The organism is Burkholderia sp. MSMB1498 (genome assembly GCF_001526245.1).
GTDB lineage: Bacteria > Pseudomonadota > Gammaproteobacteria > Burkholderiales > Burkholderiaceae > Burkholderia > Burkholderia savannae.
In genome coordinates this window covers 57,672-248,294 of sequence record NZ_LOYJ01000111.1, presented here as the reverse complement: position 1 = coordinate 248,294, position 190,623 = coordinate 57,672, and the positions used below count along the sequence as shown (strand labels likewise).

The window sequence follows — 190,623 nt, the reverse complement described above, 5'->3', positions numbered from 1 at the left end:
CTGCGCTTCCGCCGCTTCCGCCGCTTCCGCCGCTTCCGCCGCTTCCGCCGCTTCCGCCGCTTCCGCCGCTTCCGCCGCTTCCGCCAGCTTCACCGCTGCCGCGATCCATTCCGGAGCGATCAAGTTGCACGACGCCGCTGCCTCGGCTACCTCACCGCGAACCGCGAACCGCGAACCGCGAACCGCCTCAACCGTCGGCTGCTCACCACTCACCACTCACCGCCCAACCGCCCAACCGCTCAACCGCTCAACCGCTCAACCGCTCAACCGCTCAACCGCTCAACCGCCCAACCGTCCAACCGTCCAACCGTCCAACCGTCCAACCGTCCAACCGTCCAACCGCCAAATTCCCCCCGCCGCGCCGATCCCTCCCGCCGCGCCGCGCGCGCATCACGGCGCGTCGCCGACGCGCTGCGTGTCCGCCGCAGCCGGATTTGCCGGACAGCGCGCGACCGGCGTCGCGAGCGCGGACGCATCGCCCGCCGCCGTTTCCTTCGCCGCCGTCGAGGCTTTCTTCGCCGCTGCCCCGCTCGTCGCGCCGCTCGCCGCTGCCTTCGCCGCGCCGCTCGCGCGCGCCGCCGCCATTGCGCGCACGCCGGCCGCGATCTGCTCGGCGAGCGCGCCGACCGCGTCCCGGTGGCCCGCGACGAGCGCGTCGTAGCCCGGCTGCACCGGCTCGACGACGTCGGTGCGACAGGTCATCACCGCCAGGCTCGGCAGCGCGCGCACGCTCCAGACGGCCGCGAGCGCCGCATGCCGGCCCGGCCACGACTCGAAGCGCTGGACGTTCACGCTCACCCGATAGACGGGCACGCCCGCCGGATATGCGGCGTCGGCGACGTCGATCGTGTCGAGCCGCCGCGTGAGCGCCGACGACAGCGCGCGGCGGATCTCGTCGGCGGGCGGCGACGCCCAGCGCTCCTGCTCGAGCACGTCGACTTGCGCGGCGTTCCGCTGCACGACGAACTGATTTTTCGCGACCTGTTCCGGCACGCCGACGGACGGCACCTGGATCAGGAACGCGGGATTCGCGCTGACGGTTTGTGCGGCGCCGGCCGCCGCCGCGGCGTCGAGCGTGTAGAAGCGCGCGGGCGGCGACGACGAGCAGGCCGCGAGCGTGGCCGCCGCCGCGGCCACCGCCGCGGCGCGCGCGAAACGCGCCGGTCGGAGCGAGCGTGCGGTCATTTCTGATCTCCTGGTTTGCCTTTCAGCAGCGATTCGGGGTGCCGTTCGAGGTAGTCGGCGAGCGCGTTGAGCGACTGCAGCGTGCGCGTGAGCTCCTTCAGCGCGCCGCGCACGTCCGATTGCAGCGGCGAATCCTGCTGCAGCGTCGCTTCCGCGGTCGCGAAGGTCTGCTTCGCGGCCGACAGCGTGTCGCGCGCCTCGGGCGCGACTTCGGTGTCGAGCCGCTTGAACAGCTTGTCCGCGTTCGCGAGCGCGCTGTTCAGGTTCGCGCCGATCTGGTCGAACGGCACCTTGTCGAGCTTCTTCGCGATGTCGGCGACTTGCAGCTGCAGCTCGTCGAGCGTGTTCGGCACGGTCGGCAGCTCCACGGGCAGGCGGTCGAGATCGATCTTCACGGGCTGCGCCTTCGGGAAGAAATCGAGCGCGACGTAGAGCTGGCTCGTCAGCAGGTTGCCCGTGCGCAGCTGGCCGCGCAGCCCGTGCTGGACGAGCCGCGACAGCACCTCGCGCCGCGCCGCGTCGCCCTTGTCCTGCGCCGCCTCGCGGAACTTCCGGCCGAGCCGGTCGGGGAACACGTTCATCGTCACCGGCATCGTGAAGTTCTTCGTCTTCGGGTCGTAGTCGATGCCGATGTTCGTCACCTGGCCGAGCACGATGCCGCGGAAGTCGACGGGCGCGCCGACGGACAGCCCGCGCAGCGACTGGTTGAAGTTCATCACGACCTGCACCGGCTCGCCGTCCGGCTCGCGCATCGCGTCGGTCTCGTCGGCGCCCAAGCGGAACGTCATGTTGTTCGGCGCGGGCGAGCCGGCCGACTGGTTCGGCGGCGACTGGAACGCGATGCCGCCGAGGATCACCGTCGCGAGCGACTGCGTGTTCAGCTTGAAGCCGCTCGAGTCGAGCCGCAGGTCGACGCCGCTCGCCTGCCACCAGCGCGAATTCAGGCCGACGTACTGATCGTAAGGCGCGGTGACGAACACGCGGAACGTGACGCCCGTGCCGTCCTTGTCGAGCGAGAAGCCGACCACCTGGCCGACCTGCACGCGCCGGTAGTAGATCGGCGAGCCGATGTCGATCGAGCCGAGCGAATCGCCGCGCAGTACGTACTGCGTGCCTTTCTGGTCGCCGGTGACGGCGGGCGGCGTCTCGAGCCCGGTGAACGACTCCTCGGTCTCGTCCGAGCGGCCCGCGTCGACGCCGATGTACGCGCCCGACAGCAGCGTGCCGAGGCCCGACACGCCGGTCGCGCCGACCCGCGGCCGCACGACCCAGAAGCGCGAGCCCTTCACCGCGAAGTTCTCGGCCTCCTTCTTCAGCTGCACTTCGACGAGCACGTGCGACAGATCCTTCGACAGCTTGATCGTCTTGACCATGCCGATCTCGACGTCCTTGTATTTGACCTGTGTCTTGCCGGGCTCGAGGCCCTCGGCGCTCTTGAAGCTGAGCGTGACCTCCGGCCCGCGCTCGAGCACCGATTTGACGACGAGCCCGATGCCGATCAGCGCGGCGACGAGCGGCACGAGCCACACGAGCGACGGCAGCCAGCCGGAGCGCCGCGTGATCACGGGCTCGGGGAGGACGGGCGGCTCGCCGCCGGGCGGGGTGGGAGGGGCCGCGTTCGGGTCGTGCTGCGGGCCTTGCGGTCTATTCATGAGGATTCCCTGAGTTTTCTACGTTGTCCCAGATGAGGCGCGGGTCGAATTGCATCGACGCGAGCATCGTCAGGATCACGACGGAGCCGAACGCGAGCGCGCCGGGGCCCGCCGTGATTACCGCGAGCGAGCGGAAATGGACGAGCGCGACGGTGAGCGTGACGACGAAGATGTCGAGCATCGACCAGCGGCCGATCCGCTCGACGATCCGGTAGAGCTTGGTGCGCTGCATCGGCCGCCACGCGGAGCGGCGCTGCGCGGTGACGACGAGGATCGTGAGCACGCCGAGCTTCAACATCGGCACGAGAATGCTCGCGACGAACACGACGACGGCGAGCGGCCATTCGCCGGACACCCAGAAATACACGACGCCGCTCATGATCGTGTCCTCCTGCGAGCCGACGATCGACGCCGTGCGCATGATCGGCAGCAGGTTCGCCGGGATGTAGAGGATCGCGGCGGCGAGGAGGAGCGCCCAGGTGCGCGCGATGCTGTCCGGTATGCGCAGGTGCAGCGCGGCGCCGCAGCGCGCGCAGTGCTCGGGCGTTTCGTGCGAGCCGAGCGAATCCGGCGACGGGCGGGTGAGCTTCTGCACGTGGCCGCATGCGTGGCAGCTCGCCATGCCGGCCCGCGCGGCGGTGACGATCTCGCTCATCGCGCGCGCGCCTTGCCGGCTTGGCTGGCCGCGCCGGACGCAGCGGCGGTGTCGGCCGCGTCACGCGGCGCGCGCTCGCACAGCGAATCGGCGATGTCCCACAGCGTGCGCGGATCGAACATCACGACGACGGCGAGCATCAGCGTGAGCGCCGCGAACGCGAAGAGCGCGGCCTCGGGAATCACGCGCGCGAGGCTCACCATCTTGACGATCGTGACGAGGATGCCGAGCATGAACACTTCGATCATCCCCCACGGCCGCACGAGCTGGATCGCGCGCAGCACGCGGTTGAAGCCGGGCGGGATCGCGCCCGCGCGCAGCGGGATCAGCACGTAAAGGAGCGCCGACAGCTCGACGAGCGGGAACAGCAGCGTCGAGCAGAACACCATCACCGCGACGAGCGGCATCCCCTGATTCCACATCGCCTCGAGCGCGCCGAAGAGCGTCGTCTGCACGCGCATGCCGTTCACGTCCATTTCGAGGATCGGGAAGCCCTGCGCGATCAGGAAGGTGATGAGCGCGCCCGCCGTGAGCGCGCAGATGCGGTCGATCTGCGCCGAGCCGCTCCGGTAGAGCAGCGCGTCGCAGCGCGGACAGCGGGCGATGTCTTTGCCGCTAAGCGGCGGTTTGTGCAACAGTGCGTCGCATTCGTGACAGGCAATCAGGGCGTTTCTATCCATATGGAAGGGCGGTTGCGCGGCGTCGCGGCGCCGCGTTCACAGGGCCGGAACCCGCGCCAATCTTATCAAAAGGCGGTTTTTGCGGTGTCAAGTACCGGCGCCCGGCCGCCGGCGCCGTCGGGCCGGCCGACCGGCGCGCCCGGCCGGGGCGGCGATTTCGGGATTCTGCCATTCGCGGGCGGTTGCGGTAGCATGGCGGCCGTGACATGCGTCGGACGAATGCGGCAGCGCCGGCGCGGCTTTTCGCTGAACTGAGGATTTCATGGCATCGTTTCCGTCTTCGACGTCCCCCGCAGCTTACACGCGCACCGCGATCGCCCTCCACTGGCTGATCGCGCTGCTCATCGTGTGCGGCTTCGCGCTCGGCTGGGTGATGACGAGCATTCACGGCTTCACGCCGACGAAGCTCAAATACTATTCGTGGCACAAGTGGATCGGCTGCACGGTGTTCGCTTTCGCGATCGTGCGCGTGCTCTGGCGCGCGACCCACGTGCCGCCGCCGATGCCGGCCGGCATGCCCGTATGGCAGCGCGCGGGCGCGCACGCGGTGCACGCGCTCCTTTACGTGCTGATGTTCGCGATTCCGGTGACGGGCTACCTGTACAGCTCGGCCGCGAACATTCCGGTCGTCTATCTCGGGCTCGTGCCGCTGCCGCGCCTGATCGACCCCGATCCCGCGCTGAAGGCGGTGCTGAAGACAGCGCACGTCGCGCTCAACTACGGCCTGCTCGCGCTCGTCGCCGCGCACGTCGCGGCGGCCGTCAAGCACCAGTGGCTCGACCGCGACGGCGTGCTGTCGCGGATGCTTCCGTTCCTCAAATAACAAGGATCGCTATGAAAGTCTCGTTCTACCGCTACATGCTCGCGGCGTTCGCCGCCGCCTCGGTCGCCGTGTCGGGCACCGCGTTCGCGCAGGTCGATCTCGCGAAGAGCAAGGTGTCGGCCGTCTCGAAGCAGATGAACGTGCCGACGGAAGGCGTGTTCAAGAAGTTCTCCGCGCAGATCAAGTTCGACCCGTCGAAGGCCGCGCAGGGCGGCGCGCAGATGACGATCGACGTCGCGAGCTACGATCTCGGCGACCAGATGTACAACGATCAGGTCGCGGGCAAGGACTGGTTCGACGCGAAGGCGTTCCCGCAGGCGAGCTTCGTGTCGAGCGCGATCGCGCCCGCGGGCGGCAACAAGTACAACGTGTCGGGCAAGCTGACGATCAAGGGCAAGACGGTGCCCGTGACGGTGCCCGTGACCATCACGCAGAACGGCGCGTCGCAGGTCTTCGACGGCGTGCTGCCGATCAAGCGCTCGACGTTCAACGTCGGCACGGGCGAATGGAAGGACACGTCCGTCGTCGCCGACGACGTGCAGATCAAGTTTCACATCGTCGCCGCGAAGTAACGCGGGCGGCAGTTCGCACCACCCCTGCGCCGCTTCGGAATGCGGCGCCGTCACAAGGAGATTGATTTGAACAAGCAACTGATGATCGCCGCGGGCGCGCTCGCCGCCGCCCTGTCGTTCTCGGCGCATGCGGCGCCCGCAACGTACCAGTTCGATCCGAGCCACACGTATCCGAGCTTCGAGGCGGACCACTTCGGCGGCCTGTCGGTGTGGCGCGGCAAGTTCGACCAGTCGAGCGGCACCGTGACGCTCGACCGCGCGGCGAAGACGGGCACCGTCGACGTGACGACGAAGGTCGCGTCGATCGCGACCGGCAACCAGAAGCTCGACGAGCACCTGCAGACGCCCGATTTCTTCGACGCGTCGAAATACCCGGAAGCGACCTACAAGGGCACGATCAAGTTTGAAGGCGACAAGCCGGCCGAAGTCGTCGGCAACCTGACGCTGCACGGCGTCACGAAGCCGCTCACGCTGAAGATCGATTCGTTCAAGTGCATGCCGCACCCGATGCTGAAGAAGGAAGTGTGCGGCGTCGACGCGGTCGGCGAATTCAACCGCGACGACTTCGGCCTCGACTACGGCAAGCAGTACGGCTTCAAGATGAAGACGAAGCTCCTCATCACGGCCGAAGCGGTCAAGCAGTAACGCGAAGCGGCGCGCCGCCCGCTATGCGCGGCGGCTCCATCGCTCCGACGAACCGCCGCGTCCCGTATCGGACGCGGCGGTTCTTTTTTGGCGCGCGCGGCGTGTGCCTAGAATCGTCCGCATTCGTGCCGCGGCCCGTTCTTCGCCGCGCTCGTGAGCCTCGCGGCGCTCGTCGCGCTGCGGCGGCGCTTCGGGTTCCGGTAGCGGGGCGTTCGCGTCCGGCGTCGCGCGCGCCGGCGCGTGCGACCGCGTGCGTGCGCGGCGGCGAGCCAAGGAGGCGAGGGGCGCGCGTGCGAGCGATTCGCAGGCGAAAAAAAACCGGTTCGCGAGGAACCGGCTTTTTCGTGCGACAGGGCGCTTACACCTGCGCGCCCGCGTTCGGATCGTTCGGATCGTGCGCGGTCTTCTTCTCCTTGATGAGATCCTCGCGCTTGATGCCGAGCCACATCGCGAGCGAGCCCGCGACGAACACCGACGAATAGATGCCGAACATGATGCCGACCGTCAGCGCGAGCGCGAAGTAGTGCAGCGTCGGGCCGCCGAAGAAGAACATCGACAGCACCATCATTTCGGTCGACGTGTGCGTGATGATCGTGCGCGACATCGTGCTCGTGATCGCGTGGTTGATCACTTCCTGCACCGTCATCTTGCGTTCGCGGCGGAACGTCTCGCGGATTCGGTCGAAGATGACGACCGACTCGTTGACCGAGTAGCCGAGCACCGCGAGCACCGCGGCCAGCACCGACAGCGAGAACTCCCACTGGAAGAACGCGAAGAAGCCGAGAATGATCACGACGTCGTGCAGGTTCGCGATGATGCCGGCGACCGCGTACTTCCATTCGAAGCGGAACGACAGATAAATCACGATGCCGATCACGACGCACGCGAGCGCGAGCAGGCCGTCGGTCGCGAGCTCGCGGCCGACCTGCGGGCCGACGAACTCGACGCGCTGCAGCGTCACGTCGGCGTCCTGCGCCTTCAGCGCGGCCATCACCTGGTCGCTCTGCTGCGCGGACGTGAGGCCCTGCTTGAGCGGCAGGCGGATCAGCACGTTGCGCGACGTGCCGAAGTTCTGCACCTGCGCGTCGGCGTAGCCGAGCGTGCCGAGCGTCGAGCGCACCGGCTCGAGCTGCGCGGTCTGCTGATACTGGACCTCGATCACCGTGCCGCCCGTGAACTCGATGGACAGATGCAGCCCGCGATGGAGCAGGAAGAACACGGCGGCGAGGAACGTCACGAGCGAGATCACGTTGAAGATCAACGCGTGCCGCATGAACGGAATGTCTTTACGGATGCGGAAAAATTCCATGTTCGTCTCCGGCGCTTAGTTGGACGAGCCTTGCTTGGGCGGCACGCCCGGTCCCGAGCGGCGGCGCGCGACCGGCTTGCCGGTGCGCGGCGCGCCGGCCGGCTGCTTCGGCGCGGCGACGCGCGCGCCCTGCGGCGCGTTCGCGCGCGCGTCCTGGCCGAGCTGCGGCGCGGCCGCGGCCGCGGCTTCGGCGGCGGCGGGGCGCCACACCTGGCCGATCGCGAGCGACTGCAGCTTCTTGCGGCCGCCGTACCAGAGGTTCACGAGGCCGCGCGAGAAGAACACCGCGGAGAACATCGACGTCAGGATGCCGAGGCAGTGCACGATCGCGAACGCGCGCACGGGGCCCGAGCCGAACGCGAGGAGGGCGAGGCCGGCGATCAGCGTCGTCACGTTCGAGTCGAGAATCGTCGCCCATGCGTGCGAGTAACCCTGCTGGATCGCGATCTGCGGCGACGCGCCGGCGCGCAGCTCCTCGCGGATGCGCTCGTTGATCAGCACGTTCGAGTCGATCGCCATGCCGAGCGCGAGCGCGATGGCCGCGATGCCGGGCAGCGTGAGCGTCGCCTGCATCAGCGACAGCACCGCGACGAGCAGCAGCAGGTTCACCGACAGGCCGAGCACCGACACGACGCCGAACAGCATGTAGTACGCGATCATGAACACGGCGATCGCGACGAAGCCCCAGACGACCGAGTGGAAGCCCATCTTGATGTTGTCCGCGCCGAGGCTCGGGCCGATCGTGCGTTCCTCGATGATGTCCATCGGCGCGGCGAGCGAGCCCGCGCGCAGCAGGAGCGCGAGATCGGCGGCGGCCTGCGGGGTCGGCTGGCCGGTGATCTGGAAGCGGTCGCCGAGCTCCGATTGGATCGTCGCGACGGTCAGCACTTCGCCCTTGCCCTTCTCGAACAGCACCATCGCCATCGGCTTGCCGATGTTCTCGCGCGACACCGCGCGCACCGCGCGGCCGCCCGCCGAGTCGAGGCGGATGTTCACGGACGGACGCTGATGCTCGTCGAAGCCCGCCGACGCGTCGATGATGCGGTCGCCCGTGAAGATCACCTGCTTCTTCAGCAGCACCGGCGCCTGGTTGCCCTGCGTGAACAGCTCTTCGCCCGGCGGCACCGGATCGTTCGGGTTCGGGTGCAGGTTGAGCGGGTCGGCGAGGCGCGCCTCGAGCGTCGCCGTGCGGCCGATGATGTCCTTCGCCTTCGCGGTGTCCTGCACGCCCGGCAGCTCGACGACGATGCGGTCGTTGCCCTGTTGCTGCAGGATCGGCTCGGACACGCCGAGTTCGTTGACGCGGTTGTGCAGCGTCGTCAGGTTCTGCTTGAGCGCCGCTTCCTCGACGGCCTTCTGGACGGCCGGCGTGAACGTGCCGACGACCTGGTAGCCGCCGCCGCCCGGCTGCGTCGCCCACTGGAGTTCGGAGACGGACGAGGCGAGCAGCTTGCGCGCCTGCTCGGCGGTGTCCTGGTCGGCGAAGTTCGCGACGACCGTCTGATCGACGCGGTTCACGCCGCCGTCGCGGATGCCCTTGTCGCGCAGTTGCGTGCGGGCGTCGGACGCGTCGGAATCGAGCTTCTTCGTCAGCGCGCCCGTCATGTCGACTTGCAGCAGGAAATGCACGCCGCCGCGCAGGTCGAGGCCGAGATACATCGGCAGCGCGTGCAGAGCGGTCAGCCAGCGCGGCGACGCGCTCTGCAGATTCAGCGCGACGACGTACTGCGGATCGTTCGGATCGGCGTTCAGCGCCTTTTGCAGCATGTCCTTCACGCGCAGCTGCGTGTCGGTGTCCTTCAGGCGCACGCGGATGGTCGCGTTGGCGCTCGCGTTGTCGAAGGTGACGTCGTCGGCCGTGACCTGGCTGGCCTTGAGCGCTGCCTCGACTTGCGCGAGCGTGTCGGCGCCGAGCTTGACCGTGGCCTTGCCGCTCGATACCTGCACCGCCGGCGCTTCGCCGAAGAAGTTGGGCAATGTGTACAGAAAGCCGATGGCGAGCGCCACGACCATCACCACATATTTCCAGATTGGATAACGATTCATGAGGGGGCCGAACGGGATGGTTGGCTGGAATGGCGTCGCGTCCGGCGCCGCTCGCGCCCGCGCGCTTCGCGGCGCGGGCCGTGGGCGGCCGGACGCGGGGCGGGGCTTACAGCGATTTGATCGTGCCCTTCGGCAGGATGGTCGTGACGGCGGCCTTCTGCACGGTGATCTCGGTGCCCTCGGCGATCTCGACGCCGATGTAGGCTTCCGACACCTTCGTCACCTTGCCGACGAGCCCGCCGCTCGTCACCACTTCGTCGCCCTTCGCCATCGCGGCGAGCATGTTGCGATGCTCCTTCTGCCGCTTCATCTGCGGACGGATCATGATGAAGTAGAGCACCGCGAACATCAGGATGAGCGGCAGGAAGCTCATCAGGCTCGATTCGGCACCGCCCGCTGCGCCTTGCGCATAGGCATTGGAAATGAACGACACGTTGGTCTCTCCGTTAGGGAAGATCGAAAAATAAGCCGGTTATTCTACCACCGGCCCTAACCGCGACAGCGGCGCAAATGCGCTTTGGTTTCAAGCTGTTAACCTCGATCCGGCGGCGTTCGCGCGCGTAGCGAAAGATAATTGTAAGGTTTTGCGGGTCCGGCGCGTCGGCGGCGGTCGTCCGATATGCGCGCCGAAGCGCGGGCGCGGCCGGCGCAAACGGGCGAGGGCATTGGGCGGGCGGCATGGCCGCGATGCGCGGCGGCGATTCGCCGCGAAACGTGCGCGCGCACGTGCGCACGTTTCGCGAAGCCGGAGGCGTCGCGCCGGCCGACGTGCGCGACGCCTCTGCGCGCGACGCGCCGCCGCGCCCCCGTCAGTCGACGCCGCGCGCGCGATCCTCCGCGAAGCGCTTCTGGAACGCGTCGAACGTGTGCGTCTCGATCGCCTCGCGGATCTCGCGCATCAGCTCGAGGTAGTAGTGCAGGTTGTGAATCGTGTTGAGCTGCGCGCCGAGAATCTCGCCGACGCGGTGCAAGTGGTGCAGGTAGCCGCGTGAGAAGTTCCGGCAGGTGTAGCAGCCGCAGGTTTCGTCGAGCGGCTTGAGCGAATTCTTGTGCGTGGCGTTGCGGATCTTCACGTCGCCGAAGCGCGTGAAGAGCCAACCGTTGCGCGCGTTGCGGGTCGGCATCACGCAGTCGAACATGTCGACGCCCGCGGCGACGCCCGCGACGAGATCCTCCGGCGTGCCGACGCCCATCAGGTAGTGCGGCTTGTCGGCGGGCAGGCGCGGCGCGACGTGCTCGAGCACGCGCATCATGTCCTCCTTCGGCTCGCCTACCGACAGCCCGCCGATCGCGAGCCCGTGGAAGCCGAGCTCGGCGAGGCCGGCGAGCGATTCGTCGCGCAGATCCTCGTGCATCCCGCCCTGCACGATGCCGAAGAGCGCGTTCGGATTGCCGAGGCGGTCGAACTCGTCGAGCGAGCGTTTCGCCCAGCGCAGCGACATGCGCATCGAATCGGCCGCTTCACGGTGCGTCGTCGGCACGCCGTTGGTCGCGTACGGCGTGCATTCGTCGAACTGCATCACGATGTCCGAGTTCAGCGTCTTCTGGATCTGCATCGACACTTCCGGCGACAGGAACAACCGGTCGCCGTTGATCGGCGACGCGAACGTGACGCCTTCCTCGGTGATCTTGCGCAGATCGCCGAGCGAGAACACCTGGAAGCCGCCCGAATCGGTGAGGATCGGCTTGTGCCAGCCCATGAAGCGGTGCAGCCCGCCGTGCGCCGCGATCGTCTCGAGGCCGGGGCGCAGCCACAGGTGAAACGTATTGCCGAGGATGATCTGCGCGCGCATCTCGTCGAGCTCGCGCGGCTGCACCGCCTTCACGGTGCCATACGTGCCGACCGGCATGAAGATCGGCGTCTCGACCACGCCGTGATTGAGCGTCACGCGGCCGCGGCGCGCACGGCCGTCGGTCGTCAGCAGTTCGAACTTGAGGCCGTTGTGCGGGCGAACGTGATCGTGCGTATCGTGATCGTGGGATGAACCTTCGGTCATCGCTTGATTCTCCTTGCCACCGGAAGCGCTTTGCATGGGACCGGAGTATGCGCTAAAGCGCTGACTCCGGATCGACAAGTCCGGCGCATGTTGAAAGTGCCGCTGGGATTCCGGCGGCGGTGAAAAAGCGGGTGCGCCCGGCAGGCGAAGGCGGCGGACGCTTGCAGCGGGCGCGCGGCGGGCGAAGGCGGCGAGTGCTGCGCGGGCGGCCGGCGCTTGCGACGCGCCGCGGGCGCGTTCGGCACGTGCGCTCGCCGCCGTTGCGCGCGGGCCGCCCGCCTACGCGCCCGGCGTTTGCGGCGTCTCGGGCGTCTCCGGCGTCTCGCGCCGCGTGAGCAGCATCGCGTCGCCGTAGCTGAAGAAACGGTAGCGCGCGTCGATCGCGTGCCGGTACGCGGCGCGGATCGTCTCGACGCCGGCGAACGCCGACACGAGCATCAGCAGCGTCGATTTCGGCAGATGGAAATTCGTCACGAGCCGGTCGACGACGCGAAAGCGATAGCCCGGCGTGATGAAGATGTCGGTTTCCGCGTGCGTCGCGGCGAGCGGCCGGCCGGCATTCTCCGCGTCACGCGCGGCCGCCTCGAGCGCGCGCATCGACGTCGTGCCGACCGCGATCACGCGGCCGCCGCGCGCGCGGGTCGCGGCGATCCGCTCGACGAGCGCGGCGGTCAGCTCGTACGACTCGCTGTGCATCCGGTGCTCGGCGATGTTCTCGACGCGCACCGGCTGGAACGTGCCCGCGCCGACGTGCAGCGTGAGCGTCGCGCGCTCGACGCCGCGCGCGTCGAGCGCGGCGAGCACCGCGTCGTCGAAGTGCAGGCCGGCCGTCGGCGCGGCGACGGCGCCCGGATTCGCCGCGAACACCGTCTGATAGCGGGCCTCGTCGTTCGCATCCGGCACGTGCTCGATGTACGGCGGCAGCGGTAGCCGGCCGTGGCGCTCGATCAGCGCGAGGCAGTCGTCGGGAAAGTGCAGCGTGAAGAACGGCTCGACGCGCTCGCCCACCGTCACGTCGAACGCGTCGGCCAGCGTGAGCGTCGTGCCGGGCGCGGGGCTCTTGCTCGCGCGGATCTGCGCGAGCGCGGTGCGCGTGCCCGTGACGCGCTCGATCAGCACCTCGATCTTGCCGCCGCTCGCCTTGTGGCCGAAGAAGCGCGCCTTCAGCACCTTCGTGTCGTTGAACACGAGCAGGTCGCCCGGCGCGACGCACGCGGGCAGCTCGGCGAAGCGCCGGTCGACGAGGCGCGGGGGCTCGGTCGTGTTGTCCACCTCGAGCAGGCGGCTCGCGCTGCGTTCGGGCAGCGCGGTTTGTGCGATCAGCTCGGGCGGCAGATCGAAATCGAAATCGGAAAGCGTGAGCATGCGAAACGGGGTCGGGGCGGCCGGCCTGACGGGCGAAGCGCGTCGCGGCGCGCACGAGCCGCTATGATGGCGGGGTTGCGCGGCTTGGCCGGCGTCGCTCGTTCGTGCGACGTGAAAGCCGCTATTGTACTTGCTAGCCTTCTGCCCGATGCCAGTGCCCGTTCGCCGTTCCGTAACCGATCCTGCCGAAGCCGATGCATTCGCCGACGACGCCGCGTCGCGCGCCGCCGCGCGCGCGCCCGGCGCGCCCGGCGTGACGGGTGCGACGGATGCGACGGATGCGGCCCACGCGAAAGACGCGCCGAACGCGCCGAACGCCGGCGTGCCGCGTGCGGCGCAGCGCGCGGGGAAGGCGCGCGGGGGCCGCGACGAGCGGCGACCGGGCGATCGTGGCGCGCCGAGTGCGCCGAGCGCATCGGGCGCCGCACGAAACGCCGACGCGCCAAATCGGCCCGACGCCGCCGCGCCGGTGCAGGCGCCGCATGCGGCGGCTTGGGCCGAGTTCGGCGCCGACGCCGGCGCGCGATCGCGGCCGCGCGCGGGCGCGCCGCGAGGCCGCACGGCCGACGGCCGCATCGTGCCGGCCGCCTCCCCGGCATTCCTGGCCGCCCAAGCCTTGCCGGCCGACCGCGACGACCGCGACGACGCGCCGGCCGAAACGACGAAACCCGCGAAGCGCGCCGCAAAATCCGCCTCGAAATCCGCTCCCAAGCCCGCTTCCAAGCCCGCCTCGAAGCCGGCCGCCGACGCATCCGCCGCGAAGGCCGCGCCGAAGCTCGTCAAAACCGCCGACAAGCTCGCGAAGCTCGGCTTGAAGCGCGACATCGATCTCGTCCTGCATCTGCCGATGCGCTACGAGGACGAGACGACGCTCACGCCGATCGGCGAGCTGCTGCCGGGCGAAATCGCGCAGGCGGAAGGCGTGGTGTTCGACAACGAGATCGCGTACCGGCCGCGCCGCCAATTGCTCGTGAAGCTGCGCGACGACGCGGGCGTCGAGCTCGTGCTGCGTTTCTTGAATTTCTACGGCTCGCAGGTCAAGCAGATGGCGGTCGGCCAGCGGCTGCGCGTGCGCGGCGACGTCCGCGGCGGCTTCTTCGGCCTGGAGATGGTGCATCCGACGGTGAAGCCCGTCGACGAGCACGCGCCGCTGCCGCAGGCGCTCACGCCCGTCTATCCGAGCACGGCGGGCGTGTCGCAGGCGTATCTGCGCAAGGCGATCGACAACGCGCTGACGCGCACGCCGCTGCCCGAGCTGCTGCCGGGCGAGATCGCGCGCGCGTACCTGAAGCCGCTCGACGTTCCGCCGCTCGCCGACGCGGTGCGCATCCTTCATCATCCGGGCGTCGGCGCGGACGAGACGGCGCTCATCGACGGCACGCACCCGGCGTGGACCCGCATCAAGTTCGACGAGCTGCTCGCGCAGCAGCTATCGCTCAAGCGCGCGCACGAGGCGCGCCGCACGCGCGCCGCGCCCGCGATGCCGCGCCGCGCGCGCGGCGACGGCGCGTCGCTGTCCGCGCGCCTGTACGCGGCGCTGCCGTTCACGCTGACGGGCGCGCAGGAGCGCGTCGTCGCCGAGATCGCGCACGACCTCACGCAGCCGCACCCGATGCAGCGGCTGCTGCAGGGCGACGTCGGCAGCGGCAAGACCGTCGTCGCGGCGCTCGCCGCCGCGCAGGCGATCGACGCCGGCTACCAGGCCGCGCTGATGGCGCCGACCGAAATCCTCGCCGAGCAGCACGCGCGCAAGCTGCGCGGCTGGCTCGAGCCGCTCGGCGTGTCGGTCGCATGGCTCGCCGGCAGCCTGAAGGTGAAGGACAAGCGCGCGGCGCTCGAGGCGGCCGCGCTCGGCACCGCGCAGCTCGTGATCGGCACGCACGCGATGATTCAGGACACGGTCGAATTCGCGCGGCTCGGGCTCGTGATCGTCGACGAGCAGCACCGCTTCGGCGTCGAGCAGCGGCTCGCGCTGCGCGCGAAGGCGGCGAACGCGGCCGACGGCGCGGCGGGCTTCCAGCCGCATCAGCTGATGATGTCGGCGACGCCGATTCCGCGCACGCTCGCGATGACGTACTACGCGGATCTCGACGTGTCGACGATCGACGAGCTGCCGCCCGGCCGCACGCCGATCCTGACCCGGCTCGTGGCGGACGCGCGCCGCGACGAGGTGATCGGCCGCGTGCGCGAGGCGGCGCTCGCGGGCCGCCAGGTGTACTGGGTGTGCCCGCTCATCGAGGAGAGCGAGACGCTGCAACTGCAGACGGCCGTCGAGACGTTCGAGACGCTCGTCGCCGCGCTGCCGGAGCTGAAGGTGGGGCTCGTGCACGGCCGGCTCGCGCCGGCGGAGAAGGCCGCGGTGATGGACGCGTTCTCGCGCAACGACGTGCAGTTGCTCGTCGCGACGACGGTGATCGAAGTCGGCGTCGACGTGCCGAACGCGTCGCTGATGGTGATCGAGCACGCCGAGCGCTTCGGGCTCGCGCAACTGCACCAGCTGCGCGGGCGGGTGGGGCGCGGCACCGCCGCGTCGGTGTGCGTGCTGATGTACAGCGGGCCGCTGTCGATCGCGGGCCGCGCGCGCCTGAAGACGATGCGCGAGACGACCGACGGCTTCGAGATCGCGCGCCGCGATCTGGAGATTCGCGGCCCCGGCGAGTTCCTCGGCGCGCGCCAGTCGGGCGCGGCGATGCTGCGCTTCGCGGATCTGGAAAACGACGGCTGGCTGATCGAGCCGGCGCGCGACGCGGCCGCGCGCCTCATCGCCGGCCATCCGGACGTCGTCGAGCAGCATCTGGCGCGTTGGCTCGGCGCGCGCGAGCAATACCTGAAGGCGTGAGCGCGCGGCTCGGGCGGCTGCCGTCACGCGGCGCGGCACGGCATGTTTTCGACGAAGGTTGGCGAATCGGCTCAACCGGTGTATAAATTTAATCTATCGTCATGAAATGATTGATTAACCCGCAATGACGCTTACCGAACTGAAGTACATCGTCGCGGTCGCGCGCGAACGCCATTTCGGCCGGGCCGCCGAAGCCTGTTTCGTCAGCCAGCCGACGCTCTCGGTGGCGATCAAGAAGCTGGAAGACGAGCTGAACGTGCAGATCTTCGAGCGCGGCGCGAGCGAAGTGAGCGTGACGCCGATCGGCGACCAGATCGTCACGCAGGCGCAGCGCGTGCTTGAGCAAACGTTCGCGATCAAGGAGATCGCGAAGCAGGGCAAAGATCCGCTCATCGGGCCGTTCCGGCTCGGCGTGATCTATACGATCGGGCCCTATCTGCTGCCCACGCTCGTCAAGCAGATGATCCGCCGCGTGCCGCAGATGCCGCTGATGCTGCAGGAGAACTACACGCTGAAGCTGCTCGAGCTGCTGAAGCAGGGCGAGATCGACGCGGCGATCATGGCGCTGCCGTTTCCCGAAACCGGCCTGATGGTGCGGCCGCTGTACGACGAGCCGTTCGTCGTCGCGCTGCCCGCCGGGCATCCGTGGGAGAAGCGCCGCAAGATCGACGCGGCCGATCTGAAGCAGGAGACGATGCTGCTGCTCGGCAACGGCCATTGCTTCCGCGACCACGTGCTCGGCGTGTGCCCGGAGCTGATGCATTTCTCGCAGACCGCGGACGGCATCCAGAAGACGTTCGAGGGCTCGTCGCTCGAGACAATCCGCCACATGGTCGCGAGCGGCGTCGGGATCACGGTGCTGCCGCGGATGTCGGTCTCCGAAGTGGGGCCGCATGCGAACGGCCCGGACGCGGATCTGCTGTCGTACGTGCCGTTCGAGGAGCCGGTGCCGGACCGGCGCGTCGTGCTCGTCTGGCGCAAGAGCTTCACGCGGATGCCGGCGATCGACGCGATCAGCGAGGCGATCACCGCGTGCGAGCTGCCCGGCGTGTCGAAGCTCGACATTCCGGCGACGGTGAACTGAGCCTTGAGCCGAATCGAGCGGAGCGCGGCGTGTGCGACACGCGCCGTGTCGCCGCGCCTGAACGGAGCCTCGCGGCTCCGTTTATTTTTGCCTATAACATAAATAAAATTTATTAACTTCAAAATTGCGATAGCTATATGTAAAATTTTTTGCATGGATCGGCGCGGCGTCGCCGGACGGTCAGCGCAAGCGTCAAAGGAGGATGTCATGATGCACTCGGCGAAGCAGCACCCGCGGCGGAACATTGCGCCGCGCATGACGGTCGTCAATCGTGCCAGGGCTGCCATCCGGAGCCTGCGTCCGATTGCGTTCGCCTACCTCGCGGACCGCGCGTACGGCAGCTGACCGCCGCCGCGCGCCGGCCCGCATGTCCGAACCATTCGCCGCGCCGTACGCAGGATGGATCAACCTGTTTCTTGCCCCGCAATGACGCTCCACGAACGGCGTCCGGCTTCGATGCCGGGCCGCACGGGTGGGCGTAGACGAACCAAGGAGAAATCGCATGTCGAATGAAGCGAAGTGCCCGTTCCATCACGCCGCAGGCGGCGGGACGTCGAACCGGGACTGGTGGCCCAATCAGCTCGACCTGAGCATCCTGCATCAGCACTCGTCGCTGTCCGATCCGATGGACAAGGATTTCGACTACGCGCAAGCGTTCGAGAAGCTGGACCTCGCTGCGGTGAAGCGCGATCTTCACGCGTTGATGACCACGTCGCAGGACTGGTGGCCGGCCGATTTCGGCCACTACGGCGGCCTGTTCATCCGCATGGCGTGGCACAGCGCGGGCACCTACCGCACGGCCGACGGCCGCGGCGGCGCGGGCGAAGGCCAGCAGCGCTTCGCGCCGCTCAACAGCTGGCCCGACAACGCGAATCTCGACAAGGCGCGCCGGCTGCTGTGGCCGATCAAGCAGAAGTACGGGCGCAGCATCTCGTGGGCCGACCTGCTGATTCTGACCGGCAACGTCGCGCTCGAATCGATGGGCTTCAAGACCTTCGGCTTCGCGGGCGGCCGCGCGGACACGTGGGAGCCCGAGGACGTCTATTGGGGCTCGGAGAAGATCTGGCTGGAACTGAGCGGCGGCCCGAGCAGCCGCTACTCGGGCGACCGCAACCTCGAAAACCCGCTCGCCGCCGTGCAGATGGGCCTCATCTACGTGAACCCGGAAGGCCCGGACGGCAACCCCGACCCGCTCGCCGCCGCGCGCGACATCCGCGAGACCTTCGCGCGGATGGCGATGAACGACGAAGAGACGGTCGCGCTGATCGCGGGCGGCCACACGTTCGGCAAGACGCACGGCGCGGGCCCCGCGTCGAACGTCGGCGCCGAGCCGGAAGCCGCGGGCATCGAGGAGCAGGGCCTCGGCTGGAAGAGCGCGTACGGCACGGGTAAGGGCCGCGACGCGATCACGAGCGGCCTGGAAGTCACGTGGACGACCACGCCGACGCAGTGGAGCAACAACTTCTTCGAGAACCTGTTCGGCTATGAATGGGAACTGACGAAGAGCCCGGCGGGCGCGCACCAGTGGGTCGCGAAAGACGCCGACGCGGTGATTCCCGATGCGTACGATCCGTCGAAGAAGCACCGGCCGACGATGCTGACGACCGACCTGTCGCTGCGCTTCGATCCCGCGTACGAAAAGATCTCGCGCCGCTTCCACGAGAACCCGGACCAGTTCGCCGACGCGTTCGCGCGCGCGTGGTTCAAGCTCACGCACCGCGACATGGGCCCGCGCGCGCGCTATCTCGGCCCGGAAGTGCCGGCCGAGGAACTGCTGTGGCAGGACCCGATTCCGGCCGTCGACCACCCGCTGATCGACGATGCCGACATCGCCGCGCTGAAGGCCAAGGTGCTCGCGTCGGGGCTGTCCGTGTCGCAGCTCGTGTCGACCGCGTGGGCGTCGGCGTCGACGTTCCGCGGCTCGGACAAGCGCGGCGGCGCGAACGGCGCGCGCATCCGCCTCGCGCCGCAGAAGGGCTGGGAAGCGAACCAGCCCGAGCAGCTCGCGAAGGTGCTCGCGACGCTCGAGGGCATCCAGCAGGCGTTCAACGCCGCGCAGCCGGGCGGCAAGAAGGTGTCGCTCGCCGATCTGATCGTGCTCGCCGGCTGCGCGGGCGTCGAGCAGGCTGCGAAGAACGCGGGCCACGCGGTGACGGTGCCGTTCGCGCCGGGCCGCATGGACGCGTCGCAGGAGCAGACCGACGTCGAAGCGATGGCCGTGCTCGAGCCGGTCGCGGACGGTTTCCGCAACTACCTGAAGGGCAAGTACACGGTGCCGGCGGAGGTGTTGCTCGTCGACAAGGCGCAACTGCTCACGCTGAGCGCGCCGCAGATGGCGGTGCTGCTGGGCGGGCTGCGCGTGCTCGGCGCGAACGTCGGGGGGAGCAAGCACGGCGTGTTTACCGCGCGTACCGAGGCGCTCACCAACGACTTCTTCGTGAACCTGCTCGACATGGGCACCGAGTGGAAGCCCGCGTCGGCCGCGAACGACGTGTTCGAAGGGCGCGACCGCGCGACGGGCGAAGTCAGGTGGACGGGCACGCGCGTCGACCTCGTGTTCGGCTCGAACTCGCAGCTGCGCGCGCTGGCCGAGGTCTACGGCAGCGCGGACGCCGAGGAGAAGTTCGTGCGCGATTTCGTGGCGGTCTGGAACAAGGTGATGAATCTCGACCGCTTCGACCTCGCGTGATCGCGGCGATGTGCCGCTGACGCGGCGACGCAACGGGAGACGGCCGGGCGCATGACCGGCCGTTTCTCCGCGGACCGCCGATTTCGCTTCAGGGAGGGATGATCATGACGCAAATGATTCTCGACAGGCGCGCGAGCGCCGTCGCGCTGCGGCGGCTCGTCGGCTTCGCGATCGCGGGCAGCGGCGCGGCCGTGCTGATCGCTCAGGCCGCGCGTCATCTCGCGGCGGCCGCGGGCGGTTGAGCGCGCATCCGTTTCGCGCAAATTGCGCGATCGCGAACTAGGCTAAACTGGCGCGGCCCGAACGCGCGCGGCGCGCACACGTGCAGCATGCCGCCGGCACGCTCGTCGCACATGCACGTCGCATACGCGCATGCCTGATACGCGCATGTCGCATACGCGCACGTCGCGTTCGGCATGCGGATCTTTCGATGCATTTTCGCCGGTTCGAACCATCGGACAAGGAGTCTCGAGGATGGCCAAGAAAAGCAACGCAACCCAGATCAACATCGGCATCAGTGACAAGGATCGCAAGAAAATCGCGGAAGGGCTGTCCCGCCTGCTCGCCGATACGTACACGCTCTACCTGAAGACGCACAACTTCCACTGGAACGTGACGGGCCCGATGTTCAACACGCTGCACCTGATGTTCGAGGAGCAGTACAACGAGCTGTGGCTCGCCGTCGATCTCGTCGCGGAGCGCATCCGCACGCTCGGCGTCGTCGCGCCGGGCACGTATCGCGAATTCGCGAAACTGACGTCGATTCCGGAAGCGGACGGCGTGCCGGCCGCCGAGGACATGATCCGCCAGCTCGTCGAAGGGCACGAGGCCGTCGTGCGCACCGCGCGCGCGATCTTCCCGGACGCCGACGCGGCCAGCGACGAGCCGACCGCCGATCTGCTGACGCAGCGCCTGCAGACGCACGAGAAGACCGCGTGGATGTTGCGCTCGCTGCTTGCGTGAGCGAGCGGCGCGCGGCGGTGCCGCCGCCGCTTCGAGCGCCGTGGCGCGGGTCTTTTTCCTGAGTCGGTCGATTTGACGCAAGCCTCCCGCGGCCTGGCCGCGAGAGGCTTTTTCACATGTGGCGCGCCGGGTGATTCCGCCACGCCCGCGCGCGTACGCGGCCCGGTCTGGGCCGGCGCTCGCGCGGCGATTGGCGAGCCGCGCGGACGGTTTTAGAATGCAACTTATTGTCCGCGGCACGCACGGTTTGCCGCCGCGCGCCGCGACGCATTTTTTTCGATTCCCGCAAGCCATGGCCCGACGTAGAGACATGAGCGCCGATGCCTGCCCCGTCGCGCGCGCGGTGGACGCGGTCGGCGATCGCTGGTCGCTCCTCATCGTGCGCGACGCGTTCGACGGCGTGCGCCGCTTCACCGAGTTCCAGCGCAGCCTCGGCATCGCGCGCAACATGCTCGCCGACCGGCTGAAGACGCTCGTCGATTCGGGCGTGCTCGCGGCGGCGCCCGCGTCCGACGGCTCCGCGCACCACGAGTACGTGCTGACCGACAAGGGGCGCGCGCTCTTTCCGGTCGTCGTCGCGCTGCGGCAGTGGGGCGAGGCGCGGCTGTTCGCGGCGGACGAGCCGCGTTCGCGTCTCGTCGAGCGGCGCAGCGGCCGGCCCGTCGCCGCGATGGCGCCGCGCACGCACGGCGGGCGCGTGCTGCGGCCGGAAGACGCGTTCGTCGACAAGCTCGGCACGGACGACGAGCGTTAGTCGACGAACGCCAGCGGTCGCGCGGAGAGGCGCAGCGCCGTGCGGCGCGCGAGCGAGTTCGGCGCGTGCGCGCTCGCTCGGCGCGCGGTCGTCGCGCCGATCACCACGCAGCTTGCCGCGCCGACGAAGCACGACATCGATGCGCCCGCGCGTTTGCCGCCTTTCCGTCTCGAGCGAAGCCGCCGAGCCGCGCGCAGGTGCGAGCGCGAGCACGAGCACGAGCGGAAGGAACGATAAAAAAGGGCAATAGCGCAGCTCCCGCGTTTTTGCCGCAAATCCCGCACGGTTCTACAATGCCGGGGTTACGTTCCCGGGCTCGCCGCCCGTTTGCCCCGATGCTCGCCCGTTTTCCTCTCTATTTGCGGCTGATCCGGATGGACAAGCCGATCGGCAGCCTGCTGCTGCTCTGGCCGACGCTCAACGCGCTGTGGATCGCGTCCGACGGCCGCCCGGCGCCGTCGCTCGTCTTCATCTTCGTGCTCGGCACGCTGCTGATGCGCTCGGCCGGCTGCGCGATCAACGATTACGCGGACCGCGATTTCGATCGCCACGTGAAGCGCACCGCCGACCGGCCGCTCACGTCGGGCAAGATCCGCGCATGGGAGGCGGTCGCGATCGCGGTTGGCCTCGCGCTCGTGTCGTTCCTGCTGATCCTGCCGCTCAATGCGCTGACGAAGGAGTTGTCGGTCGTCGCGGTGGTCGTCGCGGCGACCTATCCGTTCATGAAGCGTTTTTTCGCGATTCCGCAGGCGTACCTCGGCATCGCGTTCGGCTTCGGGATTCCGATGGCGTTCGCGGCCGTGCAGGACACGGTGCCGGCGATCGCATGGGCGATGCTGGCGGCCAACGTGCTCTGGTCGGTCGCGTATGACACCGCGTACGCGATGGTCGATCGCGACGACGACTTGAAGATCGGCATGCGTACGTCGGCGATCACGTTCGGCCGCCATGACGTGCTCGCGATCATGCTCTGCTACGCGGGGATGCTCGGCATCTACGCGTGGCTCGGCGCGACGCTGCGCTTCGGCTGGCCGTACTGGGCGGGCTGGGCCGCGGCGGCCGGCTGCTCGATCTATCACTACACGCTGATCAAGGACCGCGAGCGGATGGCGTGCTTCGCGGCGTTCCGGCACAACAACTGGCTGGGCGGCGTGCTGTTCGCGGGGATCGCCGCGCATTACGCGCTCGCTGCGCTGTAGGCGTCGCGACGGCGGCGGCTTGGCCGTCGTCCGGCGGAGAAGGGAGAGCGGCCGTCGGGCCGCTTTCTTTTTATGTGCCGAAACCGTGCGCGAAGGCCGCCCTTGCGCGCGAGCTGCGTGAGCGCTTGCGCGCAAGGGCGCACGCGTTGCGTTCGCGAGCGCGATCACGCGGCCATGCCGCCGCGTGCGGGTACAGGCTGGAGCCGAAGCCGAAGCCGAAGCCGAAGCTGGAGCCGGAGCCGGAGCCGGAGCCGGAGTCGAAGCCGATGTCGAAGTCGAAGTCGAAGCCGGAGCCGGAGCCGGAGCCGGAGCCGAAGCCGGAGCCGAAGCCGAAGCCGAAGCCGAAGCCGAAGCCGGAGCCGAAGCCGAAGCCGAAGCCCTTTGCGACGCCCGAATCCCACTTCGTGTCTATGTCTTCGTGCTTCATGAGACGCGCTTGCCGACGTTCGCGCGGCATTGACGATCGGTGATCGCATCGCATCGCGCCGCGCCGCGTCGCGTCCTCCGCATCCTCCGCATCCTCCGCATCCTCCGCGCGGATTCGTCGGCGTGCGGCACGACACCCGTTTCAATTCGGCGAACGTTCCGCGCCCGGCCGGACCGGATAGGGCACCGGCATTCCGGCCACATGCGATCGAACGTTCTCGAGCGCCATTCTGGCTACCGCCTGCTGCGCTTCCAGCGTTTCCGCGGCGACGTGCGGCGTCAGGATGACGTTCGGCAGGCGGCGCAACGCTTCGCCGACGTTCGGTTCGTCGGCGAACACGTCGAGTCCGGCCCAGCCGAGTCGCCGTTCGGCCAGCGCGCCGGCCAGCGCGGCTTCGTCGACGAGCGAGCCGCGCGCGATGTTGACGAGGGCGCCGGCCGGCCCGATCGCGCCGATGACGTCGCGGCCGACGAGGCCGCGGTTATGCTCGTCGGCGCGGCACGCGACGACGAGATGATCGGCCCAATGCGCGAGGTCGAGCGCGGTGGAAAAGAACGTGAGGCCCGATTCGGGCTTCGCCCGCAGTGCGGTGTACCCGACTTGCGCCTCCATCGCGACGAGCCGCGCCGCGATCCGCCGCCCGATCGCGCCGAGCCCGACGATTCCCACGCGCGCGCCGGCAATGCCGCGTCCGCGCGGGAAGGGAATCGGGCGCGCGACGCGCCAGTTTCCGTCGGCGACGAAGCGATGCAGCGCCGGAAGCTGCCGCACGCACGCCGATAGCAGGCAGATCGCGAATTCCGCGACGGCCGACGCGTTCGCGTCGGGGCAGTGCGCGACGACGATCCCGCGATCGCGCGCGGCGGGGAGATCGACGCCTTCGAACCCCGAGCCGCAGCAGCAGATCATCGACAGGTTCGGCAGCCGCGCCATCGCGTCCCGGCTCGCGCCGATCCGGCCGACCGTCAGCAGCACGTTTGCCTGCTCGGCGCCGCGCAGGTCCGCGCGCGGCGCCGACAGATCGACCGGGCCCGCGACCGGAAACTCGCGTCGAACGGCGTCGAGGGTGACGTCTGGCGTGCAGACGGTGGCGAGGATGCCGGGGGGCGGAGCGGCTTTCATCGTTCGGGGCCTCATGCGCCGATGCAGACCGCACCGGCCGCGATCACGACGCATGAAACGAAGCGCTTCGCCGTGACCTGCTCGTTCAGGAAGATCCGGCCGATCAGCACGGCGAACACGACGCTCGTTTCCCGGATCGCGGATACGGCGCCCATCGCGCCGAATTGCATCGCCCAGACGACGATGCCGTACGCGACGATCGACACGATGCCGCCGACGACCGACGAGCCGATGTCGATTCGCGGCGCGCTCAGCGCGCGCGGGCCGCGGGCCGCCACGAACACGGCGGGCATCAGTGCGTAGAACACGAAGGTCCACGCGACGTACGAGACCGAATTGCCGGACAGGCGCACGCCGATGCCGTCGATGACGGTGTACAGCGCGATCGTGACGCCCGTCATGAGCGCTGCCGCCGCGTTCGCATACGACACCTTGCTGCGCTGCCACGCGAGACTGACGATGCCGGCCGAAACGAGCGCGATGCCGATCAGGTGGAGCGCGCCGAGGCGCTCGCCCGCGAAGAGCGCCGCGCCGAGCGTGACGAGAAGCGGAGACGAGCCGCGGGCGATCGGATAAGCCTCGCCGAGATCGCCGCGCCGGTACGCATAGACGAGGCTCAGGTTGTAGCCGATGTGCACGATGCCCGAAGCGACGACGTACGGCCAGGACGGCGCGGCGGGAGCGGGCAGGAACGCGACGAAGGCGATCGCGACGGCGGCGATGCCGATGCTCATCCACGTCATCGACAGGAAGCGGTCTCGATTGCCGTGCAGAATCGCATTCCATGACGCGTGCAGCAATGCTGCGAGCAACACCAGGCCACCGACATAACTGATCATTTCGCCGATCCGAAATTGGGACAACGACAGGGATCGCTTCACTCTAATTGATGATTGTCCGGCCAGTCAAACGGCCCGTCGATATAGCGCTTTCGGCCAATTTCGCGGACCGGCGGACCGCATTTACACCATGCCGGAAGCCATCGCTTTCAGCACGGCGAGATGCCTCGATTGAACGTCGAATTTCGCCATCAATTTTTTCACGTGATAAAGCACGCCGTTTTCCGATATGCCGAGGATCATCGCGATTTCCCAGCTCGATTTTCCGGCGGCGATCCATTTCAGGCATTCGAGCTCGCGATGCGTCAGCGGCGCGCTCGGCTCGTGGTCCGGCCGGTTCGAGACGCGCTCGATGCCTTCGCGCACGAATGCGGCGGCGAGCGCGCCTTGAGCGAGAACCGTCGGCGCGTATTTCGCGGACAGGCTCTTCGATCGGGCGGCCGCGCGCGACGCGAGACTCAATACGCTCACGTCGCCGTGCGCCGAATGAACCGGAAAGCTCACGCCCGCGACGAGCCCGTGTTCGCGCGCATCGACCATGAATTCCCGCTGCTCGCGCGAATCGCAGATGCCGTCGTGCCACTGCAGCGGAATCACGCGGCGTACGCAATGCAGCACGATCGGGTCGATCCGGATATAGCCGGCGGATTTGTATTTTTCTCGCCACGCGGCGGGAAAATCCGAAATCGTCCTGACCGGGTTTTCCTCTTTTCCGATGTCGGTAAGCGCGCCGTAAAAGAAATAGTCGAATCCGAGTTTCACCGTGATTCTGGAGAGGATGTCGTGGATATCGCGCTCCGTTCGCGCGGACGACGTTTGTTCGAGAATATCCAGCGTCAATATCGCGTGTCTCATGATGGTTCACCGGAAACGGATGGCCGATAACGGATGGCCGATAACGGATGGCCGATAGCGAATGACCGATAACGAACGGCGGACGGCCGACGGCCGATTTCAGGCGGGGGGCGGCGTTCGCGCGCCCGCGCGCCGCGCGCGGCGTGGCTGTGCCGCGCTCGGCGCGAACGGCGCGATGAACTCGGACATGCGCAGAACGAGTTCGTCGATGTCGGCATCGTCGAGTTCTCCGATCACGCCGACCCGGAACGAATCCGGATTCGAGTGCTTGGTCGGATAGATTTCGAGCCCGCGCTCGAACAGGTATTGCTCGAGCGCGGCGATGCGGCCGCGAACGTGCGGCGGCGTCGCGAACGTGGTGATGATCGGCGCGCGGTGCGCGGCGTCGATGATGGGCACGACGCCGACGCGCGCGAGCCCGTTGACGAGCCGCTGCGCGCGCCGCCGATACGACGCGAGGCGCGCGGGCTGCCCGCCTGCCGCATCGTATTCGTCGATCGCCCGATCGAGCGCGAGCATGATCTGGACGGGCGGCGTGAAGCGCCACTGAGCGTTCGATTCGAGCGCGCGATGTTGCGCGAGCAGATCGAGACTCAGCGTGCGCGGGCGGGGGCGGCGCGCGAGCGCGGGCTCGTCGGCGATCACGAAGCCGAGGCCGGGCAGCCCGTGAAGACACTTGTTCGACGACAGCGCGAGCGCCGCGAGCGTGCGTCCGGCGAAATCGAGCGGATAGGCGCCGAACGTGCTGATCGCATCGAGCAGCACGCGGCGGCCATGCCGCGCGGCGAGCGCGACGAGGCCCGCGACGTCGTTGAGCACGCCGAGCGCCGTCTCGAAGTGAACGGCCGCGACATGCGTGACGTGCGGACTCGCGTCGAGCGCGCGCTCGACGCGCGACAGATCGAAGCGCGCGGCGTGGTCGCACGCGAGCACGTCGTGCCGGATGCCGTGTATCCGGCATATCTGCGTCATCCGCTCACTGTAGGCGCCGTTCTCGACGATCAGCACGTGATCGTCGTCGGCGAGCAGGCTGCACAGCATCGCTTCGACGGCGAACGTTCCGCTGCCCTGGAGCGGCACCGCGCTGTAGCCGCCGCCGCACCCGGCGATGCGCGCGATCTTCGCGCGCAGGCGTGCCGTGAGCGCCGCCGCGGGCGGGCTGCGCGAGCCGAGATCGATCGCGGCCGCGGCGCGCACCGCATCCGACGTCGTGAGCGGGCCCGGCGTGAAGAGGCGGTGCCGGGCCGCGTGCGCGCGCGGCGGCCCGCCGGCGGCATCGTTCATTTCGGCGCCTCCCGGATCGCGCTGTGTTGCGTCGGCGTGGCCACGTGGAAGATCGGGTTGTCCGGGCTGCTGCGTTTCTCGCGGTAGTACAGCTCGTACAGGTCGCCTTCGCTCGCGGGATTGAACGTGAAGAACAGCATGCGGCGCATCGAATCCGACCGGTTCGCGTCGGAGCGGTGCGGCACGTACGAATCGAACAGGATCACGTCGCCCGGCTGCGCTTCGACGAGCGTCCACGTCATCCGGGCGGCGAGCTCGTCGACGATGTCGCCGTTGCGCGCTCCGCCGTCGTAGCTCGGCAGCTCGGCGAGCATGCCGCGCGGCGTGTGCGCCGACGGCGCGCCGGCCCGTGCGCCGCCGCGCGCGTCGGCCATCTCGAGGCCGCCGTTCGCCGCGACCGCGGGATCGAGCGCGAGCGCGGCCGTGACCTGATAGCGGGTCGGGAAATGGCGATAGGCGGTGATGTCCTGATGCGCGGTGAACGCGCCGCCGCCCGGCAGTTTCAGGTTGCACTTGTCCTTGAACAGCGACACGGGCTCGCCGAGCACGCGTTCGATCAGTTGCGCGAGGCGCGGAACGAGCGACTGCCTCACGTAGGCGGATGCCCCGGCCAGGTATTCGAAGCGGCACAGCGTGTGCGGATCGGCGCGTTCGGCGACCGCGATGACGGCGCCGGCTTCGGCGGGCGCGCCTGGATTCTCGATGAGGCGGCGCGCGGCCTGCGACGCCAGTCGATCGTATTCCGCTTCGACGCGCGACAGATCGATCCGCGTGGCGCGATGCGGCAGGCGGACGTAGCCGCGCTCGTGAAAGGAATCGCGCAGTGTAGTCATCGAAGTGGCCTTTGGAGTCGAGATCTCGATCGAAAAGCGGCGGCCGGCTCAGCCGCGCGTCGTCTTCAAGCCGTGTGCCGCATCCGTTCGAGCGCCTGCTCGAATGCCTGTTGCTGGGTGCATAGAACGAGGCGCACGTGGTTGTCGCCGAGCTTGCCGTAGGCCGAGCCGGGCACGACCGCCACCTTGCGCGCCTCGAGGAGGAAGCGCGCGACTTCGTCGCCGATCGGCACGCCGCTGCGGCGGAAGGCGGCCGGGAGTCGCTCGTAGTAGCCGCTCACGTCCGGGAACAAGAACATCGCGCCGAGCGGGCGGCGCGTCCATCGATAGCCGGCGTCGGACGACAGGCGCTCGAGCGCCGCGACGTTGCGCGCGCGCAGATCGGCGACAGTTTGCGCGAGCCAGCCGTCGCGCTTCGGGTCGCCGATGACGCGCGTCGCGATGCGCTCGTACTGGATGTTGACGCCGAGGTACAGGTAGTCGTGCGCTTTCGCCGCCTGATCGATGACGTGAGCCGGCGCGACCATCCAGCCGATCCGCAGCCCGGGCAGGCCGAATTTCTTCGAGAAGCTGTTGATGAGGATCGCGTTGCGCGCGAGCGGCTCGAACGTGCTCGCCGGCGCGTGCGGCCGCTCGAAATGCATCACGTCGTAGACCTCGTCGTGAATGACCCAGGTGCCGTGCTTGTCGGCCACTTCGGCGATGCGTCGCCAGTCCTCGCCGCTCGCCACGTAGCCCGTCGGGTTCTCGGGCGAGTTCACGATGAACGCCTTCGCGCCGGCGAACGGCGCATCGTCCGCGAGGCTGTTCGCGTATTCGTGCTGCGCAGGCTCCCGGCGCAGGCGGCGCGGCACGCGATCGAGCGTCGCGACGGCGCGTGCGTACAGCTGATACGAGGGATCGCTGACGATCACCGGATCGCCGGGCGCCGACGTCACGAGCAGCGCGAGCGCAATCGCCTCGACGCCGCCGTGCGTCGCCATGATCTCGCGCTCCGGATCGAGCAGCAGTCCGTAGCGGTCGCGATACCAGCCGGCGATCGCCTCGCGCAGCGCGAGGCTGCCGCGCGGATTCTCGTAGCGCTTCGACGCGTCGAGGAACGCGTTGAGCGACAGGTCCTCGCGGGCGATGTCGTCGAGCAGATGCGCGGGCGGACCGAACACGGGCTCGCCGAAGCTCAGGTTCGCGATCTGCGGATCGGCCTTCGCGCGCAGCGAAATGGCCTTCGACGCATAGACGTCCATGTCGACGAGGACGGGATTCAGCGCCGTCGGAAAGACATCGGAAGAAATTCGCTTGGTTTGCATGGTGCGCTCACGTTCGTGGTGATGGGACGAGGGCCGGTGCCGCCGGGAGGCGCGGCGCCGGCCGATGGTTCGCAACGCGGGACGGCGGCGCGGCTGCCTGGCGCTGGCCGTATGCCCCGCCAACGCCGGATGGATGCCCGCCAGGCAGACCGGCGCGCCCGCCCGGCGCAACGGGTGCCCGGGCGCCCGGGCCGATTCGGCGGCGAGCGGGCCGCCAGGCCGCATCGCTTCGCGCGTCGCCGATGCGCTCGACGCCGCGGCGAACGCGTCGCATTGCCCGCCATGTCGCATCGCGCGCGGGCTTGGGCTACGCCGCATCGGGCTCCGTTGCTTGCCGCTTCGGCGAAATCGCACGAATCACGCGAATCACGCGGCGAGATACTTGTGCTCGGCGGCCTGCACTTCGAATTCGCCGGTGAGCTCGAAGATGTCGTTCAGCGTCGCGATTTCGTGCTCGATCCCGGCCACGGTCTGGCTCTCGTAGATCGCGCGCGTCACCCGTCGCATGTTGGTCACGGACGCGCGCAGGCTGTGATTGGCCCAGATCACGGCCGATACGCGCGCGTCGCGGAACGCGGACGTCGGCGTCTTGTAGTACTTCGTCGGCACGATGACGATCGGGGCGCGCTGCGACCATTGGGTGCAGAAGTCGAGAATCTCTTGCCCGTCGGCCTTCTTCGAATGGATCAGCACCGCGTCGGCGCCCGCGTCGCAATATGCGTCGGCGCGCCGCAGCGCCTCTTCCATCGGGCAGCCGCTGACGAGCGCCTCGATTCGCGCCACGACGCAGAAATCCGAATCGGTCTGACTGTCCTTCGCCGCGCGCAGCTTGCCGCAGAATTCCGCGATGTCCGCGAGGTCCTGGCCCGAGCCGAGGAACGAATTCATCTTCGGGAAGAGCTTGTCTTCGAGGCAAACGCCGGCGATGCCGAGCTGCGAGAGCTTCTTGACGAGCCGTCGCACGTTGTTGAAGTTGCCGAAGCCGGTGTCGCCGTCGAGCAGGATCGGCACGGACGTGTGGTCGGCCATGAATTCGACGACGTCGACGACCTGGGTCCACGACGCTTCGTTGCGGTCGGTCAGCCCGAGCGATGCGGAGATCGACAGGCCCGAGCCCCAGATCGCCTTGAAGCCGACTTCCTCGGCGATTTTCGCGCTCAGCGCGTTGTGCGCCTCCATGAAGAACTCCAGCTCTTTTCCGAAAATCAGTTCCTTCAGGACGCGTGCTTTTGTCTTTGTCATGGATTCACCTTTCCTAGCGTTTGCCGAGCAACGGATGCCGATCAACAGCAATAGGTCGACACGCCGTGGGGAGGGCCGGATGCAATGAGTCGATTCGAAATTATCGAATGCCATTGTCCATTTTGGATTTCATTAGACATCGTTTTGTCACAATTAAAAACTACAAGAAGATGTAGGTGGAAGGCGCGGAAATGTAATGTGTACAGGCGCGATGGGCGGTGCGAAGTAGAAATTTCCGGTTTTGAACGAAATCGACGAATGTCTCGATCGGTGAAATATCGGGGTTTTGGCGTTTGACCCCGATCTTGGCGATTTTTATTTTTCGGCCGGAAATTTAATCGATTGTCATTCGATCGGGAGTCGACGATTCGTGTGGCGGAATATGTCGATAAAGCAAAAAAATTTATTAAAAATCGACGGCGTGATGCATTTTAATTGGGCCGAAAATATCAATTGCCTCGGTGGCGGCGCTTTGAAGCGTGAACCGAAAGCGTGCGCGGGGCGTCGGAATCGGATGCCCGCGATGGCATCGCGGACATCGCCGGAACGTGCGCGCGGGGAGGGCGAGCCCGGTGCGGTCGCGTCGCGATCGTTCGGCATTCCGGGTGCGTTGCTGCGATGCGTCGCGAGCGGCCGCTGCCGCGGGCGGTGCGGCTGCGCGGGCCGCGCGCGTCACGTGGCGCGCGGCCCGCGCCGTGAGATCGATCGCGGGCCGATGCCGAGCGCCCGATCGATGCGGTGACCGATGTGCGGCGGCGCAACGAACAAGTTGCTGCCGGCACGAGGGCGAAAGGCGGAAGGTTGCGGCATACGAGGAACCGCGCGTCGGCTGCTCGTCGCGCGCGAGTATGCCGGCGGGCACACGTTCGAACAGTGAGACCGACCCTTCAAGCGTCGACCTTTCGAAATGGGGCGCAGGCGCCGCCCGACGGCCGAACCGGGGCGCGGCGGATCGCGCCCCGGTTCGGCGAGCACGGGTTACGCCGCGCCGAGCTCGTCGCCCATTTCCTTCGCGCGCGCCTGCGCGGCGAGCACGCCGCGCACGATCGCATCCTTCACGCCCTGCGCGTCGAACGACGCGAGCGCGGCCGCCGTCGTGCCGCCCTTCGACGTCACGCGCTCGCGCAGCACGCTCGCGGGCTCGCCCGACTGCACCGCGAGTTGCGCGGCGCCCGCGAACGTCGCGACCGCGAGCGCGCGGCCCTGTGCGTCGTTCATGCCGAGCTGGCGCGCCGCTTCCTGCAGCGCCTCGATGAAATAGAACACGTACGCGGGGCCGCTGCCGGAGATCGCGGTCACGGCGTCGAGCTGCGATTCTTCGTCGAACCAGACGGTCTCGCCGACCGCGCCGAGCACCTTCGACGCGAGGTCGCGGCCCGCCGCGTCGACGTCCGGCGGCGCGGACAGCCCGGTCACGCCGAGACCGACGAGCGCCGGCGTGTTCGGCATCGTGCGCACGACGCGCGGATAGCCGCCGAGCCAGCGCGACAAGTCCGCGCCGCGAATGCCAGCCGCGATGCTGACGACGAGCTGCGTCGACAGATGCGGCGCGAGTGCCGCCGCGACGTCCTTCAGCACTTGCGGTTTCACCGCGAGCACGATCGCGTCGTAGCCGGCGAGCGCGGCGTCGATCGCGGCCGCCGTGCGCACACCGAATTGCGCTTGCGCGCGCTGGCGCGCGTCTTCGTTGACGTCGACGGCGAGCAGGCCGCTTGCCGCGACACCGCGCTTGACGAGTCCGCCGATCAACGCGGCGGCCATGTTGCCGCCGCCGATGAATGCGATTTTCATGATGAATGAGGCCGTTGAGAAAGAAGTGACGGGTTCAGTGAGCGTAATCGCGCGCGCCGAAGATCGCGGTGCCGATCCGCACGATCGTCGCGCCTTCGGCGACCGCGGCTTCGAGATCGTCCGACATGCCCATCGACAGCGTGTCGAGCGCGAGGCCCTCGGCGCGCAACTGGTCAAAGAGCGCGCGCAGCGCGCGGTGCGGCGCGCGCTTCGCTTCGTCGTCGTGCGCGGGCTCGGGGATCGCCATCAGCCCGCGCAGCCGCAACGCGGGCAGCGCGGCGATCGCGCGTGCGAGCCCGGCGGCGTCGGCGGGCGCGACGCCGCTCTTCGATGCCTCGCCGCTGATGTTCACCTGCACGCAGACGTTCAGGGGCGGCAGATGCGCGGGCCGCTGCTCGGACAGGCGCTGCGCGATCTTCAGCCGGTCGATCGCGTGCACCCAGTCGAAGCGCTCGGCGACGGGGCGCGTCTTGTTCGATTGCAGCGGGCCGATGAAATGCCATTCGAGCTCGGCGCGCAGATCGGCGAGCGAATCGATCTTGTCGATCGACTCCTGCACGTAGTTCTCGCCGAACGCGCGCTGGCCGGCCGCGTGCGCGGCGCGCACCGCGTCGGCCGGAAACGTCTTCGACACCGCGAGCAGCGTGACCGCGCGCGGCTCGCGTCCGGCCGCGCGGGCGGCGTCTTCGATGCGGCGGTGAACGGAGGCGAGGCGGGCGGCGAGATCGGACATGGCAGGGCGAACGAAACTTGAGGCGCGCGTCGGGCGGCGTGCCGCTGCGCGCGGAGGATGCGGGAATTATACGGACAACCGGCGGACAACCGGCGGACAACCGGCGGACAACCGGTGCGCAGCCGGCGCGCGCGAAGCGGCGTGCGCGCGCCGCGCGGCGTCAGCCGTAAAGCAGGTTCTCGACGAGCTGCACCCAGTGCACGACGGGCACCTGCGTGCCGCTTTGCAGATGCGCGATGCAGCCGATGTTCGCCGACACGATCATCTGCGGCTCGGTCGCCTGCAGCTTCGCGAGCTTCTGCTTGCGCAGCTTGTACGCGAGCGACGGCTGCGTGAGCGAATAGGTGCCCGCCGAGCCGCAGCACAGATGGCTGTCGGCGGGCAGGCGCACCTCGATGCCGAGCGCCTCCAGCAGCCGCTCGACCTTGCCGCGCAACTGCTGGCCGTGCTGCAGCGTGCACGGCGGATGGTAGGCGACCGTGTGGATTCCGCGCCGGCGCGTGAGCGCGATCAGCTCGGCCTCGAAGCCGCCGAGCAGCTCGGACAGGTCCTTCGTCAGCCCGACGATGCGGCGCGCCTTGTCCGCGTACGCCGCATCGCCGCGCAGCAGGTGCGCGTATTCGAGCACCGTCGCGCCGCAGCCGGACGCGTTCATCACGATCGCCTCGACGCCGCGCTCGACGTGCGGCCACCACGCGTCGATGTTGCGGCGCGCGTCGTCGAGCGCCTCGTCGTGATAGCCGAGGTGCAGCCGGATCGCGCCGCAGCAGCCGGCCTCCGGCGCGACCACGGTTTCGATGCCGAGCGCGTCGAGCACGCGCGCGGTCGCGATGTTGATGTTGGGCATCATCGACGGCTGCACGCAGCCCGCGAGCATCAGCACGCGGCGCTCGCGCGGCGCGCTCGGCCACGCGAGCAGGCGCGCGCGCGGCGGCACCTTGTCGCGCAGCCGCTTCGGCAACAGCGGCCGCACGTGCTGGCCGAGCCGCATGACGGGCGCGAACACGGCGGCGTTCGGCACGAAGCTCGCGAGCAGCCGGCGCACGATTCGCTGCGACAGCGGCCGCGGCACCTTCGCCTCGACGACCTTGCGGCCGATGTCGACGAGCCGGCCGTACTCGACGCCCGACGGGCAGGTCGTCTCGCAACTGCGGCAGGTGAGGCAGCGGTCCAGATGCTGCTGCGTGCTGCGGGTGACTTCCGCGCCTTCGAGCATCTGCTTGATCAGATAGATGCGCCCGCGCGGGCCGTCGAGCTCGTCGCCGAGCAGCTGATAGGTCGGGCAGGTCGCGGTGCAGAAGCCGCAGTGCACGCACTTGCGCAGGATCGCGTCGGCATCTTCGCCGTCGGGCGTATGGCGGATGAAATCGGCGAGGTTCGTCTGCATCGGGCTTTAGAGATCGGGGTAGAGCCGGCCGCGGTTGAAGATGCGCGCCGGATCGAACGCAGTCTTCAGCCCGCGGTGAATTTTCATCAGCGGCGCGGGCAGCGGCGTGAACACGCCCGCGCTTTTGTCGTAGCTTTCGCTCGCGCGAAAGAGCGTCGCGTGGCCGCCTGCCTGCTTCGCGCTCATCCGCACCGTCTGCGCATCGGCATCGGTGATCCACCAGCGCTGCGCGCCGCCCCATTCCATCATCTGCGTGCCCGGCAGATGCATCGGCTCGGTGATCGACGGCAGCGACAGGCGCCACAGCGCGTGCCCCGGCGCGAGCGACGAGAAGAACGGATCGTTCTGCTCGCGCACGCCTTCCCAGAAGCGCTCGGCCTCGACAGCGTCGACGGCCTCGCCGCCGAGCGCGTTCTTCGCGCTCTTCACGGCCGCTTCCGCGCCGGACAGCCGCAGCACGAGCGTGCCGTAGCGCCACGCGCTCGCCGACAGCGGGAACGGGCGGCCCGCCCATTCGTTGAGCTTGCGCACCGCGTCGGTCGCGCTCATGTCGAACTTCAGCGTGACTTCGGCGGCGGGAATCGGCAGCACCTTGATCGACAGATCGAGCATCAGGCCGAGCGTGCCGAGCGAGCCCGCCATCAGCCGCGACACGTCGTAGCCCGCGACGTTCTTCACGACCTGCCCGCCGAAGCGCAGCATGTCGCCGCGCCCGTTCAGGATCGTCACGCCGAGCACGAAATCGCGCGGCGCGCCCGTCGTCGCGCGGCGCGGGCCGGCGAGACCCGCCGCGACCGCGCCGCCGATCGTCGCGCCGCGCCCGAAGTGCGGCGGCTCGAACGGCAGCATCTGGCCGCGCTCGGCGAGCGTCGCCTCGAGCTCGGCGAGCGACGTGCCCGCGCGCGCGGTGACGACGAGCTCGGCCGGGTCGTACGACACGAGGCCGTGATGCGCGCGCGCGTCGAGGATTTCTCCGTCGAGCGCCTGGCCGTACCAGTCCTTCGTGCCGCCGCCGCGTATGCGCAGCGCGCGGCCGCTCGCCGCGGCTTCGCGGATGCGCGCGGCCCACCCCGCGACGATGTCGTCCTCTTCCATGGCGTTGTGTTTCGTTGTTCGTTTCGGTCGATTTTACCGGGGCTGCGCGATCGTACAGTCGGGCGAACCCCTTAGGCCGCGCGGCGGCCTCAGAAGCGCGGCAGGTCCGGATGCGGCAGCAGCCCGCCGCGCACGTGCATGCGCCCGTATTCGGCGCAGCGCGCGCGGGTCGGAATTCCCTTGTCCGGATTCAGCAGCTCGGGCGGATCGAACGCGCGCTTGACGGCGAAGAACGCGTCGCATTCCTCGCGCGAGAATTGCACGCACATCGAATTCAGCTTCTCGACGCCGACGCCGTGCTCGCCCGTCACCGTGCCGCCGAATTCGACGCACGTCTCGAGGATGTCCGCGCCGAATTCCTCCGCGCGGTGCAGCTCGTCGGGATCGTTCGCGTTGAACAGGATGAGCGGGTGCATGTTGCCGTCGCCCGCGTGAAACACGTTGATGCAGCGCAGCCCGTATTTCGTCTCCATCTGCTCGATGCGCGCGAGAAGCGGCCCGATCGCGCGGCGCGGCACCGTGCCGTCCATGCAGTAATAGTCGGGCGAAATGCGGCCCGCGGCCGGGAACGCGTTCTTGCGGCCCGACCAGAAGCGCAGCCGCTCGGCCTCGCTGCGCGACACCTGGATGCGCGTCGCGCCGTGCTCGCGCAGCACCGCGGTCATCCGCACGATTTCCTCGGCGACTTCCTCCGGCGTGCCGTCCGATTCGCACAGCAGGATCGCGGCCGCGTCGAGGTCGTAGCCCGCGTGCGTGAACGTCTCGACCGCCTGCGTCGCCGGCTTGTCCATCATCTCGAGGCCGGCCGGGATGATGCCCGACGCGATGATCGCGGCGACCGCCTCGCCGCCCTTGACGACGTCGTCGAAGCTCGCCATCACGAGCTGCGCGGCCTGCGGCTTCGGAATCAGCCGCACCGTCACTTCGGTGACGACGATGAACATGCCTTCGCTGCCGATCGTGACGGCGAGCAGGTCGAGGCCGGGCGTGTCGAGCGCGAGCGAGCCGAATTCGACGATCTCGCCGTCGCTCGTCACGCCGCGCACGCGCAGCACGTTGTGGCACGTGAGCCCGTACTTCAGGCAATGCACGCCGCCCGAGTTCTCGGCCACGTTGCCGCCGATCGTGCAGGCGATCTGCGACGACGGATCGGGCGCGTAGTAGAGCCCATACGGCGCGGCGGCTTCGGAAATCGCGAGATTGCGCACGCCCGGCTGGACCGTCGCCGTGCGCGCGTACGAATCGACTTCGACGATCCGCGTGAAGCGCGCGAGCGACAGCACGACGCCGTGCCCGATCGGCAGCGCGCCGCCCGACAGGCTCGTGCCCGCGCCGCGCGGCACGATCGGCACGTCCATCCGCCGGCAGATCTGCACGATCCGCTGCACCTGCGATTCGGTCTCCGGCAGCGCGACCGCGAGCGGCAGCCTGCGATACGCGGAGAGCGCGTCGCATTCGTACGCGGCCGTGTCCTCGTCGCGATACAGCAGGCAGTGGGTCGGCAGCACGGCCATCAGCGCCTGCACGATTTCGCGCTGGCGCTGCGCGCGCAGATCGGCCGACAGTTCGGCGGGGGCGTTCATGTCTCCTCCTGTTGCGCGACGCACGGCGCGACGTCGTTCGGTCGTCCCGGCGCCGGCGTCGTCGTTTTCATGCGTCGATCGTGAAGATCTTGCCGGGATTCATCAGATTGTCCGGATCGAGCGCGCGCTTGATCGCGCGCATCGCGTCGACCGCGTTCTCGCCGTGCTCGGCCGCGAGAAAGCGCATCTTGTGCAGCCCCACGCCGTGCTCGCCCGTGCAGGTGCCGCCCATGCGCAGCGCGCGCTCGACGATCCGGTCGTTGAGCGCCTCCGCTTCGGCGAGCTCTTCGGGCTTCGCCGGATCGACGAGGATCGCGACGTGGAAGTTGCCGTCGCCGACGTGGCCGACGATCGGGCACGGCAGCGACGACGCGTTCAGATCGACCTCGGTTTCCTCGACGCACGCGGCGAGCTGCGAGATCGGCACGCAGACGTCGGTCGTCACCGCGCGGCAGCCGGGCTTCAGCTGCAGCATCGAGAAATACGCGTGATGGCGCGCGGACCAGAGGCGCGTGCGATCCTCGGGGCGCGTCGCCCATTCGAAGCCCTGGCCGCCGTTTTGCGCGGCGAGTTCCTCGACCTGCCGCGCCTGCTCGCGCACGCCCGATTCGGTGCCGTGGAATTCGAAGAAGAGCGTCGGCGCCTCGACGAGCCCGAGATGCGCGTTGCGATTGATCGCGCGCACGGCGAGCGCGTCGACGAATTCGACGCGCGCGATCGGCACGCCGATCTGGATCGTCTCGATCACCGCGCGCGCGGCGGCGCTCATCGATCCGAACGCGCACACGGCGGCCGACACCGCCTCGGGCTGCGGATGCAATCGCAGCGTGATCTCGGTGATCACGCCGAGCGTGCCTTCCGAGCCGACGAAAAGCCGCGTGAGATCGTAGCCCGCCGACGACTTGCGCGCGCGCGTGCCCGTCTTCACGACGCGGCCGTCCGCGAGCACGGCCGTGAGGCCGAGCACGTTCTCGCGCATCGTGCCGTAGCGCACCGCATTCGTGCCCGACGCGCGCGTCGCGGTCATTCCGCCGATGCTCGCGTCCGCGCCCGGGTCGATCGGGAAGAAGAGGCCGGTGTCGCGCAGCGCGTCGTTGAGCGCGCGGCGCGTGACGCCGGGCTCGACCGTCGCGGTGAGGTCGTCGGCGTCGATCGACAGCACGCGGTTCATCTCCGACAGATCGAGCGACACGCCGCCCCGCACGGCGAGCAGATGGCCTTCGAGCGACGAGCCGACGCCGTACGGAATGAGCGGCACGGCGTGCCGCGCGCAGAGGCCGACGACGTCGCGCACGTCGTCGGCCGTTTGCGCGAACACGACGGCGTCCGGCAGTTGCGGATCGAACGGCGACTCGTCGCGGCCGTGATGGGCGCGCACGGCTTCCGCAGTCGACATGCGTGCGCCGAACCGGGCGGCGAGCGCGTCGACGAAGGCGGCAGGCAGCGGGCGATGCGGCGGGGCGGGGTGGTTCACGCGAGTCTCCTGGGGGCGGATCTTTATGGCGGGCGCCGCGGCGAGGCGGGCCGGATCATTCTACGCTCGAAAGCATGCGCGCCGCCGCGAGCGCGGCTGCGATAATAGGGATTTCACCGACGCGGCGCGCGCTGCCGCAGACGACGGGAGACACGAATGGGCAATCGCTTGAGCAAGATCGCGACCCGCACGGGCGACGACGGCACGACGGGCCTCGGCGACGGCAGCCGCGTGCGCAAGGACGATGCGCGGATCGCGGCGATCGGCGACGTCGACGAGCTGAACTCGCAGATCGGCGTGCTGCTCGCCGAGCCGCTGCCGGACGACATTCGCGCGGCGCTCTCGACGATCCAGCACGATCTGTTCGATCTGGGCGGCGAGCTTTGCATTCCGGGGCATGCGGCGATCACCGACGCGCATCTCGCGCACCTCGACGGCTGGCTCGCGCACTACAACGCGCAACTGCCGCCGCTCCGGGAATTCATCCTGCCGGGCGGCGCGCGCGCGGCGGCGCTCGCGCACGTGTGCCGGACCGTGTGCCGCCGCGCGGAGCGCTCGATCGTCGCGCTCGGCGCGCACGAGGCGCTCAACGCGGCGCCGCGCCGCTACGTGAACCGGCTGTCGGATCTGCTGTTCGTGCTCGCGCGCGTGCTGAACCGCGCGGCGGGCGGCGCCGACGTGTTGTGGGACCGCGCGCGCTGAACGCGTTGATGCGCATCATTGCAATTGCGGGCTCGTTGTGGCGAGGTGCGACAATTTGCCTGCCGGGCGTGCGCCTATAAAGATGTATCGTTTGAGAATGTTTAACAGAGGAATACTTTCATGACGCAGATGACCGCCGAGCAAATGGCCCGAGTGAAAGCGACCGCCCCGGTTCTCGCGGAGCACGGCGCGACGATCACGAAGCACTTCTATCAACGGATGTTCGGGCGTCATCCCGAGTTGAAGAACGTCTTCAACCAGACGCACCAGAAGACGGGCAGCCAGCCGGAGACGCTCGCGAAGGCGGTCTACGCGTACGCGGCGAACATCGACAATCTCGGCGCGCTCGGCGGCGCCGTGTCGCGGATCGCGCACAAGCACGCGAGCCTCAACATCCGGCCGGAGCACTATCCGATCGTCGGCGAGAACCTGCTTGCGTCGATCGTCGAGGTGCTCGGCGACGCGGTCGATCCGGACACGCTCGATGCATGGCGCGTCGCGTACGGCCAGCTCGCGGCGATTCTGATCGGCGCGGAGGCGAATCTGTACGAGAACGCCGCGTGGAGCGGCTTCCGCCCGTTCAAGGTCGCGAAGAAGGTGCGCGAGAGCGACGAGATCACGTCGTTCTACCTGACGCCCGCCGACGGCGGCGCGGCGCCAGGGTTCGAGCCGGGCCAGTACGTTTCGGTGAAGCGCTTCGTCGGCGACATGGGCGTCGACCAGCCGCGCCAGTACAGCCTGTCCGACGCGCCGCACGGCCAGTGGCTGCGCATCTCGGTCAAGCGCGAAGCGGGGCGCAGCGAGGAAGTGCCGGCGGGCAAGGTGTCGACGCTGATGCACGACGGCGTCGGCGTCGATTCGATCGTCGAGGTCACCGCGCCGATGGGCGACTTCACGCTGAACCGCAACGCGTCGACGCCCGTCGTGCTGATTTCGGGCGGGGTTGGGATCACGCCGATGATGTCGATGGCGTCGGCGCTCGTCGCGTCGGGCAGCGAGCGCGAAGTGCGCTTCCTGCACGCTTGCCGGTCGGCGCACGCGCACGCGTTCCGCGACTGGCTGAACGATGCGGCGGACGCGCATCCGAACGTGAAGCGTGCGGTGTTCTACGAGGAAGTCGGCCCGAACGACCGGCCGGGCGTCGATCACGACCACGAAGGGCGGATCACGCCGGCGGCGCTCGAGCGCCACGCGCTCGTGCCGGACGCCGACTACTACATCTGCGGTCCGATCGCATTCATGAAGCAGCAGCGCGATGCGCTCGTCGCGCTTGGCGTCGCGCCGGAGCGCGTGCAGACGGAGATCTTCGGCTCGGGCGCGCTCGAATGACGAAGCGCTCGCGAACGGCGAACGTTCGCTGAAGCGAAACGAAAAAGCCCGGCGTTTCGAGCCGGGCTTTTTCTTTGGGCACGGCCTGCTCGACGCGGACTGGAATCGTGTCGATCAGGGGCGGGCATGCGCCTGATCGAGCCGTCCTTCCGATTTCCGTCGATATGGCTCACTGCGTCGCGGTCGGGCGATCATGGAGTCTTTCGCGCGTTCGCCGCGCTTCGTCGCGCATGCCCGACGCGCGCGGTGAAGTGCGGTGAAGTTCGGCGGAGCGCGGCGTCTGAAGCGGGCCGGGCGGCGAGTGCCGCGTGCGTTGACGCGGCGGCCGCCGAGCGATGCGCGCACTACGCGACCGGTCACGTCTCGCGTGCGACGGCACACGCGGACGACGCACCGAGAATATGGCGCGAAGCGTGGGCCGCGAGCATCGGGCCGCGAACCGCGGCCCGAACGAACCGAACGAACCGAACGAACCGAACGAACCGTCGCGCGGCAACGCCCGCCGCGCTCAGTTCCCGCTGCCGCGCGAGACGCGCCGCGCCTTCACCGCTTCGGCGAGGCCTTCGAGCACCTTCACGCTGTCGTCCCAGTTGATGCACGCGTCGGTGATGCTCTGGCCGTACGTGAGCGGGGAGCCTTCCTTCAGATCCTGGCGGCCTTCGACGAGATGCGACTCGACCATCACGCCGACGATCCGCTCGTCGCCCGCGCCGATCTGCCGGCCGATGTCCGCGCAGACCGGAATCTGGTTCTCGTGCTTCTTCGAGCTGTTCGCGTGGCTCGCGTCGATCATCAAGCGCGCGGCGAGGCCGGCCTTGCCGATGTCCGTGCAAGCGGCGTTCACGCTGTCCGCGTCGTAGTTCGGCGCCTTGCCGCCGCGCAGGATCACGTGGCAATCCTCGTTGCCGGCCGTCGACACGATCGCCGAGTGGCCGCCCTTCGTCACCGACAGGAAATGGTGCGGCTGCGATGCGGCCTTGATCGCGTCGACCGCGATCTTCACGTTGCCGTCGGTGCCGTTCTTGAAGCCGACCGGGCACGACAGCCCCGACGCGAGCTCGCGGTGCACCTGCGATTCGGTCGTGCGCGCGCCGATCGCGCCCCACGAGATCAGATCGGCGATGTACTGCGGGCTGATCATGTCGAGGTATTCGGTGCCGGCGGGCAGCCCCATCTCGTTGATCTGCAGCAGCAGCTCGCGCGCGGTGCGCAGGCCGTCGTTGATCTTGAAGCTGTTGTCGAGGTGCGGATCGTTGATGAGCCCCTTCCAGCCCACCGTCGTGCGCGGCTTCTCGAAGTACACGCGCATCACGATCTCGAGTTCGCTCTTGAAGCGCTCGCGCTCCTTGACGAGCCGGCCCGCGTATTCGAGCGCGGCCTTCGTGTCGTGGATCGAGCACGGCCCGATGATGACGATGAGGCGGTCGTCCATCCCGTGCAGGATTCGGTGCATCGCCTGGCGCGAGTTGTAGATGAGCTCCGACACCGCTTCGCTCAGCGCGAATTCGCGGATCAGGTGCGCGGGCGGAATCAGCTCCTTGAGTTCTCGGATGCGGACGTCGTCGGTATTGTGCGGGGGCATGCTTGGGTTCTCCGGTTCGAGGCGCCGCCCGGCGTACGCGGGTGCGGCTAGCTGTTCAATTCGACAATTCGGGTGATTCGGGAAAGCCGGTGGATCGATTCGTCTGCCGCTGTCGCGAACCGGCGGGGCGAAAAAAAACCGCCGGGTTCGCCGGCGGTTTTTCGGGAATTCGGTTGCGCTTCGCGCGCCATCACTCCTCTCGATCCGCCAGCGGCCTGAGATGCCAAAAAAAGTAAAAGTAAAACTTTGCGGACATGGCGGAAATGCGGCTCATCAATGAAGCGATACGAGAACGAGATTTATACCCGGTCGGGGCGCGGCTGGCAATCCTGTGACTCTAAAAATGCGGGCAATCCGCGCAATGTCGTCGATTTGCGCGAATTGTCTGCGCCGCGATGCGGCAATACCGCATTACGACGCGGTGCCGCCGACCGTCATGTTGTCGAGCCGCAGCGTCGGCTGGCCGACGCCGACGGGCACGCTCTGCCCCTCCTTGCCGCACACGCCGACGCCCGTGTCGAGCTTCATGTCGTTGCCGATCATGCTCACGTACTTGAGCGATTCCGGGCCGCTGCCGATCAGCGTCGCGCCCTTCACCGGATACGTGATCTTGCCGTCCTCGATCATGTACGCCTCGGACGCCGAGAACACGAACTTGCCGTTCGTGATGTCGACCTGGCCGCCGCCGAAGTTCACCGCGTAGAGGCCGTGCTTGACCGATTCGATGATCTCCTGCGGGTCCTTGTCGCCGTTCAGCATGTACGTGTTCGTCATGCGCGGCATCGGCAGCGCCGCGTACGATTCGCGCCGCGCGTTGCCGGTGACGGGCATCTTCATCAGGCGCGCGTTCAGCGTGTCCTGGATGTAGCCCTTCAGGATGCCGTCCTCGATGAGGGTCGTGCACTGCGTCGGGTTGCCTTCGTCGTCGATGTTGAGCGAGCCGCGGCGGTTCGGCAGCGTGCCGTCGTCGACGACGGTCACGCCCTTCGCGGCGACCTGCTCGCCGATGCGGCCCGCGAACGCCGACGAGCCCTTGCGGTTGAAGTCGCCCTCGAGGCCGTGGCCGATCGCCTCGTGCAGCAGCACGCCCGGCCAGCCCGGCCCGAGCACGACCGTCATCGCGCCGGCCGGCGCGGGGCGCGCATCGAGGTTCACGAGCGCCGCGTGCACCGCGTCGTCGACGTAGCGCGACAGGACTTCATCGGTGAAGTAGCCGTAGTCGAAGCGGCCGCCGCCGCCGCCGGAGCCGATCTCGCGACGGCCGTTCTGCTCGGCGATCACCGTCACCGACACGCGCACGAGCGGGCGGATGTCAGCCGCGAGCGCGCCGTCGCTGCGCGCGACGAGCACGACGTCGTATTCGCCCGCGAGGCCCGCCATCACCTGCTTGATCCGCGGGTCGCGGCCGCGCGCCATTTGCTCGACGCGCTCGAGGAGCTTCACCTTCGCGGTCGCGTCGAGCGACGCGAGCGGATCGGCGGGCAGGTACAGGTCGCGGCCCGACACGCCCTTCAGCGACGATGCGACGCGGATCTTCTGCTTGCCGCCGCCCGCGGCGGCGATCGCCTTCGTCGCGGCGGCCGCCTGGAGGATCGCGTCGGGCGACAGGTCGTCCGAATACGCGAACGCGGTGCGCTCGCCCGCGACCGCGCGCACGCCGACGCCCTGGTCGATGCTGAAGCTGCCCGATTTGACGATGCCTTCCTCGAGGCTCCACGCTTCGCTGCGGGTGGCCTGGAAGTATAGGTCCGCGTAGTCGACGCGATGCGTGAAGATGTCGGCGAGCGTGCGCGTGAGAAGGCTCTCGTCGAGGCCGTACGGCGTGAGCAGGATGTCCTTCGCGAGCGCGAGATTGCGGATGCCGGGTTCGATGATGTTCATGCGGATTCGGGGATTCTCAATTTCTGAAACGGTTGTCGGACGCGCTTTCTTTCCGGTAGATGGATCGCGGCGGCCGTCTTTCAATGGCGGCTGAGCGACGCCGCGGCGCTCATGCGAGCACGCGGTGCCGCCACGCGGGCAGGCTCTGCCGCACGTCGGCGATCCGCGCGGGATCGATTTCGCCCGCGACGACGCCCGCGCCTTCGTCGCGCACCGCGACGATTTCGCCCCACGGATCGACGAGCATGCTGTGGCCCCACGTACGGCGGCCGTTCTCGTGCTTGCCGCCTTGCGCGGCGGCGAGCACATAGCATTGATTCTCGACCGCGCGGGCCCGCAACAGCGTCTCCCAGTGCGCGCGGCCCGTCGTGTACGTGAACGCCGACGGCACGACGATCATCGCGCAGTCGCCCATCTGCCGGTACAGCTCCGGAAAGCGCAGATCGTAGCAGACCGACAGGCCGACCCGGCCGAGCGGCGCGTCGAACGTGCGCACCGCGTCGCCCGCGCGGATCGTGCGCGCCTCGTCGAACGATTCGTCGCCCTTCTCGAAGTTGAACAGGTGGATCTTGTCGTAGCGGGCGGCCTCGCGGCCGGACGGGTCGAACACGAGCGTCGTGTTCAGCACGCGCGACGGCTCGGGCGCGCAAAGCGGCAGCGTGCCGCCGATCACCCAGACCCCGTGCTCTTTCGCGCGATCGGCGAGAAAGCGCTGGATCGGGCCATCCCGATACGGTTCGGCGAGCGCGAGCTTGTCGGTGTCGCGGTGGCCCATGAAGCAGAAATACTCGGGCAGCAGCACGAGCCGCGCGCCCGAGCCCGCCGCGTCGGCGATCAGCCGGCCGGCGTCGGCGAGGTTGCGCTCGAGATCGGGCGTGCTGACCATTTGCAGCGCGGCGACCCGAAACGGCGAGGCTAAGGCGTGGCGATCGGTCATGACGGATTCGGTTGCCGAAAAAAGGGTGCGGGCCCGGCGGCCGCGTCAGTGGTCGGCGGCCGCGGGCGCGGGCGCGTAGCCCATCTTACCCCGATCGCCGCCGACACGCTCGATGTGCGGATGCGCCCACGAGCCCGTGATCGCGTAGTCCACCGCGAACGCGTGCGCGAGCGTCTCGGACAGCGCGAGATTCGCGGCGAGCACGCCGAGGCCGAGGAACGGATTGACGATCGCCGCGCCGATCGCGGCCGCGCTCGCGCTGACCTTCGGCGCGACGTGCGCGTTCAGGTCCTGCGTTTCGTGCGCGAGGTCGACGGAGCCCGTCACCGTCACCTTCGCGGGCGACGTCTTCATTTCGAAATCCTGCGTATGCGCGATGCCGTTGTCGATCCGGCCGGTGCCGGTGATCGTCTCGAACGGCAGGCCCTTGCCGATCACGTCGCGGAAATCGAGCGTCAGGAAGCGCGCGAGGCCCTGCAGGCTCAGCACGCCGAGCAGCTTCGCCGCGCCCGGATCGACCTTCAGGATCTGGCCGTGCGCGAGGTCGAGCGACAGGCGGCCGTTCAGCGTCGGATAGTCGATCGCGGTCGGGCCGCCGCGCCACGCGACCTTGCCCGACAGCGTGCCGCGCCCGTTCGCGACCGTGCGCGGCAGGCCGACGCGGTCGAGCAGGGCGCCCGCGTCGTCGATCGCGAGCGTGAAGTCGAATACCGTGCGGCGCGGCGCGTCGTCCTCGCCGGCGCCGCGCGCGAGCGCGCGCCGCGACGTGCGCCAGTTCGCGGTCGCGGTGAGCTTGGCGGCCGGATTCGCGAGCTCGAGCTTGTCGAGCTGCCAGACGGGGATGCCGTTCTCGTCGATGTTGCGCGCGTCGACTTCGAGCCGGCCGATGTCGTGGCCGCGCGCGACGACCTGATCGACGACGAGATCGATCGCCGGCATCGCGTGGTTGGTGGGCGTCGGCAGATCGATCGCGCGGCCGACGAGATCGTGCTCGGCGCTCTGCGGGATCACGAGCTTCGCGAGCCGCGCGCTCAGCACGCCCGCGCCTGTCGGGCCGCCGCCCGGCGCCCACGACAGGTAGCCCGACACCTGGTTCGACGCGATGTTCGCCTGCCACAGATCGTCGATGTGCGACGCGCCGACGATCACGTTCTCCCAGTTGCGCTTGAGCAGCTTCAGCGTGCCGAAGTGCAGCGCGAAGCGCTTCGGCGCGAAGCTCGCGAGATCGACGGGCGACGCGGCCGGCTTCTCGCGCGCGTGCGCGGACTTGCCGAAGCCCTGCGCGAACGTTTGCCACGCGTCGGCGTCGAGCTCGTGCACGTCGATCGCCGCGCTTACGCCTTCCTGCGGCATGTCGGGCATCCGGTTCATCCCGACCGCGCCGCGCACCGCGCGCACCGGCTGCCCGCGCTCGATGTTGAGCAGGTAGGTCGCCGCGAGCGGGCCGAGCTTCAGGTCCGCGCGCTCGAGCGGCTTGCCGCCCGCCTGCGGCTCGGGCGCGAGCGCGAAGCTGAACGGCATCGGCGTGCCGGCCGGCTTCGCGAACGGCGCGGGGAACTCGAGCGCGACGCCCGTCAGATCCGAGTTCGCGGTGATGTCGGGCAGGCCGCCCTTCGCGCCGCGCACGGCGATCTGGTACGGCGCGTCGCCGACGACGCGCTCGAGCGCGGCCGCCGCCGCACCGCGCAGGTTCAGCCCGCGCGCGGCGTCGAGCGACAGGCGGCCGTCGACGTCGAACGCATAGCGGCCGTTCGCCGATAGCGCGCCGCTCGCGCGCACGTCGCCGCCGAGAAAGCGTGCGGTCAACCGGTCGACGCTCGCCGTGTGATCGGTGAAGCGGAGATTGCCGCGCAGCCGCGTGACGGGCGGCACGCCGTCGGCCTCGAGCGTGTTGCCGGCGAAGCCGAGCGCGGCGTCGACGCCGACGTGCGGATGCGGAACATGCTGCGGGATCGTCAGCTTGAGCGCGAGCGTCGCGGGGCCCTGCGCGCGCACGAGGTTGCCGACGTGGCCCGTCATCCCGGCAACCGCGCTGTGGTTCGCGTAGTCGAGCAGATCGGCGAGCGGGCCGTGCGCGCGGCCCTCGATCACGAGCGGCGAATGCGTCGGATTGCCGAGGTCGTCGATGCGCCCCGTCACCTTCGTGAGCGCGACGCCCTTGTAGCGCGCGCGGCCGATGTCGAAGCGCAGCTTGTTCTGCGCGAGCTCGAACACGCCGTCGATGCCGTCGAGCGCGGGCCACACGTTCGGCGTGCCGTTCGCGAGCGTGCGCGGCGGCTGCGGCGTCGGCTCGAACCGGCCGCCCGAAAACGGCGCGACGATGTGGAACACGCCCGCCTTCGGATCGTGCTCGTACGGGAACGTCTCGAGCGGGCCCTTCGCGACGATCGTCGCGCCTTTCTTCACCTGGCCCGCCTGCAGCGCGTGGCCGAGGTAGAGGCGCAGGTGGTCGGACAGGCTCGTCGGCAGGTAGCGGGTGATGCGCGCGACGGCCGCGCGCTCGAAGTCGGCCTTCAGGTCGAGCGAGCCGCGGCCGTGGCCGGGGTTCGCGTAGCTGCCCGCGACCGCGATCGCCGCGTCGGCGTTCTCGACGTGGAACTCGGGCACCGCGACGTCGACCCGCGCGTGCCGCTCGCCCGGCGCCGGCGTGACCGTCCAGTTCGCGCGGCCGCGCAGACGGTCGAACGCGAGGCGCGGCTCGTCGAACACGCCGGGCACCGTGACGGCCGCGTCGACGGTGTCGAAGCTCGCCGCGCCGCCTTTCTCGTCCGCGTCGACGTGGCCCCACAGGTTCTCGACGCCCGGAATCCCCGCGCGCGGGTGGCCGTGCGGCGACAGCCCGGGCGGCGGCTCCTGCGCCTCGAAACTGATTCCCTGCAGATCGCCCTGGAACCGGTAGCGGATGATCGGGGTGGTGCCGCTCTGGCGCTCCTGGTCGACGAACGCGGGGCTCGCCGGCTTCGCGCGCTCGACCTCGATCGTGTAGTTTGCAACAAGCCCGCGCGGATCGAAGCGCACGAGCTCGTTGCGCAGCCGCGCCGGAAGCGGCAGCCCGCGGATGAATTCGGCGAGGATGCCGAGATCGACGCGGTCGCCGGACACGCTCAGCAACTGGCCCTCGTCGACGCTCGGCACGCGGTAGCGCGCGGTCAGCGTGTGCAGCGCGAGCGCGCGCGAGATCGGCGTGCCGTCGGGCAGCGGCGGCTGGCCGAGCTCCGCGTGCAGCCGCGACAGGTGCAGCGTGTAGTCGCGCTTCGGCTCGATCGCGAGATCCCAGCCGAAGCGCGCGACGGGGATGTCGAGCCGCGGCTGCGTCGGGCGCACGCGCAGCGCGACGTCGTAGCCGCGCAGCTCGCCGCCCGCGCGGTACAGATGGCCGTCGCCGAAATGCGCCCAGATCGCGTTGTCGATCCGGCCCGCGTAGGCGGTGAGGCGAATGTTCACGTAGCGCGCGAGCGTCGGCAGGTCGACGGGGCCCGTCGACAGGTACGCGTCGCCCGTCCAGTTCGACGGCTTGCCGACCGGCGCGAGCGCCTTGTGGACGAAACGCGCGCGAAAGTCGAGCGGGCCCTGGAACAGCGTGCCGTTCGCGGGCGCCTGCAGCGCGATCCGGTGGACGATTCCGTCGTTGAGCACCGCGATCCGGATGCCTTTCAGCGCGAGCTCGGGCGCGTCGTGCTGCGCGTCGCGCCAGCGCAGCGTGCCGCCGCGCAGCACGATCGCCTCCTGTTTCAGCAGCCACGCGCTGAACGTGTCGTCCGCGCCCGTCTTCGTCGTCGGCACCGCGACGCCCGCGACGAAGAGCGAGCCGTCCGCGCGGCGCTCGGTCAGAAGGTCGGGGTCGTCGACGATGAGGCTCGACAGCGTCGGCGCGAGGCGCGCGAGCGAGCGCCATGACAGCGCGGCCGTCGCGTGCGGCACCGACAGCGCGACGCGGCCGTCGCGGCCGCGGATCGTCAGCTCGCTGATGTCGACGCCCGGCTGCATTCCCGACCAGTGCGGCGCGAGCCGGCCGATCCGCAGCTCGGCGTGCAGCTTTTGCGACACGAAGGCTTCGATCCGCGGGCGGTACTCGTCGATGCGCGGCAGCAGCACGTAGCGCAGCCCGAGGAAGGCGGCGGCCGCGACGAAGTAGGCGGCGAGCGCGATCGCCAGCAAGCCCTTGAACACGCGACGCAGGACCGGGTGATGGTGCTGCGGAGGTCCGGCTTCGGTCGTTGCGGCGGAATCCTGACGGTCGGACATGCGGCGAAGGGGCGGCGGTATGGTAGTTTTGCGAACTGACGTTCAAATGTATCACACGGGTTCCCGCAGGCGGCTTTCGCGACGCCGCCGTTGCGGGCTGTCCGGCCGGCCGCGCGCGCCGGCTCCGTGCGCCGCCGGCGCGCGGCGGCCCGCGGCCTTTCACCGCGCCACGCGCGTTCGACGATGACCGACGCTTCCGACCTGCCGTCCCTTTCCTACTCGCACTATCTCGCCCGCGCGGTCGCGGCGCGGCCGGCGCTCGCCGCGCGCATCGCCGCGTGGGCGGCCGCGCCCGTCGCCCGCGCGGCGCTCGATTCGCGCCTCGACGCGCTGCTCGCCGAAGGCGGCCAGCCGCCGTCCGAGGACGCGTTGAAAAAGGCGCTGCGGCAGCTGCGCGCCGAGGCGTTCGGCGCGATCGCCGAGCGCGACCTGTCGGGGCGCGCCGATGTCGCCGAAGTCACGGGCGCGATGACGGACCTCGCGGAGGCCGCGATCCAGCGCTCGCTCGCGCTGCTGTCGGCCGAGCTCGAGGCGCTGTACGGGGAACCCCGCGGCCCGTCGGGCGAGCGGCTCGCGCTCGGCGTCGTCGGGATGGGCAAGCTCGGCGGCCGCGAGCTGAACGTATCGTCGGACATCGACTTGATCTTCGTCTACGAGGACGACGGCGAGACGGCGGGCGGCGCCCGCGCGCCGATCTCCGCGCACGAGTTCTTCACGCGGCTCGGCCGGCGCCTGATCGGCGTGCTGTCCGAGGCGACCGCCGACGGCTACGTGTTTCGCGTCGACATGCGGCTGCGCCCGAACGGCGATTCCGGCCCGCTCGTTTGCAGCCTCGGCATGCTCGAGGAGTACTTCTACGTGCAGGGGCGCGAGTGGGAGCGCTATGCGTGGATCAAGGGCCGGCTCGTGACCGAGCGCGAAAGCGCCGCCGCGCGCCGCCTCGCGCAGCAGCTCGACGCGATCGTCAAGCCGTTCGTCTACCGGCGCTATCTCGATTTCGGCGTGATCGGCGCGATCCGGTCGCTGCACGAGCAGATCCGGCAGGAGGCGCGGCGGCGCGCGACGATGCGGCCCGACAAGGCCGACGACATCAAGCTCGGCCGCGGCGGGATTCGCGAGATCGAGTTCAGCGCGCAGGTGTTCCAGCTGATTCGCGGCGGGCAGGACGCGGGCTTCCGGGTGCGCCCGACGCTCGCCGTGCTGCGCCACGCGAGCGCGAGCGGCCTGATCGCGGAAGACGTGCGCGCGGGCCTCACCGACGCCTATCTGTTCCTGCGCACGCTCGAGCACCGGCTGCAATACCGGAACGACGCGCAGACGCATGCGATGCCCGTCGATCCGGCCGAGCGCGCGGCGCTCGCGGCGGCGCTCGGGTTCGCCGATTACGCGGCGCTCGCGGCGGAGCTCGACCGGCACCGCGCGTTCGTCGAGGCGCAGTTCGACCAGGTGTTCGCCGACAAGGCGGGCGGCGGCAAGCGCGGCGCGGACGAAGGCGGCGCGGCGGGCTGCATCTGGAGCGGCGCGCTCGCCGACGACGGCGCCGACGACGCGCTCGCCGCGCGCCTGGCCGAGCTCGGCTTCGCCGATCCGGCGGCGGTGCTCGCGCGGCTGCAGGCGGTGTGGCGCTCGTCGCGCTACACGGGGCTGCCGGAATCGAGCCGTGTGCGCTTCGACCGCGTCGCGCAGCGCGCGCTCGAGGCGGCGCCGCGCATCGACGCCGCGCATCGCGACGAGACCGTGGTGCGCTGCTTCGACCTGCTCGAGACCGTCGGCCGGCGCGGCGCGTATCTCGCGCTCCTGACCGAATATCCGGCGGCGTTGCAGCGGGTGCTGTCGGTGCTCGGCGCGACGCGCTGGGGCGGCGGCTACCTGATCCGCCACCCGCAATTGCTCGACGAGCTGCTCGACGACGAAGCGATTGCGAGCCCGTTCGACTGGCCGGCGTTCAAGGACGCGCTGCGCAAGCGGCTCGCCGCCGCCGACGGCGCCGAGCACCAGATGGATCTGTTGCGCCACGCGCACCAGGCCGAAGTGTTCCGGATTCTGCTGCTCGATCTGGCGGGCAAGCTGTCGGTCGAGCACGTGAGCGACCGCCTGTCGGAGCTCGCCGACGCGATGCTCGACGTGACGATCGGCGTCGTCTGGGCGCAGCTCGCGAAGCGGCACTGCGACACGCCGCGTTTCGCGGTGATCGCGTACGGCAAGCTCGGCGGCAAGGAGCTCGGCTACGCGTCCGATCTCGACCTGATTTTCCTGTACGACGATCCGGACGAGCGCGCGGCGGACGTCTACACGACGTTCACGCGGCGCCTGATCACGTGGCTCACCACCGCGACGGGCGCGGGCACGCTGTTCGACATCGACCTGCGGCTGCGGCCGAACGGCGAGGCGGGGCTGCTCGTCACCGATCTCGACGCGTTCCGCCGCTACCAGCTGCGCGAGGGCGACGCGGCGAACACCGCGTGGGTGTGGGAGCACCAGGCGCTCACGCGCGCGCGCTACAGCGCGGGCGACGCGCGGATCGGCGCGGCGTTCGAGGCGATCCGCGTGCAGGTGCTGACGACGCCGCGCGACGCGGCGGTGCTCGCGACCGAGATCGTCGGGATGCGCGACAAGGTGTTCGCCGGGCATCCGAACACGAGCGAGCTGTTCGATCTGAAGCACGACCGCGGCGGGATGGTCGACATCGAGTTCATCGTCCAGTACTGGGTGCTGCTGCACGCGGCGCGCCATCCGGAGATGATTCGCAACACCGGCAATATCGCGCTGCTGCGCGAGGTGTCGCGCTTCGGGCTGATGAGCGAGGAGGAAGCGGAGACGGTCGGCGCCGCCTACCGGATCTACCGGAGGCTGCAGCACCGGCTGCGGCTCGACGGGATGGAGAAGGCGCGCGTCGAGCCGGAACGGGTCGCGGCCGAGCGGGACGCGGTGGCCGCGCTGTGGAATCGCGTGTTCGGGGCGTAGCGGGGAGCGGGTAGCAGGTGGTGGGAAGGGCGGAGGGACGAGAAAGACGGGAAGGACGAGAAGGACGAGAAGGACGAGAAAGACGAGAAGGCGCTTGCGCGCGGCCGCTGGCCGACGCTCGCGACGCCGGGCGAACTCGCCGGCGCCGCCGTGCGCCGATTGTCGCGCGATTTGTCCGGGTGCGCCGGAGGGGCGCAGCGATGCGCTGGGGCGCTGACGATGTCCGCGGCTGTAGCTGTGGCTGAGCTGCGAAAACGGAGATGGAGACAGCCGGACGTGTCAGGAATTTCGTGTGCTGAGGCCGGTTAAAGATCTCAACTGATGGCGGAGGTGAATCGCTCGCCGAACAGAATGGCGAACTGATTGACTGCTTGCCGCCAGCCGCCAGCCGCCAACCGCCAACCGCCAGCCGCCAACCGCCAACCGCCAACCGCCAACCGCCAACCGCCAACCGCCAACCGCCAACCGCCAACCGCGACCCCAGCCGCGCCGCGCGGGTTCCGTCGCGGCCGGCATGCACGCCGCCGCGTCACGCGGTCAGCATCTCCTTTGCGTGCTTGCGCGTCGTCGCGGTGATCTCGAGGCCGCCGAGCATCCGCGCGACTTCCTCGATCCGGTTCGCACGGTCGAGCGGCACGACCGTCGACACGGTGCCGCCTGCGCCGTCCTGTCCCTTCGCGACCTGGAAATGCTGGTCGCCGCGCGCCGCGACCTGCGGCAGGTGCGTGACGCACAGCACCTGCCGCATCTGCCCGAGCTGATGCAGCAGCCGCCCGACCACCTCGGCGACGCCGCCGCCGATGCCCGTGTCGACTTCGTCGAAGATGAGCGTCGGCGTCGGGCTCGCCGCGCTCGCGATCACCGCGAGCGCCAAGCTGATCCGCGCGAGCTCGCCGCCCGACGCGACCTTCGCGAGCGGCCGCAGCGGCACGCCCGCGTGGCCCGCGACGCGGAACTCGACCTGCTCGAGCCCGTGCGCGCCGCCTTCGGCGAGCGGCACGAGCGCGACCTCGAAGCTCCCGCCCGCCATCGACAACTCCTGCATGCCCGTCGTCACCGCCGCGCCGAGCGCCTTCGCGGCCTGCGCGCGCGCCTTCGACAGCTTCCTCGCGTCGGCGAGATACGCTTCCTTCGCCTTGCCGGCGATCGCCTGCAGCGCGCTCAGATCGGCGGCGGCGTCGAGCTCGGCGAGCTGCGCGCGGCGCGCTTCGTGCTCGTCGTGCAGCGTCTCGGGCGGCAGCCGGAACTTGCGCGCGGTCGAGTGCAGCGCGTCGAGCCGTGTTTCGACCTGCGCGAGCCGATCCGGATCGAGGTCGAGCCGCTGCGCGTAGTGCGACAGCGAGTACGACGCCTCCTGCAACTGGATCTCGGCCGGCTCGAGCGACGCGAGCGCGTCGTTGAGCGCGGGATCGTACTCGGCGAGGCTTCTGAGCTTCGATACGATCGCGCCCAGTTGCGTGAGCATCGCGTCGTCCGATTCGGAGATCGCGTCGAGCGCGCCCTGCACGCCGTCGATCAGGTTCGCCGAATGCGTGAGGCGCTTGTGTTCGGCGCTGATCTCGGCCCATTCGCCCGGCTGCGGCGCGAGCTTGTCGAGCTCGGCGAGCTGCCACGCGAGCTTTTCGCGCTCGAGCTGGCGCTCGCGCTCATGCGCTTGTGCGGCGTCGATCGCCTGCGTCGCGTCGCGCCACGCGCGGTAGCCGCGCGCGACCGCGCCTGCGTCGGCGACGAGCCCCGAGTGCGTGTCGAACAGCTCGCGCTGCGCGTCGGCGCGCATCAGCAACTGATGCGCGTGCTGGCCGTGTATGTCGACGAGCATCTCGCCCACTTCGCGCAGCTGCGCGAGCGTCGCGCTCGTGCCGTTGATGAACGCGCGCGAGCGGCCGCCCGCGTCGACGACGCGCCGCAGCATTACCGTGTCGTCGGCGTCGAACGCGTGCTCGTCGAGCCAGCGCACGACGCGGTCGTGCGGCGTGAATTCGGCGCTGATGTCGGCGCGGCTGCTGCCGGTGCGCACGACGCTCGCGTCGGCGCGCTCGCCGAGCGCGAGCGCGAGCGCGTCGATCAGGATCGATTTGCCGGCGCCCGTTTCGCCTGAGAAAACTGTGAAGCCGCTGTCGAATTCGAGATCGAGCGCGGCGACGATGACGAAGTCGCGGATCGAGAGGTGGCGGAGCATGGGTGTCGTCGGAGGATGGCGTCAGGACTTATGCGTCGTCGTCTTCTTCTTCGCTCGACGGGTGTTCGTTCCAGTGCAGCTTCTTGCGCAGCGTCGCGTAGTAGCTGTAGCCGACGGGATGCAGGAACGGCACCGTGTGCTTCGAGCGGCGCACCTCGATCGTGTCGTTCAGCTCGAGTGCGGTGAACGATTGCATGTCGAAGTTCACGTTCACGTCGCGCCCGCTGATGATCTGGATCGCGATCTTCGAATCGTCCGGCAGCACGATCGGCCGGTTCGACAGCGCGTGCGGCGCGATCGGCACCAGTACGATCCCCTGCAGCTGCGGATGCAGGATCGGCCCCTGCGACGACAGCGCGTATGCGGTCGAGCCCGTCGGCGTCGCGACGATGAGGCCGTCCGAGCGCTGGTTGTACATGAACCGGCCGTCGACCGACACGCGCAGCTCGGCCATGCCGGAGAAGCCGCTGCGGTTGACGACGACGTCGTTGAACGCGAGCGCGTGGTAGATCGGCTCACCGCTGCGCACGATCCTCGACTCGAGCAGCGTGCGTTCCTCGCGCTCGTAGCTGCCCGCGAGCATCATCGGCACGACTTCCTGCATGTCGGACGCCGGGATGTCGGTGATGAAGCCGAGCCGGCCGTGGTTGATGCCGATGAGCGGCGTCTTGTACGGCGCGAGCTGGCGGCCGATGCCGAGCATCGTGCCGTCGCCGCCCAGCACGACCGCGACGTCGGCGCGCGCGCCGATCTCGGCGGGCGTGAGCGCCGGGTAGCCCGCGCTGCCGATCGCCTGCGCCGTGTCCGCCTCGAACACGACTTCGAAGCCGCGCTTCGCGATGCACGCGGCCAGCGACACGAGCGGCTCGGCGATGCCGGGCGTGTTGCTGCGTCCGACGAGCGCGACGGTATGGAATTGGTGGCCGATTTTCATGCCGGCATTACACCATAGCTCGATGACGAAAAGAACCGCTCGCCGGCCCGGGGGGCGGCAAAACGGGCCAAGGGCGGTCGCAAGCCGGTCGCAAGCCGGTGCAAGCGGGTGCAAGCGGGGCAAGCGGGGCAAGCGGGCGGCGCGCACGGGATGCTCGCGGGCGCCGCCCGGTTGCGCTAAAATTTTCCGTCATGCTAGATCCACGCGCACGAACCCTCCTCAAGACCCTGATCGAGCGGTATATCGCCGACGGTCAGCCGGTCGGATCGCGCACGTTGTCTCGTTATTCCGGGCTCGAGCTGAGCCCGGCGACGATCCGCAACGTGATGTCCGACCTGGAGGAGCTCGGCCTCGTGTCGAGCCCTCACACGTCGGCGGGGCGCGTGCCGACGCCGCGCGGCTATCGCCTGTTCGTCGACACGATGCTGACCGTCGAGTCGCCGATCGATGCCGACGCCGTCACGCGGCTCGTGCAGACCACGCTGCAGGCGGGCGAGCCGCAGCAGAAGGTCGTCGCGGCCGCGGCGAGCGTGTTGTCGAACCTGTCGCAGTTCGCGGGCGTCGTGCTGACGCCGCGCCGCAGCCACGTGTTCAAGCAGATCGAATTCCTGCGCCTGTCGGACAAGCGGATACTCCTCATCATCGTGACGCCCGAAGGCGACGTGCAGAACCGCATGATCGCGACGCAGCGCGACTACACGCCCGCGCAGCTCACCGAGGCGTCGAACTACATCAACGCGCACTTCGCCGGCCTGTCGTTCGACGAGGTGCGCCGCCGGCTGCGCGAGGAAATCGACGAGCTGCGCGGCGACATGACGGCGCTGATGCACGCGGCCGTCACGGCGAGCACCGAGGAGGCCGACGACGAGGAAACCGTGCTGATTTCCGGCGAGCGCAACCTGCTCGAAGTGGCGGATCTGTCGTCCGACATGGCGCGGCTGCGCAAGCTGTTCGACGTATTCGACCAGAAGACGAGCCTGCTGCAACTGCTCGACGTGTCGAGCCACGCGCAGGGCGTGCAGATCTTCATCGGCGGCGAATCGACGCTCGTGCCGATCGACGAGATGAGCGTCGTGACGGCGCCGTACGAGGTCAACGGCAAGATCGTCGGCACGCTCGGCGTGATCGGCCCGACGCGGATGGCCTACAACCGCGTGATTCCGATCGTCGACATCACCGCGCGCCTCCTGTCGATGACGCTCAGCCAGCAGTAACCGGTTCCGTCCGCGTTTCATTGCCGTTTTGTCATACTTTTGCGGCATCCGACGCCGTTTTCCCCTCGCTCGAATCCGTCACCGCCATCGTGCCGGCGCGCCGCTCGCCGTGCAATCGGCCGGACGGCCGACTGGTGGCCCCGGGCCGCCCCGCTATAATGAGTGTCGTTCGATTCGGTGCCCAGGCACGCTCTTTCCATGCGTTTTGACCTCGAACCGCCGTCGCACGCGTCGGCCGCCCACCGCGTCGCCGTGCTGCTCGTCAATCTCGGCACGCCCGACGAGCCGACGCCGCGCGCGGTGCGCCGCTATCTCGCGCAATTCCTGTCCGATCCGCGGGTCGTCGAGATCCCGCAGCTCGTCTGGCAGGCTCTCCTGCGCACGCTGATCCTGCCGCTGCGCAGCCGCGCGTCCGCGAAGAAGTACGCGGCCGTCTGGCTGTCCGAAGGCTCGCCGCTGCGCGTGCATACGGAGCGCCAGGTCGAGAGCGTGCGGCCGCTCTTCGCGGCGAACGGCTACCGGGTGATCGTCGAGTACGCGATGCGCTACGGCACGCCGAGCATCGCCGACGTGCTCGCGCAGCTCAAGCGCGCGGGCGCCGAGCGCGTGCTGCTGCTGCCGATGTACCCGCAATATTCGGCGTCGACGACGGCCACCGCGTTTGACGCGGCGTTCGCCGCGCTCGGCCGGATGCGCAACCAGCCCGAGATTCGCACCGTGCGCCACTACGCGGACCATCCGGCCTACATTCACGCGCTTGCCGAGCAGGTTCGCCACTATTGGGCGGTGCACGGCCGGCCCGCGTTCGATTCGGGCGACAAGCTCGTGCTGAGCTTTCACGGCGTGCCGAAGCGCACGCTCGATCTCGGCGATCCGTACCACGATCAATGCCAGCAGACGGCCGCGCTGCTGATGTCCGCGCTCGGCCTGACGACGTTCGAGTGCCGGGTCACGTTCCAGTCGCGCTTCGGCAAGGCCGAGTGGCTGCAGCCCTATACCGCGCCGACGCTCAGGGAGCTGGGCGCGGCGGGCGTGCGCCGCACGGACGTGTTCTGCCCGGGCTTCACCGCCGACTGCCTCGAGACGATCGAGGAAATCGGGATCGAGGGGCGCGGCGAGTTCCTGCACGGCGGCGGCAAGGAGTTTCACCGGATTCCGTGCCTGAATGCGTCGCGCGCATGGATCTCGGCGCTCGGCGAGATCGCCGCCGAAAACCTGCAAGGCTGGCCGGTGCGCGCGGCGCCGGCACCGGAGGCCGTGAGCTGACCGCCATGAATTTCAAGATATCGACCGAACCCGGCGCGCGGCTGCGCATCGACAAGTGGCTCTGGGCCGCGCGCTTTTTCAAGACCCGTTCGCTCGCGGCCGACGCCGTCGAAAAAGGGCGGGTGAGGATCGGCGGCGCGGCCGTCAAGCCGGCGAAGGAGGTGCGCGTCGGCGATCGGGTCGACGTGACGATCGAAGGCGTCGTCTGGGAGGTCGACGTGCTCGGCGTGTGCGACGTGCGCGGGCCCGCGAGCGTCGCGCAGACGCTCTACGCGGAAACGGAAGCGGGGCGGGAGAAGCGTCTCGCGGAACTCGAGCGGCGCCGGCATTTCCGCGAGCCGGCGGCGCAGTTGCACGGGCGGCCGACGAAGCGGGACCGCCGCGTCATCGACAGATTTTCGAATGAGAACTGAATAGCTGATCGAACGTCGCGCGTGCGCCGCCGTATTCGGTCGTCCGTTCGGTGACGGCGCCCGATAGGCAGATGGTCGTCGTGCCGGCGATGAGTACCAGCGCGACTGCCGAGATAGCGAAGGTCAGTTTCACGGTACTCCCCTCGAGAAGACGGGTGAAAGGGCCTCTGGTCCGGTGTCGGGCGACTGTCGGGGTAGGGTATACGTGCTCCGCGACACGCCTGATGGAAGTGTAGTTCAGCGCATTGGTGCGATCCAGCGAACGGTCGGTAAGGGTTGTTACAGGCCGTTTCGGCCCGAATTCGCGACGCGCGGCCGCATCGCACCGCAATGCGGCGCGATGCCTTCGCCGGGGGCGCGATTCTTGCGGAAACTCCTCTTGAATTTACCGCCCCGGGCCCCATTTGCACCGATATTGTGCGGCGCCGGCCGTTTGCCCGCAAAAGCGCGGAACCGGTTGCCGTTTTGGCTTTAACCTCTAAACCGACTTTCTAGCGATATGGAAAACACGCAAGAGAACCCGACTGACCAAACGACTGAAGAAACCGGTCGCGAGGCGCAGGCCGCGGAAAACGCGGCGCCGGCTGCCGAAGCCGCGCTCGCCGAGGCTCAAGCCAAGATCGCCGAGTTGCAGGAAAGCTTCCTGCGCGCGAAGGCGGAAACCGAAAACGTGCGCCGCCGCGCGCAGGATGACGTCGCGAAGGCGCACAAGTTCGCGATCGAGGGCTTCGCCGAAAACCTGCTGCCCGTGCTCGACAGCCTCGAGGCGGCGCTCGGCGATACGTCCGGCGATCTCGCGAAGGTCCGCGAAGGCGTCGAGCTGACGCTGCGCCAACTGGCGAGCGCGCTCGAGAAGGGCCGCGTCGCGGCGCTCAATCCGGTCGGCGAGAAGTTCGATCCGCATCTGCACCAGGCGATTTCGATGGTGCCGGCCGACCAGGAGCCGAACACGGTCGTCGCCGTGCTGCAAAAGGGGTACACGATCGCCGACCGCGTGCTGCGTCCGGCGCTCGTGACGGTCGCGCAGTCGAAGTAAGCGGCGGCGATGGCGGGCACGGGCGTCGACGCGGCGGCGTTCGCGGCGTTCGACATGCGGGCGCTGGATGTCGCGAATTTCGACGCCGGGCTCGCGAGCGCGGGCGATGCGCTCGCCGCCGTGTCCTTCTGGGGCGCCCCCAAGGGGGCTTGGCTCGCGGCGCCGACTGCTTCAACTGCGAAATCGCGAAGAAGGCGATGCTCGCGAACCCTGACGCGATCCGTGCGCTCGGCCTCGAATGGTTCCATGGCGACGCCTACGAACATCGCGCGCTCGCGCGGCGCTTCGCGCTGCACGGCGTGCCGACCGGGTTGTTCTTTCGGCGCGTCAGGAAGCTCGGCCGGGCGACCAGCCGGCACGGGCTCGCGCAGTTCGAGGCGGCCGTCGCCGCGGCCCGCGCGAAGGCTGACGCCGCGGGCGAAGCCGGGCGTCCCGCCGATTGAAAAAATTTAATGGCCGCATCGTCTTCGGGGTCTTGAAAACGGCGCGGCCGCACTTATTTCGAGTGCAGAGTCGAATTTGGCGCGGCGCGGCGGATGCAACCCGGCGCGACGCAGCGAACGGAATTTCTGGAGATTAGGAAAAATGGGAAAGATCATCGGTATTGACCTCGGCACCACGAACTCGTGCGTCGCCGTGATGGAAGGCAATCAGGTCAAGGTCATCGAGAACTCGGAAGGCGCGCGCACGACGCCGTCGATCATCGCCTACATGGACGACAACGAGGTCCTCGTCGGCGCGCCCGCCAAGCGTCAATCGGTGACGAACCCGAAAAACACGCTCTTCGCGGTCAAGCGCCTGATCGGCCGCCGCTTCGAGGAAAAGGAAGTGCAGAAGGACATCGGCCTGATGCCCTACAAGATCACCAAGGCGGACAACGGCGACGCGTGGGTGGAAGCGCACGACCAGAAGCTCGCGCCGCCGCAGGTATCGGCCGAAGTGCTGCGCAAGATGAAGAAAACCGCTGAGGATTACCTCGGCGAGCCGGTCACGGAAGCCGTGATCACGGTGCCGGCGTACTTCAACGACAGCCAGCGTCAGGCGACGAAGGACGCAGGCCGCATCGCCGGCCTCGAAGTCAAGCGGATCATCAACGAGCCGACGGCCGCGGCGCTCGCGTTCGGCCTCGACAAGGCCGAGAAGGGCGACCGCAAGATCGCGGTGTATGACCTCGGCGGCGGCACGTTCGACGTGTCGATCATCGAGATCGCGGACGTCGACGGCGAAATGCAGTTCGAAGTGCTGTCGACCAACGGCGACACGTTCCTCGGCGGCGAGGACTTCGACCAGCGCATCATCGACTACATCATCGGCGAGTTCAAGAAGGAGCAGGGCGTCGACCTGTCGAAGGACGTGCTCGCGCTGCAGCGCCTGAAGGAAGCCGCCGAAAAGGCGAAGATCGAGCTGTCGTCGGGCCAGCAGACCGAAATCAACCTGCCGTACATCACGGCCGACGCGTCGGGCCCGAAGCACCTGAACCTGAAGGTCACGCGCGCGAAGCTCGAGGCGCTCGTCGAGGAACTGGTCGAGCGCACGATCGAGCCGTGCCGGATCGCGATCAAGGACGCGGGCGTCAAGGTGTCGGACATCGACGACGTGATTCTCGTCGGCGGCCAGACCCGCATGCCGAAGGTCATGGAGAAGGTGAAGGAGTTCTTCGGCAAGGACCCGCGCCGCGACGTGAACCCGGACGAAGCCGTTGCCGTCGGCGCGGCGATCCAGGGCCAGGTGCTGTCGGGTGACCGCAAGGACGTGCTGCTGCTCGACGTGACCCCGCTGTCGCTCGGCATCGAGACGTTGGGCGGCGTGATGACGAAGATGATCAACAAGAACACGACGATCCCGACGAAGCACGCGCAGGTGTATTCGACGGCGGACGACAACCAGGGCGCCGTGACGATCAAGGTGTTCCAGGGCGAGCGCGAGATGGCGGCGGGCAACAAGCTGCTCGGCGAGTTCAACCTCGAGGGCATCCCGCCCGCGCCGCGCGGCGTGCCGCAGATCGAAGTGACCTTCGACATCGACGCGAACGGCATCCTGCACGTCGGTGCGAAGGACAAGGCGACCGGCAAGGAGAACAAGATCACGATCAAGGCGAACTCGGGCCTGTCCGAAGCCGAGATCGAGAAGATGGTGAAGGACGCGGAAGCGAACGCGGCGGAAGACCACAAGCTGCGTGAGCTCGCCGAATCCCGCAACCAGGGCGACGCGCTCGTGCACAGCACGAAGAAGGCGCTCACCGAGTACGGCGACAAGCTGGAGGCGGGCGAGAAGGAGAAGATCGAAGCGGCGCTCAAGGAGCTCGAGGACGTGCTGAAGAGCGCGTCGAGCGACAAGGCGGCGATCGATGCGAAGATCGAAGCGGTCGCGACGGCGTCGCAGAAGCTCGGCGAGAAGATGTACGCCGACATGCAGGCGCAGCAGGCCGGCGCGGCGGGCGCTGCCGGCGCGGCAGCCGAAGGTGCGGCGCAGGGCGGCGCGCAGGCGGCCGACGACGTCGTCGACGCCGACTTCAAGGAAGTGAAGAAGGACTGAAGCCGGGTCGAGGTTCGGCCGCGCCGGGCGCCCACGCGAGGCGCCCGGCGCGGCCTTCCCGGGTCCGTTGCTTCACTGCCGAATTGGCGGATCATACTTGCGCCTGGCGGGCCTCGCGGCTCTCCGGGCACATTTGTTTTATGGCGAGCGCCGCGCCGGCCGGCTTCTGCGGGCCGGCCGGCGCGGCGCTCAACCAGTCGCAAGACTTTACTGGAAGCGAGAGGAGCCGTTGCGCGCGCTTCGCGCGGCGGCATTGAAACGATATGGCGAAACGGGATTACTACGAGGTTCTGGGCGTCGCGAAGAACGCGAGCGACGACGAAATCAAGAAGGCATATCGCAAGCTCGCGATGAAGTACCACCCTGACCGCAATCCGGACAGCAAGGACGCGGAAGAGCATTTCAAGGAAGCGAAGGAAGCCTATGAAATGCTGTCGGACGGCCAGAAGCGGGCGGCGTACGACCAGTACGGCCACGCGGGCGTCGACCCGAACGTGGGGGCGGCCGGCGCGCAAGGCTTCGGCGGTTTCGCCGATGCGTTCGGCGACATCTTCGGCGACATCTTCGGCCAGGCGGCGGGCGGCGGCCGCGCGCGCGGCGGCCCGCAGGTGTATCGCGGCGCGGACCTGCGCTACAGCATGGAAATCACGCTCGAGCAGGCGGCGCACGGCTACGACACGCAGATCCGCGTGCCGAGCTGGGCGTCGTGCGGCGTTTGCCACGGCTCGGGCGCGAAGCCGGGCACGAAGCCGGAAACCTGCCCGACCTGTCACGGCCAGGGCACGGTGCGGATGTCGCAGGGCTTCTTCAGCATCCAGCAGACCTGTCCGAAGTGCCACGGCACCGGCACCTACATCCCGGAGCCATGCGTGCATTGCCACGGCTCGGGCAAGGTGAAGGAAACCAAGACGCTCGAGGTGAAGATTCCGGCGGGCATCGACGACGGCATGCGTATCCGCTCGGCGGGCAACGGCGAGCCGGGCATCAACGGCGGGCCGTCCGGCGATCTGTACGTCGAGATCCACATCAAGCCGCACTCGGTGTTCGAGCGAGACGGCGACGATCTGCACTGCCAGATGCCGATTCCGTTCACGACGGCGGCGCTGGGCGGCGAGATCGAAGTGCCGACGCTCGCCGGCCGCGCGTCGTTTACGGTGCCGGAAGGCACGCAGTCGGGCAAGACGTTCCGTCTGCGCGGCAAGGGCATCAAGGGGCTGCGCTCCAGCATCGCGGGCGATCTGTACGTGCACGTGCAGGTCGAGACGCCCGTGAAGCTCACCGAGCAGCAGCGCGATTTGCTCAAGCAGTTCGAGAAGTCGCTCGCGGAAGGCGGCCCGCGTCATAGCCCGCAGAGCAAGAGCTGGTTCGACCGGGTGAAGAGCTTCTTCGAGTGACGGACGGCACGCAGCACGCAGGTGATGCAGGATGACTGACGAAGCGGGCGCGGTGTTCGCGCTCTTCGACGATTGCGACTCGACCGCGGCAGCGCGGTCGAGTCGTTTGTATTTGGGGTTCTCGCACGAGCGCGTCTGCGCCGATCCGGCCGAGCTCGACGCGGTGTGCGCGGCCGTCGCCGACGATGCGCGGCGCGGGCTGCACGCGGCCGTGCTCGGCGATTACGAATTCGGGCGCGACCTGCAGCTCGGAACGCGCGGCGGCGGCGCGCTGCGTTTTCTGCTGTTTTCCGAATGCGCGAAGCTGTCGCGCGACGAAGTCGACGCGTGGCTCGCTGCGCGCGACGGCGGCTTGGCCGAGCCGTCGGCGGCGGGCGTCGCGCACGTGACGAAGAGCGTCGCGCGCGACGCGTTCGACGCGGCGATCGCCGCCGTGCACGACGCGCTGCGCGCGGGCGACTCGTATCAGATCAACTACACGTACCGGCTGCGCTTCGAGGCGTTCGGCGCGCCGCTCGCACTGTATCGCCGCCTGCGCGCGCGCCAGCCGGTGCGCTACGGCGCGCTCGTCGCGCTGCCGGGCGGTGCGTGGGTCGTGTCGTGCTCGCCGGAGCTGTTCGTCGAGAAGTCGGGCGCGCTCCTGCGCGCGCGGCCGATGAAGGGCACCGCGCCGCGCTCGGACGATCCGCGCGAGGATGCGGCAGCGGCCGTGTTTCTCGCGAACGACGCGAAAAACCGCGCCGAGAACGTCATGATCGTCGATCTGCTGCGCAACGATCTCGCGCGGATCGCGCGCACGGGATCGGTGACGGTGCCGGCGCTTTTCTCGGTCGAGCCGTATGCATCGGTGTGGCAGATGACGTCGACGGTCGAAGCCGGCATCGTCGGCGGCGCGACGTTCGCCGACGTGCTGCGCGCGCTTTTCCCGTGCGGCTCGATCACGGGGGCGCCGAAGCACAAGACGATGCAGTTGATCGACGCGATCGAGACGACGCCGCGCGGGCTCTATACGGGCGCGATCGGTTGGCTCGATGCGCCGCCGGACGACGGCGGGCGCGAAATTGCCGGAAAGGGCGGTGCGGCCGACGTTCCTTCGGCGCGCGCGCCGAAGGATGGCGGCCACGGATCGACGCATAACGAACCGCGTGCGGAAACCGCCGCGAAAAACCGAGAGGCGCATGCGTCGAGCGAACCCCGCTCGTGCGCCGCGACGCATGCGTGCGGCGACTTCTGCCTGTCGGTCGCGATCCGCACGCTGACGCTCGCCGCGCCGGCGGCCGACGGCGCGCGGTGCGGCACGATGGGCGTCGGCGCGGGCATCGTGCTCGACAGCGTCGCCGCCGACGAATATGCGGAGTGCGAATTGAAAGCGCGATTCCTGACCGATGCCGATCCCGGCCTTCAGCTGTTCGAGACGATGCACGCGACGCGCGAGGCCGGCGTGCGCCATCTCGAGCGCCATCTCGCGCGGCTGCGTTCGAGCGCCGACGCGCTCGGCTTCGTGTTCGACGAAGCGCAGGCGAAGCGGCGCATCGACGCGCGCTGTGCGCAGCTCGCCGATGGCGAGCACCGCGTTCGCGTCGCGCTTGCGAAGGACGGCGCGCTCGATGTCGCGGCCGCGCCGCTTGCGCCGCTCGCGGGCGACGCGGTCGACGTGCTGCTCGCCCCCGAGCACGGCTTCGCGCCGATGCGCTCGGGCGACCTGTTGCTCGCGCACAAGACGACGCGCCGCGCCGATTACGATCGCGCGTGGAAGGACGCCGAGACGTACGGCGCGTTCGACATGCTGTTCTTCAACGAGCGCGGCGAGCTGACGGAAGGCGGGCGGGCGAACGTGTTCGTGAAGCTGGACGGGCGCTGGCTCACGCCGCCGCTGGCGTCGGGCGTGCTGCCGGGCGTGATGCGCGGCGTGCTGCTCGACGATCCGGCGCTGCAGGCGTCCGAGTGCGTGCTCACGCTCGACGACGTGCTGCGCGCCGACGCGCTGATGCTGACGAACGCGCTGCGCGGCGCGGTGCCTGCGCGGCTCGTGCGAGGCGGCGAGACGGCGGCGGAACGGGGGCGATAGGCGCGCCGGCGGCGGCCGGACACGCGCTCGTTTTGTGGCCCGGCCCGCGACGACTGCAGTCGGCACGGTCTGGACGGGCGGCGTTGTCGCGGCGACGGGCATGCTCCCGAGCGAGGGCGGCCGCGTCGACGTGCGCCGCAGGCCGCGGTTGCCGGTTCGCGGTTGCGGCCTGCGGGTTGCATGATGTGGCGATCGCGCGAGCGCGGCGACGGTGGCGGCGTGCGCGCAACATCGATATCGCATCAGGAGCGGCATACGCGTGGAGCGCCCGATCAGCCGCGGTCGGGCGGCGGTCGACGGGCCGCGCGGAGCGCCGCATTGTTTCGACAGGGCGGCTCGCACCGGCGCGAGCTCCGAGGCGCGACGCCGTTCGGGCGCGCGCGCCACGAATGCATCGGCTCGTGCACCCGCCCGCTCTCGCATTGCGCCGCGACCAATAAAAAAGCGGCATCCGCCTGCGTCGGATGCCGCACTTTTTTGACGGTGCGGCGCCCGAACCTCGCTTGCGCCGCGTAAGCGAAGCGCCGCCGTGCGAAACGATTCGGACGGCCGCGCCGTCAGAACGAATGCTCGGGCCCGGGGAAACCGCCGTCCTTCACCGCGCGCACGTAAGCCTCCACCGCCGCGAAGATGCCCGGCTGCCCGTGCATGAAATCCTTGACGAAGCGCGGCCGCTTGCCCGGGAAGATGCCGAGCATGTCGTGCAGCACGAGCACCTGACCCGAGCACTCGACGCCCGCGCCGATGCCGATCGTCGGAATCGACAGCTCGCGCGTGACTTCGGCCGCGACGAGCGTCGGCACCGCTTCGAGCACGACGAGTTGCGCGCCCGCTTCCTCGACCGCGCGCGCGTCGCGCAGCAGTTGCGCGGCGCCCGCTTCCGTCTTGCCCTGCACCTTGAAGCCGCCGAACGCGTGAACCGACTGCGGCGTGAGCCCGACGTGCGCGCACACGGGCACCGACCGCTCGACGAGGAAGCGCACCGTGTCGCCGAGCCATTCGCCGCCTTCGAGCTTGACCATCTGCGCGCCCGCGCGCATCAGCTTCACCGCGCTCGCGAACGCGTCGGCGGGCGTGCCGTACGTGCCGAACGGCAGGTCCGCGACGACGAGCGCGCGCGGCTGCGCGCGCGCGACGCAGGCAGTGTGATACGCGATGTCGTCGAGCGTGACGGGCAGCGTCGTCGTCTGGCCTTGCAGCACGTTGCCGAGCGAATCGCCGATCAGCAGCACGTCGACGTTCGCGCGGTCGAGGAGGGCGGCGAAGCTCGCGTCGTAGCAGGTCAGCATCGCGATCTTCTCGCCGGCTTCACGCATCGCCTGCAGCTTGGGTACCGTCACGGCCGGTCGGCTGGATTCCTGGAGGTAGGTCATGGGAGGTCCGATTCGATGGTGAAAGAAAGGGCGGCGTCGCGACGGGCGACCGCGCGCGTGCGTCAGCGCGCGCTGCCGCCCTTGACGAAGAATTCCTTGCGGCCGCGCATCGACGCGATGCGGTCGACGAGCAGCGCAAGGTCGTCGGGGGAGTCGAGCGGATTCAGGTGCTCGGCCGCGACCGTCAGTACGGGCGTACGGTCGTAGTGATAGAAGAATTCGTTGTATGCGTCGCAGAGCGAGCGCAGATAGGCATCGCCGATCTGCAGCTCCATCGGCTCGCCGCGCTTCTGGATTCGCGCAAACAGCACTTCGGGGCTCGCCTGCAGATAGACGACGAGGTCGGGGGCGGGCGCCGGCGTGTCGAGGTGCGCGGCGAGCGACCGGTACAGCTGCCATTCGTCGTCGGGCAGCGTGAGCCGCGCGAAGATTTCGTTCTTCTGCGGCATGAAATCCGCAACGATCGGCGTGTTCGCTTCGTATGTCGCAGCAATCTCGCGCGCCTGGCGCTCGCGCTGCAGCGCGAACGCGAGCTGCGTCGGCAGCGCGTAGCGCGCGGTGTCGCGATAGAAGCGTTCGAGAAACGGGTTGTCCTGCGGGCGTTCGAGGAGCGCGCGCATCGACCAGCGTTCGGCGAGCAGCGTCGCGAGCGTCGTCTTGCCGACGCCGATCGGCCCTTCGATCGCGAGGTAGCGGCACGGCGGCCGCCAGTCGGGGGCAGTGACGGTGAGCGGTGTCGAGTTCATCGGCAGCGGTTTTTTTCGGCGGCGGCCCGCATGGCCAGGCACTGGCAGGTCTGGACCTTCTCGATGCGCTGGTGCGCGACGTCCGCGAGGAATTCGTCGGCGCGGCCGCGCGCGGGAATCGCGAGCGCCGGATCGATCTCGACGAGCGGCACGAGCGCGAACGCGCGTTCGGTCAGGCGCGGATGCGGGACGACGAGGTCGGGTTCGGCGATCGTCAGTTCGCCGTAGAGCAGGATGTCGATGTCGAGCGTGCGCGGCGCGTTCCGGTACGGACGCTCGCGGCCGAAGTGGTGCTCGATCTTCTGGCAAAGCGCGAGGAGCGCACGCGCGGCGAGCGTCGTGTCGATCTTCACGACGCAGTTGTAGTAATCGCCGCCGTCCGCGTCGACGGGCGCCGTCCGGTACAGGCTCGACTTGCCGAGCACCGTGATGGTGTGCTGCTGGGCGAGGCAGACCACTGCGTCCTTCAAGGCCTGGCGCGCGTCGCCGAGATTGGCCCCCAGCCCGAGATAAGCAACCGTCATGGCTTTCCTTCCTACGTCGTTCGACGGCGCAAGCGTCAGTCGTTCGCGTCGGACTCGCCGCGCACGGCGCCTTCCGTGCCCTCGGCGCTTTCGTCCGTCCGGCGGCTGCGTCCGCCGCGGCGGCGCCGTTTGCGAGGCGACTTGTCGCGGCTGCCGCCCTGCGTGAGGAGAGCCTCGCGCGTCGCGGCGTCGCCGTCGATGAAATCCGTCCACCACTGTCCGACGGCGGGATCGAGCTCGCCGGATTCGCAGCGTAACAGGAGGAAATCATACCCCGCTCTGAATCGTTGGTGTTCGAGCAGCCGCAGCGCGCTGCGGCCGGAGCGCTTCTCGAGGCGCAACTGCAGCCCCCAGATCTCGCGCATGTCGGCCGAATAGCGCTTGTGGATCGCGAGCTTCTCGGTCTGCATGTCGATCACGTCGTCCATCGCGCGATTGATCGCGGGAACCGGATACTCGCCGTTTGCGGCGTACTGCTCGAAGCGCTGGCGCATGTCGTGCCAGAGGAGCGTCGCGAACAGGAAGCCGGGCGACACCGGCTTGCCCGCGCGCACGCGCGCGTCGGTGTTGTTCAGCGCGAGCGTGACGAACTTCTCGCCCTGCGGCTGTTCGAGCACGACGTCGAGGAGCGGCAGCAGCCCGTGGTGCAGCCCCTGCTTGCGCAGCTGCTTCAGGCACGCGAGCGCGTGGCCCGACAGCAGCAGCTTCAGCATCTCGTCGAAGAGGCGCGCGGCCGGCACGTTGTTGATCAGATCGGCGAGCTCCTTGATCGGCTCGCGCGTCTTTTCCTCGATGTCGAAGCCGAGCTTCGCCGCGAAGCGCACGACGCGCAGCATCCGCACCGGGTCCTCGCGGTAGCGCGTCGCCGGATCGCCGATCATCCGCAGCAGGCGCGCGCGCATGTCGGCCATCCCGTCGTGATAGTCGAGCACGGTCTGCGACGCGGGATCGTAGTACATCGCGTTGATCGTGAAGTCGCGGCGCGCCGCGTCCTCGTGCTGCTCGCCCCACACGTTGTCGCGCAGCACGCGGCCGCTCGCGTCGACCGCGTGCGTGCGGCGGTCGAGCTCGTCGCGCTTCAGGCGCTTCGCGGGCGCGGGGTCGGCGGGCTCCTGCGGCGCGTCGACGAGCGCGCGGAACGTCGACACCTCGATCAGCTCCTGCCCGAACTGCACGTGGACGATCTGGAAGCGCCGGCCGATCAGCCGCGCGCGGCGGAACAGGCGCTGGACCTCGGTCGGCGTCGCGTCGGTCGCGACGTCGAAATCCTTCGGCGCGATGCCGAGCAGCAGGTCGCGCACGGCGCCGCCGACGATGAACGCGCGAAAGCCCGCTTGCTGCAGCGTGTCGGTCACGCGGATCGCGTTTTTCGAGATGAGCGCGGGATCGATCGCGTGAACGCTCGCGGGCACGACGGTCGGCTCGCCGTTGCGGGCCTTCTTTGGCGCGCTACGCGCGGATTTCGCGCGGCTCGCGGCGGCGGGCGCGGCCGATGCGCCGCCAACGGCGGCTTCGCGCGGGGCGGCCGGGGCCTGCGGCGCGTCTTGCGCCTCGCGGGCGTCCTGCCCGAACAGCTTGCGGATGAGTTTCTTGATCACGACGGTTGGAAGAGGTCGAGGATGCGCCAGCCGTGTTCGCGTGCGTATGCGCGCAGCGTGTCGTCGGGATTGGTCGCGATCGGGTCGGTGACTTTTTCGAGGAGCGGAATGTCGTTGTGCGAATCGCTGTAGAAGTAGCTGCGATCGAAGTCTTCCCAGCGCTTGCCGAGCGACGCGAGCCACGCCTGCGTGCGCGTGATCTTGCCTTCGCGGTAGCTCGGCGTGCCGCGCGGGCGGCCGGTGAACGCGGAGTCGGGACGGCCGTCGACGGTTTCCACTTCGCACGCGATCAGCGTGTCGACGCCGAACGCGGTCGCGATCGGGCGCGTGATGAATTCGTTCGTCGCGGTGACGATGCAGCAGAGGTCGCCCGCGTCCTGGTGCCGGCGCACGAGCTCGATCGCGGCGGGCAGCATCGCCGGCCGGATCACCTCGTGCATGTACTGGTCGTGCCATTGCGCGAGCTGCGCGCGCGAATACTTCGCGAGCGGCGTGAGCATCGCGCTCAGGTACGCGTGGATGTCGAGCTTGCCGGCCTTGTAGTCGGCGTAGAAGCTGTCGTTCTGACGCGAGAAGCTGTCCGCGTCGACGATGCCGAGACGGACCATGAAGCGGCCCCACTCGTGGTCGCTGTCGGTCGGGATCAACGTGTGATCCAAGTCGAAAAGTGCCAAATTAGTCATGGATGCGTATTTTACTTGAAGCTACTTGAACCGGCCCGGGGCGGCCTCGTCGCGCTCCGGCGCGGCCAGCATCGCGCGCAGGAGCGGCAGCGTCACCGCGCGCTTTTGCTCGAGCGAGAAGCGGTCGAGCGCGTCGAGGAGCGCCATCAGGCTCGGCATGTCGCGGCGGAAATGGGTAAGGAGGTAGAACGGCACGTCGTCGGCGAGCGCGATCCCGCGCTCCTTCGCCGCGTGCTTGAGCACGGCCACCTTGCCTTCGTCGGTGAGCGGCGCGAGATGGAACACGAGCCCCCAGCCGAGGCGGGTGCGCAGGTCCTCGCGGACGTCGAGCGCGAGCGGCGCGGCGGGGCCGGCCGCGACGAGCGCCGTCATCGGATGCGCGCGCACTTCGTTGAACAGGTTGAAGAGCGCGATCTGCTGCGCATCGTTGAGCGCGTCGCAGTCGTCGACCGCGTAGAGCGACGCGCGCGGATCGAACACGAACGCGTCGAGCCCGCTTTGCGGGCTCACGTAACGCGCGTGGCCGTACGTCGTGTCGTGCACGAGCGCCTGCAGCAGGTGACTGCGGCCGCTGCCCGCTTCGCCCCATACGTAGAACGTGCGGTCGGCCACGGGGCCGGCCGCGAGCGCGAGATCGAGCTCGCGCAGGCGCGTGACGAGCTCGGCGTTCGTGCCCGAGTAGAAATTGTCGAACGTCGCGGGCGGCGGGGTGCCGAGGTCGAGCGTCAGTTGACGGGATACAGTCACGGTGCGAATCGGGTCCGGTGTTGCGTGCCCGAAGGGCGGCGGCGCGTGAACGGCATCGTCGGCGAGCGTCCGCGTCCGCGGCCGCTCGCGGCGGGCCGGCAGGCGGCGCGCCGCGAGCGGGTGGCCCGCCGTGCGGCGGCGCCCGCCAGGCGAGGGCGCCGCCGCTCGAGCGGCGAAAACGGTGACGAATGGAGCACGATGCGTTCCCTGATGAATCGATGCGGGGAATTCCGGCCGCCCGGCCGGCTTCGGGTAAAATCGCATTTTACCGACCTTCTCGCATTCCCCCATGAATCCTCCGAAATCCGCTCCTGACGCTCAAGGTCTGTCCTATCGCGACGCGGGCGTCGACATCGACGCGGGCGATGCGCTCGTCGACAAGATCAAGCCCTTTGCGAAGAAAACGCTGCGCGACGGCGTGCTCGGCGGCATCGGCGGGTTCGGCGCGCTGTTCGAAGTGCCGAAGAAGTATCGCGAACCGGTGCTCGTGTCGGGCACCGACGGCGTCGGCACGAAGCTCAAGCTCGCGTTTCATCTGAACAAACACGACACGGTCGGCCAGGATCTCGTCGCGATGAGCGTGAACGACATCCTCGTGCAGGGCGCCGAGCCGCTGTTCTTCCTCGACTATTTCGCGTGCGGCAAGCTCGACGTCGACACGGCCGCGACCGTCGTCAAGGGCATCGCGCAGGGCTGCGAGCTGTCGGGCTGCGCGCTGATCGGCGGCGAGACGGCGGAGATGCCGGGCATGTATCCGGACGGCGAATACGATCTGGCGGGCTTCGCGGTCGGCGCGGTCGAGAAGAGCAAGATCATCGACGGCAGCACGATCGCCGAGGGCGACGCGGTGCTGGGCCTCGCGTCGAGCGGCATCCATTCGAACGGCTTCTCGCTCGTGCGCAAGATCATCGAACGCGCGAATCCGGACCTGTCGGCCGATTTCCACGGCCGCTCGCTCGCCGACGCGCTGATGGCGCCGACCCGCATCTACGTGAAGCCGCTCCTCGCGCTGATGGAGAAGATCGCGGTGAAGGGCATGGCGCACATCACGGGCGGCGGCCTCGTCGAGAACATTCCGCGCGTGCTGCGCGACGGCCTCACCGCCGAACTCGACCAGCGTACGTGGCCGCTGCCGCCGCTGTTCCAGTGGCTGCAGCAGCACGGCGGCGTCGCCGACGCGGAAATGCACCGCGTGTTCAACTGCGGGATCGGGATGGCCGTGATCGTATCGGCCGCCGATGCGGACGAAGCGCTCCGCCAGCTGACCGACGCCGGCGAGCAGGTGTGGAAGATCGGCGCCGTGCGCGCGAGCCGCGAGGGCGAGGCGCAGACGGTCGTGGTCTGACGCGCCGCGCCGTCGGGATGTTCATCGAAAGCCGCCCGGAGCCGATCCGGGCGGCTTTTTTTCTGGGCCGCGCGCTGCGCCGATGACGGCCGCGCATGGGGCCGGAGCAAGTGCCGAAGCGCCAGCAGCCTTGCACGGGACGGGATTAGGCGCTGATGCGCCGAGTTTCGTCGACGTCCGCCCGGCATGAGCGCTGAAGCGCCACCTGTGGTCGATAGGAGGAACAACGATGACCGACGACGAACACGCGATTCGCGAACTGATCGAAACCTGGTTCGTCGCGAGCCGGCGCGGCGATCTGACGACGGTGCTCGATCTGATCGCCGACGACGCGATCTTCATGGTGCCCGGCCGGCCGCCGTTCGACAAGGCGGCGTTCGCCGCCGCGTCGCGGGACGCGAATGCGGTGAGCCCGCCGCCGCGGATCGACGGCCGCTACCGGATCGACGAATTGCGCGTGCTGGGCGACTGGGCGTACCTGCGCAACTTCCTCGAAATCGACGTGACGCCGCCGGGCGGCGACACCATGCGCCGCTGCGGCCATACGCTGACGATCCTGCGCAAATCGGACGGCCGCTGGCGGCTCGTGCGCGACGCGAATCTGCTCGCGTCGCCCGCCTGACGGGCGGGGCGGGCGGCGTGCAGCCCGTCAGGCCGGCGCGCGGCCGTCGAGCACCCGCTCGAGCGCGTCGACCGCGCGCGCGGTCGCGTCCGTGGCGCAGCAATCGACGACGACCCGCTCCGGCATCGCGCGCAGCCATGTCAACTGCCGCTTGCAGAGCTGCCGGGTCGCGAAGATGCCCTTGTCGCGCATCGTCCGGTAGTCGGTCACGCCGTCCAGATACTCCCACGCCTGCCGGTAGCCGACGCAGCGCATCGACGGCAGGCCGAGATGCAGATCCTCGCGCCGGCGCAGGCGCTCGACTTCGTCGATGAAGCCCGCCTCCAGCATCGCGTCGAAGCGCGCGGCGATGCGCGCATGCAGCACCGCGCGGTCCGACGGCTCGAGCGCGACGGGCACGAACCGCAGGCCCGCCGCCGCGTCGTCGTCGCGCGGCGGCGCGGCGAGGAGCGCGGACATCGGCCGTCCCGTCAGCCGATACACCTCGAGCGCGCGCTGAATGCGCTGCGAATCGTTCGGCGCGAGCCGCGCGGCCGTCGCCGGATCGACGCTCGCCAGGCGCGCGTGCAGCGCGGGCCATCCGTCGCGCGCGGCTTCGGCGTCGAGCGTCGCGCGCACCTCCGGGTCGGCCGCCGGCAGGTCGTTCAGGCCCTGCGTCAGCGCCTTGTAGTAGAGCATCGTGCCGCCCGCGAGGAGCGGCGTGCGGCCGCGCGCGGCGATTTCGGCGACGACGCGCAGCGCGTCTGCGCGGAATTCGGCGGCCGAGTAAGCGTCGGCCGGATCGACGATGTCGATCAGATGGTGCGGCACGGCCGCGCGCTCGTCGCGCGTCGGCTTCGCGGTGCCGATGTCCATTCCGCGGTAGACGAGCGCCGAATCGACGCTGACGATCTCGATCGGCCGGCGCGCGGCGAGCGCGAGCGCGGCGGCCGTCTTGCCGGACGCGGTCGGGCCGAGCAGGCACGCGACCGTCCGCGCGGGTGCTGCGGTGCGTTCGCTCATTGGCCGCGCATGAAGAGCCGGTCGAGATCGCCGAGCGTCAATTGATACCAGGTCGGCCGGCCGTGGTTGCATTGGTCCGCGCGCTCGGTCGCCTCCATCTGGCGCAGCAGCGCGTTCATCTCGTCGAGCGTGAGCCGCCGGTTCGCGCGCACCGCGTGATGGCACGCGAGCGTGCCGAGCAGTTCGTGCTGGCGCTCGGTCAGCACCCGCGAGCCGCCGAATGCGTGCAGATCCGCGAGCACCGCGCGCGCGAGCGCCTGCAGGTCGGCATCCTTCAGAAGCGCGGGCACCGCGCGGATCGCGAGCGTCGTCGGCGACAGCACCGCGAGATCGAAGCCGAGCGCGTCGAGCGTCTCGCGCTCTTCCTCGGCCGTGCCGATCTCGACGGGCGTCGCGCTCATCGACACAGGAATCAGCAGCGTCTGCACGGCCACCGTGCGGTCGGCGAGCGCGCGTTTGAACTGCTCGTACAGAATCCGCTCGTGCGCGGCGTGCATGTCGACGATCACGAGGCCGCGCGCGTTCTGCGCGAGCACGTAGATGCCGTGGATCTGGCCGACCGCGAAGCCGAGCGGCTGCTCGTCGTGCATCGGGAGGGCGGACGCATCCGCCGCCGAGAACGCGGGCGACGCGGCGCCGCCCGGCATGGTCGCGAAGCGGTGCGCGCTCGGCGTATCCGCTGCATCCGTCGCGTCGCGTGCCTCGAGCCCGTCGCCCGTCGTTCCGTGCGGCGTGCCCGCGTCTTTCCGGCCGAAAAGCGCGTCGTATAGCGCGAGCGGTTGCGCGACGGGCAGCGTGCCTTGCGTCATCCGCGATTGCCGCAGCCATGTGTTGCCGGGCGCCGGCTGGCCGGCGCCGGCGTCCGCGCCGGCCGCGAGGCCCGGGCGGACGAACGACGCGCCCGGCGCGGCGAACGATTCGGTCGACGCCGGCTCGACCGGCGAAAGATGCGCGGCGTGGCCGCCCGCGGTCGTTTCCGGCGATGCGCCCGCATGCCGCGCGAGCGCGCGCTGCACCGCATGGAACACGAACTGGTGGATCGAGCGCGAATCGCGGAAGCGCACCTCGATCTTCGACGGATGGACGTTCACGTCGACGGCTTCCGGCGGCAGGTCGAGGAACAGCACGTACGACGGATAGCGGTCGCCGTGCAGTACGTCCTCGTACGCGGCGCGCGCCGCATGCGTGAGCAGCTTGTCGCGCACGAAGCGGCCGTTGACGAAGAAGTATTGCTGGTCCGCGCGGCCGCGGCTCGCGGTGGGCAGCCCCGCGCAGCCGTAGACGGCGAGCGGCCCGGCGCGCTCGTCGAGCGGCAGATGCGCGCTCGAGAAGCCTTCGCCGAGAATCTTCGCCACGCGCGCCGCCGGCTCGCTCGCGTTCCAGTGCTCGACCGCGCGGCCGTTGTGCAGCACCGAGATCGCGACGTCCGGCCGCGCGAGCGCCGCGCGGCGGATCATCTCGAGGCAATGGCCGAATTCGGTCTGCTCGCTCTTCAGGAATTTGCGGCGCGCGGGCGTGCTGAAGTACAGCTCGCGCACTTCGATCGTCGTGCCGCGCGTGCCGGCCGCGGGCGCGAGCACGCCCGTCTGCGCGTCGATGCGCGTCGCGTGCGCGGCCTCCTCGGTGCGGCTCGTGATGAACATTTCGGCGACCGATGCGATCGACGCGAGCGCCTCGCCGCGGAACCCGAGCGTCGCGACCGCCTCGAGCTCGGCGAGCGAGCGGATCTTGCTCGTCGCGTGGCGCATCAGCGCGAGCGGCAGCTCGTCGGCGGGAATCCCGCAGCCGTCGTCGGTGATCGAGATGCGCTTGACGCCGCCTTCGTCGAGCATGATGCGCAGCGTGCTCGCGCCCGCGTCGAGCGCGTTCTCGACGAGCTCTTTGACGACGGACGCGGGCCGCTCGACCACTTCGCCCGCCGCGATCTGGCTGATCAGCTGATCGGGCAGCGGCTGGATCGCGCGCAGCTGGCGCGGCGCGGACGGGGAGGCGCCGTCGGGCGTCGCGCCCACGGCGGAATCGGTGAATTCGGACATGGCGGAATTATAGCGAGCCTGTGCCGGGCGTCGCCCGCCGCGCTCGGTGCGCGACCTCGCTCGCCGACCAAATTTCACGGTCGCTTAAGGCACTTTCGGTATCATGACAGCATGGATTTTTCGCATCCGGCCCTGCTTCTGGCCTTTTTGCGGCCGGCGCGCGCTCACTTCGTCACCGACACAAGGAAACGCATTTGGAAACGCTGCTTCATTTCGTCAGCCTCGTCTTGCACATCGATGCATTTCTCGGCGATTTCATCCGGCAGTATGGCGCCTGGGTCTATCTGGTGCTGTTCCTGATCGTTTTCTGCGAAACCGGGCTCGTGGTCTTCCCGTTCCTGCCGGGCGATTCGCTGCTCTTCATCGCGGGCGCGTTCGCGTCGACGGGCGAAATGACGCTCGCGGGGCTCATCGTGCTGCTGCTCGTCGCGGCGGTCGGCGGTAATACGGTCAACTATCTGATCGGCCGCGCGATCGGGCCGAGAGTCTTCAACACGCACATTCCGGGGCTCGAGCGCTTCCTCGATCGCGCCGCGCTGCAAAAGACTCACAACTTCTACGAGCGGCACGGCGGCAAGACGCTCGTGCTCGCGCGTTTCATCCCGGTCGTGCGCACGTTCGCGCCGTTCGTCGCGGGCGCATCGGCGATGAGCTTCGCGCGCTTTCAGCTGTTCAACGTGATCGGCGCGCTGATCTGGGTGCTGCTGCTCGTGTTCCTCGGCTACTTCTTCGGCAACATTCCGTTCATTCGCCATTACCTGAACGTGATCGTGCTCGTCGGGATCGGCGCGGCGGTGATTCCCGTCGCGATCGGCGCGCTGTGGAAGCTGCTGCGCCGCAAGTCGGACGGGCAGAAGACGCAGGGGAGCCGCTGAGCGGCGAGAGGCGGGAGCCGCCGCGACGCGCGCGGCCTGCGACGCGCGCGGCACGGTGCGCAGGATTGCACGGCGTGGCATGAGCCACGCCGTTTTTCATGGTGCGTCGTGCGGCGTGATTCGGCTCGACGCGTGAACGGCCTGTCGCCGCATGGCAAGCTGGAACGGAAACGATCGCCGAATGCGACGCCGCCCGCTTCGAAGAGGGGGGCGACGATGGAAGGGCCAAGCGGGGCGGCCTGCGCGGTGCGCACCGCGCGAGCATGTCGTCGCGACGGTGCGATTGCGCGGCGCGCGCCGCGCGACGGCGTCAGGACTTGACGGCATCCGCGGTCGTCCGATGCGCGATCGGGGTTTCCGGCGTCGGATAGCCGGCTTCGCGGAACGTGTCGAGGATCGCGCGATTGGTGTCGCAGTACACCTGCCAGTAGTTCCCGGGTTGCGTCGACGGCCGCACGAACAGGAGCGGGCCTTCCGGCGTGAACGACAGCACGCCGACGTCGGGCGCCGGATGCTTGACGACGTTCGGGATCAGCTCGAGCGCCGCCTTCAGGCGCCGGATCGCATCGGACGCGTCGACGCCGTTCGCGATCTTCGCCGTCAGATCGACGCGACGCGTCGGCGTCGCGCTGTAGTTCGCGATGTTGTCGGAGAAGATCTTGTTGTTGCCGACGAGCGTGACGACGTTGTCTCCCGTGACGATCGTCGTGCCGAAGAGGCCGAGCTCCTTGACGGTGCCCGTCACGCCGCCCGCCGAGATCACGTCGCCGACCTTGAACGGGCGCAGCACCTGCATGAACACGCCGGCCGCGAAGTGCGCGAGCAGGCCGCCCCACGCGGTGCCGACCGCGAGGCCGAGGCCCGCGAGCAGCGCGGCGAACGAAGTGGTTTGCACTCCGAACACTTGCAGGATCGCGAGGATCAGGAGCACCGTGAGCAGCACGCTGACGACGGACTCCAGATAGTGCGACAGCGTCGTGTCGACTTTTCCGCTTCTGCGGATGATCTTGCCCATCAGGTTCGTGACGATCCGGATCGCCCAGCGTCCGATGATCCAGAGCGCGATCGATGCGATGACTTGCAGGCCGAAATCGATGCCGCGAGTGACGATGAAGGTTTGCACGGAGGCGAGATCCACGAAGAGGTCTCCAAATGAATTGAACGGAGGCGGCCGTGAAGCCACGCGAAAAGGGGCTTTTTTATAACCGACTCGCGGCGATGGGGCAACCTTCGCCGCGCGACCGGTGCGTCACGTGGAGCGATGCGGCGTGAAAGGAACCTGCCGGATGTTGCCGCGGCGCGCAATGATCGCCGTGCTTTCCGGGATCTTTTCCCACGCGTCGTGCAGGTCGACGAGCGGCTCGGACAGCACGAGGAAAGCGTCGTCGCCGATTGCCTGGATGCGCGGATCGTGCGGATACAGCTCGTGCAGATGGTGGAACGACGCGCTGTGAAAGAGCGAGCGCGAGTCGCGCTCGCTCGAATAGCGGACCGCGACGACCTGCTCGCCGTCGGTCGCGCAGACGGTCATGTTGAGCGGCGCGTCGACGCGATGATGTGCGCCCGCATCCTCGATCGTTCCCGCCATTCGCTCGAGCGCGGGCAGCGGATCGTGCTCGAGCCCGAACGTGAGCGCGAGATGGAACATCACTTCGGAGTCCGTCGAACCTTCGATCGACGCGAAGAGCGCGGGATCGATGCGCATCATCAGCTCGCGCCGCAGCGTGTGATAGTGACGGATCAGCCCGTTGTGAGCGAACAGCCAGCGGCCGCGGCGAAACGGGTGGCAGTTGGTTTCCTGCACGGGCGTGTCGGTCGCCGAGCGAACGTGCGCGACGAAGAGCGGCGAGCGGATCGCACGCGCCGCTTCGCGCAGGTTGCGGTCGTTCCATGCGGGACTCACGCAGCGGTAGAGGAACGGAATCTCGTCGGGTTCTCCGTACCAGCCGATGCCGAAGCCGTCGCCGTTGGTCGTCGTCGCGCCCATCCGCGAATGCAGGCTCTGGTCGATCAGCGAATGCTTTGCGCGAAACAGCACGGTTTCGAGCTGGATCGGATTGCCGGTGTAGGCGAGCCAGCGGCACATCGTAAGCACCTCCGTCGAACGCGCGCGGGCGGATCGATCGCCGCGATCATCGTGATCGCCGAGATTCGCCGCGCAGACTGCGATGTGCGAAGCCTAGCCGATTTTGCGCGCGCCTGCTGCTAGGCGGCTCTGGGCCGAGCGCGGCGCAAAACGAAACGGGCCGCATGCGCGCGCATGCGGCCCGTTGCCGGGGCGGCCCCGTTTCGTCACGCATCGTCACGCTCCGCCCGCGCTCGCGCGCGTGCGGAGCGCGGCTCGACGCGTTATGTCGCGGACGTGCGTCCGTACGTATCCTCGAAGCGAACGATATCGTCCTCGCCGAGGTACGCGCCCGACTGGACTTCGATCAGCTCGAGCGGAATCTTGCCGGGGTTCTTCAGGCGGTGCGTGGCGCCGAGCGGAATGTAGGTGGACTGATTTTCGGTCAGGATGATTTCGTTGCCGTCGTTCGTGACGAGCGCGGTGCCCTTCACGACGATCCAGTGCTCCGCGCGATGATGATGCATCTGCAGGCTCAGTTGCGCGCCCGGATTGACGACGATGCGCTTCACCTGGAAGCGGTCGCCCTGATCGATGCCTTCGTACGAGCCCCACGGCCGGATCACGCGGCGATGCGTGACGGATTCGTGCCGGCCCGACGCGTTCAGCCATTCGACGACCTTCTTCACGTCCTGCGCGCGGTCGCGATGCGCGATGAGCACGGCGTCCGCGGTTTCGACGATGACGATGTTGTCGATGCCGATCGCGGCGACCATTCGATGCTCGGCGCGGATGTACGAGTTCTCGACCGAGTCGGTGTATACATCGCCGATGAGCGCGTTGCGCTGCGCGTCGGTGGCCGCGATGTCGGCGAGCGCGCTCCACGAGCCGATGTCGTTCCAGCCGAGATTCGCGGCGACGACGACGGCTGCGCGCTCGGTCTTCTCCATCACCGCATAGTCGATCGACACGTTCGGGCTTGCCGCGAACGCTTGCGGATCGAGCCGCAGGAAATCGCAATCGCGCTTCGCCGCATCGAGCGCGAGCTCGGCCTGGCGCGCGATGTCGGGCGCGTGGCTGCGCAGCTCGTCGAGATACGTCGACGCCTTCAGCATGAACATCCCGCTGTTCCAGTAGTAGCCGCCGTCCGCGACGAAGCGCTCGGCGGTCGGGGCATCCGGCTTCTCGACGAACGCGTCGACGCGATAGACCTGCGCGTCGCCCGCGAGCGCCGCGCCGCGGCGGATGTAGCCATAGCCGGTGTGCGCCTGCGCCGGGGTGACGCCGAAGGTGACGAGATGCTCGTCGGCCGCGACGGTCGCCGCCGTCTTCACGACGTCGACGAATGCGGCTTCGTTGTCGATTGCGTGATCGGACGGCAGCACGAGCAGTAGCGCATCGGGCGATTCGCGCAGCGCGAGGAGAGCGGCGATCGCGATCGCGGGCGCGGTGTTGCGCCCCATCGGCTCGAGGACGATCGACGACGGCGTGATCCCGACCTGGCGCAACTGCTCGGCGACGAGGAAGCGCTGCTCGTTGTTGGTGACGACGATCGGCGCGCCGATGCCTTCGACGTCACGTACGCGCAGTGCGGTCTGTTGGACGAGCGTGTTGTCGCCGGTGAGCTTCAGATACTGTTTCGGATAGCCGCCGCGCGACATCGGCCAGAGGCGAGTGCCGCTGCCGCCGCACAGGATCACCGGAAAAATGTTCATGAATGACCTCGGTTTGCAAAGCTGTTCTGGCTCGTGCCGCTGAACCAGTGGTTTTCGATTCTTTCGACGCGCCGGCCTGCCTTGTTTCGTCGGCCGATTTTCAACTGTCAGGATGATCTTGGCGAATCGCATTTCGCCGTGCGATTCGCCATCGTGCGTGCGATAGTACATTACGCATCCAACGCCAAGCCTTCACGAGCGGCCGCGCTCGATTGCCGCGCACCCGCTCCAGCGGCCGAGGTACCCAATGGCGTCCTTCAAAGAGCGCTTACCTTCTTTGCACCTGCCGCTGCCGGGCGACTGCCCAAAGCAAATGCTTGAGTACATTGCGGGTCCAGCGAAATGCTTTGCGAAGGGCTCGATGTGGATCGTCGCGCACATGCTCCAATGGCCGTGCCGCGAGCGGAGCCAGTTTCCGCACCACTGATTCGGGCGTAACATAAAGCTCAGTGCTCCAATTCCAGTAGATCGGATAACGTAACAGAACGCCGGCGACCAGCATCTCGAGTGTAAGCGTGCGCCGTCGCCACGGTATCGGCCGGATTGCATCCGACGTGAGTCCCCATCCAGCGTAAAAAGGCAAGCCGTATGTGAAGACTTTTTTTCCACGTAGTAGCGCATCGAAACCAGCGAGGGACGATAGCGTGTGCACTTCATCCGCGTACTCGATGAGCGAAAGCACATCAGCATCGGTGTCGACGACGTCGGCCAAGCGATACGCGTCAACGAGCCCGATTCGGTTGCCGGAAAGTACGTCCGGATGCGGTTTATACACAATGAATCCATCGGGATTACGCGCGCGCACTTCGCGAAGCAAGGCCTCGGCGGAACCGAACAGGCTCGTGCCGAAGCGGATCGACGCATCGTCGGCCACTTGACCGGGCACGAGCAATAGCGCTCTACCGGCTGGCGCGCGCCAATTCGGTTTCCGTCGGCCAAGGTTGTATTTCGTGACTCCCGAGCGCACGATCAACTCCCGCAGCGCTTCTGCACGCACGAGTTCAGCATTATCAAATTGCGTCTCATTGAGGATGTCCGTCAGATCGCTGGGCCCCCGTGCATCGAAATAGATACCGCGCCGGTCGATGACCTGACTCAGCGGCGCACTCATGTCCGAGCCCAGGCCCAGTGAGTGGAAAAAGCCATCTTCCATGCGAATGACGCGGGCACCTGGCGCAATGCTTTCGACATGTTTGCTGCCCCACAATGCAATCCACTCGTTCGGACTTACCGCGCGAGGCGAATGCGGCCAGCGCAACGTGCCCCCGCCGGCGCTGAGAAATGGTGTCGCAAATGGGCGCTTCCAAAGTTGAAAGCGCACGCCGGCGATATGAGCGTAATCGCTGAATCGGTCGCGGATCGCGTACTGCAACTCGATGCTGTCAAGCACTTGATCGAGGCTGCACGGTTCCTCACTGTCTGGGGCCATGTAGTGCGACAGCCGCAGATAGACGGCCTCGAACAGTGCGGCGAGAGTCGGACGCGCGCGGCGCTCGGGCAAAGGAATGTCATCCTGTGTCAGTCCCCAGCCCGCGTAAAAAGGCTTGCCGAAAACCCGCACTGGTATACCGGCAATCAGGGCCTCCAAACCCTCGAAAGCGTCGACCGTGTAGACATGGTCAATTTGGCTCAAGACGGAAAAGAAGTGGTATCCCTGTTCAATCTTGCGTGCGCGTTCGGGAAACCGCGGCGTGAGCTGCCACGCCCCGGACGCGTTGTCCGAAGATGGCCACAGCCACAGTTCTGCGTCAGGATGTTCGTCCCTCGCCGTGGAGAGCATTCGCAGAAATGTTGTGCTCCCCCCGAAGCCAGCGCATTTCCGCTGATCGATGAGCAGAATTCTGCGCATGCGTGGTACGACCGACAATCCTGCGGGACACCCGCGCCTTACAGTCCGCTCGCGTCCCGCTCCGGTGAGGACGAGACGCTTCATGAGCCGCACCACATCGGGCGATTCACCCAGCGCCCTGTCATGCGCGAAGAGCCGGTTTAGCGCGTCGCACATCGTTGTCTGGGGATTGCCGCGATAAGGCGGCGCGAACCACGACAACATCGGCACACCGGCCGCGCCTGTTGACCAGATGGGCCCTGGCATAATCACTACCGCGTCATCACGAACGATGCGCGCAAGCTTGAGCAGAAGCTTGCCGTGAAAGCGGTCCGTTCGGGTTGCGCAGCCTTGAACGCAAACTGGAATTTTCATGAAATCGACAACGCGCGTCGTGACGACACGTTCAGAATGCGTTGAGCTCCTCTAGTGAAATGGGGGCGGTACCTACCTTGCCGACAACGATACCTGCGGCGCGATTGGCCACGTGCGCCGCATCCTCCATGCCGCAGCCTGCTCCTAATGCGACAGCCATTGTTGCGATCACGGTATCGCCAGCGCCCGACACATCGTAGACTTCGCGGGCCTGTGCCGGGATACGAATGTGCCGGTCGTCGATGAATAGACTCATGCCTTCTTCCGATCGCGTGACGAGGAGGGCTTTGAAACCGAGCCGATCACGCAGAGCAAATGCCTTGCTTTCGAAGTCGGCCTCCGATGACGGCGTGCCGACAACCATCGCGAATTCCTCACGGTTCGGCGTGAGTAGCGTTGCTCCCTCGTATGGCGAATAATCCGCCCCTTTCGGATCGACGAGCACGATTTTTCCTTGCTTCCGAGCCATCTGCATCATCGTGCGCAAGTGTGCAAGTCCGCCTTTCCCATAATCGGAGAATACGACGACACTGTAACCATCCAACGCCGCTTCGAACGACGATATGAGCGGCAACAGCAATTCATGATCCGGCCGCTCTTCAAAGTCGGCACGCACGACTTGCTGACCCCGTGCGAGCAGACGAAGCTTGATAGTCGTTTGAAACCTTGAATCGCGATGAAAGCCGCATCTGATGTTCGATTTCTGGAGCAGTTCCACGAGGTCGTCTCCTGCCGCGTCCGCGCCGACTACCGACATGATCATGGTTTTTGCGCCGAGGTTGGCGACGTTGACAGCAACGTTGGCTGCACCGCCGGGCGTCGTACGAACGTCGCGGACGAGCACGACCGGTACCGGCGCTTCAGGTGAAATGCGCCGTGTGTCGCCGAACCAGTATCGATCGAGCATGACATCTCCTGCAACCAGAACCTTTGCTGATGAGAAGTTCGCGGTCATGAGGTCAACTCTGAAATAAGGTGTTCCGCAATCTCAAAATGTTGTTTCCACGTTGGCGCGTGGAATCCCGCCAATCGGGCGATCTGCGCTTTGCGTTCTCTGGAGTCGGAGCGCGTGTAAGCGTCAATGCGGTCCGTCCACGCCGGACCGTCGAGTGGGTCCAGATAGTCGGGAATCTCTCCCGAAATTTCTCGAAACACGTCGAGATTACTGGCAATCACCGGCACACTTGTCGATAGGGCCTCGATAAGTGGCATGCCGTATCCCTCGACTAATGACGGGAATACAAGCGCTTGTGCGTGATGCAGATATGTGGCTAAGCCCGTGTCATTGCAATGGGTGAGTTCGATGACCTTAGAATTCAGGTTTTCGCAACGGTCGAGCATGTCGATTGCGTTTTCGCATTCCCACCCGCGCCGTCCGATGATAACGAGCACCGGCGCGTGTTCTCCTAAGCGTTCGACCAACCGCTTCCAGACGTGGAGGAGAAACCAATGATTCTTTCGAGCCTCTATTGTGCCTAACATGACGAAGTATGACTCCGCCATCGGGCGAACCGCACTCGGCTTTGGCAGGCGCGCAGATGCCAGCGGCGCAACGGCGCAGCGCGGAACCGGCTTTTGGACCTTAGCCGCGTACTCTTCCAGTTCTCGTTGCGTCGCATGCGAGTTTAAAATGAGCCCGACTTTCGGCGATAGCATTGCCTCGAGTCGTCGCCGATGCACTACAGCTTCCCCTGGGCGGCAGTACTCGGGATGCGTGACGGGTATCAGGTCATGAAGAAACAGAACCAGCCTCCAATTGCGGCGCCTTGCCTGCTCGACATAGGTGGGCTGATCGAGCCCGCTATGGCCGGTATTGATCAATATTGACGCAGTGCTCCCGCGATCCCAATTACATACATACGCACTGCCCAGACAGCGACGAACCATACTGGTAAAACCGCTGTCGGAACAATGTAGGGAGTCGTACAGACGCTGAGATTGCCGCTCGTTCAAGACGACCCAGCGCCCCGCGAACCTCACCACAGCGCGCGAACGCGCGCGAAAATGTTCGACGTACTCCAGGCCTACCCGGTCGACGCCAGTCGGTAGCAATTTTTGAAGGCGGCGATCCACCAGCCTTGTCACATCAATCAATACTGTGTTCACGTGAACGCGTCTCCAAACTACCGTGCCGTATTGACCAGGCTGCTTACGGTGAAGATCGACGACGTCAATATGTTGAGAAACTTTTGCAGCTCGGCTGCGGGCGCGTTGGCCATATAGAGCACGTCCCTGTTGTTGATCGGAAAGTCCTGGGCGACCAGGAAGCTGCGAGGATCCTTCAAATCGAGTCGGTAGATAACGGGTATCTTGCCTTCAGCGGTATGTGGCCACGACTCGGCCCGTCCGCCAAGGGTACTGGGATCTTCGAAGCGAAATATGAAAAGCCCTTGCGCGTCTGCTCGCTGATCGTCCGATCCGCCGATTCGCCCAAGCGCTTGCGTCAGGCTGATTCCCTTCGCTTCAAATTCAACTTCCTGATTTTTGCCGGTCGCGCCGAGTGCGATGAAGCTCGACGACTGGTAGATAGCGGTTACGACGTCACCCGGCCGGAGCATGATGTTCTGATTCGGATTCCGGATGATCGAATCGAGCGGCATCGAATAGTGTTGTCCGCCCCTCGTGAGCTGAATCGTTATTTTGCTCACGGCCTGTTTTACGCCGCCCGCTGCTGCCAATGTATCCAGCAGTCGTTCTCCTTTGGCAGTCAGCGGCATGCGCGTACTTGCGTTGACTTCTCCAACGACGGTTACGTTCGAGCTGGTGTTTTTTGTGATTCTTACCAGCACTTGCGGCTGATGGGCTTTGCCGGTCAACCGTCGCGTGATCGCCTCCTCAATCTCGCGCGGAGTCTTGCTGGCGGCTTTCACAGACCCAGCGAAGGGCACGTTGATCGTGCCCTCTGCATTCACCATCTGCTCCGGAAAAGTCGTGGCCCGGCTCGCACCCATCTCGTCGCCCAGGCTGGCCGACAACTGGCCGAACAGCGTTGCGGGTGGTGCTTCCCAAATGGATACCTGGAGTACGTCGCCGGGGCCGACCAGATACTCGGCTACAGGTTGGCTGGGAAAAACCTGAGCGAAGGTCGTGTTCTTCCGTTCGCCGAGCAGGCGTTGGGTGACACTTTCGTTGATGTCGATGACGGGTATCGGGAGTGCCGCCTTCTGCTCAGTGATGTCCTTCTTGCTTGGTCCGGATGTCGGTAGCCAGGTTGGGGTAGTGCTGCAGCCTCCAGTCATCAATATCAGCACTGTAACGGCAATAGCCCGCATTGACGAAGTTGCCATAATTGCGATGTATCAGAGCGGCTTTTGGGCGAATAAACCGAAACAAGTAGACGGGAAGCCGTCGACAACAAGTTTCAAGTGCGGGTACTGGGGAAACTTTTGTGTGAGATATCCGGGGTCTCCTGGAAACGGCGGCACATCGAGAAACCAGTCTACCGGGTGGTCGCCGGTCTCGTAGGAAACAGGTGGAACGTCAAAGCCTTGTCGGGCAAGGCGCTCCCGAAGACGCTCGAAGTCGCTCCGCCTGAAAAGTACTGTGCCCCAGTTGTCGATAGTGTCGGAATCGCTCGCAAAGTTAAATTCTGTCGTGTGGACCGCAATACCTCCCGGCTTTAAAACTTTCAGCGAATTCTCAACAAACGACAACCCGCGCTCGATAGAGCCAAGATGCTCAAACGCGCACATAGACCAGCAGAAATCAAATTGTCCGTGCAGGGAAGACGGTATGTCGTTCATATCGACAAACTGAAGTGAAACGTGCTTGTCAAACGCGTTCCGTGACACCAAGTCCGGTTTCCAGAGAAGGTCCAAACTGGATGCGTGCTGCGCAGTGTCTTTCCAGCCAGAAGCCGCAGCCGCGTGTGGCATGAGGTCGGTAGCCACTACTTCGACACCCTTGCTGGCGAAGAGTGAAGGAAGCGGTTCTTCGCCACATGCAAAGCCAAGTCCCTTCACGCCGTGTCGCAGAAGATCGAATGAGTGCAGCGCTGATACGACATACGCGAGTTCCCAGACCTTTCTGTGAAGAATTGGTTCGATATGTAGTTCTTGGCAAACTGAACGAAACCAGATTTGATCGAAATCTTTCAGTTCCGTTGCTTTCCAGTTCCTAGGGAATGGGGATGCGTCGACGCTAATTGATTTGCGCGAAGAATCCTTCTCCAGAAGGAGTCGTGCAAGTAGATACCCATAAACCTTTAAATTCCATCGAATTGCAAGGTCATTTCGCGTTATTTCGGCTAGCGAATTTATGTTGGGCTGCCCGTTTCGGGTGACGAGCATTACCAATTCTCTTAGCTGGGTTTCGTCAAGGCTCTTGTCTGTCATGGATAATGATTCTCAATTTCAAATTAAAGAAGTAAATCTGATGCGTGGTCAAGTAATTTCGGTCACTTGAGAATTTGATTGTTCAACGGACGATTGATTTATAAATGTGTAGTCATCGATGCTCGAGTGGTTTCGCAATATGTATGTACTTTTATTCTCGGCCATAGAGAATCCAGTTCCGAATATGAGTCAATACATTAGTTCTCGGATTTGGCCGATCGAAGTTTGCTTTTAGGGCCGTTAAAATCTGTTCTGTAGCGATGGAGCGCAAACATATACTCTCGCGGCCCCTCGTTAGATGACAAGGCTTGTGTTCGTTGCGCCAACACGGGGAACACGGGAATTCCGATTTCTTGGGGGTTATGTATTTTACATGAGGATAATGACGACAGAAAACGCGCCCGCTCGTAGGGCCGAAGATTGCGACAGTTTTGACGTCCAGCGCAGCGGATAGATGAACGAACGATGAGTCTACGGCAACAAGTCGCTGGCACTTGGTAAGTAGGGCTACGCTTTTCCTTAATGGCATTAATATCTTATGAATATTGTAAGAAACGTAACCAGAGATGGTTTCATGGTGAAAAATCAGAACGCAATGATCCTGGCTCAAGCGCTTTGCCAAGTTTTCCATATCCGGCCAATTCTTGTAGCTGTCAACGGAAAAGGGCTGAATTCCTACGACGGGCAGGCCATCAGGGTTAATTTGACTCAGATACAACGTAGCCCATTCCGTTTCTTCGGTTGTAACTTGATAGGACGGCAAAAAACCAACCGAGCGTCTGACATATGATTTTGATACACCCATGGCGCGTGCAAAAATTTCAATGCGACTACTCCGAACGTTCGGGTATTGTCTTGCCTCGATGCGTCCCGCCGGGCAATCCGTAAGGTTGATCCAGCGGTTATACTGTGCTAAGTCCACGTTGTCGCTGTTTACATCAATAATTCGTACCCCTTTGAGTCCCTCGAAGATCGGGTGAAACGATTTCGGCACGGCAAAATCGATCTGTGCTCTGGGATATCTTTTAACGAGAGCTCGAAGACCCGCAGTCATCATGACCACGTCCCCGATTCCACCCATGGCCCGCGTGATCAAAACTCGGCGTTTCGGCTTTGATGCAAGGAGGGGAATATGCCACCGCCAGCCGGTCTGGTCAGTCCTATGCTGAACACCGGTCGGCCCGGACATCGACGACGATCTGAACGAATGAAGCAGATGTAACACACCCAAATAGATGCCCCATAGAGGCTTATGAGCGCGGAGAGGTCGCAACACCGGATTGGAGCCTGCGAGCCTCGCGACATTAGCTAGGAGAAATGGCAGGCGGTAATGTAATGGAACTTCGTTGCGAAGGGAGGCGCGAAAGGCGCCCCGGTAGGTCTTAACGATTTGCGAAATAAAGTCGATGCGAAGCTGTTCGTTCGAATGGATGCTGCAAATTCCCTTCCAGAGGACAGTTTTGTATTCGTCGAGGTGGTTGCTTGCCGCAAGGATATACATTAATTTTTGGTACAGCTTCGGTAATTCCCGACGGTTAGGCAATAGGTAAGGCTTGCGTACTAACCTTAATGCAACCTCCGATGCATGTTCATGCCGCCCAGCTATCGCGTCGAGATATGCGCGATGTAAGCTGATCGATTGAGCAATGCGAGGAAATTTCACCGCACCCGTTCGTAGTGCGATATCGACGACAGCACTCGCTTCGGGCAAGTAATTGCGGTCAGTGAATGCGCCGGCAAGTTGGTTGAGGCCTCGAAACCATTCCTCACTGTAGCCGATAAGACCTTGAGATAGGCACGACAGGTCACTCAGTAAATCTTTTGTGAATTCGTTTGCTTTTGCAAAATCTAGTTGTAGCAAATCTGTCAAGTGCTGGTCAACGCAGCATGTGACAGAAAAGAAAATGTAACGGTCGTGCAGAGCTTGCCTACGCTCTTGCTTATTTAATTTCAGCCACGCATGAAAAACGGGCGCATGGTGATTTTCGTAGGCTATTCCGCTTAGATCGAGCGTGATCATCGAGTCGATCGTCTCGTTCCCTCGCTCATTCCCGGACGTAATGGGTAGGCTTGCGACTACCACTGATGTTGATGTAGTCATTGTCGTAATTACCCTAGTCCGAGGATATGCTGGCTGTAGTGCTCATATGCATCGGATACATCGTCGAAGCGTATGATCGTACCCTGGTCGAGAACGGCGGCGCTGTTGCAGAATTTCATAATAAATCCGACATCGTGAGAAACGATGATGAATGCTCGATCTTTGCGTTTTTCGAACAGCTCATGAACGCACTTCTCATGAAATCTGGCATCACCAACTGCAATAATTTCGTCAATTAAATAGCAATCGAATTCGATGGCGAGTGAGAGTGCAAACGCAAGGCGCGCTTGCATACCGCTTGAATATGTTTTGACTGGCTCGCGCAAATACTTGCCAAGCTCCGCAAATTCCTCTACAAAGCCGCGAATTGATTCATGATCGATGTTATAAATTCGAGAGATAAAACGAAGATTGTCGAGGCCGGTCAAGCTTCCCTGAAAGCCGCCTGCAAAAGCCAGGGGCCAGGATACGGCCATCTCTCGCTGAATCAAGCCGCTGTCAGGAGATTCCTGGCCGCTGATCAAGCGGATGAGCGTCGATTTGCCGGCCCCGTTTTTCCCGAATATGCCTATTTTTTCGCTGCGTTCAATAGTTAAACTTATTCTGTTGAGCACCGTATGGCTACCGGTCCTTGACTTATATCGCTTCGTAACGTTTCGCAGGGAGAGCATCTTGACGCCCATAAGCTATGTGAGCATCTTCATGCGTCGGTCACCCATCAATAAAAGTGCGACGAGAGTCATAGAGAGGCAGAAAAGGAATGTATAAGAAACGCTGAAATGAAAGCGATTCGAATTTCCCCAGTAGCCAGCACGCATCATTTCAACCGCGTTCGTCATAGGAAACCACAATACCACATTCTGAAATGTTTGTGGCAGCCAGTCGACCATAAAGAAAGTGCCACTTACCGCCAGTAAAAAATAGCTGCCGGGGTGCCACAATCGTTCGACCAAATCGCTATGCTCGCTGAGGCAGCCTAGAATTATTCCGAGACATGCGCTAAACCAGCATAAAAAAAACCAGCCGATGACGATCAAAGACAGATCAGCCGGAAAGCTCATCAAATCGATCCCAATCATTACTACGATCAAAAGCACGAGCGATGCTGTAACGCCAGCCACTTCCAGCAGCATCCGAGCAAAAAAAATGTCCTGGATTTTCACTGGCCTATGGTGTAGCAGGCTGCGATTCGGCTCGATTGCTTTTAGCCCGCGGAACGAGCAAGTTCGCCACAAAAGCAGACTAGAATAGCCAGTCACGACAAACGGCGTAACCGGGACACGGAAGCCGTGCATGCTGTGTGTAATGTTCCAGAGAATGACGACACCCACCGTAAAGATGATGGGCTCCAGTAACAACCAAAGAAAACCGATATTGTGGCGACCGTAACGCGTGATAATCTCACGCATTAGCAGTGCGCCGATCACACGCAATTGAATCCTTAATGCGGACCGGATCGATTGGCGCTCACGTTCGCGACCGTTATTCATGGTGCTCGTTGATGCCGTGAACCAAGAGCATCAATATCCCCCAAATTATCAATGAGATAACCAAGGTAATAACGATATTGGTGAGGCGTCGGGGTTCGAGAGATGCATCTGGAAAGCTGGGGCGCGCAATTCTCTCAAGATAAAGTTGCTTGCGTTGCGCTTCGTTGCGAGCCTGCTCGAGCGTACTCATGGCGCTGGCCAACATCTTGTCCGCAAACTCCTTGTCAAGTTCCAAACGTTGATATTCGGACGCTTTGCTTGCCAGCGACCGGTCTGACGCTCCGGCGATGCGTGCTGATTCAGTGTTGATGGCTTCAGTGAGCAACTGTGCTCGTTGCCTAAAAGCGGGGAGCTGCGGGCTATCTTTGGCAAGTTTCTCTAGTAGGGAAATCTGCGCCTTGGTAGAGATCAGTTCATCTTGCAGTTTTGCGACTTGCTGGAGGGGGATGCCCGATTGCTTTTCGGGGTCCATGACGCCTTGCTTGTCTCGATAGTGAGCCAAGGCTACCGCAGCGGCCTTCGATCTTGCCTCTGCCCCTGTGACTTCTCCAGAGGCGAACCGAATCATGTCAAGGCGTGCGCGCTCGTTTAGCTTGTTGACGAGTGCTTCGCTCATCTCAAGCAAGCGCTCATTTAACGCATGCGCGTCTTTGGCCGTAAAGGCGCGTGCTTTCAAGGTCAAGATCGAAGAGGTCGATTCGACTTGTACATCGACCATCTTTTGGTAATAGCGATAGAACTTCTCGTAGCTATCGTTTCGGCCGAACGCGTCGAAGCGGCTCACGATGTCGACAGACGGTGCACCGAAGGCGGCCTTGATATGTAGATCCCGATCTGCCGAGATGAGCGCATCACGAGAAAGAATGAACTCCTGGATCGTATAGGCGTCATCCTGCGATCGGCTGAAACCTGCCTGGCTTAGAAAGAAACCAAACGGTGATATGCCTTGACGGTCAGGGCTGCGAACCAAAAATTTGGCCTCGGAGACATAGATGTTTGACGCGATCAGGCCATAATAGATGATGGAAACTATGGTCGGCAGTACGACGAGGATCAGAAACAGGGTATTTACTCTACTGATCATGCCAAGAGTGTGTTGCAGTTTTATGAAGCTTGCTCGAGACCGCTTCAGGAGGATCTGATTTTCCAAAGCTCTTTCCAGTTTTAACTGAAGATGCTGCAAATATATTAGCTAGGTACCCATCCGTTCGCTACGCTCCAGCGCTGCAAAGCAGGTATTCCGTGGAGGCCGTCCGTCTTTGCGTGGACATTGTGCTTTCAATGCCTTCAGCCACCCGGCTATCCGAGGTGTGGGCGAGACGTTGGGCGCAGGATGTGCGCAGCTAGCCATAGGTCGGACGGATCAAATGCTAGATCGACGATGGCCTCGATCTGCGAGTCGACTCGGCTTTTCCAGGAGCGTTTGGTGCAGCAACAGCATCCTGAATGCGGTAGGCCCAGTCGCAGGGCAAGACTGCCAGAGGGCGGAGTTGTCTGACGTCGTCGAGTTGGTTGGGCAATTCAAGCATATCGACCTTGGTGCGGGCAACTTTCTGTACCTCGGGCATAGCGATCTCCTGACAGTTTCGCCGCACGTTTTGTCGCGAAGGGCATAGCTGAAGCGGCAATGCGTGCCAGTGCGACAAACTAACACTAACAATTTGCCGGATTGTGTAGACAAATCCGGCGCACCCCAAACGAAGACTTCCAATGTGCGCGCTGCTGCAATCTTTTCCATGCCGGCCCATCGGAAAGGAAAGAGTTGCGTCTCGAAGAGAAGCAGTATAAACACGAAAATTATGTAATCGGCAAGCTTCTTCATGCAGTTTCGGCGGTTCGCATTATGAATTTCATACGCTGGACTGGCTACTGTTGATCTATACTCCGTACGAACCCGCGCGCACTGGCGGCGTCTTCAAGTCCAGGAGCGCCGTTGCTGGAGCAGCTGTTCTTCCTTAGAGCGTGTTATGCACTTTCAAAAATACGGAACGGTATGAGTCAGCATCAAAGTGACGAAGACAACGAAATGCAATCCGGCGAGGGTTTCGGGCAAGCGCTCGTAGTCGCGCGCGAGCCTGCGAAAACGGTTGACCCAGCCGAAGCTACGTTCGACCACCCAGCGCCGTGGCAGAAGCACGAAGCCCTTCTTCGCCTCGGACAATTTGATGACCTGCAACTCTATGCCTTCGTCACGTGCTGCCTGCGCCGCGTGTTCGCCGGTATAGCCTTGGTCAGCAAAAGCGAGCTTCACCGTCTGGCCCGTAGCCTGCTGAACCTGCCGCGCCAGTTGTTGCACCTGAGTGCGCTCCTGCTCGTTAGCCGGCGTGATGTGCACCGCCAGCAGATGGCCCAAGGTGTCGACAGCCATGTGCACTTTGCTACCGCGTTTGCGTTTGTAGCCGTCATATCCCGCGCGCGGACCGCTCTCGCACGTCGATTGCAACGTCCGCCCATCGAGAATCACCGCGCTGGGTTGGCCCTGACGTCCATGTGCCAGACGAATGATCGAACGCAGATCGTCTGTCATCGCCTCAAAGCAGCCTGTGCGCAGCCATCGTTGGGTTTGCTGGTACACGGCCTCCCACGGCGGGAAGTTCGTCGGCAACAGCCGCCACGGTGCGCCTGCACGGGCCAACCAGCGCAACGCGTTGTAAAGCTCGCGCAATTCATATTGCCGTTGTGGGGCCTCTTCCTTCATCAGCGTCAGATACGGCACGACGAAGCTCCATTCTTCGTCCGTTACGTCACTTGGGTAGGGTCTGCGTTTTTCCATCTCCCTTGGACGGTGGCGCCGATGAAAAGTGCATAACACGCTCTAGGGAAACGCTGAATTATCCAGCTCGGCGGTCATCGTGGAGGCCGCCCGGGACGTTGTGATGTGAGGTTGATGGAACGGATCGATAGTGATGAAACGGCAGATCAGCTTTGCAGAAGCGGAAAGCGCGGGCAAGAAGCGTTGTGACCAAGCGTCAGCGCTTCCTGACTGAGATGGAGAATGTCGTGCCGTGGCCGCGTTTGATCTCGGCGATCGCGCCGTATTACCCGAAAGGCGAACGAGGTCGGCCGCCGATCGGTCTGGAACGCATGCTGCGAATCTACTTTTTGCAGCAGTGGTATGGCCTGTCTGACGAGATCGGCATTTCGCTGTGCGAGCGTGGACTGCTGATGAAGGAAGGCACGCTGGTCGACGCGACGATCATCGAAGCGCCGCCGTCGACCAAAAACGCTGAGAAGACTCGAGATCCGGAAATGCACCAAACGAAGAAAGGTAACGAATGGCACTTCGGCATGAAGGCGCACATCGGCGTCGATGCGAATTCGGGACTGATTCACAGCGTGGTCGGCACATCTGCCAACGTATCCGATGTCTCACAAGCCCATGCGTTGCTGCACGGGCATGAAGAGGAAGCGTTCGGCGATGCCGGCTACGTCGGCGTAGACAAGCGCGACGAAATGAAGGGCAAGTCGGTGAAGTGGAGCGTGGCGGCCAAGCGAGGCAAGATCAAGGCCATGCAGGACGGTCTGCTGAAGGAACTGGTGATCGCGGCTGAACGGACCAAGGCGCAGATTCGTGCGCGGGTCGAGCATCCGTTCCATATCGTCAAAAACCTGTTTCGTCATCGCAAGGTGCGCTACAAGGGGCTGGCCAAGAACACGGCGCAGTTGTTCAGCCTGTTCGCATTGGCGAACCTGGTGATCGCGCGAAATCGGCTGCACTCGGCACATGACGGCAATCCGTCTTGTGTGTGAAAAATGCGAGAAGTGAGGCCCGTTTCCGCATCGAACTCACCAAAATGAGCCTCACTTCGCTTCGCCATCCGAAAATGACGACCCGGCGCTTCCGATAACCTTCGCGCTGGGCCTTTGATCAGCGTTTCCTTAGAGGTTTTCTTAATCTTCGTGCTCTTTCGATGAGACGCTCGTTCCTCGTGTTACAGGGGCCCGCATCGCCATTTTTTGAGGTGTTATGCGCTATGCTGCTCGCCCGTCGCCATATTGTCCGGCGTGTCAACTTTTGCGGTGGCGATGTTGCGTATTCTGGCAAGGAGCCCGCGTGGAACTATGCCGGGGCGTCAAGTGACCTTGCGTTTTGGTATAGCGATGTGCTGAGCACCGGGGACTTCAGCGACGTGCTTATGTTTGGCGACTGCCGTGCGATTCATCGGCCAGTCCACGTGGTTGCGCAATCGCTCGGCGTCAGGGTGCACGTATTCGAAGAAGGCTATGTGCGGCCGAATTGGATTACGCTGGAACCGTTTGGCGTCAATGGCCGCTCTATGCTGCCTCTTGATCCGACGTGGTATAGGGAACGGCGCGAGACCAATCCTCCGGGCCAGCCAACCGGGTATAGCCTCCAGATCCGAGCATGGCACGACATTCACTACCGAATGGCCAACGCGCTCCATGCATGGCGGTTCCCGAATTATCGGAGCCATCGTCCATATAACGGATTCGTCGAATATGCAGGCCTCGCCAATCGTTTTGCCCGGCTCAGCAGGTACAAGGCGGAGGCGCGTCGAGTTGCGTCAGCGCTTGTCACTGAGCGGCGCCCCTACTATCTATTCCCGCTGCAGCTGAATTCGGATAGTCAGATCATCGAGCATTCGCCGTTCTCTGGGATTCGCGAGGTCATCAGCAAGGTATTGCATTCGTTTGCGGATCATGCGCCATCCGATGCGCTGCTTGTAGTCAAAAATCATCCGCTCGATACCGGCCTGATAGGCTCTCATCGCCAAGTCCGTTCCCTTGCAGGACAACTAGGGATGGCGGATCGTGTGCGCTATATAGAGGCCGGCCACCTGCCGACCCTGCTCGAGCGCGCGCGCGGTGTAGTTGTCGTCAACAGCACGGTGGGTTTGTCCGCACTCCACCACGATCGACCGCTGATGACACTTGGAGCGGCGGTCTATTCGATGCCGGGCATGACGTGGCAGGGGAGTCTGGACGACTTCTGGCAACGGGCTGAGAGCCCAGACGCGGCACTGTATCAGGCGTTCATCGACTATGTGATTCGCCACACACAAATCAACGGCGATTTCTACAGTCGCTCGGGCATCGCGATGGCCGCAGCCGGTGCGGTTAGCCGTCTTGAGGCGGCTACGTCTCCGTTTGCTGTCGGACAGACGTCCCTATCCTCCGAATCAAGCATTTTGCCCCAGCAGCATATGCTGCCTCCCCAATTGAAAGAGGCCGCCCGTGGCTAGAGAACTCGCAGGATACGTCGGCCGATGACTGCGTGTTCTTCTCGCTGCATAGTGATCACCGGCGCCAGTGCAGGGCTCGGCGAAGCGCTCGCCAGGTGTTATGCCGAACGTGGTGTTGTGTTGGGGCTTGTGGGGCGGAACGCCACGCGTCTCGGAGTCTGCGCGCAGCACTGTCGTGACGCCGGGGCTGAGGTAGTCACTGCGCTCCTCGACGTGCGAGATTCCGAGAAGACGCGGGAGTGGTTATCGCGCTTCGACCAATCGCATCCAATTGATCTCTTAATTGCGAACGCAGGTGTTGCGAGTACCCTTGCATCGTCTAGCGATTGTGAAGACTTTGCACGAATAAGCGTGGTCATGGACACGAATTTCTACGGCACGATGCACACGATTTTGCCGGTTCTTGAGTGCATGCGTATACGCGGGCGTGGCCAAATCGCGCTCATCAGCTCGCTCGCCGCGCTGCGCGGCATGGCGATTTCGCCCGCCTATTGCGCGAGCAAGGCGGCGATCAAGGCGTATGCCGATTCGGTCCGTCCGTTGCTCGCGCGCGACGGCGTCAGGCTGTCCGTGATCCTGCCGGGCTTCGTGAAGACGGCGATGAGCGACGTATTCCCGGGCGACAAGCCGTTCCTGTGGTCCGCCGACAAGGCGGCCGCCCACATCCGTCGCAAGCTTGCCGTCGGGCGCGCGGAAATCGCGTTTCCGGGGCTGCTCGCGTTCGGCATGCGTCTGCTGCAATTGCTGCCTGCGGCGCTGGCGGACGCGATCCTCGGCAGGCTGTCGTATTTGCCGCGCGAGGAGCGCTAGCGTGAGCGGCGGGCTCGCGCTCACCCTTGCGATCGCGGCTGCGCTGTCGTTCGCCCTCGATGCGCTCGCGACGCCGCGCGCACGCTGGCGGCGGCCACCCGCGGCCGTCGCGCTGCACGGGCTCGCGGCCGCGTTCGTCGGCTGCTGCGTGTTGTTCGTCACTGCGCGCGTGCTGTTCTCGACGTTCGTCGCGGTTGCGCTCGTGGGCCTGACGGCGGTTGTCAGCAACGCGAAATACGAGTCGCTGCGCGAGCCTTTCGTGTTCACCGATCTCAGTCTTTTCAGCCAGTTGTTTTCTCATCCGCGTCTGTATCTGCCGTTCCTGAGCGTGGGCAAGGTCGCGGCGATCGCGGCAGGGATCGCGCTGCTCGCCGCCGGGTACTGGGCCGAGACGCCGCTCGCGCCGCGTCCGTTTGCGACGTCGGCCGCGGCAATCGTCGCGTGCTTCGTTTGCGGCGGCGCGCTTGCAAAGCGCCTCGCGCTCACGCTCGACGCGAGCGCCGACCAGCTGCGCAACGGATTCTTCGCGACCTTCGTCGCCTATCTGCTGAACGGGCTGCGGCCGGCGACGCTGCGCGCGTTCGAGCGCGCGGCGGCGGCGAGCCCGTTCGCCGACGGCCGGCCCGCCGCGTATCCGGACGTGATCGTGATCCAGAGCGAATCGTTCTTCGATGCGCGGCGTGTCGTGAGCAGCGTCGAGCCGTCGCTCTTCGAGCATTTTGATCGCGCTCGGCGCGAGTCAATGTTTTACGGCGAGCTTGCAGTGCCCGCGTGGGGCGCCAACACGATGCGCACCGAGTTCGCGATGCTGACGGGGCTCGCGTCGGATCGCCTCGGCTACGCGCGCTTCTATCCTTACGCGTTTCTGCGCCGCGCGTGCGATTCGCTCGCCGGCTGGTTCCGGCGCGGCGGCTACGGGACGGTTGCGATTCATCCTTACTATGCGGACTTCTTCGGCCGCGCGCGCGTGTTCCCGCTATTGCATTTCGAGCGCTTCCTCGACATTCGGCATTTTGGCGACGCGCCGCGCGCGGGCCCGTACGTGGCCGACGCGGCGGTCGCGGATGCGCTGATCGCCGAGCTCGACGCGCCGCGCGCGAAGCCGCTCTTCGCGTTCGCGATGACGATGGAGAACCACGGCCCGCTGCATCTGGAGACGGTCGAGCCGGACGAATCGCGCGCGCGCCACGCGCTCGGCGACGGCGCCGATTGGCGCGACTTCACTGTTTACTTGCGTCACGCCGCAAATGCGGATGCAATGATCGGGCGACTGCTCGAGCATTTGCGCGCTCGACGGCGTGACACGGTCGTGTGCTTCTATGGCGACCATGTCCCGGCGCTGCCGCACGTTTTCGGTAAGCTGGGCGTCGCGCCCGAGCGCAGCGACTACTTTATCTGGCGGAACTTCGGCACTCCTGACGCTTGTCGGCGGGATGCGCGCGTCGAAGAGCTCGGCTCGATTCTGCTTCGTGCGACCGAGGCGGAAGAGGCGGGCAGTCCTCGGGCCAGTGCATCGGAAAAAACGACACAAAGATGAATGTAAAGATTGCAATTGTTGGGATGGCGTGTCGCTTTCCCGGTGGCGTAGAGAGCCCGGACGCGTTCTGGCGGCTGCTGTGCGACGAGCGCGACGCGGTCACCGAGATGCCCGCCGAGCGATTCGGTACGGACTTCTATCGACATCCGTCGAAGCGCGAACCGGGTAAGAGCTACACGTTCGCCGCGGGCGTGCTGGACAATGTTGCCGGTTTCGACGCGGCCTTCTTCGGCATTTCGCCGCGCGAGGCGACCCAGATGGACCCGCAGCAGCGCCTGCTGCTCGAGCTCGCGTGGGAAGCGTTCGAGGACGCCGGCGTGCGTCCTGCCGACATGCGCGGACGCAACTGCGGCGTATACGTCGGCGTCGCGAGCCCGGACTACGGCAATCGCAGCATGGACGACCTGAATTCGGTCGATCCGTACTCGGCGACGGGCAACACGCTCAGCATCGCGTCGAATCGCGTGTCCTATCTGTTCGATCTGCGCGGGCCGAGCATGTCGATCGACACCGCGTGCTCGTCGTCGCTCGTCGCGCTGCATCAGGCGATTCAGGCGCTGCAGACGGGCGATGCCGAGCTCGCCCTCGCGGGCGGCGTGAATCTGCTCGCGCATCCTTTCGGTTTCGTCAGCTTCTCGAAGGCATCGATGCTGTCGCCGCGCGGCCGCTGCCGCGCGTTTGACGCGACGGGCGACGGCTACGTGCGCGCCGAGGGCGGCGCGTTCGTGCTGCTGAAACCGCTCGAGCGCGCGCTCGCCGACGGCGACACGATTCATGCGGTGATCGCGGGCTCAGGCGTGAACTCGGACGGCTACTCGCCGGGCGGCATCAGCGTGCCGGGCGCCGCGACGCAGGCCGCGCTGCTGCGCGACGTGTATCGGCGCGCGGGCATCGATCCGCGCTCGCTCGCCTATCTCGAAGCGCACGGCACGGGCACGGCGGTCGGCGATCCGATCGAGGCGCGCGCGCTGATCGACGTCGCGGGCGCGCAGCGTCCGGAGCACGATCCGCTGCTGATCGGCTCGGTGAAGACCAACATCGGCCATCTCGAGACCGCGTCCGGAATGGCGGGCCTCGTCAAGGCCGTGTGCTGCCTCAAGCACCGCGCGGTGCCGCGCTCGCTGCATTTCGAGACGCCGAATCCCAACATCGATTTCGCGGGCGGGCGGCTGCGCGTCGTCGATCGCTATACGCCGCTCGATGCGCGCGGCGCGCCGCTCGCGATCGGCGTCAATTCGTTCGGCTTCGGCGGGACGAATGCGCACGTCGTGCTGACGGAAGCGCCCGCGCCGGGCGACGCCGCGGCGCGCAATGCGCGGTTCGCCGCCGATGCGAGTGCGAACGACGCGCCGCCGCCGCTCGTGCTGACGGCGCGTGCGCCGCAGGCGCTCGCCGCGCTGGCCGCGCGTTATCTGCAGCGTCTCGACGACGGCTGCGCGTGGCACGCGCTCGCCGCCAACGCGGTGCGGCGCAAGCAATGGTTTGAAGCGCGGGCGGTTGTCGGGCCCGCGAGCGCGGCCGACGGTCGCGCGGCGCTCGCCGCGCTCGCGCAGGGCGGCGCGCCGGTGCCCGCGTGCGTCGCGCAGGCGCACGCTGCCGAGCACGATGTGCGCGTCGCGCTCGTCTTTTCAGGCAACGGCTCGCAATGGACGGGGATGGGCCGGCAGCTTTACGCGGAAGATGCGGTGTTTCGCGCTGCGCTCGCCGAAGTCGACGCACTATGGTGCGCGGACGGCAGCGCATCGCTCGTCGACGTGATGTGCGCTGGCGCGAGCGCCGAATGGCTCGCCGCGACCGAGAACGCGCAACCGCTTCTGTTCGCGATTCAAGTGGGGATCGTGCGCGTGCTCGACGCGCGCGGCGTGTGCTTCGACCGGGTCGTCGGCCACAGCGTCGGCGAGATCGCGGCGGCGTGGGCGGCGGATGCGCTGTCGCTCGCCGACGCGGTGCACGTCATCAAGATTCGCAGCCGAGCGCAAGGGCTCACGCGCGGCAGCGGACGGATGGCTGCAGCGGGCGTCGGCGAGGACGTCGCGCGCGCGCTGATCGCGCAGCTCGAGCTCGGTGCGAGCGTCGAGATCGCAGGCGTGAACAGTCCGCAGTCGGTGACGCTCGCGGGCGCGCTCGACGCGCTGCAGGCGATCGAGGCGTCGCTGCGCGCGAACGGTCAGTTCTTCCAGTTGCTCGACCTCGATTACGCCTTCCACAGTCGGCAGATGGAGCACATCGAGCCCGTCGTGCTCGAGCAGCTCGCGGGCCTCGCGCCGCGTGCGGGCACGGGCGGATTCGTGTCGACCGTCACGGGCGGGCGCTTTGCAGGCGACGCGCTTGACGCGCGCTATTGGTGGCGCAACATCCGCGAGCCGGTGCGTTTCGGAGACGCGATTGCGGCCATCGTGTCCGAGGGCATTCGTCTGTTCATCGAAGTATCGCCGCATTCGATCCTGCGCACATACGTGAAGCAGACGCTGACCGCGCTCAAGCTGTCCGGCGCGACGCTGCCGACGCTCAAGCGCCAACAGGACGGCGCGCAGATGTTGCGCTATGCAGTCGCGTCCGCGGTCGCACACGGCGCGCGGATCGATCCCGACCGCCTCGCGCCCGACGCGCCGCGCGTCGCGCTGCCGACTTATCCGTGGCAGCGCGAGCGCCACTGGCTCGATCCGAGCCCCGAGGGCTACGATCTAGTCAATCGCCGCCGCGCGCATCCGCTCCTCGGCTACCGGCTGCGCGAGCATGCGTTCGCGTGGGAGAACCAGCTCGATCCCGCGCGCGTGCCGATGCTCGCCGATCACGTCGTCGACGGCGGCGCCACGTTCCCCGGCGCGGGCTACGTCGAGATGGCGCTCGCCGCCGCGTGCGCGTTTTTCGGCACGTCGGACTGCGCGATCGAGAATCTCGAGATCCGAGCGCCCGTCGTGTTTCAGGGGCAGCACGCGAAGCTGTTTCGCTTCACGATCGAGCCGCGCACCGCGTCGTTCAGGATCGAGACTCGCGATCGGATGAGCGATGCGCCGTGGGTCGAGAACGTCGTCGGCCGGCTGCTCGAAAGCGGCAATGCGCTGAGCGCGTCGAGCGCCGTGTCGCCCGAGACGCTCGCGCGCCTCTACGCGCAGCCCGCGTCGAGTGCCGACGCGCTCTACGACGGCGCGGCGGCGCTCGGTCTCGCGTACGGCCCTGCATTTCGCTGGGTGCGTGCGCTGAGGATCGCGGGCGACGCGGCGCTCGCCGACGTCGCCGCGCCACAGGCCTGTGGCGATGCCGCCGAGCTCGCTGCGTACCTGCTGCATCCGGCGTTGACGGACAGCGGCTTTCATCCGCTCTTCGCGCTGCTCGCGCACGGCGGCGGCGCCGATGCGCACGCGGCGTACGTGCCGGTTCAACTGGGACGCATCGATTTTCTGCGCGGGGATGTCGTCGCGCGGGTGCTCGCGCGGATCGAGCGGCGCAATCCGCATTCGATCGTCGCGTCGTTCGAATTTCTCGACGCAGGCGGCGCGATCGTCGCGCGTCTCGCCGCGTGCCGGTTCCGCCGCGTCGACCTCGTCGGCCGGCGGCACGCGCCGCCCGCGCGCTTTGTCTATGCGCTCGATGCGAAGCCGCTGCCGTCGGCGTTCGACGCGAGCGCGCTGCCCGCGCCCGAACGGCTCGTCGAGGGCGCGGTTGCGACGCTCGCGTCCCGCGAGGATCTCGCGCGACGCACGAGCCATCTGACCGAGATGCTGCCGCTCTTCGACGTGCTCGCGAGCGCATACGCACTGCGCGCGCTCGATGCGATCGACGCGTTTCAGCAGCCGGTGCCGCCCTCGGACGAGCGCGCGGGGCTCGTCGCGCGTCTTGCCGCGATGCTCGTCGAGGACGGGCTCGCGCAGTGGGACCGCGCGCGGCTCGTGCGCAGCGATGTCGCGTGCGCGACGCTGCCCGCGCTCGACGAATTGTGGCGCGGCTTGCTCGCCGAGTCGCCCGCGCATGTCGCGGAGCTGACGCTGCTCGCGCATTGCGGCGCCGAGCTGCCGGCCGTGTTGCGCGGCGAGAAGCCGGCCGCGCAGGTGCTGTCGCCAACGGGGGGCAGCCTCGTCGAGCACTTCTACGAAGCGTCGCCGACCTGGTCTCATGCTCAGGCGCTCGTCACGGCCTGCGTCGAGCAGGCGCTCGACGCGTGGCGCGTACCGCGGCGGCTGCGCGTGCTCGAGATCGGTGCGCCCGGCCGCGACGTGCTGCAGCCGCTTTGCGCCGCGCAGTTGGCCGCGCGCTGCGACTATGCGATCGCCGGCACACCTCGGCAGCTCGCGGGCTTCGACGCGGCGGCGCATCCGTCGGTGCAGACGGTCGCGTTGAAGACGGGCGACGGCTTTGCGCTCGACACCGACGATCGCACGCCCTACGACGTCATACTGATCGATCGCGCGCTCGCCGCGCAGCACGATTCGCTCGGATTCCTGAACGTCGTGTTCGGGCATCTGGCGCCGGGTGGGCTCGTCGTCGCCGTGGAGGCGCGCGGCGGCCGTTTCGCCGACATCGTGTTCTCGCTCGCCGAGGGCGGCGCGAATGCATCGCGCGGCACGCCGCTAGCGCCGGCCGAGATTCAGTCGTTGCTCACGCACGCGGGCTTTCGCGACATCGCGCGCCATCTCGAGCAATCGCTCGATCTCGAGGGCGTGCCGACGTTCATCGTCGCACGCAAGCCCGCGGCGAAGGCGGGTGACGCGCGCGAAGCGCTCGACGGCGGCGTGTGGGACAGCCTCGATACCGCCGCGTACGCAGAGCGCTGGCTCGTGGCGACGGGTGACGACGGCGACGCGGGCATGGTGCTCGCGGGTGCGCTCGCGAGCACCGGCTGCTATGCGGAGGCCGTGTCGCTGCAGCGGATGGCCGAGATCGTTGCGGTCGCGTCGCCCGCGCAGCAGCATCATCTGGTGTTCGTCGCGCCCGATGCGGCGCTGGCGGCTGATGCCGACGGCGCCGCGATGATGCGTGCGCAGCAAACGGGCGTCGTCTCGCTCGCGCGGCTCGTGCGCGAACTCGGCGTCGTCGACGCGACGGCGAGCGTGCGGCTGTCGGTCGTCACGCGCGGCGGCGCGCCGTTCGCGCTCGACGCGCCGCTCGATCCGGCGCAGGCGGGCCTCTGGGGATTCGGCCGTGTGCTCGCGAACGAGCATCCCGAATTGTCGTGCCGGCTTGTCGACGTGCATCCCGACTGCGACGCGGCGCCCGATGCGCTCGTGCGCGAGCTGCTAGCCGACGATGCCGAGGAAGAGGTGCTGCTCACGCCGCGCGGGCGCTTCGTGCCGCGCATGCTGAGCGCCGCGCAGATCGACGCGCGCGCGGTTGACGCGATCGGCGAGCGGCGGCCGGCGGTGCTAGCCTTCGATTCGCCGGGTTCGCTGCGCAATCTCGAATGGTTCGCGCTGCCGGCGCGCGAGCTGGAGCCGGACGAAGTCGAGGTCGAGCCCGTCGCGACTGGCCTGAACTTCCGCGACGTGATGTACGCGATGGGGTTGCTGTCCGACGAGGCGGTCGAGGCGGGCTTCGCCGGTGCGACGATCGGCATGGAGTTCGCCGGGCGCATCGTGCGCGCCGGCCGCGACGTCGACGGCTTCGCGGCGGGCGACGCGGTGCTCGGCTTCGCGCCCGCATCGTTCGCGACACGCGTGACGACACGCGCTGCCGCAATCGCGCGCAAACCTTCACGGCTGTCGTTCGAAGAGGCGGCGACGATCCCGACGACGTTCTTCACCGCGTACTACGCGCTCGCCGAGCTCGCGCGGCTGCGCCGCGGCGAACGGGTGCTCGTTCACGGCGCGGCGGGCGGCGTCGGCGTCGCGGCGATCCAGCTCGCGCGCCACTTCGGCGCCGAGGTGTTCGCGACGGCGGGCAGCGACGAGAAGCGCGAGTTCGTGCGGCTGGTTGGCGCCGATCACGTGCTCGATTCACGCAGCCTGTCGTTCGCCGACGAGATCCGCGCATTGACGCTCGGCGAGGGCGTGGACGTCGTGCTCAACTCGCTCGCGGGCGAGGCGATGGTGCGCGGCATCGACACGCTGCGTCCGTTCGGCCGTTTCCTCGAGCTCGGCAAGCGCGATTTCTACGAGAACAGCTATATCGGTCTGCGGCCGTTTCGCAACAACATCAGCTATTTCGGCATCGACGCCGATCAACTGATGGGCGTGCGCGCCGATTTGACCGCGCGCCTGTTCGGCGAGGTGATCGCGCTGTTCGACGACGGCGTGCTGCATCCGCTGCCGTATCGCGCATTCCCGGCTGCGCGCGTCGAAGATGCGTTCCGCTACATGCAGCAGGCGCGCCAGATCGGCAAGGTGCTCGTCACGTATCCGGCGGGCACGCCCGCGCCAACGCGCGGCGTCGCCGCTGCGCACGGATGCGCATTGACGCTCGATCCGCGGGGGGCGTATTTCGTTGTCGGCGGCACGGGCGGATTCGGTTTCGCCACCGCGCGCTGGATGGTGTCGCGCGGCGCGCGGCACCTGACGCTCGCGAGCCGCGGCGGCGCGCTCGCCGAGCCGCTGCGCGCCGAGGTCGAGCGCTGGCGAGAGGAACTGGGCGTCAGGACGCACGTCGTCGCGTGCGACGCGACTGATGCGACCGCACTCGCGCGCGCGATCGGCGAGATCGACGCGCGCGGCACGCCGCTGAAGGGCGTGCTGCATTCGGCGATGCACATCGACGACGGCCTCGTGCGCAATCTCGACGACGAGCGTTTTGCCGCCGTGCTCGCGCCGAAGGTGGCGGGCGCGTGGAACCTGCATCGCGCAACGCGCGAGCATGCGCTCGATTTCTTTGTCGTCTACTCGTCGGCAACGACCTATCTCGGCAATCCGGGGCAGGCGAGCTACGTCGCCGCGAACAGCTTCGTCGAGGCGCTCGTCGAGCAGCGCCGCGCGGCGGGGCTGCCCGGCACGTTCATGGCTTGGGGTCCGCTCGAGGACGTCGGCTTTCTGGCACGCAACGCCGAGACGCGCGAGGCTCTGCAAGCGCGGATCGGCGGCGTGTCGATCACGTCCGCAGAGGCGCTCGCCGCGCTCGAGCGGGTGCTGCTTTCGGGCGACGCGGGCGAGGCAGTCGTGCGGCTCGACTGGCACGCGGTGTCGCGGGGAATGCCCGCCGCCGCCGCGCGCCGCTACGCGCTGTTGCGCGCGCGCGGCACGAACGAGCCCGCACGCGACGGCGGCACGCGGCTGCGCGCAGAAGTCGCGGCGCTGCCGCGCGACGAGGCGGTCGGCGTCGTCGAACAGAATCTGCGCGCGCAGATCGCACGCATCCTTCATCTGTCGCCGGAGCGGATCGAACTCGACAAGTCGGTGCTCGATCTCGGCATGGATTCGCTGATGGGCATGGAGCTCGGGATGGCGGTCGAGGAGACGTTCGAGGTCAAGCTGTCGGTGATGTCGATCGCGGACGGCGCGACCGTGCACTTGCTCGCCGGGCGGATCGTCGACATGATCTCGGGCGCGGTGGACGGCGAGCCGGGCACGGGCGACGGCGACGACGCGCGGCTTGCCGCGGTCGCTGCGCAACACGCGCTCGACGGCGACGCGCGCCGGGCGTTGAAGGTCGGCGAAGACGAGCACGTGGCCGGCTCGCCGACGACGCTGGTGACGGCATGAGCGCGCCCGCCGGCTGGCAGGCGTGCGAAGGCACGCTCGCGCGCGAGCTCGCGTTCGGAGGCCACGGGCTGCACACCGGGCGGCGCGTGCGCGTGCGGATTCTGCCCGCGCGCGGTCGCGAGCGGGAGCGCGGCATCGCGTTCCGGCGGATGAAGGACGGCCGCGAGCTTGCGACCCTCGCCGCCGATCCCGCGCTGCGCCGCGCGCAGCCGCTTTGCACGATGCTGTGCAATGCGGACGGCGTCGGCGTGCGCACGGTCGAGCACCTGCTCGCATCGCTGCTCGCGTGCGAGATCGATCACGCCATCGTCGAGCTCGATGCGGAAGAGGTGCCGATTCTGGACGGCAGCGCGCGGCCCTGGATCGACGCGCTTCGCGCGTGCGGGCGCACGGCGCTGCCGGCGCCGAAGCGTTTCATACGCGTGCTGCGGACAGTGACGGTGACGGATGGCGACGGCACCGCTCGGCGGGAAATGCGCATCGAGCCCGCCACGCGTTATGAGCTCAGCGTGCGCAACGACCTGAAAGGTTTCGGCGACATGCAATGGAGCGGGGTGCTGACGCCCGCCGTGTTCGCCGCTGAGATCGCGCCGTCGCGCTCGTACGGACGGGTCAAATGGGCGATTCCCGCGATCGTCGCCGGCTACCTGCGTGGCGTGCCGATCCTGCGCGGCGCGCGTCCGTCGTGCACGGCGTCGATCGTCGGCTCGCGCGTCGTTGGCGGCTTGCGGCAGCCGGACGAGTTCGTCCGCCACCGCGTGCTCGATCTGATCGGCGATCTCGCGCTCGCGGGCGCGCCGCTGCTCGGCCGCATATCGGCGTTTCGGCCGAGCCACGAGATGAACTTCCGGCTCGTCGAGAAACTGTTGTCGACGACGAATGCCTGGGAATGGGCCGAGTTCGTCGCGTAATATGTAGACTTCACTGACTAAAACAGGCGAACGGTTCAGATGGGATTGGGTGATCACCTGCGCCAGCAACTTGCGGCAAAAGCTTTGAAGCGGCAACTGGATCGCGTCTCCGACGATGGCGGCGCGCGTCGTGCGCCGGTTTCCGCCACTGCACACGTAACGGGCGATCCGCGCAGCTGGTTCGAGGCGATGCCGCAATACCAGCAGGTCAAGATCATCCGCGAGATGGGCGAGAAGCTGCGCGTCGAGTCGCCGTTCTTTCGCGTGCACGAGGGCGTCGCCGGCGCGACGACGCACATCGGCGGCCGCGAATACCTGAACTACGCGAACTACAACTACCTCGGCCTTGCGGGCGACCCCGTCGTGTCGGCGCGCGCGAAGGATGCGATCGACCGCTACGGCACGTCCGCGTCGGCGAGCCGGATGGTCGCGGGCGAGCGGCCCGTGCAGCGCGAGCTCGAGCGCGGCCTCGCGTCGTTCTACGAGACCGACGACTGTGTCGCATTCGTGAGTGGCCATGCGACGAACGTGACCGTGATCGGCTCGCTGTTCGGGCCGGGCGATCTCGTCGTGCACGACGCGCTCGCGCACAACAGCATCGTGCAGGGTGCGCAGCTGAGCGGCGCGAAGCGCCTGAGCTTTCCGCACAACGACTGGCGCGCGCTCGACGCGCTCCTCGCGCGCGTGCGCCGCGAATACCGGCACGTGCTGGTCGCGATCGAAGGACTCTACAGCATGGACGGCGATCTGCCGGACCTCGCGCGCTTCGTCGAGATCAAGCAGCGCTACGGCGCGTTCCTGATGGTCGACGAGGCGCACTCGCTCGGCGTGCTCGGCAAGCAAGGCAAGGGCATCCGCGAGCACTGCGGCGTGCCGTCCGCCGACGTCGATCTGTGGATGGGCACGCTGAGCAAGGTGCTCGCCGGATGCGGCGGCTTCATCGCCGGCTGCCAGCCGCTCATCGACATCCTGCGCCATCTCGCGCCGGGCTTCCTGTACAGCGTCGGGCTCTCGCCCGTGCTCGCGGCTGCGTCGCTCGCCGCGCTCGAACGCCTGCAGGCCGAACCGCAGCGGATCGCGACGTTACGCGAGCGCGGGTTGCAATTCCTCACGCAGGCGCGCGACGCCGGTCTCAACACGGGCACGAGCGAAGGCTATGCGGTCGTGCCCGTCATCACCGGCAGCTCGCTGAAGGCCGCGCAATGGGCGAACGCGCTCTTCGACGAAGGCATCAACGTGCAGCCGATCTTCTATCCGGCCGTCGAAGAGAAGGCCGCGCGCCTGCGCTTTTTCATCTGCTCGACGCACGAGCCCGAGCAGATCGAGCGCACGATCGCGGCGCTCGTGCGGCTCGCGCGCTGACGGCGGCGCCGAAGACGATGGCGACTTCGCCCGCCGAAGGTGAGCACGGCGCATCGGCCGAGGCCGCATCGCGCTCGTCTTCGTGGCGCTTTCGCCCGGCCGCCGCGAGCGATGCGCACGCATGCGCGCCGCTCGTGTTCGAATCCGGCGTGCGGGAATTCGGCTACTTTCTCGGCGAGCCGCCCGCACGATGCATCGCATTCCTCGAATTCGCGTTCGCGTCGAAGCAAGGGCGTTTTTCGTGGCGGCGTCATCGCGTCGCGGTTGCCGAAAGCGGCGCGATCGACGCGGTGCTCGCCGCGCACGACGGACGCGCGACAGCCTTGGACGATCTGCACGTCGCGTGGATGTTGCTGCGCTTCTTCGGCCTCGCGCGCACGATCCGGATGCTGCTGCGCGGGCTCGTGCTCGAAAGTGAGCTGCCTGCGCCGAAGCGTACGCAGACGCTGATCGCGCATTGCGCGACCGACGCGCGCGTGCGCGGTTGCGGTGCGTTCAGCGCGCTGTTCGACGAAGCGATGCAGGCCGGGATGTTGTGCGCGGAAACCGGCAGGGAGATCGTGCTCGACGTGTTGACGAGCAATGTGCGCGCCCGCGCACTGTACGAACGCCTCGGCTTCGTCGAGATGCCGCGAGCGCGTCCGCGCTCGGCACGCCTGCCGCGCGAGCTCGCTTCCGTCCGGATGCGCTTTGACGGCGCGTCGCAGGGATTCGCGGGGCCGAGCGGAAAACTCGAAAGCATGTTGCGATAGGCGGGCGGCGAGCGATGCCGCCGGCATCGTGCGAGCACGGCGATTCTCGCGGACCAGTGCGATCGTCCGGCGATCATCGTGTGCAAGGCCGTTACGATCGATCGCACGTCGACACGCCCGCGATCGGGCCGTCCGCGAATCGATGCGCGGGCATCGAATGCGCGGTGGCGATCGGCCGAAGTCGGCGCGTGCAGCGTGCGGCCGCGCGCCGTACATCCCGCGCTGTTGAATCGCATCGCGTGCGATGCTCGCCGCCCGTCAATGCGAATCTGCCTCGATGCGCTTCGCCGCCTCCGCATGCCTGAAATCGCGCACCCGCACGAACGTTACGTAGTTCGAATCGTGCTGATTGCGCGCGCCGCCTTCGCTATCGTCGAAAGCCATCCGCACGACCGCGACGATGTCGTCGCCTTCGAATTGCCAATCCGCATACTGAAAGCCGTGCCGCTGCTGATCCACGCTCTGAAGCAGCACGCGCTCGACGCTCCAGTGACGCAGATCGGGCGACGACGTCAGCGCGAGCGTGTTTCTCACGCGTTCGAGATTCGCGCTGCCGTCGGCGTTCGGCACCGCGTTCGCGAGCGACCAGTAGCGTCCCGAGCGGGAATCGAATCGGATCGTGAACTTCTTGCCGCCGCCCGGAAAATCGACGAAGTCGTGCGCCGGATCGAACGACAGCGACCGGCCGTCCGCGAGCACGCGCACGAGCGCCGCCTTCTCCGGCCCGTGCTTCGTGTTCACGCGCAACACGATCGCCGGATCGCGCTCGCCCGTCGACACGACGCTGCCTTCCTCCCACGTTAGAAAGTTGTTGTTGAGCCACGAATGATCGGACGGCAGCGGCTTCGGCGTGCGCCAGTTGCGCGTGTCGAGCAGATCGCCGTCGGCGGGCGCGGATAGCACGAGCGAACGCAGGTCGCCGCCGTCGATGACTTCGAACGCGCGCCATACGCGGCCCCGGTCGACGAGCACAGGCACGGCCCCCGTGATGTAGCGGCCGTTGAGCGCGAAGCGTCCGGATTGCACGTCGTTCGGCGTCGTCCACGTCGCGCCGCCGTCCGTCGAGCGGCGAATCACCGGCGTGCCCATCGAGCGATCGGTGCCCATCAAGTACAGCGCGCCACCGACGACGAAAAGCGACGACCAGTATTGGCCGGCCACGACGCTCAGCTTTTCCCAGGTCTGCCCGCTGTCGTGCGACGCGAACACGTGCACTTCGTCGGGCAGCGCGGACGGGCCGAACATGTCGTGCGACGCGACATAGGTGCCGTCGGGCAGGATCGCGAGCGACGGCGAGCCGAGGAACACGTGCGTCGCCGCCGCGCTGTGCGCGATCACCCGGCCGGGCGGCGCGGCGGGCGGCACTTGTGGGGCCGACGACGCAACGACGGACGCGCAGAACAGGCAGGCCAGCATCCCATGAATTGACATCGATATTCTCCTTCGCGTTTCGGCACGCGTTCGGCGGCGGACGCTAGGCGCACGACGCGCCGGTCGCGCTCAGCCGGCCGGTACCGGGCCGTTCGCGACGCTCGGGCGAGCGCTCGGCATGCCCCGCGTGTCCGGCGACGACGACGAACATCAAGAGCGTGAGCCACAGCATGCCGTATAGCGCGTGGAACTTGAACAGAAGGAGCGGCAGCAGATACAGCAGCAGGCGCCGCCGGCCGCGCCGCCGGAACAGCATGAACAGCGCGCCGAAGAACGCGGTGACGCCGACGCCGCCGGTGGCGAACAGCAGATACATGTAGAACGAGCTGTCGCGCACCTGATAGCCGCGCAGGTGCGTCTTGCCGACGTTGTTCCGCTCGTCCCAGAAGAGGCCGTTGCCGAATGCGTCGGCGAGCGCGTCTCGCGCGCTCAGCTCGCGCAGCACGAGCGTGCGGCTGCCGAGCGCGTCGTAGTCGGCGGATTGATTCACGCGCTTGTCGTACACGCCGTACATCGCCGGCGCGATCGCGAGCGCGACCGCGACGATCACGAGCTTGATCCGGATCGACGAGCGTCCGGCGAGGAAGTGCACGCCGAACAGCAGCGCGCAGACGATGATCGCCGCGATCGAGAACGACAGCAGCGCGGTCGCGAACGCGACGATCGTCGCAGCCGCCATGCGCCGCTTCGCTAGCAGCAGGACGACGCCCGCGGGCACGACCGTCATCGCGTAGAACGACGGCTCCGAATAGAGGCCGAGCGCGCGGATCGAGATGAGGCTGTCGCTCAGCGCCTTCGTCGCGTACAACGCTTCGGAATCGCTCTCGCGGACGTAGCTGTCGAAGTCGATGAAGTGGCCGGAGATCAGGTAGTAGCCGAGTTGCACGAGGAAGAACGCGGCATGCACGTAGATCAGCGCCTCGCATGTCCGCTCGAGCGAGCGCATCGACAGCACGCCGCTCGCGAACAGCCAGAACGCGAGCGCGATGTAGGTTTCGATCAGCACGAACTTGACGTAGAAGTTCGCGTAGAAATCGCCGAACGCGGACACGATGAACGCGGCGCTTACGCTGAGCATCCAGTACGCGGCGATGGCGGGCAGCCGGTGCTGGCGCGCGAACAGCGTCGGTGCGCGGAACAGCGCAAGGACGGCGAGCAGCGCATAGGCCGCGAAGCTCGCGCGCACGCTGAACGCGTTCAGCGAAAAGAAGCAGGCGCTGGTGGCGAAGAGCAGGGTGGGAACGCTCGCGCGTCGCATGAAGACTCCGTGGTTCGTGAGCGGCGCACGCTTTCGAGCCGTGCTGCTCGAACGTCGCGCGTTGAGCGCGCTGGCATCGCGCGGCGACGCTTCCGAAGCGAGATCGCCGGCATGCACGCGCACGGCGCCGATGTCGACCGTCGCATGCGCGGCGCGCGCCTCGACGCGCTCGATGGTGCCGTCTGTCGCGCCTCGACGGCGCGCTTCGCTTGCCGTGCGAAACGCTCGCCGGCATGCATCGGGCATCGATGCGCCGCGGTGCCCGGGAGTATAGCGACGCGTGCGCTTTCGCACGCGCGCGCGTCCGATCGGGACGGGGTTTCGGCGGCTGGCGACTAGTCCTGGCCGCAACCGACCGTCACCAGGGGAGTTGACGGCAGAGGAACGGCGAGTATTGCTCGATCGCAGCTTGAATCGGCGCGTGTCTCCCGTAGGAGACGGCGAGCACTGCCAGTAGCGAAACCGACACGTACAGCCACAGGCGCCGCGACACAGCGGGTGCGCCTTTCCATAGCACGAACGACAGCGTGACGAGCGTGCCGACCGCCCATCCGGCGATTACTTCGGACACCGTATGTGCTTTGTCGAACACGCGTGCCGTGCCGATCAACGCGGCGAGCACGAGACCCGCCGTCAATGCCATGTCCGAGCGCAGCCATTGCAGGCCGAGCAGGAGCGCCATCGGCCACACCGCCGATGCGAGCATCGTGTGGCCGCTGACGACGCGAAAGTCGATCGCGCGAATCTGCACGCCGCACCCCGCGTAGAGGATCTTCGTCAAGCCGACGACGAGCATGCCGGCCGCGAGCAGCACGAGCCACGACAGCGCGTCGCGCCGCTCGGGCGACGAGCGGACGAGCCATGCGCAGCAGACGACGGAAAGAGGAAGGGTCAAGGCGGCGTCGCCCAGATCGCTGATGGCAGACCACATCGCGTGCATTCGCTCAAGAAAACGCAGTATTGTAAGGCGGCGCTGCGAACGACTGCAGTTTCTCGCGCCACAAGCGCGGGCTGCCGTCGGATTTGTCCAATCGATGCGAGTCGCGTTAATGCGCGGGTATCGCGCATCACGCCTCACATATATGAAATCGCCGATGCGCGGTGATCACAGGCATTGTTCGCGACGCAAAATCGGCTTCGACCGGACATTATCGAAAAGCGCTAGATGGATATCGTAAAAATACGCAATAGCCTAAAGGCATGCCGGTAACGAAAGATCAATTCCAATTGTAAAAATACATGCGATTCGGCGACGAATTCGATAGAGTCGGCGCCAAGGCGGCGTACGCATTGCATCTCGTTTGCATGCGAGATCGCCATATTTCCTCCACAAGAAACGGCAGCGCGGCGCGTCGGTGAATGAACGCGCAGGCGTGCGCCGGTGCTGCCGTTCGGCCGCTCCATTCACTTGCAGTCCGTTTGGATCGCCAGTGCGACGCGGCGCCGGGCGCGTCTGTCTTCATCCGTCGTCCATATCGGATGCTCCGCGCGCGGCCAGTGATTCAGTTGCCGAAAGATCGTCTGAAATCGACAAGCGCGCGCGTGTCTTTTGATGCAATGTGCGCACCAATCCGAATTGGATCGATCAATAAATGATGGAATCGATGTCCAGATTCAATCCGCCAACATGGCGTCGTAATCAGACAGAAAGATTGTTGCAGCCATTTGAAGGAATATGATGCACCGCAGAATAGACATTGCTGAATGAGTGGAAAGGGCCGGCGGGATGGAATGCGCGTTCAACATTGGTCGGATGGGAGCACACGTGAGTCGTGGTGCAGCTTTCGGTGGCGTGTGCTACCGGAAAGGAATCGCTGTCGTCTTGTTTGACGGCTTTTCGTTGATGCACGCGGGACGCATGGCGGAGATCTTCAATCTCGTCAACTGTTTCCGACATGCAGACGCGGAATCCGGCAGCGATTACGAGATGTTGCTGCTGTCGGCGAAGGGCGGTGCGGTGTATTCGTCGTCCGGCATTCCCGTTTGGTCCCAGCCGCTGCACGAGCGCGCGCTCGACAGCGTGCATGCGATTTTCGCAATCGGCGAACCGGATGCGTCCGATCGTGACGATGAGAAGGTGTCCGAATGGTTGCGCAACGCGCGGGCCCACGTTCGCGCGGCGGACGGGGCGCGTCGCCTGTTGGGGCTCGCGAATCTCGAGCGCGGCGATGCGGCCGCGGATGATCTGTCGATCGACACGATGCTCTCAGGCGCCGCGTCCGCCGAGAAAGTCCATCCGACCGCGGCGGAACGTGCTGCATTCTCGGCCGCGCTCGCCGTCATTCGACACGATTGCGGCGACGGCGTCGCGCACGAGGTTGCCGAGCGTTTGTGCCCGGCGATCGCCGCCCGGCCCGCCGAGTCGGCGTTCGCCGCGCGAGAGGCGCGTGCGAGCAAGTTGATTCGCGCGTCGGTCCAACAACTGCGCGACAACAGCGCGAACCGCATTTCGATCGCCGACACGGCGCATGCGGCGGCGATGAGCGAGCGCAACTTCCTGCGCCGATTCAAGCAGGAGATCGGCGTGACGCCGTCGGAGTTCGTGCAGAAAGTTCGGCTCGAGCATGCATGCCACATGCTCGTGCATACCGACCTTCCGGTCGACAAGATCGCGCGGCGCACGGGGCTCGGCAGCGGCGATCGTCTCGCGAAACTGTTTCGCCAGCATCTGTCGATGTCGCCGACCGAGTATCGCGCAGTCGAGCGCAGCCGAGGCGCAGGCGCGGATCTCGCATGCGGCGAATTCGAGTCGCGGCTGAGCGAATCGATTTCATAACAAGCGTCGCGCCGCGCCTGTCGTCTCACCCCTAACCTCAGCTTTGCCACGCTCACATGCGAGGCCGTGGGCGTCGTTCGGACTTCGTCGGGCGATGAACGCCGAATGTTTGTCGATTCGGATGTCGATGCATCGATGAAAGGTGCACGACACGCCGGGCATGGTGGCTAGAAATATAGAAGTACGAAGTAAATTTTTGATGAAACGCAATCGAGGTTCACATATGCCAGCGATATTTCCCAGAGTCGTCGACATCGCGGTGATCGTGGTCGGCGCGTTCCTTCCGATCCTGATCGAGGCGTCCGGCAGCCCGAACGCGCAGTTCTTCGACGGATCGCTGGTGGCGTTCGCCGCTGCGCTGTCGCTGTCGGTTTTTCCCGCATGTGGGATCTACGAGTCGTCCCGGCGGCGCTCGCCCGTGCATCTGATCAGCCGCACCGCGCTCGCATGGCTCGTCGTGCAGGGCGGCACCGTCGCGCTGCTGTACGCGCTGCGCCGCGCGCAAATTCTCTCGAGCGAGTGGTTCGCGTACTGGACGGTCACGAGCGGCATAGGGCTGTTGATTTTTCGTGCGGTCACGCTCGCTATCTTCGGCCTTGTCGAGCGCGCGAGCCGTCAGGTGAAGGCCGCGACGCTCGATCAGGTGGGCCACGTCGCGCATCGCATGCGCACGTCGGGCATCGCGAAGCGGATCGTCAAGCGCGCGTTCGACGTGGCCGCCGCGTCGTGCTTGATCGCGGTGTTATCGCCGGTGCTCGCCGTGATCGCTTTTCTCGTCATGCGCGACGGCGGCCCGGCCGTATTCGGGCACATGCGCATCGGGCGGGACGGCCGCCGCTTCAAGTGCCTGAAATTCCGCTCGATGGTGATGAACGCCGACGCCGTGCTGAAGGCGCTGCTCGAACGCGATCCGCACGCGCGCGCGGAATGGGCGCGCGAATTCAAGTTGAAGAACGACGTGCGAATCACGCCGATCGGCCGCTTCCTGCGTCGAAGCAGCCTCGACGAACTGCCGCAGCTGCTGAACGTCGTGAAGGGCGAGATGAGCCTCGTCGGGCCGCGGCCGATCGTCGAGGCGGAGCTTGCGCGCTACGGCGAGGACGTCCGCTACTACCTCGCCGCGAAGCCCGGCATGACCGGACTGTGGCAGGTGAGCGGCCGCAACGATACCGATTACGCGACACGCGTTTCGCTCGACGTGTCGTATGTGAAGGAATGGTCGCTTCGACGCGATCTGTACATCCTGTTGAGAACGGTCAACGTGGTCCTACGCGGATCGGGCGCGTATTGAGCGCGCGCTTCGCGGCGATCGGCGGCCGGAGAGGGCCGGAACTAGAAAGTGAGTCGAGGTGTAGATGGGTAGTCTGGGGGAAGCAGGCGGCGTCGCGCCGCCGACACGCACGTACGGCGCACGCGTGCGTTTGTTGACGATGTGGGTGCCGCTATGCGTGGTGCTCGCCGGATGCGGCGTCGCGCCGGGCATGCGGATGAAGCAGCCGGCGAACGTGCCGGTATCGAGCGCTGACGCAAGCGCGTCGACTGAGGCCGGCCGCGAGCCGCGCGGCGAGCAACTGCCGGTTCCGATCACGAACATCGATCTGAATCTGATCCGCACGCTGCGCGACGCGCAGCGCGGCGCGCGCGGCGCGTCCGATCTCGCGACGCCGGTGTCCGGCTACACGATAGGGCGCGGCGACGTGCTGCAGATCACGGTCTGGGATCATCCCGAGCTCGGGGCGGCGCTCGGCGCGCAGCAGCAGACGGCCGCGCGCACGGCCGATGCGCCGGCAGGCTTCGTCGTCGATCAAGACGGCACGCTGCAGTTTCCGTTCGTCGGACGCATCGCCGTCGCCGGGCTCAAGCCCGAGCAGGTGCAGGCGCGGCTCGCGCGCAAGCTCGCGGAGACGTTTCGCGATCCGCAGGTGACGGTGCGCATCGCGTCGTTCCGCGCGAAGCAGGTCTATATCGAAGGCGAAGTGCATACGCCCGGCTCGCAGCCGCTCAACGACATTCCGATGACGTTGCACGACGCGGTGAGCCGCGCGGGCGGTTTCTCGACGAGCGCGGACCAGAGCCGCGTGATGCTCGTGCGCAACGGCGTCGAGCAACGGATCGATCTGTCGGGCGCCGGGCAGGGGATCAATCCTTCGCGGGTCGTCCTCAAGGACGGCGATCTGCTGCGCATTCCGCCGCGCGACGAGAGCGGCGTGTTCGTGATGGGCGAGGTCAACAAGCCGGTCACCGCGCTGCCGATGCGCAACGGCCGCTTGATGCTGAGCGACGCGCTATCGCAGGCAGGCAGCCTGAACGCGACGACGGCCGATGCGGCGCAGCTGTATGTGATTCGCGGCTCGCTCGACGCGAAGCCGCAGATCTACCGGCTCGACGCGAGCTCGCCTGTCGCGATGGTGCTCGCGAACCAGTTCGAGCTCGAGCCGAAGGACATCGTCTATGTCGACGGCAACGGGCTCGTGCGGTTCAGCCGCGTGCTCAGCCTGTTGCTGCCGGCCGTCAACGCCGGCCTGACCGCGGCGGTCGTGACCAAATGATCGAATCGATTCTCGTCGTCTGCGAAGGCAACCTCTGCCGCAGCCCGATGGCGGCCGCGTTCTTCGCGGCCGCGCTGCCGGGGCGCGCGGTGACGTCGGCGGGCTTCGACGCGCTCGTCGGGCTGCCCGCCGCGCCGTTCGCGCAGGACGTGATGCGTGAGCGCGGCATCGATCTCTCCGCGCATCGCGCGCAGCAGCTCGGCCGCGCGCAGTGCGCTTCGGTGGACCTGATTCTCGTGATGGACCGCACGCAGCGGCGGCACGTCGAGGACCGGTATCCGCTCGCGCGCGGCAAGGTGTTTCGCATCGGCGAGCATGAGAACTTCGACGTTCACGATCCCTATCGCCAACCGCGCTTCGTGTTCGAGCGGTCCGCGCGGCTCATCGAGCTCGGCGTGAACGGCTGGCTGTCGCGGCTGCGGCTCGTGTGAACGATCGCGCGCACGCGCGGAACCGAATCCCCAAGATCTCGATACATGAATTCCAACCAATCCGGCACACAAGCGCTTCCCGAGAGCGACGGCGAAACCGACTTCATCGCCATTCTCGACATCCTGATCGAAAGCCGCTGGCTGATCGCGGCGATCGCGACCGGCTGCTTTGCGATCGGCGTCGCGTATGCGGTGCTCAGCAAGCCCGTCTATCAGGCGGACATCCTGATTCAGGTCGAGGACAGCCCGGACACGTCCGCCGCGAAGAGCCTGCTCGGCGATGTTTCGTCGCTCTTCGACGTGAAATCGTCCGCGGCGGCGGAGACGCAGATTCTCGCGTCGCGGCTTGTCGTGTCGCGCGCGGTCGACCAGTTGAAGCTCTTCGTCGATGCGAAGCCGAAGCGCTTTCCGTTGATCGGCAATTGGCTCGCGCGCCGCAATGAGGGGCTGTCGAATCCGGGCTTCGCCGGCTTCGGCGGCTATGCGTGGGGCCAGGAGCGCATCGACGTCGCGACGTTCGATGTGCCGCGTTCGCTCGAAGGCGACAAGTTCGAGCTGACGATGCTCGATGCGCGCCGCTATCGGCTCGCGGGCGGCGATCTCGAACGCGGCGCCGAAGGCGTGGTCGGCAGGCTCGAACGCTTTGCGGCGAAGGGCGGGGCGATCGCGCTGCGTGTCGATGCGGCCGCCGCGAAGCCGGGTGCGACGTTCGTGCTCGTGCGCCGCTCGCGTTTGCGCACGATCGAGGATCTGCAGGACAACCTCGACGTGCAGGAGCGCGTCAAGCAATCGGACGTGGTCGTCGCGAGCCTGCGCGACACCGATCCGGAGCTCGTCAGCAGCGCGCTCAATGAAATCGGGCGGCAATACGTCGCGCAGAACATCCAGCGCAAATCGGCGGAGGCCGCGCAATCGCTCGAGTTTCTCAACGCCCAGCTGCCGACGCTCAAGCGGCACCTGACCGATTCCGAAGCACGCCTGACGAAATTGCGAGACGAGCACGGAACCGTCGATTTGACCGAAGAGGCGAAGCTCGTGCTCGCGCAATCGGCCGATGCGAAGGCACGCCTGCTCGAGCTGCAGCAGAAGCGGCAGGAGCTGCTGTCGCGCTTCACGCCGAAGCATCCGAGCGTGGTCGCGATCGATCGGCAGATCGCCGCGCTCGACGGCTATCGCGGCGCGGCCGAGCAGCAAATCAAGCGGCTGCCGGATCTGCAGCAGCAGATCGTGCGACTGATGCTCGACGTGAAGGTCGACACCGATCTCTACACGGCGTTGCTGAACAACATGCAGCAGTTGCAGCTCGTGCGAGCGGGGAAGGTCGGCAACGTGCGGCTCGTCGATACGGCAGCGGTGCCGGAAGTACCCGTCAAGCCGAAGAAGGCGCTTGTCGCGATCGCGTCGCTGCTGATCGGCGTGCTCGCCGGCTGCGGGACCGCGGTCGGCCGCTCGATGCTGTTTCATGGCATTTCCGATCCGAACGAGATCGAGCGCCGTCTGGGCATGAACGTCTATGCGACCGTGCCGCGCAGCGAGCAGCAGCGGGCGCTGACCGAGCGCGCGAAGCGCAAGGAGCGCGCGATGTCGCTGCTGTCCGTCGTGCATCCGGACGAGCCGGCCGTCGAGAGCCTGCGCAGTCTGCGCACGGCGCTGCAGTTCGCGATGCTCGAAGCGAAGAACAACGTCGTCGTGATCGCGGGCCCCGCGCCGGGCGTCGGCAAGTCGTTCGTGTCGGCGAATCTCGCCGCGGTGCTGACGATGGCCGGCAAGCGCGTGCTGCTGATCGACGGCGACATCCGCAAGGGGCATCTGAACGACTATCTCGGCCTCGCGCGCGGCAAGGGATTCTCCGAACTGATCGCGGGCGCGGTGCAGCCGGACGACGTGCTGCATCGCGACGTGATCGCCGGGCTCGACTTCATCTCGACGGGCGCGATGCCGAAGAACCCGGCGGAACTGTTGCTCAACCCGCGCGTGCCGGAGTTGATCGATGCGTTCTCGACGCGCTACGACGTCATCGTGATCGATTCGCCGCCGGTGCTCGCGGTGGCCGATACGGGCATCCTCGCCGCGACGGCGGGCACTGCGTTTCTCGTCGCGCTCGCCGGCTCGACGAAGCTCGGCGAGATTGCCGAATCCGCGAAGCGCCTCGCGCAGAACGGCGTGCGGCTGAGCGGCATCGTGTTCAACGGGATCAATCCGCGGCTCGGCCAGTACGGGTACGGATCGAAGTACGGCGGCTATCGCTACGTTGCGTACGAATACGGAGCGAAGCGCGATGCGTGACGTTCATGTGTACGCGAGCGGAAGCGACGGTGATCGTCGGTTCTGCGCGGCGTGCGCGCGGCGCGCGCATTCGACTGCCGGAGCGCGGCGATGATCCGCGCTCGCGATTCGATCGTGTCGCTGTGCGGCGTCGTCGCCGGGCAGATCGCGCTTTTCGGCTGCATCTCGCTGATCGGGCGCTTCCAGGGCCCGGAGGCGCTCGGCCATTTCAACTATTTGCTCGCGCTTGCGACGTTCGCCGGCACGCTGCTCGCGGGCCGCTACGAGCTCGCTTGCGTGAGCGACAGTGCGGCGGAGTCGTTCAACGCGCTCGTGAACGTGATGGCGCTCGGCACGGCGATCGTCGCGCTCGGCGGTGCGGCGATTTTCGTGACGGGCCGTGCGGAGCTGGTCGCCGTCGCCGCGTATGGCTTTGCCGTATTCATTCAATTGGCCGCGGGCGGCTATCTGAACAGCCTGAGGCGCTATGGCTGGATCGCCGCGAGCCGCATCGCCGTGAACGGTTCGTTTCTCGCTTGTATGCTCGCCGCGACGTTCGTGCCGACGCTCGGAAGAGTCGACGCGTTCGGCACATATACGGCGGTCACGGTATTCGTCGCACTGTCGATGCTGCTCGCGGTTGCCTGTCACGGCAAGCGGCGCGGCTATTCGTTCGAAGTGACGCGTGCATTCTTCGTCGAGCATAGCCGCTTCGCGAAGTACATCCTGCCGTCGACGCTTTGCGGCTCGGTGTTGACCTATGCGCTCGCGATCGTGATTCCACACTGGTTCGATGCGCAGAGCGCGGGCTATTTCGCGGCCGCGTATCGGCTCGGTTTCTTTCCGGTATCGCTGGTTGCGCAGAGCCTCGGCGGCGTGTTTCGGCGCGACGCGATGGCCGCGATGGCGCGTGATGACGCACGAGCGATGGTGCCGAAGGTATTCGGCGCGTATGCGCGCTCGCTCGCGCTGCTCGCGGCGGGCTATGCAGCAGGCGGCGCGCTGTTGTTCGGCCCGCTCGTCGGGCTCTTCTTCGGCGCGCGCTGGAGCGGCGCGATCGCGTTCTTCCAATGCATGATCCCGCTCTTCGCATTCCAGATGATCTACGTGCCGCTGTCGCAGATCTTTCTCGCGGCGCGCGCGCAGCGCATCGATTTCCTGTTTCAGCTCGGCTCCGGCGTCGTGCTCGCCGGCGCGTTGTGTACGGCGAAGCTCGCGGATCTGTCGGTGCTCGCGAGCGTGCGCCTGTTTTCCTTTTCCGGCGCCGTGCTGATGATCGCCGGCATCGCGCTGACGTTTGGCGTGATGAAAGGCAGCGTGTCTCGTCGGCGTGCCGACGCATGACGTTTCCTCCAATTCTTCATTGAGCGCAGATCATGATTGTCGTCGTCATCGATTCCATGGAGCGTTATTACTTTGCCGCGCGGCTCGTGAAGGCGGTCAGAAAGGAGTTCGGCTTTCTGTTCGCGACGAGCGAGCCGGTCGCGCACCTGATGGCGCTGAGCGCGGGCATCCGGTCGGTTTATCTGCGGCGCGGCGCGCCGATGCCGGCGGCGTCCGACGCGGCGGCCGCGATTCGTTCCGACGCGTCGATCGAAGTGCTGAACGGGCAAATGACGCCCGGGCTCGCGCGTGCCGACGCGGCGGCGATCTATGCCGCGATGTCCAACGTGTTTCGTCGCCGTCTGATTTCGCAGTGCCTGATGTGGAACGGGCAGCAGCTCGTGTGCCGCGCGGTCGCGCATGCGTGCGCGGCGCACGGCGTTCCGACGAAGTTCGTCGAGATCTCGAACCTGCCGGACAAGCTGTTCGTCGATCGGCTCGGCGTCAACGCGCTGTCGTCGATCAGCCGCAGTCCGGCCGTCATCGACGGCTTGCCGATGCCGACCGAGGACGAGCATCGCCGCTGGCTCGCGCGCTACGAGCGATACAAGGCGAGGCCGCTGCCGCAAGCGCGCACGTCGTGGCGGCGCAAGGCGGTGTCGGCCGTCAACTATGCGTTGAAGACCGCCACGCAAGGCGTGGCGCGCAAACGCTTCGATACGGTGCGCGCGACCAACGGCGCGCTCGCGCCGGCCGAGGCGAAAGCGCTGACGGCGAAGGAGCTGTCGGCGCTGCGCTACGTGTTCCTGCCGCTGCAGGTGTCCGGCGATACGCAGATCAAGCTGCATTCGGACGTCGACAATCTGAAGGCGATCCAGCTTGCGTTCGAGCACGCGGCGAACGAAAGCGCGGACCTGATCGTCAAGCTGCATCCGGCGGAGTGCGATACGGCCGTGATCGACGAAGTCGTGCGGATGCAGCGCGTCTATCGCTTCGACATCGTCACGTCGCCGACGACCGATCTGATCAGGCACGCGTATTCGGTCGTCACGATCAATTCGACGGTCGGGCTCGAGGCGCTCCTGTACGGCAAGCCGGTCATGTCGCTCGGCCGGTGCTTCTACAAGGAATTCGATCGCGCGCGGCTGCTCAAGTACATCCATTCGTTCCTGATCGACGGCATCGATTACTTCGGCACGGGCGAAATCGCGCCGCGCGCGGCGAGGAACGTATTTTCGATGAAGCACTGACATGCGCACGACGCTGAAGCAGACGATCGTCGCGATCGCCGAGGATTGCCGCCGCAATGCGTTCTTCAAGACGCGCTGCGTCGTCGTGTTCTTCCGGATCGCGAACTATCTCGCGTGCCGCAGCAAGCTGACGCTTGCGCTCGGCGCGCCGGCGATCGCGCTCTACATCGTCGTCTGCGACTGGATCATGGGCATCGAGATTCCGGTCAAGACGAAGATCGGCAAGGGCCTCACGCTGTATCACGGCACGGGGCTCGTCATCAACGGCTATTGCGAGATCGGCGAGCGTTGCGTGCTGCGGCACGGCGTGACGATCGGCAACACGCTGCGGCCGGACGGCACCTACAGCGGCGTGCCGTTCATCGGCGACGACGTCGAATTCGGCGCGCACAGCATCGCGCTCGGCGAGATTCGGATCGGCAACCGCGCGCGCATCGGCGCAGGCGCCGTGCTGCTGCGGGACGTGCCGGACGGCGGCGTCGCGGTGGGCGTGCCGGCGCGCGTGCTCGAGAAGGAGAAGAGCGCAGCATGAAGGTATTCATCCTCCATCCGGGGAAAGCGAACTACCCGGAAATCGCCGCGTACCGGGATTTTCTCGGCCAGCGCGGCTTCGACGTCCACGATGGCGACGCGAGCGCCTACGCGCGGTTCGGCGACCGAAGCAACTGCATCCTGTGGTGCATCATGGGCTTCTACCGGTCGCTGCCGCCCGCTCGATTCGTGATTCACGATTACCGATCGCTGTCGGTCGGCCGGCTCGCGGCAGTCAAGGACGCGCTCAAGCGCGCGTTGAATGCGAAGCCGGATCTGCGGATCTTTCAGAACGAGCGGATGCGCGGCGCAATGGCGTTTCGCGACGAAATACCGTCGCTGCTGCTGCCGATGGGCGTGCCGGACTGGATCTTCGGGATCGCGAACGAACCGGCGGGCGAGGGCCCGGCGGGCCGGTTCTGCTATATCGGCGAGATGAGCCGCGAGCGCGGCTTCCACAGGGTGCTGGCCGCGTATCGCGACGCGCCGCGCACGGCGCGCGACACGCTCGTGCTCGTCGGCGAGCCGGAGCGGGAGATTCACGAAACGTTCGGGCACGTCGCCGGCATCCAGTTCGTCGGACGTGTGCCGCAGCGCGATGCGCTCAAGATCGTGCAGCGCTCCGAGTATGCGGTTTGCTATTTCCCGTATCACCGGCCGCACTGTTTCCAGACGCCGACGAAGCTGCTCGAATACGCGGCGCTCGGCAAGAAGATCGTCTGCAACGACGCGCCGTCGAACGTCGATGCGACGCGGACGCTCGGCATCCGTTCGCACGTCACCGGCGCATCGATATTCGACGAGCTGCTGCCGCTCGCGCGACTGCGCGTGCCGCGCAACGAGCCCGCATGGATGAAGTGGCTCGGATGGACGGCCGTGATTTCGCAATCGGGCGTCACCGAGCATCTCGATGCGATCGCTTCGATGCGGAGCGTGCGATGACGATCGACACCGCACGGCCGCGGCGGGTTGCGACGCCGCCGGAGAAGGGCGCAACGGACAACGGCCGCACGCGGATGAAGATCGTGCAGATCCTCGAATCGAGCGCGACGGGCACGTTGTCGATGGTGTGCCTGATCGCGAATCGCCTCGCGCGCGAGGGGCACGACGTGCACGTCGTCTATTCGATCCGGCCCGATACGCCCGCGAATCTTCAAACGCTGTTCGACGCAACGGTCAAGCTGCGCCACATCCAGATGAAGGGCGTGCCGCCGCTGCCGGTGTTGCTGGAACTGCGGCGCACGCTGATCGGCATCAGGCCGGACGTCGTGCACCTGCATTCGTCGTTTGCGGGATTCCTCGGAAGAATCGCGTCGCTGTTCGCGTTGCCGGATGCGGCGTTCTTCTATAGCCCGCACTGCATCTCGTTCATGCGCCGCGACATTTCCGCGCTCAAGCGATCGGCGTTCGTCGCGCTCGAGCGAATCGCGTGCGTGAAGCGATGCCTGTACATCGCTTGCTCCGACAGTGAACGCGACGCGGTCCGCGCGCATTTGCGGCAGCCGGTTGTCGTGGTCGAGAACGCAGTCGGCGCGATGCCGTCGCCTGCGGCAGCCGATTCGGCCGGCGTGTGCGGTTCGACGTTGCGGGTCGTGACGGTCGGCGGCATTCGTGCGCAGAAGAATCCGCGGCTGTTCGCCGAGATCGCACGCCGCCTGCGCGGCTCGCGCCTGCGCTTCGCCTGGATCGGCGACGGCGACGCGGCACTCAAGGCGGAACTGCGCGACGCAGGCGTCGAAGTCGCCGGCTGGCTCGGTCGCGCGGAAGTCGTCGCACGATTGCGCTGTGTCGACGTATATTTGTCGACGTCGTCGTGGGAAGGCATGCCCGTGTCGGTCATCGAGGCGATGCTGCTCGGCCTGCCTGTCGTCGCGTCCGCATGCGCGGGAAATGTCGACGTCATACGGCACCTGCAAACTGGCGCGATATTTCGCGACGCCGGCGATGCGGTCGAACTGCTCGCATCGATTGACCGCGATCCGGCGCTGCGCGCGCGCCTCGCGGCGGCCGCGCGGCAGGAAGCGCGCGAGCGCTTCGGCGAAGAACGTTTTTTCCGGCAGCTTGCGCCGGTGTACGCGTCGCGGCTCGTGCGCGCGTCTTGAGGATTCGCCGCCCCTCATGCGGGCCCGCCGCGCGGAATCGGAGCGCAGCGCACGGCACGGGGCGGTCCATTGGGAGAGTTGATCTATGAACGTAGCAATCAGCCCCGGCGTGACAGCCGGCAACGACCTGCCCTTCGTGCTGTTCGGCGGGCTCAACGTGCTCGAGAGTCTCGATTTCACGCTCGACGTGTGCAGCGAATACGTCGCGGTGACGCGCAAGCTCGGCATTCCGTTCGTGTTCAAGGCGTCGTTCGACAAGGCGAACCGCTCGTCGATTCATTCGTATCGCGGCGTCGGGCTAGACGAGGGCCTGAAGATCTTCGCGGAGGTGAAGGCGCGCTTCGGCATGCCGGTGATCACCGACATTCATGAGATCGAGCAGGCCGCGCCGGTCGCCGAGGTCGCGGACGTGCTGCAGGTGCCCGCGTTCCTCGCGCGCCAGACTGATCTCGTCGTCGCGATCGCGAAGACGGGCAAGCCGGTGAACGTGAAGAAGCCGCAGTTCATGAGCCCGACGCAGTTGAAGCACGTGGCCTCGAAATGCCGCGAGGCCGGCAACGATCAGGTGATTCTGTGCGAGCGCGGCAGTTCGTTCGGCTACGACAATCTCGTCGTCGACATGCTCGGCTTCAGGCAGATGGCCGAGACGACGGGTTGCCCGGTGATCTTCGATGTCACGCACAGCCTTCAATGCCGCGATCCGCTCGGCGACGCGTCGGGCGGGCGGCGGCGGCAAGTGGTCGATCTCGCGCGCGCGGGCATGGCGGTGGGCATCGCCGGGCTCTTTCTCGAAGCGCATCCCGATCCGGATCACGCGCGCTGCGACGGGCCGAGCGCGCTGCCGTTGCATTTGCTCGAAGGCTTCCTGTCGCAAGTGAAGGCGATCGACGATCTCGTCAAGCGCATGCCCGCGCTCGAGATCCGATGAGCGCGCCCGCGTATCGCGGCGCGATCCGGCTCGTGCTGTTCGACGCCGACGGCGTGCTGACCGACGGCCGGCTGCACGTGACGGGCGACGGCGAGTTCATGAAGAGCTTTCATGCGAAGGACGGCATCGCCGTCGCGCTTCTGCGTGCGCACGGCATTCGCAGCGGCATCCTGTCGGGCCGTCACAGCGCGCCGCTCGCATGGCGTGCGCAACAGCTCGGCTTCGACGTGTTCGTATCGGGATGCGACGACAAGCGCGCCGGCTACGCGCGCATCAAATCGGAGCGGTCGCTCGCCGATGATTCGATCGCGTATGTCGGCGACGACGTGAACGATTTGCCCGTGATCGATTCGGTGGGTGTTTCGTACGCACCCGCCGACGCGCACGCGCTCGTCAAGCGGCGCGTCGACCACGTCGTGTCGCGCGCGGGCGGCGACGGCGTCGCGCGCGAAGTGGCGGAACATGTGCTGGTGCGTTCCGGGTTGTCGCTCGACGAAGCGTATCGCCCGCTGCTCGATCAATGGATGCGGCATCACGTCGTCCAATGATCTCGGCACGCGTGACATTGCCGTGCGATCGGACTGCACGCGGCTCGCGCGCGAGCCGCGCATGACGAGAACCAACAACATTTTTCATCGCCTTTCACGGCTCTTCGATGAACCATCACAACTATCTTGATTCCGCGCGGCAAGTCTTCGACATCGAATCGCGCGCGCTCGCAGGCCTTTCCGAGCGCGTCGACGAAGCGTTTGGCGACGCGGTGGAAGCGATCCTGCATTCGAGCGGCCGCGTGGTCGTCTGCGGCATGGGCAAATCCGGGATCATCGGGCGAAAGATCGCGGCGACGCTCGCGAGCACCGGCACGCCGAGCTTCTTCATGCATCCCGGCGAGGCGTATCACGGCGATCTCGGCATGGTGACGTCGGCCGACACGTTTCTCGCGATCTCGTATTCGGGCGAGACCGACGAAGTGATCAAGCTGATTCCGTTCTTGAAAAGCAACCGCAACTATCTCGTCGCGATGACGGGCAATGCGCGATCGACGCTCGCGAAAGCGGCGCACAGCCATCTCGACGTCGGCGTCGAGCAGGAGGCGTGTCCGCTTCAGCTCGCGCCGACGTCGTCGACCACCGCGGCGCTCGCGATGGGCGACGCGCTCGCCGTCACGCTGATGAGGGCGCGCGGCTTTCGGCCCGAGAACTTCGCGCGCTTCCATCCGGGCGGCTCGCTTGGGCGACGCCTGCTGTCGAAGGTCGATGACGAAATGGCGGCCGGCGATCTGCCGTTCGTCGACGAAGACGAACAGGCGATCGACGTGCTGCAAGCGATGACGAGAGGCCGGCTTGGGCTCGCGATCGTGCGGCGCGAATCGGGCTTTGGAATCATCACCGACGGAGACGTGAGGCGTGCGATCGAAACGCATGGCGACGCGTTGTTCCGCCGCGTCGCGTCGGATCTGATGTCGATCGATCCGGCAATGGTGCCGCTCGGCACGCGCGTCGAGGATGCGTTGCTGATGATGGAGGCGCGACGCATCAACGCGCTGCTCGTATTCGACGATGAGGGCGTCGTCGGCGTGTTCAAGAAGTAGAAGCGTTTGCAGGGCAAGCCGGATATTTCGAGATCCGTACGAAATTTCCGCCGCGCCTCGGATGTTCGGTGACGTCGGCACCGATGGCGGAGTCGGCCGCCAAGTCGGCTCGTCCATCGTGCCGTGAATCGCCCGTCGAGCGTCACGGCGTGTCGGGCGCGCATTGCGTGCCGTGCCGGCCGCGAGCGGCCCCTGCCGCGTGTCGTCGCGCTCGCATGTGCCGCTCGCGCATGGTGTACGCGACGCGTTACGCCACGACGAGCTCCGGAAAGCGCTCGCTCAGATACTGTTCGAAGCCGATTGCGACTTCCGGGTGGCGCAGCGCAAACTCGACCGTCGCCTTCAGATAGCCGATCTTGCTGCCGCAATCGAAGCGCGTGCCGTCGTAGCGATGCGCGAGCACCTGCTCGTCCTTCAGCAGCGACTGTAGCGCGTCGGTCAATTGCAGTTCTCCGCCCGCGCCCGGCTCGAGCGCGCGCAGATGGTCGAAGATGCGCGGCGTCAGCACGTAGCGGCCGACGACGCCGAAGTTCGATGGCGCCGCCGCGGGTTCCGGCTTCTCGACGATGCCGGCCAGCTTGAAGAGATTGTCCTCCCAGCGCTTGCCGTCGATCACGCCGTACGATTTCGAATCGTGCGGTGCGATCTCTTCCACGCCGACGACCGACGTGTGATAGTGATTGAACACGTCGATCATCTGCCGCAGCACGGGCGGGCGGCCGTCGAGCAGGTCATCCGCGAGCACGACGGCGAACGGGCTGTCGCCGACGAGCTTCTCCGCGCACAGCACCGCATGGCCGAGGCCGAGCGCTTCGGCCTGGCGCACGTAGAAGCAGTCGACGTGACGAGGCTTGATGCCGCGCACGAGCGACAGCAGTTTCTCCTTGCCGCGCGCTTCGAGCTCCGCCTCGATCTCGTACGACTTGTCGAAGTGATCTTCGATCGCGCGCTTGCTGCGCCCCGTCACGAAGATCATTTCGGTGATGCCGGCGGCGATCGCTTCCTCGACCGCATACTGGATCAGGGGTTTGTCGACGACCGGCAACATTTCCTTCGGACTCGCTTTCGTCGCGGGCAGAAAGCGGGTGCCGAGGCCGGCAACGGGAAATACGGCTTTTGTGACTTTCAGCATCGGGCGTCGAACCTTCCTTCGAAGACGTTGAACGTTTGCGCGCGAGCCGGCGATGCGTTCTCGAAGCGAACGACATCGGCGATGCGGGCGCAGTAATACGATGGTAGGGCCGTTTGAATTGTTTGGTTGCGCTAAATATAGGTCTAATCGGACAGACTTCTGACGATGTCGATTCGATCAAGCACGGTGGCGGCGGCAGCGGCTTGCGAATAGACGCGCCGCGAATGACGACGGAGTTTGCGATGCGGATGCGAGATGACGCCGGGCGCGATCACGGGCGCGATCACGGGCGCGAGCGCGTCGCGTCGCGTCGCGTCGCGTCGGATTCGACGCGGGAGAAAAAATGCCCGCCTGCAACGGCGCGTGCAGGCAGGCCAATTCCGAGTGATCGGAAGGTTCGCCGCCCGGGGGGAGCGGCTGACCGGGGGCGAGTATGAAGGCGGACGGGCGAACGCGCCTATCGTTCTGTCCGATTGTGCGTAGCAAATGGCCGATGGGGACTGCAAGTCGATTGCAATGCGCGTGTCGACGCGCGGCGAGAACCGCGCGGACGACGTCTTCGTGCGGCGCTCGCGGCGTTCGGCTGCAAGCCGACTGCGTCGCGCACGTGCGTGCGGACCGTCATTTGGCGGAACGCGGCCGGATTTTGTCGGACGGGCGCGGCGCGCATCCATTAGCCTTTGCTTGCGGACGCGCATCGGGCAGGTGAAGCGTGTCGGCGAGAACGTTCGCGGATGCGCGCGTTCTTCATCGAAACGGGGCGGTCATGGAAGACGAGAGAGACGCGTTCGACGAGATCGCGGAATTCAACCAGCGGTATCTTAGGCTCGCGCGGCGCTTGTTGTGCGAGGACGCCGGCCGCGCTCGGACGATGCTTGGCATCTCGAACGAACTGGCGACTCGTCTCGTCGCGATGACGCCGGCTCAACTCGAACGGCTCGCTTACGGCGCAGAGCTCGTTTGTCAATTTCGCCTCGACGCGATGCCCGGGCGGGCATGAGGCGATTCACGGCGGAAAGGGCACGCTGAGCCCGCGCTGGGGCGTCGTTGAGCGTCTTCACGGTTCGTCGCCGCGTAGGCGCGCTCGTGCCGGATGGCAAGACGTCTATTGCGCTTGGCGTGCGTTGACAGTGGGCTCCGCTGAACCGTCGCGATCGCTGGGCGACTTTGTGCCGGCTGCGGACGAAGCCGTTGCAGCCACCTCGATATTTTCGCTAAGCGCCCCCGGCTTTCGCGATGCGCATGACCACGCGCTCGAACGACGCAGATCACGCTGCCCGGCAACTCGCGACGTCGTTGCCCGATGTGCCGCGCACACCTGAGGCGACGAGCGATCCGCGTCGCGAATCCCATCATCGCGGACCGGCTGCATGCCGCCACGGGCCTTCGGCCAAACTCCGCTCTTCGGCAGAGGGGGCGGCCACGCGCACGCATCCCAATCGTCTTCTCATGGCGGCGCGTCACCCGCACTTCGATTGCAGTTCCGACTACGAATATTCACCGTGTCGACGCTATTTTCGTCGGAATGTCGAAGCCGGTCGTCCATCAGACGAAAGTTCACGTGGATATCGACTAATTTGTCGTTTAATCAGCGCCATTTAATATGTAATATTCGCGATTGATGTTTGTTTGATTTATGAATGACATTTGAAAGGAAGTCGGTTTTCGATCGTGCGCATGTGTCATTGGGAAGCGCCTAGAAGAAGCACTTAAAAATAGGAACGTCCATGATAGAAAAGCATGTGTTCTCAAAGGAAATTCGCGAACGCTTGAAGCCGTTATTCGCCCTGAATAACTGGCGCGGCCCGCTGGAGCTGGCGAGCGATTATCTCTGCATCGCGGCGGCGGTCTATGCGACATATTGGTCGATGTGGTGCTATCCGCTTGCGCTGCTCGTGATCGGGTCGCGGCAGCGGGCGCTCGCCTCCCTGCTGCACGAGTCCTGCCACAAGACATTCACGCGCAACCGCACGCTGAACAATTTTTTCGGGCGCTGGCTTGCCGGTTACCCGATCTTCCAAAGCCATCGGGCTTACGTGAAATCGCACGTGCTCGACCATCACACGTTTCTCGGCGACGCGAACCGCGATCCCGATTACATCCACTACATCGAGAGCGGTTTGTTCGACGTGCGCGATCGCCTCGATTTCGTCATGCGATTCATCGTCAAGACGATCCTGCTTTTCAATATCGGCAGCTATCTGAAATATTTGATGACGAACCGGCTCGGTGAGATTTCGCGTGAAAAAAAAGAACTGATGGGATTGGTGTTGACGCAGGCGGCCATCTTTATGGCATTCTTCGTCACGGTGGGCCTGCTCGGTTATGTTCTTTTCTGGATCGTTCCGATCATTACGACATTCCAGATCATTGGCTTGTTTTCCGAAATTTCCGAGCATTTTCCGGTCATTCGCACGACTCGAAGCACGCTGACGATTACCCGAAACCGCTTCCCCGCCCTGCTCGAGCGCGCTTTCATCGGCATGCACGGCGACAATTACCACCTCGTTCATCATTTGCTCGCGGGTATTCCGTTCTGGAATCTTCGGCGCGCGCATACGATCCTGCTCGGCGATTGCGCTTATGCGGCGGCCAATCGGACGTCGGGCGGCATTTTCACCGCGCCGTCCGGACGAATGTCCGTCATGCGGTCGATTCTCGACGAGATCCGCGTTTCCGCTCCCCTCGATTTTCCCGTAGCTTCCCGCCAAGGTGCCTGAATGAACGACGAAATCACGATGCTCGCCGCAGCCGCATTGAAGGGGTTCGCCGCGAATCCGCAGTATGCGCAGCGTTTTCGTGAAGGATCTGCGTTGCGCGAATGGCTGCAAGTGCCGGCGAGCCGCTACATCGTGGCCGGCGACGCCGGCACCGCCGTCGAGCGGATGCGCGTGCTGGCCGGGAAAGGATACGAAGTCGGTCTCGAATGCGTCGGCGAAAACGTCACGGATCGCGAGGAGGTCCGGCGCGTCGAAGCGCAGTATCGGCGGTTGATCGATCTGCTGCCGCATGGCGGCCTGGGGCGGCGAACGGAGCTCAATTTCGATCTGAGCAACGTCGGCTTGCTGATCGCGCGCGATCTCGCCTGCGAGGTGACGGACCGCATCGCCGGCGCGGCGGGCGAAAGGGGCGTGTTCGTGACGCTCAGCATGGAGCGTTTTCCGATGGTCGACGATATTCTGTCGGTGTTCCATCAGCTCGCCGCGTCGCATGCGAACGTCGGCATCACGCTGCAGGCGTATTTGCACCGCACGGCCGGCGACCTCGACGCGGTGCTGCGGGCCGGGCGCAAGATCAGGCTCGTCAAGGGCGTGTACGACGAAGCGCCGGAGCGGGCGCTGCCGCGCTCTTCCGCACTGAACGACCGCTACGTCGAATTGGCGCGCCGCATGGCGGACGCCGGCGTCGACCGCAGTTTCGCGACGCAGGACCCGGCGCTCATCGAGCGTCTGATGCGCGACGGCCTGCTCGGCGGCGATGCGGAAATCGAGATGCTGCACGGCGTGCAACCGGGCAGGCTGCGCGATCTTCGCCGCGACGGTGTGAATTGCCGCGTCTACGGCACGTTCGGCGACAACTGGTATCTGCATTTCCTTCATCGCCTTGCCGAAGCGCCGGAAACCGTCCTGCTGGCGCTGGCGGACATCCAAGATCCGTCGCGCATCGTGTTCGGCGGCGAATACTGAGATGCGCCCGATTCACTTCAATACAGCGGGCGCGGGGCTCGCGTCGCCGGCGGTGATTCGCGCGATGACAGCCTATTTGAACGCTGAATTCGAGCACGGTGCATATGAGGCGGAACGCATGCACGCCGAGGCGCTCGATGCGGTGCGAACCGGTCTGGCGTGGCTGCTGAACGCGCCGTCGAGCAGGAACGTCGCGCTCTTCGACAGCGGCACGCGGGCGTGGCTGACGTGCGTGAATGCCATCACCGGATGGCGCGGCCGCGGCAAGGTGTGGACCACGCCGTACGAATACGCGGGCAATCTGCTCGCGTTGCAGATGCTGTGCGCGCGGCATGCGCTCGAAATGGAGGTCGTGCCGCTGCTCGAGAACGGCGATCTCGACCTGGAATGGATCGAAGCGCACGCGGACGACGCGCTGTGCCTCGCGAGCGTGGTCCACGTTCCGTCGGGTTGCGGCATCGTGCTGCCGGTCGAGCGGATCGGGCGCATCCTTCGCGGCGCGAGTCCGCACGCGCTTTACGCGGTCGATGCGTGCCAGTCCGCTGGTCAGCTCGACACCGATTTCCAGCGAATCGGCTGCGACCTGCTGACGGCCGCGGGCCGCAAGTTTCTGCGCGGCCCGCGGGGCACCGGCTTTGCAATCGTGTCGCAGCGCTGGCTCGATCGATTGGGCGAACATCCGATCGACCTGCACGCGGCGGAAGTGCTGGCGTGCGATCGGCACCGGTTGCACGACGATAGCGCGCGTCGGCTCGAGCTGAGCGAAATGCACTTGGCGGCGTTGATGGGCCTGAAGGTCGCCGTCGACGAGGCGCGCGGCCGGGATCTCGACCCGGCGCGGCAGATCTACGCGGCGCTTTGCGAGCGGCTCGCTGATCGGGACGACGTGGCGTTGCTTCATCCGGGATCGGTTCACAGCGGAATCGTGAGTTTCGTGCATCGAGATCGGACGCCCATCGAAGTCGTTAATCATTTAAGATCGCATCGGATCAATGCGTGGAAAATCGCGGGCGGTCATACGCCGCTTTATCTGGGTGCGCGCGGTTTCGATTCGGCCATTCGGTTGTCCGCGCATTGCACGAACGCGATGTCGGATATCGACGATCTCGAGCGGGCGCTTTCCAGTTGGGCGTGACGCGCACGCTGCTTCGGCGTATCGGGGGGCGCATCATTCACCGAAACGGCATCGATATATAAAAGAATTTCACTCGTCGCATCAAGGGGACACCGAACTGATGGAAATAAACGGACGCCTGGACGGTCGGGCCTTTTCGGCTATCGGCATTGCATTGTTGACGTGGTCTTCGTCGTATGCCGCTATTGCATACTGTCTGGGCGCATTTACGCCTAGCGAGATCGCATTTTCGCGATTGTTGGTCGCTTCGATCAGTTTTGCGGCGTTATGGGCCGTCAAGCGCTTCTCGTTGCCGGCCGCGCGGGATCTGCCGAAAATCGCCGTGCTCGGCATTCTCGGATTGACGGTCTATCACCTTTGTCTTGCCTACGCGGAGACGCGCATTCCGAGCGGCACGGCGGCGATGCTCATCGCGCTGTCGCCGGGGGCGACCGCGCTGCTGTCCGCGATCTGGCTGCGCGAGTCGATCAGCCTGATCAAGGCGACGGGCTTCGCGATCGCGCTCGTGGGCGTAGCGTTGGTCGTCGTCACGAGCGGGCAGGGCTTCAGGATGGAGCCGGCCGCGCTGTGGGTGCTCGTCAGCGTTGCGGGCCTCGCGCTCTATACGGTCGGACTCAAGCCGATTCTCGCTCGCGTGGGATCGCTCGGCGTGACGGCGACTGCGTTCGCCGCGGCGACCATTGCCGCCGTGCCGTTCGGCGCGCCGCATCTCGCCGCCGCGATCGGCGACGCGTCGCATGCACGCCTCGCCGCGTTGGCGTGGCTCGGTATCGCGCCGACGTTCGTCGGATACATCGCGTGGAATTTCGCGCTGCGGCGCGCGCCTGCATCGCAAGTCACGAGTTTTCTGTATCTGTCTCCACCGCTTTCGATTCTGATCAGCTGGATCTGGCTTGGCGAAAAGCCTCTGTTGATCACGCTATTGGGCGGCGGCGTCACGTTGATCGGCGTCGCATTGGTCAATGCGCGCGGCAACATCGGCAAGGCGGCGGGCGTTCAGCCGTCGAGAAGCGCGTGAATCCGTCGGCGCGCAATTCGCATTGTTCGCATTGATCGACTGAAATCGAATCGCGTCGCGTCGATGGGCGGGCCGCCGCGTAGGCGCCCGCGCAACGACCGAACGGCAGTCACGCCATGGGGGGCTCATGAATGTGAATCGATTCGTTTGGATCGGCGTAGCCTTGATCGAAGGCGGGCTGATTGCATTAGCGCTGGCCGCGGCTGCGTGCATCATACGCTGGGCGACGTTTGCGGCCGAGACGATGTGAGCGGAAACGGCGGGTTGGTTGCGCGGGAAGGGGGCTTCGTTCGAGTGTAACTGTCCGGCGTGCGAAAGCTGTGCATTTCTCGTTCGGTGGCGCGTGTTGCTTCGGCGTGCCGCTGCCTGCCGCCGAAGTGAATCGAGGCGACGGCGCGCGCATCCGTTGAGGCTGCCTGACGGCGCAAGGCCGAAAGGCAATTCTTGAACCGTTGTCGTCGACGTGAATGGAACGTGCGCTGGCGGCGCGCGGGCGTACTTCGAGCGCTGAGCGCAAACCGGACGCACGAGGATGCGCTCGGGTGGCGGGATGGCCGGGTGGGGGATTGTCGCGCCGAGTGATGCGACGCGGTGCGACGCGACGCAGTGCGATGAGCGCGTAACGAACGAAGCCAAGTACGTCGACTTCATCGTCGCCGCCGAAATTCGACTTGCCGCAGATGCGAAAAGGGCCTGGCGCGAACGCCAAGCCCTTGATGTCTTTGGTAGGCCGTACTGGATTCGAACCAGTGACCAACGGATTAAAAGTCCGCTGCTCTACCAGCTGAGCTAACGACCCAAAAGAGGCAAAATTATAGCGGCCGCCTCGTGAGCTTGTCAACTCGCCGATTGGCCGCGCCGTTCGCCGTCACTTGATCGCATCCAGCTTGCTCTGCGCCGTTTCCGCCGCGTTCGAGCCGGGGAACTGCGACACGACCTGCTCGAACGTCTTCTTCGCGGCCGCCTTCTGGCCTTGCTCGAGCTGGTTGGTGCCGATCGCGATCAGCGCATCCGCCGCGCGGGGATGCTGCGGATAGTTCTTCACGAGGCCTTGCCACGTCGCCGTCGATCCCTTGTAATCGCGCAGCGCGTACTGTGCGTTGCCGAGCCAGTACTGCGCGGTCGGCTGATAGGGGCTTTGCGGATATTTGGCGATGAACGCGCGGAACGAAGCCGCTGCGCCCTTGAAGTTGCCGTTGCGGAATTGCTGCGACGCTGCGTTGAACGCGTCCGTTTCCCCTGGCTGCACCGTGCCCTCGACGCCGTCCACCGTCGTCTTCTGCGGCTCGAATTTCTTGAGGCGCGTATCGAGATCAGCGTAGTAATCCTTCTGCTGACGCTCGAGCGTTGTCAGACGGTTCGTCAGATCCTCGTTCTCGCCGCGTAGCGTCGCGACCTGCTGGTTCAATTGGTCGAGGCGGTTCGTCTGATCGAGGATCGTGCGTTGAGCGGCGGCGAGCTGGCTCGCCAGGCTGTCGGACTTGCTGCGCAAGTCGAGCACCGCACGGCGGGCTTCGTCGTCGTCGAAGAGGCCCGCGTGCGCCGGCGCGGCCGCGAGGGCCGCACCTGCCACGCACAGCGCGACGGCCGTGCGCAGCCAAGAAGGACGGTGCGTCATACAGCGATTCTTCCGTTACTTACTGTTGATAGACGAGGTCTGCGCGGCGGTTCTGCGCCCACGACGCTTCGTCGTGGCCGAGCGCGACCGGCTTTTCCTTGCCGAGGCTCACGGCTTCCATCTGCGAATCCGCGACGCCGAGCAGCGACAGCGCGCGACGCACGGCTTCCGCGCGCTTCTGGCCGAGCGCGAGGTTGTACTCGCTCGTGCCGCGCTCGTCGGTGTTGCCCTGGATCAGGATGTGGCGCTGCGGATGGCTCTTCAGGTATTGCGCGTGTTGCTGCAGCAGCGACTGGTACTGGTCCTGCACCGAGTAGCTGTCGAAATCGAAGTAGACGCTGCGCTTCGCGAGCGGGCTGTTCGGATCGTTCAGCGGGTCCACGGTCACTTGCGCGACGTTTTCGGGGTTCGGCTGCGTGCTGACCGCGCCGCCCTGGTTCGCGTGCTCGTCGAGCTTCACGCCCGACTTACATGCGGCGAGCGCGCCGATCATCAGCACCGCGAACGCCAGACGAAGTTTCTTCGACATCATGGTTACTCTCCTGTTGGTCATTGCATGAAGGGCCCCCAGGACGGCTCGCGAATCGCGCCGCCCTGAACGGACAAGATCTGCGGCGGCGCGCTGCCGTCGGACGGAACGGCAGCCAGCACGCTGCGGCCCCCCGATTGCGTAGCGTACAGAATGTACTGGCCGTTCGCCGCGAAGCTCGGCGATTCGTCGCGCGTCGTGTTGGTGACGGCGTTCGCCGCACCCGTTTGCAGATCTTGAACGTACAACTTGAAGCCCCCGCCGGTGCGCGAGATGTACGCGAGCAGCTTGCCGTCCGGGCTGACGCGCGGACTCGTATTGTAGCTGCCGGTAAACGTCACGCGCTGAGCGGTGCCGGCGCTCTCGCCTTCGGCGGGCATCCGGTAGATTTGCGGCGCGCCGCCGCGATCGCTCGTGAAATAGATCCACTTGCCGTCGGGGGAGTAGAACGGCTCGGTGTCGATCGAGCCGCTGCGCGTCAGGCGGCGCAGCCCGGTGCCCGTCGCGCTGACGGAATAAATCTGCGTGTTGCCCGTGAGCGACAGCGCAACGGCGAGCGTCTGGCCGTCGGGCGACCACGCGGGCGCGCTGTTGTTGCCTTTCTGGTTCGAGATCACGTAGCGGCGGCCCGTCGGCAGATCATGGATGTACACGACCGGCTTCTTCAACTCGAACGACACGTACGCGACCTTCGTCCCGCTCGGCGACCACGCGGGCGAGATGATCGGCTCCTTGCTCGTCAGCGCGGGGATCGCGTTCTGGCCGTCCGAATCGGAGATCAGCAGCTTGTAGACGTTGCCCGTGCGCTGCACGTACGACAGGCGCGTGTTGAAGACGCCGCGCACGCCGAGCAGCTTCTGGTAGATGTAGTCGGCGATCTTGTGGCCCGTCTTGCGCATCCCCTCGTTGTCGTTCGACGTCGTGAGCGACAGGCCGCCGAGGCTTTGCTGCTTGACGGTGTCGTAGAGGATGAAGTTGACCTTGTACTGGCCGCTCGGCTCGCGGTTCACGCTGCCCGCGACGAACGCATTCGCGCCTTTCGCCTTCCACGCGCCGAAATCGACCGACGCCGTCTCCGGCACGGGCGTGCTGCCCGCGTCGACGTTGGAGAACTTGCCGCTTCTCGCGAGGTCGGCGCGCACGATCGACGTGACCTGCTGCGGCAGGCTCGCTTCATTGACGAAATTCGCGGTGGCGATCGGAAACTGGGTGGAGCCGACGCCCGTGATCAGTACGTTCACCTGCGCGTGGGCGGTGCTGCCCGCGGCAATCAGACACGAGGCCACGAGTGCCCTGAAACCTAGCTTCGTCATCAAACTCATGCTTCCTGTTCCCGTATGTACGCTGCGCAACCGCAGAGACTCAAAAATACCCGATTCGTTCCCGGCGCGACGGCGGGAGTGTACGCGCAAACGCGCTCATTCCGCCGCCTTGAAGGTAATCGTAATCTCGGACGGGGTACGACCGTTGGTATCGGGCGGCAACGGCACCGACGCCTGGATCGCGCTGATCACCGCCTGATCCCACCCCGAATTTCCGCTCGACCGGCGGATCGACGCGCTGAGCACGTCGCCCGACGGCGTGCAGCGGATCGCGACGACGGTCACGAGACCGTCGCGCTCACCCGCCCACACGATGTTCGGTTTCACGCGCCGGCGAACCTTGTCCGCATAGCCGGGCGACGCCGCATTGCCGCCCGAGCCCGTGCCCGTGCCGCTCTTCGCGAGGCCTTCGCCGCCGCCCGAGCCGCCGCCCGCCATGCCTTGCAACTGCGCGAGGCGGGCCTGGCGCTCCTTGTCGAGCTTCGCCTTCGCGGAGGCGTTCGCCTTGGCGGCCGCGGCGGCCTTCGCCGTTTTCTCGGCCTCGGCCTTCTTCTGCGCGGCGAGTTGTTCCTGTTTTTTCTGCTGTTCGAGCTTCTGTTGCTCGAGCTTTTGCTGTTCGAGTTTGCGCTGCTGCTCGGCGAGCTGCTGTTGCCTGAGCTTCTCGGTCTGCTTCTCGCGCTCGGCAGCCTTTTGTGCGGCGAGCTGGGCAGCCTGCTGCGCGGCGAGTTGCTGCGCCTTCAGCTGCTGCTGGCGGCGTTGCTCCTCGAGCTGCGCTTCGCGCGCGGCCGCGGCCTGCTGCTCGCGCCGTTTCTGCTGCAATGCGATGTCCGCCTCCTCGTTCTTCACGGGCGGCGGAGGAGGGGCGACTTTCGCGGGCGGCATAGGCGCGGGCTGCGGCGTCGACGTGTCCGGCACCGACGTCCACAGCTCCGCTTCCGCGCCCGCCGGCGTGCTGTTCTGCCATTGGACGCCGTGGTACAGAAAGAGCGCGAGCAGCACGTGCATCAGCGCGGCAAGCAGGAACGCGCGGCCTGTGCCGCGCTCGCGCGGCGGCCGAGGCGGATAGGCGGCGGTGCGCGACTGGCGAGGCTTCATTGCGACTTGACGAGGAGACCGACGCGCTTCACGCCGCGCGCCTTCAAATCGGACATCACGGTCATCACGGCGTCATATTGAACCGTCTTGTCGGCCGCGATCACGACCGGCTGATCCGGGTGGTCGGCCTGGCGCGACGCGATGAAGCTGTCGAGTTCGGCCTTCGTCACCGTGTCTTCCTGCGACGCGCCCGACTCGCCCTTGTAGCGCACGCTGATCTTGCCGTCGGCGCGGATGTTGACGACGACGGGCGGCGTCTGCTCCTGGGGCGCGGCGTTGCCGACGGTCGGCAGATTGACGATCGACGGCGCGACGAGGGGCGCAGTCACCATGAAGATGACGAGCAGCACGAGCATCACGTCGATGTAGGGCACGACGTTGATGTCGGCCATCGAGCGGCGCGAGCGGCCGCCGCGCATGCTGGAACGAATGGGGGTGCCGGCCATCGCGTGCTCCTTATTGCGCCTGGCGCTGCAGGATGTTCGAGAATTCTTCGATGAACGTTTCGAAGCGGATCGCGAGGCGGTCGATGTCGTGTGCGTAGCGGTTGTACGCGACGACGGCGGGAATCGCGGCGAACAGGCCGATCGCGGTCGCGACGAGCGCTTCGGCGATGCCCGGCGCGACGTTCGCGAGCGTCGCCTGCTGAACGTTCGCGAGGCCGCGGAACGAGTTCATGATCCCCCAGACCGTGCCGAACAGACCGATGTACGGGCTCACCGAGCCGACGGACGCGAGGAACGACAGGTTCGACTCGAGCACGTCCATTTCACGCTGGAATGATGCGCGCATTGCGCGCCGCGCGCCATCCAGGAGCAGCGCGGGGTCGTTCAGGCGCTTCTCCTTCGCCTTCAGGAATTCACGCATCCCAGATTCGAAGATCCGCTCGAGCGCGCCGATCGTATGACGGTTGTTCGCGGCGCTCTGGTACAGCGCCTGCAGGTCGCCGCCCGACCAGAAATCGCGCTCGAAGCGTTCGGTTTGCGCGCGGGCGCGGCGGATCGCGAACCACTTGCGGAAGATGAACGTCCACGACATCAGCGACAGGACGAGGAGGAGCCCCATCACCGCCTGGGCGAGCACGCTCGCGTTGAGGACGAGGGAAATGATCGACAGGTCTTGAGAAGTGTTCATAGAGATTTGTGTAACGTCCCTTCGGGGAGGCCTGGCCAGGTACGCCCGGCCGGCGCGCTCCGGCGGCGTTCGGCAAGATGCTCGACCGAGCGCGCCACGCGCCGGCGGCGCATCGCCGGAAGCTTTTCGCCGAACCTTGCTTAGTGGCGGATCACGGGGTCGAGTTCATCGGCTCAGTCTAAACGGCACTCACGCGCACGCCGTTGACACGGCTCGCCGGCCGCTTGCGGACGGTCCACGCTCGAGCGCGACGCGAACGGAGGGCGGGATGGCGGCCGGCTTGAACGTCGAGCGGTCGACGCAGCCGATTCGCACGTCCGCGGCGACGAGCAGCGTGCCGTCTCGCCACGCCTGCTGTTCGAATTCCACCGTCGCGCGGCCGAGCCGCGAGATTTTGCAGACGATTCCGAGCGCGTCGTCGAGCCGCGCAGGGGCGCGGTAGTCCAGCTCCGCGCGGCGGACGATGAAGATCGTGTCCGTTTCGTCGGCGATCCGGCTCTGGTCGATGCCGCACGCGCGCAGCCACTCGGTGCGCGCGCGCTCGAAGAACTTCAGGTAGTTCGCGTAGTAGACCACGCCGCCGGCGTCGGTATCTTCGTAGTAGACGCGGACCGGCCACGCGAAGTCGGGCGCCGCGTCGGGCTGTCGGCTGGGTTCAGTCATGGCGCGCATTCTACCGGAACGGACGTTCGCGATTTCCCTGATTCGTAACGGAATGTTGCCTTTTGCGGGGCCGCCCGGCAGGCTGCGCGGGCGGTCCGGCGGGGAGCGGGCTCAGCCGCGATGGACGGTCAGTCCGGCGGGCGCCTGCGCGACGGGCATCATCTCGATCGTGTTGATGTTCACGTGCGCGGGGCGGGTGGCGACCCAATAGATCGTGTCCGCGATGTCCTCGGCGGTGAGCGGCTGGACGTTCGCATAGACGCTCGCGGCTTTCGTGTCGTCGCCGCGGTAGCGCACGTTCGAAAACTCGGTGCCGCCGCAGAGACCCGGCTCGATATCGGTGACGCGCAGCGGCGTGCCGATCAGGTCGGCGCGCAGGTTCAGGCTGAACTGGCGTACGAACGCCTTGGTCGCGCCGTAGACGTTGCCGCCCGGGTACGGATAGCTGCCCGCGACGGAGCCAAGGTTGAAGATGTGGCCGCGGCCGCGCTCGACCATGCCGGGCAGCAGCGTGCGCGTGACCGTGACGAGGCCCGAGCAGTTGGTGTCGATCATCGTCTGCCATTCGTCGAGGCTGGCTCTGTGCGCCGGCTCGACGCCTAGCGCGAGGCCCGCATTGTTGACGAGGACATCGATCGCGGCGAATTCCGCGGGCAGCGCGGCCGGCACGGCTTCGACGGCCGCGCGGTCGCGCACGTCGAGTTCGATCGGCAACAGGGCGCCGCCGAGCTCGGCGGCGAGCGCGTCGAGGCGGTCCTTGCGGCGCGCGGTGGCGACGACGCGGTGGCCGCCATTGACGAAGGCGCGGGCGATGGCGGCACCGAAACCTGCCGACGCGCCGGTGACGAACACGATCATTGCTGCTGCTCCTTGAACGAGGCTTGCTGGGGAGAACTCGCTAGCCTACTGGCATCGCGGCGGTGCGGCAAGGCGCGGCGGCGCTCGCCCGCGACGCATTCCCGGGAATGCCCGGCCGGATGCGCGATAGATTTGTCCCTTAATATGGTTGGGCGGCGCCGGGCGCGGTTGCCTATTCATGGCGCATCCAATAAACTAACGCGCTCAATGTCCCTGCGTGACTGGCGATAAGGCCTTTCGAGGTCAAGGTGGAGCGTCCCACCGTGAAGCGCAGGGCGTCGCTTTTGCCGTTCGCCTGGGCAGCCGTTGTGCGCCGCGTTGCGCGCTTTGCCGGTGGCTGTCCTGCCTCGCGTTCCACGGAATCCTCCGCCACGTCGAGCCGGCTGCGCCGCCGGCTGCGCGACGCATTCGGCCACTTCGGTCAACCTGTACACACTTAACGGAAACCGTATGTTTGACAGAGCCCAAAGCACCATTGCGAACGTCGATCCCGAGATCTGGCAAGCGATCCAGCAGGAAAACGTCCGCCAGGAAGAGCACATCGAGCTGATTGCGTCGGAAAACTACACGAGCCCGGCCGTGATGGCGGCGCAAGGCTCGCAGCTCACGAACAAGTACGCGGAAGGCTATCCCGGCAAGCGCTACTACGGCGGCTGCGAATACGTCGATATCGTCGAGCAGCTCGCGATCGAGCGCGTGAAGGCGCTGTTCGGCGCCGAAGCCGCGAACGTGCAGCCTAATTCGGGTTCGCAGGCGAACCAGGGCGTGTTCTTCGCGATGCTCAAGCCGGGCGACACGATCATGGGCATGAGCCTCGCGCACGGCGGCCACCTGACGCACGGCTCCCCCGTCAACATGTCGGGCAAGTGGTTCAACGTCGTCAGCTACGGCCTGAACGAAAACGAAGACATCGATTACGAAGCCGCCGAGAAGCTCGCGCACGAGCACAAGCCGAAGTTGATCGTCGCGGGCGCGTCGGCGTTCGCGCTGAAGATCGATTTCGAGCGTCTCGCGAAGATCGCGAAGGCGGTCGGCGCGTACCTGATGGTCGACATGGCGCACTACGCGGGCCTGATCGCTGCGGGCGTCTACCCGAACCCGGTGCCGCACGCCGATTTCGTCACGACCACGACCCACAAGAGCCTGCGCGGCCCGCGCGGCGGCGTGATCCTGATGAAGGCCGAGTACGAGAAGCCGATCAATTCGGCGATCTTCCCGGGCATTCAGGGCGGTCCGCTGATGCACGTGATCGCCGCGAAGGCGGTCGCGTTCAAGGAAGCGCTGTCGCCGGAATTCAAGGAATACCAGCAGAAGGTGGTCGAGAACGCGCGCGTGCTGGCCGAGACGCTCGTCAAGCGCGGTCTGCGCATCGTGTCGGGGCGCACCGAGAGCCACGTGATGCTCGTCGACCTGCGTGCGAAGAACATTACCGGCAAGGCGGCGGAAGCGGCGCTCGGCAATGCGCACATCACCGTCAACAAGAACGCGATCCCGAACGATCCGGAAAAGCCGTTCGTGACGAGCGGCATCCGCCTCGGCTCGCCGGCGATGACGACGCGCGGCTTCGGCACGCAGGAAGCCGAACTCGTCGGCAACCTGATCGCCGATGTGCTCGAGAATCCGGAGGACGCGGCGACGATCGAGCGCGTGCGCGTGCAGGTCGCCGACCTCGCGAAGCGTTTCCCGGTCTATCGCTGATCGGCCATGCGCTGCCCGTTCTGCCGGCACGACGATACGCAAGTGGTGGATTCGCGCGTGTCGGAAGACGGCGCCGCGATCCGCCGGCGTCGCCGCTGCTCGGCCTGCGACAAGCGTTTCACGACGTACGAGCGGGTCGAGCTGGCGTTGCCGGCCGTCGTGAAGAAGGACGGCAGCCGCACCGAATTCGACCGTCGCAAGATCGTCGCGAGCATGCAATTGGCGCTGCGCAAGCGCCCGGTTGCGGCCGATGCGATCGATGCGGCGGTTGCCCGAATCGAATATCAGCTGCTCGCGTCCGGCGAGCGCGAAATACGCAGCGAAAAGCTCGGCGAACTCGTGATGAACGAGTTGCGCCAGCTCGACACGATCGCCTATGTGCGTTTCGCGTCCGTCTACCGCCGGTTCGAAGACGTGTCCGAGTTCGCGGACGTGATCGAGGAATTCCGCCGCACGGCGCCCGCGAAGCCGCCGCGCAAGCGCTGAGCTCGCGCATTCCGTTTTCCGTCTCGTTTCCCATTCCATACGTTTCTCCCGCGTAGCACGCGGTGTTCGTGCTCGTCAGGGCGATTGTCGTGCGTCCGGCCGCAATGTGCGACTCGGCCATTCGGCAGATGGCGCCCGTTCGTCGGCCCCGGTAGAGTCGGCGCATCGGATTCACGGAGCGGGCGATGCGAGCGGAAGGTTGCGGGCGAGCGACGGCGGGTTTCATGCTCGTCGAATTGATGGTCGTGCTCGTGCTGGTTGCACTTGTTGCGACGTTGGCCGCGCCAACGTTCGCCGGCGCGCGCATGCGCGACCGGATCGACGCACGTGCGCGCGTGTTCGGCGCATCGCTCGCGTATGCGCGAGGGGAGGCGGTCAGGCTCGGCATGCGCGTCATGCTGTGCCGCAGCGACGCTGCCGCGAGATGCATCGCGGCGGGGCGGCCGTGCGACGACGGAGCGACCGACTGGTCGTGCGGCTGGGCCGTGGCCGTCGCGGACGGCGAGCGTGGAACGCGCGTCTTGCGACGCATTGTGCGCGACGCTCAGGTGGCCGTGACGGGCGCGGGCGGCGACGTCGTATTTACGCCGCCTGCGGGCCAAGTGATCGGCGGCTTCCGGAGTTTCGAGTTCGCGCCGAGCGATGCGTCTGACGCGTGGCGCGGCGACCGTTGGCGACGCTGTTTGCGGATCGCGGCAGGCGGTCGCGTACGGCTTTCCGAGGGCGGTTGCGGAGCGTCGACATGATGCGATTTCGGCCGATGCGCGGGAGCTCGTTGCTCGAGGTGGCGATCGCATGCGCGCTGCTCGCGATCGCGGCGCTTGGCGTAATCGCCGCTTTTCTCGCGACGATACGCGGCGAACGCGACGCCGCGGCGCGCGAGCAGGCGATGCTCGTCGCCGATTCGTGGGCGGAGATGGCGCGAGCCGGCGGGCCGTCGGGCGTCGATTGGGACCTGTCGATGTCACGTTTGCGTCACGGGAGGCTCGTCGCGACGAGCGGAGGCGCCGGCACTGCTAGCGTGCGCGTCGAATGGCAACGCTCCGGAGCGGTTGCGGTGGAGCCGTTGCGTTGTGAAGGCGATGTTGCGGCTTCGCGTGACGGTGATAGGCAATGCGTGACGCTCGCGTATGCATTGACGGAGCGCTCATGATGCGAGCGGCGCGTTGGCGTGCCCACACGCTGATCGAGGTGATGATCGCAATGGCGCTCGGCTTGCTGATCCTGCTGGCCGCGATCTCGCTCTATCGCGTGCAGCGGGCCGCCTATGCAACGGCGGCAGAGGCCGCGCGGTTGCGCGACGCTGCACAGGCATCGCTCGCGCTGATTGCCCAGCAGATCCAGATCGCGGGCTTCGTGCCGCTCGACGCGCACGATGCGCTGCCCGTGCAGGGGCTGTTCGGCTGTGTCGCGGGAAGGCCTGTCGGAGCCGACGGGCAACTCGCATGCGATCCGCTCGCGAACGGCTCCGACGGCCTCGTCGTCCGCTACGTCGGTGACGGCAATTCCACTTGGCCGACGACGAGCGGCCAAGCGACGGACTGTCTCGGCCAGGGCGTCGGCGCCGCCGACGGAAAGCCGGTGATCGTCAATCGCTTCTACGCGCGCGTCAGCACATCGACGGGCGAGCCGGAGCTGTACTGCGAGGGCAGTGGTAGGCCCGGCATTGCACAGCCGCTTGTCGAGGGCGTCGAGCGCTTGCGTTTGCGCTACCGGCTGAGCGGTGCAGTGCAGTGGACCGATGCGTCGGCTTTGACCGCCGCGGATTGGGCGCATGTGGCCGCCGTGGCCGTTTGCGTGCAAGTGCGGGGCATGCGCACGGGGCGACTCGTGCGTTACGTCGATTGCGAAGGGCGAACGGCGAGCGCGCAGGACACGCGCACGAGGTTCTCGGTGCGACGGTATGTTGCCGTTCGCAATCGAGAAAGCGCATGATGCGTTTCGCAGCCGTGCTTCGGGCAAAACGCGTGCGGATCGTTCGCCGCCATTCGGTGCGGCGCGAAGCGGCGTGGCGGCGCGAGCGCGCAACGCGCGGCTCGCCCGGTGTTGCGCTGCCAGGTGTACTTGCCGTAACGGCTTCGTTGATCGTGATGTCGTCCGCGTGGTTCGAGATTGCGAAGACGGAAATTCGGCGCACGACGAACGTCGCGAGTCGAGCGATTGCATTTCGCGCAGCGGACGCCGCGCTCGAGGCGTGCGCCGATGCGCTGTCGAGCGGTACGGCGCCATTCGCCCCCGCGGGAGGCGATGCGACGACGGCACGCGAGCCGGATGGGTGGCGGCAACCGGGCGCGTTCGACGGCGGCGGCGCGTTCAGGCCATACGCCGGATGGCCGGGCGCGGCGCAGGCGCCGAGCTGCGTGATCGAAGCGTGGAAGCTGCCGGGTCGTCCCAACGCGCGCGCATACCTCGTGACCGCGCGTGGCGTGGGTGCGATGAAGGATACGGTCGAGTGGCTGCAACTGCAGGTTGCGATCGACAGCAGTCGCATCGAACGCCGTTGGCGCCGGGTTGTGGGACGGCCGGCATAGATGGAGAGGGAAGCGGTAATGAAGTATGTTGAACGCAGTTCGCATTTGCGCGGTTTCACGCTGATCGAAGTGATCGTCGCACTTGCGATCGTGGCCGTGCTGGCGGCGCTTGCGGTGCCGTCGTATCGCGGCCATGTCGAACGCGGGAACCGGTTGAGCGCGATTGCCGCGCTGTATCGCGCCGCGCAGTATGTCGACGCGTTCGGCGAGGGGGCGCCCGCCACATTGCCGGAAGAAATGAACCGGGTGCCCGATTCGGACAACGCCGTCTATGCGTTGCGGATCATGTTCGACGGCGCGCGTGGTGGTTATGCGCTGGAGGCGAGCCCGACCGCCAATGGTGCGATGCGGGACGACCGCTGCGGAGCCTATGTGCTGCACGCGGACGGCACGCGCGAGAATCGCGTGGCCGGAGCGAATGCTGCCGGCCGGGATATGCCGAACGCCGACGCTTGTTGGCGAACGGGTTAGGCGCGATTCGGCCCGAGGCTCGACCGATTGCGGCTACGCACGCCGATCGCGCGGCGCCGGCGCGTCGGATGGGGCGGATGAGTCGTCGCTGCTCTTCGCCTGCCTCCAGATCTGATACGCCTCCCACACCGCGAAGCCGACGGCACCCCATTTGAGTGCGGGGCGCGCGCTTGCCCGCAGCAGCGCCCGCATGGGCTTCGCCAGCACGACGGATGCGAGCGAGCTCAACAACGGATACTGGCTGACGAGCGCGCCGAGCGTCGCGTTCACGTTCCTCGCCGACTTGCCGAGCGAGCCGCCCGACACGCCGGGCACGAGGAACTTCAGCCACTTGAAATGCGTGACGGACTGGCGCAGCTCGGCGCCCGCCTGTGCGAGTTCCAGGCGCTCGACGTCGGAGCGCAGGATCAGCAGTTCCTTGCGTAGCGCGCGGTACTGGGCCGCGCTCATGTGCCGCTTCTGCGAAGCGGTGCGGAATCGTTGTTCCGGAGCGGAGTAACTCATGGCGCGTCGACGGGAGATTGGCGAGAAGAAGAAGGGCGCGGCGAGGAGCGCGGCCGCGCGTTCACGACTTGCCGCGGAACAGCTCGCGGTCCTTTTCCAGTTCGTTCAGCGTCGCCTCGAACACGACGGGCGCATTGCGTAGTCCCGAGCGCGCCTTCAGTCCGCAGAAGAGCGCGCCGAGCGCGTAGAGCGCGGTGATGACGGCGAGCGACTGCCAGCGGTAGGTGTCCCAGAACGCGATCGTGACGAGCACCGTGAGGCTGATGAGTGCCATCGTCGCGAGCATCATTGCGGCGAGTCCGAGGAAGAGCACGCCCATCAGGCGCTCCTTCTCCTCGGCGAGCTCGATGCCGACGAGTTCCAGCCGGGTCTGCAGGAGCGCGAACACGGAGCCGAGCAGGCGGCGCAGCGGTCCGTGCGCGGACTGATGCGATGAGGTTTCTGTCGTCATGGATGAAGCGCTTGCGCGCGGAGAACGGCCGGCGCCGCGACGGGCCGGAGCGCGTAATCCCGGCGGCGCGCCCGTGCGCGCCGCCGGGGCTGTCTCTCGCGTTGGCGCGCCGCGTTACTTGCGATTGATCAAGAGGCCGACCAGCACGCCGACGCCGGCCGCGATGCCGATCGACGTCCACGGATGCTCGTGCACGTAATCGTCGGTGGCGCGCGCCGCCTTCTTGCCTTTTTCGACCACGACCACCTGAACGTCGGCCGCCTTCTCCTTCGCCTGCTTCAGGCGCGTGAGCGCCTTCTCGCGCAGCTCGGTCGCACGGTCGCCCGTGCTGCTCGCGGCCTGCTTCAGCAGGTCTTCCGCGTCCGCGAGAACAGTTTTGATATCCGACATCAGTTTCTCCTTGTTGACTTCAGACATTGCGACTCCCTTCTTGCCGAGGCGGGTTGTCCTACGCACATCGTAGCGAAACCCGTGCCTGCGGGCGAGCGCGGCGGCTCAGCGTACAGGCGGCGCAAGATCGCGCTTGTGTAGCATGGTAAACGACTTGCAATGACAATAGAGAGCCGATCCGGAACGAAAAAGTTTCCGGGATTGTCAAACGCCTTTCGGCAAGAATGACGAAAAGGCATGAATATCTGACGGAATAATCGTTCGCGCCGGCCGCGGAATCCCTTAAGCTAAAAGCTTGCCCGTGCGCATCGTGCGCCGGGGCACCCAACCCATGCAAGTTCAAGGAGCTGCAACATGAGTCTACGTCTTGGCGACACCGCGCCGGATTTCGAGCAGGATTCGAGCCTCGGTCGCATCAAATTCCATGGATGGCTCGGCAACAGTTGGGGCGTCCTGTTCTCGCATCCGGCCGACTACACGCCCGTCTGCACGACGGAGCTCGGCCTGACCGCGAAGCTCAAGGGCGAATTCGAGAAGCGCAACGTGAAGGTGATTGCGCTGTCGGTCGACAGCGTCGAGTCGCACAAGGGCTGGATCGACGACATCAACGAGACCCAGGCGACGAGCGTCGGCTTCCCGATCATCGCCGACGGCGACCGCAAGGTTTCCGAGCTGTACGACATGATTCATCCGAACGCGAACGAGACGCTCACCGTGCGCTCGCTATTCGTGATCGACCCGAACAAGAAGGTGCGCCTCATCATCACCTACCCGGCAAGCACCGGCCGCAATTTCGACGAAGTGCTGCGCGTCATCGACTCGCTGCAATTGACCGACAACTACAAGGTCGCGACGCCCGGCAACTGGAAGGATGGCGACGACGTCGTGATCGTGCCGTCGCTGCAGGACCCGGAAGAGCTGAAGCAGCGCTTCCCGAAGGGCTTCAAGGCGGTGCGTCCGTACCTGCGCCTGACGCCGCAGCCGAACAAGTGAGCGGCGTGCGCGCCGCGCGTTTTCGCGGCGTGACTGTCATGTGACGAAAAAGCCCCGGCGAGCGTGCCGGGGCTTTTTCGTTTGCGGCGACACCGAAGCGATCCGGAGGCCCCGGCCGGCGCGTGGCTGCCGCGCAATGCGCGCGGGCCTCGGCGGCGCGGGCGTCGGCCAAAGCGCAAAGCGCAAAGCCGGCCCGGATCGCGTATGCGCGAGGCTCAGAAGAACGCCTGAATGCCCGTTTGCGCGCGGCCGAGAATCAGCGCGTGGATGTCGTGCGTGCCTTCGTACGTATTCACCACCTCGAGATTCACGAGATGGCGCGCGACGCCGAATTCGTCCGAGATGCCGTTGCCGCCCAGCATGTCGCGCGCGAGGCGGGCGATGTCGAGCGCCTTGCCGCACGAGTTGCGCTTCATGATCGACGTGATCTCGACGGCCGCCGTGCCTTCGTCCTTCATCCGGCCGAGCCGCAGCACCCCTTGCAGGCCGAGCGTGATTTCGGTCTGCATGTCGGCGAGCTTCTTCTGGATCAACTGGTTGGCGGCGAGCGGCCGGCCGAACTGCTTGCGATCGAGCACGTACTGGCGCGCGGTGTGCCAGCACGATTCGGCCGCGCCGAGTGCGCCCCATGCGATGCCGTAGCGCGCCGAGTTCAGGCACGTGAACGGGCCGCGCAGGCCCTTCACGCCCGGCAGGATGTTCTCTTCGGGCACGAACGCTTCATCGAGCACGATCTCGCCCGTGATCGACGCGCGCAGCCCCACCTTGCCGTGGATCGCGGGCGCCGACAGGCCCTTCCAGCCCTTCTCGAGAATGAATCCGCGAATTTCGTCGCGGCCGTCCTCGTCGAGCTTCGCCCAGACGACGAACACGTCGGCGATCGGCGAATTCGTGATCCACATCTTCGAGCCAGACAGCGAGTAGCCGCCCGGCACCTTCTTCGCGCGCGTGACCATGCCGCCCGGATCGGAGCCGTGGTTCGGCTCGGTCAGGCCGAAGCAGCCGATCCATTCGCCCGTGGCGAGCTTCGGCAGGTACTTTTCCTTCTGAGCGTCGGAGCCGAATTCGAAGATCGGCACCATCACGAGCGACGACTGCACCGACATCATCGACCGATAGCCCGAATCGACGCGCTCGACCTCGCGCGCGATCAGGCCGTAGCTCACATAGCCGAGACCGGGGCCGCCGTACTGTTCGGGGATCGTCGGGCCGAGAAGGCCGAGCTCGCCCATCTCGCGGAAGATCGCCGTATCGGTGGTTTCGTGGCGGAACGCCTGCGTCACGCGCGGCGCGAGCTTGTCCTGCGCGTAGGCGTTCGCGGCGTCGCGCACCATGCGCTCGTCGTCGCCGAGCTGCTGGGCAAGCAGCAGCGGATCGTCCCAATGAAAGGTTGCGGCAGCCATCTCGTCATCTCCTCACTTGACTATAGTTCCGCTGTGCGGAACAATGTTTTGCAAATTGAACCCAGTGTATCACCGCATGAATTTTTCGACCATCGATGCCGACACGCTCGACGAACGCAAGTTCGTCGTCGCCCTCGCGCGGGGGCTGGATCTGCTGCGTGCGTTCAGGCCCGGCGAAACGATGCTCGGCAACCGCGACTTCGCCGAGCGGACCGGGCTGCCGAAGGCGACCGTCAACCGGCTCGCGTACACGCTCACCGTGCTCGGCTATCTGCGCTACGACGACGCGCTCGGCAAGTACGCGCTCGACGCGGGCGTGCTGTCGCTCGGCTATGCGCTGCTCGCGGGCTCCGACACGCTCGCGCTCGCGCGGCCGCACATGCAGGCGCTCGCGCGCGAGATCGGCGCGGCGGTGTCGCTCGGCTGCCGCGACGGCCTCGACATGATCTACCTCGAGACGATCCGCAGCGAGACGGCGCTGACGCTCGGGCTCGCGTCGGGGTCGCGGCTGTCGATGCTGACGAGCTCGATGGGGCGCGCGTATCTCGCCGTGCAGCCGCCCGACGCGCGCGCCGCGCTCTTCGCCGAGCTGCGCAAGACGGCGGGGAAGGGGCGGGCGGGGGCGGCGCTCGTCGAGGCGGCGGAGCGCGCGGTGGGCGAATTCGCCGTCGACGGCTGCTGCTACTCGTTTCGCGATTGGCACGGGGACGTGAACGCGGTCGCGGTGCCGTTTCGCGAGCCGCGCGAAGGGCGCTGGCTGATTCTGAGCTGCAGCGGGCCGGCGTCGTCGATGAGCGAGGACGTGTTTCGCAACCGGGTCGGCCCGAAGCTGAAGGCGCTCGCGCGGCGGCTCGGGCAACTGGGCTGAGTCGCGCGCAGGCGCGCCGCCGCGCGCCGTCCGGCCGCGCGCTGGCGCATGATGTAATGCGGCATGGTCATTCGGCGCTGCGCATTCCAACGCTTGCTTTCCGCATTTCGACGCGCCGCCGCGCACTTCGATGCAACGCGACAGCCTGGCGCGATCGGTTGTATCGTAGACCCCGCTTTCTATCGCACCGTTCAGGTGCAACGTGAACAGGATGTCCGTGATGCCGGGCTCGGAATCGTTGGAAGGCGGGTGCGCGTGCGGCGCGATTCGTTACCGGATCGCCGGCGTGCCCGCCGACGCGGGTTTCTGCCATTGTCGGCTGTGCCAGCGGACGACGGGCGCCGCCGTGCTCGCATGGGCGACGGTGCCGATCGGCGCGTTCGAGTATGTGAAGGGCGCGCCGCGCGTGTTTGCGTCGAGCGCGTGGGGCGAGCGGCGCTTTTGCGCGCAGTGCGGCGCGCAGCTCGAATATCGGCGCTCGGATGCGCCCACGACGGTCGAGGTCAACTACGCGACGCTCGACGATCCGTCGGTGATTCGGCCGAAAGCGCACACGTGGTACGCGAGCCGTATTCCGGGGCTCGAAGTGGCGGGCGATCTGGCGGTGCGCGACGACGGCGACCATTGAGCCGGCGTTGCGCGGGCGTTGCCGAGCGATGGCGATGCAGACCCCAGGCATTGCGAAATGCGCGCGTCGCGACGCAAATGCGGCGCATGCGTCGCGCGCGTCGGGAAAGCCGACGCTTATGCTTCGCGCGGTCGGCAATCGCCTCGCCCCGATCGCGGCGGCCGATGCACCGATGCACCGATGCGCGGCCGCGACGCGACAATCACGGAGGTGTCATCGCGCGTGTCGGGAAACGCGAGGCGTGACCGGCGCCCGGCGGTGGCGGCGACCGCGTCGCCCCGATTCCTCGCACGCCGCCCGGCGCGGCATCGCGCCGCGCAATCTTGCCCGCGGCGTGCTCGTTCCGCGCGGCGCACGGCGCGCCGTACGCGGCCGCCTCCGTCAGACCGCGGCCGGCTGCGAGAACACCGGCCCTTGCACGAGCCGCACGTCGTACTGACGCAGCAGCTCGAACTGCGTTTCGTCGACGACGTGATCGAAGATGAGCGGAATGCGCACGCGCTGCGCATAGCCGACGAGCGCCTTCACCATCCCTTCGCGCAGCGCGATCGCCGCATCCATCTTGATGTAGTCCGGCCGCGCCATGTCCGACTCGACGGCGAGGATGCGCCCCGGATCGGGCAGCTTGTCGGCGACCTTGAAGCCGTAGTGCTGATAACTCTTCGTCAGATAGCCGAGGAACGTCTTGTGCGCGACGGCCGCGGCCGGCAGCTCGATCACGACGCGCTCGGGCGGCAGCCCGAACCCCTTGAGCACCGTCGAGAAGTGCTTGCCGTGGTCGTACTTGACGCTCTTCAACAGCCGCTCGTGCACGCGCAGGAACAGCAGCCCGTGCCGCTGCGCGCCGAAGAAGTTGATCGCGTGCAGGCTGCGCGCGAGCCGGTCGAGCGCGACGAGCTCCTGATCGTCGGCGACGGCGTCGATCGGATCGAACGGCGCGCCGCCCAGGTACGTGACCGCCTGGAAACCCAGTTCGTCGCCGTAGCGCTCGATCGCGTCGGTGAGCGACGTCGATTGCGGCGCACCCGGCATCGACACGTCGTAGATCGGCTCGTAGACGCTCGCCAGCCTCAGGTCGCGAAGGTGCGCGTACGCGCTTTGCGCGCCGTCCTCGAGCGCGAGGTGGTCGCACAGGAACGGCAGCTTGCCCGCGCGGGCGACGAGCTCGGGAATGGTGGGCGGAACCATGGACTCCGGAAGGAAGAAAGGCGGCCGAAACGGCCGCCGCATACGAACGATAGTAGCAGCGCCGCGCGTGATTGGCTGCGTGAATTGCTCATATCGATATCGGTTCCGCGCTGGCGGTTAGGGTATACATTGATTTCACTAATCGTAATTGGTTTTACTATTCGTAAATCGCAATATTGACGCAGATCAAGCATTCGAACGCGCGGCTTGTCCGACAAAAGCGGCGCATCCCTCAATACGGAGCAAGGAGCGACAGATGGCGGGTGACAAGAAATTTGCATCGCAGGCGGACCTGACCGAGAAGCAGGTGACGTTCGAGCGCCTGTCCGAGCATGCGTACGCGTATACGGCGCAAGGCGATCCGAACACGGGGATCATCATCGGCGACGACGCGGTGCTCGTCGCCGACACGCAGGCGACGCCCGTAATGGCCGAGGACGTAATCCGCCGAATCCGCGAAGTCACCGACAAGCCGATCAAGTACGTGCTGCTCACGCACTATCACGCGGTGCGCGTGCTGGGCGCATCCGCGTACGGCGCCGACCACGTGATCGCGAGCCAGGACACGTACGAGCTCATCGTCGAGCGCGGCGCGGCCGACATGAAGAGCGAGATCGAGCGCTTTCCGCGCCTGTTCCGCTCGGTCGAATCGGTGCCCGGCCTCACGTGGCCGACGCTCACGTTCAAGGGCGAGATGACGCTCCGGCTCGGCAAGCTCGAAGTGAAGATCATGCAGCTCGGGCGCGGGCACACGAAGGGCGACACGGTCGTCTGGCTGCCGCAGGAGAAGGTGCTGCTGTCGGGCGACCTCGTCGAGTACGGCGCGACGCCGTACGCGGGCGACGCGTACTTCCAGGACTGGCCGGCGACGCTCGACGCGATCGCGGCGCTCGAGCCCGAGAAGCTCGTGCCGGGCCGCGGCGCGGCGCTGAAGACGCGCGAGGAAGTCGCGGACGGGCTCGCCGGCACGCGCGCGTTCGTGAGCGAGCTGTACGCGAAGGTGAAGTCGGGCGCGGCGTCGGGCAAGGACCTGAACGCGATCTACAAGGAAACGTACGCGGCGCTCAAGCCGAAGTTCGGCGACTGGGTGATTTTCGATCACTGCATGCCGTTCGACGTGACGCGCGCGTTCGACGAGGCCACGCAGCATCCGGACCCGCGGATCTGGACGGCCGAGCGCGACAAGGAAATGTGGCACACCCTCGAAGGCTGAGCGTGGCGGGCGGCATCATGACCATCGATTATCAGACGCTGAAGTTCGACTATCGCCCGCGCGCGGCCGGTGCGGACGAAGGCGAGCCGCATCCGGCCGTCGTCGTCGGCGCGGGGCCCGTCGGGCTCGCGGCCGCGATCGATCTCGCGCAGCAGGGCGTGCCCGTCGTGCTGCTCGACGACGACGACACGCTGTCGAGCGGCTCGCGCGCGATCTGCTTCGCGAAGCGCACGCTCGAGATCTTCGATCGCCTCGGCTGCGGCGAGCGGGTCGCGCAGAAGGGCGTGGGCTGGCACGTCGGCAAGGTGTTCCTGCAGGACGAGCTGATCTACGCGTTCGATCTGCTGCCGGAAGTGGGGCACGCGCGGCCCGCGTTCGTCAATCTGCAGCAGTACTACGTCGAAGGCTATCTGGCCGAGCGCGCGCTCGAGCTGCCGAACCTCGACCTGCGCTGGAAGAGCCGCGTGACGGGCATCCGGCAGACGCCCGATCACGCGGAGCTCGACGTCGACACGCCGGACGGGCCGTACACGCTGCGCGCGCGCTACGTGATCGCGGCCGACGGCTCGAAGAGCCCGCTGCGTGCGATGATGGGCCTCGACAGCCGCGGCCGCACGTTCAAGGACCGCTTCCTGATCGCCGACGTGAAGATGAGCGCGCCGTTTCCGGCCGAGCGCTGGTTCTGGTTCGATCCGCCGTTCCATCGCAATCAGTCGGTGCTGCTGCACCGGCAGCCGGACGATGTGTGGCGCATCGATTTTCAGCTCGGCTGGGACGCCGATCCCGTCGCCGAGAAGGCGCCGGAGCGCGTGATTCCGCGCGTGCGCGCGCTGCTCGGGCCGAACGTCGAGTTCGAGCTCGAATGGGTGAGCGTCTACACGTTCCGCTGCCAGCGGATGGACAGCTTCCGCCACGGCCGCGTGCTGTTCGCGGGCGATTCCGCGCACGGCGTGTCGCCGTTCGGCGCGCGCGGCGCGAACAGCGGCGTGCAGGACGCCGACAACCTCGCATGGAAGCTGAAGCTCGTGCTCGACGGCCGCGCGCCGGATCGCCTGCTCGACACGTATGCGCGCGAGCGCGAATTCGCGGCCGACGAGAATATCCGCAATTCGACGCGCTCGACCGATTTCATCACGCCGAAGAGCCCGATCTCGCGCGTGTTCCGCGACGCGACGCTCAAGCTCGCGCGCGACTGCGAATTCGCGCGCAAGCTCGTCAACAGCGGCCGGCTGTCGGTGCCCGCCGTGCTCGCCGACTCGCGGCTCAACACACCCGATCAGGCGGGCGACACGTTCGAGCGCGCGCCGGTTCCGGGCGCTGTCGCGCCGGATGCGCCCGTGCTCGCGGACGGCGAGCCCGGCTGGCTGCTGCAGCATCTGAAAGGCGGCTTCGTCGGCCTGCTGTTCGGCTCGATCGGCGACGCGCCCGCGCTCGTCGACGCGACGCGCGGCCACGCGCTGCCCGTCGCGCCCGTGCTCGTCGTGCCGAAGGGCGGCGCGCGCGCGGTGGCGGGCGTCGACGTGATCGAGGACAGCGAAGGGCTCGCCGCGCAGCGCTACGACGCGCATCCCGGCACGTTCTATCTGCTGCGCCCGGACCAGCACGTGTGCGCGCGCTTTCGCACGGCGGACGCGGGCGCGGTGCGCGCGGCGCTCGCCCGCGCGATCTGCAACGCGTGACCGAACCAGCTACCGACCGAGACCAGGAGACACACGATGCACCTCGACACCCGCTTGCGTCTATCCGATCCGGACGCGTTCTACGAGGCGCTGATCGACATGCACCGCGACCTGCCCGACAGCGAGAGCCAGATCGTCAACGCGAAGCTGATCCTGCTGCTCGCGAACCAGGTCGGCGATCTCGACGTGCTGCGCGAGGCGATGGCGCTCGCGCGCAGCGGCGCGGCCACGCTCGACGGCGCGCCCGGCGCGCCGGCGCTGCAATGACGGCGGCGGCCGGCGCGCGCGTGCTCGAAATCGAGCGCGTGATCGACGACATGCATCGGCCCGCGTTTCACGCGATGCTGCTCGCGCTCTGCGGGCTGTGTCTCGTGATCGACGGCTTCGATGCGCAGGCGATGGGCTACGTCGCGCCGAGCGTGATCGCCGAGTGGGGCGTGAAGAAGCAGGCGCTCGGGCCCGTCTTCAGCGCGAGCCTGTTCGGCATGCTGCTCGGCGCGCTCGGCCTGTCGGTGCTCGCCGATCGCATCGGCCGGCGGCCGGTGCTGATCGGCGCGACGCTGTTCTTCGCGCTTACGATGCTCGCGACGCCGTTCGCGACGTCGATCCCGATGCTGATCGCGCTGCGCTTCGTGACGGGCCTCGGGCTCGGCTGCATCATGCCGAATGCGATGGCGCTCGTCGGCGAATGCAGCCCGGGCGTGCACCGCGTGAAGCGGATGATGATCGTGTCGTGCGGCTTCACGGCCGGCGCGGCGCTGGGCGGCTTCGTCAGCGCCGCGCTGATTCCGGCGTTCGGCTGGCGCGCGGTGTTCTTCGTCGGCGGCGCGGTGCCGCTCGCGCTTGCGGCCGCGATGGCCGCTCGCCTGCCGGAATCGCCGCAACTGCTCGTGCTGCGGGGCCGGCACGAAGCGGCGCGCGCGTGGCTCGCGAGGTTCGCGCCGCAACTCGCCGTGCCGCCCGACACGCGGCTCGTCGTGCGCGAGGCGGCGCCGAAGGGCGCGCCCGTTGCCGAACTGTTCCGCGCGGGGCGCGCGGGCGTCACGCTGTTGCTGTGGGCGATCAACTTCATGAACCTGATCGACCTGTATTTCCTGTCGAACTGGCTGCCGACCGTGATGCGCGACGCGGGCTACGCAAGCGGCACGGCCGTCATCGTCGGCACGGTGCTGCAGACGGGCGGCGTGATCGGCACGCTGTCGCTCGGCTGGTTCATCGAACGGCACGGCTTCATGCGCGTGCTGTTCGCGTGCTTCGCGTGCGCGACGATCGCGGTCGGCATGATCGGCTCGGTCGCGCATGCGTTCGTCTGGCTGCTCGCAGCCGTGTTCGTCGGCGGCTTTTGCGTCGTCGGCGGACAGCCCGCGGTCAACGCGCTCGCGGGCCATTATTACCCGACGTCGCTGCGCTCGACGGGCATCGGCTGGAGTCTCGGCGTGGGCCGCGCCGGCTCCGTGCTCGGGCCGCTCGTCGGCGGGCAACTGATCGCGCTCGGCTGGTCGAACGACGCGCTGTTCCACGCGGCGGCCGTGCCGGTGCTGTGCTCGGCCGTCCTCGTGATCGGCCTCGCGAGCGTGACGCGGCGGCGCGGCGCGGCCGCGCCGAACGTCGCTTGAATGGAGAGAACGACAATCATGACACTGGATTTATCGAAACCGGGCGAAGCCGGCTACCAGAGCGGCTTCGCGAACGAATTCGCGACCGAGGCGCTGCCGGGCGCGCTGCCGCACGCGCGCAACTCGCCGCAGCGCGCGCCGTACGGGCTTTATGCGGAGCAGTTGTCCGGCACCGCGTTCACCGCGCCGCGCGGTCACAACCGCCGGTCGTGGCTGTACCGAATCCGGCCCGCCGCCGTGCATCGGCCGTTCGAGCTCGTGTCCGGCGAGCGCCGGATCGTCGCCGACTTCGGCGATTCGGACGACGTGCCGCCGACTCCGCCGAACCAGTTGCGCTGGGACCCGCTGCCGATGCCCGCGCAGTCGACCGATTTCGTCGACGGCTGGGTGACGATGGCGGGCAACGGCTCGGCCGCCGCGATGAGCGGCTGCGCGATCCACCTGTACGCGGCGAACCGCTCGATGCGCGAGCGCTTCTTTTACAGCGCGGACGGCGAGCTCTTGATCGTGCCGCAGGAAGGGCGGCTTTTCATCATGACGGAGCTCGGCCGCCTCGACGTCGAGCCGTTCGAGATCGCGGTGATTCCGCGCGGCGTGCGCTTTGCGGTCGCGCTGCCGGATGGGCACGCGCGCGGCTATGTTTGCGAGAACTTCGGCGCGCTGCTGCGGCTGCCGGACCTCGGGCCGATCGGCTCGAACGGGCTGGCGAATCCGCGTGACTTTCTCGCGCCGAGAGCGTCGTACGAAGACCGCGAAGGCGCGTTCGAACTCGTCGCGAAGCTCAACGGCCGGCTCTGGCGCGCGGACATCGATCATTCGCCGTTCGACGTCGTCGCGTGGCACGGCAACTACGCGCCGTACAAGTACGATCTGCGTCACTTCAACACGATCGGCTCGATCAGCTACGACCATCCCGATCCGTCGATCTTCCTCGTGCTGCAGTCGCAAAGCGACACGCCGGGCGTCGATGCGATCGACTTCGTGATCTTCCCGCCGCGCTGGCTCGCGGCCGAGGACACGTTCCGCCCGCCGTGGTTCCACCGCAACGTCGCGAGCGAATTCATGGGGCTCGTGCACGGCGCGTACGACGCGAAGGCGGAAGGCTTCGTGCCGGGCGGCGCGAGCCTGCACAACTGCATGTCGGGCCACGGGCCGGATGCGGACACGTTCGAGAAGGCGTCGGCGATCGACACGTCGAAGCCGAACAAGGTCGGCGATACGATGGCGTTCATGTTCGAGACCCGCACGCTGATTCGCCCGACGCGCTTCGCTCTCGACACCGCGCAACTGCAGGCGAATTACTTCGAATGCTGGCAAGGCCTCAAGAAGCACTTCAATCCGGAGCAACGATGAGCGCTACCCCCGACGAACTGCGCGCGAGCCTCGATCCTTCGCGCAAGAGCTGGCTCGACGCGGCGAACGACGCCGCGTGCGATTTTCCGATCCAGAACCTGCCGTTCGGCATCTTCAGCGATGCGCGCCATCCGGAGAAGCGCGCGGGCGTCGCGCTCGGCGATGCGATCGTCGATCTCGCCGAGCTCGCGCGCGCGGGCCTGTTGACGGTGGAGGGCGGGGCGGCCGTGTTCGAGCGGCCGGCGCTCAACGATTTCATCGCGCTCGGCCGCGATGCGTGGCGCAGCGTGCGCGTCCAGCTGAGCGCCCTTTTCGAGTGCGGCTGCGCGCGGCTGCGCGACGACGCTGCGTTGCGCGCGCGCGCGCTCGTCGCGCAGCGCGACGCGACCCTCCATCTGCCCGTCGACATTCCCGGCTACACCGATTTTTATTCGTCGAAGGAACACGCGACGAACGTCGGCTCGATGTTTCGCGATCCGAAGAACGCGCTGTTGCCGAACTGGTCCGAGATGCCGATCGGCTACAACGGCCGCGCGTCGTCGGTCGTCGTGAGCGGTACGCCGGTGCGCCGGCCGAACGGGCAACTGAAGCTGCCGGACAGCGACCGCCCGGTGTTCGGCGCGTGCCGCAAGCTCGATATCGAGCTCGAGACGGGCTTCATCGTCGGCCGCGGCAGCGCGCTCGGCGAGCCGATCGCGTGCGAGGACGCGGAGTCGCACATTTTCGGCGTGGTGCTCCTGAACGACTGGAGCGCGCGCGACATCCAGCAATGGGAATACGTGCCGCTCGGGCCGTTCAACGCGAAGACGTTCGCGACGTCGATCTCGCCGTGGATCGTCACGCTCGACGCGCTCGAGCCGTTCCGCACCGAGCAGCCGAAGCAGGCGCCGGAGCCGCTCGCGTATCTGCGCCACGGCGGCGAGCATGCGTTCGACGTCGAACTCGAAGTGCGGCTGAAGCCGGAAGGCGCGGCCGGCGCGACGACGATCTCGCGCACGAACTTCAAGCACATGTACTGGACGATGGCGCAGCAGCTCGCGCATCACACGGTGTCGGGCTGCAACACGCGGGTCGGCGACCTGATGGGCTCGGGCACGATCAGCGGGCCGACGAAGGATTCGTTCGGCAGCCTGCTCGAGCTGACGTGGAACGGCAAGGAGCCCGTCGCGCTCGCGAGCGGCGGCGTGCGCGCGTTCATCGAGGACGGCGACGAGCTGACGCTCGCCGGCTGGTGCCAGGGCGACGGGTATCGCGTCGGCTTCGGGACGTGCGTCGGGAAGATTCTGCCGGCGTCGAAGGGGTGACAGCGTAGTGAGGGGAGACGGTCGTGCCGCCCGGCGAGCAGTGTCGCGGGGCGGGCTGTGCGAGCGGTCGAATCGGGCGCTTGCGGCTTCGGTGCTGCAAGCGCCCGTGTCGTTTGGGCGGGTGCGTCGGGGCGGTCCGGTGTCCGGGCGGAGGGGGCGTTGCAACGCGGTGGCGGGATGTCGTTTGCTGCGTCATGCGCGGCGCTTCATGCGTCGTATGCTTCGAATTTCGAATTTCGAATTTCGAATTTCGAACCTCGAACCTCGAACCTCGAACCTCGAACCTCGAAGCCAGAAGCCAGAAGCCAGAAGCCAGAAGCCAGAAGCCAGAAGCCAGAAGCCAGAAGCCAAGAGCTCGATGTCGGAAATTGCAAATTCCGAAGTTGGAGCTTGGCACAAGGTATTCTGCACCGTGCGTTGCTCGGCTCGGCTCGGCATTCAGCATTCAGCATTCAGCATTCAGCATTCAGCATTCAGCATTCAGCATTCAGCATTCAGCATTCAGCATTCGAACGCCGGAAGCGAGAAGTTTCAAACCGCGCAAGACATTGCCAAATCCCGAGCGACCATGCGCACTCGTCCATTCTTTCGCTGACGACAGCGGACTCGCGGCCGCGAACGTCCGCAGTTCCGATTTGCGTCACCGCTCCTGCCGAGCCGCGTGCATCGGCAACGTTCGTCGCTCCCAAAGCGCGGCGACGATAAACGCGAGCGCCGACACGATCAGCACGCCGACCAGCGCATCGCCGCCGAGCTGCTCCATCAGCGCGCCGGCGACGAGCGGTCCGCCGAAGCTCGCCGCGCTCCACGACGCGGACACGAGCGAGCTCGCCGTCACGAGCGCCGAGCCGCGGAAGCGCTCGCCGCACGCGACGAGCGACAGCGTGTAGACGCTGCCCGCCGCCGCGCCGAGCACGAAGAGGAGCGGCCAGCAGAGCCACGGCGTCGCGACGACGACGGGCAACAGCGGCAGCAGCGCGAGCACGACGCAACCCGCGCCGATATGCACGCGCTCTCGGCCGAGCTTGTCGGCGAGCCAGCCGATCGGGAATTGCATCGCGGTGTCGCCGAACAGCAGGATCGCCGCGAGCAGCACGGCCGTTCCGCTCGCGACGCCGCGCTCCATCGCGAAGAGCGGCAGCAGCGAGAGGGCGAGCGTGTCGAACAGCGCGAAAAACGCGGTGCCGATGACGAGCGCGGGCATCTTCGGCATCACGCGCGTCCAGCGGTCGTGCGCCTCGTGATGCGGCTCGTCGCCGACAGGCGTCTTGCGGATCGACGCGAGCGACGGCAAGGCGAGCAGGAAAAGCGCGCCGCTCAGCGCGAAACGCACGTTCGTCATCCCGGCGATCTGGCTGACGAGCACGGGGCCCGCCATCTGGAACAGCGTGAAATTCGTCGCGTAGATCGCGACGACGCGCCCGCGCGTCGCATCGTCGGCGAGCTGGTTGACCCACGCTTCGCCGATCGTGAAGAGCAGCATCAACGCGGCGCCGCAGACGACGCGCAGCACGCCCCAGACGGCGAGGCTCGACGTGAACTGCATCAGGATGGTCGCCGCGGCGAGCATGAGCACCGACGCGACGATCACTTGCCGTCCGCCGAAGCGCTTCGTGATCGCCGACACGAACGGCACGACGACGAGGCCGCCGCCCGCCTGCGCGGCGGTCAGCATGCCGACGATGTTGGTGCCGTGGCCCGCCTCGGTGAGCGCGAGCGCGGTGAGGGGGAGGGTGGCGCCCGTGCCGAGGCCGACGACGGCGACGCTGAGAATGAGCGCGAGAAAATCGCGGGTGAGGATCGTTTTCATGACGGCCGTGATGCTACACCGGGGAGCGGAATCGCTCCATCGAGATGCGTGCCGCGCGACGCGGCGACGCCGATGCCGATGCCGATGCCGATGCCGATGCCGGGGCTGCGCGGAGGCGGAGCGTGCGTGGTGGAGGCAGCCGGGCTCGATGCTGCGCCGGCCGTGTGTCGCGCGGTCGTATGGACGGACGGCGGCGCCTGCCCGATTCACGCATGCCGTACCGGGCCGATGATCGCACGCGACGCGCGGCATTCTCGGCATATGCGAAAAAGCGCAAATGTCCGACGCGCGGCGGCGCGGTGCGAGTCGCGCACGCCGGCCGACCGGCATTCGAATGCGCGGAGCCCAACCGGGAGCCGCGCGTGATACGAGACTTCGGCGAAAAGCGGGATGCTCGCTGCGCGGCGGCGCGGTGCGAGTCGCGCACGCCAGCCGACCGGCATTCGAATGCGCGGAGCCCAACCTAGGCCGCGTGTGATACGAGACTTCGGCGAAAAGCGGAAATGCCCGATGCTTGACGGCGCGACGCGATTCGCGCCTTTCGATGCGTCGACGTTCGCTTGCGCGGCGAGCCAATCGCCCAAGCCGGACCGGCGCGCCGCGCATGCGATCACGTCGCGCGGCCGACGGCCACGTCGATCGGCAGCGCGCCGTTCGTCGAGCGCGATTCAACGGGGCGATCGATCCGTTGCCGGCGGCGCATCATCCGGCCTGCCGCGCGCCGTTCGTCACACGACCGGCGCGCGGGCGCGCCGCGCAGCGAATCGCTGCCTCGCGCGCTCCGCGCATCAGGCGCATTCGGCCGGCCCCGGCACCGCGCGCCGTTCGAGCGACGCCGACCACAGCGTGAGCGCGAGCGCCGCCATCGCGAGCACGGCGCCCGCCCACGGCAGCTTCGCGAGCGGCACGCCCGCGTGGATCGCGGTGCCGCCGAGCCACGCGCCGAGCGCGTTGCCGAGATTGAACGCGCCCTGGTTGAGCGTCGACGCGAGATTCGGCGCGTGGCTCGCGCGGTCGACGATCAGGATCTGCAGCGGCGGCACGATCGCGAACGCGAGCACGCCCCACGCGAAGATCGTCACGAGCGCGGGCAGTGGCGTACGCATCGTGCCCGCGAACGCGGCGAGCACGACGCCGATCGCCGCGAGCGTCGCGACGAGCGACGGCATCCGCCGCCAGTCGGCGAGCTTGCCGCCGACGGTGCCGCCGACCGTCAGGCCGAGGCCGAAGAGCAGCAGCACGAGCGTGACGTCGTGCGGCGTGAAGCCCGTCACGTCCTCGAGGATCGGCGTGATGTACGTGAACACGGTGAAGAGGCTCGCCGACGCGAGCACGCTGATGCCGAGCACCATCAGCACCTGCGGATTGCGCAGCACGCCGAATTCGCGCGCGATGCCGGCGGCGGGCATCGCGAGGCGCTTCGGCACGCAGACGGCGAGCGCTGCTGCCGCGAGCGCGCCGATGCCGGTGACGGCCCAGAACGTCGCGCGCCAGCCGAACGCCTGGCCGAGCGCGGTGCCGAGCGGCACGCCGAGCACGTTCGCGAGCGTGAGGCCGGTGAACATCAGCGCGATCGCCTGCGCGCGCTTGTTCGGCGCGACGAGGCTGCTCGCCACGACCGAGCCGATGCCGAAGAACGCGCCGTGGCAGAACGCGGTGACGACGCGCGCGATCATCAGCGCCGTGTAGCCGGGCGCGATCGCGCAAAACAGGTTGCCGACGATGAACACGCCGATGAGCGAAAGCAGCGCCGCCTTGCGCGGCATCTTCGCGGTGACGACGGCGAGAATCGGCGCGCCGATCGTCACGCCGAGCGCGTAGCCGGACACGAGCATGCCCGCCGCCGGAATCGACACGCCTAGGTCGCGCGCGACGTTCGGCAGGAGGCCCATGATGACGAACTCGGTGGTACCGATACCAAACGCGGCAACGGCAAGGGCGAAGAGGGGCAGCGGCATGGACGACTCGCGGGAGGGCCGCCGCCTCCGGCGCCGCGGGATGCGGCGCGCCGATGGAAGCGAGCGGGACAGCCGCGATTTTATCTCAGGGAAAACCCCTGTGTTTAGGGCCTGATCAGGTGTTGCGCGCAGGCGTCGGCGCGGTGTCCCAGCCGTTCTCGTACAGGCATTCCTCGAGCGGCATCCGCGTGGCCCACCGCTCTTCCTCGAGCATCGGCTTCGCGTAGAACGCGTCGACGTGGCCGAGGCATAGCACGGCGATCGGCTTCGCGCCGTCGGGCATCGCGAGCAGCCGGCGTAGCGCGTCGACGTCGAAGAGCGACACCCAGCCCATCCCGAGCCCCTCGGCGCGCGCGGCGAGCCACATGTTCTGGATCGCGCAAGCGGCCGACGCGAGATCCATCTCCGGCAGCGTGCGGCGGCCGAACACGTGCCGCTCGCGCCCGTCGGCGAGCGCGGCGACGAGGAGCTCGCCGCATTCGCGCACGCCTTCGACCTTCAGCCGCATGAATTCGTCGTGCCGCTCGCCGAGCGCGTCGGCGGTCGCGCGGCGCTCGGCGTCGACGAGTGCGTGAATGCGCTCGCGAAGCGCGGGGTCGGTCACGCGGATGAAGCGCCACGGCTGCATGAAGCCGACGCTCGGCGCGTGATGCGCGGCGCGCAGCAGGCGCGCGAGAACGGCGGGATCGACCGGGGCGGACGTGAAATGGCGCATGTCGCGCCGCTCGAAGATCGCCCGGTAGACGGCGGCGATCGCGGGTTCGTCGAAACGCATGGTGAACTGGCGAAACGGGTGGAGGCGAAGAATCGCCGCAACGATAGCAGACTCGCGCGGCGCGCCAATAAGGGGTTTAGCCGACGGGGCCCGACCCGCCGAATCGGCGTGCCGGAGCACGACGCAAGGTCCGCGGCCCACGGCGTGAGGCGCAAGGCCCAAGGCGCAAGGCCCAAGGCCCAAGATCCAAGGCCCATACGGCCTACGCCGCACTGCCCACGGCGCGTCCGCCCCCGCTCGCCGTCAGCCCTGCTGCACCGCGTCGACGACGTTTCGCGGCGCGCCGTCCTGCCATGCGCGGATGTTCGACAGCGTCGTATGCGCGATCTCCGCGAGCGCCTCGCGCGTGAAGAACGCCTGGTGCGACGTGACGATCACGTTCGGGAACGTGAGCAGCCGCGCGAGCACGTCGTCCTGCAGCGGGCGATCCGAATGGTCTTCGAAGAAGAGCCCGCTTTCCTCCTCGTAGACGTCGAGCCCGAGATGCCCGAGCTGGCCCGTCTTCAGCGCGTCGATCAGCGCCTGCGTGTCGACGAGGCCGCCGCGGCTCGTGTTGATCAGCATCGCGCCCGGCTTCATCCGGGCGAGCGCGCCGGCGTCGATCAGGTGATGGGTGGCGGGCATCAGCGGGCAGTGCAGGCTCACGATGTCCGATTCGGCGAGCAACTGCTCGAGCGGCACGTAGCGCACGCCGAGCGCGATCAGCGCGTCGTCGTGCGGCGGCAGCGAATGCGCGAGCACGCGCATTCCGAAGCCCGCCACGATCCGCGCGAACACGCTGCCGATAAGGCCCGTGCCGATTACGCCGACCGTCTTGCCGAAGAGATCGAAGCCGAGCAGCCCGTTCAGCGAGAAGTCGCCTTCGCGGGTGCGCGCGACGGCGCGCGGCAGGCGGCGGTTGAGCGCGAGGATCAGCGCGACCGCGTGCTCGGCGACCGCATGCGGCGAGTAGGCGGGCACGCGCACGACGATGAGCCCGAGCCGGGCCGCCGCCGCGAGGTCGACATGGTTGAAGCCCGCCGAGCGCAGCGCGATGAGGCGCGTGCCGCCCGCGGCGAGCGCCTCGAGCACGGCGGCGTCGAGGGTGTCGTTGACGAACGGGCAGACGACCTCGTAGCCGCGCGCGAGGATCGCCGTCTCCGCGTCGAGATGGGAAGGCTGGAAATGCAGCCGGTAGCCGAACGACTGGTTGGCGGCATCGAACGAATCGTGGTCGTACTGCCGGCTGCTGAAAAGAATCACGCGCACGCTTTGCCTCCGGTAAAGGGTGCGCATTAGTTTACTTCAGCCGAGCGTCACTGGAGCCCCGTGACGACGTCGGGGCGCTTCGCCGTGCCGGCCTCGCGCATGAAGTAGTGGCCGTTCGTCTCGGTCTTCTGGCCGCCGAGGTGGTACAGCGCGTGCTCGACGAAGCTGCGGGTGCGCGCCGGCAGGAACTGGCGGTTCGGATAGACGATCGACAGCTGCGTGTCGGGATCGTCGATCCGGTAGTCGCCGAGAATCCGCACGAGCTCGCCGCTTTCCAGCGCGTCGGCGATGTAGCTTTCCGGCAGCACCGAGATGCCGGTGCCGGCGAGCGTCGCCGCGCGCACCATCGATGCGCTGTTGACCGTGTAGACGGGCTGCAGCGACACGACGTGCGTGAAATGGTCCGGATCGACGAAGCGCCAGGTCGACGAGTGCTGGTCGGCCGGCAGCGCGATGCACGCATGGCGGACGAGATCGTCGGGCCGGTGCGGCGCGCCGTGCCGTTCGATGTATGAAGGCGCGGCGCACAGCGCGAGCGTGTTCGGCATCAGCGGATGGCCGATCAGCGCCGGGTTGCCGTCGAGGCGGCCGCCCGTGACGAGGCCGGCGTCGTAGCCGGCTTCGATCACGTCGAGCGGCCCTTCGGTCAGCGTCAGCTGCACGCGGACCTTCGGGTACTGACGCCGGTAGCTGTCGACGAGGGGCGTGACCCGGCCGGGCGACAGCAACCCGGACACGGCGACGCGCAACGTGCCGACGGGCTCATGAACCGCCCGCTCGACGGATGCCTCGAGCTGATCGAACTCCTCGAGCAGCGCCCGGCAGCCGTCGAGGTAGCGGATGCCCGCTTCCGTCAGCGACAGATTGCGCGTCGTGCGATGGATGAGGCGCGTGTTCAGATGTGTCTCGAGCATCGCGATCGAACGCGTGACGAGCGCATTCGATACGCCGAGTTTCCGCGCCGCTCGCCGGAAGCTCTGCAGTTCTGCAACACATACGAAAACACGCATGGTCTGGATTTGGTTCATAGCTTTCGTTGGCCCATTAAATGATTATGTTGTGTTTTTCGCCTTCGATCATGGCAAGCCGCCGGCTGTCGGATCAGCACAGAACTTGTCTTAAATATCGAATCATCGAAGGCTGGGCAAATTGTTCAATAAGCTGAGTGCATCAGTCAACTAAATAATTATTTCATCTCGAATGTAATAAATCGGTCGTTGGGATCGGCGATCCCTATTTGCGGGGTGTGAACCGATTCCGAGATTTGCGCCGATGATATTCGACGAATGCGACAGTTTTAATCCCTGCGAGGCGTCCGCGCGGCGCGGCCGGCGCGGTACCGTTTCCAGTACGGTACTCCGCTGGTTCGGAGTGCGCAGCGCCGTGCGGCGCACGCCGTTCGAGCATTTTTCCGGGGATTTTTGTGAGCGGATTGCAATGCGGTCTAAGGTTCTTTTCCGGCGCGGAACAAATAAATTTGCTGCATCGCATCGAATGGTTAATGCAAGCTTTTTCGAAAAGCTTGACGGTTCGGGTTGCAAAAAATGATTTTTCGATTTAGTGGGAGGCGGATTTGATGACGATTTGGCCTATTCGGACGGCGCGGGTGGGAATTTTCCGGGGGCGTCGCGCGAGAAAAGCGCCGGCGGCCGAATAAGAAGAAAGGCGGGCCGCGGCGGGCGTCAAGTGCTGATGCGTCGCAGGCGGGCCGTCGACGACCGCGGGCGACGGCGGGCGCGGCGAGCGGCGAACCCGGTTCGCCGCGCCCCCGGGGCGGCCGCGGCCGGCTCGCGGCAACGCAGGTGCGCGGGCGAAGCGGGCCGGCAGGATGCGTCGCCGCGCTGCCCGCCGCCGCCGTCGCGCCCATCCGAAGCTCGCGTCGATCAAAACACTTGCGTATTGCAACGGTTCGCGGAATGATCGATCGATCACCGTATTCTCAACCCGTTGTTCCGCTCAGCTCATGTCCACGACCGATCATTCGCCGATTCCCTGTCCCGTCGTCGTCCCGCTCGACGCGATTCTGCCCGAAGAACCGCTCCTCATGATGGGCGCGGGCCCCGTGCCGATCCCGGCGGCGGTGGCGAAGGCGAACACGATCGTGATCAATCACCTGGGCGCGACGATGGCGAAGATCATCGAGCAGGTGAAGGAAATGGCCCGCTACGTGTTCCAGACGCGCACGAAGTGGGTGCTGGGCGTCGCGGGCCCCGGTTCCGCGGCGATGGAGATGGCGATCTCGAATCTCGCGTGGCCCGGCACCCGGGTGCTGTCGGTCAAGAACGGCTTCTTCAGCGCGCGGATGGCCGAGATGGCGACGCGCGTCGGCGCGAGCGTCGCGTCGATCGACGTGCCAGATCGCGCCGTGGCGAGCCTCGACGAGATCGCCGACGCGATCGCGCGCGAGCGCCCGGAGATCGTCACGATCGTCCACGGCGAGACGTCGAACACGGTGTGGAACCGCCATCTGAAGGCAATCGCGACGATCGCGAAGGCGGCGGGCGCGCTCGTCGTCGTCGACGCCGTCTGCACGCTGTCGACGATGCCGCTCGACATGGACGCGTGGGGCATCGACGCGGTGATCACGGGCGGGCAGAAGGGGCTGTCGTCGATTCCGGGCGTGTCGCTGATCGCGTTCTCCGACGCCGCGTGGGAGCGGATGAAGAGCCGCCCGGCGCCGAACACGCACTGGTGCCTCGACATGGCGCTCGCCGAGAACTTTTGGCACAACGCCGGTTATCACTACACGGCGCCCGTGTCCGGCGTGCTCGCGCTGCACGAGGCGTTGCGGCTCGTCTGCGCGGAGACGCTCGAGAACCGCTACGCGCGGCATCTGCGCTGCTCGCTCGCGCTGCAGGCGGGCATCACCGGAATGGGGCTCGAGCTTTACGCGCCCGAGTCGTGCCGGCTGAACTCGGTGGTCGGCATCGCCGTGCCGGACGGGCTCACGCCGGGGCTCATCTGCGGACACATCTCGAAGCAGTACCAGGTCGAGATTTCGGGCTCGTTCGGCCTGCCGATCGTGCGCATCGGCCAGATGGGCGAGCAATGCCGCGAGCACAATCTGTTCCGCACGCTGCACGCGTTCGGCCGCACGATGATCGATCTGAAGGCGCCCGTCGATCTGCCGGCGGGCGTCTCGGCGCTCGAGCAGGCGCTGTCGGGGCGCGGCGAGTGACGCGACGCGCGGGGATGTCCGGGCCGGCTATGCGGCCTGCATCGCCCGGCGGTACTCGCCCGGCGTCGCGCCGTGCGCATCGCGGAAGCGGTGGCTGAAGTGCGCGGCGTTCGCGTAGCCGCACCGCGCGGCGACCTGCGCGAGCGGCAGCGACGTCGCGCGCAGCAGCGTGCGCGCGCGAACGAGGCGCTGTTGCGCGATCCACGCGTGCGGCGCACGGCCGAACGATACGCGGAACATGCGCGAGAAGTGGTATTCGGACAGCGATGCGAGCGCCGCGAGCTCGCCGAGCGTCATCGGCTGCGTCAGGTACGTGTCGATGTAGTCGCGCACGCGGCGGCGCACGGCCGGCGCGAGCCCGCCCTTGAACGGCGTGTCGGCGCACGTCATGCTTTGCCCGCGCAACAGCAGGCTCAGCACTTCGTGCGAGGTTTCGTTCACGCGCAGCCGGCCGTCGGCGTCGTCCCAGCGCTCGAGCGCGAGCGAGCGGCATAGCGCGGCGACGCGCGCATCCTCGAAATACGTGCGATCGGCGAGCTTCAGCTCGCGCGGCTCGCGGTCGAGCTCGCGGATCGCGCGCTGCGCGAAGTGCTCCGGCAGGAAGTACAGGTGGACGAAATGCATTTCGCCGCGCACCCACCAGCGCGACTCATGATCGCCAGGCAGCGCGCAGAGCAGGCTCGGCGCGCCGTAGCGCGCGACCTTCTGCCGCTCGGTGCGGTAGCCGCCGTCCAGATAGCACGACAGCGTGTGATGGCCGGGCTGCGCGTAGACCGTTTCGCTTTCCTCAGTGATGCGCGTCCACTCGGCGATCGCGAGGTGATCGCCGAGCCATGCGAAGCGTTCGAGCGTCGCGTTCGCCTCGGCGAGCGTCCGGCAGACGGACTGCAGGCCGAACGGCACCTCGTCGCCGACGAAATCGGCGGCGGGCACGGACAGGCGCGCATCGAGCGCAGGCGTGGAGGGCGTATGCATGATGGGGCGAGTATAAGCGTGCGCGCGCGTGCACGGCCCGCCCAGGTGCAAATGACCGCAATTCCAGACAATCGGCGCCGGATGCGCGGCGGCATAGTCGGAATCGTGTTTCCGAATCCGATTCCGTTTCTGCTTTCGAATCCGCCATGAATCTGTCGCTTTACGTCGTCACCGTGCTGATCTGGGGCACCACCTGGATCGCGATCAAATGGCAGCTCGGCAGCGTGCCGCCGCCCGTGTCGATCGCGTGGCGCTTCTGGCTCGCGGCGGCGGCGATGTTCGTGCTGTTGCGCGTGATGCGCCGGCCGGTCCGGCCGCCGCGCGAAGCGTGGCGCTATCTCGCCGCGCAGGGCCTCGCGCTCTTCTGTCTCAATTTCCTGTGCTTCTACTATGCGGAGCAGGTCGTGCCGAGCGGCCTCGTCGCCGTGGTGTTCTCGACCGCGCCGCTGCTGAACTCGATCAACGGACGCGTGTTCATGGGGCGGCCGCTGCGGCCGTCCGCGGTTGCCGGCGCGCTGCTCGGCCTGGCGGGCATCGCGTGCCTGTTCTGGCAGCAGATGGCGGGGCACGTCGACGATCGCGCGACCTGGATCGGCCTCGCGATCGCGTTTGCGGGCACGATGTGCTTCTCGGCGGGCAATCTGCTGTCGAGCCGCATGCAGTCGATGGGACTTCATCCGCTCGCGACCAACGGCTGGGCGATGCTGATCGGCGCGACGATCGTGACCGTCGGCAGCGTCGCGGCCGGGCTGCCGCTCGCGATCGACACGAGTCCGCGCTATCTCGGCGCGCTCGTCTATCTCGCGGTGCCCGGCTCGGTGATCGGGTTCACCGCGTACCTGACCCTCGTCGGCCGGATCGGGCCGGAACGCGCGGCCTATTGCACGGTGCTGTTTCCGATCGTCGCGCTCGCCGTATCGACCGTGTTCGAGGGATATCGATGGTCGTCGCTCGCGGTGCTCGGGTTGATGCTCGTCGTCGCCGGGAATCTGGTCGCGTTCGATCTGACGCGGCGGCTCTTCGTGCGAGCCGCCTGAACGGGCGGCGCACCGTGCGGCGCGCGGTCCGTGCGGTGCATCCGATGCGGGGACGGCGGCGCGGTGCGTGCGGTCGAAGTCGTCTGCGACGGATACTGTTGCGCCGCCGACCGCCGACCGCCGACCGCCGACCGCCGACCGCCGACCGCCGACCGCCGACCGCCAACCGCGATTGTCGCCAATCGCCCAACAACTAAACGCCAGTCGTTCAAGCCTGCCGACAGTCGGTGCGCCCACCGACGATCAGCCGCCGTCGATCGTTAATCGCCACTCAATCGCGAGCCTCTGGCAGGCTGTTGAAAAACTACTTTGAAGGGGGGGCTCGCAGACGGTTTCGCGGGTCGTCTACCTCTTCCCGAAGTCGCGCGAGCGGCTTGTAGAGCGTTTTACGAGGGCGGAAATTTTCAGCCGTAGTCCTCGCGAGAGAATTTCAGCAGCCTGCTAGCCACCGGCCGCCGTTTCCATTCGATTCATCACTCGCGGGCGCGCTCGCGCATCGCGACGGGCCGACGCAGCGGCTAGGCCAACACCCCCCGGCGGCCCGCAAGCTCGCTTGCGCGAAGGCGCGATGGTCGCATGAAACAAAGCCGCCCGAGATGCGCGGGCGGCTTCTTGGTTTTCTCGCTCTATGGTCGAGTCGCGGCCGGCCCTTCGTCCGGTCGAGCGCCGCGCGGCAGGCGTTCAGGCCGCCGCGCCGCTGCCGGACAAGCGCGCCTGCCGCTGATACAGCACCGTCGACAGCGCGACGCCCGCCGCCGCCGCGACGGCCGCGCACAGGAACACCTGCGGATAGCCGAACGCGCCCGCGACGTAGCCGGCGAGCGGCCCCGTGATCCCGAGCGACAGATCGAGGAACACCGAATACGCGGACAGCGCCGCGCCGCGGCTCGCGGGCGGCACGAGCGCGACCGCCTCGACGCCGAGCGCCGGGAAGATCAGCGCGAAGCCGAAGCCCGTCAGCGCCGCGCCGACGAGCGCGACGTGCGGCACGGGCGCGAGCCACAACATCAGCAGGCCCGCCGATTCGAACGCGAACGACACGATCGCGACGCGGAACCCGCCGTGCGTCTTGATCGTGTTCGCGAACAGCAGGCGCGCGCCGATGAAGAGCATGCCGAACACGGTCAGCGACAGCGCCGCGTTCGGCCAGTGGCGCTCCGCGTAGTAGAGCGTGATGAACGTCGCGATCGAGCCGAAGCCGGCCGAGCCGAGCGCGAGGCCGAGGCCGTGCGGCAGCACGCGGGTGAACACGCTCGCGTACGACATCCGCTCGCCATGCACGAGCGGCACGGGCGCGATCAGCCGGGCGAGGTAATAGCCGAGCGCCGCGAGCGCGATCACGAGCACGCCGAGCACGGCGGGAATCAGCGCATGCGAGATCGCGACGCCGACGGGCGCGCCGATCGCGAGCGCGCCGTACGTCGCGATGCCGTTCCACGAGATCACCCGCGCGTTGTTCGCGGTGCCGACGCGGCCGATTCCCCACAGGATCGCGCCCGTGCCGACGAGGCTTTCCCCGACGCCGAGCACGAGCCGGCTCGCGACGAGCAGCGCGATGCTCGCGGCCGGCCAGCGCACGAATGCGAAGGCGGACAGCAGCAGCGCGCCGCTCGCGCCGCATGCGGCGAGCCCGCGCAGCACGGTGCGCTTCGGGCCGAGCGTGTCCGCGAAGCGTCCGGCGAGCGGCCGCGACGCGAGCGTCGCGAAGTACTGCACGCTGATCGCCGCGCCCGCGATGATCGCGGAAAAGCCGAGCTCGTCATGGACGAAGCCGGGCAGCACCGCGAGCGGCAGGCCGATCGTCAGGTAGCAGACGAACGTAAACGAAACGACGGAAACGATCTGCAGCGTCGTCGCGAACGCGCTGCGCGGGGAGGGGGCGGAATCGGCGGACATTGGGGGACGGAACGAAGACGCGCATCCATTTGATGCGAAAGCCGAATTTTTACATGGAACCGGTTTTCTTGCATGTACCGCTTAGTTAAACGGTGTGCAAAGCGGCATATCGTCGCAGCGATATAAGCCGCATGCGCGCTCGGCTATGGGTTCCGGAATTTGACGGTGATAGCGTGCGAAATATGACGAAGACGCCGACGGCGGCGGTGCGCGCGCCGCTTGAGCACGGCGCGCGCCGCCGCCGTCCGGGCGTGTCCCCATTTTCGAGAACGACGCAACATGAGTGAGCCGATCCGTTTCTACCATCGTCAGGCGATCCGCGAAATCGGCGGCGCGAACGTCACCCGCACGGTGCTTCAGTATCTGCGCGAGGACGCGCGTTGCACCGGCACGAAGGAAGGCTGCGCGGAAGGCGACTGCGGCGCGTGCACGGTCGTCGTCGGCGAGCTGAACGACGCGGGCGGCGTCGATTTCAAGGCGGTCAACGCGTGCATCCAGTTCCTGCCGACGCTCGACGGCCGCGCGCTCTTCACGGTCGAGGATCTGCGCCAGCCGGACGGCACGCTGCATCCGGTGCAGGACGCGCTCGTCGAATGCCACGGCTCGCAGTGCGGCTTCTGCACGCCGGGCTTCGCGATGTCGATGTGGGCGCTGTACGAGACGCACGGGCACGAAGCGTCGCGCACGGGCCGGACGACGCCGTCGCGCGCCGAGATCGCCGACGCGCTGACGGGCAATCTGTGCCGTTGCACCGGCTACCGGCCGATCGTCGACGCGGCCGTGCGGATGTTCGACGCGCCGCCGCCGAAGGCGAGCGTCGACGTCGCCGCGCTCGCGCGCACGCTCGCGTCGCTGCGCCGCGACGACACGTTCCACTACGAGCACGCGGGCCAGTCGTTCGACGCGCCGCGCACGCTCGACGCGCTCGCGCGGCTGAAGGCCGACAAACCGGCCGCGCGCGTGCTAGCGGGCAGCACCGACATCGGCCTGTGGGTGACCAAGCAGTTGCGCGAGCTGGGCGACGTGATCTACGTCGGCCAGGTGGGCGAGCTGCGCCGGATCGTCGAGCGCGACGAGTGGATCGAGATCGGCGCGGGCGCGACGGTGGAGGCCGCGTACGCGGCGCTCGCCGCGCACTACCCGGAACTGACGGAGATGTGGAAGCGCTTCGCGTCGCTGCCGATCCGCAACGCGGGCACGATGGGCGGCAACGTCGCGAACGGCTCGCCGATCGGCGATTCGATGCCCGGCCTCATCGCGCTCGGCGCGCGCGTCGTGCTGCGCGGCGGCGAGGCCGTGCGCGAGCTGCCGCTCGAGGATCTGTATCTCGGCTACCAGAAGACGGACATGGCCGGGCACGAGTTCGTCGCCGCGCTGAAGGTGCCGAAGCGCACCGGCGCGCGCGCGAACCTGCGCTTTCGCACGTACAAGGTGTCGAAGCGCTTCGATTCCGACATCTCGGCCGTTTGCGCGGCGTTCGCGTTCATCGCCGACGGCGACGCGATTCGCGCGCCGCGCGTCGCGTTCGGCGGGATGGCCGCGACGCCGAAGCGCGCGCCGCACGCGGAGCGCGCGCTCGAGAACGCCGTCTGGGACGAGGCCGCCGCGCTCGCCGCGATGCGCGCGCTCGAGAGCGACTATGCGCCGCTCACCGACATGCGCGCGACGAGCGCGTATCGGCTCGAGACCGCGAAGAACCTGCTGTACCGCTTCTGGCTGGAGACCCGCCCGCACGATCCGCTGCCCGCATCGGCCGTGAACGTGCGCGAAGTCGCCGCCGAGCCGGCCGCCTCCTGACCGATCGACGCCAAGCGGAGCCATCGCATCATGAACCAGCAAGCCGAACCCTTCCTGAGCGTCGCCGCCGACGCCGAGCGTGACGCGTTCAAGCAGGTCCACGTGTCGCGCCCGCACGAGTCCGCGCATCTGCACGTGAGCGGGCGCGCGACTTACACCGACGACATCCCGCTCGTCGCGGGCACGCTGCACGCGGCGCTCGGCCTGTCCGCGAAGCCGCACGCGCGGATCGTGTCGATGCGGCTCGACGCGGTGCGCGCGGCGGCGGGCGTCGTCGCGGTGCTGACCGCGGCCGATATTCCTGGCGCGAACGATTGCGGCCCGATCGTCCACGACGATCCGGTGCTCGCCGACGGCGTCGTCCAGTACGTCGGGCAGCCGATGTTCGTCGTCGTCGCGACGTCGCACGATGCGGCGCGTCGCGCCGCGCGTCTCGCGCAGATCGAATACGACGAGCTGCCGGCGATCCTGACCGCGCAGAACGCGCGCGCGGCCGGCTCGTACGTGCTGCCGCCGATGAAGCTCGCGCGCGGCGACGCGGCCGCGCGGATCGCGCGCGCCGCGCATCGCGAGTCGGGCGAGATGACGCTCGGCGGCCAGGAGCAGTTCTATCTCGAAGGGCAGATCGCGTACGCGGTGCCGAAGGAGGACGGCGCGATGCACGTCTACAGCTCGACGCAGCATCCGAGCGAGATGCAGCATCTCGTCGCGCGCGCGCTCGGGCTCGCGTCGCACGACGTGCTCGTCGAATGCCGGCGGATGGGCGGCGGCTTCGGCGGCAAGGAATCGCAATCGGGCCTGTTCGCGTGCTGCGCGGCGCTCGCCGCGTGGAAGCTGCAGTGCCCGGTGAAGCTGCGCCCCGATCGCGACGACGACATGATGATCACCGGCAAGCGCCACGACTTTCATTACCGCTACGACGTCGGCTACGACGATGCGGGCGTGATCGAAGGCGTCGCGGTCGACATGACGTCGCGCTGCGGCTTCTCCGCCGACCTGTCGGGGCCCGTGATGACGCGCGCGGTGTGCCACTTCGACAACGCGTACTGGCTGCCCGACGTGTCGATCGTCGGCCGCTGCGGGAAGACGAACACGCAGTCGAACACCGCGTTTCGCGGCTTCGGCGGCCCGCAGGGCGCGTTCGCGATCGAGTACGTCGTCGACAGCGTCGCGCGCGCGCTCGGCCGCGATCCGCTCGACGTGCGCCGCGCGAACCTGTACGGCAAGACCGAGCGCAACGTGACGCCTTACGGGCAGACGATCGAGGACAACGTGCTCCCCGAGCTGATCGCCGAGCTCGAGGCGACGAGCGCGTACCGCGAGCGCCGCGCGGCGACGCGCGCGTTCAACGCGGCGAGCCCGGTGCTGAAGAAGGGCATCGCGCTCACGCCGGTGAAGTTCGGCATCGCGTTCAACGTCACGCATTTCAACCAGGCGGGCGCGCTCGTCCACATCTACACCGACGGCTCGATTCTCGTGAACCACGGCGGCACCGAGATGGGCCAGGGGCTCAACACGAAGGTCGCGCAGGTCGTCGCGCACGAGCTCGGCGTCGGCTTCGCGCGGATTCGCGCGACGGCGACCGACACGAGCAAGGTCGCGAACACCTCGGCGACGGCCGCGTCGACGGGCTCCGATCTGAACGGCAAGGCCGCGCAGGACGCGGCGCGCCAATTGCGCGAGCGGCTCGCCGCGTTCGCGGCCGAGCGCTTCGGCGCCGGCGCGGCGAGCGCGGCCGACGTGCGCTTCGTGCACGACGAAGTGCGGGTGGGCGATGCGGCCGTGCCGTTCGAGGAAGTCGTCGCGCAGGCGTATCGCGCGCGCGTGCAGCTCTGGTCGGACGGCTTCTACGCGACGCCGAAGCTGCACTGGGATCAGGCGGCGCTGCGCGGGCGGCCGTTCTTCTACTACGCGTACGGCGCGGCGGTGTCGGAAGTCGTCGTCGACACGCTGACGGGCGAGATGCGCGTGCTGCGCGCGGATGTGCTGCACGACGTCGGCGCGTCGCTGAATCCGGCGCTCGATATCGGGCAGGTCGAAGGCGCGTTCATCCAGGGAATGGGGTGGCTCACGACCGAGGAGCTGTGGTGGAGCGACGGCGGCGAGCTGAAGACGCACGCGCCGTCGACATACAAGATTCCGACCGTCAACGATTGTCCGCCGGATTTCCGTGTGAGGCTGTTCGACAACCGCAACGCGGAGGACAGCATCCACCGGTCGAAGGCGGTAGGCGAGCCGCCGCTCTTGCTGCCGTTCTCGGTGTTTTTCGCGATCCGCGACGCGATTGCGGCGCTCGGCGAGTACGCGATCAATCCGCCGCTCGCCGCGCCCGCGACGGGCGAGTCGATCCTGCGCGCGGCGCAGGCGGTGCGCGCGGCGCGGGCGGGAGCGTGACGCGCGGCGATTGCGCGGCGGCGTGAGCGGGCATCGCGCGTCGGCGCGCACGAGGCGTGCGGTGTGACGATCGCCGCATCGCATCGCATCGCATCGCGTCGCGTCGCGTCGAATTGCATTTCACTGCATTGCATCGAATCGCATCAGACCGAATCGCGCCGAAGCCGCCCCTTTCGCGTGTGTTGCGCGAATGCGGGCGGCAACGGTGCGCCGTCGCCGGCCGATCCGTACAAACCAGCGCTATTCAGCGAAACCGGTTTCCGCGAAGATGACCGTCGCTTCCTATCCGACGATCGCCCGAACACGAAGACAACGATGAGACACGCCCTGACGAAGCAGATCGGCGTCGCGCTGCTGGCTGCGGCCGCCGCGCTCGCGCAAGCGCATGCAGCCGAGCTGCACGTGATGAATTCCGGCGGCTTCACCGCCGCGTACAAATTGCTCGCGCCGAAGTTCGAGGCGTCGACGGGCAACACGCTCGACATCGCCTATGGCCCGTCGATGGGCGCGACGCCCGAAGCGATCCCGAACCGGCTCGCGCGCGGCGAACCGGCCGACGTCGTGATCATGGTCGGCTACGCGCTCGACACGCTGATTCGCGAAGGCAAGGTCGATCCGGCCTCGCGCGTCGAGCTCGCCGATTCGCGGATCGGCGCGGTCGTGCGCGCGGGCGAGCCGGTGCCGGACATCGGCTCGCCCGACGCGCTGAAGGCCGCGCTGCTGCAGGCGAAGTCGGTCGCGTATTCGGACAGCGCGAGCGGCGTCTACATCGGGAACGAGCTGTTCAAGCGGCTCGGCGTCGAGGCCGAGGTCAGGCCGAAGGCGACGATGGTGCCGCGCATTCCGGTTGCGTCGAAGGTGGCCGACGGCACCTACGCGCTCGGCTTCCAGCAGGTGAGCGAACTGCTGCCGGTGCAGGGCGTGACGTTTGTCGGCAAGATTCCGGAGGCGCTGCAATCGGTCACGCGGTTCGCGGGCGGGATTCCGGTCGGCGCGAACCATCCGCGCGAGGCGCGCGCGTTGCTCGATTACCTGGCGTCGCCCGCGTCGGCCGACGACGTGCGCAAGACGGGCCTCGATCCGGTTCCGGCGCGCTGAGCCGCTGCGTCGCGGGCCGCGATGGCGCGGGTCTTGCGGCGGCGCGCTCGATATCCTTCGATCCCGCTTTGATGCATCGGCGTGGAGCCGTGCCCGTTGCGACGTCGCGCGTCTTGCAACGGTGGGGGCATGTGCTGGCCCCAACGGACGCAGATGGAGTGTCTGCGATCGAGCGCGGCGCGTCGATTCGCGGCGCGCTCGATATCTCTCGATCCGGTTTTGGCGCACCGACGTGGAGCGTCACCGTTTGCGATGTCGAATTTCGTGCAGCGGCGCAGACATGCGTCGGCCGTCCGGTGCGCTGATCGGGGGTGGAATGTCGCGGACGCTCGAGTCGACTGTCGGCGTTCGGTCGTGCGCGCGATCGCACCCAAGCGCATCGGCGCGTTGCGCCTTCGAGCGCGAACGGCATGTTTGCGGAAAAGTCCGCACATTGGCACGCGACATGCGCGTGCCGAGCGGCACACGCGGGAAACCAGCGTTCGTCGCCATTGAAAATAGCCGACGCGTGGATCGCATCGAATGCGCGCGCCGCGCGCATCGCGTAGACTCGCGGATTCGCGCGCCATGTGTCGCGCGCCTTGACGAGAGAAGCCCATGCAAGCGCATCAACCGTATTTCGATGAAGTCGTCGCCGGCTGCGACGCGATCGGCGGCTGGCTGTCGGGCGACGTATCCGGGCCCGAGGCGCTCGACGCGCTGATGGCGCGCTTCGCGCAGCACTTCACGATGATCGGCACCGACGGCAACGTCTACGATCACGCGGCCATGCGCGCGCTGTTCGCGCGGCTCGCCGGCCGCAAGCCCGGCTTGAAGATCACGTTTTCGGAGATGCGCGCGCTCGCGGCGGAGTCGACGCACGGCGTCGTCAGCTACTGCGAGTATCAGACGGACGCGACGGGCGAGTTGCCGACGCGCCGCTCGACCGTCGTGTTCGAGCGCGATTCGCAGACGGGCGCGGTGCGCTGGACGCATTTGCAGGAAACCTTCTGCGCGAAGTGAGCGCGTGCGGGCCGGCACGCGCGCCTGCAGCATGCAGGCGGCATGTCGTCGAACGCTTTGTTCCGTGATCGGCATGTGTCGGTCCGGATCGCTCGCGCGGACGTCGGGCGGGCTCGTGATGTGCCGATCGCGGTCGAATGTATCGTCCGCGCCGATTCCGACGGTTCTCCCGATTCCTCGATTCCTCGATTCCTCGACCTCGATCCCCGTGCAAAAGTAGGATGATATGTTATATCATCGTCCCCGCCGTGTAGGCGAACCGCAAGCAATCGCGATCGCGCGACGCGCGCGTCGCCTGCACACAAGCGCGCGTGCGCGACGCCGATGCGGCGGGGCCGTCGTCCCTGCCGCCGATCGACGGCGTCGAGTCGCCCGCGCGATGCCGATCAAGGTTGCGGGAGTCGACGAGCAGTGAACGTAGCGAAACAGGCGGGGCGCATCCGGGACCGCGAAACGGGGGCGACAGCGGGGACGACAGCGGGGCGCACGATGCGCGCCCCGGCATCGATGACGGCCGAGGCGGTTCGCCGATGAGCCGGATTCCACACGCGCCGTCGCGTTGCCGCGCGTTGCGCCGGACGCCCGCAGCGGCCGGCGCGCGCACCGCCCACGCCGCCCACGCCGTGCATTGTGACCAGGCGGCCTGCGCCGATCCGTCACGGCGCAGCACGACTATCGAGCGCTGCGTGACGGCGCTCGCGTGCGCGATGACGGCGTCCGGCGCGCTCGCCGCCGACGCGGACCCGGCCGAGCCCGCGCGCGAAAGCCATCGCGAACTGCCGACCGTGCACGTGACGAGCGGCGCGCCGCACGCGCCGCCGGCGCTGTCCACGCCGCTTTCGGCAGGCTCGCGTCTGAAGCTCGCGAGCCTCGACACGCCCGCGAGCGTCGAGGCGATCACGTCCGAGCAGATCGCCGCGCGCGGCGATCGCACGATCGTCGACGCCGTCACGCGCGCGGCGGGCTTCAGCACGGCCGCGGCGCCCGGCAACGGCGGCACCGCGCTCAGCGTGCGCGGCTTCGCGGGGCAGGAATCGGTGACGACGCTCGTCGACGGCGTGCGCCTCTATCCGGCCGCGGGCACGGCCACGTTCCCGTTCTCGACGTGGTCCGCCGAGCGGATCGAGGTGCTGCGCGGGCCCGCGTCCGTGCTGTACGGCGAAGGGGCGATCGGCGGCGTCGTCGACGTCGTGACGAAGCGCCCGAGCCGCGAGCGTTCGACGACGCTGCAGGCGGGCATCGGCACGCAAGGCGGCAAGCGCGTCGCGTTCGACACGACGGGCGCGCTCGGTTCGCATCTTGCCTATCGTTTCCACCTGAGCGACGAGCGCACGCGCGGTTTCGTCGATCGCGGTGACGCGCACACGACGGCCGTCGGCGGCGCGCTGAAGCTCGACGTCGACCCGCGTCTGTCGATCGCGCTCGATTTCGATTACGGCCGCCAGAAGCCCGCGACCTATTTCGGCGCGCCGGTGACGAACGGCGTACTCGATCGCGCGCTGCGCGAGCGCAACTACAACGTCGGCGACGCGACGATCGCCTATCACGACACGTGGACGCGGCTCGCCGCGACGTATCGCGCGGGCAACGGCGTGACGCTCGACGGCCAGCTCTATTACCTCGCGACGCGCCGCCATTGGCGCGACGCGGAATCGTACGCGCTCGACGCGGCGTCGCGCACCGTCGCGCGCGGCGACTATCTCGAGATCTTCCATCGCGAGCGGCAGTTCGGCGAGCGGCTCACGGCGCGCATCGACTCGCGCGTGCTCGGCCGGGCGAACCGGCTCGTGATCGGCGTCGAGTTCAACCAGATCGCGTTCGACGGCGCGAACAATTCGCCGTATCGCGGCGCATCGACGGTCGATGCATACGGCTTCGATCCCGGCGCGTTCGCGAGCCCCGATCCGACGCTGCCGCGCTTTCGCACGCGCACGCGCCAGGCGGCGGCGTTCGTCGAGAACCGGCTCGAAGTGCTGCCGCGGCTCGCGTGGGTGAGCGGGCTGCGCTACGACCATCTGTCGTTGCGACGCGACGATCTGATCGCGGGCGGCACCTTCGACAAGACCTTCGCGCACACCGGCTGGCGCAGCGGGCTCGTCTACGAGATCACGCCGAGCCTCGCCGCGTACGCGCAATACACGACGGGCGCGGAGGGCGTCGGCTCGCTCGTCACGCTGTCGGCGTCGCAGGCGAACTACACGCTCGCGACCGGCCGCCAGTGGGAAGCGGGCGTCAAGCACGAGATCGCGGAGGGCCGCGCGTACTGGACGCTCGCCGTGTACGACATCGTCAAGCGCGGTCTCGTCAGCACCGATGTGCTCAATCCGGCGCGTGCGCAGCAGGTCGGCCGCCAGTCGTCGCGCGGGGTCGAGCTCGCGGGCGGCGTGCGGCTGGCGGGCGGCGTGACGATCGATGCGAACGCGGCATGGCTGCGCGCGCGCTACGACGATTTCAGTCAGCGCACAGGCGATGCGGCCGTGCAGCGCGCGGGCAACGTGCCGCACGACATCCCGCAGCAGAGCGCGAACCTGTGGATCGGCTGGGCGTTCGCGCCCGGCTGGCAAGCGAACGCGGGCGTGCGCTACGTCGGCCGCCGCTACGGCGACGACGCGAACCTCGTGCCGGTGCCGTCGTACACGGTGTTCGACGCGTCGCTCGCGTGGCAGGCGACGCGCGACGTCGACGTCGCGCTCTATGCGCGCAATCTCGCGAACCGCACGTACGCGGCATCGACGTCGAACGGCGGCGCGCAATGGCTGCTCGGGCCGTCGCGTTCGGCCGAGCTCGTCGCGACGCTGCGCTTCTAGCGCGCCGCCCATCCTGACGACCCTCGACGAGGCCCGCCCATGTCCGCGACACTCGACATCGAATGCCTGAGCTGGTCGCCGCCGGGCGCGCCCGGCGTGCTGCGGGAACTGTCGCTGACCGTGCGCGCGGGCGAGCTCGCGGGCCTCATCGGCCCGAACGGCAGCGGCAAGACGAGCGTGATGCGTTGCGCGTTCCGCTTCGCACGGCCGCAGGCGGGCACGGTGACGCTCGACGCGCAGGACGTGTGGCGCGCGTCGCCGCGCTGGAGCGCGCAGCGAATCGCGGTGCTGCAGCAGGAAGCGCCCGACGATTTCGGGCTGACGGTCGAGGAAGTCGCGCGGATGGGCCGCACGCCGCACAAGCGCCTGTTCGATGCGGACACCGCGGACGACGCGCGCATCGTCGAAGCCGCGCTGCGCGACGTCGATCTGTGGACGCGGCGCGAGCGGCGCTTCGCGTCGCTGTCGGGCGGCGAGAAGCAGCGCGCGCTGCTCGCGCGCGCGCTCGTCCAGCAGCCGGCGCTGCTGCTGCTCGACGAGCCGACCAACCATCTCGACGTGCGCCATCAGCTCGAATTGCTCGCGCGCGTGCGCGCGCTGCGCGTGACGACGCTCGCGACGATCCACGACCTGAATCTCGCCGCCGCGTATTGCGACCGGCTGCACGTGCTGGCGGGCGGGCGCATCGTCGCGAGCGGCGCGCCCGCCGACGTGCTGACGCGCGCGCTCATTGCCGGCGTGTTCGGCGTCGATGCGATCGTCGACGCGCACCCGGTGTCGGGGCGCCCGCGGGTCACGCTGATCTATCCGGAGGATGCCGAACGATGTTGAAACGAAGCGCTGCTTCGCCCGGCGCGGCGCGCGCGCACGCCGCCCGCACGCTGTCGTTCGCGACGGCCGCGATGATCGCCGCCGCTGCGACGACGGGCGATGCGATCGCCTTTCCGGTGACGGTGCACAGCTGCGATCGCGACGTGACGTTCGAGCGCGCGCCCGCGCGCGCCGTGAGCAACGACGCGAACCTGACCGAGATGATGATCGCGCTCGGCCTGAAGAGCCGGATGGCGGGCTACACCGGCATCGCCGGCTGGAAGACCGGCAATGCGCGGCTGCGCGCGGCGCTCGCGGGCGTGCCCGAGCTCGCGACGCACTATCCGTCGCTCGAGGCGCTCGTCGACGCGCGCGCGGATTTCTACTTCGCCGGCTGGGGCTACGGGATGAATCCGGGCGGCCCGGTCACGCCCGCGTCGCTCGAACGGTTCGGCATCCGAACGTATGAGCTGAGCGAGTCGTGCTCGGACGTGATGCGCCGGCCGCCCGCGTCGTTCGACGACGTCTATCGCGATCTGACGAACCTCGGCCGGATCTTCGGCGTCGACGCGCGCGCGGCGCAGGTCGTCGGCGCGATGCGCGCGCGCATCGACGCGGTGCGCCGCGCGCTCGCGGGGGCGGGCGCGGCGCGCGGAAAGGCGCCGCCGCGCGTGTTCGTCTACGACAGCGGCACCGACAAGCCGCTGACGGCCGGCGCGCTCGCGATGCCGAACGCGCTGATCGCGGCGGCGGGCGGACGCAACGTGATGGACGACGTGCCGCGCAGCTGGACGCAGGTCGGCTGGGAGAGCGTCGTCGCGCGCAATCCGCAGGCGATCGTGATCGTCGACTATTCGGCGGTGACGGCCGAGCAGAAGAAGCGGTTCCTGCTGAGCCAGCCGGCGCTCGCGCAAGTGGACGCGATACGCGCGCGCCGCTTCATCGTGATTCCGTACGATGCGGCGACGCCCGGCGTCGAGAACGCGACGGCCGTCGAGACGATCGCGCGCGGCCTGCATCCGGACGCGTTCGCGAGGGCGGCGCGATGAGCGACGCGACGATCGTCGATGCATCGCATGGGTCTGCCGCATCGAGCGGCCGCCGATGGCGCGCGCGGCTCGTGCTGCCCGCGCTCGCGGCGCTCGTCGCGAGCTCGATCGTCGCCGCGGTCGCGCTCGGCGCGACACCGATCGCGCCGGCGCGCGTCGTCGCGATCGTCGCCGCGCACGTGGCCGATCTGCTGCGCATCGATGCGCTCGCGCCGCACGGCGCGTCGATCGCCGAAGACAGCATCGTCTGGCAGATCCGGCTGCCGCGCGCGCTGCTCGCGGCGCTCGTCGGCGCGACGCTCGCGATGGTCGGCGTCGCGTTGCAGGCGGCGACCGCGAACCGGCTCGCCGATCCGCATCTGCTCGGCGTGAGCTCGGGCGCGATGCTCGGCGCGGTCGCGGCGACGCTCGGCTTCGGCGCGGCGTTCGGGCCGCTCACGCTGTCGTTCGCGGCGTTCGCGGGCGCGCTCGCCGCAACCGCGCTCGTGATCGCGCTCGCGTACCGGCGCGGCCGGCTCGAATCGGATCGCCTGCTGCTCGCGGGCATCGCGGTGTCGTTCGTGATGACCGCGGTCGCGAACCTGCTGCTGTATCTCGGCGATCCGCGCGCCGCGTCGTCGGTGCTGTTCTGGATGCTGGGCGGCGTCGGGCTCGCGCGCTGGGATCTGCTCGGCGCGCCCGCGTGCTGCGCGGCGCTCGCGGCGCTGCTGCTGTTCGCGCGTCGCCGCGAGCTGAACGCGCTGATGTCCGGCGACGTCGCGGCGGCCTCGCTCGGCGTGTCCGTCGCGCGGATGCGCCGCGAAGTGTTCGTGATCGCGTCGTTCGCGACGGGCGCGATGGTCGCCGTGAGCGGCGCGATCGGCTTCGTCGGGCTCGTGACGCCGCATCTGTGCCGGCGTCTCGTCGGCGCGGAGCACGGGCGGCTGCTGCCCGTCGCGGGGCTGAGCGGCGCGGCGCTGCTCGTGTGGGCCGACGTCGCCGCGCGCACGCTCGCCGCGCCGGAGGATCTGCCGATCGGGATCGTCACCGCGGCGCTCGGCAGTGCGTTTTTCATCGCGCTGATGCGGCGGCGGTGAGCGAAGGCGTAGGCGAAGGCGTGGGCGCATGGGGCCGCGAATCGACGATTCGCGGTTCGGCGGGGAAGGCACGAAATTCAGTATATGAGGTCGCGACAAGATGCGAGAAGGTCACGATAAGGTCGCGACAAACCCCTCATTGCTTGCTGGGCGGCGTCGAGTGCGCGCTGCGATTGGTGCGCGCTGGGATTGGCTCGGCGTGCCCGTGCGCGGAGCGGCGTTCGCGGTGCGGCTCCTCTTCGCGCATCGCCGCGGGCCGACCGCGCCGACGTTGGCAGACGTTGCCGCTGCGCTCAGCGGAGCGCTCTTCATCGCGCTGATTCGGCGGTGCGTGCGCGGTGCGATGGCGCGGGCGAGGGCCTTCGACGGATGCGTGCGCGACGTATCCGCGGGGCGTGCATCGTGTCGATGCGATGCGGCCTGGCCCGGCCCGGCCGCTTGTCGGCGTTTCGCTCTGCGATGCATTCGTTGGCGAACGAGCGACGCGCGGAGTAACCATCGACGGCTCGATACCGACGCCGACGCCGACGCGAATGCCGATACCGATACCGACGGCGTCGCGCATCACGCTCGCGCGGCACATTCGCCGCCGGCTCCTTACCGCCGCTTTCCCCGTACCGTCAACGCCGCCGACACATCGTCCATCAGCGCGCTCAGCCAATCGACGTCGGTTGGCCGATCGGGCGCCGGATGCCGGAGCTGATAGCAGCGAATGCGCGGAAACGGCACGGGTGGCTCGACGACGACGAGCGGCAGCAGTTGCGCGTAATGGATCGCGAAGCGGCGCGTCGTCGTGAAGATCAGGTCCGACTGCAGCAGCACCTGCGGCACGAGCCCGAAGTACGGCAGCGTCGCGACGACGCGCCGCGCGATCTCCGCGCGCGCGAGGCCGATCTCGATCGCGTTGTGCCGCGCGCCGATGTACGGCGCGGGCGCGAGATGCGCGGCGTTCGCGTACGCGTCGCGCGTGAGCGGCGCGCGCGCGAGCGGATGGTCGCGCCGCATCAGGCAGACGACGGAGTCCGAGAACAGATCGGTGCGCACGAAGCGCGGATCGGGCTTCGGCCAGTTGCCGATCACGAGATCGAGCGCGCCCGCATCGAGCGCGGCGGCGTGATCGAGCGACGGATTCAGCGAATCGATTTCGAGCCGCGCGTGCGGCGCCGCCGCGCGAAAGCGCGCGATCAGCGTCGGCATGAAGAAGTCGTTCAGGTAATCCGGCGCGGCGATCCGGAACGTGCGGCGCGCGGTGTCCGGATCGAACGGGCCGTGCGGCGTCGCGACGAAGTCGATGTCGTGCAGCGCGCGCTCGGCGGCGCCGAGGAGCGACGCGCCGTACTCGGTCGGCACCATGCCCGTCTTGCCGCGCACGAGGAGCGGATCGCCGAGCGCGTCGCGCAGCTTGCGCAGCGCGGCGCTCACCGCGGGCTGGGTCTGGTTCAGGCGCAGCGCGGCCTGCGTCACGCTGCGCTCGACGAGCAGCGTGCGCAGCACGCGCACGAGCCACACGTCGAGCGACGCGGCGGGGTCTTGATCCGGTTGCATCTGCGGCGGGGAAGGCGGCATCAGGCGCAGGCGCAGGCGCGGCGCATCGCGCGGCCGCGGCGCGGCAAGCGGGGCGACGTCATGCGAATCCGGACGGCAGCGCGCTGATTCGTCTCACTTCGTCCGATTCGAGCCAGCTCGGCGTGCGCGCGCAGTAGAGCACCATCGGCAGCGCGTCCTCGCCCCAGAAGAGCTGGCGGTTCAGCCAGAAGGTCGGCACGCCGAACACGCCGAGGCTGATCGCGTCCTCGGTGTTGCGGCGCAGCTGCGCGAGCGTTTCGTCGGACGTGATGCGGTCGTCGTCGTGCGCGATGCCGACGCGGCCGCACAGCTCAGCGAAATTGTCGGGCGCCGTCGGGTCGCGCCCCTCGCGCCAGACGAAGCGGAAGATCTCGCGGATCGCGTGGACGTCCGAATCGAGCGCGATCGCGAGCAGCAGCAGGCGCGTCGAATCGAACGGATGCGCGGGCGGCATCCTGAACGGGATGCCGAGCTGCTCCGCGCGAAAGAGCGCGTGCCGATAGGTGAAGACGCGCTTCGCGGGCACGTCGGACGCGGGGCGGTGGCCCCAGCGGCGATGCATTTCGGCGAGCGCCACCGGCGTGAGCGCGAACGCGATGCCGGGCCACTTGCCGTGCTGCTCCAGCAGCAGATACGAGAACGGCGACAGGAAGTCGTAGAACCATATCGGCTGGGAGGCGTCGAGGCCGACGGTCATGGAGAGTCTCCTGAGGAAAAGGACGCAACGCGCGGCCCCGTTGTTCAATGTTACGCGGCGGCGCGGGCAAATGCAGCCGCCGCGACGGAATTTCGGCTCAAGCGCCGGTTGACGGAGGCGGGCTGCCGGCGGGCCTTGGCTGCGTTTGCGTTCGCGCGTCCGGCGCGGCGGGCGACGGCGTCTCGTGTTCGCGCGCGAGCAGCCGCTCGCGGACGAAGCCGATATGCTCGCGCAGCACGTAGAACTGGCCGGCGTACGCGAGCGGCATCTTCATCCGGTTGACCGATTCCTCGACGTCGTCGAGCTTGTCGAGCAGCTCGATGCGCTCCTGCGCGGTGTGCTCGCCGAGCGCGTTGCGCTCGAGCGCGATGAGCGCGCCGTACCAGCGGTAGATCCGCGAGCGCACGCGCCAGCCGTACAGCGCCGGCACGAGCCGCAGCCCCGGAATCAGCACGACGATGAGCGGCACGACGATGAAGAGCAGCCGGTCGACGAGGCTCGCGACCCAGAACGGCAGCTTCCGGTACAGGAACGTCTTGCCGGACTTGTAGTAGCGCGCGGCGTCGTCGGACAGCGGAAAGCTGCTGTGCGTGACGGAGGACGGGAACTCGCCCGCGCGCTGCAGGATCGTCGCGTGGCCGTGCACTTCGCGCGCGGCCTCGATGAGCAGGTCCGACAGCGCCGGATGCAGCGTGTCGCGCGCGATCAGCTCGACGGTCGGCGACAGCGTGTGGATGTCCGACGGCGGCAGGTTCGTGCCCGGATCGTAGACGCCCATCGGCAGCGTGATGTCGGTCAGGTACGGGAAGCGCCGCGTGTACGCCTCGGCCTGCGTAAACGAATAGAAATGCACGCCGGGCGCGCGGAACAGCTTCGCCATCACCGGAATCTGCGTCGAGTCGCCGGACAGGAACGCGGCGTCGATCCTGCCTTCGGTCAGCGCGCGCGCCGCGTCCTCGCCCGCGAGCGGCAGCAGCTCGGTCGAGCCGCCCGGCGCGATGCCGTTCATCTTCAGCAGCGCGAGGCCGAGCTCGTGCGCGCCCGCGCCCTCGGCTCCGAGCGCGAGCCGCTTGCCCTTGAACTGCGACAGCCGCTCGATCACGGGCCCGCGATAGAAGATCGCGAGCGGCACGTAGCCGACGCTGCCGAGCGACACGAGATTCTCCTGCTTCTCCTTCTGCTCGATGCCGCTCTGGACGAAGCCGACGTCGACCTTCTGCGCCGGGTCCGACAGCCGCGCGAGATTTTCGGCCGAGCCTTCGGATTCGAGCACGTCGAGCGTCACGCCGTTCTTCGCGAGGATCTGCTTGTAGCGCTGCGCGGCGCGCCAGTTCGTGCTGCCGGGCGGGCCGGCCGAGATCGCGAGCGACGTCGGCGGCGCGGGCTGGATCAGCGCGATCGCGAGCCAGATCGCGGCGATCGACAGCGCGACGGTCGGTCCGATCGACATCGCGAGATCGCGCCACGACACCGCGACGAAACGGGCGACGATGCGGTGCGGCCGATGACGGCGGCGAGGTTGGTCTGGCTTCATGAGACTGACGGCTGGCGGTCTGTTCGCGGCGATGGTACCCGAGTTCGGCGGCTCTGCGGCGGCGCGCTGCGTCGCGCCGCGGCAAGAGAACTTGGCGCGCACGCGGACTGTGGATTACATTGTGCAGGGTGCCCGGGCGCGTGTTCATCTGTCGAACGCGTGCCCGGGCGCCGGCCGATGCGGCCGCATGCGCCGCAACGGCCGCGCCCGTCGTCGCGCAGCGTTCCGGCGCGGCGAGGCGCGCAGCGGACGGGTTCCGATCCGCCGCGCGCCGGTTCGCATCCGGCCCGATTCCCGGCCGGCGCACGTCCCGCATCATCTCGCGCAGCCGACGTGCGGCGTCGCGCGACGCCGCATCGCGGTCCGCTCGCGGACCGAGCATCGCCTGCTGTCGCGGTTCCCGTCGAAACCATCAGAATCAGGAGAACGCATGAAATCGATCGTATCGAAGGCTGTCGCAGGCATGATCGTCGCGGCGCTCGCGTGCGGCAACGCATTTGCGCAGGCGAGCGAGCCCGCCGCGGCGGCGAGCGAACCCGCCGCCGCGACGAACGCGTCGAAGGCGGCCGCGAAGACCGCGCGCAAATCGAACCGCAAGCTCGGCTACGCGGTGCGCAAGGCGATCTCGAAGGTGAACGGCGTGAACGTGTCGAACATCACGGTGCGCGCGAAGGGCGGCGTCGTGACGCTCGAGGGATCGGTGCCGGATGCGTCGCAGATCGACAAGGCGGTCGAGGCCGCGAAAGGCGTGACGGGCGTCGCGTCGGTCAACAACAAGCTGTCCGTTCAGCCGCAGTGACGGCGATGCGCGGGCGGCGTCGCTGCGCCGCCCGCCCGCCGTGCGCGCCGGCCCGGCTCGGCGCGCGCCGCTCGACGATCGGGCGGCTAGAACCAATCAAGCTGACTAGGGGCAACAATGACGACGATCAGGGGCGGATCGAAGCGCGCGTCGATGCTGGCGCTCGCGCTCTTCGGCAGCGTGCTGCTCGGCGCATGCCACGGCGACGATAACGCACAGGTGAACGTGCTGCCCGGCTTCGTTTCGGGCAGCGTGCGCACCACGGCCTTCGACGGCGTCAGCGACGATCTGCTGACGGCCGGCCTCGGCAAGACGGGCTTGGGCGGCGACACGCGGCCCGGCTTCGCGAATCCGGCGCAGCCGACGGCGGCGGAGCTGCGGCGTCTCGCGATCTACTCGAACTACCGCGCGCTCGTCGACGTCACGCCGAACGGCGGCTACGGGCGCTTCTGGGGGCCGAACGTCGATCTCGCCGGCAACGACACGCTCGGCGAAGGCAAGATCGCCGGCACCGAATATCTCGCGTACTCCGACGACGGCACCGGCCGCAAGAACGTCACGCTGCTCGTGCAGGTGCCGGCGAGCTTCGATCCGGCGAATCCGTGCATCGTGACGGCGACGGCGTCGGGCTCGCGCGGCGTCTACGGCGCGATCGCGTCGGCGGGCGAATGGGGCTTGAAGCGCGGCTGCGCGGTCGCGTACAACGACAAGGGCGGCGGCAACGGCGCGCACGAGATCGGCACGGGCCTCGTCACGCTGATCGACGGCACGCTCGCGAGCGCGGCGAGCGCCGGCAGCGCGAGCCTCTTCACCGCGAGCGAGTCGAGCGGCGCGCTCGCTTCGTTCAACAGCGCGTTTCCGAATCGCTACGCGTACAAGCACGCGCATTCTCAGCAGAACCCGGAGCAGGACTGGGGGCGCGTGACGCTGCAGGCGGTCGAGTTCGCG

161 protein-coding genes, 1 tRNA gene, 3 pseudogenes and 1 riboswitch (1 of these 166 cut by a window edge) are annotated in these 190,623 nt (G+C 67.2%); of the genes and pseudogenes, 82 read left to right on the top strand and 83 right to left on the bottom strand.

The features are described 5' to 3' along the window. From WS91_RS37625 to WS91_RS26070, 5 genes are all read right to left on the bottom strand, one after another. On the bottom strand, nucleotides 1-213 hold a 213-nt coding region (locus WS91_RS37625; protein ID WP_231752098.1), incomplete at its 3' end, for a hypothetical protein. A gap of 177 nt (nucleotides 214-390) precedes the next feature. After that, nucleotides 391-1,185 carry a PqiC family protein gene (locus WS91_RS26085; protein ID WP_059671292.1) on the bottom strand — a complete coding sequence of 265 codons (795 nt, stop codon included), beginning with the start codon at nucleotides 1,183-1,185 and terminating at the stop codon, nucleotides 391-393. Then, nucleotides 1,182-2,837 carry a PqiB family protein gene (locus WS91_RS26080; RefSeq protein WP_059583394.1) on the bottom strand — a complete coding sequence of 552 codons (1,656 nt, stop codon included), beginning with the start codon at nucleotides 2,835-2,837 and terminating at the stop codon, nucleotides 1,182-1,184. Before WS91_RS26080 ends, WS91_RS26085 begins: the two co-directional genes overlap by 4 nt. Continuing rightward, complete coding sequence (locus tag WS91_RS26075; RefSeq protein ID WP_059583396.1) at nucleotides 2,830-3,492, bottom strand: paraquat-inducible protein A; 663 nt, start codon at nucleotides 3,490-3,492, stop codon at nucleotides 2,830-2,832. The genes WS91_RS26080 and WS91_RS26075 overlap by 8 nt, the downstream gene beginning before the upstream one ends. After that, on the bottom strand, nucleotides 3,489-4,172 hold the full coding sequence (locus tag WS91_RS26070) for a paraquat-inducible protein A (protein WP_038753272.1): 684 nt from the start codon (nucleotides 4,170-4,172) through the stop codon (nucleotides 3,489-3,491). The genes WS91_RS26075 and WS91_RS26070 overlap by 4 nt, the downstream gene beginning before the upstream one ends. Nucleotides 4,173-4,434: 262 nt before the next feature. Between WS91_RS26070 and WS91_RS26060 the strand changes: the two genes are divergently transcribed. The 3 genes from WS91_RS26060 to WS91_RS26050 all read left to right on the top strand — a co-directional run bounded on the left by WS91_RS26060 (nucleotide 4,435) and on the right by WS91_RS26050 (nucleotide 6,212). After that, on the top strand, nucleotides 4,435-4,995 hold the full coding sequence (locus WS91_RS26060) for a cytochrome b (protein WP_038753276.1): 561 nt from the start codon (nucleotides 4,435-4,437) through the stop codon (nucleotides 4,993-4,995). An 11-nt stretch (nucleotides 4,996-5,006) separates the two neighbouring features. After that, a complete protein-coding gene (locus WS91_RS26055; protein WP_059671291.1) occupies nucleotides 5,007-5,567 on the top strand; it encodes a YceI family protein in 561 nt (186 codons plus the stop codon). A 66-nt stretch (nucleotides 5,568-5,633) separates the two neighbouring features. Then, nucleotides 5,634-6,212, top strand: coding sequence for a YceI family protein (locus tag WS91_RS26050; RefSeq protein ID WP_038753426.1), 579 nt, complete (start codon nucleotides 5,634-5,636; stop codon nucleotides 6,210-6,212). Nucleotides 6,213-6,570: 358 nt separating this feature from the next. On the opposite strand, the gene secF is transcribed toward WS91_RS26050, so the two are convergent. From secF to queA, 5 genes are all read right to left on the bottom strand, one after another. Then, nucleotides 6,571-7,521, bottom strand: a complete 951-nt coding sequence (gene secF / locus WS91_RS26045) for a protein translocase subunit SecF (protein WP_038753280.1) — start codon at nucleotides 7,519-7,521, stop codon at nucleotides 6,571-6,573. A 15-nt stretch (nucleotides 7,522-7,536) separates the two neighbouring features. Further along, complete coding sequence (gene secD, locus WS91_RS26040) at nucleotides 7,537-9,567, bottom strand: protein translocase subunit SecD (RefSeq protein ID WP_038753282.1); 2,031 nt, start codon at nucleotides 9,565-9,567, stop codon at nucleotides 7,537-7,539. 106 nt (nucleotides 9,568-9,673) lie between these two features. After that, a complete protein-coding gene (gene yajC / locus WS91_RS26035; RefSeq protein WP_009913541.1) occupies nucleotides 9,674-10,000 on the bottom strand; it encodes a preprotein translocase subunit YajC in 327 nt (108 codons plus the stop codon). Between the two features lie 376 nt (nucleotides 10,001-10,376). After that, complete coding sequence (gene tgt / locus WS91_RS26030) at nucleotides 10,377-11,564, bottom strand: tRNA guanosine(34) transglycosylase Tgt (protein ID WP_038753284.1); 1,188 nt, start codon at nucleotides 11,562-11,564, stop codon at nucleotides 10,377-10,379. Between the two features lie 279 nt (nucleotides 11,565-11,843). After that, nucleotides 11,844-12,929, bottom strand: a complete 1,086-nt coding sequence (gene queA, locus WS91_RS26025; protein WP_059583400.1) for a tRNA preQ1(34) S-adenosylmethionine ribosyltransferase-isomerase QueA — start codon at nucleotides 12,927-12,929, stop codon at nucleotides 11,844-11,846. Nucleotides 12,930-13,077: 148 nt separating this feature from the next. On the opposite strand from queA, the gene recG reads away from it, so the two are divergent. The 8 genes from recG to ubiA all read left to right on the top strand — a co-directional run bounded on the left by recG (nucleotide 13,078) and on the right by ubiA (nucleotide 22,457). Then, nucleotides 13,078-15,768 carry an ATP-dependent DNA helicase RecG gene (recG, locus tag WS91_RS26020; protein ID WP_059671290.1) on the top strand — a complete coding sequence of 897 codons (2,691 nt, stop codon included), beginning with the start codon at nucleotides 13,078-13,080 and terminating at the stop codon, nucleotides 15,766-15,768. 124 nt (nucleotides 15,769-15,892) lie between these two features. Continuing rightward, nucleotides 15,893-16,852, top strand: a complete 960-nt coding sequence (locus WS91_RS26015; RefSeq protein WP_038753288.1) for a hydrogen peroxide-inducible genes activator — start codon at nucleotides 15,893-15,895, stop codon at nucleotides 16,850-16,852. Nucleotides 16,853-17,059: 207 nt separating this feature from the next. Next, nucleotides 17,060-17,197: a hypothetical protein gene (locus WS91_RS36995; RefSeq protein WP_186448563.1), complete on the top strand. Its 138-nt coding sequence runs from the start codon at nucleotides 17,060-17,062 to the stop codon at nucleotides 17,195-17,197. Nucleotides 17,198-17,354: 157 nt separating this feature from the next. Then, the gene (gene katG, locus WS91_RS26005) at nucleotides 17,355-19,541 is read left to right on the top strand and encodes a catalase/peroxidase HPI (RefSeq protein WP_059671289.1); all 2,187 of its coding nucleotides are present in this window, start codon (nucleotides 17,355-17,357) and stop codon (nucleotides 19,539-19,541) included. A 104-nt stretch (nucleotides 19,542-19,645) separates the two neighbouring features. Further along, nucleotides 19,646-19,783 carry a hypothetical protein gene (locus tag WS91_RS34620; RefSeq protein WP_082758366.1) on the top strand — a complete coding sequence of 46 codons (138 nt, stop codon included), beginning with the start codon at nucleotides 19,646-19,648 and terminating at the stop codon, nucleotides 19,781-19,783. Between the two features lie 232 nt (nucleotides 19,784-20,015). Then, entirely contained in the window at nucleotides 20,016-20,504 is a 489-nt protein-coding gene (dpsA, locus tag WS91_RS25995) for a non-specific DNA-binding protein DpsA (protein ID WP_038753298.1), read from the top strand. Between the two features lie 292 nt (nucleotides 20,505-20,796). After that, nucleotides 20,797-21,258 carry a winged helix-turn-helix transcriptional regulator gene (locus tag WS91_RS25990; RefSeq protein WP_059671287.1) on the top strand — a complete coding sequence of 154 codons (462 nt, stop codon included), beginning with the start codon at nucleotides 20,797-20,799 and terminating at the stop codon, nucleotides 21,256-21,258. 335 nt (nucleotides 21,259-21,593) lie between these two features. Continuing rightward, nucleotides 21,594-22,457, top strand: coding sequence for a 4-hydroxybenzoate octaprenyltransferase (gene ubiA, locus WS91_RS25985; RefSeq protein ID WP_038753301.1), 864 nt, complete (start codon nucleotides 21,594-21,596; stop codon nucleotides 22,455-22,457). 70 nt (nucleotides 22,458-22,527) lie between these two features. On the opposite strand, the gene WS91_RS34615 is transcribed toward ubiA, so the two are convergent. The 14 genes and pseudogenes from WS91_RS34615 to WS91_RS25910 form a co-directional block, all read right to left on the bottom strand. Continuing rightward, a complete protein-coding gene (locus WS91_RS34615) occupies nucleotides 22,528-22,884 on the bottom strand; it encodes a hypothetical protein (protein ID WP_082758352.1) in 357 nt (118 codons plus the stop codon). Nucleotides 22,885-23,025: 141 nt separating this feature from the next. Beyond that, a complete protein-coding gene (locus tag WS91_RS25975) occupies nucleotides 23,026-24,006 on the bottom strand; it encodes an NAD(P)-dependent oxidoreductase (RefSeq protein ID WP_231752097.1) in 981 nt (326 codons plus the stop codon). A gap of 11 nt (nucleotides 24,007-24,017) precedes the next feature. Continuing rightward, nucleotides 24,018-24,845: a DMT family transporter gene (locus tag WS91_RS25970; protein ID WP_038753432.1), complete on the bottom strand. Its 828-nt coding sequence runs from the start codon at nucleotides 24,843-24,845 to the stop codon at nucleotides 24,018-24,020. A gap of 123 nt (nucleotides 24,846-24,968) precedes the next feature. After that, complete coding sequence (locus tag WS91_RS25965) at nucleotides 24,969-25,700, bottom strand: helix-turn-helix transcriptional regulator (protein ID WP_231752096.1); 732 nt, start codon at nucleotides 25,698-25,700, stop codon at nucleotides 24,969-24,971. Nucleotides 25,701-25,799: 99 nt separating this feature from the next. Continuing rightward, entirely contained in the window at nucleotides 25,800-26,984 is a 1,185-nt protein-coding gene (locus WS91_RS25960) for a 2-aminoethylphosphonate aminotransferase (RefSeq protein WP_059671285.1), read from the bottom strand. Then, the gene (locus WS91_RS25955) at nucleotides 26,981-27,817 is read right to left on the bottom strand and encodes a phytanoyl-CoA dioxygenase family protein (protein WP_059646105.1); all 837 of its coding nucleotides are present in this window, start codon (nucleotides 27,815-27,817) and stop codon (nucleotides 26,981-26,983) included. Before WS91_RS25955 ends, WS91_RS25960 begins: the two co-directional genes overlap by 4 nt. A 65-nt stretch (nucleotides 27,818-27,882) precedes the next feature. After that, nucleotides 27,883-29,124 carry a pyridoxal phosphate-dependent aminotransferase gene (locus tag WS91_RS25950; protein ID WP_059671284.1) on the bottom strand — a complete coding sequence of 414 codons (1,242 nt, stop codon included), beginning with the start codon at nucleotides 29,122-29,124 and terminating at the stop codon, nucleotides 27,883-27,885. Nucleotides 29,125-29,493: 369 nt separating this feature from the next. Further along, nucleotides 29,494-30,366, bottom strand: a pseudogene (gene aepX, locus WS91_RS25945) (phosphoenolpyruvate mutase); the annotation flags it as partial. Nucleotides 30,367-31,344: 978 nt separating this feature from the next. Then, complete coding sequence (proC, locus tag WS91_RS25935; RefSeq protein ID WP_059671282.1) at nucleotides 31,345-32,157, bottom strand: pyrroline-5-carboxylate reductase; 813 nt, start codon at nucleotides 32,155-32,157, stop codon at nucleotides 31,345-31,347. Between the two features lie 34 nt (nucleotides 32,158-32,191). Beyond that, nucleotides 32,192-32,890 carry a YggS family pyridoxal phosphate-dependent enzyme gene (locus WS91_RS25930; RefSeq protein WP_038753311.1) on the bottom strand — a complete coding sequence of 233 codons (699 nt, stop codon included), beginning with the start codon at nucleotides 32,888-32,890 and terminating at the stop codon, nucleotides 32,192-32,194. 160 nt (nucleotides 32,891-33,050) lie between these two features. After that, a complete protein-coding gene (gene glcF / locus WS91_RS25925; protein WP_038753312.1) occupies nucleotides 33,051-34,277 on the bottom strand; it encodes a glycolate oxidase subunit GlcF in 1,227 nt (408 codons plus the stop codon). Nucleotides 34,278-34,283: 6 nt separating this feature from the next. Next, a complete protein-coding gene (gene glcE / locus WS91_RS25920) occupies nucleotides 34,284-35,372 on the bottom strand; it encodes a glycolate oxidase subunit GlcE (protein ID WP_038753313.1) in 1,089 nt (362 codons plus the stop codon). 89 nt (nucleotides 35,373-35,461) lie between these two features. Continuing rightward, nucleotides 35,462-36,955 (bottom strand): FAD-linked oxidase C-terminal domain-containing protein, encoded by a 1,494-nt coding sequence (locus WS91_RS25915; RefSeq protein WP_038753314.1) that lies wholly within the window; start codon nucleotides 36,953-36,955, stop codon nucleotides 35,462-35,464. A gap of 67 nt (nucleotides 36,956-37,022) precedes the next feature. Then, nucleotides 37,023-38,429 (bottom strand): FAD-binding oxidoreductase, encoded by a 1,407-nt coding sequence (locus tag WS91_RS25910; RefSeq protein WP_038753315.1) that lies wholly within the window; start codon nucleotides 38,427-38,429, stop codon nucleotides 37,023-37,025. A 156-nt stretch (nucleotides 38,430-38,585) separates the two neighbouring features. On the opposite strand from WS91_RS25910, the gene WS91_RS25905 reads away from it, so the two are divergent. Both WS91_RS25905 and hmpA read left to right on the top strand, forming a co-directional pair. Beyond that, nucleotides 38,586-39,131 carry a cob(I)yrinic acid a,c-diamide adenosyltransferase gene (locus WS91_RS25905; RefSeq protein WP_038753316.1) on the top strand — a complete coding sequence of 182 codons (546 nt, stop codon included), beginning with the start codon at nucleotides 38,586-38,588 and terminating at the stop codon, nucleotides 39,129-39,131. 120 nt (nucleotides 39,132-39,251) lie between these two features. Next, nucleotides 39,252-40,460, top strand: coding sequence for an NO-inducible flavohemoprotein (gene hmpA / locus WS91_RS25900; RefSeq protein ID WP_038753317.1), 1,209 nt, complete (start codon nucleotides 39,252-39,254; stop codon nucleotides 40,458-40,460). Between the two features lie 508 nt (nucleotides 40,461-40,968). Here the strand turns inward: hmpA and aroG are convergent. The 4 genes from aroG to WS91_RS25880 form a co-directional block, all read right to left on the bottom strand. Further along, entirely contained in the window at nucleotides 40,969-42,042 is a 1,074-nt protein-coding gene (gene aroG, locus WS91_RS25895; protein WP_059583419.1) for a 3-deoxy-7-phosphoheptulonate synthase AroG, read from the bottom strand. Between the two features lie 411 nt (nucleotides 42,043-42,453). Continuing rightward, on the bottom strand, nucleotides 42,454-43,923 hold the full coding sequence (gene tldD, locus WS91_RS25890; protein ID WP_038753319.1) for a metalloprotease TldD: 1,470 nt from the start codon (nucleotides 43,921-43,923) through the stop codon (nucleotides 42,454-42,456). Between the two features lie 109 nt (nucleotides 43,924-44,032). Beyond that, the gene (locus WS91_RS25885; protein ID WP_059583423.1) at nucleotides 44,033-44,860 is read right to left on the bottom strand and encodes a carbon-nitrogen hydrolase family protein; all 828 of its coding nucleotides are present in this window, start codon (nucleotides 44,858-44,860) and stop codon (nucleotides 44,033-44,035) included. Between the two features lie 45 nt (nucleotides 44,861-44,905). Next, nucleotides 44,906-49,105 (bottom strand): YhdP family protein, encoded by a 4,200-nt coding sequence (locus tag WS91_RS25880; protein ID WP_059671281.1) that lies wholly within the window; start codon nucleotides 49,103-49,105, stop codon nucleotides 44,906-44,908. A gap of 183 nt (nucleotides 49,106-49,288) precedes the next feature. On the opposite strand from WS91_RS25880, the gene glnE reads away from it, so the two are divergent. Next, nucleotides 49,289-52,069 (top strand): bifunctional [glutamate--ammonia ligase]-adenylyl-L-tyrosine phosphorylase/[glutamate--ammonia-ligase] adenylyltransferase, encoded by a 2,781-nt coding sequence (gene glnE, locus WS91_RS25875; RefSeq protein ID WP_059671280.1) that lies wholly within the window; start codon nucleotides 49,289-49,291, stop codon nucleotides 52,067-52,069. A 529-nt stretch (nucleotides 52,070-52,598) separates the two neighbouring features. Here the strand turns inward: glnE and recN are convergent. Next, on the bottom strand, nucleotides 52,599-54,248 hold the full coding sequence (recN, locus tag WS91_RS25870; RefSeq protein WP_059671279.1) for a DNA repair protein RecN: 1,650 nt from the start codon (nucleotides 54,246-54,248) through the stop codon (nucleotides 52,599-52,601). Between the two features lie 28 nt (nucleotides 54,249-54,276). After that, nucleotides 54,277-55,182 (bottom strand): NAD kinase, encoded by a 906-nt coding sequence (locus WS91_RS25865; protein WP_059646122.1) that lies wholly within the window; start codon nucleotides 55,180-55,182, stop codon nucleotides 54,277-54,279. Between the two features lie 191 nt (nucleotides 55,183-55,373). Here WS91_RS25865 and hrcA point away from each other — a divergent pair, with 191 nt between their 5' ends. From hrcA to WS91_RS25850, 3 genes are all read left to right on the top strand, one after another. Further along, a complete protein-coding gene (gene hrcA / locus WS91_RS25860) occupies nucleotides 55,374-56,396 on the top strand; it encodes a heat-inducible transcriptional repressor HrcA (RefSeq protein ID WP_038753325.1) in 1,023 nt (340 codons plus the stop codon). A gap of 198 nt (nucleotides 56,397-56,594) precedes the next feature. Further along, complete coding sequence (gene hemH, locus WS91_RS25855; protein ID WP_059583433.1) at nucleotides 56,595-57,662, top strand: ferrochelatase; 1,068 nt, start codon at nucleotides 56,595-56,597, stop codon at nucleotides 57,660-57,662. A 5-nt stretch (nucleotides 57,663-57,667) separates the two neighbouring features. Further along, a complete protein-coding gene (locus tag WS91_RS25850) occupies nucleotides 57,668-58,075 on the top strand; it encodes an RNA-binding S4 domain-containing protein (protein WP_038753327.1) in 408 nt (135 codons plus the stop codon). On the opposite strand, the gene WS91_RS36985 is transcribed toward WS91_RS25850, so the two are convergent. Next, nucleotides 58,047-58,208: a hypothetical protein gene (locus tag WS91_RS36985; protein ID WP_004194079.1), complete on the bottom strand. Its 162-nt coding sequence runs from the start codon at nucleotides 58,206-58,208 to the stop codon at nucleotides 58,047-58,049. The two genes, WS91_RS25850 and WS91_RS36985, sit on opposite strands and share 29 nt — an antisense overlap. A gap of 366 nt (nucleotides 58,209-58,574) precedes the next feature. Here WS91_RS36985 and grpE point away from each other — a divergent pair, with 366 nt between their 5' ends. The 5 genes and pseudogenes from grpE to WS91_RS25825 all read left to right on the top strand — a co-directional run bounded on the left by grpE (nucleotide 58,575) and on the right by WS91_RS25825 (nucleotide 65,108). Then, complete coding sequence (gene grpE / locus WS91_RS25845; protein ID WP_059583436.1) at nucleotides 58,575-59,111, top strand: nucleotide exchange factor GrpE; 537 nt, start codon at nucleotides 58,575-58,577, stop codon at nucleotides 59,109-59,111. Between the two features lie 9 nt (nucleotides 59,112-59,120). Further along, nucleotides 59,121-59,554 (top strand): annotated as a pseudogene (locus WS91_RS25840) (thioredoxin family protein). A gap of 142 nt (nucleotides 59,555-59,696) precedes the next feature. Further along, nucleotides 59,697-61,646, top strand: a complete 1,950-nt coding sequence (gene dnaK / locus WS91_RS25835) for a molecular chaperone DnaK (RefSeq protein WP_038753329.1) — start codon at nucleotides 59,697-59,699, stop codon at nucleotides 61,644-61,646. Nucleotides 61,647-61,909: 263 nt separating this feature from the next. Further along, nucleotides 61,910-63,040: a molecular chaperone DnaJ gene (dnaJ, locus tag WS91_RS25830; protein ID WP_038753330.1), complete on the top strand. Its 1,131-nt coding sequence runs from the start codon at nucleotides 61,910-61,912 to the stop codon at nucleotides 63,038-63,040. A gap of 31 nt (nucleotides 63,041-63,071) precedes the next feature. Beyond that, nucleotides 63,072-65,108, top strand: a complete 2,037-nt coding sequence (locus WS91_RS25825) for a chorismate-binding protein (protein WP_038753331.1) — start codon at nucleotides 63,072-63,074, stop codon at nucleotides 65,106-65,108. A gap of 557 nt (nucleotides 65,109-65,665) precedes the next feature. Here WS91_RS25825 and panB read toward each other — a convergent pair. The 6 genes from panB to hda form a co-directional block, all read right to left on the bottom strand. After that, entirely contained in the window at nucleotides 65,666-66,481 is an 816-nt protein-coding gene (gene panB / locus WS91_RS25815) for a 3-methyl-2-oxobutanoate hydroxymethyltransferase (protein WP_059646131.1), read from the bottom strand. A 62-nt stretch (nucleotides 66,482-66,543) separates the two neighbouring features. Then, the gene (locus WS91_RS25810) at nucleotides 66,544-67,227 is read right to left on the bottom strand and encodes a deoxynucleoside kinase (RefSeq protein WP_059583442.1); all 684 of its coding nucleotides are present in this window, start codon (nucleotides 67,225-67,227) and stop codon (nucleotides 66,544-66,546) included. Next, nucleotides 67,224-67,751, bottom strand: coding sequence for a 2-amino-4-hydroxy-6-hydroxymethyldihydropteridine diphosphokinase (folK, locus tag WS91_RS25805; RefSeq protein WP_038753334.1), 528 nt, complete (start codon nucleotides 67,749-67,751; stop codon nucleotides 67,224-67,226). The genes WS91_RS25810 and folK overlap by 4 nt, the downstream gene beginning before the upstream one ends. A gap of 35 nt (nucleotides 67,752-67,786) precedes the next feature. Next, nucleotides 67,787-69,349, bottom strand: a complete 1,563-nt coding sequence (pcnB, locus tag WS91_RS25800) for a polynucleotide adenylyltransferase PcnB (protein WP_038753335.1) — start codon at nucleotides 69,347-69,349, stop codon at nucleotides 67,787-67,789. Beyond that, a complete protein-coding gene (locus WS91_RS25795) occupies nucleotides 69,346-70,032 on the bottom strand; it encodes an HAD family hydrolase (RefSeq protein ID WP_038753336.1) in 687 nt (228 codons plus the stop codon). Before WS91_RS25795 ends, pcnB begins: the two co-directional genes overlap by 4 nt. Before the next feature lie 21 nt (nucleotides 70,033-70,053). Next, nucleotides 70,054-70,779 (bottom strand): DnaA regulatory inactivator Hda, encoded by a 726-nt coding sequence (gene hda, locus WS91_RS25790; RefSeq protein WP_038753435.1) that lies wholly within the window; start codon nucleotides 70,777-70,779, stop codon nucleotides 70,054-70,056. Between the two features lie 45 nt (nucleotides 70,780-70,824). Between hda and WS91_RS36365 the strand changes: the two genes are divergently transcribed. The 3 genes from WS91_RS36365 (at nucleotide 70,825) to WS91_RS25780 (ending at nucleotide 72,746) form a co-directional block, all read left to right on the top strand. Beyond that, nucleotides 70,825-71,094: a hypothetical protein gene (locus tag WS91_RS36365; protein ID WP_156432500.1), complete on the top strand. Its 270-nt coding sequence runs from the start codon at nucleotides 70,825-70,827 to the stop codon at nucleotides 71,092-71,094. Beyond that, complete coding sequence (gene purM / locus WS91_RS25785; RefSeq protein WP_059583448.1) at nucleotides 71,069-72,124, top strand: phosphoribosylformylglycinamidine cyclo-ligase; 1,056 nt, start codon at nucleotides 71,069-71,071, stop codon at nucleotides 72,122-72,124. The genes WS91_RS36365 and purM overlap by 26 nt, the downstream gene beginning before the upstream one ends. A 229-nt stretch (nucleotides 72,125-72,353) precedes the next feature. Beyond that, the gene (locus tag WS91_RS25780; protein WP_038753338.1) at nucleotides 72,354-72,746 is read left to right on the top strand and encodes a YybH family protein; all 393 of its coding nucleotides are present in this window, start codon (nucleotides 72,354-72,356) and stop codon (nucleotides 72,744-72,746) included. Nucleotides 72,747-72,773: 27 nt separating this feature from the next. Here the strand turns inward: WS91_RS25780 and miaA are convergent, their stop codons facing one another. Together miaA and mutL are read right to left on the bottom strand one after the other, a co-directional pair. After that, nucleotides 72,774-73,748: a tRNA (adenosine(37)-N6)-dimethylallyltransferase MiaA gene (gene miaA, locus WS91_RS25775; protein ID WP_038753339.1), complete on the bottom strand. Its 975-nt coding sequence runs from the start codon at nucleotides 73,746-73,748 to the stop codon at nucleotides 72,774-72,776. Continuing rightward, nucleotides 73,745-75,784: a DNA mismatch repair endonuclease MutL gene (mutL, locus tag WS91_RS25770; RefSeq protein ID WP_059583450.1), complete on the bottom strand. Its 2,040-nt coding sequence runs from the start codon at nucleotides 75,782-75,784 to the stop codon at nucleotides 73,745-73,747. The genes miaA and mutL overlap by 4 nt, the downstream gene beginning before the upstream one ends. Nucleotides 75,785-75,978: 194 nt before the next feature. On the opposite strand from mutL, the gene WS91_RS25765 reads away from it, so the two are divergent. Beyond that, nucleotides 75,979-76,659 carry a DedA family protein gene (locus WS91_RS25765; protein ID WP_059671277.1) on the top strand — a complete coding sequence of 227 codons (681 nt, stop codon included), beginning with the start codon at nucleotides 75,979-75,981 and terminating at the stop codon, nucleotides 76,657-76,659. 310 nt (nucleotides 76,660-76,969) lie between these two features. Here WS91_RS25765 and WS91_RS25760 read toward each other — a convergent pair whose 3' ends face one another. From WS91_RS25760 to WS91_RS25710, 13 genes are all read right to left on the bottom strand, one after another. Then, nucleotides 76,970-77,797, bottom strand: coding sequence for a mechanosensitive ion channel family protein (locus tag WS91_RS25760; RefSeq protein ID WP_059583453.1), 828 nt, complete (start codon nucleotides 77,795-77,797; stop codon nucleotides 76,970-76,972). Between the two features lie 111 nt (nucleotides 77,798-77,908). Then, nucleotides 77,909-78,745, bottom strand: coding sequence for a class II glutamine amidotransferase (locus tag WS91_RS25755; protein WP_038753343.1), 837 nt, complete (start codon nucleotides 78,743-78,745; stop codon nucleotides 77,909-77,911). 263 nt (nucleotides 78,746-79,008) lie between these two features. Then, complete coding sequence (locus WS91_RS25750) at nucleotides 79,009-80,439, bottom strand: mannose-1-phosphate guanylyltransferase/mannose-6-phosphate isomerase (RefSeq protein ID WP_059671276.1); 1,431 nt, start codon at nucleotides 80,437-80,439, stop codon at nucleotides 79,009-79,011. A gap of 268 nt (nucleotides 80,440-80,707) precedes the next feature. Next, complete coding sequence (locus WS91_RS25745) at nucleotides 80,708-82,642, bottom strand: capsular polysaccharide biosynthesis protein (protein WP_082717236.1); 1,935 nt, start codon at nucleotides 82,640-82,642, stop codon at nucleotides 80,708-80,710. Between the two features lie 31 nt (nucleotides 82,643-82,673). Continuing rightward, nucleotides 82,674-83,597: a D-glycero-beta-D-manno-heptose-7-phosphate kinase gene (gene rfaE1, locus WS91_RS25740; protein WP_082717237.1), complete on the bottom strand. Its 924-nt coding sequence runs from the start codon at nucleotides 83,595-83,597 to the stop codon at nucleotides 82,674-82,676. Then, the gene (locus WS91_RS25735; RefSeq protein ID WP_059583459.1) at nucleotides 83,594-84,748 is read right to left on the bottom strand and encodes a glycosyltransferase family 4 protein; all 1,155 of its coding nucleotides are present in this window, start codon (nucleotides 84,746-84,748) and stop codon (nucleotides 83,594-83,596) included. The genes rfaE1 and WS91_RS25735 overlap by 4 nt, the downstream gene beginning before the upstream one ends. 17 nt (nucleotides 84,749-84,765) lie before the next feature. Continuing rightward, the gene (locus tag WS91_RS25730; RefSeq protein ID WP_059583462.1) at nucleotides 84,766-85,914 is read right to left on the bottom strand and encodes a polysaccharide biosynthesis/export family protein; all 1,149 of its coding nucleotides are present in this window, start codon (nucleotides 85,912-85,914) and stop codon (nucleotides 84,766-84,768) included. Nucleotides 85,915-85,941: 27 nt separating this feature from the next. Beyond that, nucleotides 85,942-86,976: a methyltransferase domain-containing protein gene (locus tag WS91_RS34590; protein WP_063889475.1), complete on the bottom strand. Its 1,035-nt coding sequence runs from the start codon at nucleotides 86,974-86,976 to the stop codon at nucleotides 85,942-85,944. Nucleotides 86,977-87,127: 151 nt separating this feature from the next. After that, complete coding sequence (locus tag WS91_RS34585; protein WP_197419387.1) at nucleotides 87,128-88,996, bottom strand: glycosyltransferase family 9 protein; 1,869 nt, start codon at nucleotides 88,994-88,996, stop codon at nucleotides 87,128-87,130. Nucleotides 88,997-89,085: 89 nt separating this feature from the next. Next, nucleotides 89,086-89,748 carry an ABC transporter ATP-binding protein gene (locus WS91_RS25725; protein ID WP_059583655.1) on the bottom strand — a complete coding sequence of 221 codons (663 nt, stop codon included), beginning with the start codon at nucleotides 89,746-89,748 and terminating at the stop codon, nucleotides 89,086-89,088. A 15-nt stretch (nucleotides 89,749-89,763) separates the two neighbouring features. Next, nucleotides 89,764-90,567 (bottom strand): ABC transporter permease, encoded by an 804-nt coding sequence (locus WS91_RS25720; protein WP_063889476.1) that lies wholly within the window; start codon nucleotides 90,565-90,567, stop codon nucleotides 89,764-89,766. After that, nucleotides 90,560-91,717, bottom strand: a complete 1,158-nt coding sequence (locus WS91_RS25715; RefSeq protein ID WP_226377196.1) for a hypothetical protein — start codon at nucleotides 91,715-91,717, stop codon at nucleotides 90,560-90,562. The genes WS91_RS25720 and WS91_RS25715 overlap by 8 nt, the downstream gene beginning before the upstream one ends. Before the next feature lie 825 nt (nucleotides 91,718-92,542). After that, nucleotides 92,543-93,340, bottom strand: a complete 798-nt coding sequence (locus WS91_RS25710; protein WP_059583468.1) for an IS5 family transposase — start codon at nucleotides 93,338-93,340, stop codon at nucleotides 92,543-92,545. A gap of 133 nt (nucleotides 93,341-93,473) precedes the next feature. On the opposite strand from WS91_RS25710, the pseudogene WS91_RS25705 reads away from it, so the two are divergent. The 8 genes and pseudogenes from WS91_RS25705 (at nucleotide 93,474) to WS91_RS25670 (ending at nucleotide 108,768) form a co-directional block, all read left to right on the top strand. Beyond that, a pseudogene (locus WS91_RS25705) lies at nucleotides 93,474-94,317 on the top strand (IS5 family transposase). 161 nt (nucleotides 94,318-94,478) lie between these two features. Further along, entirely contained in the window at nucleotides 94,479-95,771 is a 1,293-nt protein-coding gene (locus WS91_RS25700) for a capsule biosynthesis protein (RefSeq protein ID WP_082717240.1), read from the top strand. Nucleotides 95,772-95,795: 24 nt separating this feature from the next. Next, nucleotides 95,796-96,581, top strand: coding sequence for an SDR family NAD(P)-dependent oxidoreductase (locus WS91_RS25695; protein WP_059583470.1), 786 nt, complete (start codon nucleotides 95,796-95,798; stop codon nucleotides 96,579-96,581). A 1-nt stretch (nucleotide 96,582) separates the two neighbouring features. Beyond that, nucleotides 96,583-98,118 (top strand): LTA synthase family protein, encoded by a 1,536-nt coding sequence (locus tag WS91_RS25690; protein ID WP_059671274.1) that lies wholly within the window; start codon nucleotides 96,583-96,585, stop codon nucleotides 98,116-98,118. Further along, entirely contained in the window at nucleotides 98,115-105,743 is a 7,629-nt protein-coding gene (locus WS91_RS25685; RefSeq protein WP_059671273.1) for a type I polyketide synthase, read from the top strand. The genes WS91_RS25690 and WS91_RS25685 overlap by 4 nt, the downstream gene beginning before the upstream one ends. After that, entirely contained in the window at nucleotides 105,740-106,654 is a 915-nt protein-coding gene (locus tag WS91_RS25680; protein ID WP_059671272.1) for a UDP-3-O-acyl N-acetylglycosamine deacetylase, read from the top strand. The genes WS91_RS25685 and WS91_RS25680 overlap by 4 nt, the downstream gene beginning before the upstream one ends. Before the next feature lie 39 nt (nucleotides 106,655-106,693). Next, entirely contained in the window at nucleotides 106,694-108,016 is a 1,323-nt protein-coding gene (locus WS91_RS25675) for an aminotransferase class I/II-fold pyridoxal phosphate-dependent enzyme (protein ID WP_059583474.1), read from the top strand. A 17-nt stretch (nucleotides 108,017-108,033) separates the two neighbouring features. Then, on the top strand, nucleotides 108,034-108,768 hold the full coding sequence (locus WS91_RS25670; RefSeq protein WP_059583476.1) for a GNAT family N-acetyltransferase: 735 nt from the start codon (nucleotides 108,034-108,036) through the stop codon (nucleotides 108,766-108,768). A gap of 258 nt (nucleotides 108,769-109,026) precedes the next feature. Here the strand turns inward: WS91_RS25670 and WS91_RS25665 are convergent, their stop codons facing one another. The 4 genes from WS91_RS25665 to WS91_RS36360 all read right to left on the bottom strand — a co-directional run bounded on the left by WS91_RS25665 (nucleotide 109,027) and on the right by WS91_RS36360 (nucleotide 112,861). Further along, nucleotides 109,027-110,184, bottom strand: a complete 1,158-nt coding sequence (locus WS91_RS25665; protein ID WP_197422281.1) for a sialidase family protein — start codon at nucleotides 110,182-110,184, stop codon at nucleotides 109,027-109,029. Nucleotides 110,185-110,242: 58 nt separating this feature from the next. Beyond that, complete coding sequence (locus WS91_RS25660; RefSeq protein ID WP_059671298.1) at nucleotides 110,243-111,457, bottom strand: hypothetical protein; 1,215 nt, start codon at nucleotides 111,455-111,457, stop codon at nucleotides 110,243-110,245. Nucleotides 111,458-111,815: 358 nt separating this feature from the next. Then, entirely contained in the window at nucleotides 111,816-112,388 is a 573-nt protein-coding gene (locus tag WS91_RS25655) for a phosphatase PAP2 family protein (RefSeq protein ID WP_059671297.1), read from the bottom strand. Nucleotides 112,389-112,618: 230 nt separating this feature from the next. After that, complete coding sequence (locus WS91_RS36360; RefSeq protein WP_145986730.1) at nucleotides 112,619-112,861, bottom strand: hypothetical protein; 243 nt, start codon at nucleotides 112,859-112,861, stop codon at nucleotides 112,619-112,621. Nucleotides 112,862-113,300: 439 nt separating this feature from the next. Between WS91_RS36360 and WS91_RS25650 the strand changes: the two genes are divergently transcribed. The 13 genes from WS91_RS25650 (at nucleotide 113,301) to WS91_RS25590 (ending at nucleotide 127,203) form a co-directional block, all read left to right on the top strand. After that, complete coding sequence (locus WS91_RS25650) at nucleotides 113,301-114,233, top strand: helix-turn-helix domain-containing protein (RefSeq protein WP_059671296.1); 933 nt, start codon at nucleotides 113,301-113,303, stop codon at nucleotides 114,231-114,233. Between the two features lie 223 nt (nucleotides 114,234-114,456). After that, nucleotides 114,457-115,524: a sugar transferase gene (locus WS91_RS25645; protein WP_059671270.1), complete on the top strand. Its 1,068-nt coding sequence runs from the start codon at nucleotides 114,457-114,459 to the stop codon at nucleotides 115,522-115,524. A gap of 64 nt (nucleotides 115,525-115,588) precedes the next feature. After that, nucleotides 115,589-116,782: a polysaccharide biosynthesis/export family protein gene (locus WS91_RS25640; RefSeq protein WP_059671269.1), complete on the top strand. Its 1,194-nt coding sequence runs from the start codon at nucleotides 115,589-115,591 to the stop codon at nucleotides 116,780-116,782. After that, nucleotides 116,779-117,213 (top strand): low molecular weight protein-tyrosine-phosphatase, encoded by a 435-nt coding sequence (locus WS91_RS25635; protein ID WP_038753365.1) that lies wholly within the window; start codon nucleotides 116,779-116,781, stop codon nucleotides 117,211-117,213. Before WS91_RS25640 ends, WS91_RS25635 begins: the two co-directional genes overlap by 4 nt. A gap of 45 nt (nucleotides 117,214-117,258) precedes the next feature. Continuing rightward, the gene (locus WS91_RS25630; RefSeq protein WP_059671268.1) at nucleotides 117,259-119,499 is read left to right on the top strand and encodes a polysaccharide biosynthesis tyrosine autokinase; all 2,241 of its coding nucleotides are present in this window, start codon (nucleotides 117,259-117,261) and stop codon (nucleotides 119,497-119,499) included. A 90-nt stretch (nucleotides 119,500-119,589) separates the two neighbouring features. Continuing rightward, nucleotides 119,590-120,822, top strand: a complete 1,233-nt coding sequence (locus WS91_RS25625; RefSeq protein ID WP_038753453.1) for a lipopolysaccharide biosynthesis protein — start codon at nucleotides 119,590-119,592, stop codon at nucleotides 120,820-120,822. A 32-nt stretch (nucleotides 120,823-120,854) separates the two neighbouring features. Then, nucleotides 120,855-122,051, top strand: coding sequence for a capsular polysaccharide export protein, LipB/KpsS family (locus tag WS91_RS25620; RefSeq protein ID WP_059671267.1), 1,197 nt, complete (start codon nucleotides 120,855-120,857; stop codon nucleotides 122,049-122,051). Nucleotide 122,052: 1 nt separating this feature from the next. Beyond that, on the top strand, nucleotides 122,053-122,583 hold the full coding sequence (locus WS91_RS25615) for a serine O-acetyltransferase (protein WP_059671266.1): 531 nt from the start codon (nucleotides 122,053-122,055) through the stop codon (nucleotides 122,581-122,583). After that, complete coding sequence (locus WS91_RS25610; RefSeq protein WP_059646178.1) at nucleotides 122,580-123,524, top strand: glycosyltransferase; 945 nt, start codon at nucleotides 122,580-122,582, stop codon at nucleotides 123,522-123,524. The genes WS91_RS25615 and WS91_RS25610 overlap by 4 nt, the downstream gene beginning before the upstream one ends. Continuing rightward, nucleotides 123,521-124,684: a glycosyltransferase gene (locus tag WS91_RS25605; protein ID WP_038753370.1), complete on the top strand. Its 1,164-nt coding sequence runs from the start codon at nucleotides 123,521-123,523 to the stop codon at nucleotides 124,682-124,684. The genes WS91_RS25610 and WS91_RS25605 overlap by 4 nt, the downstream gene beginning before the upstream one ends. Nucleotides 124,685-124,769: 85 nt before the next feature. After that, nucleotides 124,770-125,612, top strand: a complete 843-nt coding sequence (gene kdsA, locus WS91_RS25600; RefSeq protein WP_059671265.1) for a 3-deoxy-8-phosphooctulonate synthase — start codon at nucleotides 124,770-124,772, stop codon at nucleotides 125,610-125,612. After that, nucleotides 125,609-126,160, top strand: a complete 552-nt coding sequence (locus WS91_RS25595) for a KdsC family phosphatase (protein ID WP_038753372.1) — start codon at nucleotides 125,609-125,611, stop codon at nucleotides 126,158-126,160. The genes kdsA and WS91_RS25595 overlap by 4 nt, the downstream gene beginning before the upstream one ends. A 107-nt stretch (nucleotides 126,161-126,267) precedes the next feature. Beyond that, nucleotides 126,268-127,203 (top strand): KpsF/GutQ family sugar-phosphate isomerase, encoded by a 936-nt coding sequence (locus WS91_RS25590; RefSeq protein WP_038753373.1) that lies wholly within the window; start codon nucleotides 126,268-126,270, stop codon nucleotides 127,201-127,203. A 247-nt stretch (nucleotides 127,204-127,450) separates the two neighbouring features. Here WS91_RS25590 and galU read toward each other — a convergent pair whose 3' ends face one another. Then, nucleotides 127,451-128,335 carry a UTP--glucose-1-phosphate uridylyltransferase GalU gene (gene galU, locus WS91_RS25585; RefSeq protein WP_038753374.1) on the bottom strand — a complete coding sequence of 295 codons (885 nt, stop codon included), beginning with the start codon at nucleotides 128,333-128,335 and terminating at the stop codon, nucleotides 127,451-127,453. Nucleotides 128,336-129,101: 766 nt separating this feature from the next. On the opposite strand from galU, the gene WS91_RS25580 reads away from it, so the two are divergent. The 5 genes from WS91_RS25580 (at nucleotide 129,102) to WS91_RS25560 (ending at nucleotide 134,174) form a co-directional block, all read left to right on the top strand. Beyond that, complete coding sequence (locus tag WS91_RS25580; RefSeq protein WP_038753375.1) at nucleotides 129,102-129,335, top strand: flagellar transcriptional regulator FlhD; 234 nt, start codon at nucleotides 129,102-129,104, stop codon at nucleotides 129,333-129,335. Between the two features lie 727 nt (nucleotides 129,336-130,062). Further along, nucleotides 130,063-131,055 (top strand): guanitoxin biosynthesis L-arginine gamma (S) hydroxylase, encoded by a 993-nt coding sequence (gene gntB, locus WS91_RS25575; protein ID WP_059671264.1) that lies wholly within the window; start codon nucleotides 130,063-130,065, stop codon nucleotides 131,053-131,055. Beyond that, nucleotides 131,056-132,021: a proline dehydrogenase family protein gene (locus WS91_RS25570; RefSeq protein ID WP_059583501.1), complete on the top strand. Its 966-nt coding sequence runs from the start codon at nucleotides 131,056-131,058 to the stop codon at nucleotides 132,019-132,021. 1 nt (nucleotide 132,022) lies between these two features. Continuing rightward, entirely contained in the window at nucleotides 132,023-133,156 is a 1,134-nt protein-coding gene (locus WS91_RS25565) for an aminotransferase class V-fold PLP-dependent enzyme (RefSeq protein WP_038753378.1), read from the top strand. A gap of 100 nt (nucleotides 133,157-133,256) precedes the next feature. Beyond that, entirely contained in the window at nucleotides 133,257-134,174 is a 918-nt protein-coding gene (locus WS91_RS25560) for a DMT family transporter (protein ID WP_059583508.1), read from the top strand. A gap of 723 nt (nucleotides 134,175-134,897) precedes the next feature. On the opposite strand, the gene WS91_RS25555 is transcribed toward WS91_RS25560, so the two are convergent. The 9 genes from WS91_RS25555 to WS91_RS25515 form a co-directional block, all read right to left on the bottom strand. Beyond that, nucleotides 134,898-134,973: transfer RNA gene (locus WS91_RS25555), tRNA-Lys, on the bottom strand. Nucleotides 134,974-135,042: 69 nt separating this feature from the next. Continuing rightward, on the bottom strand, nucleotides 135,043-135,792 hold the full coding sequence (gene ybgF, locus WS91_RS25550; RefSeq protein WP_038753380.1) for a tol-pal system protein YbgF: 750 nt from the start codon (nucleotides 135,790-135,792) through the stop codon (nucleotides 135,043-135,045). Nucleotides 135,793-135,811: 19 nt separating this feature from the next. Then, on the bottom strand, nucleotides 135,812-136,324 hold the full coding sequence (pal, locus tag WS91_RS25545; RefSeq protein ID WP_038753381.1) for a peptidoglycan-associated lipoprotein Pal: 513 nt from the start codon (nucleotides 136,322-136,324) through the stop codon (nucleotides 135,812-135,814). A 17-nt stretch (nucleotides 136,325-136,341) separates the two neighbouring features. Next, nucleotides 136,342-137,643 (bottom strand): Tol-Pal system beta propeller repeat protein TolB, encoded by a 1,302-nt coding sequence (gene tolB / locus WS91_RS25540; protein ID WP_038753382.1) that lies wholly within the window; start codon nucleotides 137,641-137,643, stop codon nucleotides 136,342-136,344. A gap of 96 nt (nucleotides 137,644-137,739) precedes the next feature. Next, nucleotides 137,740-138,738 (bottom strand): cell envelope integrity protein TolA, encoded by a 999-nt coding sequence (tolA, locus tag WS91_RS25535; protein WP_059671263.1) that lies wholly within the window; start codon nucleotides 138,736-138,738, stop codon nucleotides 137,740-137,742. After that, entirely contained in the window at nucleotides 138,735-139,184 is a 450-nt protein-coding gene (gene tolR, locus WS91_RS25530) for a protein TolR (protein ID WP_038753384.1), read from the bottom strand. Before tolR ends, tolA begins: the two co-directional genes overlap by 4 nt. A 10-nt stretch (nucleotides 139,185-139,194) precedes the next feature. Then, on the bottom strand, nucleotides 139,195-139,872 hold the full coding sequence (gene tolQ / locus WS91_RS25525) for a protein TolQ (RefSeq protein ID WP_006025431.1): 678 nt from the start codon (nucleotides 139,870-139,872) through the stop codon (nucleotides 139,195-139,197). A 189-nt stretch (nucleotides 139,873-140,061) separates the two neighbouring features. Then, nucleotides 140,062-140,544 carry a tol-pal system-associated acyl-CoA thioesterase gene (gene ybgC, locus WS91_RS25520; protein ID WP_038753385.1) on the bottom strand — a complete coding sequence of 161 codons (483 nt, stop codon included), beginning with the start codon at nucleotides 140,542-140,544 and terminating at the stop codon, nucleotides 140,062-140,064. Nucleotides 140,545-140,646: 102 nt separating this feature from the next. Beyond that, nucleotides 140,647-141,393 (bottom strand): SDR family NAD(P)-dependent oxidoreductase, encoded by a 747-nt coding sequence (locus WS91_RS25515; protein ID WP_038753386.1) that lies wholly within the window; start codon nucleotides 141,391-141,393, stop codon nucleotides 140,647-140,649. A 207-nt stretch (nucleotides 141,394-141,600) separates the two neighbouring features. Further along, nucleotides 141,601-141,701, top strand: a riboswitch (ZMP/ZTP riboswitch). Nucleotides 141,702-141,843: 142 nt separating this feature from the next. Here WS91_RS25515 and glyA point away from each other — a divergent pair. From glyA to WS91_RS25480, 7 genes are all read left to right on the top strand, one after another. Then, nucleotides 141,844-143,091, top strand: coding sequence for a serine hydroxymethyltransferase (glyA, locus tag WS91_RS25510; protein WP_059671262.1), 1,248 nt, complete (start codon nucleotides 141,844-141,846; stop codon nucleotides 143,089-143,091). 6 nt (nucleotides 143,092-143,097) lie between these two features. Further along, nucleotides 143,098-143,577: a transcriptional regulator NrdR gene (nrdR, locus tag WS91_RS25505; RefSeq protein ID WP_038753389.1), complete on the top strand. Its 480-nt coding sequence runs from the start codon at nucleotides 143,098-143,100 to the stop codon at nucleotides 143,575-143,577. Between the two features lie 185 nt (nucleotides 143,578-143,762). Next, nucleotides 143,763-144,323, top strand: a complete 561-nt coding sequence (locus WS91_RS25500) for a GspH/FimT family protein (RefSeq protein ID WP_038753390.1) — start codon at nucleotides 143,763-143,765, stop codon at nucleotides 144,321-144,323. Beyond that, nucleotides 144,320-144,730, top strand: a complete 411-nt coding sequence (locus WS91_RS37620; RefSeq protein WP_081990026.1) for a type IV pilus modification PilV family protein — start codon at nucleotides 144,320-144,322, stop codon at nucleotides 144,728-144,730. Before WS91_RS25500 ends, WS91_RS37620 begins: the two co-directional genes overlap by 4 nt. Next, a complete protein-coding gene (locus tag WS91_RS25490) occupies nucleotides 144,727-145,512 on the top strand; it encodes a type IV pilus assembly protein (protein ID WP_059671261.1) in 786 nt (261 codons plus the stop codon). Before WS91_RS37620 ends, WS91_RS25490 begins: the two co-directional genes overlap by 4 nt. After that, the gene (locus WS91_RS25485) at nucleotides 145,509-146,108 is read left to right on the top strand and encodes a pilus assembly protein (RefSeq protein ID WP_059671260.1); all 600 of its coding nucleotides are present in this window, start codon (nucleotides 145,509-145,511) and stop codon (nucleotides 146,106-146,108) included. The genes WS91_RS25490 and WS91_RS25485 overlap by 4 nt, the downstream gene beginning before the upstream one ends. An 18-nt stretch (nucleotides 146,109-146,126) precedes the next feature. After that, the gene (locus tag WS91_RS25480; protein WP_059583514.1) at nucleotides 146,127-146,579 is read left to right on the top strand and encodes a type IV pilin protein; all 453 of its coding nucleotides are present in this window, start codon (nucleotides 146,127-146,129) and stop codon (nucleotides 146,577-146,579) included. Between the two features lie 33 nt (nucleotides 146,580-146,612). Here WS91_RS25480 and WS91_RS25475 read toward each other — a convergent pair whose 3' ends face one another. The 3 genes from WS91_RS25475 to WS91_RS25465 all read right to left on the bottom strand — a co-directional run bounded on the left by WS91_RS25475 (nucleotide 146,613) and on the right by WS91_RS25465 (nucleotide 147,951). After that, the gene (locus WS91_RS25475; protein WP_038753394.1) at nucleotides 146,613-147,029 is read right to left on the bottom strand and encodes a DUF3318 domain-containing protein; all 417 of its coding nucleotides are present in this window, start codon (nucleotides 147,027-147,029) and stop codon (nucleotides 146,613-146,615) included. A 115-nt stretch (nucleotides 147,030-147,144) separates the two neighbouring features. Continuing rightward, entirely contained in the window at nucleotides 147,145-147,534 is a 390-nt protein-coding gene (locus tag WS91_RS25470) for a phage holin family protein (protein ID WP_038753395.1), read from the bottom strand. A gap of 114 nt (nucleotides 147,535-147,648) precedes the next feature. Continuing rightward, complete coding sequence (locus WS91_RS25465; RefSeq protein WP_038753396.1) at nucleotides 147,649-147,951, bottom strand: DUF883 family protein; 303 nt, start codon at nucleotides 147,949-147,951, stop codon at nucleotides 147,649-147,651. A gap of 327 nt (nucleotides 147,952-148,278) precedes the next feature. Here WS91_RS25465 and WS91_RS25460 point away from each other — a divergent pair, with 327 nt between their 5' ends. Next, on the top strand, nucleotides 148,279-148,917 hold the full coding sequence (locus WS91_RS25460; RefSeq protein WP_038753397.1) for a peroxiredoxin: 639 nt from the start codon (nucleotides 148,279-148,281) through the stop codon (nucleotides 148,915-148,917). Between the two features lie 215 nt (nucleotides 148,918-149,132). Here WS91_RS25460 and WS91_RS25455 read toward each other — a convergent pair whose 3' ends face one another. Next, a complete protein-coding gene (locus WS91_RS25455; protein ID WP_038753398.1) occupies nucleotides 149,133-150,320 on the bottom strand; it encodes an acyl-CoA dehydrogenase in 1,188 nt (395 codons plus the stop codon). A gap of 76 nt (nucleotides 150,321-150,396) precedes the next feature. Here WS91_RS25455 and WS91_RS25450 point away from each other — a divergent pair, with 76 nt between their 5' ends. Together WS91_RS25450 and WS91_RS25445 are read left to right on the top strand one after the other, a co-directional pair. Then, complete coding sequence (locus WS91_RS25450) at nucleotides 150,397-151,188, top strand: IclR family transcriptional regulator (RefSeq protein ID WP_059644410.1); 792 nt, start codon at nucleotides 150,397-150,399, stop codon at nucleotides 151,186-151,188. A gap of 220 nt (nucleotides 151,189-151,408) precedes the next feature. Further along, on the top strand, nucleotides 151,409-151,816 hold the full coding sequence (locus WS91_RS25445) for a GFA family protein (protein ID WP_038753461.1): 408 nt from the start codon (nucleotides 151,409-151,411) through the stop codon (nucleotides 151,814-151,816). 381 nt (nucleotides 151,817-152,197) lie between these two features. Here WS91_RS25445 and WS91_RS25440 read toward each other — a convergent pair whose 3' ends face one another. Continuing rightward, nucleotides 152,198-153,004, bottom strand: coding sequence for an EAL domain-containing protein (locus tag WS91_RS25440; protein WP_038753400.1), 807 nt, complete (start codon nucleotides 153,002-153,004; stop codon nucleotides 152,198-152,200). A gap of 256 nt (nucleotides 153,005-153,260) precedes the next feature. Here WS91_RS25440 and WS91_RS25435 point away from each other — a divergent pair, with 256 nt between their 5' ends. The 7 genes from WS91_RS25435 (at nucleotide 153,261) to WS91_RS36350 (ending at nucleotide 160,764) form a co-directional block, all read left to right on the top strand. Further along, nucleotides 153,261-154,217: an MBL fold metallo-hydrolase gene (locus WS91_RS25435; protein WP_038753401.1), complete on the top strand. Its 957-nt coding sequence runs from the start codon at nucleotides 153,261-153,263 to the stop codon at nucleotides 154,215-154,217. Nucleotides 154,218-154,234: 17 nt separating this feature from the next. Then, a complete protein-coding gene (locus tag WS91_RS25430) occupies nucleotides 154,235-155,896 on the top strand; it encodes an FAD-dependent oxidoreductase (protein ID WP_059671295.1) in 1,662 nt (553 codons plus the stop codon). A gap of 36 nt (nucleotides 155,897-155,932) precedes the next feature. Then, on the top strand, nucleotides 155,933-156,163 hold the full coding sequence (locus tag WS91_RS25425) for a DUF2783 domain-containing protein (protein WP_038753403.1): 231 nt from the start codon (nucleotides 155,933-155,935) through the stop codon (nucleotides 156,161-156,163). Further along, nucleotides 156,160-157,512, top strand: coding sequence for an MFS transporter (locus tag WS91_RS25420; RefSeq protein ID WP_059583523.1), 1,353 nt, complete (start codon nucleotides 156,160-156,162; stop codon nucleotides 157,510-157,512). The genes WS91_RS25425 and WS91_RS25420 overlap by 4 nt, the downstream gene beginning before the upstream one ends. Before the next feature lie 18 nt (nucleotides 157,513-157,530). Beyond that, nucleotides 157,531-158,865: a homogentisate 1,2-dioxygenase gene (gene hmgA, locus WS91_RS25415; protein ID WP_059671259.1), complete on the top strand. Its 1,335-nt coding sequence runs from the start codon at nucleotides 157,531-157,533 to the stop codon at nucleotides 158,863-158,865. Beyond that, a complete protein-coding gene (gene fahA, locus WS91_RS25410; protein ID WP_059671258.1) occupies nucleotides 158,862-160,169 on the top strand; it encodes a fumarylacetoacetase in 1,308 nt (435 codons plus the stop codon). Before hmgA ends, fahA begins: the two co-directional genes overlap by 4 nt. Before the next feature lie 184 nt (nucleotides 160,170-160,353). Continuing rightward, nucleotides 160,354-160,764, top strand: a complete 411-nt coding sequence (locus WS91_RS36350) for a hypothetical protein (RefSeq protein ID WP_156432496.1) — start codon at nucleotides 160,354-160,356, stop codon at nucleotides 160,762-160,764. A 45-nt stretch (nucleotides 160,765-160,809) separates the two neighbouring features. On the opposite strand, the gene WS91_RS25405 is transcribed toward WS91_RS36350, so the two are convergent. The 5 genes from WS91_RS25405 to WS91_RS25380 form a co-directional block, all read right to left on the bottom strand. After that, a complete protein-coding gene (locus tag WS91_RS25405; RefSeq protein ID WP_331458338.1) occupies nucleotides 160,810-162,231 on the bottom strand; it encodes an MFS transporter in 1,422 nt (473 codons plus the stop codon). Between the two features lie 536 nt (nucleotides 162,232-162,767). Beyond that, a complete protein-coding gene (locus WS91_RS25395) occupies nucleotides 162,768-163,937 on the bottom strand; it encodes an MFS transporter (protein ID WP_059671257.1) in 1,170 nt (389 codons plus the stop codon). A 115-nt stretch (nucleotides 163,938-164,052) separates the two neighbouring features. Beyond that, entirely contained in the window at nucleotides 164,053-164,712 is a 660-nt protein-coding gene (bluB, locus tag WS91_RS25390; protein WP_059671256.1) for a 5,6-dimethylbenzimidazole synthase, read from the bottom strand. A gap of 243 nt (nucleotides 164,713-164,955) precedes the next feature. Continuing rightward, complete coding sequence (locus WS91_RS25385) at nucleotides 164,956-165,960, bottom strand: 2-hydroxyacid dehydrogenase (protein ID WP_038753417.1); 1,005 nt, start codon at nucleotides 165,958-165,960, stop codon at nucleotides 164,956-164,958. Nucleotides 165,961-166,007: 47 nt separating this feature from the next. Then, a complete protein-coding gene (locus WS91_RS25380; RefSeq protein WP_010105992.1) occupies nucleotides 166,008-166,988 on the bottom strand; it encodes a LysR family transcriptional regulator in 981 nt (326 codons plus the stop codon). 244 nt (nucleotides 166,989-167,232) lie between these two features. Here WS91_RS25380 and WS91_RS36345 point away from each other — a divergent pair, with 244 nt between their 5' ends. Both WS91_RS36345 and WS91_RS25375 read left to right on the top strand, forming a co-directional pair. After that, the gene (locus WS91_RS36345) at nucleotides 167,233-167,508 is read left to right on the top strand and encodes a hypothetical protein (RefSeq protein ID WP_156432494.1); all 276 of its coding nucleotides are present in this window, start codon (nucleotides 167,233-167,235) and stop codon (nucleotides 167,506-167,508) included. Between the two features lie 415 nt (nucleotides 167,509-167,923). After that, entirely contained in the window at nucleotides 167,924-169,138 is a 1,215-nt protein-coding gene (locus tag WS91_RS25375; RefSeq protein WP_038753420.1) for a pyridoxal-phosphate-dependent aminotransferase family protein, read from the top strand. Between the two features lie 27 nt (nucleotides 169,139-169,165). Here the strand turns inward: WS91_RS25375 and WS91_RS25370 are convergent, their stop codons facing one another. Further along, nucleotides 169,166-170,113 (bottom strand): helix-turn-helix domain-containing protein, encoded by a 948-nt coding sequence (locus WS91_RS25370; RefSeq protein WP_038753468.1) that lies wholly within the window; start codon nucleotides 170,111-170,113, stop codon nucleotides 169,166-169,168. Between the two features lie 146 nt (nucleotides 170,114-170,259). Here WS91_RS25370 and WS91_RS25365 point away from each other — a divergent pair, with 146 nt between their 5' ends. Further along, a complete protein-coding gene (locus WS91_RS25365) occupies nucleotides 170,260-171,150 on the top strand; it encodes a DMT family transporter (RefSeq protein ID WP_038753424.1) in 891 nt (296 codons plus the stop codon). A gap of 681 nt (nucleotides 171,151-171,831) precedes the next feature. Here WS91_RS25365 and WS91_RS25360 read toward each other — a convergent pair. Together WS91_RS25360 and WS91_RS38045 are read right to left on the bottom strand one after the other, a co-directional pair. Then, nucleotides 171,832-173,046, bottom strand: coding sequence for an MFS transporter (locus WS91_RS25360; RefSeq protein ID WP_059671255.1), 1,215 nt, complete (start codon nucleotides 173,044-173,046; stop codon nucleotides 171,832-171,834). An 81-nt stretch (nucleotides 173,047-173,127) separates the two neighbouring features. Further along, nucleotides 173,128-173,352 (bottom strand): hypothetical protein, encoded by a 225-nt coding sequence (locus WS91_RS38045; protein ID WP_081989932.1) that lies wholly within the window; start codon nucleotides 173,350-173,352, stop codon nucleotides 173,128-173,130. Here WS91_RS38045 and xdhA point away from each other — a divergent pair. The 8 genes from xdhA to WS91_RS25320 all read left to right on the top strand — a co-directional run bounded on the left by xdhA (nucleotide 173,326) and on the right by WS91_RS25320 (nucleotide 185,079). Then, the gene (gene xdhA, locus WS91_RS25355; protein WP_059671254.1) at nucleotides 173,326-174,843 is read left to right on the top strand and encodes a xanthine dehydrogenase small subunit; all 1,518 of its coding nucleotides are present in this window, start codon (nucleotides 173,326-173,328) and stop codon (nucleotides 174,841-174,843) included. The two genes, WS91_RS38045 and xdhA, sit on opposite strands and share 27 nt — an antisense overlap. A gap of 30 nt (nucleotides 174,844-174,873) precedes the next feature. Next, complete coding sequence (gene xdhB / locus WS91_RS25350) at nucleotides 174,874-177,237, top strand: xanthine dehydrogenase molybdopterin binding subunit (protein WP_059671253.1); 2,364 nt, start codon at nucleotides 174,874-174,876, stop codon at nucleotides 177,235-177,237. A 315-nt stretch (nucleotides 177,238-177,552) separates the two neighbouring features. Continuing rightward, nucleotides 177,553-178,335, top strand: coding sequence for a substrate-binding domain-containing protein (locus tag WS91_RS25345; protein WP_059671294.1), 783 nt, complete (start codon nucleotides 177,553-177,555; stop codon nucleotides 178,333-178,335). Nucleotides 178,336-178,932: 597 nt separating this feature from the next. After that, entirely contained in the window at nucleotides 178,933-179,337 is a 405-nt protein-coding gene (locus tag WS91_RS25340; RefSeq protein WP_059671252.1) for a nuclear transport factor 2 family protein, read from the top strand. A gap of 530 nt (nucleotides 179,338-179,867) precedes the next feature. Continuing rightward, complete coding sequence (locus tag WS91_RS25335) at nucleotides 179,868-182,144, top strand: TonB-dependent receptor (protein ID WP_059671251.1); 2,277 nt, start codon at nucleotides 179,868-179,870, stop codon at nucleotides 182,142-182,144. A gap of 39 nt (nucleotides 182,145-182,183) precedes the next feature. After that, the gene (locus tag WS91_RS25330; RefSeq protein ID WP_038751832.1) at nucleotides 182,184-182,975 is read left to right on the top strand and encodes an ABC transporter ATP-binding protein; all 792 of its coding nucleotides are present in this window, start codon (nucleotides 182,184-182,186) and stop codon (nucleotides 182,973-182,975) included. After that, nucleotides 182,969-184,003: an ABC transporter substrate-binding protein gene (locus WS91_RS25325; protein ID WP_059671250.1), complete on the top strand. Its 1,035-nt coding sequence runs from the start codon at nucleotides 182,969-182,971 to the stop codon at nucleotides 184,001-184,003. Before WS91_RS25330 ends, WS91_RS25325 begins: the two co-directional genes overlap by 7 nt. Further along, nucleotides 184,000-185,079, top strand: a complete 1,080-nt coding sequence (locus tag WS91_RS25320; protein WP_038751837.1) for a FecCD family ABC transporter permease — start codon at nucleotides 184,000-184,002, stop codon at nucleotides 185,077-185,079. Before WS91_RS25325 ends, WS91_RS25320 begins: the two co-directional genes overlap by 4 nt. A 136-nt stretch (nucleotides 185,080-185,215) precedes the next feature. Here the strand turns inward: WS91_RS25320 and WS91_RS36340 are convergent, their stop codons facing one another. The 4 genes from WS91_RS36340 to WS91_RS25305 form a co-directional block, all read right to left on the bottom strand. Then, nucleotides 185,216-185,662: a hypothetical protein gene (locus WS91_RS36340; RefSeq protein WP_156432492.1), complete on the bottom strand. Its 447-nt coding sequence runs from the start codon at nucleotides 185,660-185,662 to the stop codon at nucleotides 185,216-185,218. A gap of 14 nt (nucleotides 185,663-185,676) precedes the next feature. Continuing rightward, on the bottom strand, nucleotides 185,677-186,624 hold the full coding sequence (locus WS91_RS25315; protein ID WP_059671249.1) for a LysR family transcriptional regulator: 948 nt from the start codon (nucleotides 186,622-186,624) through the stop codon (nucleotides 185,677-185,679). A gap of 79 nt (nucleotides 186,625-186,703) precedes the next feature. Next, on the bottom strand, nucleotides 186,704-187,342 hold the full coding sequence (locus WS91_RS25310; protein WP_038751842.1) for a 2-hydroxychromene-2-carboxylate isomerase: 639 nt from the start codon (nucleotides 187,340-187,342) through the stop codon (nucleotides 186,704-186,706). Between the two features lie 97 nt (nucleotides 187,343-187,439). Next, complete coding sequence (locus tag WS91_RS25305) at nucleotides 187,440-188,876, bottom strand: TAXI family TRAP transporter solute-binding subunit (RefSeq protein ID WP_038751845.1); 1,437 nt, start codon at nucleotides 188,874-188,876, stop codon at nucleotides 187,440-187,442. A 430-nt stretch (nucleotides 188,877-189,306) separates the two neighbouring features. Between WS91_RS25305 and WS91_RS25300 the strand changes: the two genes are divergently transcribed. Continuing rightward, nucleotides 189,307-189,675: a BON domain-containing protein gene (locus tag WS91_RS25300; protein WP_059583674.1), complete on the top strand. Its 369-nt coding sequence runs from the start codon at nucleotides 189,307-189,309 to the stop codon at nucleotides 189,673-189,675. A 117-nt stretch (nucleotides 189,676-189,792) separates the two neighbouring features. Continuing rightward, nucleotides 189,793-190,623: the start of a D-(-)-3-hydroxybutyrate oligomer hydrolase gene (locus WS91_RS25295; RefSeq protein WP_038751850.1), read on the top strand. It continues 1,269 nt past the right edge of the window; the window shows 831 of its 2,100 coding nt (coding positions 1-831); the start codon lies at nucleotides 189,793-189,795; its stop codon lies beyond the right edge, outside the window.

Bases quoted from the DNA above. Each gene is read 5' to 3' on its own strand.
- WS91_RS25325 (WP_059671250.1), top strand. From the start codon at position 182,969: ATGTTGAAACGAAGCGCTGCTTCGCCCGGCGCGGCGCGCGCGCACGCC.
- WS91_RS25950 (WP_059671284.1), bottom strand. From the start codon at position 29,124: ATGCAAACCAAGCGAATTTCTTCCGATGTCTTTCCGACGGCGCTGAAT.
- WS91_RS38045 (WP_081989932.1), bottom strand. From the start codon at position 173,352: ATGGTAGAAACGGATCGGCTCACTCATGTTGCGTCGTTCTCGAAAATG.
- WS91_RS25650 (WP_059671296.1), top strand. From the start codon at position 113,301: ATGCACGCGGGACGCATGGCGGAGATCTTCAATCTCGTCAACTGTTTC.
- galU (WP_038753374.1), bottom strand. From the start codon at position 128,335: ATGCTGAAAGTCACAAAAGCCGTATTTCCCGTTGCCGGCCTCGGCACC.
- recG (WP_059671290.1), top strand. From the start codon at position 13,078: ATGCCAGTGCCCGTTCGCCGTTCCGTAACCGATCCTGCCGAAGCCGAT.
- WS91_RS25565 (WP_038753378.1), top strand. From the start codon at position 132,023: ATGCGCCCGATTCACTTCAATACAGCGGGCGCGGGGCTCGCGTCGCCG.
- WS91_RS25470 (WP_038753395.1), bottom strand. From the start codon at position 147,534: ATGACGACAGAAACCTCATCGCATCAGTCCGCGCACGGACCGCTGCGC.
- WS91_RS25305 (WP_038751845.1), bottom strand. From the start codon at position 188,876: ATGAAGCCAGACCAACCTCGCCGCCGTCATCGGCCGCACCGCATCGTC.
- WS91_RS25580 (WP_038753375.1), top strand. From the start codon at position 129,102: ATGGAAGACGAGAGAGACGCGTTCGACGAGATCGCGGAATTCAACCAG.
- WS91_RS25340 (WP_059671252.1), top strand. From the start codon at position 178,933: ATGCAAGCGCATCAACCGTATTTCGATGAAGTCGTCGCCGGCTGCGAC.
- WS91_RS25655 (WP_059671297.1), bottom strand. From the start codon at position 112,388: ATGTGGTCTGCCATCAGCGATCTGGGCGACGCCGCCTTGACCCTTCCT.
- tolR (WP_038753384.1), bottom strand. From the start codon at position 139,184: ATGGCCGGCACCCCCATTCGTTCCAGCATGCGCGGCGGCCGCTCGCGC.
- WS91_RS25635 (WP_038753365.1), top strand. From the start codon at position 116,779: ATGATCGAATCGATTCTCGTCGTCTGCGAAGGCAACCTCTGCCGCAGC.
- WS91_RS36340 (WP_156432492.1), bottom strand. From the start codon at position 185,662: ATGTGCCGCGCGAGCGTGATGCGCGACGCCGTCGGTATCGGTATCGGC.
- WS91_RS36995 (WP_186448563.1), top strand. From the start codon at position 17,060: ATGATGCACTCGGCGAAGCAGCACCCGCGGCGGAACATTGCGCCGCGC.
- WS91_RS25300 (WP_059583674.1), top strand. From the start codon at position 189,307: ATGAAATCGATCGTATCGAAGGCTGTCGCAGGCATGATCGTCGCGGCG.
- WS91_RS25825 (WP_038753331.1), top strand. From the start codon at position 63,072: ATGACTGACGAAGCGGGCGCGGTGTTCGCGCTCTTCGACGATTGCGAC.
- WS91_RS25435 (WP_038753401.1), top strand. From the start codon at position 153,261: ATGGCGGGTGACAAGAAATTTGCATCGCAGGCGGACCTGACCGAGAAG.
- tolA (WP_059671263.1), bottom strand. From the start codon at position 138,738: ATGAAGCCTCGCCAGTCGCGCACCGCCGCCTATCCGCCTCGGCCGCCG.
- WS91_RS25460 (WP_038753397.1), top strand. From the start codon at position 148,279: ATGAGTCTACGTCTTGGCGACACCGCGCCGGATTTCGAGCAGGATTCG.
- WS91_RS25485 (WP_059671260.1), top strand. From the start codon at position 145,509: ATGATGCGTTTCGCAGCCGTGCTTCGGGCAAAACGCGTGCGGATCGTT.
- WS91_RS25365 (WP_038753424.1), top strand. From the start codon at position 170,260: ATGAATCTGTCGCTTTACGTCGTCACCGTGCTGATCTGGGGCACCACC.
- WS91_RS25630 (WP_059671268.1), top strand. From the start codon at position 117,259: ATGAATTCCAACCAATCCGGCACACAAGCGCTTCCCGAGAGCGACGGC.
- WS91_RS25970 (WP_038753432.1), bottom strand. From the start codon at position 24,845: ATGATCAGTTATGTCGGTGGCCTGGTGTTGCTCGCAGCATTGCTGCAC.
- WS91_RS25590 (WP_038753373.1), top strand. From the start codon at position 126,268: ATGAACCATCACAACTATCTTGATTCCGCGCGGCAAGTCTTCGACATC.
- miaA (WP_038753339.1), bottom strand. From the start codon at position 73,748: ATGAGCGAACGCACCGCAGCACCCGCGCGGACGGTCGCGTGCCTGCTC.
- WS91_RS34585 (WP_197419387.1), bottom strand. From the start codon at position 88,996: ATGATCACGCTCGATCTAAGCGGAATAGCCTACGAAAATCACCATGCG.
- hemH (WP_059583433.1), top strand. From the start codon at position 56,595: ATGCGTTTTGACCTCGAACCGCCGTCGCACGCGTCGGCCGCCCACCGC.
- kdsA (WP_059671265.1), top strand. From the start codon at position 124,770: ATGAACGTAGCAATCAGCCCCGGCGTGACAGCCGGCAACGACCTGCCC.
- proC (WP_059671282.1), bottom strand. From the start codon at position 32,157: ATGAAAATCGCATTCATCGGCGGCGGCAACATGGCCGCCGCGTTGATC.
- WS91_RS25960 (WP_059671285.1), bottom strand. From the start codon at position 26,984: ATGAACGATGCCGCCGGCGGGCCGCCGCGCGCGCACGCGGCCCGGCAC.
- hrcA (WP_038753325.1), top strand. From the start codon at position 55,374: ATGCTAGATCCACGCGCACGAACCCTCCTCAAGACCCTGATCGAGCGG.
- WS91_RS25865 (WP_059646122.1), bottom strand. From the start codon at position 55,182: ATGAAAATCGGCCACCAATTCCATACCGTCGCGCTCGTCGGACGCAGC.
- WS91_RS36360 (WP_145986730.1), bottom strand. From the start codon at position 112,861: ATGGAGCGGCCGAACGGCAGCACCGGCGCACGCCTGCGCGTTCATTCA.
- glnE (WP_059671280.1), top strand. From the start codon at position 49,289: ATGACCGACGCTTCCGACCTGCCGTCCCTTTCCTACTCGCACTATCTC.
- WS91_RS25750 (WP_059671276.1), bottom strand. From the start codon at position 80,439: ATGAACATTTTTCCGGTGATCCTGTGCGGCGGCAGCGGCACTCGCCTC.
- WS91_RS25420 (WP_059583523.1), top strand. From the start codon at position 156,160: ATGACGGCGGCGGCCGGCGCGCGCGTGCTCGAAATCGAGCGCGTGATC.
- WS91_RS25850 (WP_038753327.1), top strand. From the start codon at position 57,668: ATGAATTTCAAGATATCGACCGAACCCGGCGCGCGGCTGCGCATCGAC.
- WS91_RS25880 (WP_059671281.1), bottom strand. From the start codon at position 49,105: ATGTCCGACCGTCAGGATTCCGCCGCAACGACCGAAGCCGGACCTCCG.
- WS91_RS25360 (WP_059671255.1), bottom strand. From the start codon at position 173,046: ATGTCCGCCGATTCCGCCCCCTCCCCGCGCAGCGCGTTCGCGACGACG.
- WS91_RS25710 (WP_059583468.1), bottom strand. From the start codon at position 93,340: ATGGAAAAACGCAGACCCTACCCAAGTGACGTAACGGACGAAGAATGG.
- WS91_RS37620 (WP_081990026.1), top strand. From the start codon at position 144,320: ATGATGCGATTTCGGCCGATGCGCGGGAGCTCGTTGCTCGAGGTGGCG.
- WS91_RS25795 (WP_038753336.1), bottom strand. From the start codon at position 70,032: ATGACTAATTTGGCACTTTTCGACTTGGATCACACGTTGATCCCGACC.
- ybgC (WP_038753385.1), bottom strand. From the start codon at position 140,544: ATGCGCGCCATGACTGAACCCAGCCGACAGCCCGACGCGGCGCCCGAC.
- WS91_RS26060 (WP_038753276.1), top strand. From the start codon at position 4,435: ATGGCATCGTTTCCGTCTTCGACGTCCCCCGCAGCTTACACGCGCACC.
- WS91_RS25475 (WP_038753394.1), bottom strand. From the start codon at position 147,029: ATGAGCGCGGCCCAGTACCGCGCGCTACGCAAGGAACTGCTGATCCTG.
- WS91_RS25315 (WP_059671249.1), bottom strand. From the start codon at position 186,624: ATGCAACCGGATCAAGACCCCGCCGCGTCGCTCGACGTGTGGCTCGTG.
- WS91_RS25595 (WP_038753372.1), top strand. From the start codon at position 125,609: ATGAGCGCGCCCGCGTATCGCGGCGCGATCCGGCTCGTGCTGTTCGAC.
- tolQ (WP_006025431.1), bottom strand. From the start codon at position 139,872: ATGAACACTTCTCAAGACCTGTCGATCATTTCCCTCGTCCTCAACGCG.
- folK (WP_038753334.1), bottom strand. From the start codon at position 67,751: ATGACGGTTGCTTATCTCGGGCTGGGGGCCAATCTCGGCGACGCGCGC.
- WS91_RS34590 (WP_063889475.1), bottom strand. From the start codon at position 86,976: ATGACAGACAAGAGCCTTGACGAAACCCAGCTAAGAGAATTGGTAATG.
- dnaK (WP_038753329.1), top strand. From the start codon at position 59,697: ATGGGAAAGATCATCGGTATTGACCTCGGCACCACGAACTCGTGCGTC.
- WS91_RS25515 (WP_038753386.1), bottom strand. From the start codon at position 141,393: ATGATCGTGTTCGTCACCGGCGCGTCGGCAGGTTTCGGTGCCGCCATC.
- WS91_RS26075 (WP_059583396.1), bottom strand. From the start codon at position 3,492: ATGAGCGAGATCGTCACCGCCGCGCGGGCCGGCATGGCGAGCTGCCAC.
- WS91_RS25685 (WP_059671273.1), top strand. From the start codon at position 98,115: ATGAATGTAAAGATTGCAATTGTTGGGATGGCGTGTCGCTTTCCCGGT.
- WS91_RS25755 (WP_038753343.1), bottom strand. From the start codon at position 78,745: ATGTGCCGCTGGCTCGCCTACACCGGCAATCCGATCCAGCTCGAAACC.
- pal (WP_038753381.1), bottom strand. From the start codon at position 136,324: ATGATGTCGAAGAAACTTCGTCTGGCGTTCGCGGTGCTGATGATCGGC.
- glcE (WP_038753313.1), bottom strand. From the start codon at position 35,372: ATGGAAGAGGACGACATCGTCGCGGGGTGGGCCGCGCGCATCCGCGAA.
- WS91_RS25720 (WP_063889476.1), bottom strand. From the start codon at position 90,567: ATGAATAACGGTCGCGAACGTGAGCGCCAATCGATCCGGTCCGCATTA.
- WS91_RS36345 (WP_156432494.1), top strand. From the start codon at position 167,233: ATGATATTCGACGAATGCGACAGTTTTAATCCCTGCGAGGCGTCCGCG.
- tolB (WP_038753382.1), bottom strand. From the start codon at position 137,643: ATGAGTTTGATGACGAAGCTAGGTTTCAGGGCACTCGTGGCCTCGTGT.
- WS91_RS25640 (WP_059671269.1), top strand. From the start codon at position 115,589: ATGGGTAGTCTGGGGGAAGCAGGCGGCGTCGCGCCGCCGACACGCACG.
- WS91_RS25345 (WP_059671294.1), top strand. From the start codon at position 177,553: ATGAGACACGCCCTGACGAAGCAGATCGGCGTCGCGCTGCTGGCTGCG.
- WS91_RS25680 (WP_059671272.1), top strand. From the start codon at position 105,740: ATGAGCGCGCCCGCCGGCTGGCAGGCGTGCGAAGGCACGCTCGCGCGC.
- WS91_RS25955 (WP_059646105.1), bottom strand. From the start codon at position 27,817: ATGACTACACTGCGCGATTCCTTTCACGAGCGCGGCTACGTCCGCCTG.
- WS91_RS25965 (WP_231752096.1), bottom strand. From the start codon at position 25,700: ATGAGACACGCGATATTGACGCTGGATATTCTCGAACAAACGTCGTCC.
- aroG (WP_059583419.1), bottom strand. From the start codon at position 42,042: ATGCCCCCGCACAATACCGACGACGTCCGCATCCGAGAACTCAAGGAG.
- panB (WP_059646131.1), bottom strand. From the start codon at position 66,481: ATGACCTACCTCCAGGAATCCAGCCGACCGGCCGTGACGGTACCCAAG.
- WS91_RS25615 (WP_059671266.1), top strand. From the start codon at position 122,053: ATGCGCACGACGCTGAAGCAGACGATCGTCGCGATCGCCGAGGATTGC.
- rfaE1 (WP_082717237.1), bottom strand. From the start codon at position 83,597: ATGACCGCGAACTTCTCATCAGCAAAGGTTCTGGTTGCAGGAGATGTC.
- WS91_RS25700 (WP_082717240.1), top strand. From the start codon at position 94,479: ATGAGACGCTCGTTCCTCGTGTTACAGGGGCCCGCATCGCCATTTTTT.
- WS91_RS25930 (WP_038753311.1), bottom strand. From the start codon at position 32,890: ATGTCCGATCTCGCCGCCCGCCTCGCCTCCGTTCACCGCCGCATCGAA.
- secF (WP_038753280.1), bottom strand. From the start codon at position 7,521: ATGGAATTTTTCCGCATCCGTAAAGACATTCCGTTCATGCGGCACGCG.
- WS91_RS25725 (WP_059583655.1), bottom strand. From the start codon at position 89,748: ATGCTCTCCCTGCGAAACGTTACGAAGCGATATAAGTCAAGGACCGGT.
- WS91_RS25605 (WP_038753370.1), top strand. From the start codon at position 123,521: ATGACGATCGACACCGCACGGCCGCGGCGGGTTGCGACGCCGCCGGAG.
- WS91_RS25480 (WP_059583514.1), top strand. From the start codon at position 146,127: ATGAAGTATGTTGAACGCAGTTCGCATTTGCGCGGTTTCACGCTGATC.
- WS91_RS25810 (WP_059583442.1), bottom strand. From the start codon at position 67,227: ATGAACTCGACACCGCTCACCGTCACTGCCCCCGACTGGCGGCCGCCG.
- WS91_RS25490 (WP_059671261.1), top strand. From the start codon at position 144,727: ATGATGCGAGCGGCGCGTTGGCGTGCCCACACGCTGATCGAGGTGATG.
- WS91_RS25990 (WP_059671287.1), top strand. From the start codon at position 20,797: ATGGCCCGACGTAGAGACATGAGCGCCGATGCCTGCCCCGTCGCGCGC.
- WS91_RS25330 (WP_038751832.1), top strand. From the start codon at position 182,184: ATGTCCGCGACACTCGACATCGAATGCCTGAGCTGGTCGCCGCCGGGC.
- WS91_RS25425 (WP_038753403.1), top strand. From the start codon at position 155,933: ATGCACCTCGACACCCGCTTGCGTCTATCCGATCCGGACGCGTTCTAC.
- WS91_RS25730 (WP_059583462.1), bottom strand. From the start codon at position 85,914: ATGCGGGCTATTGCCGTTACAGTGCTGATATTGATGACTGGAGGCTGC.
- WS91_RS25405 (WP_331458338.1), bottom strand. From the start codon at position 162,231: ATGCCGCGCGTCGCGTGCGATCATCGGCCCGGTACGGCATGCGTGAAT.
- WS91_RS26055 (WP_059671291.1), top strand. From the start codon at position 5,007: ATGAAAGTCTCGTTCTACCGCTACATGCTCGCGGCGTTCGCCGCCGCC.
- WS91_RS34615 (WP_082758352.1), bottom strand. From the start codon at position 22,884: ATGAAGCACGAAGACATAGACACGAAGTGGGATTCGGGCGTCGCAAAG.
- hmpA (WP_038753317.1), top strand. From the start codon at position 39,252: ATGACGCAGATGACCGCCGAGCAAATGGCCCGAGTGAAAGCGACCGCC.
- gntB (WP_059671264.1), top strand. From the start codon at position 130,063: ATGATAGAAAAGCATGTGTTCTCAAAGGAAATTCGCGAACGCTTGAAG.
- WS91_RS25395 (WP_059671257.1), bottom strand. From the start codon at position 163,937: ATGCCGCTGCCCCTCTTCGCCCTTGCCGTTGCCGCGTTTGGTATCGGT.
- nrdR (WP_038753389.1), top strand. From the start codon at position 143,098: ATGCGCTGCCCGTTCTGCCGGCACGACGATACGCAAGTGGTGGATTCG.
- WS91_RS25310 (WP_038751842.1), bottom strand. From the start codon at position 187,342: ATGACCGTCGGCCTCGACGCCTCCCAGCCGATATGGTTCTACGACTTC.
- ubiA (WP_038753301.1), top strand. From the start codon at position 21,594: ATGCTCGCCCGTTTTCCTCTCTATTTGCGGCTGATCCGGATGGACAAG.
- dnaJ (WP_038753330.1), top strand. From the start codon at position 61,910: ATGGCGAAACGGGATTACTACGAGGTTCTGGGCGTCGCGAAGAACGCG.
- secD (WP_038753282.1), bottom strand. From the start codon at position 9,567: ATGAATCGTTATCCAATCTGGAAATATGTGGTGATGGTCGTGGCGCTC.
- WS91_RS25745 (WP_082717236.1), bottom strand. From the start codon at position 82,642: ATGAAAATTCCAGTTTGCGTTCAAGGCTGCGCAACCCGAACGGACCGC.
- WS91_RS34620 (WP_082758366.1), top strand. From the start codon at position 19,646: ATGACGCAAATGATTCTCGACAGGCGCGCGAGCGCCGTCGCGCTGCGG.
- WS91_RS25375 (WP_038753420.1), top strand. From the start codon at position 167,924: ATGTCCACGACCGATCATTCGCCGATTCCCTGTCCCGTCGTCGTCCCG.
- purM (WP_059583448.1), top strand. From the start codon at position 71,069: ATGAATCCTCCGAAATCCGCTCCTGACGCTCAAGGTCTGTCCTATCGC.
- WS91_RS26015 (WP_038753288.1), top strand. From the start codon at position 15,893: ATGACGCTTACCGAACTGAAGTACATCGTCGCGGTCGCGCGCGAACGC.
- WS91_RS25335 (WP_059671251.1), top strand. From the start codon at position 179,868: ATGAGCCGGATTCCACACGCGCCGTCGCGTTGCCGCGCGTTGCGCCGG.
- katG (WP_059671289.1), top strand. From the start codon at position 17,355: ATGTCGAATGAAGCGAAGTGCCCGTTCCATCACGCCGCAGGCGGCGGG.
- xdhA (WP_059671254.1), top strand. From the start codon at position 173,326: ATGAGTGAGCCGATCCGTTTCTACCATCGTCAGGCGATCCGCGAAATC.
- WS91_RS26085 (WP_059671292.1), bottom strand. From the start codon at position 1,185: ATGACCGCACGCTCGCTCCGACCGGCGCGTTTCGCGCGCGCCGCGGCG.
- glyA (WP_059671262.1), top strand. From the start codon at position 141,844: ATGTTTGACAGAGCCCAAAGCACCATTGCGAACGTCGATCCCGAGATC.
- xdhB (WP_059671253.1), top strand. From the start codon at position 174,874: ATGAACCAGCAAGCCGAACCCTTCCTGAGCGTCGCCGCCGACGCCGAG.
- WS91_RS25610 (WP_059646178.1), top strand. From the start codon at position 122,580: ATGAAGGTATTCATCCTCCATCCGGGGAAAGCGAACTACCCGGAAATC.
- recN (WP_059671279.1), bottom strand. From the start codon at position 54,248: ATGCTCCGCCACCTCTCGATCCGCGACTTCGTCATCGTCGCCGCGCTC.
- hmgA (WP_059671259.1), top strand. From the start codon at position 157,531: ATGACACTGGATTTATCGAAACCGGGCGAAGCCGGCTACCAGAGCGGC.
- WS91_RS25975 (WP_231752097.1), bottom strand. From the start codon at position 24,006: ATGAAAGCCGCTCCGCCCCCCGGCATCCTCGCCACCGTCTGCACGCCA.
- WS91_RS25645 (WP_059671270.1), top strand. From the start codon at position 114,457: ATGCCAGCGATATTTCCCAGAGTCGTCGACATCGCGGTGATCGTGGTC.
- WS91_RS25625 (WP_038753453.1), top strand. From the start codon at position 119,590: ATGATCCGCGCTCGCGATTCGATCGTGTCGCTGTGCGGCGTCGTCGCC.
- WS91_RS25915 (WP_038753314.1), bottom strand. From the start codon at position 36,955: ATGAACGCCCCCGCCGAACTGTCGGCCGATCTGCGCGCGCAGCGCCAG.
- WS91_RS25695 (WP_059583470.1), top strand. From the start codon at position 95,796: ATGACTGCGTGTTCTTCTCGCTGCATAGTGATCACCGGCGCCAGTGCA.
- WS91_RS25445 (WP_038753461.1), top strand. From the start codon at position 151,409: ATGCCGGGCTCGGAATCGTTGGAAGGCGGGTGCGCGTGCGGCGCGATT.
- fahA (WP_059671258.1), top strand. From the start codon at position 158,862: ATGAGCGCTACCCCCGACGAACTGCGCGCGAGCCTCGATCCTTCGCGC.
- ybgF (WP_038753380.1), bottom strand. From the start codon at position 135,792: ATGACGCACCGTCCTTCTTGGCTGCGCACGGCCGTCGCGCTGTGCGTG.
- WS91_RS25380 (WP_010105992.1), bottom strand. From the start codon at position 166,988: ATGAACCAAATCCAGACCATGCGTGTTTTCGTATGTGTTGCAGAACTG.
- WS91_RS25665 (WP_197422281.1), bottom strand. From the start codon at position 110,184: ATGCTGGCCTGCCTGTTCTGCGCGTCCGTCGTTGCGTCGTCGGCCCCA.
- WS91_RS25620 (WP_059671267.1), top strand. From the start codon at position 120,855: ATGATTGTCGTCGTCATCGATTCCATGGAGCGTTATTACTTTGCCGCG.
- WS91_RS25370 (WP_038753468.1), bottom strand. From the start codon at position 170,113: ATGCATACGCCCTCCACGCCTGCGCTCGATGCGCGCCTGTCCGTGCCC.
- WS91_RS25450 (WP_059644410.1), top strand. From the start codon at position 150,397: ATGAATTTTTCGACCATCGATGCCGACACGCTCGACGAACGCAAGTTC.
- WS91_RS25320 (WP_038751837.1), top strand. From the start codon at position 184,000: ATGAGCGACGCGACGATCGTCGATGCATCGCATGGGTCTGCCGCATCG.
- WS91_RS25465 (WP_038753396.1), bottom strand. From the start codon at position 147,951: ATGTCTGAAGTCAACAAGGAGAAACTGATGTCGGATATCAAAACTGTT.
- WS91_RS25500 (WP_038753390.1), top strand. From the start codon at position 143,763: ATGCGAGCGGAAGGTTGCGGGCGAGCGACGGCGGGTTTCATGCTCGTC.
- WS91_RS26070 (WP_038753272.1), bottom strand. From the start codon at position 4,172: ATGGATAGAAACGCCCTGATTGCCTGTCACGAATGCGACGCACTGTTG.
- WS91_RS25560 (WP_059583508.1), top strand. From the start codon at position 133,257: ATGGAAATAAACGGACGCCTGGACGGTCGGGCCTTTTCGGCTATCGGC.
- WS91_RS25430 (WP_059671295.1), top strand. From the start codon at position 154,235: ATGACCATCGATTATCAGACGCTGAAGTTCGACTATCGCCCGCGCGCG.
- WS91_RS25780 (WP_038753338.1), top strand. From the start codon at position 72,354: ATGACCGACGACGAACACGCGATTCGCGAACTGATCGAAACCTGGTTC.
- bluB (WP_059671256.1), bottom strand. From the start codon at position 164,712: ATGCGTTTCGACGAACCCGCGATCGCCGCCGTCTACCGGGCGATCTTC.
- dpsA (WP_038753298.1), top strand. From the start codon at position 20,016: ATGGCCAAGAAAAGCAACGCAACCCAGATCAACATCGGCATCAGTGAC.
- WS91_RS25570 (WP_059583501.1), top strand. From the start codon at position 131,056: ATGAACGACGAAATCACGATGCTCGCCGCAGCCGCATTGAAGGGGTTC.
- tldD (WP_038753319.1), bottom strand. From the start codon at position 43,923: ATGAACATCATCGAACCCGGCATCCGCAATCTCGCGCTCGCGAAGGAC.
- WS91_RS25455 (WP_038753398.1), bottom strand. From the start codon at position 150,320: ATGGCTGCCGCAACCTTTCATTGGGACGATCCGCTGCTGCTTGCCCAG.
- tgt (WP_038753284.1), bottom strand. From the start codon at position 11,564: ATGACCGAAGGTTCATCCCACGATCACGATACGCACGATCACGTTCGC.
- WS91_RS25885 (WP_059583423.1), bottom strand. From the start codon at position 44,860: ATGACCGATCGCCACGCCTTAGCCTCGCCGTTTCGGGTCGCCGCGCTG.
- WS91_RS26080 (WP_059583394.1), bottom strand. From the start codon at position 2,837: ATGAATAGACCGCAAGGCCCGCAGCACGACCCGAACGCGGCCCCTCCC.
- WS91_RS25675 (WP_059583474.1), top strand. From the start codon at position 106,694: ATGGGATTGGGTGATCACCTGCGCCAGCAACTTGCGGCAAAAGCTTTG.
- glcF (WP_038753312.1), bottom strand. From the start codon at position 34,277: ATGCAGACGAACCTCGCCGATTTCATCCGCCATACGCCCGACGGCGAA.
- WS91_RS25905 (WP_038753316.1), top strand. From the start codon at position 38,586: ATGGGCAATCGCTTGAGCAAGATCGCGACCCGCACGGGCGACGACGGC.
- queA (WP_059583400.1), bottom strand. From the start codon at position 12,929: ATGCTCACGCTTTCCGATTTCGATTTCGATCTGCCGCCCGAGCTGATC.
- WS91_RS25670 (WP_059583476.1), top strand. From the start codon at position 108,034: ATGGCGACTTCGCCCGCCGAAGGTGAGCACGGCGCATCGGCCGAGGCC.
- mutL (WP_059583450.1), bottom strand. From the start codon at position 75,784: ATGTCCGAATTCACCGATTCCGCCGTGGGCGCGACGCCCGACGGCGCC.
- WS91_RS25440 (WP_038753400.1), bottom strand. From the start codon at position 153,004: ATGGTTCCGCCCACCATTCCCGAGCTCGTCGCCCGCGCGGGCAAGCTG.
- grpE (WP_059583436.1), top strand. From the start codon at position 58,575: ATGGAAAACACGCAAGAGAACCCGACTGACCAAACGACTGAAGAAACC.
- WS91_RS25660 (WP_059671298.1), bottom strand. From the start codon at position 111,457: ATGCGACGCGCGAGCGTTCCCACCCTGCTCTTCGCCACCAGCGCCTGC.